214 protein-coding genes, 6 tRNA genes, 1 pseudogene and 1 CRISPR repeat array (2 of these 222 cut by a window edge) are annotated in these 230,686 nt (G+C 48.1%); of the genes and pseudogenes, 132 read left to right on the top strand and 89 right to left on the bottom strand.

Features of this window, described 5'->3' with window-relative positions; translation table 11 throughout:
* The 5 genes from AB3Y96_RS14335 to rhlE all read left to right on the top strand — a co-directional run.
* Positions 1 to 3,371, top strand: partial view of an Ig-like domain-containing protein gene (locus tag AB3Y96_RS14335; RefSeq protein WP_367299512.1) — the final stretch only. 9,457 nt of this gene lie to the left of the window's left edge; 3,371 of the gene's 12,828 nt are visible here — the last part of the coding sequence; its start codon lies off the left edge, out of view; it ends in the stop codon at positions 3,369 to 3,371.
* A 362-nt stretch (positions 3,372 to 3,733) separates the two neighbouring features.
* Positions 3,734 to 5,095 (top strand): TolC family outer membrane protein, encoded by a 1,362-nt coding sequence (locus AB3Y96_RS14330; RefSeq protein WP_367300325.1) that lies wholly within the window; start codon positions 3,734 to 3,736, stop codon positions 5,093 to 5,095.
* A 30-nt stretch (positions 5,096 to 5,125) separates the two neighbouring features.
* Entirely contained in the window at positions 5,126 to 7,267 is a 2,142-nt protein-coding gene (locus tag AB3Y96_RS14325) for a type I secretion system permease/ATPase (RefSeq protein ID WP_175421608.1), read from the top strand.
* A gap of 11 nt (positions 7,268 to 7,278) precedes the next feature.
* Complete coding sequence (locus tag AB3Y96_RS14320; RefSeq protein ID WP_367299511.1) at positions 7,279 to 8,448, top strand: HlyD family efflux transporter periplasmic adaptor subunit; 1,170 nt, start codon at positions 7,279 to 7,281, stop codon at positions 8,446 to 8,448.
* Positions 8,449 to 9,187: 739 nt separating this feature from the next.
* Positions 9,188 to 10,603 carry an ATP-dependent RNA helicase RhlE gene (rhlE, locus tag AB3Y96_RS14315; protein ID WP_072309113.1) on the top strand — a complete coding sequence of 472 codons (1,416 nt, stop codon included), beginning with the start codon at positions 9,188 to 9,190 and terminating at the stop codon, positions 10,601 to 10,603.
* 51 nt (positions 10,604 to 10,654) lie between these two features.
* On the opposite strand, the gene AB3Y96_RS14310 is transcribed toward rhlE, so the two are convergent.
* The gene (locus AB3Y96_RS14310; RefSeq protein WP_367299510.1) at positions 10,655 to 11,797 is read right to left on the bottom strand and encodes a membrane-associated sensor domain-containing protein; all 1,143 of its coding nucleotides are present in this window, start codon (positions 11,795 to 11,797) and stop codon (positions 10,655 to 10,657) included.
* A gap of 416 nt (positions 11,798 to 12,213) precedes the next feature.
* On the opposite strand from AB3Y96_RS14310, the gene AB3Y96_RS14305 reads away from it, so the two are divergent.
* Entirely contained in the window at positions 12,214 to 12,645 is a 432-nt protein-coding gene (locus tag AB3Y96_RS14305) for an NUDIX domain-containing protein (protein ID WP_072309115.1), read from the top strand.
* Here the strand turns inward: AB3Y96_RS14305 and AB3Y96_RS14300 are convergent.
* The 7 genes from AB3Y96_RS14300 to AB3Y96_RS14270 all read right to left on the bottom strand — a co-directional run bounded on the left by AB3Y96_RS14300 (position 12,621) and on the right by AB3Y96_RS14270 (position 20,043).
* Positions 12,621 to 13,364: a fimbria/pilus periplasmic chaperone gene (locus tag AB3Y96_RS14300; RefSeq protein WP_367299509.1), complete on the bottom strand. Its 744-nt coding sequence runs from the start codon at positions 13,362 to 13,364 to the stop codon at positions 12,621 to 12,623. The two genes, AB3Y96_RS14305 and AB3Y96_RS14300, sit on opposite strands and share 25 nt — an antisense overlap.
* Before the next feature lie 99 nt (positions 13,365 to 13,463).
* Positions 13,464 to 14,033 (bottom strand): fimbrial protein, encoded by a 570-nt coding sequence (locus tag AB3Y96_RS14295; RefSeq protein ID WP_367299508.1) that lies wholly within the window; start codon positions 14,031 to 14,033, stop codon positions 13,464 to 13,466.
* 8 nt (positions 14,034 to 14,041) lie between these two features.
* Positions 14,042 to 14,584: a fimbrial protein gene (locus AB3Y96_RS14290; protein ID WP_367299507.1), complete on the bottom strand. Its 543-nt coding sequence runs from the start codon at positions 14,582 to 14,584 to the stop codon at positions 14,042 to 14,044.
* 10 nt (positions 14,585 to 14,594) lie between these two features.
* Positions 14,595 to 15,761 (bottom strand): hypothetical protein, encoded by a 1,167-nt coding sequence (locus AB3Y96_RS14285; protein ID WP_367299506.1) that lies wholly within the window; start codon positions 15,759 to 15,761, stop codon positions 14,595 to 14,597.
* Positions 15,762 to 15,784: 23 nt separating this feature from the next.
* The gene (locus AB3Y96_RS14280) at positions 15,785 to 18,481 is read right to left on the bottom strand and encodes a fimbrial biogenesis usher protein (protein ID WP_367299505.1); all 2,697 of its coding nucleotides are present in this window, start codon (positions 18,479 to 18,481) and stop codon (positions 15,785 to 15,787) included.
* Positions 18,482 to 18,559: 78 nt separating this feature from the next.
* Positions 18,560 to 19,258 (bottom strand): fimbria/pilus periplasmic chaperone, encoded by a 699-nt coding sequence (locus AB3Y96_RS14275; protein ID WP_367299504.1) that lies wholly within the window; start codon positions 19,256 to 19,258, stop codon positions 18,560 to 18,562.
* A 227-nt stretch (positions 19,259 to 19,485) separates the two neighbouring features.
* On the bottom strand, positions 19,486 to 20,043 hold the full coding sequence (locus tag AB3Y96_RS14270) for a fimbrial protein (RefSeq protein ID WP_367299503.1): 558 nt from the start codon (positions 20,041 to 20,043) through the stop codon (positions 19,486 to 19,488).
* A 541-nt stretch (positions 20,044 to 20,584) separates the two neighbouring features.
* Between AB3Y96_RS14270 and AB3Y96_RS14265 the strand changes: the two genes are divergently transcribed.
* The 6 genes from AB3Y96_RS14265 (at position 20,585) to AB3Y96_RS14240 (ending at position 26,635) form a co-directional block, all read left to right on the top strand.
* On the top strand, positions 20,585 to 21,310 hold the full coding sequence (locus tag AB3Y96_RS14265) for a fimbria/pilus chaperone family protein (protein WP_367299502.1): 726 nt from the start codon (positions 20,585 to 20,587) through the stop codon (positions 21,308 to 21,310).
* A gap of 42 nt (positions 21,311 to 21,352) precedes the next feature.
* Positions 21,353 to 22,087 carry a DUF1120 domain-containing protein gene (locus AB3Y96_RS14260; protein ID WP_367299501.1) on the top strand — a complete coding sequence of 245 codons (735 nt, stop codon included), beginning with the start codon at positions 21,353 to 21,355 and terminating at the stop codon, positions 22,085 to 22,087.
* Between the two features lie 19 nt (positions 22,088 to 22,106).
* Positions 22,107 to 22,853 carry a DUF1120 domain-containing protein gene (locus AB3Y96_RS14255; protein WP_367299500.1) on the top strand — a complete coding sequence of 249 codons (747 nt, stop codon included), beginning with the start codon at positions 22,107 to 22,109 and terminating at the stop codon, positions 22,851 to 22,853.
* Between the two features lie 99 nt (positions 22,854 to 22,952).
* A complete protein-coding gene (locus tag AB3Y96_RS14250) occupies positions 22,953 to 25,427 on the top strand; it encodes a fimbria/pilus outer membrane usher protein (protein ID WP_367299499.1) in 2,475 nt (824 codons plus the stop codon).
* Complete coding sequence (locus AB3Y96_RS14245; RefSeq protein WP_367299498.1) at positions 25,417 to 25,956, top strand: hypothetical protein; 540 nt, start codon at positions 25,417 to 25,419, stop codon at positions 25,954 to 25,956. The genes AB3Y96_RS14250 and AB3Y96_RS14245 overlap by 11 nt, the downstream gene beginning before the upstream one ends.
* The gene (locus AB3Y96_RS14240) at positions 25,949 to 26,635 is read left to right on the top strand and encodes a DUF1120 domain-containing protein (protein WP_367299497.1); all 687 of its coding nucleotides are present in this window, start codon (positions 25,949 to 25,951) and stop codon (positions 26,633 to 26,635) included. The genes AB3Y96_RS14245 and AB3Y96_RS14240 overlap by 8 nt, the downstream gene beginning before the upstream one ends.
* Positions 26,636 to 26,702: 67 nt before the next feature.
* Here AB3Y96_RS14240 and AB3Y96_RS14235 read toward each other — a convergent pair.
* The 3 genes from AB3Y96_RS14235 to AB3Y96_RS14225 form a co-directional block, all read right to left on the bottom strand.
* Positions 26,703 to 26,779 (bottom strand) — tRNA-Pro (locus tag AB3Y96_RS14235).
* 75 nt (positions 26,780 to 26,854) lie between these two features.
* The gene (gene yejM, locus AB3Y96_RS14230; protein ID WP_367299496.1) at positions 26,855 to 28,639 is read right to left on the bottom strand and encodes an LPS biosynthesis-modulating metalloenzyme YejM; all 1,785 of its coding nucleotides are present in this window, start codon (positions 28,637 to 28,639) and stop codon (positions 26,855 to 26,857) included.
* A 29-nt stretch (positions 28,640 to 28,668) separates the two neighbouring features.
* A complete protein-coding gene (locus tag AB3Y96_RS14225; protein ID WP_025798093.1) occupies positions 28,669 to 28,896 on the bottom strand; it encodes a YejL family protein in 228 nt (75 codons plus the stop codon).
* 207 nt (positions 28,897 to 29,103) lie between these two features.
* Between AB3Y96_RS14225 and yejK the strand changes: the two genes are divergently transcribed.
* Positions 29,104 to 30,111, top strand: a complete 1,008-nt coding sequence (gene yejK / locus AB3Y96_RS14220) for a nucleoid-associated protein YejK (protein WP_367299495.1) — start codon at positions 29,104 to 29,106, stop codon at positions 30,109 to 30,111.
* A gap of 108 nt (positions 30,112 to 30,219) precedes the next feature.
* On the opposite strand, the gene rplY is transcribed toward yejK, so the two are convergent.
* From rplY to AB3Y96_RS14205, 3 genes are all read right to left on the bottom strand, one after another.
* Complete coding sequence (gene rplY / locus AB3Y96_RS14215; protein WP_004089547.1) at positions 30,220 to 30,504, bottom strand: 50S ribosomal protein L25; 285 nt, start codon at positions 30,502 to 30,504, stop codon at positions 30,220 to 30,222.
* Positions 30,505 to 30,650: 146 nt separating this feature from the next.
* Entirely contained in the window at positions 30,651 to 32,411 is a 1,761-nt protein-coding gene (locus AB3Y96_RS14210) for a DEAD/DEAH box helicase (RefSeq protein ID WP_367299494.1), read from the bottom strand.
* 22 nt (positions 32,412 to 32,433) lie between these two features.
* On the bottom strand, positions 32,434 to 32,673 hold the full coding sequence (locus AB3Y96_RS14205; RefSeq protein ID WP_367299493.1) for a YecH family metal-binding protein: 240 nt from the start codon (positions 32,671 to 32,673) through the stop codon (positions 32,434 to 32,436).
* Between the two features lie 312 nt (positions 32,674 to 32,985).
* Here AB3Y96_RS14205 and rsuA point away from each other — a divergent pair, with 312 nt between their 5' ends.
* Positions 32,986 to 33,708, top strand: a complete 723-nt coding sequence (gene rsuA, locus AB3Y96_RS14200) for a 16S rRNA pseudouridine(516) synthase RsuA (RefSeq protein WP_367299492.1) — start codon at positions 32,986 to 32,988, stop codon at positions 33,706 to 33,708.
* A gap of 109 nt (positions 33,709 to 33,817) precedes the next feature.
* Complete coding sequence (locus AB3Y96_RS14195) at positions 33,818 to 35,029, top strand: Bcr/CflA family multidrug efflux MFS transporter (protein WP_367299491.1); 1,212 nt, start codon at positions 33,818 to 33,820, stop codon at positions 35,027 to 35,029.
* Between the two features lie 108 nt (positions 35,030 to 35,137).
* Here AB3Y96_RS14195 and AB3Y96_RS14190 read toward each other — a convergent pair whose 3' ends face one another.
* The gene (locus AB3Y96_RS14190; protein WP_072309977.1) at positions 35,138 to 35,461 is read right to left on the bottom strand and encodes a hypothetical protein; all 324 of its coding nucleotides are present in this window, start codon (positions 35,459 to 35,461) and stop codon (positions 35,138 to 35,140) included.
* A 489-nt stretch (positions 35,462 to 35,950) separates the two neighbouring features.
* A CRISPR array of direct repeats spans positions 35,951 to 36,159; the repeat unit is 29 nt; unit sequence GTTCACTGCCGTACAGGCAGCTTAGAAAA.
* Positions 36,160 to 36,284: 125 nt separating this feature from the next.
* On the opposite strand from AB3Y96_RS14190, the gene AB3Y96_RS14185 reads away from it, so the two are divergent.
* A complete protein-coding gene (locus tag AB3Y96_RS14185) occupies positions 36,285 to 36,737 on the top strand; it encodes a DUF3828 domain-containing protein (protein ID WP_072309978.1) in 453 nt (150 codons plus the stop codon).
* Positions 36,738 to 37,405: 668 nt separating this feature from the next.
* A complete protein-coding gene (locus tag AB3Y96_RS14180) occupies positions 37,406 to 37,801 on the top strand; it encodes a YejG family protein (RefSeq protein WP_367299490.1) in 396 nt (131 codons plus the stop codon).
* 70 nt (positions 37,802 to 37,871) lie between these two features.
* Here AB3Y96_RS14180 and yejF read toward each other — a convergent pair whose 3' ends face one another.
* The 6 genes from yejF to AB3Y96_RS14150 all read right to left on the bottom strand — a co-directional run bounded on the left by yejF (position 37,872) and on the right by AB3Y96_RS14150 (position 46,198).
* On the bottom strand, positions 37,872 to 39,491 hold the full coding sequence (gene yejF / locus AB3Y96_RS14175) for a microcin C ABC transporter ATP-binding protein YejF (protein ID WP_367299489.1): 1,620 nt from the start codon (positions 39,489 to 39,491) through the stop codon (positions 37,872 to 37,874).
* Between the two features lies 1 nt (position 39,492).
* On the bottom strand, positions 39,493 to 40,515 hold the full coding sequence (locus tag AB3Y96_RS14170) for an ABC transporter permease (protein ID WP_367299488.1): 1,023 nt from the start codon (positions 40,513 to 40,515) through the stop codon (positions 39,493 to 39,495).
* On the bottom strand, positions 40,515 to 41,612 hold the full coding sequence (locus tag AB3Y96_RS14165; protein ID WP_072309981.1) for a microcin C ABC transporter permease YejB: 1,098 nt from the start codon (positions 41,610 to 41,612) through the stop codon (positions 40,515 to 40,517). The genes AB3Y96_RS14170 and AB3Y96_RS14165 overlap by 1 nt, the downstream gene beginning before the upstream one ends.
* Before the next feature lie 11 nt (positions 41,613 to 41,623).
* Positions 41,624 to 43,450: an extracellular solute-binding protein gene (locus tag AB3Y96_RS14160; protein ID WP_367299487.1), complete on the bottom strand. Its 1,827-nt coding sequence runs from the start codon at positions 43,448 to 43,450 to the stop codon at positions 41,624 to 41,626.
* Positions 43,451 to 43,680: 230 nt separating this feature from the next.
* Complete coding sequence (locus tag AB3Y96_RS14155) at positions 43,681 to 45,273, bottom strand: cyclic di-GMP phosphodiesterase (protein WP_367299486.1); 1,593 nt, start codon at positions 45,271 to 45,273, stop codon at positions 43,681 to 43,683.
* 289 nt (positions 45,274 to 45,562) lie between these two features.
* Entirely contained in the window at positions 45,563 to 46,198 is a 636-nt protein-coding gene (locus AB3Y96_RS14150; RefSeq protein ID WP_072309984.1) for a flavin reductase family protein, read from the bottom strand.
* Positions 46,199 to 46,437: 239 nt separating this feature from the next.
* Here AB3Y96_RS14150 and rlmF point away from each other — a divergent pair, with 239 nt between their 5' ends.
* Positions 46,438 to 47,385, top strand: a complete 948-nt coding sequence (gene rlmF / locus AB3Y96_RS14145; RefSeq protein ID WP_072309985.1) for a 23S rRNA (adenine(1618)-N(6))-methyltransferase RlmF — start codon at positions 46,438 to 46,440, stop codon at positions 47,383 to 47,385.
* A gap of 51 nt (positions 47,386 to 47,436) precedes the next feature.
* On the opposite strand, the gene ybiO is transcribed toward rlmF, so the two are convergent.
* From ybiO to AB3Y96_RS14120, 5 genes are all read right to left on the bottom strand, one after another.
* On the bottom strand, positions 47,437 to 49,659 hold the full coding sequence (gene ybiO / locus AB3Y96_RS14140; RefSeq protein WP_367299485.1) for a mechanosensitive channel protein: 2,223 nt from the start codon (positions 49,657 to 49,659) through the stop codon (positions 47,437 to 47,439).
* A gap of 252 nt (positions 49,660 to 49,911) precedes the next feature.
* Positions 49,912 to 50,634 (bottom strand): glutamine ABC transporter ATP-binding protein GlnQ, encoded by a 723-nt coding sequence (gene glnQ / locus AB3Y96_RS14135; RefSeq protein WP_072309987.1) that lies wholly within the window; start codon positions 50,632 to 50,634, stop codon positions 49,912 to 49,914.
* Positions 50,631 to 51,299, bottom strand: a complete 669-nt coding sequence (gene glnP, locus AB3Y96_RS14130; protein ID WP_046459019.1) for a glutamine ABC transporter permease GlnP — start codon at positions 51,297 to 51,299, stop codon at positions 50,631 to 50,633. Before glnP ends, glnQ begins: the two co-directional genes overlap by 4 nt.
* Before the next feature lie 255 nt (positions 51,300 to 51,554).
* Complete coding sequence (glnH, locus tag AB3Y96_RS14125) at positions 51,555 to 52,298, bottom strand: glutamine ABC transporter substrate-binding protein GlnH (RefSeq protein WP_025798133.1); 744 nt, start codon at positions 52,296 to 52,298, stop codon at positions 51,555 to 51,557.
* Between the two features lie 472 nt (positions 52,299 to 52,770).
* Positions 52,771 to 53,163 carry an NUDIX hydrolase gene (locus tag AB3Y96_RS14120; RefSeq protein ID WP_367299484.1) on the bottom strand — a complete coding sequence of 131 codons (393 nt, stop codon included), beginning with the start codon at positions 53,161 to 53,163 and terminating at the stop codon, positions 52,771 to 52,773.
* 260 nt (positions 53,164 to 53,423) lie between these two features.
* Here AB3Y96_RS14120 and fruB point away from each other — a divergent pair, with 260 nt between their 5' ends.
* Genes fruB through fruA form a run of 3 tightly spaced genes read left to right on the top strand, consistent with a single transcriptional unit; the run spans position 53,424 to position 57,201 of the window.
* A complete protein-coding gene (gene fruB, locus AB3Y96_RS14115) occupies positions 53,424 to 54,557 on the top strand; it encodes a fused PTS fructose transporter subunit IIA/HPr protein (RefSeq protein ID WP_072309990.1) in 1,134 nt (377 codons plus the stop codon).
* Between the two features lie 2 nt (positions 54,558 to 54,559).
* On the top strand, positions 54,560 to 55,498 hold the full coding sequence (fruK, locus tag AB3Y96_RS14110) for a 1-phosphofructokinase (RefSeq protein ID WP_103009968.1): 939 nt from the start codon (positions 54,560 to 54,562) through the stop codon (positions 55,496 to 55,498).
* 14 nt (positions 55,499 to 55,512) lie between these two features.
* Positions 55,513 to 57,201: a PTS fructose transporter subunit IIBC gene (gene fruA, locus AB3Y96_RS14105; protein WP_367299483.1), complete on the top strand. Its 1,689-nt coding sequence runs from the start codon at positions 55,513 to 55,515 to the stop codon at positions 57,199 to 57,201.
* 76 nt (positions 57,202 to 57,277) lie between these two features.
* Here the strand turns inward: fruA and nfo are convergent, their stop codons facing one another.
* Together nfo and AB3Y96_RS14095 are read right to left on the bottom strand one after the other, a co-directional pair.
* Positions 57,278 to 58,135: a deoxyribonuclease IV gene (gene nfo, locus AB3Y96_RS14100; RefSeq protein ID WP_072309992.1), complete on the bottom strand. Its 858-nt coding sequence runs from the start codon at positions 58,133 to 58,135 to the stop codon at positions 57,278 to 57,280.
* Positions 58,136 to 58,941: 806 nt separating this feature from the next.
* Positions 58,942 to 60,030 carry a YeiH family protein gene (locus AB3Y96_RS14095; RefSeq protein ID WP_367299482.1) on the bottom strand — a complete coding sequence of 363 codons (1,089 nt, stop codon included), beginning with the start codon at positions 60,028 to 60,030 and terminating at the stop codon, positions 58,942 to 58,944.
* A 362-nt stretch (positions 60,031 to 60,392) separates the two neighbouring features.
* On the opposite strand from AB3Y96_RS14095, the gene AB3Y96_RS14090 reads away from it, so the two are divergent.
* The 12 genes from AB3Y96_RS14090 to cirA all read left to right on the top strand — a co-directional run bounded on the left by AB3Y96_RS14090 (position 60,393) and on the right by cirA (position 71,337).
* The gene (locus AB3Y96_RS14090; protein WP_072310092.1) at positions 60,393 to 60,755 is read left to right on the top strand and encodes a putative holin; all 363 of its coding nucleotides are present in this window, start codon (positions 60,393 to 60,395) and stop codon (positions 60,753 to 60,755) included.
* Positions 60,752 to 61,045 carry a phage holin family protein gene (locus AB3Y96_RS14085; RefSeq protein WP_072310093.1) on the top strand — a complete coding sequence of 98 codons (294 nt, stop codon included), beginning with the start codon at positions 60,752 to 60,754 and terminating at the stop codon, positions 61,043 to 61,045. The genes AB3Y96_RS14090 and AB3Y96_RS14085 overlap by 4 nt, the downstream gene beginning before the upstream one ends.
* Entirely contained in the window at positions 61,032 to 61,472 is a 441-nt protein-coding gene (locus AB3Y96_RS14080) for a lysozyme (protein WP_072310094.1), read from the top strand. The genes AB3Y96_RS14085 and AB3Y96_RS14080 overlap by 14 nt, the downstream gene beginning before the upstream one ends.
* A gap of 59 nt (positions 61,473 to 61,531) precedes the next feature.
* Positions 61,532 to 61,921, top strand: a complete 390-nt coding sequence (locus AB3Y96_RS14075) for a lysis protein (protein WP_367299481.1) — start codon at positions 61,532 to 61,534, stop codon at positions 61,919 to 61,921.
* Between the two features lie 56 nt (positions 61,922 to 61,977).
* On the top strand, positions 61,978 to 62,118 hold the full coding sequence (locus AB3Y96_RS14070) for a hypothetical protein (protein ID WP_367299480.1): 141 nt from the start codon (positions 61,978 to 61,980) through the stop codon (positions 62,116 to 62,118).
* 382 nt (positions 62,119 to 62,500) lie between these two features.
* Positions 62,501 to 62,941: a universal stress protein gene (locus AB3Y96_RS14065; protein ID WP_072310096.1), complete on the top strand. Its 441-nt coding sequence runs from the start codon at positions 62,501 to 62,503 to the stop codon at positions 62,939 to 62,941.
* 318 nt (positions 62,942 to 63,259) lie between these two features.
* Positions 63,260 to 64,123 carry a DNA-binding transcriptional regulator YeiE gene (yieE, locus tag AB3Y96_RS14060; protein WP_367299479.1) on the top strand — a complete coding sequence of 288 codons (864 nt, stop codon included), beginning with the start codon at positions 63,260 to 63,262 and terminating at the stop codon, positions 64,121 to 64,123.
* Between the two features lie 199 nt (positions 64,124 to 64,322).
* Positions 64,323 to 65,807: an amino acid permease gene (locus tag AB3Y96_RS14055; RefSeq protein WP_072310098.1), complete on the top strand. Its 1,485-nt coding sequence runs from the start codon at positions 64,323 to 64,325 to the stop codon at positions 65,805 to 65,807.
* Between the two features lie 255 nt (positions 65,808 to 66,062).
* Positions 66,063 to 67,208 (top strand): ABC transporter substrate-binding protein, encoded by a 1,146-nt coding sequence (locus tag AB3Y96_RS14050; protein ID WP_367299478.1) that lies wholly within the window; start codon positions 66,063 to 66,065, stop codon positions 67,206 to 67,208.
* A gap of 56 nt (positions 67,209 to 67,264) precedes the next feature.
* Positions 67,265 to 68,347, top strand: a complete 1,083-nt coding sequence (locus tag AB3Y96_RS14045; protein ID WP_367299477.1) for a FecCD family ABC transporter permease — start codon at positions 67,265 to 67,267, stop codon at positions 68,345 to 68,347.
* Positions 68,344 to 69,132 carry an ABC transporter ATP-binding protein gene (locus AB3Y96_RS14040; RefSeq protein WP_367299476.1) on the top strand — a complete coding sequence of 263 codons (789 nt, stop codon included), beginning with the start codon at positions 68,344 to 68,346 and terminating at the stop codon, positions 69,130 to 69,132. The genes AB3Y96_RS14045 and AB3Y96_RS14040 overlap by 4 nt, the downstream gene beginning before the upstream one ends.
* A gap of 240 nt (positions 69,133 to 69,372) precedes the next feature.
* Complete coding sequence (gene cirA, locus AB3Y96_RS14035; protein ID WP_072310101.1) at positions 69,373 to 71,337, top strand: catecholate siderophore receptor CirA; 1,965 nt, start codon at positions 69,373 to 69,375, stop codon at positions 71,335 to 71,337.
* A gap of 130 nt (positions 71,338 to 71,467) precedes the next feature.
* Here the strand turns inward: cirA and metG are convergent, their stop codons facing one another.
* Positions 71,468 to 73,522, bottom strand: a complete 2,055-nt coding sequence (gene metG / locus AB3Y96_RS14030) for a methionine--tRNA ligase (RefSeq protein ID WP_072310102.1) — start codon at positions 73,520 to 73,522, stop codon at positions 71,468 to 71,470.
* A gap of 340 nt (positions 73,523 to 73,862) precedes the next feature.
* Here metG and apbC point away from each other — a divergent pair, with 340 nt between their 5' ends.
* From apbC to dcuC, 5 genes are all read left to right on the top strand, one after another.
* A complete protein-coding gene (apbC, locus tag AB3Y96_RS14025) occupies positions 73,863 to 74,975 on the top strand; it encodes an iron-sulfur cluster carrier protein ApbC (protein ID WP_072310103.1) in 1,113 nt (370 codons plus the stop codon).
* 190 nt (positions 74,976 to 75,165) lie between these two features.
* Positions 75,166 to 75,807, top strand: a complete 642-nt coding sequence (gene udk, locus AB3Y96_RS14020; protein WP_072310104.1) for a uridine kinase — start codon at positions 75,166 to 75,168, stop codon at positions 75,805 to 75,807.
* A 199-nt stretch (positions 75,808 to 76,006) separates the two neighbouring features.
* Positions 76,007 to 76,588 carry a dCTP deaminase gene (gene dcd / locus AB3Y96_RS14015; RefSeq protein ID WP_025798169.1) on the top strand — a complete coding sequence of 194 codons (582 nt, stop codon included), beginning with the start codon at positions 76,007 to 76,009 and terminating at the stop codon, positions 76,586 to 76,588.
* Between the two features lie 95 nt (positions 76,589 to 76,683).
* Entirely contained in the window at positions 76,684 to 78,549 is a 1,866-nt protein-coding gene (gene asmA / locus AB3Y96_RS14010; RefSeq protein ID WP_367299475.1) for an outer membrane assembly protein AsmA, read from the top strand.
* 339 nt (positions 78,550 to 78,888) lie between these two features.
* Positions 78,889 to 80,247, top strand: a complete 1,359-nt coding sequence (gene dcuC / locus AB3Y96_RS14005; protein WP_025798173.1) for an anaerobic C4-dicarboxylate transporter DcuC — start codon at positions 78,889 to 78,891, stop codon at positions 80,245 to 80,247.
* Positions 80,248 to 80,325: 78 nt separating this feature from the next.
* Here dcuC and AB3Y96_RS14000 read toward each other — a convergent pair whose 3' ends face one another.
* A complete protein-coding gene (locus AB3Y96_RS14000; protein WP_072310106.1) occupies positions 80,326 to 81,909 on the bottom strand; it encodes a TerC family protein in 1,584 nt (527 codons plus the stop codon).
* A gap of 600 nt (positions 81,910 to 82,509) precedes the next feature.
* Here AB3Y96_RS14000 and rfbD point away from each other — a divergent pair.
* The 14 genes from rfbD (at position 82,510) to tmaR (ending at position 96,379) form a co-directional block, all read left to right on the top strand.
* Positions 82,510 to 83,424: a dTDP-4-dehydrorhamnose reductase gene (gene rfbD, locus AB3Y96_RS13995; RefSeq protein WP_367299474.1), complete on the top strand. Its 915-nt coding sequence runs from the start codon at positions 82,510 to 82,512 to the stop codon at positions 83,422 to 83,424.
* A gap of 57 nt (positions 83,425 to 83,481) precedes the next feature.
* Complete coding sequence (rfbA, locus tag AB3Y96_RS13990) at positions 83,482 to 84,360, top strand: glucose-1-phosphate thymidylyltransferase RfbA (protein ID WP_367299473.1); 879 nt, start codon at positions 83,482 to 83,484, stop codon at positions 84,358 to 84,360.
* Positions 84,361 to 84,363: 3 nt separating this feature from the next.
* On the top strand, positions 84,364 to 84,897 hold the full coding sequence (gene rfbC, locus AB3Y96_RS13985; RefSeq protein ID WP_367299472.1) for a dTDP-4-dehydrorhamnose 3,5-epimerase: 534 nt from the start codon (positions 84,364 to 84,366) through the stop codon (positions 84,895 to 84,897).
* Positions 84,898 to 84,996: 99 nt separating this feature from the next.
* On the top strand, positions 84,997 to 86,268 hold the full coding sequence (locus AB3Y96_RS13980) for an oligosaccharide flippase family protein (RefSeq protein ID WP_367299471.1): 1,272 nt from the start codon (positions 84,997 to 84,999) through the stop codon (positions 86,266 to 86,268).
* Positions 86,269 to 86,290: 22 nt separating this feature from the next.
* Entirely contained in the window at positions 86,291 to 87,289 is a 999-nt protein-coding gene (locus tag AB3Y96_RS13975; protein ID WP_367299470.1) for a hypothetical protein, read from the top strand.
* Positions 87,290 to 87,354: 65 nt separating this feature from the next.
* The gene (locus tag AB3Y96_RS13970; protein ID WP_367299469.1) at positions 87,355 to 88,563 is read left to right on the top strand and encodes an EpsG family protein; all 1,209 of its coding nucleotides are present in this window, start codon (positions 87,355 to 87,357) and stop codon (positions 88,561 to 88,563) included.
* Between the two features lie 25 nt (positions 88,564 to 88,588).
* The gene (locus AB3Y96_RS13965; RefSeq protein ID WP_367299468.1) at positions 88,589 to 89,365 is read left to right on the top strand and encodes a hypothetical protein; all 777 of its coding nucleotides are present in this window, start codon (positions 88,589 to 88,591) and stop codon (positions 89,363 to 89,365) included.
* Complete coding sequence (locus AB3Y96_RS13960; protein ID WP_367299467.1) at positions 89,346 to 90,212, top strand: hypothetical protein; 867 nt, start codon at positions 89,346 to 89,348, stop codon at positions 90,210 to 90,212. The genes AB3Y96_RS13965 and AB3Y96_RS13960 overlap by 20 nt, the downstream gene beginning before the upstream one ends.
* Before the next feature lie 37 nt (positions 90,213 to 90,249).
* Positions 90,250 to 91,005, top strand: a complete 756-nt coding sequence (locus tag AB3Y96_RS13955; RefSeq protein ID WP_367299466.1) for a glycosyltransferase family 2 protein — start codon at positions 90,250 to 90,252, stop codon at positions 91,003 to 91,005.
* Positions 91,002 to 91,967, top strand: coding sequence for an NAD-dependent epimerase/dehydratase family protein (locus AB3Y96_RS13950; RefSeq protein WP_367299465.1), 966 nt, complete (start codon positions 91,002 to 91,004; stop codon positions 91,965 to 91,967). The genes AB3Y96_RS13955 and AB3Y96_RS13950 overlap by 4 nt, the downstream gene beginning before the upstream one ends.
* 1 nt (position 91,968) lies before the next feature.
* Positions 91,969 to 92,868 (top strand): sugar phosphate nucleotidyltransferase, encoded by a 900-nt coding sequence (locus AB3Y96_RS13945; protein WP_367299464.1) that lies wholly within the window; start codon positions 91,969 to 91,971, stop codon positions 92,866 to 92,868.
* Positions 92,869 to 92,992: 124 nt separating this feature from the next.
* Positions 92,993 to 94,159 (top strand): UDP-glucose 6-dehydrogenase, encoded by a 1,167-nt coding sequence (gene ugd, locus AB3Y96_RS13940; RefSeq protein ID WP_367299463.1) that lies wholly within the window; start codon positions 92,993 to 92,995, stop codon positions 94,157 to 94,159.
* Between the two features lie 231 nt (positions 94,160 to 94,390).
* Positions 94,391 to 95,803, top strand: a complete 1,413-nt coding sequence (gene gndA / locus AB3Y96_RS13935) for an NADP-dependent phosphogluconate dehydrogenase (RefSeq protein ID WP_072310121.1) — start codon at positions 94,391 to 94,393, stop codon at positions 95,801 to 95,803.
* A gap of 252 nt (positions 95,804 to 96,055) precedes the next feature.
* On the top strand, positions 96,056 to 96,379 hold the full coding sequence (gene tmaR, locus AB3Y96_RS13930) for a PTS system regulator TmaR (RefSeq protein ID WP_025798203.1): 324 nt from the start codon (positions 96,056 to 96,058) through the stop codon (positions 96,377 to 96,379).
* Positions 96,380 to 96,569: 190 nt separating this feature from the next.
* Here the strand turns inward: tmaR and AB3Y96_RS13925 are convergent.
* A tRNA-Asn gene (locus tag AB3Y96_RS13925) sits at positions 96,570 to 96,645 on the bottom strand.
* A gap of 286 nt (positions 96,646 to 96,931) precedes the next feature.
* A tRNA-Asn gene (locus AB3Y96_RS13920) sits at positions 96,932 to 97,007 on the bottom strand.
* A gap of 303 nt (positions 97,008 to 97,310) precedes the next feature.
* On the opposite strand from AB3Y96_RS13920, the gene AB3Y96_RS13915 reads away from it, so the two are divergent.
* On the top strand, positions 97,311 to 97,445 hold the full coding sequence (locus AB3Y96_RS13915) for a hypothetical protein (protein ID WP_367299462.1): 135 nt from the start codon (positions 97,311 to 97,313) through the stop codon (positions 97,443 to 97,445).
* A 156-nt stretch (positions 97,446 to 97,601) separates the two neighbouring features.
* Here AB3Y96_RS13915 and AB3Y96_RS13910 read toward each other — a convergent pair.
* Together AB3Y96_RS13910 and AB3Y96_RS13905 are read right to left on the bottom strand one after the other, a co-directional pair.
* Positions 97,602 to 97,677 (bottom strand) — tRNA-Asn (locus tag AB3Y96_RS13910).
* Positions 97,678 to 97,963: 286 nt separating this feature from the next.
* A tRNA-Asn gene (locus tag AB3Y96_RS13905) sits at positions 97,964 to 98,039 on the bottom strand.
* Positions 98,040 to 98,342: 303 nt separating this feature from the next.
* Here AB3Y96_RS13905 and AB3Y96_RS13900 point away from each other — a divergent pair.
* Positions 98,343 to 98,477 (top strand): hypothetical protein, encoded by a 135-nt coding sequence (locus tag AB3Y96_RS13900; protein WP_367299462.1) that lies wholly within the window; start codon positions 98,343 to 98,345, stop codon positions 98,475 to 98,477.
* Between the two features lie 156 nt (positions 98,478 to 98,633).
* Here the strand turns inward: AB3Y96_RS13900 and AB3Y96_RS13895 are convergent.
* A tRNA-Asn gene (locus AB3Y96_RS13895) sits at positions 98,634 to 98,709 on the bottom strand.
* Positions 98,710 to 98,884: 175 nt separating this feature from the next.
* Here AB3Y96_RS13895 and AB3Y96_RS13890 point away from each other — a divergent pair.
* The 5 genes from AB3Y96_RS13890 to AB3Y96_RS13870 are packed head-to-tail and all read left to right on the top strand — an operon-like array spanning position 98,885 to position 102,060.
* The gene (locus tag AB3Y96_RS13890) at positions 98,885 to 99,331 is read left to right on the top strand and encodes a PPC domain-containing DNA-binding protein (RefSeq protein ID WP_367299461.1); all 447 of its coding nucleotides are present in this window, start codon (positions 98,885 to 98,887) and stop codon (positions 99,329 to 99,331) included.
* The gene (locus AB3Y96_RS13885; protein ID WP_072310123.1) at positions 99,328 to 99,909 is read left to right on the top strand and encodes an ECF transporter S component; all 582 of its coding nucleotides are present in this window, start codon (positions 99,328 to 99,330) and stop codon (positions 99,907 to 99,909) included. The genes AB3Y96_RS13890 and AB3Y96_RS13885 overlap by 4 nt, the downstream gene beginning before the upstream one ends.
* A complete protein-coding gene (locus AB3Y96_RS13880) occupies positions 99,909 to 100,631 on the top strand; it encodes an energy-coupling factor transporter transmembrane component T (protein WP_367299460.1) in 723 nt (240 codons plus the stop codon). Before AB3Y96_RS13885 ends, AB3Y96_RS13880 begins: the two co-directional genes overlap by 1 nt.
* Complete coding sequence (locus AB3Y96_RS13875; RefSeq protein WP_367299459.1) at positions 100,601 to 101,413, top strand: energy-coupling factor ABC transporter ATP-binding protein; 813 nt, start codon at positions 100,601 to 100,603, stop codon at positions 101,411 to 101,413. The genes AB3Y96_RS13880 and AB3Y96_RS13875 overlap by 31 nt, the downstream gene beginning before the upstream one ends.
* The gene (locus tag AB3Y96_RS13870; protein WP_367299458.1) at positions 101,407 to 102,060 is read left to right on the top strand and encodes an energy-coupling factor ABC transporter ATP-binding protein; all 654 of its coding nucleotides are present in this window, start codon (positions 101,407 to 101,409) and stop codon (positions 102,058 to 102,060) included. The genes AB3Y96_RS13875 and AB3Y96_RS13870 overlap by 7 nt, the downstream gene beginning before the upstream one ends.
* Here AB3Y96_RS13870 and mtfA read toward each other — a convergent pair.
* From mtfA to AB3Y96_RS13850, 4 genes are all read right to left on the bottom strand, one after another.
* On the bottom strand, positions 102,053 to 102,847 hold the full coding sequence (gene mtfA, locus AB3Y96_RS13865) for a DgsA anti-repressor MtfA (RefSeq protein WP_367299457.1): 795 nt from the start codon (positions 102,845 to 102,847) through the stop codon (positions 102,053 to 102,055). The two genes, AB3Y96_RS13870 and mtfA, sit on opposite strands and share 8 nt — an antisense overlap.
* 162 nt (positions 102,848 to 103,009) lie before the next feature.
* The gene (locus tag AB3Y96_RS13860) at positions 103,010 to 105,202 is read right to left on the bottom strand and encodes an EAL domain-containing protein (RefSeq protein ID WP_367299456.1); all 2,193 of its coding nucleotides are present in this window, start codon (positions 105,200 to 105,202) and stop codon (positions 103,010 to 103,012) included.
* 431 nt (positions 105,203 to 105,633) lie between these two features.
* The gene (locus AB3Y96_RS13855; RefSeq protein ID WP_367299455.1) at positions 105,634 to 107,268 is read right to left on the bottom strand and encodes a phosphoethanolamine transferase; all 1,635 of its coding nucleotides are present in this window, start codon (positions 107,266 to 107,268) and stop codon (positions 105,634 to 105,636) included.
* A gap of 275 nt (positions 107,269 to 107,543) precedes the next feature.
* Positions 107,544 to 107,726 (bottom strand): YodC family protein, encoded by a 183-nt coding sequence (locus AB3Y96_RS13850; RefSeq protein ID WP_367299454.1) that lies wholly within the window; start codon positions 107,724 to 107,726, stop codon positions 107,544 to 107,546.
* Positions 107,727 to 108,155: 429 nt separating this feature from the next.
* On the opposite strand from AB3Y96_RS13850, the gene efeU reads away from it, so the two are divergent.
* The 10 genes from efeU (at position 108,156) to AB3Y96_RS13800 (ending at position 119,899) form a co-directional block, all read left to right on the top strand.
* Positions 108,156 to 109,001, top strand: coding sequence for an iron uptake transporter permease EfeU (gene efeU / locus AB3Y96_RS13845; protein WP_367299453.1), 846 nt, complete (start codon positions 108,156 to 108,158; stop codon positions 108,999 to 109,001).
* A gap of 44 nt (positions 109,002 to 109,045) precedes the next feature.
* Positions 109,046 to 110,170 (top strand): iron uptake system protein EfeO, encoded by a 1,125-nt coding sequence (gene efeO, locus AB3Y96_RS13840; RefSeq protein WP_367299452.1) that lies wholly within the window; start codon positions 109,046 to 109,048, stop codon positions 110,168 to 110,170.
* A gap of 65 nt (positions 110,171 to 110,235) precedes the next feature.
* A complete protein-coding gene (efeB, locus tag AB3Y96_RS13835) occupies positions 110,236 to 111,534 on the top strand; it encodes an iron uptake transporter deferrochelatase/peroxidase subunit (RefSeq protein ID WP_367299451.1) in 1,299 nt (432 codons plus the stop codon).
* 221 nt (positions 111,535 to 111,755) lie between these two features.
* Positions 111,756 to 113,153, top strand: coding sequence for an anaerobic nitric oxide reductase flavorubredoxin (gene norV / locus AB3Y96_RS13830; RefSeq protein ID WP_367299450.1), 1,398 nt, complete (start codon positions 111,756 to 111,758; stop codon positions 113,151 to 113,153).
* A 10-nt stretch (positions 113,154 to 113,163) separates the two neighbouring features.
* Positions 113,164 to 114,306, top strand: coding sequence for an NADH:flavorubredoxin reductase NorW (gene norW / locus AB3Y96_RS13825; RefSeq protein ID WP_367299449.1), 1,143 nt, complete (start codon positions 113,164 to 113,166; stop codon positions 114,304 to 114,306).
* 18 nt (positions 114,307 to 114,324) lie between these two features.
* Positions 114,325 to 114,669: a DUF1971 domain-containing protein gene (locus tag AB3Y96_RS13820; RefSeq protein ID WP_072310135.1), complete on the top strand. Its 345-nt coding sequence runs from the start codon at positions 114,325 to 114,327 to the stop codon at positions 114,667 to 114,669.
* A 179-nt stretch (positions 114,670 to 114,848) separates the two neighbouring features.
* Positions 114,849 to 116,000 carry a flagellar biosynthesis protein FlhB gene (gene flhB, locus AB3Y96_RS13815; RefSeq protein ID WP_367299448.1) on the top strand — a complete coding sequence of 384 codons (1,152 nt, stop codon included), beginning with the start codon at positions 114,849 to 114,851 and terminating at the stop codon, positions 115,998 to 116,000.
* Complete coding sequence (gene flhA, locus AB3Y96_RS13810) at positions 115,993 to 118,068, top strand: flagellar biosynthesis protein FlhA (protein ID WP_367299447.1); 2,076 nt, start codon at positions 115,993 to 115,995, stop codon at positions 118,066 to 118,068. The genes flhB and flhA overlap by 8 nt, the downstream gene beginning before the upstream one ends.
* Complete coding sequence (locus AB3Y96_RS13805; protein WP_072310137.1) at positions 118,068 to 118,472, top strand: flagellar protein FlhE; 405 nt, start codon at positions 118,068 to 118,070, stop codon at positions 118,470 to 118,472. The genes flhA and AB3Y96_RS13805 overlap by 1 nt, the downstream gene beginning before the upstream one ends.
* 83 nt (positions 118,473 to 118,555) lie before the next feature.
* The gene (locus tag AB3Y96_RS13800) at positions 118,556 to 119,899 is read left to right on the top strand and encodes a hypothetical protein (RefSeq protein WP_367299446.1); all 1,344 of its coding nucleotides are present in this window, start codon (positions 118,556 to 118,558) and stop codon (positions 119,897 to 119,899) included.
* A gap of 347 nt (positions 119,900 to 120,246) precedes the next feature.
* Here AB3Y96_RS13800 and AB3Y96_RS13795 read toward each other — a convergent pair whose 3' ends face one another.
* From AB3Y96_RS13795 to flgA, 3 genes are all read right to left on the bottom strand, one after another.
* Positions 120,247 to 120,672: a flagella synthesis protein FlgN gene (locus AB3Y96_RS13795; RefSeq protein ID WP_072310138.1), complete on the bottom strand. Its 426-nt coding sequence runs from the start codon at positions 120,670 to 120,672 to the stop codon at positions 120,247 to 120,249.
* 13 nt (positions 120,673 to 120,685) lie between these two features.
* Positions 120,686 to 120,985 carry a flagellar biosynthesis anti-sigma factor FlgM gene (gene flgM / locus AB3Y96_RS13790; RefSeq protein ID WP_072310139.1) on the bottom strand — a complete coding sequence of 100 codons (300 nt, stop codon included), beginning with the start codon at positions 120,983 to 120,985 and terminating at the stop codon, positions 120,686 to 120,688.
* A gap of 187 nt (positions 120,986 to 121,172) precedes the next feature.
* Complete coding sequence (gene flgA / locus AB3Y96_RS13785; protein ID WP_367299445.1) at positions 121,173 to 121,853, bottom strand: flagellar basal body P-ring formation chaperone FlgA; 681 nt, start codon at positions 121,851 to 121,853, stop codon at positions 121,173 to 121,175.
* A gap of 227 nt (positions 121,854 to 122,080) precedes the next feature.
* Here flgA and flgB point away from each other — a divergent pair, with 227 nt between their 5' ends.
* The 11 genes from flgB to flgL all read left to right on the top strand — a co-directional run bounded on the left by flgB (position 122,081) and on the right by flgL (position 132,822).
* On the top strand, positions 122,081 to 122,494 hold the full coding sequence (gene flgB, locus AB3Y96_RS13780) for a flagellar basal body rod protein FlgB (protein ID WP_025802296.1): 414 nt from the start codon (positions 122,081 to 122,083) through the stop codon (positions 122,492 to 122,494).
* Positions 122,495 to 122,499: 5 nt separating this feature from the next.
* Positions 122,500 to 122,904 carry a flagellar basal body rod protein FlgC gene (gene flgC / locus AB3Y96_RS13775; RefSeq protein ID WP_025802294.1) on the top strand — a complete coding sequence of 135 codons (405 nt, stop codon included), beginning with the start codon at positions 122,500 to 122,502 and terminating at the stop codon, positions 122,902 to 122,904.
* 11 nt (positions 122,905 to 122,915) lie between these two features.
* Positions 122,916 to 123,617, top strand: coding sequence for a flagellar hook assembly protein FlgD (gene flgD, locus AB3Y96_RS13770; RefSeq protein ID WP_025802292.1), 702 nt, complete (start codon positions 122,916 to 122,918; stop codon positions 123,615 to 123,617).
* A 53-nt stretch (positions 123,618 to 123,670) separates the two neighbouring features.
* Positions 123,671 to 124,915 (top strand): flagellar hook protein FlgE, encoded by a 1,245-nt coding sequence (gene flgE / locus AB3Y96_RS13765; RefSeq protein WP_072310141.1) that lies wholly within the window; start codon positions 123,671 to 123,673, stop codon positions 124,913 to 124,915.
* A 68-nt stretch (positions 124,916 to 124,983) separates the two neighbouring features.
* Positions 124,984 to 125,739, top strand: a complete 756-nt coding sequence (locus AB3Y96_RS13760; protein ID WP_072310142.1) for a flagellar basal body rod protein FlgF — start codon at positions 124,984 to 124,986, stop codon at positions 125,737 to 125,739.
* 39 nt (positions 125,740 to 125,778) lie between these two features.
* On the top strand, positions 125,779 to 126,561 hold the full coding sequence (gene flgG, locus AB3Y96_RS13755) for a flagellar basal-body rod protein FlgG (RefSeq protein ID WP_004092136.1): 783 nt from the start codon (positions 125,779 to 125,781) through the stop codon (positions 126,559 to 126,561).
* Positions 126,562 to 126,575: 14 nt separating this feature from the next.
* Positions 126,576 to 127,379 carry a flagellar basal body L-ring protein FlgH gene (flgH, locus tag AB3Y96_RS13750; RefSeq protein WP_247650303.1) on the top strand — a complete coding sequence of 268 codons (804 nt, stop codon included), beginning with the start codon at positions 126,576 to 126,578 and terminating at the stop codon, positions 127,377 to 127,379.
* Positions 127,380 to 127,444: 65 nt separating this feature from the next.
* Complete coding sequence (locus AB3Y96_RS13745) at positions 127,445 to 128,566, top strand: flagellar basal body P-ring protein FlgI (RefSeq protein ID WP_367300324.1); 1,122 nt, start codon at positions 127,445 to 127,447, stop codon at positions 128,564 to 128,566.
* Positions 128,566 to 129,504 carry a flagellar assembly peptidoglycan hydrolase FlgJ gene (flgJ, locus tag AB3Y96_RS13740; RefSeq protein ID WP_367299444.1) on the top strand — a complete coding sequence of 313 codons (939 nt, stop codon included), beginning with the start codon at positions 128,566 to 128,568 and terminating at the stop codon, positions 129,502 to 129,504. The genes AB3Y96_RS13745 and flgJ overlap by 1 nt, the downstream gene beginning before the upstream one ends.
* 636 nt (positions 129,505 to 130,140) lie before the next feature.
* Positions 130,141 to 131,826, top strand: a complete 1,686-nt coding sequence (gene flgK, locus AB3Y96_RS13735; RefSeq protein ID WP_367299443.1) for a flagellar hook-associated protein FlgK — start codon at positions 130,141 to 130,143, stop codon at positions 131,824 to 131,826.
* A 15-nt stretch (positions 131,827 to 131,841) separates the two neighbouring features.
* Positions 131,842 to 132,822, top strand: a complete 981-nt coding sequence (gene flgL, locus AB3Y96_RS13730) for a flagellar hook-associated protein FlgL (RefSeq protein ID WP_072310144.1) — start codon at positions 131,842 to 131,844, stop codon at positions 132,820 to 132,822.
* A 304-nt stretch (positions 132,823 to 133,126) separates the two neighbouring features.
* Here flgL and fliR read toward each other — a convergent pair whose 3' ends face one another.
* From fliR to fliF, 13 genes are all read right to left on the bottom strand, one after another.
* The gene (fliR, locus tag AB3Y96_RS13725; protein ID WP_367299442.1) at positions 133,127 to 133,912 is read right to left on the bottom strand and encodes a flagellar biosynthetic protein FliR; all 786 of its coding nucleotides are present in this window, start codon (positions 133,910 to 133,912) and stop codon (positions 133,127 to 133,129) included.
* Between the two features lie 8 nt (positions 133,913 to 133,920).
* On the bottom strand, positions 133,921 to 134,190 hold the full coding sequence (gene fliQ, locus AB3Y96_RS13720; RefSeq protein ID WP_008813840.1) for a flagellar biosynthesis protein FliQ: 270 nt from the start codon (positions 134,188 to 134,190) through the stop codon (positions 133,921 to 133,923).
* A 25-nt stretch (positions 134,191 to 134,215) separates the two neighbouring features.
* Positions 134,216 to 134,962: a flagellar type III secretion system pore protein FliP gene (gene fliP / locus AB3Y96_RS13715; protein WP_025802272.1), complete on the bottom strand. Its 747-nt coding sequence runs from the start codon at positions 134,960 to 134,962 to the stop codon at positions 134,216 to 134,218.
* Positions 134,962 to 135,363: a flagellar biosynthetic protein FliO gene (gene fliO, locus AB3Y96_RS13710; RefSeq protein ID WP_072310147.1), complete on the bottom strand. Its 402-nt coding sequence runs from the start codon at positions 135,361 to 135,363 to the stop codon at positions 134,962 to 134,964. Before fliO ends, fliP begins: the two co-directional genes overlap by 1 nt.
* The gene (gene fliN / locus AB3Y96_RS13705) at positions 135,363 to 135,788 is read right to left on the bottom strand and encodes a flagellar motor switch protein FliN (protein WP_025802268.1); all 426 of its coding nucleotides are present in this window, start codon (positions 135,786 to 135,788) and stop codon (positions 135,363 to 135,365) included. Before fliN ends, fliO begins: the two co-directional genes overlap by 1 nt.
* Positions 135,781 to 136,794: a flagellar motor switch protein FliM gene (fliM, locus tag AB3Y96_RS13700; protein WP_063586879.1), complete on the bottom strand. Its 1,014-nt coding sequence runs from the start codon at positions 136,792 to 136,794 to the stop codon at positions 135,781 to 135,783. Before fliM ends, fliN begins: the two co-directional genes overlap by 8 nt.
* 5 nt (positions 136,795 to 136,799) lie before the next feature.
* Positions 136,800 to 137,279, bottom strand: a complete 480-nt coding sequence (gene fliL / locus AB3Y96_RS13695) for a flagellar basal body-associated protein FliL (protein WP_072310149.1) — start codon at positions 137,277 to 137,279, stop codon at positions 136,800 to 136,802.
* Between the two features lie 878 nt (positions 137,280 to 138,157).
* The gene (locus AB3Y96_RS13690) at positions 138,158 to 139,525 is read right to left on the bottom strand and encodes a flagellar hook-length control protein FliK (RefSeq protein WP_367299441.1); all 1,368 of its coding nucleotides are present in this window, start codon (positions 139,523 to 139,525) and stop codon (positions 138,158 to 138,160) included.
* Positions 139,522 to 139,962, bottom strand: a complete 441-nt coding sequence (gene fliJ, locus AB3Y96_RS13685; RefSeq protein WP_040046484.1) for a flagellar export protein FliJ — start codon at positions 139,960 to 139,962, stop codon at positions 139,522 to 139,524. Before fliJ ends, AB3Y96_RS13690 begins: the two co-directional genes overlap by 4 nt.
* Before the next feature lie 65 nt (positions 139,963 to 140,027).
* Complete coding sequence (fliI, locus tag AB3Y96_RS13680; RefSeq protein WP_072307751.1) at positions 140,028 to 141,389, bottom strand: flagellar protein export ATPase FliI; 1,362 nt, start codon at positions 141,387 to 141,389, stop codon at positions 140,028 to 140,030.
* Complete coding sequence (gene fliH / locus AB3Y96_RS13675) at positions 141,386 to 142,147, bottom strand: flagellar assembly protein FliH (protein WP_072307752.1); 762 nt, start codon at positions 142,145 to 142,147, stop codon at positions 141,386 to 141,388. The genes fliI and fliH overlap by 4 nt, the downstream gene beginning before the upstream one ends.
* On the bottom strand, positions 142,140 to 143,132 hold the full coding sequence (gene fliG, locus AB3Y96_RS13670; protein WP_025796729.1) for a flagellar motor switch protein FliG: 993 nt from the start codon (positions 143,130 to 143,132) through the stop codon (positions 142,140 to 142,142). Before fliG ends, fliH begins: the two co-directional genes overlap by 8 nt.
* Positions 143,129 to 144,853 carry a flagellar basal-body MS-ring/collar protein FliF gene (gene fliF, locus AB3Y96_RS13665; RefSeq protein WP_367299440.1) on the bottom strand — a complete coding sequence of 575 codons (1,725 nt, stop codon included), beginning with the start codon at positions 144,851 to 144,853 and terminating at the stop codon, positions 143,129 to 143,131. Before fliF ends, fliG begins: the two co-directional genes overlap by 4 nt.
* A 296-nt stretch (positions 144,854 to 145,149) precedes the next feature.
* Here fliF and fliE point away from each other — a divergent pair, with 296 nt between their 5' ends.
* The 5 genes from fliE (at position 145,150) to AB3Y96_RS13640 (ending at position 148,281) form a co-directional block, all read left to right on the top strand.
* Entirely contained in the window at positions 145,150 to 145,464 is a 315-nt protein-coding gene (gene fliE / locus AB3Y96_RS13660; protein WP_025796725.1) for a flagellar hook-basal body complex protein FliE, read from the top strand.
* 1,238 nt (positions 145,465 to 146,702) lie between these two features.
* A complete protein-coding gene (locus AB3Y96_RS13655; RefSeq protein ID WP_072307736.1) occupies positions 146,703 to 147,035 on the top strand; it encodes a DUF1971 domain-containing protein in 333 nt (110 codons plus the stop codon).
* Positions 147,036 to 147,075: 40 nt separating this feature from the next.
* Complete coding sequence (locus AB3Y96_RS13650) at positions 147,076 to 147,411, top strand: DUF1869 domain-containing protein (RefSeq protein ID WP_367300323.1); 336 nt, start codon at positions 147,076 to 147,078, stop codon at positions 147,409 to 147,411.
* A gap of 225 nt (positions 147,412 to 147,636) precedes the next feature.
* The gene (locus AB3Y96_RS13645; protein ID WP_072307737.1) at positions 147,637 to 147,849 is read left to right on the top strand and encodes a hypothetical protein; all 213 of its coding nucleotides are present in this window, start codon (positions 147,637 to 147,639) and stop codon (positions 147,847 to 147,849) included.
* 126 nt (positions 147,850 to 147,975) lie between these two features.
* A complete protein-coding gene (locus AB3Y96_RS13640; protein WP_072307738.1) occupies positions 147,976 to 148,281 on the top strand; it encodes a hypothetical protein in 306 nt (101 codons plus the stop codon).
* A gap of 263 nt (positions 148,282 to 148,544) precedes the next feature.
* On the opposite strand, the gene AB3Y96_RS13635 is transcribed toward AB3Y96_RS13640, so the two are convergent.
* Complete coding sequence (locus AB3Y96_RS13635; protein ID WP_072307739.1) at positions 148,545 to 149,207, bottom strand: DUF3313 domain-containing protein; 663 nt, start codon at positions 149,205 to 149,207, stop codon at positions 148,545 to 148,547.
* A 270-nt stretch (positions 149,208 to 149,477) separates the two neighbouring features.
* On the opposite strand from AB3Y96_RS13635, the gene AB3Y96_RS13630 reads away from it, so the two are divergent.
* Entirely contained in the window at positions 149,478 to 149,744 is a 267-nt protein-coding gene (locus tag AB3Y96_RS13630) for a DUF333 domain-containing protein (protein ID WP_367300322.1), read from the top strand.
* Positions 149,745 to 149,954: 210 nt separating this feature from the next.
* On the opposite strand, the gene fliT is transcribed toward AB3Y96_RS13630, so the two are convergent.
* Genes fliT through fliD form a run of 3 tightly spaced genes read right to left on the bottom strand, consistent with a single transcriptional unit; the run spans position 149,955 to position 152,164 of the window.
* Positions 149,955 to 150,317: a flagella biosynthesis regulatory protein FliT gene (gene fliT, locus AB3Y96_RS13625; RefSeq protein WP_072307740.1), complete on the bottom strand. Its 363-nt coding sequence runs from the start codon at positions 150,315 to 150,317 to the stop codon at positions 149,955 to 149,957.
* Positions 150,317 to 150,730, bottom strand: coding sequence for a flagellar export chaperone FliS (fliS, locus tag AB3Y96_RS13620; protein ID WP_025796593.1), 414 nt, complete (start codon positions 150,728 to 150,730; stop codon positions 150,317 to 150,319). The genes fliT and fliS overlap by 1 nt, the downstream gene beginning before the upstream one ends.
* Positions 150,731 to 150,745: 15 nt before the next feature.
* Positions 150,746 to 152,164: a flagellar filament capping protein FliD gene (gene fliD / locus AB3Y96_RS13615; RefSeq protein ID WP_072307742.1), complete on the bottom strand. Its 1,419-nt coding sequence runs from the start codon at positions 152,162 to 152,164 to the stop codon at positions 150,746 to 150,748.
* A 291-nt stretch (positions 152,165 to 152,455) separates the two neighbouring features.
* On the opposite strand from fliD, the gene AB3Y96_RS13610 reads away from it, so the two are divergent.
* From AB3Y96_RS13610 to tcyN, 4 genes are all read left to right on the top strand, one after another.
* Positions 152,456 to 153,721 (top strand): flagellin FliC, encoded by a 1,266-nt coding sequence (locus AB3Y96_RS13610; RefSeq protein WP_072307743.1) that lies wholly within the window; start codon positions 152,456 to 152,458, stop codon positions 153,719 to 153,721.
* A 201-nt stretch (positions 153,722 to 153,922) separates the two neighbouring features.
* Positions 153,923 to 154,645: an RNA polymerase sigma factor FliA gene (locus AB3Y96_RS13605; RefSeq protein WP_004092872.1), complete on the top strand. Its 723-nt coding sequence runs from the start codon at positions 153,923 to 153,925 to the stop codon at positions 154,643 to 154,645.
* Positions 154,646 to 154,682: 37 nt separating this feature from the next.
* A complete protein-coding gene (fliZ, locus tag AB3Y96_RS13600; RefSeq protein ID WP_072307745.1) occupies positions 154,683 to 155,198 on the top strand; it encodes a flagella biosynthesis regulatory protein FliZ in 516 nt (171 codons plus the stop codon).
* Positions 155,199 to 155,402: 204 nt separating this feature from the next.
* On the top strand, positions 155,403 to 156,185 hold the full coding sequence (tcyN, locus tag AB3Y96_RS13595; RefSeq protein ID WP_072307746.1) for an L-cystine ABC transporter ATP-binding protein TcyN: 783 nt from the start codon (positions 155,403 to 155,405) through the stop codon (positions 156,183 to 156,185).
* A 588-nt stretch (positions 156,186 to 156,773) separates the two neighbouring features.
* Here tcyN and putA read toward each other — a convergent pair.
* A complete protein-coding gene (putA, locus tag AB3Y96_RS13590; protein WP_367299439.1) occupies positions 156,774 to 160,748 on the bottom strand; it encodes a trifunctional transcriptional regulator/proline dehydrogenase/L-glutamate gamma-semialdehyde dehydrogenase in 3,975 nt (1,324 codons plus the stop codon).
* A gap of 499 nt (positions 160,749 to 161,247) precedes the next feature.
* Between putA and putP the strand changes: the two genes are divergently transcribed.
* Positions 161,248 to 162,729 (top strand): sodium/proline symporter PutP, encoded by a 1,482-nt coding sequence (gene putP / locus AB3Y96_RS13585; protein WP_139130927.1) that lies wholly within the window; start codon positions 161,248 to 161,250, stop codon positions 162,727 to 162,729.
* Between the two features lie 84 nt (positions 162,730 to 162,813).
* Here putP and csgC read toward each other — a convergent pair whose 3' ends face one another.
* The 3 genes from csgC to AB3Y96_RS13570 all read right to left on the bottom strand — a co-directional run bounded on the left by csgC (position 162,814) and on the right by AB3Y96_RS13570 (position 164,363).
* Entirely contained in the window at positions 162,814 to 163,143 is a 330-nt protein-coding gene (gene csgC / locus AB3Y96_RS13580; protein WP_072308660.1) for a curli assembly chaperone CsgC, read from the bottom strand.
* 61 nt (positions 163,144 to 163,204) lie between these two features.
* Positions 163,205 to 163,801 carry a curlin gene (locus AB3Y96_RS13575; RefSeq protein ID WP_367299438.1) on the bottom strand — a complete coding sequence of 199 codons (597 nt, stop codon included), beginning with the start codon at positions 163,799 to 163,801 and terminating at the stop codon, positions 163,205 to 163,207.
* A 52-nt stretch (positions 163,802 to 163,853) separates the two neighbouring features.
* Complete coding sequence (locus AB3Y96_RS13570) at positions 163,854 to 164,363, bottom strand: curlin (RefSeq protein ID WP_072308662.1); 510 nt, start codon at positions 164,361 to 164,363, stop codon at positions 163,854 to 163,856.
* An 848-nt stretch (positions 164,364 to 165,211) separates the two neighbouring features.
* Between AB3Y96_RS13570 and csgD the strand changes: the two genes are divergently transcribed.
* The 5 genes and pseudogenes from csgD (at position 165,212) to aqpZ (ending at position 169,201) form a co-directional block, all read left to right on the top strand.
* On the top strand, positions 165,212 to 165,859 hold the full coding sequence (gene csgD / locus AB3Y96_RS13565; protein WP_367299437.1) for a biofilm master transcriptional regulator CsgD: 648 nt from the start codon (positions 165,212 to 165,214) through the stop codon (positions 165,857 to 165,859).
* Positions 165,860 to 165,862: 3 nt separating this feature from the next.
* Positions 165,863 to 166,252 carry a curli production assembly/transport protein CsgE gene (gene csgE / locus AB3Y96_RS13560; RefSeq protein ID WP_072308663.1) on the top strand — a complete coding sequence of 130 codons (390 nt, stop codon included), beginning with the start codon at positions 165,863 to 165,865 and terminating at the stop codon, positions 166,250 to 166,252.
* Between the two features lie 9 nt (positions 166,253 to 166,261).
* On the top strand, positions 166,262 to 166,672 hold the full coding sequence (csgF, locus tag AB3Y96_RS13555) for a curli production assembly/transport protein CsgF (protein ID WP_367299436.1): 411 nt from the start codon (positions 166,262 to 166,264) through the stop codon (positions 166,670 to 166,672).
* A 16-nt stretch (positions 166,673 to 166,688) separates the two neighbouring features.
* Positions 166,689 to 167,522 (top strand): curli production assembly/transport protein CsgG, encoded by an 834-nt coding sequence (csgG, locus tag AB3Y96_RS13550; RefSeq protein WP_367299435.1) that lies wholly within the window; start codon positions 166,689 to 166,691, stop codon positions 167,520 to 167,522.
* 984 nt (positions 167,523 to 168,506) lie between these two features.
* A pseudogene (gene aqpZ / locus AB3Y96_RS13545) lies at positions 168,507 to 169,201 on the top strand (aquaporin Z).
* Between the two features lie 89 nt (positions 169,202 to 169,290).
* Here aqpZ and ydfZ read toward each other — a convergent pair.
* The gene (ydfZ, locus tag AB3Y96_RS13540) at positions 169,291 to 169,494 is read right to left on the bottom strand and encodes a putative selenium delivery protein YdfZ (RefSeq protein WP_072308666.1); all 204 of its coding nucleotides are present in this window, start codon (positions 169,492 to 169,494) and stop codon (positions 169,291 to 169,293) included.
* Positions 169,495 to 169,877: 383 nt separating this feature from the next.
* On the opposite strand from ydfZ, the gene AB3Y96_RS13535 reads away from it, so the two are divergent.
* Together AB3Y96_RS13535 and fumA are read left to right on the top strand one after the other, a co-directional pair.
* Entirely contained in the window at positions 169,878 to 170,984 is a 1,107-nt protein-coding gene (locus AB3Y96_RS13535; RefSeq protein ID WP_367299434.1) for a glycerol dehydrogenase, read from the top strand.
* Positions 170,985 to 171,337: 353 nt separating this feature from the next.
* Positions 171,338 to 172,984 (top strand): class I fumarate hydratase FumA, encoded by a 1,647-nt coding sequence (gene fumA, locus AB3Y96_RS13530; protein ID WP_367299433.1) that lies wholly within the window; start codon positions 171,338 to 171,340, stop codon positions 172,982 to 172,984.
* 71 nt (positions 172,985 to 173,055) lie between these two features.
* Here the strand turns inward: fumA and fetB are convergent, their stop codons facing one another.
* The 3 genes from fetB to pyrC all read right to left on the bottom strand — a co-directional run bounded on the left by fetB (position 173,056) and on the right by pyrC (position 175,598).
* On the bottom strand, positions 173,056 to 173,814 hold the full coding sequence (gene fetB / locus AB3Y96_RS13525; protein WP_367299432.1) for an iron efflux ABC transporter permease subunit FetB: 759 nt from the start codon (positions 173,812 to 173,814) through the stop codon (positions 173,056 to 173,058).
* Positions 173,811 to 174,473, bottom strand: a complete 663-nt coding sequence (gene fetA, locus AB3Y96_RS13520) for an iron efflux ABC transporter ATP-binding subunit FetA (RefSeq protein WP_367299431.1) — start codon at positions 174,471 to 174,473, stop codon at positions 173,811 to 173,813. The genes fetB and fetA overlap by 4 nt, the downstream gene beginning before the upstream one ends.
* 78 nt (positions 174,474 to 174,551) lie before the next feature.
* A complete protein-coding gene (gene pyrC, locus AB3Y96_RS13515) occupies positions 174,552 to 175,598 on the bottom strand; it encodes a dihydroorotase (RefSeq protein ID WP_367299430.1) in 1,047 nt (348 codons plus the stop codon).
* A 258-nt stretch (positions 175,599 to 175,856) separates the two neighbouring features.
* Between pyrC and AB3Y96_RS13510 the strand changes: the two genes are divergently transcribed.
* Positions 175,857 to 176,147, top strand: coding sequence for a putative quinol monooxygenase (locus tag AB3Y96_RS13510; protein ID WP_072308670.1), 291 nt, complete (start codon positions 175,857 to 175,859; stop codon positions 176,145 to 176,147).
* A gap of 393 nt (positions 176,148 to 176,540) precedes the next feature.
* Here the strand turns inward: AB3Y96_RS13510 and rne are convergent, their stop codons facing one another.
* A complete protein-coding gene (rne, locus tag AB3Y96_RS13505) occupies positions 176,541 to 179,981 on the bottom strand; it encodes a ribonuclease E (RefSeq protein ID WP_367300321.1) in 3,441 nt (1,146 codons plus the stop codon).
* Positions 179,982 to 180,588: 607 nt separating this feature from the next.
* Here rne and rluC point away from each other — a divergent pair.
* Positions 180,589 to 181,545, top strand: a complete 957-nt coding sequence (gene rluC / locus AB3Y96_RS13500) for a 23S rRNA pseudouridine(955/2504/2580) synthase RluC (protein ID WP_072308673.1) — start codon at positions 180,589 to 180,591, stop codon at positions 181,543 to 181,545.
* Between the two features lie 43 nt (positions 181,546 to 181,588).
* Here rluC and AB3Y96_RS13495 read toward each other — a convergent pair whose 3' ends face one another.
* Positions 181,589 to 182,188 (bottom strand): nucleoside triphosphate pyrophosphatase, encoded by a 600-nt coding sequence (locus tag AB3Y96_RS13495; RefSeq protein WP_367299429.1) that lies wholly within the window; start codon positions 182,186 to 182,188, stop codon positions 181,589 to 181,591.
* Between the two features lie 141 nt (positions 182,189 to 182,329).
* Here AB3Y96_RS13495 and yceD point away from each other — a divergent pair, with 141 nt between their 5' ends.
* From yceD to ptsG, 14 genes are all read left to right on the top strand, one after another.
* Positions 182,330 to 182,851, top strand: a complete 522-nt coding sequence (yceD, locus tag AB3Y96_RS13490) for a 23S rRNA accumulation protein YceD (protein WP_025797194.1) — start codon at positions 182,330 to 182,332, stop codon at positions 182,849 to 182,851.
* Positions 182,852 to 182,867: 16 nt separating this feature from the next.
* Complete coding sequence (gene rpmF, locus AB3Y96_RS13485; protein WP_004092921.1) at positions 182,868 to 183,038, top strand: 50S ribosomal protein L32; 171 nt, start codon at positions 182,868 to 182,870, stop codon at positions 183,036 to 183,038.
* Positions 183,039 to 183,065: 27 nt separating this feature from the next.
* Positions 183,066 to 184,100, top strand: coding sequence for a phosphate acyltransferase PlsX (gene plsX / locus AB3Y96_RS13480; protein WP_072308675.1), 1,035 nt, complete (start codon positions 183,066 to 183,068; stop codon positions 184,098 to 184,100).
* Between the two features lie 6 nt (positions 184,101 to 184,106).
* Positions 184,107 to 185,057, top strand: coding sequence for a beta-ketoacyl-ACP synthase III (locus AB3Y96_RS13475; protein ID WP_367299428.1), 951 nt, complete (start codon positions 184,107 to 184,109; stop codon positions 185,055 to 185,057).
* 99 nt (positions 185,058 to 185,156) lie between these two features.
* Positions 185,157 to 186,086, top strand: coding sequence for an ACP S-malonyltransferase (gene fabD / locus AB3Y96_RS13470; RefSeq protein WP_367299427.1), 930 nt, complete (start codon positions 185,157 to 185,159; stop codon positions 186,084 to 186,086).
* A 13-nt stretch (positions 186,087 to 186,099) separates the two neighbouring features.
* Complete coding sequence (gene fabG / locus AB3Y96_RS13465; RefSeq protein ID WP_367300320.1) at positions 186,100 to 186,834, top strand: 3-oxoacyl-ACP reductase FabG; 735 nt, start codon at positions 186,100 to 186,102, stop codon at positions 186,832 to 186,834.
* A 154-nt stretch (positions 186,835 to 186,988) separates the two neighbouring features.
* On the top strand, positions 186,989 to 187,225 hold the full coding sequence (acpP, locus tag AB3Y96_RS13460) for an acyl carrier protein (RefSeq protein WP_004092933.1): 237 nt from the start codon (positions 186,989 to 186,991) through the stop codon (positions 187,223 to 187,225).
* Positions 187,226 to 187,314: 89 nt separating this feature from the next.
* Entirely contained in the window at positions 187,315 to 188,556 is a 1,242-nt protein-coding gene (gene fabF / locus AB3Y96_RS13455; RefSeq protein ID WP_072308679.1) for a beta-ketoacyl-ACP synthase II, read from the top strand.
* A 140-nt stretch (positions 188,557 to 188,696) separates the two neighbouring features.
* A complete protein-coding gene (gene pabC, locus AB3Y96_RS13450; RefSeq protein WP_367299426.1) occupies positions 188,697 to 189,515 on the top strand; it encodes an aminodeoxychorismate lyase in 819 nt (272 codons plus the stop codon).
* A 12-nt stretch (positions 189,516 to 189,527) separates the two neighbouring features.
* Positions 189,528 to 190,553: an endolytic transglycosylase MltG gene (gene mltG / locus AB3Y96_RS13445; RefSeq protein ID WP_367299425.1), complete on the top strand. Its 1,026-nt coding sequence runs from the start codon at positions 189,528 to 189,530 to the stop codon at positions 190,551 to 190,553.
* The gene (gene tmk, locus AB3Y96_RS13440) at positions 190,543 to 191,184 is read left to right on the top strand and encodes a dTMP kinase (protein WP_367299424.1); all 642 of its coding nucleotides are present in this window, start codon (positions 190,543 to 190,545) and stop codon (positions 191,182 to 191,184) included. The genes mltG and tmk overlap by 11 nt, the downstream gene beginning before the upstream one ends.
* Positions 191,181 to 192,167, top strand: a complete 987-nt coding sequence (gene holB / locus AB3Y96_RS13435) for a DNA polymerase III subunit delta' (protein ID WP_367299423.1) — start codon at positions 191,181 to 191,183, stop codon at positions 192,165 to 192,167. Before tmk ends, holB begins: the two co-directional genes overlap by 4 nt.
* 53 nt (positions 192,168 to 192,220) lie before the next feature.
* Entirely contained in the window at positions 192,221 to 193,009 is a 789-nt protein-coding gene (locus AB3Y96_RS13430; protein ID WP_367299422.1) for a metal-dependent hydrolase, read from the top strand.
* 323 nt (positions 193,010 to 193,332) lie between these two features.
* On the top strand, positions 193,333 to 194,766 hold the full coding sequence (ptsG, locus tag AB3Y96_RS13425; protein ID WP_046449145.1) for a PTS glucose transporter subunit IIBC: 1,434 nt from the start codon (positions 193,333 to 193,335) through the stop codon (positions 194,764 to 194,766).
* Positions 194,767 to 194,861: 95 nt separating this feature from the next.
* Here the strand turns inward: ptsG and ribA are convergent, their stop codons facing one another.
* Positions 194,862 to 195,449, bottom strand: coding sequence for a GTP cyclohydrolase II (ribA, locus tag AB3Y96_RS13420; protein ID WP_025797168.1), 588 nt, complete (start codon positions 195,447 to 195,449; stop codon positions 194,862 to 194,864).
* Positions 195,450 to 195,735: 286 nt separating this feature from the next.
* Here ribA and pgpB point away from each other — a divergent pair, with 286 nt between their 5' ends.
* From pgpB to yciH, 5 genes are all read left to right on the top strand, one after another.
* On the top strand, positions 195,736 to 196,500 hold the full coding sequence (gene pgpB, locus AB3Y96_RS13415) for a phosphatidylglycerophosphatase B (RefSeq protein WP_072308684.1): 765 nt from the start codon (positions 195,736 to 195,738) through the stop codon (positions 196,498 to 196,500).
* A gap of 248 nt (positions 196,501 to 196,748) precedes the next feature.
* Complete coding sequence (locus AB3Y96_RS13410) at positions 196,749 to 197,054, top strand: LapA family protein (protein ID WP_072308685.1); 306 nt, start codon at positions 196,749 to 196,751, stop codon at positions 197,052 to 197,054.
* Between the two features lie 5 nt (positions 197,055 to 197,059).
* Positions 197,060 to 198,229 carry a lipopolysaccharide assembly protein LapB gene (gene lapB, locus AB3Y96_RS13405; protein WP_072308686.1) on the top strand — a complete coding sequence of 390 codons (1,170 nt, stop codon included), beginning with the start codon at positions 197,060 to 197,062 and terminating at the stop codon, positions 198,227 to 198,229.
* Between the two features lie 109 nt (positions 198,230 to 198,338).
* Entirely contained in the window at positions 198,339 to 199,064 is a 726-nt protein-coding gene (gene pyrF, locus AB3Y96_RS13400) for an orotidine-5'-phosphate decarboxylase (RefSeq protein ID WP_367299421.1), read from the top strand.
* Between the two features lie 18 nt (positions 199,065 to 199,082).
* A complete protein-coding gene (yciH, locus tag AB3Y96_RS13395) occupies positions 199,083 to 199,409 on the top strand; it encodes a stress response translation initiation inhibitor YciH (RefSeq protein WP_367299420.1) in 327 nt (108 codons plus the stop codon).
* A gap of 74 nt (positions 199,410 to 199,483) precedes the next feature.
* Here yciH and osmB read toward each other — a convergent pair whose 3' ends face one another.
* Entirely contained in the window at positions 199,484 to 199,702 is a 219-nt protein-coding gene (gene osmB / locus AB3Y96_RS13390; RefSeq protein ID WP_004092957.1) for an osmotically-inducible lipoprotein OsmB, read from the bottom strand.
* Between the two features lie 368 nt (positions 199,703 to 200,070).
* Between osmB and araD the strand changes: the two genes are divergently transcribed.
* From araD to AB3Y96_RS13365, 5 genes are all read left to right on the top strand, one after another.
* A complete protein-coding gene (gene araD, locus AB3Y96_RS13385) occupies positions 200,071 to 200,766 on the top strand; it encodes an L-ribulose-5-phosphate 4-epimerase (protein ID WP_367299419.1) in 696 nt (231 codons plus the stop codon).
* A gap of 346 nt (positions 200,767 to 201,112) precedes the next feature.
* A complete protein-coding gene (gene gntK, locus AB3Y96_RS13380) occupies positions 201,113 to 201,649 on the top strand; it encodes a gluconokinase (protein ID WP_025797156.1) in 537 nt (178 codons plus the stop codon).
* A gap of 4 nt (positions 201,650 to 201,653) precedes the next feature.
* Entirely contained in the window at positions 201,654 to 202,991 is a 1,338-nt protein-coding gene (gene gntU / locus AB3Y96_RS13375) for a gluconate transporter (RefSeq protein WP_025797154.1), read from the top strand.
* 225 nt (positions 202,992 to 203,216) lie between these two features.
* A complete protein-coding gene (locus AB3Y96_RS13370; RefSeq protein ID WP_367299418.1) occupies positions 203,217 to 204,452 on the top strand; it encodes an MFS transporter in 1,236 nt (411 codons plus the stop codon).
* A gap of 172 nt (positions 204,453 to 204,624) precedes the next feature.
* On the top strand, positions 204,625 to 205,272 hold the full coding sequence (locus AB3Y96_RS13365; protein WP_367299417.1) for a DsbA family protein: 648 nt from the start codon (positions 204,625 to 204,627) through the stop codon (positions 205,270 to 205,272).
* A gap of 59 nt (positions 205,273 to 205,331) precedes the next feature.
* On the opposite strand, the gene AB3Y96_RS13360 is transcribed toward AB3Y96_RS13365, so the two are convergent.
* From AB3Y96_RS13360 to AB3Y96_RS13345, 4 genes are all read right to left on the bottom strand, one after another.
* Positions 205,332 to 205,997, bottom strand: a complete 666-nt coding sequence (locus AB3Y96_RS13360; protein WP_072308692.1) for a DedA family protein — start codon at positions 205,995 to 205,997, stop codon at positions 205,332 to 205,334.
* A 331-nt stretch (positions 205,998 to 206,328) separates the two neighbouring features.
* A complete protein-coding gene (locus AB3Y96_RS13355; protein ID WP_367299416.1) occupies positions 206,329 to 207,849 on the bottom strand; it encodes a peptide MFS transporter in 1,521 nt (506 codons plus the stop codon).
* A gap of 434 nt (positions 207,850 to 208,283) precedes the next feature.
* Positions 208,284 to 208,718, bottom strand: a complete 435-nt coding sequence (locus tag AB3Y96_RS13350; RefSeq protein ID WP_367299415.1) for a DoxX family protein — start codon at positions 208,716 to 208,718, stop codon at positions 208,284 to 208,286.
* 141 nt (positions 208,719 to 208,859) lie between these two features.
* The gene (locus AB3Y96_RS13345) at positions 208,860 to 209,738 is read right to left on the bottom strand and encodes an MBL fold metallo-hydrolase (RefSeq protein WP_367299414.1); all 879 of its coding nucleotides are present in this window, start codon (positions 209,736 to 209,738) and stop codon (positions 208,860 to 208,862) included.
* Positions 209,739 to 209,865: 127 nt separating this feature from the next.
* Here AB3Y96_RS13345 and AB3Y96_RS13340 point away from each other — a divergent pair, with 127 nt between their 5' ends.
* The gene (locus tag AB3Y96_RS13340) at positions 209,866 to 210,762 is read left to right on the top strand and encodes a LysR family transcriptional regulator (RefSeq protein WP_367299413.1); all 897 of its coding nucleotides are present in this window, start codon (positions 209,866 to 209,868) and stop codon (positions 210,760 to 210,762) included.
* On the opposite strand, the gene AB3Y96_RS13335 is transcribed toward AB3Y96_RS13340, so the two are convergent.
* Positions 210,703 to 211,683, bottom strand: coding sequence for a multidrug resistance efflux transporter family protein (locus AB3Y96_RS13335; RefSeq protein WP_367299412.1), 981 nt, complete (start codon positions 211,681 to 211,683; stop codon positions 210,703 to 210,705). The two genes, AB3Y96_RS13340 and AB3Y96_RS13335, sit on opposite strands and share 60 nt — an antisense overlap.
* Positions 211,684 to 211,823: 140 nt before the next feature.
* Between AB3Y96_RS13335 and AB3Y96_RS13330 the strand changes: the two genes are divergently transcribed.
* Both AB3Y96_RS13330 and AB3Y96_RS13325 read left to right on the top strand, forming a co-directional pair.
* Positions 211,824 to 212,378 (top strand): helix-turn-helix domain-containing protein, encoded by a 555-nt coding sequence (locus AB3Y96_RS13330; protein WP_072308698.1) that lies wholly within the window; start codon positions 211,824 to 211,826, stop codon positions 212,376 to 212,378.
* Positions 212,379 to 212,554: 176 nt separating this feature from the next.
* The gene (locus AB3Y96_RS13325; RefSeq protein WP_367299411.1) at positions 212,555 to 213,604 is read left to right on the top strand and encodes a rhodanese-related sulfurtransferase; all 1,050 of its coding nucleotides are present in this window, start codon (positions 212,555 to 212,557) and stop codon (positions 213,602 to 213,604) included.
* A gap of 19 nt (positions 213,605 to 213,623) precedes the next feature.
* On the opposite strand, the gene AB3Y96_RS13320 is transcribed toward AB3Y96_RS13325, so the two are convergent.
* The gene (locus AB3Y96_RS13320) at positions 213,624 to 215,096 is read right to left on the bottom strand and encodes a PLP-dependent aminotransferase family protein (protein WP_367299410.1); all 1,473 of its coding nucleotides are present in this window, start codon (positions 215,094 to 215,096) and stop codon (positions 213,624 to 213,626) included.
* A gap of 321 nt (positions 215,097 to 215,417) precedes the next feature.
* On the opposite strand from AB3Y96_RS13320, the gene AB3Y96_RS13315 reads away from it, so the two are divergent.
* Positions 215,418 to 216,455, top strand: a complete 1,038-nt coding sequence (locus tag AB3Y96_RS13315; RefSeq protein WP_367299409.1) for an AI-2E family transporter — start codon at positions 215,418 to 215,420, stop codon at positions 216,453 to 216,455.
* A 46-nt stretch (positions 216,456 to 216,501) separates the two neighbouring features.
* Here AB3Y96_RS13315 and AB3Y96_RS13310 read toward each other — a convergent pair whose 3' ends face one another.
* Entirely contained in the window at positions 216,502 to 216,594 is a 93-nt protein-coding gene (locus AB3Y96_RS13310; protein ID WP_309544517.1) for a DUF2770 domain-containing protein, read from the bottom strand.
* A gap of 600 nt (positions 216,595 to 217,194) precedes the next feature.
* On the opposite strand from AB3Y96_RS13310, the gene proP reads away from it, so the two are divergent.
* Positions 217,195 to 218,736, top strand: coding sequence for a glycine betaine/L-proline transporter ProP (gene proP / locus AB3Y96_RS13305; RefSeq protein ID WP_367299408.1), 1,542 nt, complete (start codon positions 217,195 to 217,197; stop codon positions 218,734 to 218,736).
* A gap of 120 nt (positions 218,737 to 218,856) precedes the next feature.
* On the opposite strand, the gene AB3Y96_RS13300 is transcribed toward proP, so the two are convergent.
* The 4 genes from AB3Y96_RS13300 to AB3Y96_RS13285 all read right to left on the bottom strand — a co-directional run bounded on the left by AB3Y96_RS13300 (position 218,857) and on the right by AB3Y96_RS13285 (position 221,666).
* Positions 218,857 to 219,477 carry a LuxR family transcriptional regulator gene (locus AB3Y96_RS13300; RefSeq protein ID WP_072308702.1) on the bottom strand — a complete coding sequence of 207 codons (621 nt, stop codon included), beginning with the start codon at positions 219,475 to 219,477 and terminating at the stop codon, positions 218,857 to 218,859.
* Positions 219,478 to 219,641: 164 nt separating this feature from the next.
* Complete coding sequence (gene solA / locus AB3Y96_RS13295; protein WP_367299407.1) at positions 219,642 to 220,754, bottom strand: N-methyl-L-tryptophan oxidase; 1,113 nt, start codon at positions 220,752 to 220,754, stop codon at positions 219,642 to 219,644.
* A gap of 204 nt (positions 220,755 to 220,958) precedes the next feature.
* A complete protein-coding gene (gene bssS / locus AB3Y96_RS13290; RefSeq protein WP_004092990.1) occupies positions 220,959 to 221,213 on the bottom strand; it encodes a biofilm formation regulator BssS in 255 nt (84 codons plus the stop codon).
* A 165-nt stretch (positions 221,214 to 221,378) separates the two neighbouring features.
* Complete coding sequence (locus AB3Y96_RS13285; protein WP_072308704.1) at positions 221,379 to 221,666, bottom strand: hypothetical protein; 288 nt, start codon at positions 221,664 to 221,666, stop codon at positions 221,379 to 221,381.
* Positions 221,667 to 221,905: 239 nt separating this feature from the next.
* Here AB3Y96_RS13285 and tehA point away from each other — a divergent pair, with 239 nt between their 5' ends.
* The gene (tehA, locus tag AB3Y96_RS13280; protein ID WP_367299406.1) at positions 221,906 to 222,928 is read left to right on the top strand and encodes a dicarboxylate transporter/tellurite-resistance protein TehA; all 1,023 of its coding nucleotides are present in this window, start codon (positions 221,906 to 221,908) and stop codon (positions 222,926 to 222,928) included.
* Between the two features lie 189 nt (positions 222,929 to 223,117).
* On the opposite strand, the gene dinI is transcribed toward tehA, so the two are convergent.
* On the bottom strand, positions 223,118 to 223,366 hold the full coding sequence (gene dinI, locus AB3Y96_RS13275; RefSeq protein WP_072308706.1) for a DNA damage-inducible protein I: 249 nt from the start codon (positions 223,364 to 223,366) through the stop codon (positions 223,118 to 223,120).
* A gap of 283 nt (positions 223,367 to 223,649) precedes the next feature.
* On the opposite strand from dinI, the gene aphA reads away from it, so the two are divergent.
* The gene (gene aphA, locus AB3Y96_RS13270; protein ID WP_367299405.1) at positions 223,650 to 224,363 is read left to right on the top strand and encodes an acid phosphatase AphA; all 714 of its coding nucleotides are present in this window, start codon (positions 223,650 to 223,652) and stop codon (positions 224,361 to 224,363) included.
* Positions 224,364 to 224,529: 166 nt separating this feature from the next.
* Here the strand turns inward: aphA and AB3Y96_RS13265 are convergent, their stop codons facing one another.
* The 4 genes from AB3Y96_RS13265 to AB3Y96_RS13250 form a co-directional block, all read right to left on the bottom strand.
* Complete coding sequence (locus AB3Y96_RS13265; RefSeq protein WP_072308708.1) at positions 224,530 to 224,775, bottom strand: DUF2164 domain-containing protein; 246 nt, start codon at positions 224,773 to 224,775, stop codon at positions 224,530 to 224,532.
* Entirely contained in the window at positions 224,772 to 225,533 is a 762-nt protein-coding gene (locus AB3Y96_RS13260) for a DNA-binding transcriptional regulator YciT (RefSeq protein WP_072308709.1), read from the bottom strand. Before AB3Y96_RS13260 ends, AB3Y96_RS13265 begins: the two co-directional genes overlap by 4 nt.
* 72 nt (positions 225,534 to 225,605) lie before the next feature.
* Positions 225,606 to 228,038, bottom strand: coding sequence for a formate C-acetyltransferase/glycerol dehydratase family glycyl radical enzyme (locus AB3Y96_RS13255; RefSeq protein ID WP_367299404.1), 2,433 nt, complete (start codon positions 228,036 to 228,038; stop codon positions 225,606 to 225,608).
* Between the two features lie 4 nt (positions 228,039 to 228,042).
* Positions 228,043 to 228,942, bottom strand: coding sequence for a glycyl-radical enzyme activating protein (locus AB3Y96_RS13250; RefSeq protein ID WP_072308711.1), 900 nt, complete (start codon positions 228,940 to 228,942; stop codon positions 228,043 to 228,045).
* A 158-nt stretch (positions 228,943 to 229,100) separates the two neighbouring features.
* On the opposite strand from AB3Y96_RS13250, the gene fsa reads away from it, so the two are divergent.
* A complete protein-coding gene (gene fsa / locus AB3Y96_RS13245; protein WP_072308712.1) occupies positions 229,101 to 229,766 on the top strand; it encodes a fructose-6-phosphate aldolase in 666 nt (221 codons plus the stop codon).
* Between the two features lie 146 nt (positions 229,767 to 229,912).
* On the opposite strand, the gene AB3Y96_RS13240 is transcribed toward fsa, so the two are convergent.
* Both AB3Y96_RS13240 and AB3Y96_RS13235 read right to left on the bottom strand, forming a co-directional pair.
* Complete coding sequence (locus tag AB3Y96_RS13240) at positions 229,913 to 230,218, bottom strand: YbdD/YjiX family protein (protein WP_072308782.1); 306 nt, start codon at positions 230,216 to 230,218, stop codon at positions 229,913 to 229,915.
* Between the two features lie 25 nt (positions 230,219 to 230,243).
* Positions 230,244 to 230,686 carry the end of a carbon starvation CstA family protein gene (locus AB3Y96_RS13235; protein ID WP_367299403.1) on the bottom strand. 1,624 nt of this gene lie beyond the right edge of the window, so 443 of the gene's 2,067 nt are visible here — the last part of the coding sequence; its start codon lies off the right edge, out of view; the stop codon is at positions 230,244 to 230,246.

Genomic DNA, 230,686 nt, shown 5'->3' with positions numbered 1-230,686 from the left:
GCGATACGCTCAATACGCTGATTGGTGGCGATGGCGTGCTGAACCTGGCGGAGTCGCTGCTGACGCAAACCCTGACGGGGACCGTGAGCGGCAACTATACCGGTGCAACCGTGTCGGCCACGATCCTCGGGCAGACATACACGGTTAGCGTGGGCAACAACGGTAAATGGAGTATCAATATCGACCCAAGCCGTTGGCTACTCGCGACCGGCAAAACCTTGGACTTCGATCTGGTGCTGACTGATGCCAACGGCAATATTGTGCATACGCCGGTGCATGTGGACTTGGCGCTGACCGATCTACCGCTGATTCAAAACGTGGTTGCGATAGGTGATGGCTTCCTGAACCAATTGGAAAGTACCGCAAACAATGTGGTTACAGGGACAATTGGCAATATGGTCACCGGTACCACGGTTGCCGTACAGCTGGGGATTGGCACCTACCAAACAACCGTCAATGCCAACGGCACGTGGAGTGCCACCATTCCGCAAAATGTCTTGGCAGGCTTGCAAGACGGCTCGGTAAAAGTGGTGATTATCGCCACCGATCCAGCGGGCAACGTGGTGACCAGCAGCACCAACCTGAACGTGATTACCCATAACCTGCCAACAGTGGTGCTGGATCCGCTGTTTGGCGACGGCGTGCTGTCATTAACCGAAGCGCTGGCTGGCGGTCTGACGATCGGCGGCTCGACCAGCGGCATGGTAGGACAAACGCTGAAGGTGTTGATTGGCGGCTCTCAGGTAGCGACGGCGGTAGTTGGCGCCAACGGCAAGTGGAGCATTGCCGTCACGCCGCAAATCCTCGACATTCTTGAGGGTGTGGTTGGTGGCAACGTCACGGTTGAGGTGAAAGGCAATGATATTGCCGGTAACCCGGTTGACCAGAGCGTTGGGCTTAAACTTGACCTAACACCACCCGTTCTCAGCGGCATTTCCCTGTTCGGTGATGGTTTGTTAAACGCGGTAGACGCGACGACTAACCAGCTAATTACCGGTACGGCGACCGGTGCGCCACTGGGTTCAACGGTGAACGTACTGATCGGTGGCAAAACCTTTACGGGTGTGACGCTAGCCAATGGCACATTCAGCATTGCGTTAACGCCTGCCAATCTCGCTCAACTGCCCGATGGTAGCCTGACGGCAACGGTCACCGTGACCACGCCAAGCGGCAATACGTCATCGACCACGGCCGGCGTGAAAGTGGGGCTAACCAATCTACCAACCATCACGCTCGATCCGTTGTTAAGCGGCGACGGGTTCCTCAACAAAGCGGAATCGCTGGTGGATCAAGTCATCAGCGGCAAAGTGACAAACCTGACTTCTGGTACGGTGAACATCACGGTTAACGGTACGCCGTTAACGGCGACGATCAACCCGAACGGAACGTGGAGCGCTACGCTGAAGGCAGGATTGCTGAGCGGATTACCTGATGGACCGTTGAATATCAACGTGAGCGTGACCGACGCGGTGGGCAACACCAGCTCGTTGCCGACGATACTGACCACGCTGACTCACAACTTGCCGACCATTACGTTGGGTAGCCTGTTTGGTGACTCTGTGCTGAGCGTCGGTGATTTGCTGACGTCGCAGCTGATTAGCGGTACTACCACGAATTTGGCCGGTGGTTCGCTCACGCTAACGCTGGGCAGCAAAACCTACACGGTGCCGGTGGGCAGCGGCGGGGCATGGAGCCTGTCTATATCGCCATTGGATCTTAAAGCGCTGCTGGATGGGAGCTTAACGGTTGGAGTCACGGCGAAGGATGCGGCGGGTAACCCTGCGAGCGCCAACGGCATATTGTCGGTGGTTACGCATGCTCTGCCAACGCTGACTATCGGCAGCGTTTTTGGCGACGGTGGCCTGAATATCACTGATTTAGCCAGCGCACAGGTGATTAGCGGCACCAGTACCAATGCGCAAGGCTCTCAGCTGACCGTAACATTGGGCGGTAAATCTTATCTAACGACGGTAGGGAATGACGGTTCATGGAGCATTAACGTTCCGAAAACCGATTTGTCACTGTTGGGCGATGGCAGTTTAGGCGTCAACGTGTCGTTGACTAACCCGATCGGCAATACGGTCAGTGCGGGTGGTTCACTCAACGTGATCACCCACCAGCCAACCGTGGGCATTACGAGCGGCATATTCGGTGACGGTATTTTGAATATCGCCGAGTCCGGCGTTTCACAGCTGCTTACCGGTACGGTAACGAGCGCGTTGCCGGGTGCCAAAGTGGTGGTGACAGTCGGTACCATAGACTATCAGGCCACGGTGAATGCGAACGGCACGTGGTCGCTCAATCTAACCTCAACCCAGCTGAAATTGCTGACCGATGGTCCATTGCACATCGGCGTGAAAGTCACCGACGTGGTAGGCAACACCAACAGCACCGGCGTTGATGTGGGGGTCAAGCTAGCTCAACCGCTGCTGGGACTCAACATTGTGACTCTGCCACCGTTAACCGACCTGTTGTTTGGCGGCAAACTACTGGTGATCACAGGAACCTCCCAGAATCTGCAGAATGGCGCCGCGGTGCATGTTTCGCTGCTCAACGATACGCTTTCTGCTAACACCACGGTGGATGGCAACGGCAACTGGTCTGCTTCACTAAACTTAACCCTAAACCTGCTGCAGCTTCTCCTGCTCAACAAGGTGGTGAACCTCAGCGCACACGACTCAGCGGGCAACGGCGTGGTCGTTAACGTCGGTCTGGATGGTCACATTATTGATATCACGCCAACCTCTGCGCCAGCACCGGCAATGATGATGGCCATGAGTCTCGATGATGTCGCGGCCAGCCAGTCTGACTCACAGGATCATCTGTCACAGAGTCACTCTGCGACCAGCCTTGATGATTCGGCGGCCACATCCACTTCCGGTACCTTCACCATCGGCGGCGTTACTATTGATTTGGCCGACGGCACGCATAGCAGCGGCGGCTCAGTCACCGGTAGCGCAGGCGGCGATAAGGTTCACGTTAGCGATTTGGGCTTTACCCACATCGATGGCGGAGCGGGCACCGATACGCTGGTGTTGGACGGTAGCAATCTCAACCTGGATCTCACCTCGCTGGGGCTGAAAGTCGAACACATTGAGATTTTCGATCTGGGCAAGACGGGTAATAACTCTATCACCTTGGATCTCAAGGAAGCACTGAACGTCACGGATAAACCTCAGGATGACTTGTTGATCAAAGGGAGCATCGGCGATCGGGTCAATCTGGTGCATGGACAGGGCGATATCTGGGATGTCAGCGGGCAACGTGAAGTAAACGGCGTGACCTACGACGTTTACCACAACTCCTCAACCGGCAGCAGCACGTTGGGAGACGTGCTGATTCAACAAGGTCTGCATGTGAACTTGATGTAGTGACGAAGCATTCTGTTTTCGTCTGGTGTTTAGTTTAAGTCTTGGTTGTTCGAGCCACGCCAACGGGGTGTTGGCGTGAGGGGAGGAGGCGCCAAGGATGGCGCATGCCGACCCGATGCGGAAATGCCATCACGGATAAAAGCGCGCGGTTGTTAGGGACGCGCGCTGGCGTCCCTACCCCGAACGCCTACGCGGAGCAACATGAAAATGCGGAGCGGAGAGGCGGGCGGAATTTTACACAGTAAGTGAGTGCAATAAAGATTTTCTCTTTCCTTGTTTTAGAAAAGAGAACACAGAGCAGGATGAGCTCTAACACATAAAACCGATAAGCCATCATCACGATGTAAAGGTGGGGCAACATGATAAAGCGCATAAAACAATGGCCGGTAACGGTCTGGGTGTGTTGTGGTTTGGGCTGTTTCGCTGCGTTACCGGTATGGGCTAAAACCACCACAACGAACTACCAGTGGCAATCCGCGCCGTCTGAACAGGCGCAAGATGAGCTCACGATTAAAGAAGCTATCCTGCGAGCATTTGGCCGCCATCCGCAAATTGCTCAGGCATCGGCACAGATCCACGTAGGCGAAGCGAACCTCACCGTGGCAAAAAGTGCCTGGTATCCTCAGGTATCGCTGCAAAGTGCGGCGGGGCGCTCGCATCAAACAGACTCCTCTGGTTCACTCAATAGCAATGCGTCTACGGGCGTGACGTTAAATCAGCTGCTGTATGATTTTGGCAAAACCAGCGGCAGTATTGATGAACAACAAAATCTGGGCGCGGCCTATGATTATCAGCTCTATACGGTACTCAATAACGTGGGGCAACAAACGGTTCAGGCGTATTTGCAGGTAAAACGCTATCAGGAGCTGATGGCGGCGGCCAAGCGCAATTTGGCCTCGCTTGAATCGGTGAGAGAGATGTCGAAGCTGCGCGCAGATGCCGGACTTAGCTCTCAGTCTGACGTTTTACAAGCGGAAACCCGCATCGCGGGCATGAACGCCACCTATGAACAATACCGTGCGCAAGAACGTTCCGCTCAGGCTAACCTGACGGTGCTGACCGGCGTGGTATCAGAAAACCTTCCTGACCTTCCCAAAGACCTGCTCGATCAAAAGATCACCATCAAAGACCTTCCTTATGAACAGAACAGCGCGGTGCGTAGCGCTCAGGCTAAGCAATTGGCCGCTGAGCAGCGCGTGCGGCAGGCGGAAGCGCAGCATTGGCCGACGATTTCTGTACAGGCAGGGCGAACCCGTTATGAAAATAGCGACAGCTCTTATTGGGACGATCGGGTGCAGTTGGTGGTGCAAGCACCGATTTATCAAGGGGGAGCGACCAGCGCCAAGGTAGATGCGGCTGAAGGCGATCGCCAAGCGGCACTGGCAGAGGTTGAGGCCAGCAAGCTGGATATCAACCAAAAGGCGTCGGTGGCCTATGCTGATTTGATTGGCGCACAACAGCGTCAGGAAGCGGGTGAAGACCAGTTTAGCTCGGCTGAACATACGCGCAGCGTGTATCAGGATGAATACAAGCTCAGCAAACGTAGCCTGAACGATCTGCTCAGCGTCGAGCAAGACGTATTGCAGGCCGATAGCGCGGCGATTGTGGCTCGTTATGACGTTTGGGATGCGGCGGTTCGCTATGCGGGTGCAGTCGATAACTTATTAGATATGCTGAATATTTCTCGGCCAAAGGTCACGGGCGACACTCTGCCTGCATTATAACAAGCGCGTTAAATCCAGAAGAGGTATGTGATGGCAGATCAACATTCAGGCGCCGATAAGTGGATTTTAGCGATGGTGCGCGCCGCAGGGCGCTTTGGACTTCCCTGTGATATTCCGGCGCTACAGCAGCAAATGCGCTGGTTTGAAAATCTTCCGTTACAACGCCGCTTAGAGCGGATAGGGGCGTTACTGGGTTTACAGATAACCATTCGACCGAAAAACAGCGTGAGCTGGCGCAACGAAGTGATGCCGGTGATGGCGCAGCTAGAAGATGGTTCGGTGCTGATCTTGGAAAACCTCGATGCTGAAAAGCACGTCAGCTACTGGCTAAGCGACTGCGGCGACATGGTGAGAGAGGAAGAGCTTGATGCTCTGCTAGGGCGCATTCAGCCAGACGTGGTGCTGCTTGGCATCGCCGCGCGCGGGCACGATTCACGCATTGATGATTTTGTGCAGCCCTATCAGCAGCATTGGTTTTGGCATCACTTTAAACATGCAGGCCGCAAGCTTTCAGAAATCTCTATGGCGTCGGTGCTGGGCAACGTGTTGGCACTGGCGGGAATTTTGTTTTCCATGCAAGTGTATGACCGCGTGATCCCTGCGCAGTCATATCCTACGCTGTGGGTGCTGTTTGTGGGCGTTTTGTTTGCGGCATTTTTAGAGTATTTCATCCGCCTCTCGCGGACGCATATCTCCGATTTGATGGGCAAGCACATCGACCTAAAAGTGTCGTCGATGTTCTTTGCCCGTGCGCTGGCGATTAAAAACGATGCGCGGCCAAAATCGACCGGCTCTTTTATTTCTCAACTGCGTGAAATCGATCAGGTGCGTGAACTGCTGACCTCCACCACGGTAGGGGCGGCCATGGACATGCCGTTTGTGCTGCTGTTCTTGGTGATTATGGCGATGGTCGGTGGGCCGCTGGTGGCGATCCCGCTGATAGCCATTCCGCTGATTGTGATCCCCGGCATTCTGATCCAGTGGCCGCTGGCGAAGCTTGCCAAAGAAGGCATGCGTGAAAGCGCGATTCGTAATGCGGTACTGGTGGAGTCGATTGAAGGCGTTGAGGATATTAAGGCGCTACAGGCAGAACCCTATTTCCAGCGTCAATGGGAGCAAACGCATCATGTGAGCGCGGCCATAGGGATGAAGCAGCGCGTATGGGGCGCTCGTCTGAGCGGGTGGGCTTCTACCGTGCAGCAAGTGACCTATGCCGGTATGTTGGTGCTGGGAACGTATCTGGTCCTAGCGGGCGATATTACGACCGGTACCATGGTGGCCTGTAGCCTGCTGTCGTCGCGCACGATTGCGCCTTTAATGCAGCTCACTATGGTGTTTTCACGTTGGCAACATGCCAAGAGCGCGATGACGGGGTTGAACGACCTGCTGAAGAAGCCGCTCGATCGCGATCCCGAGCACAAGATGGCGCACTGTCCGGCGCTGGCAGGACATTATCAGCTCGACAATCTGCAATATAGCTATGACATCGAAAAGGGTGAGCAGGCGCTGTATATCCCTGAGCTGGAAATTAAGCCGGGCGAACGGGTGGCGCTGATTGGCAAGGTGGGGGCCGGTAAATCAACCTTGCTGAAGCTGCTGTCAGGGCAAGCCGAAGCCAGTAAGGGCAAGCTGATTATCGACGGCGTGGATATGGCGCATATCGATCCGGTCGATGTGCGGCGCCAGATTGGGCTGCTTTCGCAAGATTCACGGCTATTTTTTGGCACCCTGCGGCAAAACCTGATGTTAGGCCATCCGCATGCAACGGATCAGGAGCTGATTCAAGCGCTGCGCATCAGCGGTGCATTGAGCATGGTGCAAAAAGATGCCGCTAGCCTCGACCGTATGATCAACGAAGGCGGGCGTGGTTTGTCCGGTGGGCAGCGGCAAATGGTGATGCTGAGCCGCATGATTGTGCGTAATCCACAGGTTGTGTTGTTGGACGAGCCAACGGCATCGATGGATGAACAGCTCGAAAGCTATGTGATAAGGCAGCTACAAAGCTGGATGGCGGGAAGAACCTTGATACTGGTGACCCATCGTCCGGCGCTGCTATCTCTGGTTGACCGAATTATTGTGATGGACGGCGGAAAAGTGGTTGCTGACGGTTCGCGAGATGAAATCCTCGGCCAGACTCAGCGTAATAGCAACGTGACATCGGTTGTGGCCTAAGGGGAGGCAGTATGGCAGAGCTCACAATGCAGGAAGACATGGCACGCCAGTCGCGCTTTTACTCCTCGGTGGTGTGGTTAACGTTAGTGGGAATGACGTTCTTTTTTGTTTGGTCCTATTTTGCCACGCTGGATGAAGTGACGGTCGGTACGGGTAAGGTAACAACCTCGATCCGTGCCCAGCTGATTGAAAGTTTAGACGGCGGTATTGTTTCTGCGCTGCTGGTGCACGAAGGCGATATTGTCAAAAAAGGGCAGGTTTTGGCGCGGCTCGATCCGAAGCGCTTTCAGTCAAACTACGGCGAAGCAGCGGCCAGAGCCCGTGCGCTACGAGCATCATCGGAACGATTACGGTCGGAGCTGACCGGAGAACCACTTAAGTTTAGTGCTAGCACGTTGGCTGAGCCTGAGTTGGTGGCGCGTGAACGGCAGCTTTATGACTCACGCCGCCGTAACCTCAATGAAACTGTGGCGAATCTACAAGAGTCGTATCGATTGGTGATCGCTGAGCTGAAAATGACGCAGCCTTTAGTCGCGAAAGGCGCGGCGAGTCAGGTTGAAGTTATTCGCTTGCAGCGACAGGCCAGCGAACTACAGGGAAAAATTGATGATGCGCGCAACCAATACGCGCTAAGGGCGCGTGAAGAACAGGTAAAAAACAATGCGGATTTGGACGCTCAGCTTGAAGTGATGGCGGGGAAAGAGGATCAGCTCGATCGTGTCACCATGATTTCACCGGTGCGCGGCATTGTGAAAGATATTCAGGTGATGACGGTTGGCGGCGTGCTGCAACCCGGCGGCAAACTGATGGAAATCGTGCCGCTGGAAGATCAGCTGTTGATTGAAACGCGCATTAACCCGCGTGATATCGCCTATATCCGCCCAGGGCTTGCGGCAACGGTGAAAATTACCGCCTATGACTCTTCTATTTATGGCAACTTGAATGGCACGGTGGAAATCGTTTCACCGGATACGCTGCAAGATGAAGTGCGTCGCGATCAGTATTATTACCGCGTGTATGTGCGCACCAAGAGCGCGGAGCTGAGTAACAAAGCAGGGCGAAAATTCCCGATCCTACCCGGCATGGTGGCGAGCGTAGAGATTAAAACCGGCCAGAAAACCGTGCTGGATTATTTGATTAAGCCGTTGAATAAGGTGAAAGAGGCGTTGAGGGAGCGGTGAGGATTTACTGCTGTTGATGACACCTTTGTGTAATATTCCGCCCGCCAGTTTATACCGAGTTTCATTGCTGCATTGGTGAAGGCGTACGGGCAGAGACCACCAGCGCGTGGTCTCTGCACTCGCGCGCTTTTATCCGAGACGCCATCTCCGCGCCGGGTCGGCATGCGCCATCCTTGGCGCCTCCTCCCCTTGTAGAAACATCCTGTTTCTACTGCTCTCCCTACCAAGACTTAAACACTTAAAAGACAAAAACCAAAATTGCCTTTTGCCTTTTGCCTTTTGCCTTTTGCCTTTTGTCTTTTGTCTTTTTTATGTTTAAAGAATGCATTTTAGAGCCGCCAGCAGGGATGCTGGTGGCTGGTCGAGGGCGCACAGGACGTGCGCTCTGAGACCGGTCGGCCACACGACGCGGTAAAAGCGCGCGAGTTGAGAGTCCCCGCGCAACGGGACTCTCATCGGACGCCTACGCCAGCGGTTCCATAGAAACGTATTTGCTGATCGGCGTACGAAACCTTCAACGGCAGTAACATATAGCTATCGAATAACCCTCTAATTTCCTCTACTAAAAAAACATATCAGACGCCGATCACATTTTCTGTTAGAATCCCCCACAATTATGTTGCACTCGCAGTTTGTGCCTATCCCTCGTGGTGATCACCTATCTACCGCGTCTGATAAATCCACCCGGAAACTGCACCCGACCTTTCGGGTCAAGGTGGATTTGGAGTTTTACCCTAATATGTCTTTTGATACTCTCGGCCTGAGTGCCGAATTGTTGCGCGCTGTTGAAGAACAGGGCTATCGCGAACCTACGCCTATTCAATCTCAAGCGATCCCGGTAGTTTTACAGGGTCGTGACCTGATGGCCAGTGCCCAAACCGGTACCGGCAAAACCGCAGGCTTTACGCTGCCGCTGTTACAGCTGCTTTCTAAGGATGCGCAGCCGGTAAAAGGCCGCCGTCCTGTGCGTGCGCTGATCCTAACGCCAACGCGTGAGCTGGCTGCCCAGATCGGCGAGAACGTACGTGATTACAGCAAATATTTAAATATCCGCTCGCTGGTGGTTTTCGGCGGCGTTAGCATTAATCCGCAGATGATGAAACTGCGCGGTGGTGTTGATGTTTTGGTCGCCACGCCGGGGCGTTTGCTGGACTTGGAACATCAACGTGCGGTTGATTTATCCAACGTAGAAATTCTGGTGCTGGACGAAGCTGACCGCATGCTGGATATGGGCTTTATCCACGATATCCGTCGTGTGCTGGCTAAGCTGCCTGCCAAGCGTCAAAACCTGCTGTTCTCTGCGACTTTCTCTGATGAAATCAAAGAGCTGGCAAACAAATTACTGACTAATCCGGCTTCTGTTGAAGTGGCTCGCCGCAACACCGCGTCTGAGCAGGTTGAGCAGTCAGTGCATTTCGTTGACAAGCGCCGCAAGCGTGAGCTGCTGGCTCAGCTTATTGGCACTCATAACTGGCAGCAGGTGCTGGTTTTCACCCGTACCAAATACGGTGCTAACCATTTAGCTGAACAGCTGAACAAAGATGGTATTACCGCCGCAGCGATCCACGGTAACAAAAGTCAGGGGGCTCGTACGCGCGCGCTGGCTGATTTTAAAGCCGGTTCGATTCGTGTGCTCGTGGCAACCGATATTGCCGCACGTGGTTTGGATATCGATCAGTTGCCGCATGTGGTCAACTTTGAGCTGCCAAACGTGCCGGAAGATTATGTACACCGTATTGGCCGTACTGGCCGTGCAGAATCCACCGGCGAAGCGTTGTCGTTAGTCTGCGTGGATGAGCATAAGCTGCTGCGTGATATCGAACGTTTGCTGAAACGTGAGATCCCACGTATTGCGATTGAAGGCTATGAGCCAGATCCAAGCATCAAAGCCGATCCGATTCAAAATGGCCGTCAAAGCCAAGGTCGAGGTCAGGGACGTGGGCAAGGCCAAGGTCGCGGCCAGTCTCAAGGACGCAGCCAAGGCAATGGTCAGTCGCGCGATGGTGCTCGCTCCGGTGAGAAGCCACGTAGCAACAATGGCGGCCAGCGCCGTGCAGCGGGAGAAGGTCGTAAACCTGAAGCCCGTGGTGATGCGCCATCGTCACAGCAGCGTCGTCCGTATCGCGGCAACAAGAAACCAGCAACCACTGCGTAATTCTTGTCGCTGCTATAGGCTAAAAGCCAACCTTCGGGTTGGCTTTTTTGTTTATGGCGCGAGACGAACGGTATTGCGGCCTTGCTGTTTGGCGAGATACAACGCTTGATCGGCATTTTCTATTAGCGTTTTAGCATCCACGCCGTTTTGCCACTGTGCAATGCCTTGGCTAAGTGAAACATACGGGGAAACGTCTGATTGATCGTGGGGCAGTGCTAAGGTGAATACTAAGTCCTTGAGTCGTTCAGCAACTCTTTCAGCCGCGTATTTGTCCTGATCCGGCAATAAAATAATAAACTCTTCACCGCCATAGCGGCCCACTAAATCCTGTGCGCTGCGTACTGCCTGTTGGAAGCGTTTGGCTAATTGGATCAGGCATGCATCGCCAGCCTGATGGCCATAGCGGTCGTTATATTTTTTAAAGTAATCAACATCAATCAAGATAATAGACAGGGGATGGCCGGTTGTTGTCGCCCTTGCAATCGCCTGCTGTAGTTCACGATCAAAGTGGCGACGGTTAGCCAACGCCGTAAGCGGATCTTGCTGCGACATTAGCGTGAGCTTATTCGCTAGCCGAACATTTTGATGCTCTCTCGTTACCGCTAACACAAACCAGCGGCGTAATAGACGGCGCCCCGTTTCGAACAAGACGGCAAAGACCAGATATCCCGCGAGATAAACCAAGCTTAAGGTTTTACTAAAAAACATCGCATGCACAACGATAATGGCCCATATCGGCGTGGTGGCGAAAAAGAGGTGCCGCGATGAAGGATAGAGCGCAATTAACGATGACAGCATCAGTAAAGTTGAAATAGCAAAAATAAGATGGCTGAAATCACTGTAAAACAGCAGAGAAAGAATAATGCACCACATCACCCCAATGCTTAACGTTATGACTAGCATGACGTTTTCAAACTGCTTTTCAAGGACGCGGGTAAACCGTAAAACGGCCACATAACCGCACAGTATTGCCATTATTACGACGAGAGCGGTTTCGAGAAGGGTAGATAAAGCCGGAGCCGCAGGCATTTGGTGACTGACGTAAAAATAATCGCGACAAAAAACAAATAAAACAAATGCGATTTGCACGCTTAACAACCAGCCTACGTTCATTTTTAAGGCGCGTATCTCGGCGACTTTTAGTCGGTCGCGTAGCGTTAGGTGTTGCGCATTTTTGTGGATAAGCTCGATCATTGTTATGTGCCTAATGATTTTGGACGGCAACTCTAATAGATTTAAGAGAACAATTGAAATTTATTATGAGCTATCAGGAACAAAACACAGGGATTTATTATGAGACGGTGAGAAGCGTGAGGAGATGATAAAGGGCGATGCCAAGAGAAGCAGCGCCAGTTTATGGGTAAAACTTACATATAGTTATATGCGTATACCGCGGCAGCCATGATGATCATGACGATGGTTATCTTGCGCATGAGAACTCTCTTTGTCCTTTGTCAATTTTGAGGGGCGGAGCATAGCATAAGTGCCGTGCTCACGTTATGACGCAGTTAGCAATCCTGGCTATAGCTGGCAGAAAGGTGGCGGGCTATTGATGCAACGCGCGCGGAAAGGCTGATACCATAATACTTTTAGCGCAGAGGGAGTTTGTGATGCCTAAGTTTCGGCCTTATTTAGCGGTGTATATTATTGTCCGCCAGCAGCAAAGTATTTTACTGCTTCAGCGCAAAAATACGGGATTTGATGATGGTAAATGGTCATTGCCTGCTGGCCATGTTGAAGAGGGAGAGTCGGCACTGACCGCTGCGGTGCGAGAGGCCGAAGAGGAAATTGGCATTGTCATTCCTCCATCGGCTTTAAAACTGATCTATACGCTGCATCGTAAATCTGATGAAAGAACGTATATTGACTTATGGTTTGAAGCCAAGCGTTTTGATGGCGTTCCGGTTAACAAAGAGCCCAATAAATGCGCCGGGCTGATGTGGAGTAATGCACAAAATTTGCCGGAAAATACGCAGGAATACGTCAAGAGGGCCTTGAAGGACATGCAAACAAATGGCTATGGGAGCTTAGGACTGACATGACCCTCTGTGCTTTTTTTATCCTGTTCCTTCGCTTCGACCACAGGGGTTACTTTGCCTATGGCGTTTCCTAATTGTGCTGTTCCATTGGGAGTAATCGCCCAAGCAGATGTTGGTGTGCCCAAATCGTCAAGGCTTTGCCATTTAAAACCACACCCGCCATTCTTTGGACACCATGATTCGGTTCGGCTGCCAAAAGGAGCCACTACGCCTTCAGCCGGCTGTAATTTTCCATTGATAACCATCTGGAATAGTGTCACGTAATAGGGCGTTGGATTTTCAATCGTGACCTGTGCCCCATGTCGCTGCCAGCGTAATTGTTGGTAGGCTTGGTTTGGTTCTCCTTTTAAACCCGAGGGACGATAAATCAATTTATATCGTGAACGAATGGCCAGCTGTAAATCATTTCCTGTCGGCCTGCCAGATGGGATCGCCGCGATACTTAATTGAAATAAGCTTTCTCTGTCATCGGGTAGTTTTCCTTCAGTGCGGATGATGCGTATGTAATTTTCCTGTTTTTTTCTCAGTGGCAGCAGGGGAGGCGTAGCAACAAAATTCGCTGATTCAGAATTAGGCAACGCCTGCCGTATGTTATTTCCTTGCGTGTTGTCAGGTAATATTTTTGTTTGAATTAAATAGGGTAAGTCATCTGAGTTTTTAACCAGAAAAGGGAGACCTTTTTCGCTGTCCCCGTGATAAATAAAACGAGTTCCACCTATCATTATTCCGGCATACCCATTTTATGAAAGTAATACGGATACTAATATAATGTAAAACAGACTGTGAAATTTTTTATTCTCAAAGGGTCTCATAAAGTATCTCTATGGATAAGCGGTAGTAAATGTCGCACTCGACGATACTGTTCCGGTTTTTAAGGCAGAGCCGTCGGCAGCCATTTTTGCATAAAAAATAAGTGATTTAGTGGCTGCTCCATCCGTGATTAAATAAGATTTTGATGTTCCACCTACTGGAATTACTCTTCTAGTATCATCCGTAATGACTATACCGATACCGCTTGCTGTACTGTCTGGTGAGAGCTTGAAATAATCAAGGGCATTCTCATCAGGCGTCCCAGTGAATGTAACCTGCACACCACGGCTAATAGTGCCGCAATTCTCCAGATTTATGGTAAATTGCACTGGAGGCGAACTCGTGCTACCACGAGAGAATAGGCTGATGGGCACACTTCCTAGATAAACAGGTTTATCTATGGAATCGGATGATACTGAACAGGTGCCATTGGTTACCTTTCCGGTAATATTTACTGTAACGTCGTGAGCAAGCGCTGGCAGAGCGATTCCAGAACTTAAAAAGAGTATGGTTACCAACAGTAGTTTATGAAAACTATTACTATGAATTCCTTTATTAGGAATGGTGCTATTATTTAGCATGATTAATCCTATTGATAAGCCAAATCGAGATATAGCACGGAGTTAGCATCTCCTACCGTTACTGGCAGTTTAGTTACTTTATATGCCAGTTTAAACGTTAATACATTACTATCACCCGCGACCAACTTCTGTTGTAATGATTGGCTGTTTATAGGAATAATATTGTCAGCGTTATCTCTAATTTGTATAGCTAAGCCCTTTACCGTACCCTCTGCTTCTGGATTGCTCAGTGCCAATAACGTAACGTCGTCTTGGTCTTGGTCTCCTGAAAGCGTCACTATGGTACCTATAATGCCATCGTTGCATCCCGTCAGCGATATACTTAACGTTCTTGTCGTTAATATTTTCCCCACGGCAGTTAATGTATTATTTGCATAGGAGCCAAGATTAATACTCTGTGCTTGGCTTTTCTTGGCGATAGTACATGAGCTGGGTAATATAGTTCCTCTTATATTTATAGGCGTTGAACCATTGTAAACTATATTAGCATATCCAGCATAAGGTAAGAGGCTGCTAAGTATGAAAAAACCTATGTTCCATTTATTTTTCATAATGGTTTTACTATTCCATTGATAATATGACGGAGATCTGTGCGTTATAGTTTTTTGGCTTTGGCGCCGTCCCGGTCCGTGAGACTAGTTGGAATGACAATGGATATTCAAAGTATCCCTCATGTCGTTCACCCACAGTCATTTGAGTTGTTGGAACTTGGGCTACCTCAGAACTGTTGACCGGAAGTATATTTCCTTGACCATCGCGTACTATCAAACCAATCTCTGGCGTATTTTGAATGCCGATAATATTTTGCCCATCACCTGAGTAGAGTGATGATATGGAAATATGCACTAAATCACCGTCTCCAGAGCCTCCTCCGCCTGAACATAGTCCTTGGATGCCCAAGCGGGTGGGCGCATCATCTAAGATCCCGCCCGCGCCTGCCGCAGTAAAATCAGCGGCAAAGTGATCTGGCATTATCACTTCAGGTTTATCCAGTTGAAGTTGACACTTAGGCGGAATATGTAGCTTCCCTGAAACATAAACTGCAGTCAAACCATCGGTGCTCTCAGGAATACCGATATCAGATGTACTTAATTCTGATACGGCGTAATATCCCAAAAAAACATGATTTAGAATGATATCATGTGGATTAAGATTGGTACTTGGTGGAAAAACCATAACCGCGGCGTAAACGGCCTCCGTAATAGTCGGTGCGCTCGTATTTGGAATTGCCCATCGGTTAAAGGTGGTGAATCCGGGTACTGTACCCAGTTGTAACCTCATCCTGTATCCTTGATGGTAAGGATCATCAATAGTTATATTAGCCCCAGCGTCACGACCTAAGTAACCATTATTAAATGAATATACGGTACTAATTTTTGGCGCTGGGTCTGTCGGCTGGCATTTGATAGGTCCTGGCATCGCCGCCACAACGGGATAGCTATACCCTTGAGTTGTAGTAACGCCAACTGGTGGTGTAGTCATATTCATTTGAATATGCAATTCGGGCACCATGCCATTGCTGGGGGCGCATATTCCTGGATCGGCACTATAAGCCATATGGCTATATGAACTGATAACAAACAGCCCAAGTAATATGGCTGAGCGAGGAGGAAATAAGGTAAATAGGCTGCGCATGTCGTTCCTTTTTCTTGAAAACCTGTTTCTAATCGTCATGACCTGGTTAATAAAATATGAGATTGCTGGCACGTTTTTTCTGCCATATTGCATACATATCGTCATGAAAAAATTTTCTATTTACATACCACATTGGCATAGACGATAGCCTTATTAAGACTGTCTTCAGGTAATACATAATTAGCTTGGCATTGGTCGCTTGCGGCCGGGCCCCATTGTGAATTCAAGGTTCCTTTTAGCGGTAGCCCTGACATATACACCTGCCCTGCGTCACCTACGATGCCGCTGGCAGTAATATCGGTTCTGCTCACACTGGTACCGAAGGGTAGGGGTTTACCATTGTGCATGACGGTTAATAACGCTCTCACGCCGCTGTGTGCGGTAAAGTTAGCGCGCACAATCGCTCCTTGCGTAGGTACAACGTTAACCACGGCATCATCGATATCAGTGTGGTTGTTTAAGGTATTGGTATTGAGCGCAATACGATTTTGGCGGTAGCTGCTTGCGTAAGGCACAACGGCATATCCACGCCAGTCAGTTTTCACCCCAGTGTTATTTTCAACACTGACATTATCTGCACCGGGCGCGGCGATAAGCACGTTGGTATCGCCAAGAGGTTGGCTAAGCGTGATCCCATTGCGGTGGGCAACAATACCGCCAGATATAGCGTAGTTTAACTGCTTATAGTCAGCGCCGTAGTTGTACCCAACGTTTGTGCTACCATAACCCCCTTGGTAGCCGGCGCTCACGCTGCCGCTATTGCCGACACCGTTATTTCCATAGCCTTCCATCACGCTGTAGCTGAGATTATTGTCGTCAAGTAACGTTCCGCTAATACCTGCCTGCTGAGTTGTGTTACCGTTCTTATCTCTATTTCCGCTGTAGGTGGCATACGCATTATGTCCAGGCTGCGCCATGTCGTCTTGGGCCGGAGATAACAATTGAGCCAAAGGAATAGAAATATTGAATGAGACAACCTGATCTGCATCTGGTTGGTTTTGCACTTTATTATAGTTATATGCCAGGGTATAGCTGGCATTCCAGATGGTGCTATTAAATCCGAACTGTATCAGGGTATCAGTTTCATCGGTATGCCAATAACTTTGTTGACTGGCAGAGACAAATAGACCGCTTTCCTTTCCCACTTGCTGGCTAATATTGGCCTGCAACTTCCCGCGTTTGGTATAGTTCAGATTATAATAATCAAAATAATTGGGCTGATCGTTATTGTCTTTTTTATTACCTTCGTTTTCGGTGTCATTATACCCACTCATTCTTTTATAGGTGGTCTCACTTAAGGTATAGAAACCCTCGGTAGAGTAACGATATCCGAGCAATTGGAAGTTGGTCCCAAAATTATTGAGCGCTTTAGCATATAGAAAACGCATTGATTGCCCTTGATGGGTAGTGTCATCTGCCAGCGTGCTGTTCGCCTGAGTGATATCAACAGAAAATGCGCCTAAATCACCGAAGTTTTTGCCCAACCCAACCGCGAAACTACGGTATTTATCAGATAACTGTGTACCACCATAGGCAGTTATTCCATGAGGTAAACCCCAAATTACTGTTGCCTGACCAAATTCAGGGTTATCCTGCTCATTACCCCCGTTACGATATTTTCCGGCACTGACGGCATATTTTACCCGACCTTCTCGTTGTAAAATTGGTACACCGGAAAAAGGGACAGAGTAAGAATTAATACTGCCATCACTTTCTTCAATTAAAACCAGTAAATCGCCGCTGGATGAAGTTGGGAATAAATCGTTAACTTCAAATGCACCGGGTGCTACATAGGTTTGATAAATAACATAGTTGTTTTGTTTTATCGTTACTTTTGCGTTGCTCTTTGCAATTCCGCGAATTGTTGGCGCAAAGCCTCTCTGACTATCGGGCAGCATATTATCATCAGACGAAAGCTGTATACCACGAATGGGAACACTGTCAAAAACGTCGCTAGACGTACTGGTATCTCCGGCAACAAGTTCAGATTTCAGCGGAATAATAGTACGTTCAACATAGGTACTAATATGTTGAATCTCACTAGAGTGATCGCTGTTAGAACTCTGGCTGCTCCACGAGGCGCTGTCACGTAAGCGCCATGCTCCGAGGTTAATTCCACTTTGCAAACTAAGAAACTTGTCAGACTGGCGCTCGTTGTTAGCCTTCGTTTCATTACCCGAGAAATTGTAATTTAACAGCAGGGCATTGATCCCTTCATCCCATTGCTCTGGGGCAATATAGCCACGAGCATCATTTTTCATCGCAATTTGCGGAATACTCAAATCAAGACGCTGCTTTTCAAAATCGAAAGAGGCTCTGCTTCCTAAAACTATGGATTCCAGATTGACCTCTTTATGATCTTGATCATCTTGCGCGGTCTCTTTGAGAGTAGGCAGGGATTTTGTGTTTACGCCAAGCGCTTCCAGTTCTTTGATACTGAAAAATGGCACGAGCGTATCAGTTGTATCCGACGATTTCGTTTTTGATGATGCTTCGACAGGTGCTGCCGTATTTTTCTCCGGCTCCGCCGCGGCTTTTGAATATTTGAAGTTCACGTCACGCGTAGAGATAAAGGTATCGTTAACAAATATATCGACGCGATAGCTCCCCGGAGCCTGTCCACCTTCATTGTTGAAGCGTGAGAGATCCGCAATAGCGGAAGGATCGCTGGATAGAAATGCCGGATTAAAATATTGCTCAGCGAGTACTTGCACGGGAGAAACAATAGCCAGTGATGAAAAAACAACAGGGGCATAACGGCTAATAGCAGATCTCGCTTGTGGAACTGATGCGAAATAAAGTTGCTTTTTCATCTTACTTTCAATCCTGAAAAATATAGAAATAGATAACGCCAATCCTTGACGATGTTCTCTGGCATGTTCTCTGGCATGTTATATGGAGCATGTTTGTTGATCGGTCATGGCACCATAATCATTCATGGTCTGGAATGTAATGTTTCCGCCAGGGCCTCCTTGTAATGGAACCTGTGCCTCAGATTTTGGCGGAACCATGGTGTTTGGCATTTTTTGATTGCCAACTTTGAGGCTAACTAGCGTCACATAATAAGGAGAAGGATTTTTTACGTTTAGGTTGCTGCCGATTAGTTTACAGCGCAAAGATTTAGGCGCGTCGATGCTTGGTGTAGGCAGATTATCAGGACGCACAAACATTTTAATGGTTGTTTGCGTTGCGATCTGGAGCGTATTTTTTCCTTCTTCAGGTTTTCCTGAAGGTATTGCTTTACTGTTTACGTAATAAAGAGATTCACGATCGGTTGGTAGTGGTTTTTTCCCCACAAACATGATCCGCATCGTATTTTCTTTTTTGGGCTGAATCACGAAAATAGGCGGGGTAATGATAAAATCAGCACTCTTATTTCCATCAGGATTGGATACCCAAGATTGAATCAGAAAAACCTTGCTGGCATCGGTGTTTTGAATAGATAAAGATGCCTGCGAACTATTCTGTGGATAAATCACTCTTGTCGTACCAAGACCGACTCCACCGGCTATGGCAGCTGATGATCCGCAGAGAGAAATTGAGCTGAAGAGTAATAAATTTATTAGCGAGTTGACTTTTACGTTTTTCATAACCTATAGCCTTGGTTTATATTTTCTGATAGCACTTAAAAAGTGAGGTTAAATTTTATATTTATGGTGATGACACTTAATTAATTTTTATCGAGATAGCAGAGGTTGGATGAAAAGTATTAATTAAGTGTATTCAATGTGTTGTCTATAATCTAAATGAACGCCATAAAAAATCATGGCGTTAGATAGAAATTAATTTCTATAACTTATACACGGCGAATAAAATATTATTCGTAATGTACTTTAAAGTTAGTTGTTGCAGATACGTGACCTGGTGTTGCTGTCTCTGAAGTACCAACTAAAGCAGCAGAGAAAATTGCAACGTTAGTGCCTTCAATCAGCTGCATTTTCGCACCTTTATCGTCAGCGGCAGTGAAGTTAATAACCTTGCCATCCATATCTTTCATCTGTACGCCTACGCCATGTGCGCCACCAGCGCCAGGGGCGTTTGCCAGCACAGTTGGGTCAGTATCAGGCACGCCACTAAAAGCAAAGGACGCGGTTTTATAGACTTCAGTGCTGCATTCTTCCAGATAGATTCTGACTTCAGTTGATGCTCCGGTCTTACCTGCTGCTACTTCACTTGTTTTGAGAGGGCTCAATGCGTAAGTTTGGTTAACTGATTCAGGGTTAACGATACATGCGGCATCAGTGACTTCTCCCGTAAAATTAATAGAACCTCCATTAACGGTAATTGGTGTAGCAACCGGAGCTGCCATTGCAGAACCTGCCGCCATCATGGTCAAAACAGATAACGCAGACACCAACATTTTTGAAGCTTTCATATTTATATTTCCTTTATTCATATGTGTTTAGTTCATTCAGATTTCTGATGCATTAGTATTAATGACATAGATGAATGTTTAATTGTTTCCAAGCAGATACTGTTATCCATATAGCATCATTCATATCAGAGAAATAATATTAGATATTTCCTGACGCTTTACTTTGGCAACGAGCTAACTGACGAGGCTCACTATACATCAGGTTTTTTTTTATGGAAGTGGCCATTTTTATTGATTTTTAGTTAACTCATTATTTATCATGGTGTTATCTATATGTAGCAAAATTAAAGAATGATTTCAGGTGTGGTTTACGCAAACAAATTCAATAAAATCAACGTGATAAAAAAATCTTATGGAAAGTTAATTGGAATGGGGTTTTCTTAGAGTGATTTAAATAAAACTTGTAGGTATGATTTTTATAACAAGCATTAAGTAATTTTTTATTCTGAATTAATTATAGCTAATAAAAGCGCTATCTGAAGCTCTCATATGCAGCAGATAGCGTTTTTCTGTCTTATTATGTTAGGGAGAGTGTTTGAATATGTTAATTAAATTTAGTTTTACACCGAAGATGAAAAAGATTTCTATTATTTATTTATCTTGTTTATCACCATTATTATTTCCTCTTAATTATGCACATGCATCTGGGATGAAACTTGAAACTTCTGTTGTGGTGGTGAATACGGAAGAAGGGGAAGGGGTGATGACGCTTAAAAACACCGATCCTACCCCGGTATTGCTCTATTCATCGGTGGAAAACCTGCCGGGTGATAAAGAGGAATCATTGATTGTTACTCCTCCCGTTGTTCGGGTGAATCCCGGTGATAGCCAGACCGTGCGTTTTATGATGAAAACGCCAGCGAAAGCCGTTGAGCAGTTTAAACGCGCCATCTTTGAAGGCATCCCAGCTTCTGATAAAACGGCCGATAAATTACAGATTACGCTGCGTCAAAATGTGCCATTGATTATTCACCCAGCGGGTCTGAAAGAGAATTTAGAGCCTTGGACGTTGCTGAAATGGGAACAGGTGAGTCAAGATACCTTAAAGGTAACAAATACAGGTGCTTATGTTATCCGCATGTCACCCATCATAAGCGTACAACCGCAAAAAATCAGTGCTTCACTACCTCGCTCTTATTTGTTGCCTGGAGATACGGTTAACGTAAAACTGAATAATAAAATTGCCGATGTTCAAAAAGTGACCATTACACCGGCAAATTTGTATGGCTATTTTGTAAAACCCTATGAGGCGAGTGTGTCTCATTAAGTAGTGTGCTTGTTCTATTATTTCGATAAAAAGGAAAGAAAAATGTCAGGAAAGAAAGTAAAAATATCGCTAAAATTGTTGGCATTGCCATTACTGGCTATGTCAATTTCTAGCGCATTTGCCGACCCTGCAGTAGGGCCTTCCGGCAAACTCACCGTGACTGGAGAATATACGCCACCGCCGTGTTCGGTTGCGCTTGCCGCGAATGGGGTAATTGACTATGGACATATATCTACCTCTTCGCTGCATAGTACTTATAGTACTAATCTGCCTATAAAAACGCTGTCTAATGCGGTCACTATTACCTGCTCCGCAGTGACCAGCGTTGCGATTAATTGGGATGATAATAGATCTGCTACCTTAGCAATTGGCTTAATGGATACCATTGGTCGCTATAAGCAATTACAACCAAGTGGAACGAGCTCTGGCTATGGCTTAAATCTTGGTTTGGGCACTGACAGCTTAGGTCAAGGTATTGGTAACTATGTTGCTACATTGTCTGCGTTAAAAGTTGATGGCATTGACCAATATTTTGCTAGCACCGCGACCACGCCTTTCCAAAAAGGCGCTGCTACGCCAACAAAAGTTTTTGAATATATGGGTGCAAGAAGTCCACTCGCTTATAACTTCTTAAATGTAGATGGTGAAATCGTTAAAGGGAGCGTCTTTTCCATGGACTATAACGTCATGGCCACGATAACAGAGACAGACCATATCGATTTAAGTAAAGAAATTACCTTAAATGGTTCATCTACTATTAGTCTGTATTATCTCTAATAAATAGTTAAGGATTACTATGAAATTTTTACGTCTAAAAGATAACGGCTTAGCATGGACACTATTGCCTTTATTATGCTCTGCTATTTCACCTGCATTTGCTGCTGTAGCAGTGAATGATACTACCGAGCTGAAGGTCACTGGTACCGTGAGCCCAGCGAGTTGCAACCTAGTTTTAGGTACTGGAGCGGGAGCTGCAGGGGAGGTTGCTTATGGGAATATTAATGCTGGAATGGCTCCGGCTTTGTCGGGAAGTTATCAGCTGCTCGATGAAAAAATGCTGTTCGACGCGGTTACCATTAACTGTGAAGGTGAGACAATAATCGGTGTTTCTACCACAGATGACCGTTCTTCATCGGTAACAGCGTCAACAGCGCCGGTGCCAACCTATAACAATGATGGTAGCGAATTTGGCAATGCTACCCACTTTTTGGGGCTAGGGACTGATAATAAAGGTAACACTATCGGGCAATACAGCGGAACTTTCACTGGCCTTAAAGTTGATGGAGTTTCTGCAAATTTCTCAAAATGTATTTCTGAAAATAATCTCACAGGGGCTACTACTGAACAGGGCGGCGCATTAGTCGTTAATAACTGTCTTGCAGGACAAACACACTTAGTTATGGATAAAAATAACAAGGCGTTGTCAGGCACTGATTTTGCATGGGACTATGTCGTTAGACCTTTAGTTAAATCAGCAAAAGATTTAGACCCGGCTGGGTTCAAGCTTGATGGCTCAATTACTGTGCAAGTTGATTATCTTTAATCGATAATAACTATCTCTTTCTGATGCAAGAGAATGGCTAAGGTGCGGGCAGTTATTTAATTTCTTTATTCTAATTGACTCTATTTATAACGGTTTTTTATGACTGCGTGCACCTTTTTTTATATAAAAAAATATATTGATAAGATTGTATTTCTATTACCCTTTAGCTTAATTTCTTTTTCTCTGTATGCGGCTAATGACACAGTAGACTTTGATCTTTCAACATTAGAGGCTAGAGGATTATCAACAACGCTTAATGATTATTTTAGAGCAGGTAAAAAGTTCTCGCCTGGCATAACTAAAATAACACCTGTTATTAATGGTGTGGAGAAAAGACCGCTATCAGTCAATTTTGATGATAGAGGTGAACTCTGTTTGCATAACGAGGATTTAATAACGCTTGGAATTAAGTTAATTAAATCAGAACCAGACCAATGCATTGAATTAAAATCATACTATGCGCAAATGGAGTTAAAACTTGACCCAGGCCAGAGTAAGGTTGAGTTTATTTTACCCTCTGATGCTATCGAAGATTCAAATAATCTTGATATAAGCCAATATACCGCGGGTGGTATCGGAGGGGTGCTTAATTATGATGTTCTGATGATGAAAAATAACAGTAAGAAATCGGATTCAGACACCTATAGCGGGAACGATAAAAGTTCTTCAAACAGTAATAACATTAATACATTTCAAAGTAACACTGAAGAAGGCTTTAATATAAACGATTGGATTATCCGTAGTCGCCAATCATATAGCAGCAGCGGTGACACGCGAAGCTTTGATCAGCTTTATACTTATGCACAAAGAACGTTGCCGAATTATAAAACGGTGATGCAGACAGGAAAGATTAGCGTTGCTAACTCGCTATTTGCTATGCCTCAAGTTTTTGGGATCCAGTTTTCTCCTGAAAGCGCATTGATGAGCAGCAAGCAAAGCGGAGCCACAGTCAGTGGTATTGCGCAAACGCAGGCGCGAATTGAAGTGCGTCAGTCGGGTGTATTAATTTACTCAACTCAAGTTCCCGCAGGCGCTTTTACGCTAAATCGATTACCAACAATAAACAATACAGCAGACCTTAACGTTAATGTCGTTGAACAAGATGGTGCTACGCGTAGCTTTATCGTTCCTGCATCTTCTTTTACTCATGGCTATAGTCAGCAGGAAACCAGTTATTCATTTGCTATTGGCAAGATTGATCAGAGCACTAATGACAATATAGGCTCGAACGATTTAACCACATTCAACGTGTCTACGCCTTGGGGGACACGTTCTATGGTGAGCAGCGGTGCATTGGTGGCTCAAAAATATCAAAGCATCGCAGCTCAATTGAGTACAGGTTTGGCAAGTGGTCTTAGCCTTAGTGGAAGATCGATTTTGTCTAGCGATGCCCGTAGTCAGACAAAAGGTATGCAAAATAATCTGTCGGTCAGTATGCCACTGGCTGACAGTTTGAATGTTAACGGCTCGGTGACGATGCAGGATATTGGTTACCGCGATCTAACTGACGGGGGACCAAGAGCCGACGAAGACGATGCTGACTACATTAATATCCGCTATAAATCTCAATATAGCCTTGGGGTGGGATATTCGTTTGAGGATTTAGGCGCATTTAACCTGTCTTGGTCACGAGTTTCTATGTTTTCGTCAGAAGAAGTCACCAGCCGTATGACCGCGGGTTGGTCAAAAACGTTTAGCAACGGCATGTCTGTTTCAATGAATGCTGAGCGAGATAGCGGTAATGATGGCAACTCAATGTTTTATATGAATATGAGTATTCCATTTGGTTCTGTGCGTGTTGGTACCAGCATGTCACGCGTGGGGAATAACAGTACTCGGGGAGTCACATTAGATCAGACGATCAACGATCGGTTGAGTTATTCATTGGCTGCCAATAAGAGTAGCGATAGCGATGTAGGTGCTTTTAGTGCCAATGTCCGCGCGCTACCAAACTACTCTCAGCTTAGCTTAGGCTACTCGCGTTATGGCTCAGAAAACAGCACATATACCGTAGGTGCTTCCGGCGGGATAGTGGCGACCAAGCAAGGCGTGTTTTTCTCACCTTATCCTTTGCAGGACACCTACGCAGTCGTTCAAATTCCAGGTATCAGCGGCGGTGAAATTCAAACACCGCAGGGGCCAGTTTGGAGTAACAGCCAAGGGTATGCGGTGTCTTCAGGTATGAGTGCCTATGGTGAATCCCGCTTGGTTCTAAATACGAAAAGCTTACCGAAAAATGTGGACGTGAATAATGGTATTCAGGTTGCTCATGTTGCCCGTGGTTCTGTAACGAATTATACCTTTGGCACCATTGTTAGCCGACGTGCGCTGATCCGCATACATTTAGCGGATGGAAAGCTGGCTGAGAGAGGGGCGCTGATTTATGACGCCCATGATAACTACATCACAACAGTGGCGAGTGACGGAACCGTATTTCTGATTGATAGCCAGCTAGAACAGAAATTAGTGCTTCAAACGGCTTCTGGTGAACGGTGTCAGGTGCATTTTAAACTTAATGAAGAGCCTGAAGCGGATAAATTGTATGAGAGTTATGATGCCCAGTGTGAAATTTAACCTTTTGATTTTTTGTGCAATGCTTCTATCTATTAACGTTAGAGCCAGTGATTGCAATCTCAATGTCAGCCAGCCGCATACTCATTTTGGTACCTTCAACCGAGGAACATTGTCTCAATCAAACGGCGGTGGGCAAGCCAATGTTATTGGTCGTAAAACCGCAACAGTAACGATAGTTTGTCCGCGGCCAGAACGTATCACGTTGTACTATCGAGCCGCCGCAAGTAGCGGAGGCAAGAGCTATTTGCTAGGTGATATTGCCAATCTATCGTTGATAGTTAGCGATGCTCAAGCCGATGGTAAATCAGTTGCGCTAACGTATAAACAAGGCGGAGGTGCTGCTACTTCAGATAACGTAAAAGAGCTGCCTTTGCTACCTGATATCGGTATGACCCCTAACATTGATGAGCCAGTAACAACACTGGTCATGCAGATAACATCGATTGCCACAGTTAACAATAATAATGTCAGTATCAAAGAATATAAAAGGCTGACTAGCAATGGCTCGTTGGAGGTGGTGAGTGAATAAACTAGCAGTGAATAAACTAGCGTTGATAAGCTCTGTGATTTTAGCAGGTACGAGTATGCCTACTTTTGCGTTGTCACAGGTGCAGCTGTCGTTTACTGCAGAGGCAGAACCGCCACCGTGTCATATTTTGCAGTCGCCCACTACGCTGGATTTTGGAAATATTAACCGTAATCAGCTCGCAGCGAAAACCGCGACACAGCTTCCTGTAAAGTCGTTTGCGGGGGGGATCACAGTTCAATGCGAATCAGCCACGAGCATTGGTCTTCGTGCGGTTGATAATAGCGGCGGTAGCACGTTATCAATCGGTAATTTGAGCTGGAGTTCTCCGAGCGTGAACGTTACGCCCACTCAGACCGATCAACGTTTTGGTTTGGGGATGACGTCTGCAGGCAAACCGATCGGCGTATGGAATGTATTGTTTCATTCGGCGCAGGTTGATGGTGTTCCGGCCCAGATAGGAATTGCTAATAATGGCGTGCTGGATTTAAACGACACTGTGCCTACGATGCGCAACAACGGCAAAGCCAGCAGTTGGGTACAAAATAGTGAGTTTGCGCTAGGAGAGTTATTTACCGTACAGGCTGATGCTGCCGTTGCGCTTGCACCGTTGGAAGACTTGCCGTCTGGTTCTAAGATCAGTTTTGCCGGTTCGGCAACGTTAGAAATTATCTATCTGTGATCGTGGGTTATTCATGCAAACATAAAAAACCAACCTATAACAGGTTGGCTTTCTTGTTTGGGTTCTTTGGTCGGCACGGAGAGATTTGAACTCTCGACCCTCGCCACCCCATGACGATGCGCTACCAGGCTGCGCTACGTGCCGAACAGCTTTTATAGTACTTAAAAGCTAACGATTTTCAAGAGCATGGCGTTACGATTGTGTACGCTTTAGCCAATTTTAATTGGCGATAAACCGCTTCACATCCGTCAGAACTTGCAGCAGCAAGGCCAGCTGTGGTTTTTCGCCCTTCATCTCTTCATTGTCAGCGTCATAGGTACGATAGTGACCATTTTTATCTAGAATCACGGTTTCTTTCGGCGTGACGATCACTAATTCGTTGCTATCACCTAACGCCAGCCAGTTATGTTTACGCGTTGGTGCAAACAGGTCTTCACCCTGCGTATAGTCTACCGCTCGGGTATCCACGTGAAGCAAGCGCTGCATCAGCGTTGCCATCACATCTTCGTGGCTGGTGAGCTTATTGATGGTTTGCGCTGGCGTTCCAGGCCAATGAATAATCAATGGCACCTGAAGCTGATAACGGCTGTAGTTGGTGCCGAAGCCCCAATCACCTTTGCCGCTGTCGTTGAATTCAATACCGTGGCTAGCGGTAATGACTACGACGGTTTTATCCAGTTCGCCACGTTGTTTTAGCGTATCAAGTATTGCGGCGATCTGCCCATCAACACCGACGGCCGCTTGTTGGTATTTCTCCATGAAATCTTCGGGTTTATGCCCAGAAGCATCCGCTAGAGCGCTGCGGGTGCCGTTAAGATTCACGTACGAGAACCACGGTGACTGTGTCGTTTGGGTTGATAGCCACTGTTGCCACTGTTTGGTGATGGCAGCGTCGCTTTGACGAATTGGTGCCGGCAGTGAGAAATCGGTCAATAGTGCCTGACGGTAGAGTGGGGCGCTAAAACCATCGGAGGAGAATAGGCCAAACTGGTAGTTTTGCTGGCTGAGCGCGCTGATTAACGCTGATGGCTTGCGGCCTGCCAGAATACCTTCGAGATAAGACGGCGAGATGCCATAGAACAGGCCGAAGAGCCCGCTATCCAAATTGTTTCCCGAGCTGTAGTGCTGGGTGAACTCGAGATTATCGTTACCAAAGGCAGCCAGCTGAGGTAAGTCCTGTTTGAGATCGTCGGCACGCAGGCCATCTACCGCAATCACCAGAAGATTATAGCCCGCGCCTTTATCGGCAAAGCTCAGCTTATTGAGCGGATATTCAACGGATACGGCTTCTGGGCTGCCCGTTTGTGTCAGCTTATTCTGGAATTCTTGAGCATCCAATAAACCATGTTTTTCCAAGAAACGTCGCGCTGTCATTGGATATGAAAGCGGAAGGTTGGAGCGCTGCATGGTAATTGGGCGATAGAAATTAGCATCGGCCCAGATGTAGATCAGATGCGATGCGAAAAATGCGGTGATAAACAATCCGGCTAGCGGTTTGCCAAATTTCTGCCGGTTGAGGCTACGAAGCTTTTGCCAGCTCCAGGTGCCAAACAGCATTTCGACGAGGAAAATAACGGGCACACAGATAAACATTAGCTGCCAATCGCGCGCCAGCTCACCTTGATCGGGGTTAACCACCAGTTCCCACACCACCGGATTGAGATGGAGATGGAAACGGGTGAAAACTTCAGCGTCAACCAGCAGTAGCGTTAGCCCCGCGGTGGCTAGCGCGGCGGAAAGAAAGCGCAGTAATCGCTGCGACATCACCACAAACGTGAGTGGGAAGATGATCAGCAGATAGGCAGCAAAGCCAATAAAGCTAAAGTGCCCTAACCAGCTGATCATCGCATAGACACGACCAAACAATGAGGATGGCCAATCGGCGACAAACAGATAACGGCTGCCCAAAAGCAGACCGAGCAAAATATTAAACAGAGCGAACCAATGCCCCCAGCTGATCATCTGGGAAACTTTTTCACGGTATCGCTGACGGTTTGTCACCATAAAAGTATGTCTATACGTCCGAGCAAAAATTAATGGGCTTTATCTTCCCGAATCGAAGCCTGTAAGGCTTCAGCAAAAGAGCGCGCAATAGCACGGCGCTGAGCGGGTGCGATGCTGGTGTTAATCAGATTCGTGACCATATTGCCCAAAACCATCAAAGAAAGATCGTTTGGCGTGTGGTGCGATTCCAGTACGTTGGCCAGCTCACTGAGCAGTTGTTCAACGTGTTCGTCACTATAACGGGATGATTGTGGCATAGAATTAAGCTTCTCAGACTGACAAAGTGCCATATCTTACCGTATAGGCGCGTGATTTTCCGCTCTTTTATACGTTTGTTGCGTTATTGATTATACCTTAGCTCTCACCATTGAATTCATCAATATGCGATGGCCGCTTGCGAGCGGGTATCAACAGTGTTTGAATACGCCATCAAATGTGTCCGAGGCGAAAGGGGAGAAGAAAAAATGAGTCTGGATCTCGAACAGATTGCGTTGCATCAGTTGGTTAAACGCGACGAACAACAGCTAGATGTGGTGCTGCGTGATTCTTTGCTGGCAAAAAATGCCGCAGTAGAAGAGATGATGGCCGAGCTGCACCGTGTGTATAGCGCCAAAAGTAAAGCCTATGGCACCTTCTCCGCAGAGAGCGAGCTGGCAGAGGCATTACGTAACTATCGCCGTGGCAACGAAGATTTTCTAGCGTTCAGCCGCGCCGCAACCGGCCGTCTGCGTGACGAGCTGGCAAAATACCCATTTGCCGACGGTGGCGTGGTGTTGTTCTGCCAATATCGCTATCTGGCGGTAGAATATTTGCTGATTGCGGTGCTGAACAGCTGTAGCAGCATGCGTGTTAATGAAGAGTTAGATATCAGCAGCACCCACTATTTGGACATTATGCGTGCCGATATTGTGGCACGTGTCGATCTGACCGAGTGGGAAACCAATCCTGAATCTCACCGCTATTTAACCTTCCTGAAAGGCCGAGTCGGGCGAAAAGTCTCTGACTTCTTTATGGACTTCTTGGCAGCCAGCGAAGGTTTAGACACTAAAGCGCAAAACCGTGGCCTGTTACAAGCGGTCGATGATTATTGCGCCGAAGGCCAGCTCGATAAGAACGAGCGTCAGGCCTATCGCCAGCAGGTATATAGCTACTGTAATGGACAATTGCAGGCCGGTGAAGAAATTGAGCTGGAAGCGTTAGCGAAAGAAATCCCCGCCGTGGGCGAGAAAGACTTCCAACAGTTTACCGCCGAGCAGGGCTATGATTTGGAAGAGAGTTTCCCTGCCGATCGCAGCACGCTGCGTCAGCTCACCAAAATGGCGGGCAGCGGCGGCGGTTTGACGATTAATTTTGATGCCATGCTGCTGGGCGAACGCATTTTTTGGGATCCGGCGACGGACACGCTCACCATTAAAGGCACTCCGCCGAATCTGCGCGACCAGCTACAGCGTCGGAGCGGTGGCGGAAATTAATCTTTCCCGCTGCATTTAAGACAGAAAAATAAGACAAAAAAAACGCCGCAATTGCGGCGTTTTCTATTTCAAAACGTTTTATTCAAACAAACGTGATTCAGTCGGCGATTAAGCGCGAACGAAGTCAACGTGAGTCAGTTTACGTTTGAACGGGTGACGCTGAACAGCTTGAACCTTAACTTTGGTTTCTTTGCCGTCGATCATCAGAGCGATTACTTGTTCGTAAAAGCCTTCTTTCTCTTGCATGTTCCAAGTAGTGTCGTGATCGATTTCTACGGCTACTGGCTCTTGGTTTCCGCCATAAACGATAGCAGGGAACTTACCAGAAGTACGCAGGCGGCGGCTCGCACCCTTACCCTGCTCTTTACGTGCAGTTGCTTCAATAGTGAACATAATTGTATCTCTATATAAAATTTAGACCTGTTACAGGCGACCCAGCAACAGGCAGGAGATTCTGCTTTTAATAGTAAAAGCGGGCGACATTCTAACGAAATACGGGGCTTACGGCAAATATATCTGCCCGCTCATTGTTGCAGTGCCTAACCGCTAAGAGGATCCGCTTTGCGATAGCGGCCTTGATAATCGAAAACTTTTTGTCTGATCTGCCAAAACCGGCCCTTCATTCGGGCGACAACAAAATCGGGATAACGCAGTTTATCTTGCTGCGCCACGATGTCCGCCGCCTTTTTCCAAACCAGCTCAATGCCGGGCGCGCGCTGGTGCGGGCGCAGGAATAGTTGCATAAATGCGGTGCGCTGGGCGGGGGTATTAAGACGAAAACGCTCGCTCACGTCAGCGCCGTCTTCGTCGTAATAGGTGATCGACAGCCATTCGCCTTTATCATCTTCGCCATGCTGAAGCCGCATACCGCCGCAGCGCAGCACCAAGGCGTCTTTAAGTTTCAGCGCTTCTTTCAGCATGTCGTCGGGATCGACGAGTACTTGGTTGCATTGATGGCAGCGGCGTGCCGCAATATCATTTTCCGCGCCACAGTGCGGGCAGGTTTTAAAGCGGAAGCGATAGTCACACTGCTCGCGCCCGCCTTCATCGTCTTCTAGCCAGCCCTGACAGCGGCGGCCATAGTGTTCGATAATATCGCCATTTTCCGTGGTCTTACCCCAGAACGTGTTGGCAAAGCCGCAGCCAGGACAAAATACCTGCACCGGTTGGCTGTCGCTGTGCGGTTTGGTGGTGCCGACTTCAGGGGTAAACAGATCGTGTGGATTACCCGCGTAATCGAGGATTAAGCAATCCGTTTTCCCCGGCGATAGGCGCAGGCCACGGCCAACAATTTGCTGATACAGGCTGATGGACTCGGTGGGACGCAAAATGGCAATCAGATCGACATGCGGCGCATCAAATCCGGTAGTGAGCACGGCAACGTTCACCAGATACAACAATTCTTGGCGCTTAAAAGCATTAATAATGGCGTCACGTTCGTCGCCCGGCGTTTCGGCGCTGACCAGTGCAGCCTGTTCCGGTGGCAGCAAACCGTGAATTTCGCGCGCGTGCTCAACGGTGGAGGCGAAAATCATCACGCCTTTACGCGTGCTGGCGAACTCCATGATTTGGCTAACAATATGCGGCGTTATGCGCTGTTGATCTTTTAATTCTCGGTTGAGATCGACTTCGCGAAATAGCCCATTGCTACTCGGTTCTAATCGGCTGAAATCGTATTGCACTACCGGCATGTCCAATCTTTCCGGCGGCACCAGAAATTGGTTTTTAATCATGTAGCGCAGCGGTAATTCGTAAATACAATCACGAAACAGGCTGTTGCTATCGCCGCGCGTGATGCCGTGATAGTGATACTGATATATCCAGCCTTTGCCAAGACGATAGGGGGTTGCCGTTAATCCTAATAAACGCAGCTTCGGATTATTATTGCGTAAATGCTGAAGAATTTGCTGATACTGGCTGTCATCGCTGTCGCTGATACGGTGGCATTCATCCACGATCAGCAGCGAAAATTCGCCGTCAAACAACGGAAGGTTACGTGCCACCGACTGCACGCTGCCAAAAACCACTTTTCCGCTGCTCTCTTTTTGCTGTAAACCGGCTGAAAAAATATCGGCCTCTAAACCATAGGCACAGTATTTGCTGTGGTTTTGCGCGACTAACTCTTTGACGTGGGCTAAAACCAGCACGCGGCCGCGCGCGATTTTCGCCAGCTCAGCGATCACCAGGCTTTTTCCCGCTCCGGTGGGCAAGACTATAACCGCAGGCTCTTGGTGTTTTCTAAAATGCGCGATGGTGGCTTCCACCGCCTCACGCTGATAAGGACGAAGTGTAAAGGCCATTAATATGTCATCAACAATATAATCAGTGCTGGCAGATTTTGCTGCTGTGGGTATTAAAACCACTGTCGCTAGGAATAAATTTGCCGCGAGATGCTAAGAATTCCACCAACTGAGCGGCCGTTAAATCCTGCTGTGAACAGGTATGAAAGCGGGCATCGGCGCCAAAACGTTGTTCGATGGTGGCAACTAAACTTTCTGTTGAAAATTGCTCGCCGGACTCAATCATCATGTTTAAAACTTCATGACCGTGAATAGATGGCATATGAGTAATTCCTGTGATTTATATTCGATGAAGGACGTCATTATACCGCATGATGCCGGAGAGCGTCGTTTAGCAATTCAGCCCGCAGGCTAACATATCGCCAAGCAAACAATGCCGCACGTGCTTTGAGCCGAATGGTGTGAATTAAACTACGCTTAAGATAGGCGTGAGGGTGAAGAGTCGCTATAATCCGCGGTTCTTCTTTGGTTTCCAAACGATGCCCGCATATTAAGGCCGTCCTTTATTCAGACAGCCATACTGCGTGCGCACAATGAAACCCTCCGATTCTTATAGAAATACAAAGCAGGTTCCATGCGACTGGACAAGTTTTTATCTCAGCAGTTAGGTATCAGCCGTGCGCTGATCGCCCGAGAACTGCGTGCTAAACGCGTCACTGTAGACGGCGAAGTTGTAAAAAGCGGTGCGCACAAGCTCACCCCAGAACAAGAAGTGGCCTTTGATGGTCAGGTGCTGGAACAGATCCACGGCCCGCGTTATTTCATGCTGCACAAGCCAGAGGGCTATGTGTGCTCCACTGACGATCCCGATCACTCCACGATCCTGTACTTCATTGAAGAACCGTTGGCGGAGAAACTGCATGCGGCAGGGCGTTTGGATCTAGACACCACGGGACTGGTGCTGCTGACCGACGATGGTCAGTGGTCGCACCGCATTACATCGCCAAAACACCAGTGCGATAAAACCTATTTAGTGACGCTGGAACATCCGCTGGCCGACGACACCGCAGAGCAGTTTGCTCAGGGCGTGCAGCTGCACGGCGAGAAAGATCTCACCAAGCCAGCAACGCTTGAGCAGCTAGAAGCCAACGTGGTGCGTTTGACGATCAGCGAAGGCCGTTATCATCAGGTAAAACGCATGTTTGCGGCGGTGGGTAACCGCGTGGTGGAACTGCATCGCGAGCGCATTGGCACCATCGTGCTGGATGAAGATTTAGAACCGGGTGAATATCGTCCTCTGACCGAGGAAGAGATTGCCAGCGTAGGTTTGCCTGCTGAACTGTTAGCGAAAGATTAATTACCCGTCATACTTAACGTTGTTTCTGTGCTGGCGGCACGCGTTTGCCGCCGTGGCGCGACGCTAGCTATTTTGGGTATACATTATTTATTAAAAAGGAAGATGCTGCGTGCAGACACCCCGTAGTTCCCATCTTGGGTTGATCCTGATCCTCGGTTTGTTATCAATGTTGATGCCATTGGCAATCGACATGTATTTGCCGAGTATGCCGGTGATTGCCGAACAATTTGGTGTGCCGAGTGGTGATGTACAGATGACGCTGAGCGCCTACACGCTGGGCTTTGCATTTGGACAAATGCTGTATGGCCCAGTGGCTGACAGTATTGGGCGTAAGCCGGTCATTATGTATGGCACGCTGTTCTTCGCCTTGGCAGGCGCTGCGTGCGCCATGGCGCAGTCGGTTGATCAGCTCATTATGATGCGTTTGATCCACGGTTTAGCCGCTGCGGCTGCCAGCGTGGTGATCAATGCGCTGATGCGCGACATGTTCACCAAGGATGATTTTGCACGCATGATGTCGTTTGTGGTGCTGGTGATGACTATTGCGCCGTTGCTTGCACCTATCATGGGTGGGGCGCTGCTGATTTGGTTTAGCTGGCATGCGATTTTCTGGGCGATGGCGGGGGCAGCGCTTTTGGGCACCGTGCTGGTGGCGTTTTTCATCAAAGAAACGCTGCCCAAAGAGAAACGACAAAAGTTTCGCTTACGCACAACGCTGGGTAATTTTGCCTCGCTGTTCCGTCATAAACGCGTGCTGTGCTACATGTTAGCCAGTGGCTTCTCTTTTGCGGGGATGTTCTCCTTCCTCAGCGCGGGGCCATTTGTTTATATCGATCTTAACGGCGTATCGCCGCAGCATTTCGGCTATTACTTTGCGCTGAATATCGTCTTCTTGTTCATTATGACGCTGATTAATAGCCGCAACGTACGCCGATTTGGCGCGATCAACATGCTGCGTTTCGGTCTGTTGGTGCAGTTTGTTATGGGCATTTGGTTGGTTATCACCGCAGCGCTGGGCTTAGGTTTCTGGTCGCTGGTGATTGGCGTTGCCGCTTATGTTGGCTGTATCGCGATGATCACATCAAACGCGATGGCGGTGATCTTGGACGATTTCCCTCATATGGCGGGAACCGCATCCTCGCTGGCAGGAACGCTGCGTTTCAGCCTGGGGGCCGTTGTTGGAACGCTGCTGGCGCTTGCTTCTGCACAAAGCGAATGGCCGATGGTGAGTTCCATGTTCCTGTGCATCTTTGCCGCAATGATGCTGTTCCTGTATGCCTCAACACCTTCTAAGGCTAGCAATCGTATCGATCCTGCCTAAGTGTTTTGGCTCCCCGCTGATGAAAGCCGGCGGGGAGACTATCAACAATCACTGAGCTAACAATCGATGCACCAACAATCGCCGCACCAACAATTGCCGCATCAACAATCACACGGCTTTATTTTGCATATGCAACAAACGTGTATTTGCTTGTTCGCACAGAGCCAGCAATGCAGGGATCAGATGAGCTGATGCTTTCAGCCAGGCGCTAACCTGCGCCAAACTCTCCTGCGGAATTTGAACGCCATTCTCAAGCGACTCCCCTAAATACGATAACCCCTGACACAAGCCTTCAGCCGACTCTGCGGCAACACCGCTGAGATCGCAAAGCTGGGTGTCACTCAAATTATCAAAACGGAGATCGGCAATCAGGGCACGAAAAATGGTGATCGAGTCGTCTTGGTGTGCTGCATCATAAATAGATTGGGTCATTTTAAACCTCGAGAGTGACTTAATTAATGACTACCACTGAGACGCTAAACTCGGGTGGCAGCTCAGATAGGGTTAGCGTCACCGACACTCTCGAAATCAGTGCTTCTTGCGAAGCCCCTGCCTGAGCCACCATATTAGGGTGAATCTAAGCGCACTCCATTATTATGGCATAGTGCTGTCGAGAGATGTATTGCGGAACGCTAATTCCGACTACGGATTTTTCCGTAGCCAGAAAACTATATGCTTGTGATTTCAACAATGAAACGGGCTGGATGCATTTACAGTGAGTTACTGTTAGATATGGAATCAACTTCTCGAAAATTGGGGGGTAAAATGCAAAAAAAATCTATTTTTCAGCCAACCCTTTTTTTTCACCTTCCTATAACCCATTGATTTTATATAAGTGTTCATAGGGAACATAAAAAAGGTTATGCAGTAAAAAATGAGTTACGGATCTGATTATTCGAAGCTTTATGCGAATATTCTACAGTTCACTGCCGTACAGGCAGCTTAGAAATCAGCAGCTCGATTATAGTTTCCATTCTGGTGGTTCACTGCCGTACAGGCAGCTTAGAAAAATATTCAGTTCCATAGTTTTCTTTCGCTTTGGTTCACTGCCGTACAGGCAGCTTAGAAAAGACTATCGAGGCTGAATGCGACGGGTTCTCCGTTCACTGCCGTACAGGCAGCTTAGAAAAGTGCTAGAGCCGTTGCCAAAGCTATCGAGGCAGGCTGGATTTAGGGAGGCGAATGGTCAGCCGGAACCTAGTGATGTCGCAGTCATCGAGCTAATACCAGAACATCCACACGGGCATTATTGATTATGAATAATTCATTGATATTACTATTTTTTATTTCTTCATTCTCCTTTGCTTCAAGCGATATTAACAACGCCACAAAGGTGGCTCTAGAATTCAACCAATGGTATCTGCAACAGATTGAAAAAGATGTCTATCCGCTGCTGGGGAGTGGTAGTCCAGAAATGAATGAATACGTAACCGCTGAGACGTTGAGAAAGCTGCACAAGGCAGTGAATAGCGATGATGAACTCTATGATGCCGACTTTTTTACTCGCTCACAGGACATTGGGACTGACTGGCCGAAAAATGTCACCGTGGTTTCTTCCGATCTCGATCCGGTTTGCCTGAATGTTTATGTTGCTTATGGGAAAGATATGTCTCACACGATCATTGACTGTATGGTTAAAGAGGAAGGGAAGTGGAAAATCCAGTCGGTAGCGCAGCAAGCTATTGTGCCAAGCGAGAATCTCAAATAACCCTGTAGCTACTTTTATTTACTGCCGTTTAGTTTGCTTAGCAGAGCAGCGAACGGCATTACTACATGTTTTTCCATTAATATTCATCCTCGCAAACACCTGCCATACAAATAAAAGCAAACGCTTTCCTAAATTATAAATCCCTGTGAAAACATAACCGTGCTAACTATATTTTTCGTGCGGTTTTGTGGTGAGTTTTTCATTTTGTTAACAGTATTTTTTACGAAAACAGATAGAAACCCTTAAAAACAAAGAAAACATTAAAACTATTAATTATTTAACTATCATTTAATATTGTTTTAAAACAAATGATTAGCTAATTTCTTTGATCGAGATTCAGGGAGTTATTGTATTTCTTATGTAAATTGAAAAATACGACAAAGTAATTAAAATGAAACAAAAATGGTTGTGGTAATAAAGAGAAAAGTATACATATAACCGCAGCAACAGAACTTCCTCCCATCGTGGTATTTCTGAAGAAAAAATGGGGTAGTGCCAGATTGATCGTTGTTTCGGTCGTTTTTACTTCGGTGTTACCGAAATGTAATAAACAGAACCACAATAAAATGACGATTAAGTCATCAAATAGCCTAAATAGTGCGATCTGTGGTTTACGATGTGAGTTTTTTGTGAAAAAATTGTAGTTAGTTTTTAATCAGGGTAAAAATGTGAATAGTTTCCAGCTTTCGATAGTCCACCGGTTGCCTCAAAGCTACCGCTGGTCATCAGGGCTCACCGGCGTACAGGTTGAACCCATTTATTTGGCGAAAACGACTGGCGCTGAGAATACGGACGTTAATAATACTGTTATCGATAATAACGTTATTGATAATAATAGTTTGATTGGCCTAAAACTCCTGAGTGAAGAGGGAGAAGCAGCATGGCAAATCATGAAACGTCTGAATCAGTCTTTACAAGAGATGCAGGTAAACTGCTCTGTCGTTGAGCTTGACGGTGAACCTTGTCTGTTTGTTCATCTTGAAGATGAAAGTGCGGCTATGTGTCGCCTAAAAAACGTCGGTGTGGCCATTGCTGAACCGATTATCGCCCAGTATCCGTTCTGATCGTTGTGAAAGGCGTTTAGGGCAGAATACCGGCACGCCCATCAGGCTGCCGGTGTTTAGATCAACGTGCCTATTTTTCCTGTACCGGTGTGTCTGCAAACGCAAGCAACTGCCGAGTGTAATCTTGCGCGGGGCGAGCAAAAACCTCGGCGCAATCGCCGTGCTCAATCACTTTTCCATTACGCATGACCATCACCTGATGGCACAGCGAACGTATCACCTGTAGATCGTGGCTGATGAACAAATAGGTGAGCTGATGGCGCTGCTGAAGTGTTTTCAGCAGCGCTAAAATTTGTGCCTGCACCGACCTGTCTAGCGATGATGTGGGTTCATCCAGTATCAGCAAACGCGGCTCAAGAATAAGCGCGCGTGCAATCGCAATGCGCTGACGCTGCCCGCCAGAAAACTCCGTAGGGTAGCGATGCCGCGTTTCAGGATCGAGTCCAACTTCATTCATGGCGTTAATCACGCGCTGTTCGCGCTCCTGCGCGCTGAGCTTCTGATGAACCTGTAACCCCTCGGCAATGATTTGCTGTACGTTTAAACGCGGATTCAGCGCCGAGTACGGGTCTTGGAAAACCACTTGGATCTGGCTGCGATACGGCTGAAGCTGTTTTAAATTCAGCTTATGCAGCGGCGTGCCTTCAAACCAAATCTCACCCTCTGAGGGAAGCAAGCGTAATAACGCCAGCCCGGTGGTGCTTTTACCTGAGCCAGACTCTCCCACTAAGCCTAAACTTTCTCCGCGACGCAAAGTGAAACTAAGCTGATTCACAATGGCGTTATAGCCGATCGTGCGGCGCAGAATGCCCTGCCGAATAGGAAAGCGTACGCTGAGATCTTTGACTTCCAGCAGCGTCTGCGTGGGCTGTGGGAGCGCAACGGGATCGCCAGAGGGAATGGCATCAAGCAGTTGTTTGGTATAGGGGTGCTGCGGAGCGGCAAACAGCGACCGGCATTCTCCAGTTTCCACAATGTTGCCGTTACGCATAACGGCCACGCGATCGGCTAAGCGCTTCACGATGTTGAGATTATGGGTGATAAACAGCATTCCCATATTGAGCTCCTGCTTGAGCTCTGCCAGCAGTTCTAAAATTTGCGCCTGCACGGAAACATCCAGCGCGGTGGTGGGTTCATCGGCAATCAGCAGTTTAGGGCGGGTTAAAATCGCCATCGCGATCATGATGCGCTGACGCTCGCCGCCGGAGAGCTGGTGCGGGTAATCACCAAGACGTTTTTCTGGCGAACGGATCCCAACGCGCTCTAAGCAGCTTAGAATTTCAGCGCGCGCTTGAACTCGGCGCATCCCCCTGTGCAGGGAAAGCACTTCGGCCAGCTGTTTCTCTATGCTGTGTAAGGGATTGAGAGAAACCATGGGCTCTTGAAAAATCATCGCGATTTCATTGCCGCGTATGCTGCGTAAATAGGGTTCTGTAGCGTGCAGCAAAGATTGGCCGTTAAACAGAATATCCCCTTGAGGATATTCGGCTGGGGGCGATGAGAGCAGGCGTAAAATCGACAGCGCGGTCACACTTTTCCCTGAGCCTGATTCCCCAACCAAGGCGAGCGTTTCCCCCGCGTTGATCTCTAGCGAAACGCCGTTGACCACTGGGCGAGTCACTTCACCGCTGCGAAAACAAATATTCAGATCGCTAATGCTGAGCAGTGGATGCTGTGAAAGTTTAGCCATATCAATTCACCTTCGATGGGTCGAAGGCGTCGCGTACCGCCTCGAATATAAAGATCAGCAACGACAGCAAGATGGCCAGCACGGCAAATGCGGTAATGCCAAGCCACGGCGCTTGCAGGTTATTTTTACCTTGTAGCAGTAAACTGCCGAGCGACGGAGAACCGGTGGGCAAACCAAAACCTAAAAAGTCGAGTGAGGTGAGGGTGGTAATGGCGCCGCATAGAATAAACGGCAAAAAAGTCAGCGTTGCGACCATCGCGTTGGGCAGCATATGGCGCAGCATGATGGTGCGGTCGCCAACGCCCATCGCGCGGGCGGCGCGGATATAATCGAAGTTTCGCGTGCGTAAAAACTCTGCGCGCACCACGCCCACGAGCCCCATCCAGCCAAAAATCACCGTTATCGCCAGCAGCCACCAAAAGTTAGGCTGAACCACGCTCGAGAGCAAAATAATCAGGAATAAGGTGGGCATGCCTGACCAGACTTCGATAAAACGCTGTCCGATAAGGTCGACTTTCCCGCCGTAAAATCCCTGCGTAGCGCCCACGGTAATGCCAATCACGCTAGAAAGCACCGTCAGCATCAGGCCGAATAAAATAGAAACTCTGAGCCCGTATAACACCTGCGCTAAAATATCGTTGCCGTTTTCATTGGTGCCGAGCCAGTGCTGAGCAGACGGCGGTGAAGGAAATGGCACCTCGGTGGCGAAATTGATGCTGTTGTAGCTGTAACGGATGGGTGCCCAAATCGCCCAGCCATGTTGCTCAATATTGCTACGGATCAGCGGATCTTGATAATCGGTAGCGGTTTTGAAATCGCCGCCGAACGTGGTTTCAGGATAGTTGACCAAAAATGGCGTGTACCACCGTTGGTCATAGCGCAGCACAAGCGGCTTGTCGTTGGCTATCAGCTCTGAGCCTAAGCTCATGATAAAAACCAGCAGGAAGATCCACATTGACCAATAGCCACGGCGATTGGTTTTAAAACGTTGCCAGCGAGCCTGATTGATTGGATTGAGTTTCATCAGTGGCGAGCCTCGAAGTCAATACGCGGGTCGACCAACGTGTAGGTGATGTCGCTGATGATATTCAGCAGTAATCCCAGCAGGGTAAAGATATACAGCGTACCGAACATCACCGGATAATCACGCTGCAAAATGGCGTCATAGCCTAGCAATCCCAAACCATTAAGCGAAAACATCACTTCGATGAGCAATGAACCGGTGAAGAACATGCTGATGAAGGTGGCGGGAAAGCCCGCGATAACCAGCAGCATGGCGTTACGGAACACATGGCGATAAAGGATCTTTTTCTCATCTAGCCCTTTGGCGCGCGCGGTAACTACGTATTGTTTGCGAACTTCATCCAGAAAGGAGTTTTTGGTTAGCATGGTTAAACTGGCGAAACCGCCGATCACGGTGGCGAGCACCGGCAACGTGATATGCCAGAAATAATCAGTAATTTTGTCATACCACGATAGCGAGCTGAAGTTGCTGGAAACTAAGCCGCGCAGCGGGAACCAATCCCAATAGCTACCGCCAGCAAACAGCACAATCAGCATGATGGCAAATAAGAAAGCAGGAATGGCGTAGCCGATGATAATGAGCGTACTGCTCCAGGTATCGAACCGAGAGCCGTTGTGAACGGCTTTGCGAATGCCCAGCGGGATCGACACCAGATAAATGATTAAAGTGCTCCATAACCCGAGGGAGACCGACACCGGCAGGCTTTGCTTAATCAACGACATCACGGAACCGCCACGGAACAGGCTGTCGCCGAAATCAAAGCGAATGTAGTTCCACAGCATATCGAAGTAGCGCTGGTGGAGCGGCTTGTCGAAGCCGAAGCGCTTTTCGATTTCAGCGATAATCTGGGGATCGAGCCCTCGAGCGCCGCGATATTGGCCTTCGCCCACGTTGCTGGCGGCAATGCCCGTGTGTGCAGCGCCAATATGCTCAGCGCCGCCGGCACCAAAACCGGCGTTTTGCCCCATTTCGATATTGGCGATGGCCTGATCAACCGGGCCACCGGGCGCAATTTGCACGATAAAAAAATTAATGGTGATGATAGCCCACAGGGTGGGAATAATCAGAAGCAAGCGGCGAATAAGATAAGCGGTCATCAGAACACCTCTTAACGCCGTTGCTGCGGTAGATTCGCCGCACGGTTGATGTCATACCACCATGTATCGAAGCCGAGGTCGTATGCCGGGCGCAGAGCCGGCATTGAGAATTTATCCCAGTAGGCGATTCGGTCGTGGTTGGAATACCACATCGGCAGCATGTAGTAATTCCACGTCAGCACGCGGTCTAAGGCGCGTCCGAGCGAGAGTAGGGCGTCTGGCTGACCCTGATGGCTAATGATGTTATCGATCAGGCTATCGACGGCGGGGTCCTGCACGCCCGCGCTGTTCCACGTTGAGCTGATGTAGTCCGAGCGCCAAAGAATTTTCAGCGAAGGATCAGGATAGTTCATGCCGCCGTATACGGTAGGGAACATATCAAAATCACGAGATCGAACGCGGTTGCTGTATTGCGAGGTATCGACTTCACGCAGGTTCATTGTGATACCGAGCTTCTCCAAATTGTGTTTAAACGGCATGACGTATTGGAAATTGCTGCTGCTTGGCAGTAACAGCTCAAAGACAAACGGTTTACCCGTAGTTTTGTTGACCAACTGCTGGTCTTTTATCGTCCAACCCGCATCTTCTAACAGCTTGGTGGCCTTCAGTAGATTGTCGCGGTCGTTGCCGCTACCGTCGGTGGCCGCAGGTTGATAAACCTGATTGAACACTTCCGCCGGAATTTTGCCTTTCAGCGGTGCCAGCCATGCCAGCTCCGCCGAGTCAGGATAGCCGCGCGCGGCATATTGGGTATTTTGGAAGTAGCTGTTGGTTCGCTGATAGGCATCGTAATACAGCGCTTTATTCATCCATTCGAAGTCAAACGCCAATGAAATTGCTTCACGCACTCGCCTATCGCTAAAAATAGGACGTTGAGTATTGAAGGCTAGCCAGCGTGTATCCTGCGCAGACTGGTTGGTTTCGTCGGATTTTACAATGTAGTTTTTGGCAAAGTTTCCACCGGTATACTGCGTCGCCCAGTTTTTTGGCGATGTTTCCATGCGGAAGTCAAAAGCGCCTGCTTTGAAGGCCTCTAAGGCCACTTTGTCGTCCAGATAATAGTCGTAGCGGATGGTGTCGAAGTTATATTGGCCGCGGTTGACCGGCAGATTAGCCGCCCAATAGTTAGTGACCCGCGCGTAGGTGACGAACTGACCGAGGCGATAATCAGAAATACGGTACGGGCCACTGCCGAGCGGCGGCGTATTGAGCGGTTCGGATAGCTTGTGGTTTTTCCAGAAGCTCTCTGGCATCACTTTTAAGCCGCCAATCAGGCTGAGCATCATCTCTTTATCGGGTTTAGGAAGTTCAAAGCGTACGGTTAATCGTGAAATCGCCTTAACTTTTACGCCTTGGTAGTAGATCCGATATTGCGGCACGCCTTCGGTCATAAATTTATTAAAGCTGAACTGGACGTCCTGCGCGGTGATCGGGGAGTTGTCTTGGAAACGCGCGTCGGCGTTAATGTTGACCTCTGCCCAACTGAACTTATCGTCATAGCGTACGGTTTCGCCAATCAGCGGATAGTAGCTGCCAATTTCATCGGCAGAATTGGTAAACAGCGTGTCGTACAGTTGATTGGCGCGTACCGCAGGGTGGCCGCGTGATGCGTAGCTATTGAAATTGTCGTAGGTACCCAGCGCAGAAAGCGTAATATCGCCACCCTTGGGCGCGGCGGGATTCACATAGTCGAAGTGAGTAAAGTCACTGCTGTATTTGGGCTCACCTAAAATAGCAAAAGCGTAGCTTTCGTTAATGACGTCGGCGCGAAGGTTGAAACTGAAGGCGGCCACAATGGGAACCACCGTGCACAAGGTCTTCAGAAGGCGCGAGTACATGAATGTGTTAGCTCCTGCTTAACGCCTAGAAGGCTCTAGACATATATGACATATCAATCAGATCATCAATGGATGCGCGGTGCAGCGATATGTGTGACTACCGCGTTTTACGCCACTGAATGCTCCGCAACCCTGCGGATGTACCAAGAATAGCAATGTTATGCCAAGCAAGGGATAAAAGTTTCAATTCATTGCACTTTTTGTTCGGTTTTCTATGCCAACGAGCTTCTTTAGACCGACTCGCCGTTGACGTGCATTTGAGAACAATCACGCAGTTGATAGTAATCGCGCAGTTGTTCTAACGGAATCGGGCGGCTGAAGAGATAACCCTGTAAATAGTCTACATGGCGCTGGCGTAGGTATTCTGCCTGCTCCTCGGTTTCTATTCCTTCGGCAACGATTTGTAGTTTTAACTTTTGTGCCAGCTCCAGAACCGCATCTAAAACCGGCGCGGTGACGGTTTCTAGGCCGATAGAGTTCACAAAGCCGCGATCTATTTTCAAATAATCAATTTTGTAGCGCTGGAGATAAATCAGCGCACTGTGGCCGGTGCCGAAATCGTCAATGGCCAGCTCAATGCCTGAAGAGTGCAACCAATCGAAAATTTTCTCAGCGCCGCCGTCTTGCACCATGCTGCGTTCGGTAATTTCAAACAACGGTATGAAATGCTCGGTGGGCATCAGATCGAGGAAATGGCGCACGTCGGTTTTAAAACTGTCTAGCGTCATATGCAGAGGAGAAATATTCAGCCCTAACTTGGTACCTTTAGGCACGACATCGATCAGCCGGTGCGCGTCATGAGCCGCCAGTTCCATAATGTGCTGGGTCAAACGAACGATAAGCCCTTCAGATTCGCAATAGGGGATAAACTCATCAGGAGGAACCAACCCGAGTTTAGGGTGTTCCCAGCGCACCAGCGCTTCAAATCCTGCCGGTAGCAGAGTCTCTGAGTGGATCACTGGCTGGTAAACAAGGAAAAACTGGCCGCGCTTGATCCCTTGCAAAATGTCACGATCGAGTCGTCTTTGCTGCGATAGCACATAGAAGGTGATCAGCCACGCAACCATGGCGACGAGCAAGGTGACTAGGCCGAGCAGGCCTATGTCGCCTGCTGATAAAGGGCTGCCATAAAGGCGGAAGGTAAAGCGGTTCTTTTTGTCCTGCATAATAATGTCGGGATGAGCAGGCAGCGCGCTTTCAGCAACGATTTTGGGCTCAAAGGTGCTGATAGCGCGATCTTTTATGGTTAGCGCGAGGCCCGAAATAGTACGTTCACGACTAAAAAACAGCATATAGGGCGCGGGATTGATATCCAGCGTCAGCAACACGCCGGTGCGGGTTCCATCACCGATAGAGTGCCAAAATGCAATCACGGGGCGGTCGGGAACCAGCGGCGTTCCCTGCTGTAGCACCATGTCTGAATCACGATTCAGGTCAATCTTGGGATAAATTTTTGATGCCGGTGCTGACATGCTATGGGTGACGCTTGAACAAACGGCAATGCCGTCTCGAACCAGAATATAGGCCCGAACACCGCCGCTGAATACGGCTTTGCTGGCTAAGGTATCTACAATACTCTCGCAGTCGAGCGCGGTAAGAGGAAGGAGTGAGACCATCTTTTGGTCTAAATCATCAGCCAAATGTGTGGCGTACATCAGCCCCGTTTTTGCCAATTCATACTGCTGGTTTTGGCGTTGGTGCTGTATGGCATGCCCAGCCAGAATAATGAAAATGATAGCAACCAGAGCCGCAACTAATGTTGATATCAAGATACGTAATGATGCTGAAACGGGCTTTCTGTACAAGGCTGAGGGTAACACCATGCCGCTGTTCCTGGATAAATTCGGGTCCTGAATAATTTTCGGAACACCTGTCGCTATAGATTAGGATTTTTCTAAACAGAAAATATGATATTTCCATTAATAAATACAGGGATATTTCTTTTTGATATGAATAATTCGATTGCGAGGGGATTAATTAAAAATGTATATTTAATGTGAATTATAGTGATGAACAGTAACCCTCGATTTAGCTAACTTGCTGAAGCCAAATATATTTAATATAAAAGGCTTCATATATCTAATTGTGTCTTTTTTAACCGGCTGAAACGTTTTATTTTATTATCGGCCGGAACATATCAAAGCGGTTTTCATCACTGATAGCATAGTAGGCTGATGGGCCTCCGGCTCGCAAAATAGGCTTTGCCGCTGCGGTTTGATATACGCCCTGAGCGTCGAGTAGGTTTTCCGCGATATGAATACCAATGACTTCTCCTAATACCAACCATGAATCAAATGGCTGGCCATATTGGTCTTGCAGCTGAATACACTGCGTCAGTTTACACTCAAAGTTCACTGGGCTTTCCGCCACGCGTGCGGCTTTTACCCACTGGCTGGCCAGCATATTCACGCCGGAAAATATAAATTCATCCTCCCCGCGAGGGAGTGCCGCCGAGCTTTGGTTCATGGCTTCCGCCGTTTCCATCGTCGCCAGATTCCAGACAAATTCGCCGGTTTCATTAATGTTTGCCACGCTGTCTTTCCAGCCGCTGCTGGCGAAACCAATCACCGGTGGATGGTAGCTGAAGCAGTTGAAAAAACTGTAGGGAGCCAGATTGTGTTTGCCATCGGCGCTGATTGAGCTAATCCAGCCAATGGGGCGAGGGCCAATAATGGCATTAAGCGGATCGTGGCTTAATCCATGCCCCTGGCGAGGCTGGTAGCTGTAATACTCAAAGGGTGAAGACATATGACATCCTTACGCATTGAACAGAGTTAGCAACAGCTTACAGTATAAATAGGTGAAGATTGGTGCTATCGGTGTGGCTGTGTTGGCTCTGCGCCTTAACGCAACGCCAGCCATTTAGGGTATACTCCGGCTAATTTCCCTATTTTATTCCTCTGACCGACGATGCTTGCGGCCGTTAGGCGGCAAAGCGTATAGGGGGAATACACTCATGATGTCTTAACGTTGATCGAAATCGCCGAATGAAAAATCCAAAGAAAAAGAACTTTCCTGCACAGAAAACCAATTTGCATCCCCGTAACCTTCATCGTGAACGTTATGATTTCCCTGCATTATGCGAAACGTCGCCGGAGCTAAAAGCGTTTGTCTCTCGTAATCAATGGGGGGATGACAGCATTGATTTTGCCGAGCCGTTGGCGGTTAAAGCGTTAAACAGTGCATTGCTGAAGCATTTTTATCAGGTTGAACACTGGGATATCCCCGAAGGCTATCTGTGCCCACCGATCCCAGGCCGTGCAGATTATCTGCATTACTTGGCCGATGTGCTGGCGGCAGATCACGGCTACCAGATCCCCCGCGGACAGAATGTGTGCATTCTTGATGTTGGCGTTGGCGCAAACTGTATTTATCCACTGATTGGCCAACACGCGTATGGCTGGCGTTTTACCGGAACTGAGGTTGATGCTGTCGCATTAAAATCAGCGGGTGCCGTCATCAAGGCAAATCCAGAAGCCGCAAAAAATATCCGTCTGCGTCAGCAGCAAGACCCCAATAAAATCCTAAAAGGGGCGATTAAGAGCGGCGAGCATTATGCAGCTACGATGTGTAATCCACCGTTCCACCGTTCTGCGGAAGATGCGCTGAGCGGTACCCGCCGTAAACTGACTAACTTGGGTCGTGATGCCAGCGCGCCGGTGCTCAACTTTGGCGGAAAAGCCGGTGAGCTGTGGTGTGAAGGCGGTGAGGTTGCGTTCATCACCAAAATGATTGAAGAGAGCGAATCTTTTGCCAAGCAGGTGGGGTGGTTTACCAGCCTGGTTTCTCGTCAGGAGAACCTGCCCGCAATTTATGAAGCCTTGGAAGAGGTGGAAGCGCTGGACGTTCGCACTATTGAAATGTCACAAGGACAAAAAGTCAGCCGCTTTATCGCATGGACGTTCTTGCCAGAGAACAAGCGTAAAATCCGCTAATTTCCACGGAATCTTTAATGCCTCTCCAAATAGGAGAGGCATTCTTACCGATTATTTTTCAACGCTATTGGCGTCGTTATGCGGTGGCAACAAAGCCTGTTGCTCCGCTGCCGCGTAGCTGATTTGAACATTTTGATGCGGCGTTTTAAATCCCGCCCGCTGGAAATGCTCTTTCACCAGTTTGTCTAACGCATATTGAATCGTCCACTGCTGCAGTGCAACGGTGCGGATTGTCGTGCGTAGGGTAAATGACACATCATCCAATTTCACTACGCCGTTAAATGCGGGCTCACCAATGAGTAAGCTTTTTAAACGCTGATCTTCGCGTAATTCAGCAACCGCCTGTTTCAACACCTCATTGGCTTTCTCAATATCTTCATCGCGACTAATCACGTAGTTGGCGCGATATACGCCGAATTCACGGGCATAGTTGGCAACGGTCGTGATCGACGAGTAGGGCACCAGATGATAAACGCCATAATCGTCCCGCAGGCCGATAGAGCGAATAGTCATGCGCTCGACGGTGCCGGTAATGCCGAATACAGTGACGTATTCACCGGTATTCATACCGTTTTCAAACTGGATGAATATGCCATTGATCACGTCTTTAACCAGCGTTTGCGCACCGAAGCTGACGGCAAGCGTCAGTGCCCCTGCGCCCGCCAGCAGTGGCGCAATGTTAATGCCGATTTGTGACAGAATAATCATCACGGTAATCGTGGTAATCACGATGGATAACACGTTGCGAAATAGCGTCAGCAGCGTACGTTCGCGTGCGCCGGGATGCTTCGGATTGTCCATTTCAAGGCTGAGCCGATGTTCAATCACGCTGGCGAGCAGCGTCCATCCCAGCACGGCAATAAACATGATCAGCAGAATATGAATCAAACCACCGATGATTTTTTCACCCGTTGGCGAGTCTAGCCAAGCGCGAAGGCCGAATATGTGCCATGCGTCGAGCAGGAACAGCAGGATCGCCACCACCACGATAAACCGCATGATTTGCAGCGCGCTAGGAATGTAGGAATTTACACGCCGTTCTAACATCGGGTATTTGAGCTTGATGTCGGCAGGCAGCGTGATGCGGCGCGAGATCCAGCGGGTGAGCAGACCTGAAATAAGCGCCCCAGAGCCAACGACGATCAGGCTTTTAATCGTGGCATTCATCATGAAGGCGAGGCTGTTGCCAGGATCGAACTGTGAAAGTAAAAACAGAACCAGAAAATAGACGATGGCCAGAATATGCCAAATGTGCGAAAGCGCGTGCAAAAAAACGCCGAAAAAGGCCAGCGAGCGGTTACCGAGCGCGGTAATTTCTTTCTGTATCCGTAGGCGGTTGACCAGTATCAGGCCGATAGCATAAACGGTCAGAGCCAACATAATGCAGAAGTTCACCAGCACGGCAGATGAAGCCCCGAGCTGCACCTGAATAATAGGCACCACCACCATCAGCCCATAACCGATGAGGCCGCTCAGCCATGCCAGCCGCGTATTCCAATATTTTGCGGTTGCGTCGCTAAAAGGAAACGGGCGCAGATAGTCAAATTTGGGCGCGAATATTAGGCGCAATATGGCTTTGAAAAATTCAATCAGGGCAAAGGCGTTCAGGAAAAGGGCTTGCTGGCGCATCGTTACCGGACTGTTGGTACCAAAGGCGGTCGCGATGATATTTCCGGCGGTGACACAAAATAGCAAGATCAGTAAATCAATAATGAACGCGCTGATAATTGCGGTTGGGCGTCGTGCCCAGTCTGCTCGCTTCTCACGCGCTTTGTGTCCCCAACTGCCAATCCGCTTATAAAACGGCGTGGCAAAAAAACGAATTGCTAAAAATAGCGCAAAGGTTACGGCGACGGTGAACAGGAAGTGGGTGAGGGCAGGCCAAAACGTTTGCGGATTAAACGCCTTATGCGGCGGCGATTTCAGTGCCGTGATTAACCGTTCCAATTTGCTTTGCGCAACGGTGAGATATCCTTGAATGCTGGAGTCTAGCTGGTCAGCAAAGGTTTCGTCGCGGGTTTCAGCAGGGACAGTGCTGGCACTTTTTTCTGCCAACGGTTTGCCGGTTTTGGCACTGTCACGCAGTTCAGCAATCAGCGCATCGCGGCTGGTGGCGTCAGACAGAATGTCAGCTAATGCTGAATAGGCCGTTTTGGGATCCGTTTCTTTTTTAGGTTCAACGGCATTCACGCTGGCTGAGCATGAGAATAAGAGAACGATCAGTAAAACGAGGTATCGAGTAAAAGAGGGGATAAGGCGGGCTCCCTGTGACATAAAAAAGCTCCATTAAACAAGCGGAAAACAGGACTTGGTGATGGGACTTTGGGTGACGATATTGGATATCAACCCCTCGCTTACCGTTGCCGATAGCGGGGAAGCGTGAGCGTTATAACCTTAAGTATAGGAATAACGAGCAGATTTTGCTGAGTATTCGTGAGCGATTCGTGCGTAATCGAGGTGGTAATCAGATTTACATAAAAGAAAAGGGCGCTGGATGAGCGCCCTTGTACCTAGCGTAATGAGGTTTTATGAAACGTGCTGCAGGAATTCGCGCAGACGATCGCTTGGCGGGTTGGTGATCAACGCGTCAGGCTCACCGTCTTCGGTGATACGGCCCTTATCGACGAAAATCAAGCGCGATGCTACTTTCTGCGCAAAGCCGATTTCATGAGTAACGATAACCATCGTCATACCTTCTTCAGCCAGATCCTTCATCACCGTCAGGACTTCATGACGTAGTTCTGGATCGAGCGCAGAGGTGGGTTCATCAAACAGCATCATTTTCGGTTTAACCGCCAGCGCACGGGCAATTGCCACACGTTGTTGCTGACCGCCGGAAAGCTCAGACGGATAGTGATCGGCACGTTCCGACAAGCCCACTTTCGCCAGCAGCTCGCGTGCGCGTTTTTCCGCATCGTCTTTCTTCATGTGACGAACACGGATTGGCCCAAACATCACGTTTTCCAGCGCTGTGAGGTGTGGGAACAGATAAAACTGTTGGAAAACCATGCCAGCTTCTTGGCGGATCAAACGCTCGTCGACTTTAGGATCGCTTACGTCCATGCCGTCGATAATCAGCTGACCCGCGCTTATCTCTTCCAGCTTGTTGATGCAACGCAGCAACGTTGATTTTCCTGAGCCCGATGGCCCGATAATAACCACCACTTCGCCCTGATTAATATTCAGGTTAATGTCATGCAGTACCGCAGTCTGACCGAAGCTTTTATCAACATGTTTAAATTCAATCATATTATTTTCAATCTTCTTTCCAGACGACGTAATACGTAGCTCAGTGCCAATGTGATGATCAAATAAATCACCGCGACTGCGCTCCAAATCTCCATTGCGCGGAAGTTACCGGCAATAATTTCTTGTCCCTGACGGGTCAGTTCGGCAACGCCGATGACGATAAACAGAGACGTATCTTTGATGCTGACGATCCACTGGTTGCCCAGCGGTGGCAGCATGCGGCGTAATGCCAACGGCATGATGACATAACGCAGGGTATCGCGTTTAGAGAGGCCAAGGGCCAAACCGGCTTCACGAAAACCATTGTGAATAGAGAGCACTGCGCCACGTGTGATTTCAGCAATGTACGCGCCGGAGTTGATCATAATGGTGACCACTGCGGCGGTGAGCGGATCAATGCGAACCGGCATGAAAGCCTGCAGCATCATCGGCAGTGCGAAGTAGATGAACATTACCTGCACCACGATAGGGGTGCCGCGAATGAGCTCAATGAAGACCAGCGCAATGTGGTTGCTTAACCAGCCGCCATAGGCGCGGGCGAAACCTGCCACTAAGCCGATAACTAAGCCACCAAGCAAACCGACCACTGAAATCCACAGCGTCAGCTTGGCCCCTTCGAGCAGGATAGGAATAGCGTCCCAAATGGCGCTCCAATCAAACTGCATGTTGTATTCTCCTGGAAACTAAAAACAACCTACTAATAACAGCAATATGTTGCTATTACCCAAAATAATTCAAGTTGCTTAAAGGCGGCAAACCCGTGAATCCTCAGGAGCTTACTCAAGTAAGTGACTGGGATGAGCGGGAGCAGCCAACGCATAAGCAGCTTGAAGTATGACGGGTATAAATGGGTCAAAGTCTGGAGACGCTAATGAGCCAGCGCCTCCAGAGAGTCAGGCTATATTTGTGTAATAACGAACTTATTTAGGTTCTACGCCAAACCATTTTTTGTAGATTTCATTGTAGGTACCGTTGTCACGCAGCGTTTTTAGTGCGCCGTTGACCTTTTCACGTAAATCGCTGCCTTTAGGGAAAGCGATGCCGTATTGCTGGGCTTCTAAAGAATCACCGACGGCTTTGAATTGGCCATGACCCGCGGTTTTGATGAAGTACAGAATGTTTGGGGTGTCGTGCAGCACGGCGTCTGCGTTACCGGTGCCTAACTCAAGATAGGCGTTGTCGATATTTGGGAACTGGCGTAGGTCTTTGGTTTTGATGTTGGCTTTCGCGTAATCAACACCTGCGGTTCCGCTTTTAACCGCGACGACTTTTCCGTTCAGATCTTTCACGCTTTTTACGTCGTTGTTATCTTTTTTCACCATAACCAGCAGGCCGCTGTTGTAATAGCCATCGGAGAAGTCGATCGCTTTTTTACGTTCGTCGGTGATGCTGATCCCCGCTAACGCCAAATCAACGTTACGAGTTTGCAGGCCAGGAATAATCCCGCTGAAATCCATTGGCTTGAGGGTATAAGACAGGTTCAGCTGTTTAGCAATCGCATCCCATAAATCGATGTCGAAACCAACGTATTTGTCACCCTGCTTGAATTCAAAAGGAACAAATGCGGTATCGGTAGCCACGATAAGCTGTTTCTCAGCGGCATGAGAGCTCATGGCAAAAGCTAAAGCGAGAGCGGCTACAGATGCTTTAATTACAGATTTCATAAGCAAAAATTCCTTAAATTTCGGGATGGCCCATTTGTGTTTACTGGATTGGTAATGAAAGAATCATGCCAACTATTTATATTCTATGTATATCAAATGGTTATTGGATGTTGTGGGTGCGAATTAACCGATGGGTATAAGGTTAATCTGATATCTGCATTTTTATGGTGCCCCATTTTGGTGCGCCAGTGGCGCTCGTGGTGCACCGCAGTAGATTTAAGGGAAAAGTGTCGATTTCACAATCTAAATTTAACAATTTTGTTTCAGTTGTGATAACTAAATCTAACTTTTGCTGAGAGGAGGGAATTTTTCGCACTGAAAAAGTGCATTTTTGGGGCGGAAAGGGGCTGGCGAATGGAAAGCGATACGGCAAAGTCTGTGTTGAACCTACCGTAATCACTTTTCGTGTTTTGCATTGAGCGTGCGGTGATAAAACTTATTTGGTGATTGGCGAATGATAAAACTCACCGTTCTACCAAAGCTGAACACCGTTACGGCATGCTTCAAAGCAAGGTTCAGGCATACGCTGAGGGTTACACCAACGCCACTGTTCACACTTTTCAGGCTCGCGCAGCTGGGGTTCGCCGCGCATATAGGTGGCGACCATAATCATTGATATATTATGAACGCCTTCGTCAATCCAGGTGCCTAAGTTATTAGTCACGCCGATCAGACGAGGCTCAGCGACAATCAGCCCTGTCTCTTCTTCTACTTCTCGAATGGCGGCCTGCTCGAAAGTTTCGCCTTCTTCTAAGTGCCCACCCGGAATAGACCAGAAGGGCGCATGGCTACCGCAGCGTTTCCCTAGTAATATTTGCCCTTGTGGGTTCGCGATAATTACGCCAACGCCGACTTTAACTGTCATTGATACTCTCCATCAGCAAACTTCAGCAAATTATCTCAGCTTCATCGATTTAATAACAGCACTTCAGCAAAAGTGTGCTGTTCTTCAAAAAATAGAAAACTCCTTCTTCGAATATCTTGCTTATAAAAAGGCCAAAGGCCAAACTCATCGAAACGATTCAGCGTTGTATTCGATCTGTTATTGAAAATACAGCGCGCTTTTTTCCAAAAAGAGCTGAAACGATTCAATCTTGAATTTTGCCCAGTGTGAGAGGAGCGTTTATGTTTCACCTGTCCCCACAAGATATTCATCTTGCCGCTACGGCAAGTAATAAAGAAGAAGCAATTCAACAAATTGCAGCAGCACTGACTCAGGCTGGGTACGTAAGCGAAGGCTACGTACAGGGCATGCTCAATCGTGAGAAACAGACCTCGACCTATCTGGGAAGTGGCATTGCGATCCCGCACGGAACCACCGACACCCGCGAAATGGTGCTGAAAACGGGGGTGAAAGTTTTCCAGTTCCCGCAAGGCGTTGAGTGGAGCGAAGGGCAAAGAGCCTACGTTGTGATTGGTATCGCGGCTCGTTCTGATGAACATCTGGCCTTGCTGCGTCAGCTGACGCATGTGTTAAGCGATGACAGCGTGGCGCAACAGATGGCGCAAACCACTTCAGCAGAAGAGTTGCGTAGTTTGCTGATGGGCGAAAGAAGCGTTGCGGCTTTCCGCTTTGATGCAACCATGGTGGCCTTAGATATTGCTGCTGACAGTTTGATGACGTTGCAAGCCATCAACGCAGGCCGTTTACAGCAGGCAGGCGCCGTTAACGCCGAATTTGTCAGCGATGTGATTACCCGTGCGCCGTTAAATCTGGGACAGGGTATCTGGCTCAGCGATAGCGCACTCGGCAATCAGGCAAGCGCCGCTGCGGCTGCGCGCCCACAAACGCCTTTCGACGTGGACGGCGAGCAGGTTGGATTGTTGCTGACCGTGGCGATGGCCGATGCACAGCCTGAAGGCATGCTGGGTTATCTGAGTTCGCTGCTACAAAACAACCAAGCCGATCGTTTGCTGAAAGCGGCTGATGCCGCGTCGTTGGTGGCTCTGCTGACCAGTGACGTTGCGGAAGAAGATTCCGTCGTCAGCGCTGAATTCGTGTTGCGTAATGAGCATGGTCTGCATGCCCGTCCCGGCACGCTGCTGGTTAATACCATTAAGAAATTCGAAAGTCAGATCACTGTCACCAATCTGGACGGCTCTGGCGTTCCTGCAAATGGGCGCAGCCTGATGAAAGTTGTCGCGCTGGGCGTTAAAAAAGGTCATCGACTGCGTTTCACTGCCAACGGTAGCGACGCAGCGCAAGCATTAGAAGCAATTGGTCAGGCTATCAATGATGGTCTAGGCGAAGGGGCATAAGAATGAGCAGAAGAGTAGCAACAATTACACTGAATCCGGCCTATGACTTGGTTGGCTATTGTGCGGAAATTGAACGTGGCGAAGTCAACCGCGTTCAGACCGCCGGTCTGCATGCCGCAGGTAAAGGCATTAACGTTGCCAAAGTGCTGAAAGACCTCGGTATTGACGTGACCGTAGGCGGTTTCCTTGGCAAAGAGAACCAAGACGGATTTCAGCAGTTGTTCAGTGAACTGGGCATCGCCAACCGTTTTCAGGTCGTTGCGGGCCGTACACGTATCAACGTGAAGCTAACCGAAAAAGACGGCGAAGTTTCCGACTTTAACTTCTCCGGTTTTGAAGTGACCAAGCAGGACTGGGAGCGTTTTGTTAACGATTCCCTAAGCTGGCTGGGGCAGTTCGATATGGTATGTGTCAGCGGCAGCCTACCGGCTGGCGTTGATCCAGATGACTTCACTGATTGGATGCGTCGTCTGCGTAGCCAATGCCCGTGCATCATTTTTGATAGCAGCCGTGAAGCGCTGGTTGCAGGGCTAAAAGCCGCGCCTTGGTTAGTGAAACCTAACCGCCGTGAATTAGAGATCTGGGCTGGCCGTGAATTGCCAACGCTGGATGATGTGGTGGGTGCCGCTCATGCCCTACGCGATCAGGGTATTGCCCACGTGGTGATTTCGCTCGGTGCTGAAGGCGCGCTGTGGGTTAACGCATCAGGCGCATGGCTGGCTAAACCACCAGCCTGTGAAGTTGTTAGCACGGTCGGTGCCGGTGACTCCATGGTTGGCGGGTTGATCTATGGTCTGATGATGCGCGAATCCAGCGATCATACGCTGCGCTTGGCAACGGCGGTGGCTGCACTGGCCGTAAGCCAAAGCAACGTCGGCATTTCCGAACGTACCCAGTTGGCCGCCATGATGGCGCGTGTTGACCTGAAGCCTTTTAATTAATTGAGGATGGCCACATGAAAACCTTATTGTTAACCGAAGGCGCTCAGGGACAGGCTCGTAGCTATCTCGCTAAGCGCATGCTGGAAAGTGTTGTAGCAAAACAGGATATCACGCTGGTTGAGGCGGCTCAGGATGCCGAGCTGATTGTTGTTATCGGTGATGAACAGCCTCAGGACGCGACGTTAAACGGCAAACGCCTGTTTGTCGGCAGCGCAGAAAAAGCGATTCGTGAACCCGAAGCGTTCTTGGCTCAGGCAAAAGCAGAAGCTCAGCCTTACCAGTTTGCTGACACGGCGGTTGCTGCTCCAGCCAAAGGCCAAATGCGAGTGGTGGCGGTAACGGCATGTCCAACCGGCGTCGCTCATACCTTTATGGCTGCTGAAGCCATTGAAGCTGAAGCCAAAAAACGCGGTTGGTGGGTGAAAGTCGAAACGCGCGGTTCCGTGGGCGCAGGTAACGAAATCACACCAGAAGAAGTTGCCGCTGCGGATCTGGTGATTGTGGCTGCGGATATTGAAGTTGACCTGAACAAGTTTTCTGGCAAACCGATGTACCGCACGTCTACCGGCTTAGCGTTGAAGAAAACCGCGCAGGAGTTGGATAAAGCGCTGGTGGAGTCTGAAACCTTTACGGCGATGAAATCGACCTCGTCGACGTCTGGCAAGAAGAAAGAAAGCGCGGGGGCATATCGTCATTTGCTGACCGGTGTTTCCTATATGCTGCCAATGGTCGTGGCCGGTGGTTTGTGTATCGCGCTGTCGTTCGTGTTCGGTATTGAAGCGTTTAAACAGCAGGGCACGTTGGCTGCTGCGTTGATGCAGATCGGTGGTGGTTCAGCCTTCGCACTGATGGTGCCGGTGTTAGCGGGTTACATTGCATTCTCCATTGCTGACCGTCCGGGCTTAACGCCGGGCCTGATTGGCGGGATGTTGGCGGTAAGCACCGGTGCAGGATTCTTAGGCGGTATTATTGCCGGTTTCTTGGCGGGCTATGTGGCGAAAGCGATCAGCTCCAAATTGCATTTACCGCAAAGTATGGAAGCGCTGAAGCCGATCCTGATCATTCCATTGGTTGCGAGCTTGATCACCGGCTTGGCGATGATTTACATCGTTGGTAAACCAGTTGCCGCCATTATGGAAGGTCTGACACATTGGCTACAGGCGATGGGTACGGCTAACGCAGTGATCTTGGGTGCTATTTTAGGCGCGATGATGTGTACCGATATGGGTGGTCCGGTGAACAAAGCGGCTTATGCCTTTGGCGTAGCGCTGCTGAGTACTCAGACCTATGCACCGATGGCGGCGATTATGGCCGCAGGTATGGTGCCTCCGTTGGCGATGGGCTTTGCGACGTTGGTAGCACGTAATAAGTTTGCCCAAAGCGAACGCGAAGGTGGCAAAGCAGCGCTGGTTCTGGGGCTGTGCTTTATCTCCGAAGGGGCAATTCCGTTTGCTGCGCGTGACCCAATGCGTGTTCTGCCTTGCTGTATCGCCGGCGGTGCGTTGACTGGTGCGTTGTCGATGTTCTTTGGGGCTAAACTGATGGCTCCACACGGCGGCCTGTTCGTATTGCTTATTCCTGGCGCAATCACCCCGGTTATTCAATATCTGATTGCGATTGTGGCCGGTACGCTTCTGGCTGGTGGTTTGTACGCGCTGTTGAAACGTCCAGACGTGGAAATTGCGGAAGAGAAGTTAGCGTAACTCACCGTTATCGCTGATATGAAAATGGGTGCCCATATGGCACCCATTTTTTTAGCTATTTCTGTGTTCAGAACAGTTATGCGGCCTGTTCTGCAGATTCTTGTTCTTTCAGCCAAGCAATTTCTTCGGCCCAGATATCAGGATTAACGGTTTCTAAAATCAATGGAATTCCGTCAAAGCGCGGATCGCGCATGATCCAACTAAAGGCCGTTTTGCCAATGTTACCTTCACCGAGGCTGTGATGGCGGTCGACACGGCTGTCGAAGGCGCTCTTCGCATCGTTAAGATGCATACCGCGCAGGTAGTTAAAGCCAACGATACGCTCAAAGTGAGCAAAAGTTTTGCTGCACTCTTCCTCGGTACGTAAATCGTAACCGGCAGCAAAGGCGTGGCAGGTATCAATACAAACGCCGATACGCGATTTGTCTTCTACACCATCGATAATGGCGGCCAGATGTTCGAAGCGAAAGCCGAGATTGCTGCCTTGACCCGCGGTATTTTCAATAACCGCAGTGACGCCCTGCGTTTTATCCAAGGCAATATTGATAGATTCAGCGATGCGTGCGAGGCATTTATCTTCATCAATTTGCATCAGATGGCTGCCCGGATGGAAGTTGAGTAGTGTCAGCCCGAGCTCAGAGCAACGCTCTAATTCGTCGATAAATGCTTCACGCGATTTCTCTAATGCTTCTTCAACGGGATGCCCAAGGTTAATAAGATAGCTGTCGTGCGGCAGAATTTGCGCAGGCTGATAGTTATATTGAGCACACGCAGATTTAAATTTATCGATCACGTCGCTGCCAAGCGGGGCGGCTTTCCACTGGCGCTGATTTTTGGTGAACAGCGCAAACGCCGTTGCATTTAATTCGTGTGCACGAATGACGGCCTGATCAACGCCGCCGGAGGCACTGACATGGGCTCCAACAAATTTCATTTTTTTCTCCTCATTTTGGGAGGCATTATGGCATTGATGGGGAGGCGAATGAATAGGGGGGGTAGGTTACGTCTGTCTAAAATCCTGTATTCTATCTGGGCATCGTGCAGACGTCCGAGCAAGGCAGTTCAATTGCTGTTATAGCTTGGGCGTGGTGAAAAGTTACGTCCGCCTATTATACCGAGCTCTGAATATACATTGTGCAGGCGTTCGTGTTCGAGCAAGGCGGCTCAATCGCCTTTGTAGCTTAAGTGTGGTGTAAAGTTACGTCCGCCTAAAATACTGAGCCCTACATATACATCGTGCAGGCGTCCGTGTTAGGGGGCCAATCGCCGCCCCCTAACAACCCGGCTTGGCACCGTTCATCAGCCTGCTTCGCAGGTTCCCTCATCTCGTCATTCCGGCTTTAACGGAACGAGCGACAATCGGCATCCCTGCCTCCGTCGCTCTTTTGCCGACGTCCAGTCGGCAAATCCTAGCCTGCATTCCTCTATTCGGCTGAAGAACAACGTGCCGGAAAAGGTCAACCCCAAAGACAATAACCCTCTCTGTTTTTTAGTTTAAGTCGTGGCATTTAGAGCAGTGAAAACAGGATGTTTTCACGAGGGGAGGAGGCGCCAGGGATGGCGCATGCCGACCCGGCGCGGAGATGGCGTCTCGGATAAGAGCGCGCGGGTGTTGGGTGCGCGCGCTGGCGCACCCGACTCGGACGCCTTCACTCATGCTGCATATAACCGCCGGAGCGGATAGGCGGTCGAAACCTTACGCTGTTGTCACATAAGTGATCAGCATGTTAAGTCGCAGCTTTAAATCCACATTCCCACAAAATGATTAATCAGCGCACCACCCACCACCAACCAAACAAACAAAATACTTGCCAGCAAAATAGGTTTGATCCCTGCCTGACGGATTGCGCTGATATGGGTGGTTAGGCCTAACGCAGCCATCGCCATGGCCAGCAAAATGGTGTCCAAGGTAATAAGTTGATGCACCAGCGCCGCAGGCAGCAGATCGAAGGAGTTAAAACCGGCGACGACGATAAAGAGCACCGCAAACCATGGAATGGTGATCGCTGATTTTTGCTTAGTCGCACTCCGTTTGTTGCTTGGCACACTGCGTGCAATAAAGCTGGATAAAATGACGAGGAACGGAGCCAGCATCATCACGCGGATCATCTTCGTGATGACGGCCGCATTACCCGCCTCATCGCTGATGGCTCGCCCAGCGGCAACCACCTGTGCAACTTCATGAATCGTTGAACCGATGTAAATACCGAAGCCTTCCTGCGTCGTTTGCAGCCACTGATAATGCTCATTGAGCCGGTACAGCCACGGATAGAAAAAGATCGCGATAGTACCGAAAATAACCACGGTAGATACCGCAACGGCGACTTTACTGGCATCGGCTTTCACTACGGGTTCTGTTGCCATGACGGCCGCTGCGCCACAAATGCTGCTGCCGGCGCCGATCAGCATAACGGTCTGGCTATCCATACCAAAAACTTTACGTCCGACCCACATAGCCAGCAAGAACGTGGATGTCAGCGTGATGGCATCGGTCACGATCCCAGTCATACCGACGTCGGCAATTTGCTGAAACGTCAGGCGAAAACCATACAGAATAATCCCCAATCGTAGGAGTTTTTGCTTGGAAATATGCACCCCGACGGCGCAAGGGGCTTCGATGCTGGGGTAGACCGTATTACCTAGAATAATCCCGAAGATGATGGCCAGCGTTAGAGCACCGAAACCGAGATTTTCAACCCAAGCGATATTGCCAGCCCACATGGCAACCGCAGTGATGGCCCCCGCAAGAATGAGTCCGGGAAGCAAATTTCCAAGCGCGTGGAAATAATGAGGAGAATTTTTTTGTTCGAAAGCACTGTTTGCGTGCATGGCTATCGTACCTATTGCTGTATTACTGATGCGAATAGAGTAGCGGCACATCGCTTAAAAAAGAAATTGATTATATATTTATAACCTAACGGTATAAGTGGTAAATGAGCCTGCTGGATCCCTTAAGCCCTGCGCTATGCGTTGAATAAAACGGACGTGTTGCCGATCTTCATTAGCTTTTACGCATTATTTTCAATGCCAATTTTCACGGAGTAATTTTAAAAACTTTATTTATATAAATTCAATTGAGACGGGCTGGATCAACTCGCATTATCTGAATCCGTAAGGCGCACCATGTGGGCTTTTTAGTATGAAGTGAAATAGCTAAAACTATCCCGAAAACAAAAAATGGAGTCATTCCCATGTTAGAGCTAACTGCTAGCACGGGCGTAGCGGCTGTTACTGGTGTGACGTTAGTCGGTCTGCTTTCTGGGCTTGATACTGGCGTCGTTATCGGTGCATTTGCAGGCGCAGTGGTATTTGTTTTATCTGCTACAGAGTTTCGAGTTTGGAAACGTGTGGCGTTCTTTGTCGTCGCCTTTGTGCTCGGAGTTCTCACCGCGGGGTTCTCAACCGCTATGCTGAGCACGGTTATTCCTGCTTCAGTTATGGTAGAAAAACCGATTGGCGCACTCGTTTCCTCAGCAACTATTGTTTGGATACTGATCGCCGTTATCTCTAAAGCTAAGAATTCAACCCTCAAGCTCAAAGGTGATGGTAAATGATAATTAACACCTTGTTATTAAACATTAACGCGATTGTTTGTTTTCTTACAGCCTTGCGGATGATGACTTTTCAACGTAAAGACAGCGATCATAATTGGGTTGGATCTGTATTTGCGTATGTTCTTATCGTTGCGTGTGCTGCTGTGACGATACGAATTATTACGGGCGACATTATTAAGATAAATCCAGCGGAAACTCTTATTAATATCACGCTATGCGTTTCCTTATTTTTATCACGTGGAAACGTGATGCATTTTTTTAAAAGGAGAGGTAATCGTGCAAATCAGTGAAAATGGCATCAACCTCATTAAACAATATGAGGGATGTCGATTAACGGCCTATCAAGATTGTATTGGTGTATGGACTATCGGCTATGGGTGGACTCAGCCGATAGGCGGCAAGAGCATCGCTAAAGGGATGGTTATTAGTCAACAGAAAGCGGATGCTTTATTAATGCAGGGCATTGAACAGTCAGAAAATTGTGTGAATAACGTGGTACATCATTCAATCAATCAGCATCAATTTGATGCTCTGGTCGATTTTGCTTACAACCTAGGCGTTAATGCATTAAAGGGCTCGACTTTGCTAAAAAAAATTAACGTTGGTGATTATATTGGTGCAGCTAACGAATTTCAGAAATGGAATAAAGCTAGCGGTAAAGAGCTCGCAGGACTGACTCGGCGGCGTGGGGCAGAGAAATCTCTGTTCCTGTCATGAGTCGAGCCACTACCGCACTGATCTTGGTCATTATCGGCCTGCTTATTGGAATGTGGTACATGACAAATCGGCTGCAAACAATTAACGCTAAACTGAAAGAAATAAGCCAAGTGGCCGAACAACAAAAAGTTGCTCTTGGTAATATTCAGCGTCAACGTATGCAGGCCAGCGAACTTGATAATAAAGTAACTCTGGAGCTGAATTATGCAAAAAACGAAATTGAGCATCTTCGCACTGACCTTGGGAATAATGTTAAACGGCTGCGCGTCAACGCCCATTGCCCAACGTTGTCCGAAGCCACCACCACCACCCGCAAGTCTGATGCAGCCGGCGCCAGACTTGATGTCTCCGCTGAACGGGATTATCTCAGTCTCAGAGAGCGGATCAGGGTGACAAATACCATGATTGAAGGGCTGCAGGATGACATTAACCATCAGTGCTTACAATAAGCATTCTGCGTTAGCATATATTGGGTATTTTTCAGCGATATTCATCAGATATAGACATGGGTTTTAACGATGATGCCCTCCGTTATGACCGCCATTACCATGATGATTACCGTGATTTCCGCCATTGTTATGGGAGCCACTTCCTTGATGCCAATCTTGATGCGGTGGTGGGGATGAATGGCCGCTGTGGCCTCTAACAATACATCCACTTAATGATGCCGATATTAAAAGCAATGCAGCTATTTTAACCATGGTTTTCATTTTATAAGACCTATAAGAATAGTTATTTTGGCAGCAGAATAGTATTTAAAATTTAGCTCAAATATAGGTTTTATCCTAAACCAATAAACACATAATCTACTGATTAATTTGAATAAATGATTTAATCAAATGTGTGGGAAATATGGATAAATAATGTGTTTATTGTGGAAGTTCTTGATTAAAAACTAACCATGTAAATTGCGTGCGACGGCAATTAAGCCAAACTTCACACTTTCGTGTCTGAAATATCAATTGATTGTTCAAATGTGTTATTACAAGGGAGGTGAACGACACATGTTGAACAGAAGGAGAAGTGAAATGGATTACGCCTATAAAGTTATTCTGGTTCCTGTTGATATTGAAGAACCGAAGCTTACCGAAGGAGCGCTTCACCATGCGGCTCATTTGGCCAAAGTATCACATGCAAAAATTCGCTTGATGAACGTACGTCCCTCCATCCCGACGTATTATATGGGCGAGCATCCTCAGCAATTAATGAAAATTCAAGATGACGCCACGAATAAAGTGCATAAAGAGTTAGAAGCACTAGGGGCCTCCCTTGATTTGTCGTCAGATCAGGTTTCGGTTATGGTGACGTGGGGCTCGATTTACGATGAAATTTTGAAAGAGGCTGAGGCGTGCAAGGCAGATTTAATTGTTGTGGGTTCTCGTCGTCCAAGCATGTCTACCTATTTAATTGGTTCTAATGCAGCGCGTGTTGTGCGACATGCTAAGACCTCGGTGCTTGTCGTTCGCTAGGGGGTTATTGCCTCGCGTCTAGATATTGCGTACTCCGTGGTTGCTGGTTGATTGGCATACGTGCAATCACGGAGAATAGGATTATTACCATGTTAATTGATCTGCTCCTATCCCATTGCTGCCGTCAGTACTCGGTAGTCTCTTATAGTAATTATTAGCTTTAAATCTAAAATTATGGGTAAGCCTCCTATAAATAGGGACATTCGCGTTATACTTCAATTATCCCTAGCCCTCTATGTTGGAGGCTGATTTATGCTGCGCAGACAGGCATAGGGCATACATTTTATAAATATACTTTGACTGCCTTGGATCTTTTTTATGCACATTACCTTGCGCCAGCTGGAAGTTTTTACCGAAGTACTTAAGTGTGGTTCGACAACCCAAGCGTCGAGCGCGCTTTCTCTTTCTCAATCCGCGGTGAGCGCTGCGCTATCTGATTTGGAAACCCAGCTCTCGGTGCGTCTGTTTGACCGAGTGGGAAAGCGTTTGGTGGTCAATGAGCACGGTCGTTTGTTGTATCCTAAAGCCATGGCTTTGTTGGAACAGGCCGGCGAAATTGAAGCATTGTTTCAGAGTGAAGCTGGTGCGTTGCGCATAGCGGCGAGCAGTACGATTGGTAACTATATTCTGCCGAAAATGATTGCAGGCTATCGCCGAGATTTTCCTGCGGTACCGCTTGAGCTGAATGTGGGGAATAGCCGAGATGTGATTAACGCGGTTGCCGATTTTCGCGTTGATTTAGGGCTGATAGAGGGGCCATGCCATATGCCTGATTTATTGACCCAGACATGGCAACAAGACGAATTGGTGGTGTTCGCCGCGCCTGACCACCCGCTGTTGCAAGCGCCTGTTACGCTAGATGCGCTCGCGCGGGCACCGTGGATCTTACGTGAGGCGGGATCGGGCACGCGTGAGGTGGTCGAACATATTTTGCTGTCGCATCTTTCACACTTTGATTTAGTCATGGAGCTGGGGAATTCTGAGGCCATTAAGCATGCGGTACGCTATGGCATCGGCATTAGCTGCTTGTCGCGCCGAGTTATTGAAGAGCAGTTGCAAACCGGGGTACTGGTGGAAGTTCCGGTGCCGTTGCCGCGACTAAACCGCGCACTTTACCTTATCCATCATCGTCAAAAGCATATGTCCAAGGCGCTCGAACGTTTCTTAAGCTATTGCAGCTAGGCGGCCAGAGACGATTCATCTTTTAGCAATAGCAGATGAACAAATAGACGCTACACTTAACAGTGGATTAACAGCTGATGCTAATAATCTACCGGCAATCATGAAGCTCTCTAATAAGATCAGATTGTTACTTTATGCAGGGGCGGGATTTGTTACAATCCGGCCTCTTCACTAATTATAGAGCAGATATAGGGTTCTAATGGCTCAGACAAACACTAAGACCTCCTCCACGGGGCGAGCACCGGCGCTGCGCCGGGAATTAAAAGCGCGGCATCTGTCGATGATTGCTATCGGCGGTTCTATCGGTACTGGGCTATTTGTTGCATCAGGTGCTACCGTTTCACAAGCAGGGCCAGGCGGCGCTTTGCTTTCTTATATCATCATCGGTTTGATGGTGTATTTCTTAATGACCAGTTTGGGTGAGCTGGCGGCATTTATGCCGGTATCGGGCTCATTCTCGACCTACGGCTCGCGTTACGTAGAAGAAGGCTTCGGCTTTGCGCTAGGTTGGAACTATTGGTACAACTGGGCGGTCACTATCGCGGTTGACTTGGTGGCAGCGCAGCTTGTAATGGGGTATTGGTTCCCCGATACGCCAGGCTGGATTTGGAGTGCGCTGTTCCTTGGCTTGATGTTCTTGCTGAACTACATCTCCGTTAAAGGTTTTGGTGAAGCGGAATATTGGTTCTCTCTGATCAAAGTGACAACGGTCATCATCTTCATCATTGTCGGTGTTGCGATGATCGCGGGTATCCTGAAAGGCGGAGAGCAGGCCGGTTTCCATAACTGGACGATTGGTGATGCGCCGTTTGCCGGAGGTTTTGCCTCTATGATCGGTGTCGCGATGATCGTGGGTTTCTCGTTCCAAGGAACAGAGCTTATCGGTATCGCAGCGGGTGAATCTAAAGATCCGGGCAAGAACATTCCAATGGCGATCCGTCAGGTATTCTGGCGTATCCTGCTGTTCTATGTGCTGGCTATCTTGATTATCAGCCTGATTATTCCATATACCGATCCAAACCTGTTGCGTAACGACGTGAAAGATATCTCGGTGAGTCCGTTCACGTTGGTATTCCAGAATGCGGGCCTGCTGTCTGCAGCAGCGGTGATGAACGCGGTTATCCTGACAGCGGTACTGTCTGCGGGTAACTCGGGAATGTATGCGTCAACGCGTATGCTGTTTACGCTGGCTTCCGAAGGGAAAGCTCCGCGTATTTTCGCCAAGCTTTCTGAGGGCGGAGTTCCACGTAATGCGCTGTATGCAACCACGGTTGTTGCGGGCCTGTGCTTCTTAACCTCGATGTTTGGTAACCAAGAAGTGTATCTGTGGTTGCTGAATACCTCAGGCATGACGGGCTTTATTGCCTGGCTTGGGATTGCCATCAGCCACTACCGCTTCCGTCGCGGCTATGTGAGAAAAGGGTTGGATCTGAATGCACTGCCTTATCAGTCAGGCTTCTTCCCAATTGGGCCAATCTTTGCCTTTATACTGTGCCTGATTATTACGCTAGGTCAGAACTATGAAGCGTTCCTTGATGACCGAATCGATTGGTATGGTGTAACCGCAACTTACATCGGTTTGCCGCTGTTCCTGATTATTTGGTTCGGCTACAAATTAGCGAAAGGAACGCATTTTGTTCCCTATAGTGAGATGGAATTTCCAGTGACTAAGATCGACGATTAATACTGATCGTTAATCATTTTAAAGGCGACCTTTGGGTCGCCTTTTTGCGTATTGGGGCAGGCTAAACATCACCAGTGAAAAATGACTAAAAAAAGAATAATAATCTTTCTAATTAAAAGCGCTGTGAAATGAATAAGTTATCCGACTTAACACTATGAGAAATAGGGGTAATAAAATTAATAAATCACATTGATAAGTATTATCATTTGCTTTACCATTTTGTGCACTTATGGAATTAGAGCAGGAGTGGTGAAGGTGAAAGACACCGTAAAAGGAAGAAAATCGCGTTGGGGTATTCAATTACTTGCTGCGGCGACTCTGATGGGAAGTATCAGTTCTTGGGCTGCCACGGTGACGGATATCGCCGGGCGTAGCGTAGAAATCCCCGCTAAGGTTGACCGAATTCTCCTCGGAGAAGGGCGTTTATTCTATGCAGTCTCCCTGCTTGAAGGCAAAAAACCGTTCGACCGCATTGTGGGTTGGCAAGGTGACTTCCGCAAACTCGATCCACAGACTTACTCTGTCTATCAGGCTAAATTCCCTGAAATCGATAAAATCCCTCTGATTGGTAACACCACCGCAGATAGCGTCAGCCCCGAAAAAGTATTGACGCTAAATCCTGACGTGGCGATCTTCGGCCTCTCTGGTCATGGTCCTGGCCGCGATAGCCAACTGGTGAAACAGCTGGAAAAAGCCGGTGTGCCGGTCGTATTTGTCGATTTCCGCACTTCTCCGCTGAAAAACACGCTGCCGAGCATGCGTTTACTAGGCAAGGTTCTGCACCGCGAACAGCAGGCTGAGAATTACATCAATTTCTATCAAGATAATGTGCGCTTGGTAACCGATGTCACCAGCAAGATCCCTGATAGCCAAAAGCCTAGCGTTTTCATTGAGCTAAAAGCTGCGACCAGCGACGACTGCTGCGGCACCGCGGGCAATGGCAATATGGGTGACTTCATTGATTTGGCTGGTGGTAACAACATCGCGAAAGGCTTACTGCCGGGTGCGCTTGGGCAAATCAACCTCGAAAAAGTGTTGTCTGCGGATCCAGATGTTTATATCGCCAGCGGCGCGAAAGCGCCTGACGCTAAAGAGCCCGGTATTAAATTAGGTGCGAAGGTCACCGAGCAGCAGGCGAGAGACAGCTTGAACTCTGCGATGCAACGCACCGGTATCAGCACGTTGAAAGCGGTGCAGGATGGCAATTCTCACGCTATCTGGCATAGCTACTACAACTCGCCGTATAACGTTTTGGCGGTTCAGGCCTTTGCTAAATGGATTTATCCGGAGAAGTTTGCCTCGTTAGATCCTAAAAAGACCATGGATTCCATGTATCAGCAGTTCCTTGCTGTCGACCCAAGCGGCACCTATTGGGTTGATGCTAAAGCGTCGAATCAGTAATAAGAATCAACCCTGCCAGCCGCCGCCAGCAGGGTTGACCTGTCACAGGTAACAACATGAGTTCAACCACTGAGCCAATGAGCGCTGCGAAACGTTACGACGCCAGCGACGTCAAAGGTCACTACCAGCGCATTGTGCGCCATCGTTTGATCATAATGGGCGTCATCGTGTTAGCCATTTTGGGATCGCTAATCCTTGATTTCACTATGGGGCCTTCCGGTTTGTCGTTAGGTACGCTATGGCAAACGCTGTGGCAGCCAGAAATCGCTGATGCAGGCACCCGCGTTATTGTTTGGGATATTCGTTTGCCGTATGCGCTGATGGCTATCGTTGTTGGGTTGGCATTAGGTTTAGCCGGTGCCGAGATGCAAACCATTCTGAATAACCCGCTGGCCAGCCCGTTCACGTTGGGCGTATCTTCCGCGGCGGCCTTCGGTGCCGCATTAGCAATCGTTTTGGGCATCGGTTTTCCGGGCATCCCCGATCAGTGGTTTATCTCCGCAAACGCCTTTATTTTTGCGCTGTTTGCCGCCCTGATGCTGGACGGTATTACGCGCTGGACACGGGTTGCAACGTCGGGCGTGGTGTTGTTTGGTATTGCGCTGGTTTTCACCTTTAACGCGTTGGTTTCAATGATGCAGTTCATCGCCACTGAAGATACGTTGCAAGGTTTGGTTTTCTGGACCATGGGTAGCCTCGCGCGTGCGTCATGGGAAAAGCTGGGCATTTTATTGCTGGCCTTTGCCATTCTGATGCCGATTTCAATGATGAGCTCGTGGAAGCTAACCGCGCTGCGCTTAGGCGAAGATCGTGCTGTGAGTTTTGGCATCGACGTTAAACGTCTGCGTTTAGGCACATTGCTGCGCATCAGTATCCTGTCTGCATTAGCGGTGGCATTCGTGGGCCCGATTGGCTTTATCGGCTTAGTAGCTCCCCATATTGCCCGCTTGATTTTCGGTGAAGATCATCGCTTCTATTTACCCGCGAGTGCATTGATTGGCGCGCTGGTGCTGTCGATGGCGTCCGTGGCGTCAAAAAACCTGATCCCAGGCGTGATTATTCCTGTTGGCATTGTGACATCGCTGGTGGGCGTACCTTTCTTCCTCAGCATCATTTTGCGTCATAGGGGGAATGTATGAATCTTGGTTTAGAGATTTCGTATTTTAATGCGGGATATCCGCGCCGTGCGGTGATTGAGGACCTGTGCGTATCCACGCTGCCGCGCGGGAAAATTACCGTTCTACTAGGCCCTAACGGCTGCGGTAAATCTACGCTGTTGCGCTCTTTAGCAGGACTAAATCGCGCTTCTGGCCATCTTTTGCTAGATGGCAACGATCTGATGGCACAGCCATTCAGTGAGCGGGCAAAACAGGTAGTTTATCTGCCGCAGTCTTTACCGGCGGGCGTTCATCTTCATGTGTTGGAATCCATTATCGTGGCGCAGCGGGCGTCCGCTGGTCTGGGTCGCCAAGGCAATGAAACAGAAGTGATGCGTTTGCTGGAGCAGCTTGGGATTTCCCATTTAGCGCTGAGCTATTTGGATCAGCTGTCTGGTGGGCAGAAGCAGCTGGTGGGATTGGCTCAATCATTGATTCGCCAGCCTTCGCTGTTGCTGCTTGATGAGCCGCTGAGTGCGTTGGATTTGAATTATCAGTTCCACGTGATGGACTTGGTGCGCCGCGAGACCGCCCGCCGCAATATCGTCACCGTGGTGGTGGTGCACGATATCAATATCGCGCTGCGCCATGGAGATCATGTGTTGATGCTTGAAAACGGGAAGCTGATCGCGGATGGCAAACCCGCAGAAGTGATTACGCCAGAAAGTTTGGCTCGCGTGTATGGCGTCCGTGGACGCATAGAACACTGTTCGCAGGGAATGCCTCAGGTTGTGATCGACGGATTGGTTGCGGAACCCTCCATCTAACCCTTTCTCTGCCAGCGCATTAATAACGGCATTGTCTGTTAATCAATCAATAGGGCTTATCCATAGCGGATAGCCCGATGCGATAGCTTTTGTCTATCACTAGAACAGACGTTCTATGTAGAAGTAGGCATTTTTATTGAAGTGAAAAAGTGGGCTGAACGGCGCCATAAGAGCGTCACACCTAGTAAATAATAATCATTCTAATAATTATTTAAATTTAACCTCATGGAGATTGACCAAATGGCTAAGGCAAAACTTAACCCGTTAGCAACTTTATTGCGCGGGGGGCTTTGCGTACCGTTATTCATCGCAGCAGCACCTGTGATGGCCGCGGAAGGGGATGATGTGATGGTTGTCACCGCTTCAGCAACTGAACAAAATCTGAAAGATGCACCCGCCAGTATTAGCGTGATTACACGTGAAGACTTGGCTAAAAAGCCGATTCAGAACCTGAAGGATATTCTGCAGGAAGTGCCGGGTGTGCAGCTGACTAACGAGGGCGATAACCGTAAAGGTGTGAGTATTCGTGGTTTAGACAGCAGCTATACGCTGATCTTGGTGGATGGCAAACGCGTGAGTTCGCGCACGGCGGTGTTCCGACATAACGATTATGACCTAAGCTGGGTGCCCGCCGAGGCGATTGAGCGTATCGAAGTGGTGCGCGGCCCGATGTCTTCGCTTTACGGTTCTGATGCTTTAGGCGGCGTAGTGAACATTATTACCCGCAAAGTGGGTAAAGAGTGGCACGGTTCCCTGAGTGCCGATAGCACCATCCAAGAGCATCGCGATCGCGGCGATAGCTATAACGGCAGCTTCTACACCAGCGGCCCGTTGATTGATGATGTGCTGGGGGTGAAAGTCTTTGGCAATTTGGGCAAGCGTGAAAAAGATGATGCCCAAAAATCGGCTACCAGCAAAACGGGCGAATCGGGGCGTATTGAGGGCTACACGACTCGCGACGCTAACGTTGAATTTGCATGGACGCCAGAAGCGAATCAGGACATGACCTTTGGCTACGGTTTTGACCGCCAGGATCGTGATTCTGATTCTTTGGATAAAAACCGTCTGGAACGTCAAAACTACTCTATTGGTCACAACGGGCGTTGGGATTTAGCCAATACGGAAATCCGTGCTTATGGCGAAAAGATTGATAACTACAATGAAAACCGCATCACGGCGAAAAATAATGCCATCGACGGCAAAGTTGTTGTTCCTCTCGGCGAGCTAAATCAGCTATTCACACTGGGCGGCGAATACCGTAACGATAAACTGAGCGATCCGGGTAATCTGAAGGGCAGCGGTTCAACGTCAGCCAATCAATACGCGCTGTTTGTGGAAGATGAATGGCGGATCTTCGAGCCGTTGGCCTTCACCGGCGGCATTCGTATGGATAACCATGAAGATTATGGTGTTCACTGGAGCCCGCGTGCCTATTTAGTTTATAATGCGACGGACACGGTGACGGTGAAAGGTGGTTGGGCAACTGCGTTTAAAGCGCCTTCGCTATTAGAACTGAGCCCTGATTGGCAGTCGGCTTCTTGCCGCGGGGATTGTACTATTGTCGGTAACAAGGATCTGGATCCTGAAACCTCCGAAAGCTTCGAGCTGGGCTTGTACTATGCCGGTGATGAAGGGATGCTGGATGGTGTAAATGCCAGCGTGACGGTGTTCCAAAACAATGTGAAGGATATGATTAACGTGACTCGTACTGCCAATGCAGCGATAGCGCCTTCCTATCCAAACTTTGTTGATTTTGATAAGAATGGTAAGCCCATTTTCCGTTACTACAACGTTGATAAAGCAAGAATTAAAGGCGTTGAAACCGAGTTGAAAGTGCCGTTTACCGATGCGTTAAGCATGAGTATGAACTACACCTACAACGATGCACGTGACCTAACCAACGACCGTCCATTAAGCACCCAACCGTTCCATACGGCGAACAGCACGTTAGACTGGAAACCAATCGAAGACTGGTCATTCTACGTATCGGCTAACTATTCCGGTAAGCGTCGCGTCGTGACTAGCGCTGATAAATCATCTGGTGGCTACACCGTTTGGAACACCGGTGGTGCTTATCAGATGACCAAAGATCTGAAGCTGCGCGCGGGCGTGTTGAACCTGTTGGATAAAGACCTGAACCGTGATGATTACAGCTATAACGAAGAAGGGCGTCGTTACTTTGTTGCGGCGGATTACACGTTCTAATTTATTGTTTTGTTGAACGTTGCTTTGTTGAACATTGTTTAGTTGAACATTGTTTAGTTGAACATTATTTAGTTGAACGTAGTGCATAAAAAACCCGCCAGATTGGCGGGTTTTTGGTTGGTTCAGGCAATTATTTAACCTGATGACCCGGCTGTGCGCCGCTGTCAGGGCTGAGCAGGAAGATGTCTTTTCCGCCAGGACCCGCAGCCATTACCATGCCTTCAGACATGCCAAAGCGCATTTTACGCGGAGCCAAGTTAGCCACCATCACGGTTAAACGGCCAACTAACACGCTTGGATCTGGATAGGCAGAGCGAATACCGGAGAATACCTGACGGGTTTCACCGCCCAGATCCAGTATTAGCTTCAGCAATTTATCTGAACCTTCAACGAACTCGGCGCTTTTGATTTCAGCAATGCGCATATCTACTTTGGCGAAATCGTCAAAGGTGATGGTGTCTTGAATCGGCTCGTCGGCTAATGGACCGGTAGCCGGTTTGGAAGCTGCAACGGCGGCTGCCGCAGCGGCTTTGCCTTCTTCAATCATCGCTTCAACTTTGGTCATTTCGATACGGTTAAACAGCGCTTTGAACGCGTTAACCTGATGGCTGAGCAATGGTTGAGAGATGCTGTCCCAGGTCAGTTCGGTATTCAGGAACGCTTCAGTGCGCTCGCTTAATGAAGGCAGAACCGGTTTCAGGTAAGTCATCAGAACGCGGAACAGGTTAATACCCATTGAGCAGATGGCTTGTAAATCGGCATCACGGCCTTCTTGCTTTGCCACTACCCACGGGGCCTGTTCATCGACATAACGGTTGGCCAGATCGGCTAACGCCATGATCTCACGAATGGCTTTGCCTGACTCGCGGTTTTCATAGGCTTGAGCAATTTCATCCGCAGCGTCAACAAAGGTCTGATAAAGCGCAGGATCGGCTAAGTGTTCAGACAGCTTGCCGCCAAAGCGTTTGTTGATGAAGCCTGCGTTACGCGAGGCTAAGTTCACCACTTTGTTAACGATATCGGCATTCACGCGCTGTACGAAATCTTCCAGATTCAGGTCGATATCATCGATTCGCGAGGAGAGTTTCGCTGCATAGTAGTAGCGTAAGCAATCGGCATCCAAATGATCCAAGTAAGTACGCGCCTGAATAAAGGTGCCACGAGATTTGGACATTTTGGCACCGTTAACGGTGACATAGCCGTGGACGAATACGTTGCTTGGCTTGCGGAAGTTACTGCCTTCCAACATGGCTGGCCAGAACAGGCTATGGAAGTAGACGATATCTTTACCGATAAAGTGATACAGCTCGGTGGATGAGTCTTTTTTCCAGAACTCGTTGAAGTCCAGATCGTCACGCTTATCGCACAGGTTTTTAAACGAGCCCATGTAGCCGATAGGCGCATCCAACCAAACATAGAAATATTTACCCGGCGCATCAGGAATTTCAAATCCGAAATAAGGTGCGTCGCGAGTGATATCCCACTGCTGTAGACCAGACTCAAACCATTCCTGCATTTTGTTCGCGACCTGTTCCTGCAATGCACCAGAACGGGTCCATGCCTGCAGCATTTCACTAAACGACGGCAGGTCGAAGAAGAAGTGCTCTGATTCACGCATAACCGGCGTGGCGCCAGAGACAACAGACTTAGGCTCGATAAGCTCGGTTGGGCTATAGGTCGCGCCACAAACTTCGCAGTTATCGCCATACTGGTCTGGTGACTTACATTTCGGACAGGTGCCTTTCACGAAGCGGTCTGGCAGAAACATGCCTTTTTCCGGATCGTAAAGCTGAGAGATAGTGCGGTTTTTAATAAAACCGTTTTCTTTCAGACGACCATAAATCAGGTTCGACAGCTCACGGTTCTCTTCGCTGTGCGTAGAGTGGTAGTTGTCGTAGCTGATATTAAAGTCGGAGAAGTCTTTTTGATGTTCCTGACTCACGGCAGCAATCATCTGCTCAGGCTCAATGCCTAACTGCTGAGCTTTCAGCATGATAGGTGTCCCGTGGGCATCGTCCGCGCAGATAAAGTGCACTTCGTTGCCGCGCATTCGCTGAAAACGAACCCATACGTCTGCCTGAATGTGCTCGAGCATGTGGCCGAGGTGAATTGAGCCGTTGGCGTACGGAAGCGCGCACGTCACTAGAATTTTTCTTGCGCTTGCTTGGGAGGTGACTGAAGCCATAGTGGATTTGCTGTCTCTTTTAAGAATGGAACGGTGCTAAAGATGTTACCTGATTGAGTCCGATGCCGCTAGGCTGCTGTGTTTGTTAAGTCATTTTCTTTGTTAATGCAGGGAAAGTAAGTTGCATAACGCGCAGTGAATGGAGTTCTGGTATGCTTATTAATGTTCTGTCGATTAGCAAAATGGCTGTATAAGTGAATTATGTCAGCGAACATATATATACCCGTCTCACTTCAAGTTGCATGAGCGTGGCCACCTTCATGTAACTCGATTTATTCGGGGTATAAATACGCTTTACAGCGCCATCTGAAGATAAAAATGAATGACACAAGGAGCCGGGATGAGCAATAAATCCCATCAAACGTCCACTCCCGAAGCACTGCGGACGCAGGTCAGTGAAATTCTCGCTGCCTTTACCCACCCAACACTGAATCACCCGCTGAGTGCGCTTAAGGCCCTGCACCATTGTGCACTGCTTGATAACACCCTGCATATTGAACTGATGATGCCGTTTGCGTGGCAAAGTGGTTTTGCCGCGTTGAAAGAGGCAACCAGCCCTGAACTGTTGCGCGTGAGCGGCGCAAAAGCGGTGGAATGGCGTCTTTCACATAATATTGCAACCTTGAAACGAGCCAACGATCAGGCCGGAGTGAAGGGCGTTCGTAATATTATTGCCGTGAGTTCCGGCAAAGGCGGGGTAGGCAAATCCAGCACCGCTGTGAATCTGGCGCTGGCGTTATCCGCAGAAGGCGCGAAGGTCGGGATTTTGGACGCCGATATCTACGGCCCATCAATTCCAATGATGCTAGGTACACCAAACGAGCGTCCTACGTCACCTGACGGTCAACATATGGCGCCGATCATGGCGCATGGTCTGGCAACGAATTCCATCGGATATCTGGTTACCGACGATAACGCCATGGTATGGCGTGGCCCAATGGCGAGCAAAGCGTTGCTGCAATTGCTGCAAGATACGCTGTGGCCTGATTTAGATTATTTGGTGTTGGACATGCCTCCGGGCACCGGTGACATTCAGCTTACGCTGGCGCAGAACATCCCAGTAACCGGTGCAGTGGTTGTGACGACGCCGCAGGATATTGCGCTATTGGATGCGATGAAAGGTATTGTCATGTTTGAGAAAGTCCATGTGCCAGTATTGGGCGTGGTTGAGAACATGAGTATCCACGTGTGCAGTAATTGTGGATTCCACGAGCCGATTTTTGGCACCGGTGGCGCAGAAAAACTGGCAGAGAAATATAAGATCCGTCTGCTTGGTCAACTGCCGCTGCATATTTCACTGCGCGAGGATTTAGACCGTGGTGAACCAACCATGGCCTGCCGTCCAGACAGCGAATTCTCGCTCATTTACCGTCAGTTAGCGGCTAACGTTGCGGCTCAGCTGTATTGGCAGGGCGAATCAATCCCAACCGAGATTGCATTCCGCGCACTGTAAACGTGGCTGTGACATTTTGAATATAAAACGGGCATCCCAGCGGATGTCCGTATTTTCACTGATTAAAACCTGCAAAATTCTGGTATCAGCCCGCGTAACTCCCTATAATTACCGCGTCCCAAGCACGCAGCCCTGAGCTGTCTCTGCTTAGCCTCCCGTCGAACATTTAACACCAGGTCTTAAAAATTATATGACTGACAACTCCCATCAGTGCGTCATTATTGGCATCACGGGCGCATCTGCCTCAGGCAAAAGTTTGATCGCCAGCACACTTTATCGTGAATTACGTGAACAAGTGGGTGAGGAGCACATCGGTGTGATCCCGGAAGATTGTTATTATAAAGACCAAAGCGATCTGACGATGGAAGAGCGGGTTAAAACGAACTACGATCACCCAAGCTCGATGGACCACAGCTTGCTGTTTCAGCATTTACAAATGTTAAAAGCAGGTCAAGCCATCGAACTTCCGCAGTATAGCTACGTTGAACACACCCGCAAGCAAGGCACCATTCATTTAGAACCCAAGAAAGTGATTATTCTGGAAGGTATTTTATTGCTGACAGATGCACGCCTGCGCAATGAATTGAACTTCTCCATTTTTGTTGATACTCCGCTCGACATTTGCCTCATGCGTCGAATGAAGCGTGACGTTAACGAGCGTGGCCGCTCAATGGATTCCGTAATGGCTCAGTATCAAAAAACGGTACGCCCAATGTTCCTGCAGTTTATCGAGCCGTCTAAGCAATATGCCGATATTATCGTGCCACGCGGTGGGAAAAACCGTATTGCGATTGATATTCTGAAAGCTAAGATCAGCCAGTTTTTTGAATAACCGATTTCGTTTTCTATTAAAGCCCGCTTAATGCGGGCTTTTTTGTCAGTCAATTTTGTTAATTGTCGTTATATTTGGGAAACGATGCCTATTTTAAAAGCAACAAACCGTTTGAATCATTTCAGAATATTAGGGGTTCAGGTACTATGTCTTCTTAGTTTGCAGCCATTGCTGCTTTGCCTGTAACGGAGAGAAAACCATGAGACTTTGTGACCGCGATATTGAAGCTTGGCTAGACGCGGGAAAACTCACTATTTCACCTCGCCCACCGGTAGATCGTATTAACGGTGCCACCGTCGACGTGCGTTTGGGAAATAAGTTTCGTGTTTTCCGCGGGCATACAGCACCTTATATCGATCTGAGTGGGCCGAAGGCGGAAGTTGCCGAAGCACTAGAACGTGTCATGAGCGATGAGATCATCCTCGGCGAAGAAGAGGCCTTTTTCCTACATCCGGGCGAGCTGGCGTTAGCCGTTACGTTAGAGTCTGTCACATTACCCGCTGATTTAGTTGGTTGGTTGGATGGACGCTCTTCGCTTGCACGCCTAGGCTTAATGGTACACGTCACCGCACATCGTATCGATCCAGGCTGGCAGGGATGTATCGTGTTAGAGTTTTATAACTCTGGGAAATTACCGTTGGCATTGCGCCCGGGAATGCCGATTGGCGCGCTGAGTTTCGAACCGTTATCCGGCCCTGCGGCACGCCCTTACAACAGCCGCCAAGATGCAAAATATCGTGACCAACAGGGCGCAGTCGCGAGCCGTATCGATAAAGATTAATGTGTATCATTGCCGACGGTGTTCGTTTTCGACGTAGTTCATCTCGAACTTAAACACCACGGTTTTACAACGCTTGCCTTGAGATAGAGGATGGCATGAGACGATTTCTGACGACCATAGTTATTTTGTTGGTTGTGTTAGCTGTTGGTATGACGGCGCTGGTATTGCTGGTAAATCCCAATGACTTTCGTAGCTATATGGCGAAAGAAGTGCAGCAGCGTACAGGCTATGATCTGCAGCTAGATGGCTCTCTGCGTTGGCATGTTTGGCCCCGCCTTAGCATTTTATCTGGGCGCATGTCGCTGACTGCCCCAGGCGCGGCACAACCCGTTGTCAGTGCGGAAAACATGCGGTTAGACGTCGCGTTGTGGCCACTCTTGTCTCATCAGCTTGACGTTAAGCAGGTGATGTTAAAGGGCGCGGTGATTCGCTTAACGCCAGATAGCGATGCGCAGAAGCCTGATAATTCACCGATTGCTCCATCGGGCTCACGCGAACCGTCTAAAGACGTTGCGTGGAAGTTGAATATCAAAAAAGTTCAGGTCAAAGACAGCCTGTTAATTTGGCAGCAAGATAAAGATGACCAAATTAATATGCGCGACATTAATTTGTCGATCGATCAAGACAGTGAACGTCAGGCCTATATTGAGTTTTCGAGTCGGATAAATCGTAACCAACGCGATCTTAGCTTTAAACTGGCCGCAAACGTGGATTTGAGTAGCTATCCACAGCGCTATAGCGCCGTTGTTTCCAGTTTTGACTATCACTTGGCAGGTGTGGGATTGCCTGCGGACGGGATTGCAGGGCAGGGGAGTGCAACGGTCAGTTATCAGTTACAACCGCAGCTGTTAGACATCTCGAATTTGCAGATAACCGCTAACCAGAGTCAGCTTCAGGGGCGGGTCCAAGGCTCAATGCAGGCCGATGGCGAGTCTACGTACCAAGTTGATTTAAAATCCGCGGCGCTCAACCTAGATAATTTATTGGGCTGGCAACCGCCGGGTGATTCAGACGCAGGCAGTGCCAATACATCACAACAGAGTGGCCCTCGCTCGCCTGTTACCTCTAATTCTCAATCTGTCTCTCAGCCAGGCGAAATGGCATTTTTGCGTGATTTTAATGCTGACGTAAAAATTCAGGCCAACCAAATTATCTACCATGGGTTGACGATTGCTGATTTTTCTCTGCAGGTGCAAAACCAGCAGGGGACGGCGACGTTGCAGGATCTCAGCGGTAAGCTTGGGCATGGAACGTTTAAGACGCAAGGGGCAATTTCTGTCGTTGATAATAATCAACCTGCGCAAATCACGCTGACGCCGCAGATAGAAAACATTGCGATGGGGCCGGTTTTACATGCATTTGGACAGCCAGAAACGTTTGTAGGCGATCTCACTTTAACCGGAAAATTTAGTGGCTCTGGCATAACTTTAGCCGACATCATGCAGCGTTGGGATGGTCACGCACATATATCGATGGCTAACGCACGTCTTAACGGCATGAATATTCAGCAGTTAATACAGCAAGCTGTGGTCCGTAGCCACTCAGAGGTTACCGCTGCAGATAGCTATACGGATTACACTAAAATTCAGGAACTCAAAGCGGACACGGTACTGCGACAGGGTAATTTACGCATTACTCAGTTCTTTGGTCGCTCTGAAATCTTAACGGCGGGTGGTTCTGGGCTGATAAACCTGAATAAACAACGTTGTGATATGAGCCTAAATGTCCGCGTTCTTGATGGGTGGAAGGGCAAAAGCAACGTGGTTAAAACACTGCAAAAAGCGGTGATCCCATTACGGATTTATGGCCCTTGGCAAGAGCTGAGTTACTCGCTGGATGTGGATAAAGTCTTGCGTAGTGAGCTTGAGCAAAAAGCCAAAGATGCATTGAATAATTGGCTTGGAAAGCATCAAGATTCAAAAGATAAGAAAGACTTAGAGCGATTGTTGAAGAAGCTTTAAGTACTTAAGGTTTAGTTTCACATCGAGCCGCAGCAAGTTTGCTGCGGCTTTTCTATTTCTAATCCTTTTCTATTTCTAATCCTTTTCTATTTCTAAAAAAAGTTGAAATGCAATTGGGATTTCCTGAACCAAGCGGCCAATCACAAACTTGTCATGGCAAAAACAAACACGGGAAATCGTTGACCAAAGTCAGTAAAATCGTCTGCTTTTTTCGGCAGAGTTCGATGGTTTAATCGGCTAACTGGCGCAGTAGCGCTAGGTTAGTTTATTTTTTCGCCATTGAGGCTATTCAAGTTCCGTAGAGAACTTATTTAAAGCAATACCTATAGAGGCTTTCATATGATTGAGTTGTTAATTGGTGTCATTGTGGCGACGGGGGTTGGTCGATACATCATCAAGGGCTATTCGGCTACCGGGGTATTAATGGTTGGTGGGATCCTACTGCTGATTATTAGTGCGTTGATGGGGCATCAGATATTACCGGCGAGCGCCAAGCCGACAGGACTGAGCGCAACCGATATTGTTGAATATATTAAAGTCTTGCTTATGAGCCGCGGTGGCGATTTAGGCATGATGATTATGATGCTGTGTGGATTTGCTGCCTACATGACCCATATTGGGGCAAATGATATGGTGGTGAAATTAGCATCTCGTCCTCTGCAGTACATCAATTCTCCCTATTTATTGATGATTGCGGCATATTTCGTTGCTTGTCTGATGTCACTGGCTGTTTCCTCGGCTACGGGGCTAGGCGTTTTATTGATGGCAACACTGTTCCCTGTGATGGTGAACGTTGGGATTAGTCGAGGTGCAGCGGCGGCTATTTGTGCATCGCCGGCTGCGATTATCCTTGCGCCAACGTCGGGAGACGTTGTGCTGGCTGCCAAAGCATCTGAAATGCCGTTGATCGATTTTGCTTTCAAAACTACGCTTCCAATTTCTATTGCCGCCATCATTTGCATGGCTATCGCACATTTCTTTTGGCAGCGTTATTTAGATAAAAAAGAAAACGTCTCTCATGAAATGCTGGACGTGAGTGAAATCAAAACTAACGCGCCTAGCTTCTACGCCTTGCTCCCGTTTACGCCTATTCTGGGGGTTTTAATTTTCGACGGTAAATGGGGTCCAGAGCTGCACATTATTACCGTGCTTGTGATTTGTATGCTTGGTGCCGCAATCATTGAATTCCTGCGTGGCTTTGATGCGCAGAAAGTTTTTGTAGGCCTGGAAGTTGCCTATCGAGGTATGGCGGACGCTTTTGCTAGCGTGGTGATGCTGTTAGTCGCTGCGGGCGTTTTCGCGCAAGGGTTAAGCACCGTGGGCTTTATCAGCAGCCTGATAGATTTAGCACAGTCGTTTGGCACCGGTGGAATTATCATGATGCTAGTGCTGGTGGTGATCACGATGCTGGCCGCTATGACCACGGGGTCTGGCAATGCGCCTTTCTATGCGTTCGTGGAGTTGATCCCAAAACTTTCAGCACAGATGGGTGTTAACCCTGCTTATTTAACCATCCCTATGCTACAGGCCTCTAACCTTGGCCGTACTTTGTCACCTGTTTCTGGCGTAGTCGTTGCGGTGGCAGGGATGGCGAAGATCTCCCCGTTTGAGGTGGTGAAGCGTACTTCTGTTCCTGTACTGGTTGGTCTGATTGTAGTTATCGTTGCAACTGAAATTCTAGTTCCTATTCATTTGTAATAATGGCTAGGTATCACGGATAAACAAAAGCGGGCAAAGCCCGCTTTTTTAATCGATAAATATTATCTGAAAGGCGATTTAGACTTCATAATCATCGTCAGGCACCACAAGCGGCGTGATTTTAATTTTCAGGATTCTGTGGCTGTTAATCTCTAACGGCTCGAACATATAGTCACCAATTCTAATTTGCTCACCCACGTGTGGGATGCGTTGCAAGTACTCCATCAATAAACCCGCTAACGTATGGTATTCGCGCTTCTCATCGATTGGCAGAGGCATATAAAGCACCAAGTCTTCCAGCGGCATGTAGCCGTTGGCGATCCACGTGCCATCTTCGTTTTGCCGAATATCATGGCGCGGGTCGATATCTTCACCGGCAACGGGGAGGTTACCGGCAATGGTTTCCATGACGTCAGTAAGCGTCACCACGCCTTCAACGGAGCCGAACTCATCAACCACAAAGGCAAAATGAGTCTGTGCCTGTCGGAACTGCTCCAGAGCCATCAACAGCGACACGCCTTCAGGAAAAATTAGGGGTTGTTTAACCAACGCACGAAGATCGAGTTTCTCGCCTTGCAACTGCTGCCTCAGTAGGTCGATAACATGTATAACGCCCAGCGGTTCGTCGGCGGCATTATCATCTGTTACTACAATACGCGTATGCAGGTTTTTCTGTAATAACTCATCCAGCTTACTTTGCGGATCGCTTAGGTCTAGCTGCTCCACGTCGTGGCGGGATGTCATAATGCTGCTCACAGTACGCTGCGCCATGCCTAATACGCGCTCGATCATCATGCGTTCTTGCGGAATAAACAGGTCGGCTTCACCGCGATTATCGGCAATCAGGCTGGATGTATTGGCATCAAGCTGCGCCTCTTCATGTTTCCCACTTAGCAAGCGCAAAACGGCTTCAGCAGTCCGCTCACGAAGCGGGCGCGATGAAGAGAGGAAACGTCGCCGGTTATACTGAGAAAGCTGATTCAAGACTTCTATAATCACTGAAAAACCGATAGCGGCGTAGAGATAACCTTTCGGAATCAGATAGCCAAAGCCTTCAGCGACCAAGCTGAAGCCAATCATCAGCAGGAAGCTCAAACATAAAATAATGATGGTGGGGTGGGCGTTAACAAAATTTGTCAGCGGTTTGCTGGCAAGCAGCATCAGGCTGATGGCAATACATACGGCTGCCATCATAACGGCAAGATGCTCAACCATACCCACTGCGGTGATAACTGAATCCAGTGAGAACACCGCATCGAGCACTACGATTTGGATCACCACTGGCCAGAATTTGGCTCCTTTACGCTGGCTGTGGCTCTCATGATCTTTGCCCTCCAGCCGTTCGTTCAATTCAACGGTGGCTTTGAAGAGCAAGAATATCCCGCCGGTCAACATAATCAGGTCGCGTGCGCTGAAGCCGTGCCCGTTGAGAGTCAGGATTGGCTTAGTTAGCGTCGCCAGCCAAGAGATTGAGGCCAGTAGTACAAGGCGCATCACGAGCGCCAGCAATAGGCCAACTACACGCGCTTTGTCACGCTGCTGACGGGGGAGTTTCTCTGCCAAAATTGCAATAAAAACTAGGTTATCAATACCTAGCACAATCTCAAGCACGACCAGTGTTGCTAGCCCTGCCCAAATAGTCGGATCGGCGATCCATTCCATACGCTTCGTTATACCTTTAGAGTTGTTACAGTTATTCTTAGGGAATGATCGGTGGTTGGCGCGATAAATTCAAGTATAAGCACAAGAAGGGCTTGCGATAACTATGGATATTCAGCAAAAAGTTCAATTTGTATGTCAATTTGCGCATTTCTAAAACAGCTAAACTTTTTGTGCGTATTTATCCTTGTATCAGACCGTCAGAAGTATGAGAATTAGCCCGCATCGAAAAATGTAAGAAATAGTGATAGAGGGAAAGTTCCTAAAAAGGGGCTGGATTAAGAATTATCTGAGGTGGGGGCATCCGACAGGAGTGTACTCTGCGTGCAGTCTCATAGGACCCACATCGCCGCGAGTTTGAACAGTGCATTGGTAGCTGACGAGCCAAGGGCGGTAGCGTGGGTGAGAATTCTTCAAAGCCACATGTTTTATATTGTTTTTTTGATGGTTGCTCAGATGAATTAACGGCTGATATCTATCAGTGAGCCTAGATATAACAGACGCATTTTGACGAGAAAATATGTAATACCATCGCTGGCAGAAAATATCACCGCAAAAATAATTCTAACAAGAATATCTTAACTTTATAAAATTAAGAAAGTCGTGGAGTATTGTAAAATGAATATATTATTATTTGGTAAAAATGGCCAAGTAGGTTGGGAACTCCAGCGCTCTTTAGCTCCACTAGGTAATATAATCGCAGTTGATTATGATTCGTTAGAGTATTGTGGTGACTTTACTAACCCTGAAGGTGTGGCAGAAACGGTACGTAAAATTAAGCCTGATATCATTGTTAATGCTGCCGCGCATACCGCGGTGGATAAAGCTGAAAGTGAGCAAGAATTTGCTCAGTTGTTAAATGCTACCAGCGTAGACGCGATTGCGAAAGAGGCTGAAATACTTGGTGCGTGGTTAGTCCACTATTCAACCGATTATGTATTGCCAGGAACCGGTGACAAGCCATGGTTAGAGACTGATGAGCCATCGCCTCTGAACATCTATGGCGAAACTAAACTTGCTGGAGAACAGGCAATTCAACAGCATTGTACAAAATATCTTATATTCAGAACGAGCTGGGTATATGCAAGCAAGGGAAATAACTTTGCTAAGACCATGCTTCGTTTAGGCGCTGAGCGTGAAGAACTCTCTATAATTGATGATCAGCATGGTGCTCCGACAGGCGCTGAATTATTGGCTGATTGTACAGCCCATGCAATACAAAAAGCGTTATCTAACCCTAATGTCACAGGTATCTATCATCTTGTAGCCTCCGGTACCACAACGTGGTTTGAGTTTGCTAACCTGGTGTTTGCAGAAGCAAAAGCAGCAGGGATTGAATTAAAAGTAAAAAGTACTTTACCTGTTGCCACATCGTCTTACCCTACACCAGCGATGCGCCCTCTCAATTCAAGACTCGATACTACCAAATTTAAACAAACCTTCGGCCTAGAATTGCCCAACTGGGATGTTGGCGTTAAGCGTATGCTATGTGAGTTATTCTCAGCAACAGCGAAATAATTCACCTCACACAAAACTCAGTATTATTTAAACAGATTAAATTAAAGAGATTAAAGAATGACAACTCGTAAAGGGATTGTGTTAGCCGGAGGCTCTGGGACTCGCTTGTATCCTGTAACAATGGCGGTAAGTAAACAGCTACTTCCTATTTATGATAAACCAATGATTTATTATCCGATCAGTACCTTGATGCTGGCGGGTATTCGCGACATCTTAATTATCAGCACACCGCAGGATACGCCAAGATTTGAGCAGTTGCTGGGAGACGGTAGCCAATGGGGATTGAAACTGCAATATAAAGTTCAGGAAAGTCCCGATGGACTGGCTCAAGCCTTTATTTTAGGCGAAGAGTTTATTGGCAGCGATAACTGTGCATTGGTGCTAGGCGACAACATTTTCTACGGACATGACCTGCAGAAACAACTTGAAGCTGCCATTACTAAAGAGTCTGGTGCAACGGTGTTTGCTTATCATGTCAATGATCCTGAGCGTTACGGTGTTGTTGAGTTTGATGCGAATGGAAAGGCTATTTCTTTAGAAGAAAAACCGCTGGAACCTAAGAGCAACTATGCGGTAACCGGTTTATATTTCTATGATAATCGCGTTGTGCAAATGGCTAAAAGTTTAAAGCCATCACCACGTGGAGAGTTAGAAATTACTGATATTAACCGTATCTATTTGGAGCAGGGTAATTTATCGGTTGCTATGATGGGGCGTGGATACGCTTGGCTTGATACTGGTACGCATGAAAGTTTGATTGAAGCAGCGAATTTTATTCAGACGATAGAAACACGCCAAGGATTGAAAGTGGCATGCCCAGAAGAAATCGCTTACCGCAAAGGTTTTGTTGATGCTGAGCAGGTGAGGGCTTTAGCTGCACCTTTGGCGAAGAATGCATATGGTCAGTATTTGTTGAAAATGGTTAAAGGTCGTTAATTGATGAACGTTATTAAAACTGAGATCCCAGATGTTTTAATTTTTGAACCAAAAGTTTTTGGCGATGAGCGTGGCTTTTTCTTTGAAAGCTTCAACCAAAAAGTTTTTGAAGAGGCCGTTGGTTACCCTGTAGACTTTGTTCAGGACAACCACTCCAAATCATCAAAGGGGGTTTTGCGTGGTTTACATTATCAGCTTGCGCCGTTTGCACAAGGTAAGCTAGTTCGGTGCGTAGCGGGAGAGGTTTTTGATGTTGCTGTTGATATCAGAAAGGATTCAGAAACCTTTGGTAAATGGGTGGGAGTTAACCTATCTGCTGAGAACAAGAGACAGTTGTGGATTCCTGAAGGGTTTGCGCATGGTTTTTTGGCTTTAAGTGACGATGTCGAATTTTGCTATAAAACTACTAATTATTATAGTGCGGCATACGAGCGAGGAATAAAATGGGATGACCCGCTAATAAATATCAACTGGGGGGTTGGGATAGAGCCTATCCTATCTATTAAAGATAAAAAAAACAATAATATCAATGAATAATAAATTATCCGTCTAGATATAGTACGGCGAAATTATATTATTAGTTCATGGAGCTAATTCTGAGTTTAAGAATTATAAACATAAAAATTAGAGTCGGATATGCCCTCAAAATTTATTTCATTGTTGGCAATGAAAGGTGATGTGAAGAGATTGCTAGGTAATATTTTCTCTCTCGCAATGCTTCAGTTGATCAACTACATATTGCCATTAATTTTAATTCCATATTTAGTTATTCATATCGGGATTGATAATGTCGGAGTAATTGCCACAGCATCAGCGTTGTGTATTTACTTCCAAATGATATCTGACTATGGGTTTAATCTTACCGCAACTCGTGATGTTGCTGAAAATAGAGAGGACCATGAGAGATTAGTCGAGATATTTAGTGCTGTGTTCTATATAAAAATATCTTTTTTATCTGTTTGTTTTTTTATTTTTTTATTGATAATAAAAAATATACCAATTTATAGCATGTCACTAGATATATATATATACTCATATCTTATTATAGTTGGACAATCTCTATTTCCTGTATGGTTTTTTCAGGGAATGGAAAATATGAAATTTATTACAATAATTAACACGGCCACAAAAATATTTGGAACAATATTGATATTTGTTATGACAAAAAATAGCGATGACGCATTTCTTGTGCCTCTCATTAATGGTGGCGCTTCACTGTTATCATGTATATTAGGGATAATTATCGCTTGGCGGAAATTTAACATGACAGTGAAGTTGATTAAAATATCTGTAATCCAAAAATATCTAATTGACGGCTGGCATATTTTTGTGTCTAGAGTTGCTTCAACTCTTTATAAAAATTCGAATATAGTAATAATGAGCATGTTCTCTTCTCCTGCTGTTGTAGGAAGTTATTCGATTTGTGAAAGGGTTGTTCGTAGTGTTCAGATGGTTCAGAATGTCATAGGTGATGCGGTATTCCCATTTTTTAATAATAAAAACAAAAACGATTCTGATTACATAAAGCGTTTTTTTAAGAAATATGGAAAAAAAGTTTTTTATTTTTATATTTCTCTTACTTTAATATTCATACTATTTACCCCTGTCATAACAAATATATTTTACCATCATCAGGATATATCTGTTATTATAAATTTTGTTATTTTTTCTGGTGTCATTTTATTTGGTGGTCTTAATTATTTTTATGGCATTTTAGGCCTGGTATCAATCGGGAAAATGAAAGAATTCTCAAAAAATGTTATTATTGTTGGTGTGACAAATATTGTTGTCTGTGTTATTTTATCGATTACATTTAGTAATTATGCTGGGGCAATTTCAGCGACACTCAGCGAGTTTTTATTGTTAAGCTTAATTATGCGTTCATTTTATAAATCTATTAAAGATTAATCTAATACCGCTAGGAATTATAATGATACATATTGTAAAAAATAACTTTTTGCTAACTGAATACATATTAAAAGATTTGGATTCTAAAGATATTTATTTGCATTCCATGGATGAATTTGTTGATATATCAAAGTCTAATAGCAAGAGGTTTTTTTTACGTATTTACTATAGACTGATAGTGTTTTTTTTGTTTCCATTATATGGCATTCTTTTCTTTTTTAAAAAAAATAAAAGAGGATGTGTTATCTATTATGGTATCGATCAGTTTAATCTTTTAGCTCTAATTTTTAAAAAATGTTTGAAGTATAAAAAGCAAAGTTTATGGCTATGGAACCCCTGTTCATCAATTGCAAGAACAACAATTGAACTTCGAATTATATTTTTTATAATGAAGTTCATTGGTATAAAAATCTGGACGTTTGATAAGGGTGATGCCTCAAAGTTTGGGCTTTTTTATCATCATCAAATTTACTCACAAAAAATAGTCGATAAATATGACATAAACAAAGAAAAGCCAATATATTCTGGTTTCTTTGTTGGAAAAAATAAAGGTAGAATTGATAAAATAAAAATAATATCTGAAACTTTCATTAACTCAAATCTGAAATTTTTTCATCACATAACTCATGACCATATAAATAACTGCAGCGATGCTGTAGTAAAAGACTGTATGCTCAAGGATGAGGATATAGCTTATTCTGACTATTTAGATATATTGATAAACTCTGAGTGTATAGTTGAGATCATACAGAAAGGGCAAAGTGGCCTGACCCTAAGAGCACTTGAGTCTCTTTTTTTTGGGAAAAAACTAATAACAGATAACGCTGATATTTCATGTTATGACTTTTATAACAAAAATAATATACTGATAATTGAAAAAGAAATGATTACTACACGCATTCTCACGGATTTTATGCAATTACCTTATGTTGCAATTTCTAAAGAAATTAAAGAAAAGTACACTATAAATTCGTTGATTAATGCACTAGCCAAATGGAATGACAGGGATTACATGCAGTAAGTATTAATTTGGCTTTAATTTGGCTTTGTTTGTATTCAGTCCCGATGCCGGCTTAATGAGTATATATGACCACTATAGAACCGCTAACATATAAATCCAATATTTTTATTGGACTACTTTTTGTATTTTTAGCTAGTACTTTGATTTTTCTCCCTATTTGGATTGTACTAGTTCTGCTTTCTATGACTGTGTATTTTTCTAGTGGAAATATTAAGTTTTTAGCATTGATTGTTTTAATTTTGGCCTCAGCATTATTCAACTCAAATGTAGATATTTCTGGAGACATTAGCAATTATAAAATTATCTACTTGGATGTAATTCATTCCGGTTATGTTGATGAGTTTGCGACTGAGCCTTTGCTCATGTTGTTTTATTCTGTCTTAGGTTTTTTTGATGCTGATTTCAGATTTGTTTTATTTACTCAATCCTTATTTATTAATATATGTCTCGCTATAATAGTTCATCGTCATTTTGGCTGGAGGGGCATAAAGTACTACCCTATTATAATTATATATCCTATTTATATACAGCAAGGACTATATCTTTCAAGGCAGTCGCTGTCTATAGTATTCTTTATGTTATTAGTCACGCAACCGAAGAATGGATTGTTCCCTCGTGTAAAATCAACTATATACTCTTTATTGTCTGTACTTGCTCATTCTATTTCTATTTTATATATTTTTGTTTTCTATATTTCTAATTTTATAAAAAGTAGAGTGAAGTTGCGTTGGATATTATTATTCTATTTTGCTGTTATTTTTTTTCCGTTAAACACTGAAATTATAAATCAAATAGTAAATTTAGCGAAAAATTTCGCACCATCAATAGACCGAAAGATAGGTTTTTATCTAAATAATAATTTATCCAATTCAAGCTTGACACTTTTTAGTCTTATTTTAGTTCCTTTGCATATGAGCTTTATTCTTTTGCTATATTCGATGATGTCGAGATATAAAAGGTCATTGGATTCTATTTCTTTATTTTTTATCGTGTTCTATTTTTTAATCCTCTTTTTTAGAGAGTATGATATTCTTCCCGAAAGAATATCTATGATTGTGGTTTTTCTAGCACCATTATTTTTTTATCATATATCAAACATCTTTCTAAAAGCAGAAAATAAAAATATTTCAATGTTTATTGAAACTACTTTTTTTATTTTTATTGTTTTTGTATTTATCAGATTTGTGGTATTAAATGATTTAGGTGATTATAACATTACATTTTTTAACAAAGAATCGTTGTTTTATAATGTGTTGTCGTGGATGGTGTCTTGAGTTTAATAATATATAGGGAAAAATTATGAAATATATTATTGGCAGTGGGTGGTGGTGTTCTAGTTCTGATGATGAAAGAGAAAAGCTATATGGTGATAATGATATTAGAAATGAAAATTTTCATTATCATTGGTATGATGCTATTCGCAAATATACATCTCCAACTGAAATTATTATTGTAGATAGTAATTCGCCAATAAAGCCAAAATGGGAAATTGGTTTAAAAGTTATCTCCTTAAATGAGAATGCAGGACATTCAACTAACCATACTGGAAAATATTCTGGATGGATGCGGTCTGTCATACATTCAATGTCCTACGCGCAAAATTGCGATTGTGATTACTATGTATACATTGAGCAAGATGCACTTATTTTTGGAGAAAACATAATAGAAGATTGTATAGCGAAAATGAATAAGCCGTACATGTTTGGGAAGTGCAAGGATTTTAACAATCCCTTGCAGCAATCTTTTTTTATTATTAAAAAAGAATATATAGATAGTTTTCTTGCGAAAATATTTCTAATACCATTCTCTGATTCAGAGATGCCTCCTGAGAGAAAGTTTGCATTGGCAACATCTGATTGGTTTTTCTTCATTCCTAAGTTTTTGCTTATTTCATCGCGGTCAAAATTTATTAAGAAAATAACATGGCGACTTCAGAATATGTTTTCCAAAGCTATTGGCAACTATAATTATTTACCAATTGGATATGGAAGGGATAGACCGATAAATATGAGTGATAGGCATTTTTATTTTCAGCATGGTTCAGCGGATGAGTTAAATGAATATTTTGATAAATAAGATTCTATTCCTAATTAGCTCTTTTTTTGAGACTGTTAAATTTATTTTCTTGTCTTATTTTTTTTCTTGGAAACGTCCCCAACTAGAGCAGTCATCTTCATATATTATATCACTGACTTCGTATCATAAGAGATTTGGTACACTACATTTAGTATTGGAATCATTTTTTTATCAAAAATTAAAGCCACGAGAGATTCATCTTTGGTTATCAAAAAAAGATATAGATATATATGGTGGTATACCAAAAAATATTAAACGGCTTGAAAATAATGGGTTAATTATTCATATCAAAAATGATGACATTGGTTCGTACAAAAAACTATCATATATATACGATCTTCTCATACAAGTTACCGGGATTAAGCATGTTATTACGGCAGATGATGATGTGCTTTATCCTAAATATTGGAGTGAAGAACTGCTTTTAAAAAGTATGAAAGATAATTGTGTTTCATGCTTTCGAGGTCATGATTTACGCATTTATAATGGCATCTTTGATTATAAAAAGTCTATGAGCCTTAACGTTTCAGGAAGTGAGCCAAATTACAGTTTATTACCTACAGGGTGCTCAGGTGTCGCCTATCCCATCGGGTCTATATCCCGAGAAGTTTCGAGTTCAGACAAGTTTCTTAGTGTAGCACCTAAAGCAGACGATATTTGGTATAAGGCAATGACACTTAAGAATGGATATAAATCTAGTCGAGTTTATGCACACAATGTGCATTTTCCTGTATTGATTAATTGCTTATCAGAAAGTCTTTATTCAAGTAATGTTAATAATAATGAAAATAATGGAAAATTAAAAAATACGTTTCATTTTTTTGATGTAACTAAATATTTTTATTAAAAATATAATACCATGCGGCTATAATTTAAGGTGATTTATGGAAGACCTAGTGTCAATAATAATGCCCTCGTTTAATTCAGAGAAAACTATAACTGACAGCATTTCATCAGTTCTTTCTCAATCGTATGAAAACTGGGAGTTATTAATTACTGATGATATGTCTACAGATGGAACAAAAAGTATAATAGAGCTTTTCAGCGCAAAAGATCATCGGATAAAACCTTTTTTCAATGAGAAAAATTTAGGTGCTGGTTGCTCTAGAAATAATAGCATAACTAAATCCAATGGACGGTATATTGCATTTCTAGATAGTGATGATCTGTGGAGTAATGACAAACTTGAAAAACAGATAAGTTTCATGAAAAAAAATAATTATGTGCTCACATACAGTGAATATAAAAAAATAAATAGTGATGGTGATGTTTTCGCTCATATAGTCCCTCCTGAACGAGTTAATTATAATGAGCTTTTGAAATCGAATGTTATAGGGTGTCTTACCGCTATTTACGATGCTGAGATACTTGGTAAACTTTTGATGCCACCTATTAGAAAACGACAAGATATGGCACTATGGCTGACAATTTTGGAGAGGATTGATTTTGCACATTGCATATCAGAACCATTAGCTTTTTATAGGGAAGGTTATGCTAGCTTGTCCTCAAATAAGATGAAGATTCTCTTTACGCAGTGGTCATTTTATCGTGATTACCTCAAGTTTAGTATTTTAAAATCGGCATATTATTTTTCACATTACGCGATTAGAGCCGTTAAAAAACATGGAGTTAAAAAATGAGTGAATTAGTAACTATAATTGGTGGTGCCGGGTTTATAGGAACAAGGTTGGCCCATGCGCTTGCTAGTGCAAATGTTAATTTTAGAATTGTCGATATTAAAAAAAGTACTGCGTATGCATCTCAATGGTTATATGGTGATGTGACTAATACTAGTTCATTACTAGAAGCATTATCTGGAAGTAGCGTCGTTATAAACCTTGCGGCAGAGCATAAAGATAATGTTCATCCAATTAGTCTCTATTATGATGTTAATGTGCAAGGTGCTAAGAATGTTTGTGACGCAGCTGAACAATTAGGAATTAAGCATGTTGTATTCACATCATCTGTTGCTGTTTATGGATTTGTAGAAAAAGAAACAGGTGAGGATGGTGAGTTTCATCCATTCAACGACTATGGAAAATCTAAGCTTGAAGCTGAATCTGTTTATGATTCATGGCAAGCAAGGGATACAGAACGTACACTTGTAACAATTCGTCCTACAGTTGTATTTGGCGAAAATAATCGAGGCAACGTTTATAATTTATTCCGCCAGATTGCTTCAGGTAAGTTTCTCATGATTGGTGATGGTAATAACCAAAAGTCTATGGCTTACGTTGAGAATATTGCAGCATTCTTAAAGTTTGCTACAACATTTGGATCAGGACGTCATGTATTTAACTACATCGATAAACCTGATTTTACAATGAACGAACTTACCGATGTTATTTGCTCAGCCTTGCATAGGAAAAAGAATAATATTCGAATTCCATATGCAATCGGGATTGCTGGTGGTTATTGTCTTGACATACTGTCTAAGATCACGGGAAAAGAATTCCCAGTGAGCTGTATTCGTGTTAAAAAATTCTGCGCGCGTACTCAATTTAAATCTAATAGTATTGCTGCTACTGGGTTTAAGCCGCCAGTTACGCTTGAACAGGGAATTGCAAATACCGTCCGCCATGAATTTCTGGAAAAGCATTAAAATGACAAACATCAAAGCCGTCATCCCCGTCGCTGGCCTTGGCATGAAAATGCTGCCGGCTACCAAAGCAATTCCTAAAGAGCTTCTACCAATCGTTGATATTCCGCTTATTCAGAAGATCGTGAATGAATGCGTAGCTGCGGGTATCAAAGAAATTATTTTGGTCACTAACTCATCTAAAAATGCTATCGAAAACCACTTCGATACTTCTTACGAGCTTGAAGCTTTGCTTGAGGCACGTGTGAAACGTCAGTTATTGGCTGAAGTACAGTCGATCTGTCCGAAGGGCGTCACTATCAACAGCGTACGTCAGCACAAACAACTTGGTTTGGGCCACGCAATTCTTTGCGCCAAACCATTAGTCGGTGACAACCCGTTTGTGGTGGTGCTGCCGGATATCCTTTTGGACGACTCTACCTATGATGCTTCGAGAGAGAATTTAGCATCGATGGTACAGCGTTTCAGTGAAACTGGCCGCAGTCAGGTACTTGTGCAATCAACACCAATTGAAGAGCTGTCAGAGTACTCGGTGATTAACTGTGACAGCGAAGTTCTTGAGCAAGGGCAAACCGCTCGTATGACGTCTATCGTAGAGAAACCTGAAAATGCAGAAATGTATAACTCAGATCTATCTGCGGTGGGGCGCTACGTTCTGTCTGGCGCTATTTGGCCTATTCTGGAAACTACGGGCTATGGCGCTTGGGAGCGTATTCAACTTTCTGATGCTATTGCAACAATGTTGCAGCATCTGCCTGTTGAAGCCTATCGCATGGTGGGCAAAGCTTATAACTGTGGTGAGAAACTTGGCTATGCTGAGGCGTTTGTCGCTTATGGTCTGAATCATCCATCACAGGGGACTGCATTCAAAAATTGGTTAAAACAACTGCAGAAATCACTTTAGGTATTAATTAAGAATGAAATGATTTGTTAAAAGGCTCTCGCGATTTAGAGTTCGTTAGATATATTACTGATTTTTTAATATATTATTCGATACCTTAACAATTCATTTTTTCAGAGAAATTTTCATGAAAATTGCAATTAGTGGTACGGGTTATGTTGGGTTATCTAATGGTCTCTTGATCGCTCAAAATCATGAAGTTGTTGCGTTAGATATCGTTGAATCAAAGGTAGAGTTATTAAATCAAAAAAAATCGCCTATCGTTGATAAAGAAATCGAGCATTATTTAACCCATAAACCCCTCAGCTTCCGTGCAACGATCGACAAAGAAGACGCCTATCAAAATGCAGACTTTGTCATCATTGCAACGCCAACTGATTACGACCCCAAAACTAACTACTTTAATACCTCGTCGGTTGAGTCTGTGATTAAAGATGTGATGGCTATCAACCCTAATGCGGTGATGGTGATCAAATCAACGGTGCCGGTTGGCTATACACAGAGCATTCGTGAAGAGCTAGGTGTTGAGAATATTTTCTTCTCGCCAGAATTCTTACGCGAAGGGCGGGCGCTTTACGATAATCTTTATCCATCACGGATTGTGATTGGTGAGCGTTCAGAACGTGCAGAAAAATTTGCCGCGTTGTTAGTTGAAGGTGCAATCAAAGAAGATATCCAGGTTCTTTTCACTGACTCAACTGAAGCGGAAGCCATTAAGTTATTTGCCAATACCTATCTGGCGATGCGTGTGGCTTACTTTAATGAGCTGGATAGCTACGCTGAAGCCCTCGGATTGAACACGCGTCAGATTATTGACGGGGTTTGTTTAGATCCGCGCATTGGTAATCACTACAATAATCCGTCATTTGGCTATGGTGGCTATTGCTTGCCGAAAGATACCAAGCAACTGCTCGCAAACTATTCATCGGTACCGAATAATCTCATCGGCGCTATCGTTGATGCGAACCGCACGCGTAAAGACTTCATTGCCGAATCTATTTTGTCGCACCAGCCTAAAACGGTGGGTATCTATCGTTTGATTATGAAGAGTGGCTCAGATAATTTCAGAGCATCATCGATTCAGGGCATTATGAAGCGCATCAAGGCGAAAGGCGTTGAGGTGGTGATCTATGAGCCGGTGATGGAAGAAGATAGCTTCTTTAACTCACCAGTGATGAACGATCTGGATGCATTTAAAGCACGTTCTGACATTATTATCTCTAACCGCATGGATGAACAGCTGGCGGATGTTGCAAGTAAAGTCTATACCCGTGATCTTTTCGGTGGTGATTAATCCGTTGTGAGCACAGTGAGTTCGTAAACTAAATGTAAAAGCCCGCTTGCGGGCTTTTTTTATATTTTAAACTCCAAGTTTTAGCAAACGTATGCGTACACCTTCTGAACGCTTGAAACATCTATCGCATCAATCGCTATCCCATTAACTGCAAGCTGAGTTAACATAGCTGCCACACATGTGCTGTGAGGAGAGTCCTCGCAGGTATCATCCCTTAGACAGGAGTTTCCAATGTCCAAACAACAGATCGGCGTTGTCGGTATGGCAGTGATGGGGCGTAACCTCGCGCTCAACATCGAAAGCCGCGGTTATACCGTATCCATCTTTAACCGTTCCACGGACAAGACCGACGAAGTCGTTGCTGAGAACCCGGGCAAGAATTTAGTACCTTATTACACGGTACAGGAATTCGTTGAATCCCTTGAGAAGCCTCGTCGTATCCTGTTGATGGTGAAGGCTGGTGAAGCTACTGATAAGACTATCGATTCCCTGAAGCCTTATCTGGAAAAAGGCGATATTCTAATCGATGGCGGCAATACCTTCTTCCAAGACACTATTCGCCGTAACCGCGAACTGTCTGCTGAAGGTTTTAACTTCATTGGTACCGGTGTTTCCGGTGGTGAAGAAGGCGCGCTGAAAGGCCCATCTATCATGCCTGGTGGCCAGAAACATGCCTATGAACTGGTAGCTCCTATCCTGAAGAAAATTGCTGCGGTTGCAGAAGACGGCGAGGCGTGCGTAACCTACATCGGTTCTGATGGTGCTGGTCACTATGTGAAAATGGTCCACAACGGTATCGAATACGGTGATATGCAGCTGATTGCTGAAGCCTATTCTCTGCTGAAACATGGCCTGAATCTGTCTAATGACGAGCTGGCAACGACCTTTACCGAATGGAATAAAGGCGAACTGAACAGCTACCTGATCGACATCACTAAAGATATCTTCACCAAAAAAGATGAAGAGGGCAAATATCTGGTAGATGTGATCTTGGACGAAGCGGCTAACAAAGGCACCGGTAAATGGACCAGCCAGAGCTCTCTGGATTTGGGCGAACCATTGTCTCTGATTACGGAATCCGTGTTTGCACGCTATATCTCTTCACTGAAAGATCAGCGCGTTGCGGCATCTAAAGTGTTGTCTGGTCCGAAGGCTCAGGTCTTTAGCGGTGACAAAGCAGAATTCGTTGAGAAAGTTCGTCGTGCGCTGTACCTCGGCAAAATCGTTTCTTACGCGCAGGGCTTCTCTCAGCTGCGTGCTGCATCAGAGGAATACAGCTGGGATCTGAACTACGGCGAGATTGCTAAGATTTTCCGCGCCGGCTGTATTATTCGTGCACAGTTCCTGCAGAAAATCACTGACGCTTATGCTCAGGATGCCTCAATTGCAAACCTGCTGCTGGCTCCGTACTTCAAGAAAATTGCTGATGAGTACCAGCAAGCGCTGCGTGACGTGGTGTCTTACGCTGTACAGAATGGTATCCCAACGCCTACGTTCTCTGCGGCGATTTCCTACTACGATAGCTATCGCTCAGCAGTGTTGCCGGCTAACCTGATTCAGGCTCAGCGTGATTACTTTGGTGCGCACACCTATAAGCGCACTGATAAAGAAGGTGTATTCCACACTGAGTGGCTGCAAGACTAACATTCGGCGTCATTGAACGTAGAAATCAAGATCCGGGCTTGCCCGGATTTTTTTCGTCCAAAATTGACTCGTTTGCGCGAAATTTCAGCATTTAGTCATCTTTATTCACTATTTGAGGTGTTTTTATCATGTTGCCGGATGGCTAAACTGGGTAATATAAGAATAGTGAGAGGCTATACCTCGAAGCCGTGAAACGGTATCTTGTTAGTCACAGCCTGATTTGAAGTTTTCTACTTAAGCAAAGGTATCAAGATGGAAAATGTGAATAAGCCGACTTTCCAAAACGTTCTGGAATTTGTGCGTATGTTCCGCCGTAAAAACAAGCTGCAGCGCGAAATCGTGGATAATGAGAAAAAAATCCGTGATAACCAGAAACGCGTATTGCTGTTAGACAACCTGAGCGAATACATCAAGCCAGGTATGAGTGTTGAAGCGATTCAGGCGATCATTGCCGACATGCGTGGCAACTACGAAGATCGTGTTGATGACTACATCATCAAGAACGCCGATCTGTCTAAAGAGCGTCGTGAGCTTTCTAAAAAGCTTAAAGCGCTGGGCGAAGGCGAAGCTAAGTAAGATCCCTATCCCACAGGCAGGGCATCTCGCTCTGCCTGCACTTCAAATGCAAATTCTTGCTTCACCTTCCAATCAAGTTAAACAAATTTCGCTAGCGGTTAAATCTTAATATGCGTATGGGGCAGCTCGAAAAACCCAAGGGATAAAAAACAAAAAACCCGCTTAGTTTCCTAAGCAGGTTTCTCAAATTTGGCTCCTCTGACTGGACTCGAACCAGTGACATACGGATTAACAGTCCGCCGTTCTACCGACTGAACTACAGAGGAATCGTGTGAACGAGGCGCATAATAGCGAGGGAGTATTCCACTGTAAAGTGTTAAACATAAAATGTGATTTGTTTGATTGATTTATCGTCATCATGTTGATTTTTTAGGATTACATGGATGATTTACCATCATTTGTGAGTTTGTAAGTATCTGAGACGTAAAACCGACGAAAGTAGAAGCATACTGGATGCAAAAACGAGTAGCTCAATAAATATCAATAGATTGTATAGCTGAATGCAAACAGCAAAAAGCCCGCTTAAGTTTCCTTAAGCAGGCTTCTCAAATTTGGCTCCTCTGACTGGACTCGAACCAGTGACATACGGATTAACAGTCCGCCGTTCTACCGACTGAACTACAGAGGAATCGTTTGAACGAGGCAGATAATAGCGGCCTCTCACGAGGCTGTAAAGCCTAAATTACTATTTTTGCACTGTTCGCTTATCTTCTAAGCATAATGATGAGTTTTTGTCTTAATCTCATTTTAGTTTTGTTGCAGAGCACGATCCTTTGTTCGCACAAATAGCCCTCTCTGCGGGAAATGACTTCTCAGGCGTTCTCAACATCACTTTGATTAAGTTACGTCAGTGAGGTGAATAGCGCACAAGCATTGCAAGAAAGAATTCAACGGCAACGTTCAAGCATGAAATCCGACTGGAGGTTGCCAAATGGCTACTATCCTCACCCAAGCATATTCGTCCGAAAGCTTTCCATTCACACTTTCATTTAATGCCCAAACCGATTTCACCGCATTAGCCGACTACTGCGAGCGCTTCGCGAATGGAATGCTATTTTCTGGGTGAAAGGTAGGCGCTGTGTTACTGCCTTGAAGATTGCCTGAACCTGTTATCGAACCTGATTGACCCCAAATCTGACCACCAAATTCTTTCGGTATACGCAGACGGCATACGCAGAAAAGCAAAAAGCCCGCTTAGTTTCCTAAGCAGGCTTCTTAAATATGGCTCCTCTGACTGGACTCGAACCAGTGACATACGGATTAACAGTCCGCCGTTCTACCGACTGAACTACAGAGGAATCGTGTGAACGAGGCGCATAATAGCGAGGGAGTATTCCACTGTAAAGTGTTAAACATAAAATGTGATTTGTTTGATTGATTTATCGTCATCATGTTGATTTTTTAGGATTACATGGATGATTTACCATCATTTGTGAGTTTGTAAGTATCTGAGACGTAAAACCGACGAAAGTAGAAGCATACTGGATGCAAAAACGAGTAGCTCAACAAATATCAATAGATTGTATAGCTGAATGCAAACAGCAAAAAGCCCGCTTAAGTTTCCTTAAGCAGGCTTCTCAAATTTGGCTCCTCTGACTGGACTCGAACCAGTGACATACGGATTAACAGTCCGCCGTTCTACCGACTGAACTACAGAGGAATCGTTTGAATGAGGCAGATAATAGCGGCCTCTCACGAGGCTGTAAAGCCTAAATTACTATTTTTGCACTGTTCGCTTATCTTCTAAGCATAATGATGAGTTTTTGTCTTAATCTCATTTTAGTTTTGTTGCAGAGCACGATCCTTTGTTCGCACAAATAGCCCTCTCTGCGGGAAATGACTTCTCAGGCGTTCTCAACATCACTTTGATTAAGTTACGTCAGTGAGGTGAATAGCGCACAAGCATTGCAAGAAAGAATTCAACGGCAACGTTCAAGCATGAAATCCGACTGGAGGTTGCCAAATGGCTACTATCCTCACCCAAGCATATTCGTCCGAAAGCTTTCCATTCACACTTTCATTTAATGCCCAAACCGATTTCACCGCATTAGCCGACTACTGCGAGCGCTTCGCGAATGGAATGCTATTTTCTGGGTGAAAGGTAGGCGCTGTGTTACTGCCTTGAAGATTGCCTGAACCTGTTATCGAACCTGATTGACCCCAAATCTGACCACCAAATTCTTTCGGTATACGCAGACGGCATACGCAGAAAAGCAAAAAGCCCGCTTAGTTTCCTAAGCAGGCTTCTTAAATATGGCTCCTCTGACTGGACTCGAACCAGTGACATACGGATTAACAGTCCGCCGTTCTACCGACTGAACTACAGAGGAATCGTTTGAACGGGGCAGATATTAGCGAGCGTGGAGGTGACTGTCAACGGCTAATTAAAATAGTGAGACTGATTGCTGATTAAGTGCACAAAAAGCTAAAACTTTGTTCTTTATCGCAAAGTAACCCTTTTATTTTTCTTACTATTGTGCGGTTGAATCACATACTGGAATACTTATGCGTGCTAAGGATTTAGTCTCATCGAGCCAGTTCTACCCCCTCAGACTTCTGCCGGGAACAGAGTTAATTGCCGAGTTAAGGCAGTTTATTGCCACACATCACATCAAAGCAGGCTGGATCGCCTCCGTGGTTGGAAGCCTTTCAACCGTTTCGCTTCGATACGCCGGGTGCGAACGCACTAGCTTAATTGAAGGAACATTTGAAGTTATCGCCCTAGGCGGGACTTTGGATAGCCAATTCGAACATCTGCATATGTCGGTTGCCGATGAAACCGGTCGGATGTTCGGTGGCCATGTTATGCCTGGAAATATTGTTAGAACCACGCTAGAACTCATCATTGGTGAGTTGTGTGATGTCGATTTTTCACGTCAGGATTGTGTTTTATCCGGCTACGAAGAATTAGCTATCACGCCCCGCAACGCTCTTAAGGACGAGAATAAATGAAAGAGAAATACCAGTTTTCTAGTCGTAGCTTAGTTCTGATCGTCATTTGTGTTGCGATTAATATGATCGCAGGGCAGATGATTTCTATGCTTAAACTCCCCCTTTTTTTAGATTCGATTGGCACCGTACTATGCGCAGTGCTGGCGGGACCTTGGGTTGCGTTATTTACGGGGCTAGTGACTAATTTGCTCTGGGGACTTCTAACCGGTCCGATTGCAGCTGCTTTTGCGCCTGTTTCCATGGTCATTGGCTGCGTAGCTGGTGTGATGGCGCGAGCGGGGTGGTTTAAATCGTTTGGCCGCGTCGTGATTACCGGCGTAGTAATCACGCTGTGCTTAACGGTAGTGGCGGTGCCTATTCGGACTTATCTGTTTGGCGGTGCGACAGGAAGTGGCGCTGACTTCGTGGTGGCCTATTTACATGCTGTCGGTGAAGGGTTGCAAGAGTCCGTGGCTTTCACCGTTGTCGGCGTTAATCTTATAGATAAAATTCTAACGGTGCTGATTGTATGGGGGCTTCTGCGTCGCATGCCTGAGCGCACGCGCCATAATTTCCCGCATATGGCACCGATTCGTTAATGCATCCTTTTACATGGCTAGCGCTCTGGTTTTGGTATTCCGTCAGCGCGCTATTTTTGCCTCTGCCAATTCTTATTGGATGGGGCTTGGTGCCTGTGGCAATTATTATAATCTGGCCTGCGGCACGCTGGCGTATCAAAGTGGTGATGGCCTTTATGATCCCCATGGGAATAGGGCTGTGGCTCGTTCACAGCCACTGGCTCCAGTCGCTGTTTTCTCATAGTGACAAAATCAGTTTTACCGTTCCCATATTTGCCATTGCACTGTGGTTACGTCTGCTCGTTTTCTTTGCAGCCGCTCAACTGTGGCTGCAAACAGTCTCAACTCAGCGCTTTGTTGCTGCTTTATTATCTAGTCGCTTACCTGTCGGCATCGCTTATTTGTGCGCTGGCCCTCTACTGCTAAAGGAGCAACTTAAACAGCAATTAGCCGCGATTAAAGAAGCACAAAGCGCGCGTGGCGTGAGTTTTGATGGCACCCTTATTCAGCGATTGAAAACGATCGTACCGTTGCTTTCACCTCTACTACTGCAAAGTCTCAATGATTTAACCACGCGAAGTGCTGCGTTAGATGCGCGGGCATTTCGTCTCTATCCACATCGCACCGTTCTTAAACCCATCTTCGAACATCGCTGGGAGCCATTTTTGCGCGCTGTTTTACTCTGTTGTTTGCTGGTCGAAGGAGGTGCGTTTTGGCTTTATCACTCGATATCGATCGGTTAGTGGTGGATGTGCATGGCGTTTTTCAGCTAGGGCCAATAACCCTGACGCTGGAAGAAGGGCACTGGCTTGCCATTCTCGGTGGGAATGGTTCAGGAAAAAGCCTGCTGGCTAAATTTTTGGTTGGAGCCCTTGAAGAAAACGCATTGCGGCATATTCAAGGCCAGGGCGAGGTGTTGGGTTGCAACATTTTGCACGAGCATGAAGTGAAATATACCCGCCAATGGGTTCAGCAGTCGCCCTATTTACAGTTTTCCGGTTGTTGTTTTACCGTTGAAGACGAAATTGCATTTGGGCCACAGAATTTAGCGCTGCCTGCCGCTGAAATAATGACGCGAGTTGAAACTGCCCTGACGCGTTTCAATTGCCTGCACCTGCGCTTACGCAACCCCCAGACGCTATCGGGAGGTGAAGCGCAGCGGGTGTTACTCGCCTGTGCTCTGGTCATGCATCCAAAATTATTAGTATTGGATCAGGCGTTGGGGCGATTAAGCCAAGAGGCGACCTATCAAGCGCTTGATGCTATTCAATGCTATGCGCAAGAGCTGCAGTGCTCGGTGGTTATGCTTGAACATCGTCTTTTCCCTGCGGCAGATTATTGCCCGCAGCGTGTACTGCTGAAAGAAGGAAGTACGAGCTTTTTTGATGAGATCCTTCCGTCGTCATTAGTGCAACAAGTCGTATTACCTGAACAATTGAAAACGGCGCTGCTGCAAGAAACTCAGAATCTTAATGATGTCACACAGGTGTTTTCTCCTTTTATGCGAGGCTGTCCGCCATGCTAAACATAGAAAATATGGGGTTTAGCTGGGAGGCAGAAAAGGACTGCCTTCAAGGCGTAAATCTGCATATCAAACGTGGTGAGCAATGGGTGATTACCGGAGAAAACGGTGCTGGAAAATCGACGCTGCTGCGACTCGCTGCGGGTTTGCTCAAACCGAGTCGTGGGAGTGTCTATTTGGACGGCGTAGATCTTGCACAGATGAAATCGCTAGAAAAAGCCGCCCAGATTGGTTTTCTGTTTCAGGAAGTTGAACGCCAGTTGTTCCATAGTTCAGTACTCGATGAAATCCGGTTTGGGCTACGATTACAGCGTTTGCCATCGGCACTGATTGAGGCGCGAGCACAGCATGCCCTCGAGACATGTGGGCTAATTGCCGTTGCGAATAAACACCCGCTCGATTTACACAGTGGACAGCGCCGTATGGTCGCCGTTGCGTGCCTATGTGCTATGCAGTCGCCCTTACTACTTTTAGACGAGCCGAGCCGAGATTTTGATCCGTATTGGATGGGGATTTTTGACGCTTGGTTGAAGAAACGGCGTGAGCAAGGAACAACTGTGTTAGCGATAAGTCACGATCCTGAATTTTCCCAACGACACTTCAAACGCACTATTTTGGTCAATGAGGGAACCGCGCGAATCGCTATCTAGCATTTATGGCAGACAGATCGCTTGCCTGCGCGTGCTGCTGCCGAGCAAGTGGATCTTGTTGATAGAATTTAACAAAATGCGCATACATGGCGGGAAAACGCCCGTAGAGCAGTTCAGGTGCGCTAAAAAAGTATTCAGAAAGCACGGCAAAGCATTCTGCCGGTTCGCTTGCTGCATAAGCATCAAGGCTGGTGGCCGCCTCACCGACAACGTCGACTTCATCTTGAATGGAGTTCATGGCCGCCTGTAGGTCATATTCCCACTGCGCAACATCTTTAAGCGCAATCGGCGGAATGCCGGTAGCGACGCCGGCGTTACGCATGTCGAGCTTATGTGCCGTCTCATGAATGATAAGGTTGTAGCCAGACAGGTCGAAAGAGTCTTTCACATCCATCAAATTCAAGATAACCGGTCCCTGCGCCGAACATTGTCCTGCTTGCACCATTGGGCCGGTATGAACTAAGCCGATGTCATCTTGCCATTCTTCATGAAAAATAAAAGGCTCTGGATAGAGCAGAATTTCATGAAACCCATCAAGCCAGTCAATGCCAAGTTCGAGTACCGGCAGTGAAAAGAGTAAAGCGATACGAGCCTCAAACAGAGGAGAAAGGCACAGGTCTTGTAATGGGACGATGCGTTTCACCTGCAAGAACTTCGAGGCAATCAGCGTGAGTTTATGCGATTCGGCGGGTGTGAGCGTTGCAAGCAGAGGAATAGCTAACGCGTCTTCCCAGGGATAATTGGCAAGAGGGCGATTCTCACCTGCGTTCCAAGGCCACTTAATCATTAGAATGCTCGCAACATGATGGGTTATTCACCACTGTTTTATCATGAAAAAGCGTAAGGATAAAACAGTAAACTCAGCGCGTAGATAATCATTTTTTTTCCAATGAGTCTGTGATTAAGCCCACGCTTGTTGCTCGCTTGCATAAATAAATCAATACGTTGGCTACGCGAGAACTAAAGGCTCCGGTTTACCTAAAAGGTATCCCTGCAGATACTCTACGCCCAATGTAATTAATACATCGCGCTGTTCTGGTGTTTCCACATATTCCGCGACGACTTTTAGCTTCATCTCACCGGCAATTTCGCAGATAGATTTAATGATCATCTGATCAACGCGGTTACTAGTAATGTTTTTGACGAAGTAACCATCAATTTTGATGATGTCGGCATTCAACTTTTTTAATCGCTCGTAGTTGGCAAATCCAGTGCCAAAGTCGTCAATGGCAATTTGAAAATGATAGTCGCGTAGCGTGCTGATGCAGTGGTGGGCAGCGGCCGCATTGATGAAGCCTTGCTCTTCGGTTACTTCAAAAACAACGGCGGAAGGGGGGACTTGGTGCTGCTCAAATATAGCAATAATGCGCTCGGCAATCCCGTGCTGCATTAACGATAGAGGCATCAGATTAACGGAGAAACATATTTCTTCCGTATCTAGGTTTTGCGCTCGTATGTATTTGACTACGTTCTCTACCATCAGCAGATCGAAGCGTGGGCTAAGGTTAAATTCTGCGATCAAAGGAATAAATTTATCTGGCGTAATAATGTCATTGTTATCTTTTAGGCGCGCTAAAATCTCGTAATAGCGGGTACCATTTTTATGCTCAATCGGCTGAGCATGCAGCACGATGTTATTTTCATTAAGGGCATTTTTGATTTTTTGCAGCAATACGACCCGGTCTGACACCTGACTCGCGACGACCTGATTCCCCTCATTGAGGCATAGCAGGCGATCCTCTTGGCAGGCTTTTTCACACAGATAACTTAGCTGGCCAATACAGCGGTGAAGGTTATCTGCCTCTCGATTGAATTCGCCATAAGATAAACCATAGTGCAGTTCGACCTGAATATTGTTCCAGCTTAGCGGATATTCCTTAAGCTTCTGGCGGAGTGCATTTAAGCGGGGAATATTCTCGTATTCGCTACCGCACAGAAAAATGAGCAAATCGCAGCTAGGCAATTGATATACATGCTCACCGCTGCCCAGATGGTTATTGATTATGGTAGCAATGCTTTGTTTACAATGGATCCGCATGCGAAGTCCATAATGGCGACTCAGTAGCTCAAGACTTGAAAGATGTAGATGACATAGCACGCCCTTCGGATGAGCGCGGACATGGTGCTCAAGCGCACGCAAATTGGGTAGCTTCGTCATGGGATCGGTTAATGCCATTAGCGCGTAGACTTTCTGCATCCAGTCACTTTTCTTAAACATCATCGACAGATAAAAAATAGAAACGGTGAAGGCGATAAATACCGAGGAGATAAAGGTCAGCTCAAAGGCATTATTGGCGATGTGTAAAAAGCTTTTGCTGTAGGTCAGTAGCATAAGGGCGGTAAACGACCACAGCATAATAATCAAACGGGTGCTCAAACGTTTGATGCCGTAGTTGAAATGAACAAATATGGCTGGGGCAACAAACCCTGAAAACAATACGGTATTGAAGGGTAGGCAAAATATAATCAAGAATAGAGCAAGTAACGCGAACCAACAGATATTGATTAGGCGACCTTCATTGCTCACGGCCGACTTTAGGTCAAACAAGAAAAAGGTTCGGGCATAGCGCCAATTTAGCAACATTCTTATGCCGTAATAGAATATAACGCTAAAAATAACCGCTGCGATGATCAGATTTTGAATATTAATTAGCGTATAGATATCAGCACTCAGACTAAAGTAGCGCTCGAGCGTTGGGGGTGCATCAATGAGCGTGCCGGAAGCCACAATCATGACTTTCATCCAGAAGGGGGCTATTAATCCCAACCAAAATAGACGGACGCCGATCCCTTTATTGCCGATGTTATAGCGCCAGCGTTTGCCCAAAATCATCTCAACGATCCATGAACAGCCAGCTAAAGGGATAACGATACTCAAGGTCATCGCCACTGCCGATGAGGGCGTGAAGAAGGGGATCATCAGATAGCTGATACAGTACGCGGCCGTCAGCGGAATTAATACGTTTCGCCCAAACAGCAGGATCATTGCCGTCGCCAAACTGACGGGCAAATAGGCTAAATGAACATTCTCGTAATAGATAACGGCATGCGGAGAGATACTGCGAGCGATGGGGAAAAAAAGCAGAGTGACAATAAACGCCGTTATTTGTTTTCTCAAGTCTGAGCTGAATTTAAAAGCCATCGCGAGTTCGCATTAGTCGGTTAGAGTTAATGTAAGAATATAATTTCACCGCATACATTAAAACGTGTGGGAGAATGATATCTGTAGATTACAGTAGAGCTGTATATTCTCTGAATGCCTTAATTGTTACATTTATTATCTATTTTTTCAATTAAACTAATAATTTACAATATAAAAACAAATTTGAAGTGAGGGAGTATTCATTCACTCTGGTATTCAGCGGAAGAAATTATTCCGCTGGAGATTAATTGCTTATAGTGGCGAGGGTATTATGGCGGAAGTTTTGTTGCCGGATTTTTCTCTGCTCATTTAACAGCAGAGATGTGGTGTATTTGTTATGAGTAATTTAATTCAAATAGAAAAGCCACGATGTATCCGTGGCTCTGCTAATGGCTCAAATTGTGATAACAATCATCTTATTCATTGTGTCATCACGGTTTAACTGTCCGGCAGGTTTTAAGGATATCCAAACTAGGATCGTATTCCTTGGTTTGTACATTCATCATTGCCAGCATGGTATGGAACAGGTTGTCGTGTGAATAGTCGTTCGTCTTGGCAAGCTTGGCGACACAATCACGATCTATCCCATTGGCCTGAACAAAACCATCCGATAGCCACATTTCCATTGGGACTTTTGTTTGCTCATCGGGTGCAAACTTATAAGGCGTGCCATGCAAATACAGACCGTCTTCGCCTAACGATTCACCGTGATCAGACACATAATACAGTGCGACGTTATAGTCTTTTTCATATCCCTTAAGCCGTTGAATGAACTGGCTGACAACATAATCGGTATACCTGATGGTGTTATCATAGGTATTGACTAATTCCTGTTGGGTGCAGTTTTCAATATCGCTGCGCTGGCAGTCCGGTACAAAGAAACGAAACTCTTTAGGATAGCGTTTGTAGTAGGTTGGACCATGGCTGCCGATAAGATGAAAGGCTAGCGTCTTATTTTTCCCGTCATTCGGAATAAGTTTATCCAAATCGTTTAATAGCACGGCGTCGTAGCAGGTTTCTCCATCGCAAAGATTTTTGTCGCTATTCGTTGGCACTATCTGTGTCGGAATGCGATCGCAGGCGCCTTTGCAGCCTTCATCATTGTCTTTCCAGTAAGTAGACACGCCTGCTTTTTGCAGGATATCCATCAATCCTTCGCTGTTGCGCGCAATGTTATTGTCAAAGTGCGTACGTGGCATATTCGAGAACATACAAGGCACCGAAACGGCGGTCGCTGTGCCGCATGAGCTGACCTTAGAGAAATAAATCAGATCGGGTTCTTGGCTGGTATAAGGATTGGTTGGGCGCGCATATCCCTGGAGCTGCTGGTTTTGATGGCGAGCGGTTTCACCCACGATTAAAAAGACCAGCGTTGGTTTGCTGCCCGTTTTTTGCACTAGTTTTGCATCGTCACCGATCTTACGGAATGGAATCGGCTTGGTCAGATAGCGGCGATTTATATATTGCGAAGCGCTATAGAGATAGTTAGTTGGCACAATCTCCAAATTTAGCGTGCGGTTATTACGCCCAACGGAGGCGTAGTCTTGGTAATAGAGGCTAGCGACCAAGGCAATAATTAAAAGCGAGACCAGCATAGAAACTAAACGCAGCCCAAAGCGGGCGAGAAAACCGTGCGCATAGATAATCTGTGTTCGCATTAATATCACGCAGGGCAGAATGCCGGTGAACAGCACCCACAATACCACCGAGAAATTATAGTAAGACGAGGCTTCAGCGGGGTTGGTTTCAAAAATATTTTCAATCATTGAACGATCGAAAATGATCTTGTATTTCAATTGCGCATAGCTGGCAAAGGCGCTAACCACCAGAATGAGGCAAAAGAAAGGCTTGAAAATTGGCTTAAACGTGAACGGTGTAAAAACAAAGTTCAGCGCGGCAATCAGCACCAGTGGAATTGAAAATGCAAAGCCGAGCTTATAGTTATCTAACGAAGTCAGTATCCGATAAAAATGCAGTAGAATCGGTAGGTTAACTACGAGAGTGAAGTAAACTGCCAAAATAATGGTCAGTGATAAAAAACTGACTCTCAACGCCTTTCGCTGCAAGGTAAACGCTCCCCAAAACCGTTAAATGACCATGTTTGATGAAATAGTGGCCAAGAATTAAGCGTAATAAATAAAACCGCTTTATTGTGGGGCAGATTAGCGAGCCAAACTTAAGATAGCCTTAAGCCATCAAGGCTTAAAATGATGAAAGCTCAGTGAGTAAAAATCGCGGAATGCCACCAAAGTAAATAATATTTTTTGATAAAAAAACGCCGCTTTGATTATCAATGCGGCGTTAAATCATTGGTGTGGTGAGATGAAGATATCAGCGATATTTAGCAAACGCCAAAATCACCGTCTTCTTGGTAGAGCGCCAGATGGGAAGCCGCTATATTTTCCTGTTTTTCGTTTCCTAGTTCATTCCAAGAACAGGTAATCTCATCGCCACTCACCGCGACAACCGTCATACGCGGGCCGCCGCTGGTTTTTTGTACGCTATCACCCACTGAAAAACTCATGCTTCTCTCCTCAATAAATCGGGTTAAATAACAAACAGAATCCGTTTATCTTATTGAATGTTCGAATATTCAAATAAAGTATGCTTTATAAAATAGACCAAGCTAGCCCAGATAAATAGTGAAAAGAACCGATGCCTATGGTGATAAAAATTGAATAACTCTTCGTGAATAACTCTCCGATAGTGTGGATGCCTATTTCTTCACTCGAATAATTTTTCTGATGCCACAAAAAATTTTACTTTAAAAACTCATTGCTTTGTTTTTAAGAGTTATTTTCATTTCAAATACCAGAAAGTAACAACTGGCCACACTTTAATTCACAAATAATATGAGGTGAACGCTTGTTTTTTTATTAACCGTAATGATAATCGGTATCATTATTTTTACGGTTCTTTACATGCGCAACCTGCGCAGGCAAGAGAGAAAAACATGTTTGTTCCATTCCTCATCATGTTCCGCGAAGGCCTTGAGGCAGCGCTGATCGTCAGCCTTATCGCCAGTTATTTAAAGAGAACTCAGCGTTCGCAGTGGTTGGGCGTTGTCTGGATTGGCGTAATCCTTGCCGCTGCGCTCTGTTTAGGATTGGGTATCTTCATCAATGAAACTACCGGCGAATTCCCGCAAAAGCAGCAAGAACTGTTCGAAGGACTGGTTGCCGTGGTCGCGGTATGCATTCTGACCTACATGGTGTTCTGGATGCGCAAAGTTTCCCGCTCGGTAAAAACACATCTCGAAGGGGCGATTGATAACGCACTCAGCGCAGGTAAAGGGCAGGGTTGGGCGCTGGTGGCGATGGTGTTTTTCGCCGTGGCGCGAGAGGGGCTAGAGTCGGTCTTCTTCCTATTGGCGGCATTCCAGCAAGACGTTGGCATTCAGGCGCCCATCGGCGCGGTGTTGGGGCTGGTCTGCGCCATTCTCGTCGGCATGATGATTTATTGGGGGGGGATAAAACTGCACTTGGCTAAGTTCTTTAAATGGACCAGCCTCTTCATTCTGTTTGTTGCCGCGGGCCTTGCCGCAGGCGCTATCCGCGCTTTCCATGAGGCTGGGCTATGGAATTATCTGCAAGATATCGCCTTCAATCTGACCGACGTACTTTCTACCCATTCACTGTTAGGAACCTTTTTAGAAGGCATTTTAGGCTACCAAGAAGCACCTTCGGTGAGCGAAGTGTTGGTCTATTTCCTGTATCTGATCCCCGCACTGATTTTCTTCTTCATGCCACAGCGCGCAGATGTTGCGGCGGTGAACGGTAAAGCGGGTCATTCACGCTAATGAGTTTTCAATACTATTATCCTATTTTTCAGGGAGTTATTTCTATGTCTAGCACGACTTTTCGCCGCACCGCGCTGTCTTTGGCTTTACTGACTTTACCTGCGACCGCGGCGCTTGCCGCCGACGCATTGCCGCAGGTGAAAATCGCGGTCAATGACAAACAGTGTGAGCCGATGACGCTCACTATTCCTGCCGGAAAAACCCAGTTCATCGTGCATAACAACAGCCAAAAAGGTCTGGAATGGGAAATCCTTAAAGGCGTCATGGTGGTAGAAGAGCGTGAAAACATCGCCCCAGGGTTCACCCAAAAAATGACGGCAACCCTTGAAGCGGGTGAATACGATATGACATGCGGGCTGCTCAGCAATCCGAAAGGAAAAATTATTGTTCAAGCCGCTGACGGTACAGCCGCGGCGAAGACCGACGCAATGGCGCTGGTAGGACCGATTGCAGAATACAAAATTTATGTCATGCAAGAAGTTAAACAGCTGGTTGAGCAGACTAAAGCCTTCACCGATGCGGTGAAAAAAGGCGATCTGGCAGCGGCACAAAAACTTTATGCCCCAACGCGTCAGCATTATGAGCGCATCGAACCGATCGCAGAATTGTTCTCCGATCTCGATGGCAGCATCGATGCGCGTGAAGACGACTACGAACAAAAGGCTCAAGATCCTAATTTCACCGGCTTCCACCGTCTAGAAAAAGTGTTGTTTGGTGACAAAACCACCAAAGGAATGGACGGTTATGCGGATCGCCTGATGAAAGACGTGCTCGAACTACAAACCCGCGTGACGACGCTCACCTTTGCCCCAAGCAAAGTTGTCGGTGGCGCGGCAGGTCTAATCGAAGAAGTGGCGGCAAGCAAAATTAGCGGTGAAGAAGATCGCTACAGCCGCACCGATCTGTGGGATTTCCGTGCCAACGTCGATGGTGCGCAAAAGATTGTGAATCTGCTGCGTCCGATGTTGGAAAAAGCGAATCCTCAGCTGCTCGCCAAAATTGACGCCAACTTTAAAACAGTCGATTCCATTTTAGACAAATACCGCACCAAAGACGGCTATGAGTCTTACGAAAAACTCACCACCGCAGATCGCAATGCGATGAAAGGGCCGATCACTGCGCTGGCAGAAGATTTGGCACAGCTGCGCGGTGTGTTAGGGCTCGATTAAGATCCTCGATGCGCTTAGAACGCTAGTTGCACAAAACTGGAATTCGAAATACTGGGGTTAGAGAAATGAGTGGTAAAGGATGCCCGATCACCGGGCTGACAGGGGAGGCAGAAATGCCTTCCCGCCGCCGTTTACTGTTAGGCGCCGGCGCGTTAAGCGGCGCCTTGGTATTAGGTGGAGCAGTAAAAGCAGATACCGGCACCAAACCGCTGGCGACGGATAAATCCCCCGAGAATGCGCGCTGGCAGAAACAGCCCTTCTATGGGGAACATCAGTCCGGCGTACTGACGCCGCAGCAGGCTTCGGCCATGCTGGTGGCCTTTGACGTGCTGGCGACGAATGCTGAAGATTTACAGCGCTTAATGAAATTGCTCACCGGGCGGATTGCCTTTTTGACGCACGGCGGTGAAGCGCCGCACGCGGATGCCAAATTGCCACCGATGGACTCCGGCATCATGGGGCCAGAAATTTATCCTGATAATTTGACGATTACCGTGTCAGTAGGGGATTCGCTGTTCGATCAGCGTTTCGGCTTGGCTGCGCTGAAGCCGCTTCAGTTGCAAAAAATGACGCGTTTCCCTAATGACTCGCTGGACGCGGCGATTTGCCACGGCGACCTGTTGCTACAAATTTGCAGCAACAGCAACGACAGCGTGATCCACGCGCTACGCGACATTATCAAATACACGCCCGACTTACTCAGCGTGCGCTGGCGGCGAGAAGGTTTTATCTCAACCCATGCGGCGCAAAGCCATGGCAAAGAAACGCCGATCAATCTTCTGGGTTTTAAAGATGGTACGGCGAACCCAAACGCCGACGACAAGCCTCTGATGAACGACATCGTGTGGGTCAGGGCTGACCAAAAAGAACCGGCATGGGCAGTGGGCGGCAGCTATCAAGCGGTACGAATTATTCGTTTCCGCGTGGAGTTTTGGGATCGCACACCGCTGCAAGAGCAGCAAACCATTTTTGGTCGTGATAAAGCCAGCGGTGCACCACTCGGCATGACGCATGAACACGATGAGCCTGATTACACGCAGGATCCTGAAGGAAAAGTGATCCCTCTGGATGCACATATTCGTCTGGCTAACCCTCGAACAAAAGAAACGCACAGTAGCTTAATGATGCGTCGTGGCTACAGCTATTCGCAGGGCGTATCTAACTCCGGTCAACTGGATATGGGATTGTTGTTTGTGTGCTATCAACACGATCTGGATAAAGGCTTTATTACCGTGCAAAAACGCCTGAACGGCGAAGCGTTAGAGGAGTACATCAAACCGATCGGCGGTGGATACTTCTTTGTTCTGCCGGGAGTGAAAGATAAAAACCACTATCTGGGTGAGGGACTGTTCCAGAAGGTTTAGTTTAAATATTAATGAGATAAGAGCCTAAACTCACAACTCGAACGCCAGCATCTTGCTGGCGTTTTTTGTTTTCACCGCTAAAACTCGCGGATACTCCTCAAGGGTTACCCCAAGAAAAAGTGCACCCTTTAAGTTGCATTTAAAATGCATATTAAATACTATAATTGCAAAAGCGCATTTGAAATGCATATTTAAAAAAGAACAAGAATCAGGAGTGGGTCATGGCTATTCAGGTAAAAAACAACGTCTACTGGGTGGGTAAACAAGACTGGGAACTGCGCGAATTTCACGGCAGCGAATACTCGACTCACAAAGGCTCTAGCTACAACAGCTATCTGATTAAAGAAGAAAAGAATGTTCTGATCGATACCGTCTGGACGCCTTACGCGGCCGAGTTTGTGGCGAATTTAGAGCGCGAAATCGATTTAGACAAAATTGATTTCATCATTGCCAACCACGCAGAAAGCGACCACAGCGGCGCATTGCCTGCGCTGATGGCCAAAATTCCGAACACCCCAATTTACTGCACCGCCAATGGGGTGAACTCCATCAAAGGTCATTACCACCAAGATTGGAATTTCCGCGTGGTAAAAACCGGTGACTCTATTGATATCGGCAACGGCAAAAAATTAGTCTTCGTTGAAGCGCCAATGCTGCATTGGCCAGACAGCATGATGACGTACATGACGGAAGATGCGCTGCTGTTTAGCAACGACGCTTTTGGTCAGCATCTTGCCAGTGCGTGTTTGTTCAACGACGAAATTGACCAAAACGAACTGTATAACGAATGCATCAAGTATTACGCCAACATCCTGACGCCGTTCAGCAAACTGGTCACGAAAAAGATTGAAGAAGTATTATCACTGAACTTGCCGCTCGATATGATCTGTACTTCGCACGGCATTATCTGGCGCGATAATCCGGCGCAGATCGTTGAAAACTATCTCAAATGGGCGGACAGCTATCAGGAAAACCAAATTACCCTGATCTACGACACCATGTGGAACGGCACGCGCACCATGTCGGAGGCGATTGCTCGCGGTATCCGTCTGGCCGATCCTAGCGTGGTGGTCAAACAGTTCAATCTGGCAAACTCAGATAAGAATGACGTACTGACCGAAGTGTTCAAATCCAAGGGCATTTTAGTCGGTTCTCCAACGGTCAATAACGTAATGCTGCCGCAGGTGGCAGGGTTATTAGAAGAGATGCAGGGCCTGCGCTTTACCGGCAAAGCCGCGGCGGCGTTTGGTAGTCACGGCTGGAGCGGTGGTGCCGTCGACCGTATCTCTTCACGTCTGCAAGATTGTGGATTCATGATGATGCGCGGCATCAAAGCAGAGTGGAAACCGACCGAAGACGCGGTTGCTCAGTGCGAAGCCTTCGGCGCTGAATTTGCCCGTCAGCTTGGCGCTCCGGCATGTTGTGACAGCAGCTGTGCGGGCGCAGAAAAATCCTCTTCAGGTAAATGGATCTGCCGCACCTGTTCATGGGTTTACGATCCTGAACTCGGTGAGCCAAATCAGGGGGTTCCGGCAGGTACCGCATGGGAAGACGTGCCAGACAGCTTCCTCTGCCCGGTGTGCCTGATGGGCAAAGACGACTTCTATCCTGCCGACTGAGGAACATATTATGGCTGAGAATCATCCTGTCATTATTGTTGGCAGTGGTCATGCCGGGCTGCAGCTGGCGCGTAACCTGCGCCGTCTGCAGCCGACCTCAGGGTTAGTGATGATCTGCGCCGATGACGGCGTGGATTACGCCAAACCACAGCTAAGCCATGCCTTTAGCCAGCAACAAAGCGCAGAGCAACTGACGCGCAAAACGGCTCAGGAACTGCGCCAAGAACTGAAAATGATGCTGCTCACCGAACAGCGCGTAGAGGCGATCCATCCCGCAGAACAAACGATTGTGGTCAATGGACGCACTTTAGCCTACAGCAAACTGGTCTTAGCCACGGGGGCTCGCGCTTTTGTTCCGCCAGTGGCGGGAGATGCGAGTGATGACATCAAAACGCTCAATAGCCTGCAAGAGTATCGCCACCTGCGTGAACGAATGATGCAGGGCGAGCGAGTTTTGGTGCTCGGCGGCGGTTTGATCGGCACTGAAATTGCGCACGATCTTGCGATTGCGGGCAAACAGGTCAGCGTATGCGATCCTTCCGCACAGCTTCTGGCGAGCCTTTTGCCTGAGTTTGCCGCGCAGCGACTGGCAGAAACGTTACAGGCGCTATCTTGTGAGCTGTTGCTAAACAATACGTTGGAGATGCTACAGCGTCTGCCTCACGGCGTTCGGGCTACTTTCACCCACGGAGAAGCTCGCGAATTCGACCATGTTATTTGCGCCGCGGGGCTACGCCCTAACAGCGAGCTTGCTGCACAGGCGGGGCTGAACGTCGAACGAGGCATCGTGGTTGATAACCAGCTTCGCACCTCCGATCCCTATATTTACGCCTTGGGTGATGTGGCGCAGATCGAGGGTCGCTTATGGCCGTTCTTACAGCCGATTTCGCAGTGTGCCGCGGCGTTGGCAAAAACGATCGCGGGTGAACCGACTCACGTCACGCTGCCGGTGATGCCGGTTAATGTAAAAACGCCGCGTTTCCCGCTACAGCTAGCGGGGGAAACACGGGCTGCCGACATTGATTGGCAGATAGAACAGGATGCCAACAGCCTATTGGCAAAAGCTTATCGCGACGAAAAATTAGTGGGTTATATCGCGGGCGGCACCGCACAAATGCAAGGCTTGGCGCTGCTGCGTCAGCTCTCAATATAAAGTGAAAAGGTGAAGACTATGTTCAAGATCCCAGCAAACTATCATGTAACTCGTAGCACACCGTTCTTCAATCGCCAGACTGTACCTGCGGCGCTGCTAAGCCACCACAACACCAAAGCCGGCGTGTATGGCCGGCTCTCCGTGATGCAGGGCGCGGTCAAATATTATGGTTTTGCCAACGAACAGGCACAAACTCCAGAGATTGAAGTCACTATCAATGCTGGACAGTTCGGCGTTTCGCCGCCGCAGTACTGGCATAAAGTCGAGCTGCTAACCGAAGACACCTATTTCAACTTGGATTTCTTTGCTCAAGACAGCGCAGATGCAGATAAGAGCGATTTAACCAAAGTGGTTGATTGCTAACCTCTCGCACGGTGCCTCCTGCGTTTTATCTCCTCCCCGAACAAGGGGAGGAGTAACCCCAAACGATCCCGCAATAAACCTAAATTTCCCCCCTTTATTCTCGCCATGGCTTTTTTTCTCATCTGTCATCCTATGCACTGACTAATTTTCATCTTTAGCAAAAGCCTTGGGATTGCGCGGTGTCAGAAGATAGCGATCTAGAAAAAACAGAAGACCCCACATCCCATAAGCTTGAAAAAGCGCGTGAGAAGGGACAAGTACCGCGTTCGCGTGAGCTCACCTCGATGCTGATGCTGGCGGCGGGTATTTCTATTCTGTTGATCGGCGGAGAGCATTTGGCTCGCCAGCTTTCGGCGATGATTTCGCAGGGTTTACAGTTTGACCAGTTACTCATTAGCAATGACAAACAGATGCTGCGCCAGCTTGGTAATTTATTGCAGCAGGCCGTAACGGCGCTCATGCCTGTTTTGCTCGGCCTGATGATGGTCGGCTGGGCCGCGCCGATGTTGATCGGCGGCTTTTTCTTTAATCCGGGATCGATCAAGTTTGATTTAAGCAAGATGAGCCTGCTGTCAGGGTTAAAGCGTTTGTTTTCCAGTCAGGCCTTAGCGGAGTTATTGAAAGGCGTGCTGAAGGTGGTGCTGGTTAGCTGGGTTGCCGGCTGGTTTATCTGGCATTACTGGGGGCAAATGTTGGCGCTCATTGTAGAGTCGCCCCTTGATGCGATGGGCGATGCGCTGCATCTGATTGGCATGTGCGGGTTGTTGATTGTATTGGGCTTGGTGCCGATGGTGGCGTTCGACGTCTTCTACCAGATTTGGAGCAACATCAGCAAACTCAAAATGACCAAGCAGGAAATCAAAGACGAGTTTAAAGAACAAGAAGGCGATCCCCACGTCAAGGGACGCATTCGCCAGCAGCAACGTGCTGCCGCGCGTCGCCGTATGATGAGCGATGTGCCTAAGGCCGATGTGATTGTGACCAACCCGACGCACTATGCGGTGGCCTTGCAGTATCAGGAAAACAAAATGAGCGCGCCCAAAGTATTAGCGAAAGGGGCCGGAGAGATTGCGCTACGCATTAAAGAATTGGGCAATCAACATCGAATTCCTCAGCTAGAAGCACCGCCGCTCGCCCGTGCGCTCTATAAACACAGCGAGATTGGACACCATATTCCCGCCACGCTTTACGCCGCGGTTGCCGAGGTTTTAGCGTGGGTCTACCAGCTAAAACGTTGGCAGAAAGAGGGCGGCTTAGCACCGAAGAAACCACAAAACTTGCCAGTGCCGGAAGCACTGGATTTTGCCGGAGAAAAGACCACCGATGAGTAATTTGGCTGCGTTATTACGCATACAGGGAATGAATGGATCGCAGTGGAAGGTGCTGGCTGGCCCGATCCTGATCCTAATGATCCTGTCCATGATGGTGCTACCGCTGCCGCCATTCATTCTAGATTTATTGTTTACCTTCAATATCGCGCTGTCGATCATGGTGCTGCTGGTAGCCATGTTTACCCAGCGTACGCTGGAGTTTGCGGCGTTCCCCACCATCCTGCTGTTTTCCACCTTACTGCGACTCTCGCTCAACGTGGCATCAACGCGCGTTATCTTGCTGGATGGGCATACCGGTGGTGCCGCAGCGGGGCGGGTTATCGAAGCTTTTGGTCACTTCTTAGTAGGCGGTAACTTTGCCATTGGCATCGTGGTCTTCATCATTTTGGTGCTGATCAACTTCATGGTTATCACCAAGGGTGCGGGGCGTATTGCTGAAGTTGGGGCTCGCTTTGTTTTAGATGGCATGCCGGGTAAACAGATGGCGATTGATGCCGATCTCAACGCCGGTTTGATTGGTGAAGATGAAGCGAAAAAACGCCGCTCCGAAGTGACGCAGGAAGCCGACTTCTACGGCTCCATGGACGGTGCGAGTAAATTTGTGCGCGGTGATGCGGTTGCGGGCTTGATGATCATGGCGCTCAACGTGGTCGGCGGGCTGCTGGTGGGGGTTATTCAGCACGGTATGCCGGTTGGGCAAGCGGCTGAAACCTACACCTTGCTGACTATCGGTGACGGGCTGGTTGCGCAGATCCCTGCGCTGGTCATCTCCACCGCAGCGGGTGTTATCGTGACCCGCGTCAGTACCGATCAAGACGTTGGCGAGCAGATGGTCACCCAGCTGTTTAGCAATCCACGCGTCATGATTTTAAGTGCTTCGGTGTTGGGTCTACTTGGCCTCGTTCCGGGAATGCCAAATCTGGTGTTTCTGCTGTTCACCGCCGCATTGCTGGGTATTGCCTATTGGATCAGCAAGCGAGAAGGGCGCGCGGCACCTTCGCAGGCTGAACAAGCTATTCCTGAAGCGCCACCGGTGGTTGAAGCCACGTGGGAAGACGTTCAGCTTGAAGATCCGCTGGGTCTGGAGGTGGGGTATCGCCTTATTCCAATGGTCGATTTCCAACAAAACGGCGAATTGCTCGGGCGCATCCGCAGCATTCGTAAGAAGTTTGCACAAACCATGGGCTTTTTACCGCCGGTGGTACATATCCGCGACAATCTGGAGCTAAGCCCGTCTGGTTACCGTATTTTGCTCAAAGGGATTGAAGCGGGACGCGGTGAGGCACACCCGGGCCGCTGGTTGGCGATTAATCCGGGCAGTGCGGCGGGAACCTTAGAAGGCGAAGCCACGGTCGATCCGGCGTTTGGGCTTCCTGCTATTTGGATTGATAACGCCCTGCGTGAACAGGCGCAGATCCAAGGTTTCACCGTAGTAGAAGCCAGCACGGTAGTGGCAACCCATCTCAACCACTTGGTTGGAAATCACGCCAGCGAGCTGTTTGGTCGCCAAGAAGCCCAGCAGCTGTTGGAACGTGTTACGCAGGAAATGCCTAAGCTGACCGACGATCTGATTCCGGGCACCGTCACCCTCACGACGTTGCACAAAGTTCTGCAAAATCTGCTGGCGGAAAAAGTCTCGATTCGCGATATGCGCACGATCATTGAAACGCTGTCTGAACATGCGCCGACGCAAAGCGATCCTTATGAGTTGACGTCGGTGATCCGCGTGGCGCTTGGCCGTGCGATTACCCAACAGTGGTTCCCCGGCGAAGGCGAGATTCAGGTCATTGGTCTGGACACATCGCTTGAGCGCTTGTTATTGCAGGCACTACAAGGCGGTGGCGGCTTAGAACCTGGTTTAGCCGATCGCCTGTTAGAGCAGGCGCAGCAGGCATTACAGCGTCAGGAATTGCTCGGCGCACCGCCGGTGTTGCTGGTCAACCACGCGCTGCGCCCGCTGCTAGCGCGCTTCCTACACCGCTCGTTGCCGCAGCTGGTGGTATTGTCGAACATGGAAATCAGCGACAACCGCCAGATACGTATGACCTCAACCATTGGTTCTGCCTAATGAAACGCGCCATTTCACTCACACTTCTGATGACAATTTCCTGCTCTGCCAGCGCCGCTGGCGGCAGTTGGTCGGCGGACAGCACGGGTGCAACGCTCAGCCATAAAGGCGTGAGCGTCACGTCACGCCCGTTAAGTCCTACGGTGGGAATTCCAGCCGGAGCAACGATCCAAGATGTGGTTTGGCGCTATCAACTGCTCAATCCTGCGCCAGCAGGATTAGCGGTACAGCTTTGCTCCCCGCAACGCTGCTTTTGGCTAGACAGCGCCAATGGGCAAAGCCCTGCGCTGCAAGGCGAATCCGCCGCATCCCCGCTAACGATGACGCTACAGATCCCCGGTAAGGGCGTAATTTACCCACCGGTGCGCGTGGTGAGTCAGCAGGTGATTGTGAATTATCGTTAGGGGGAATATTTAGGGATTTTGCCTGACTAGGTTCTCCGATGCTGAAACGGTATTCTTTGCCCCTCAAGCCAAGGGGATAAGATATGACGGTACATCAAAGACGACTCATACCATCAGGTAACGTAATAACCAATACGATGCAGCCTGTTGCGACCACTAGCGCTGCGGGCGATCGTATTGCAGCATTGCTGAACAGTGGTAAAAAAATCAGTGTCAAACGTGAAGCAAACTCGATTTTTCCAGCCACGAAAGATATGGCTAATACTCGGATCATTGAGAGATGTACCTTATCCCCAACTGCCTATCATGCGCGTGAAAATAAGAACCATAGTGGTAGCTTAGAAAATAAGCCGCTAAGACACGTGGTCTTAAGCCAAAATACAGCATGTAAGATTGTATCAGTACCTTTGGATGAAAAACCGTTATCGATAACAACGAATTCGCTGCCTGATAATATCAAAGTACAACCAAGCAATGAACACAGTGTAGTTCTGGCTAATGGTCATCACCGTTCTATCTTGAGTATCAGCACCATGTCTGGTGGGAGTGCTGTGTCAGGAACGGGTTGTTTATCAACGATAGCCGAAGAAGAAAACAGTGAATCAAACTGTCCTTCGCTATGTACGTTATCTTCTGATGATTCTGTCCCTGTTTTAACTGAAGAAAATATATTCAGTAATATGAATAGCGACAGTTTTGAGCAATATGATTATCCGTTGTTGCTGTCTGAAGAATCGTCTGGAAGCTACCAGCGCCCAACTCATTCTTATGATAATGATTCAATGGACGGCTATCAGCGGTCAACGCATTCTTATCAAGATAATGCTATGGATGGCTGTTGCCGAACAAAGCACGAATATAGTGTGCCAGATGCTAAACCTAAGGTTAGATTTGCTGAGTCTTTAACAACGGTTTTTGAGTTTAAACCGCTAGAATCTCTTGTAACTCCTGAGAGGCTTATGCTTGATCGTTTATCGGGCGATAGGACCTCTGCTTTTCTGGAGCTATCTGATTTCTTAAAAGGAATTGCGCCGTACTACAACATTGATGCCAATTGTTATAACAGAACGCCGTTAGTGGTATTTAACGTGGCGCGAAAAAGTAACGTACCTGTTCTGAAGGAATTTTATCTCGACCATAAAAATGTGCAGAATCAGCTAAATAATTACTCTAAAGCGTTATATTCCGTTTCGGAGAAAAGCGCGCAAATGAATGGTTCAGTTAGCTCAGCAATCAATACTATCACGCAAGAGTTTGGCTACGACGATACTTCAGAATCGATGAAATTAGTACGCAGTCGGCGTACTGGCGATATCGTTATTAGCGGTAATAAAAAAGCTGATTTTTACTTCGAATATTTAAAACGAATGATTGATGACGAGTGTGACGAGTTGCAGGAAGTAACCAATGCTGATTGGATGAATTAACACTAAAGGAGGTTTTTTTGAACACGAGTAATAATGTACAGCGTCCGTTAAATACGATCTTACTCTGTAAATCAGAGCAGCCGTCGGCACCGGTTTCTATTTTAAAGAAGAGCCCGGCGCAGGCGAATATTAAGCTAAATGAAGATCCTGTATGTGCAAAATCGATAGCGAGAGAAATGAGCTCTGAGCAAGAAATTAGCCCATTTAGAACGTTGCATGATAATAAGTTTTTGCGCACTACAAACTCTAAGGTACTGATTCGACGCAGGTTGAATTTGTCACCTAGCTTGCTTGTACCTATGTGGCAGAAATAGATTTGCTCTAGGGGGTAAGCCCCCTAGTTTTCTTTAAATACTCAACTTCCTGCCCGTAATCATCCCGCTTTGCGCCTGTCCATCGGGGCCATACAGCGATTGCCCATGGCGGCTTTTCAGCGTATCGAGTGCGCCTTGATTGCGGGTGAGATGTTGGTTGAGCAGCATGCCGTTGTGCTGGTTCATATCGTGTAATCTCTTAGTGAGATCCATGATGCTTTGCCACAGCGTTGAAAGTTCGGCATCTTCTGAATAGGGGGCTTGATCGCCGGTATTATGACGATGCTGTTCCTGATGGCGAAGCGTGGCGAGCAGATTCTCTTTTTCTAAGGTGGCGGCCTGCAAACGCACTGCGTCTACACGACCGGCACACAATAGTGACTGTTCGTTTTCAAGCTCAACTTCAAGCGTTTTCAGGGTGTCCAACATGTGTTGCAGCACGTCTAACGTTCCGGGCATAGATGACTACCTGTCAGTCGTTTGATTTCAGTAAATCGTGGGTGTCCTGCAACAGCGCGTCGGCAATTTTACCGGTATCCATGCTCAACTCGCCGTTACGGATAGCCAGCTTCAATGCTTCAACGCGTTCCACGTTGATATCTTGGCCGTTAGGCTGCATCAAGCGTGATTGCGCATCGCTTAATTTAACCTGTGCGCCGTCAACCGCAGGTTGGCTGGTCGCCTCTTTGCGTTTTTGTTGCTGAATTTCGGATGCTTCTCTTGGCTGAATCGGAGTTACACCGCTCAGCGAATGGGTGCGATCTATGCTCATTGTCATTATCTCACTGGTTAGTTGGCGCTAGCCTGTTCTGTCATTAAACACAGCGACAACGTGTTTTTCTCTGTTTGTACCATCGGCCCGGCAGCCAATAACTTTAGTCATAATTGCTTGTTTCGATCGATTTATTGCACTTTTTTTTCAAAAAACACCAAAAAAACGCGGTCATTGGCTGAAATAATCACATTAGCAGCGTTATTGAACCCTGCTCGGTGGCCTTGCCGGTGATAATTTGCCCTGATGCTAAGCGTACTCGAACGCTGTCGGCGATGGCCGCATTGTTGAGCGCTTTCCCTTCGCTGGTGACGTTGAAGCCGTCTCCCTGAGCCAAAATCTGCACCGACTGGCCCGCTTTGATTATCCACGAACGGCGTATCATTGACGCGGTGACCGTTTGACCTGCGGCTAAATCACGCGTTAATACCGCACTATCGAGCTGGCTTATTTCCATAATGCTGCCTGCCGGGAGCTTATCCAAACGGCCCTGTGTCATTTTGAAATCAGCCGGGCTGATATGCTGACCGCGAGTGAGCGGCGACTGAGCAACGGGGTATTCTCCCGTGACTTGAACCTCAACCTGCAAATAGCGTTTATCCTGCGGACATTGGGCAAGCACGCTCACGACTCCCCAGCGACGCGCCGAAGAGGGCATGGAAAACTGTGGCATCTCACACTTTGGCCACTGTGACTGCGGGGATCGAATATTAACGTTGACCTGCTGATTCTCAGCGCTGTATTGCTGGCTAAAAAATTGGTGCAACCCCTCTTCAAGCGCCGATGCCGCCTGAGCGGCTGGCAAGAATAAACCCCCTAATAGGGCGGCATTCAGAATGAACAGCGGCTTCAATGAGCCAAAACGCATATGGCCTCCGCGGGCGATGATGACGGCATTCGGATAACTTAAGTTCCTTAGTCTAACGTCTTCACCGCAAAATAAAGGCCACAAATAGCGCCGCATTATGCGCTTATTCCTCCCATCGTCTGTATTCACCCACGTCTATGCTATCCACTCCAAATTGTCATTCTTGACGATCTGCTGGCCCGTTGTATGCGGCGGCAGCGCGTCCTAAACCACTTAGCGGAGAAGGTATGCTCGATAAACTGGATGCTGCGTTACGTTTTCAGCAAGAAGCTTTAAACCTACGCGCACAGCGTCAGGAAATCCTGGCTGCCAATATCGCCAATGCTGATACCCCTGGTTTTCAAGCCAGAGATATTGATTTTTCATCACAGCTCACGCGAGCCATTGAACAAGGCCGAGTGAACGGCAGTGGTGTTTCCCTCACCACCACTTCCAGCCGTCATATCCCAGCCCAGAATTTCCAGCCACCTGAACTGGACATGCTTTACCGCGTGCCCGATCAGCCTTCGCTGGATGGCAATACCGTAGATATGGATCGTGAACGTACCGAGTTTGCTGATAACAGTCTGCGTTACCAAACCGATCTCACCGTTATCAGCGGGCAGATCAAAAGCATGATGTCTGTGTTGCAACAAGGATAACGACCATGTCGATGCTCAACATTTTTAATATTTCCGGTTCGGCGCTAGCGGCTCAGTCGCAGCGTATGAACGTGGCGGCCAGCAACATGGCTAACGCCGACAGCGTTACCGGACCTGACGGCGAACCCTACCGCGCCAAGCAGGTGGTATTTGAAGTTCAGGCTGCGCCAGGGCAGGAAACCGGCGGAGTGAAAGTCTCGCAGCTGGTGGACGATCCGTCGCCAGAGCGTTTGGTGTACCAACCGGGTAATCCGTTAGCCGATGCCAAAGGGTATGTGCGGATGCCTAACGTCGACGTGGTGGGGGAAATGGTGAACTCCATCGCCGCCTCACGCAGCTATCAGGCCAACGTCGAAGTTCTCAACACCACCAAATCGTTAATGATGAAAACATTAACGCTTGGTCAATAACAGGAGGCGCTATGGCAGTTTCTGTCTCGCTAAATGATCCGGTTGATATTTCCAGCGCAACCAACAAAACCAACAGCAGCAATGGGCTAACCAGCCAAAACAGTCAGGACTTAAGCAACAGCTTCCTGACGCTTTTGGTTGCGCAGCTAAAGAATCAGGACCCTACCAATCCGCTACAAAACAATGAGCTAACCAGCCAACTGGCGCAGATCAACACCGTCAGCGGCATTGAAAAACTCAATACCACGCTGGGTTCTATTTCCGGCCAGATCAATAGCAACCAGTCTTTACAGGCCAGCAGCCTGATTGGTCATGGCGTGATGATCCCAGGCAAAAATATTTTGGCTGGCAAAAACGAAGGCGATACCACCACCAGCACTACACCGTTTGGGTTTGAGCTAGAAAGTGGCGCGCAAAGCGTTGTGGTTAGCATCAGCGATGCCAACGGCGTGGTCGTTAAGCAAATTGATTTGGGCACCCAAACCGCTGGGGTTCACAGCTACACCTGGGATGGTACCCAAACCGACGGCACCAATGTGCCAAACGGTGCGTACACCTTCAGCGTTAGCGCAACCAATCAAGGCCAGCCGATGGTGGTTCAGCCGCTGCACTTTGGCATGGTTAACGGCGTAACCAAAAACGGTAATGGCGCGTTGCTGGAGCTTGGTATGGCGGGCACGGCTTCGCTTGATGACGTGCGCCAGATTTTGTAGCGCTGACGGATTTTTCTAATCGCTTATTTTGACCTTCAGATACAGGACCTCACATGGGATTCAACCAAGCAGTCAGCGGATTAAACGCCGCCGCCAGTAACCTCGACGTTATCGGCAACAACATCGCCAACTCGCAAACCGTAGGGTTTAAATCCGGCTCGGTAACCTTTGCCGATATGTTTGCCGGCTCTAAAGTGGGTCTAGGCGTAAAAGTCGCCAGCGTGCAGCAGGACTTCACCGACGGTATCACCACCACCACCAACCGTGGTTTGGATGTGGCTATCAGCGGTAACGGTTTCTTCCGCATGCAAGATGCCAACGGTGGCGTGTATTACTCACGTAATGGACAGTTCACCAAAAACCAGGACAACTTCCTGACCAATGCGCAGGGCGTATTCCTGACCGGTTATCCGGCTGCGGGCTCACCGCCAACCATTCAGCAGGGTGCGCAGCCTTCAGCGATTCAGATCCCAACCGGCATGATGCCCGCCAAGGCCAGTAGCTCAGGCAACATGAGCATGAACCTGAATTCGGCGCATGACGCACCTAAGAATACCCCGTTCAAAGTGGATGACGTTGATTCCTATACCTACGCCACCTCCATCACCACCTACGATTCGCTGGGTAACTCCCACAACATGAATCTCTATTTTGTGAAGGGCACACCTACAGCAGCGACGCCACCTGCAACGGGCACCGTCACGCCGTGGACGGTGTACAGCGTGGACAGCGCGGCTGCAACGGGTGCGGCACCACAAAATGCAGGTAAGTTAGAGTTTGACCAAAACGGTACGCTGCAAAATTCTGGCACGCCTTTAGCGCTGAACATGGCGGCTAATAACGGTGCGCCAGCGCAAAACTTCAATCTGACCTTCACCGGCTCCATGCAGCAAAACACCGGTAAAGACGGTGTGACCGCCAAGAGCCAAGACGGCTATGCGGCTGGTGAGATGACCGGCTATCAGATTAACGACGACGGCACCATCACCGGTACCTACTCCAACCAGCAAACTCAGCTGCTTGCCCAGATTGTGATGGCCAACTTTGCCAACCCAGAAGGCCTACAGTCTGAGGGCAACAACATGTGGAAAGAGAGCGCGACTTCCGGTCAGGCGATTGTGGGTGTTCCCGGCGCAAGCGGCTTGGGCGCATTGACCAGCGGGGCGGTAGAGGCGTCAAACGTCGATCTGAGTAAAGAACTGGTCAACATGATTGTTGCCCAGCGTAACTACCAGTCCAACGCGCAGACCATCAAAACGCAGGATCAGATCCTGCAAACGCTGGTTAACCTGCGTTAATTATCACTTACCCACATCTTCTGGGCGCAGAGGAAACTCGCTGCGCTCAGAGGTAACAGGCAGATGCTATGGATCACGCGATTTATACCGCGATGGGGGCCGCAAGCCAAACCCTCGAACAGCAGTCAATTACCGCCAACAACATGGCGAACGCCAGCACGCCCGGCTTTCGTGCTCAGTTGGCAGCGCTACGCGCGGTGCCGGTAGAAGGCGATAGCATTGAAACCCGCACGCTGGTCGCTGCGTCAACGCCGATGCACGACATGAGCATGGGCAAGCTGGACTACACCGAGCGCCCTCTGGACGTGGCTTTGCAGCAGGATGGCTGGCTGGCGGTGCGTAATGCCGACGGTACGGAAGCCTATACCCGCAACGGTAGTTTACAGATTAACACCGCAGGGCAGCTGACCTCGCAGGGCAACTTAGTGATAGGCGATAACGGCCCGATCGCAATCCCCGATCGCGCGGAAGTCACTATTGCGGCAGACGGCACCATCACCGCGCTCGGCGCGGGCGACCAGCCGAACACCACGACTCAGGTCGGGCGTTTGAAGCTGGTGAAAGCCACGGCGCAGGAAGTTCAGCACGGTGACGACGGCCTGTTTCATCTCACGGCTGAAGCACAGCAGCAACGCGGTGCCACGCTGACGCTCGACCCTGAGGTTCGCCTGATGCCCGGCGTGTTGGAAGGAAGCAACGTTAAACCGGTGGATACCATGGTCGATATGATCGCCAACGCCCGTCGTTTTGAAATGCAGATGAAGGTCATTCGCAGCGTGGATGACAACGAACAAAAAGCCAACCAGCTGTTGTCATTGAGTTAATAGCCGCTGCGCGATTTGAATAACTGTAGGAGTGTTTGAATGATCCGTTCACTGTACATCGCAAAAACCGGGCTTGAAGCCCAGCAAACTAACATGGACGTTATCGCCAACAACTTGGCGAACGTCAGCACCAACGGCTTTAAACGCCAACGTGCGGTATTTGAAGATCTGATGTACCAAACGCTGCGTCAGCCGGGAGCACAATCTTCCGAGCAAACTACGCTGCCATCGGGTTTACAGATTGGTACCGGTGTGCGTCCTGTTGCCACCGAGCGCTTGCATAGCCAAGGCAACCTGTCGCAAACCGACAACAGCCGCGACGTTGCAATCAAAGGCCAAGGTTTCTTCCAAGTCCAGCAGCCGGACGGCACGCTGGCCTATACCCGTGATGGATCATTTCAGGTTGACCAAAATGGTCAGTTGGTAACCTCGAGTGGTTTCCAAGTGGTTCCCGCGATCACTATCCCTGCTAACGCCACCAAGCTGACCATCGGCCGTGACGGTATTGTGAGCGTGAATCAGCAAGGCCAAACCGCGACCACGCAGGTTGGGCAGCTGACGCTAACCACCTTTATCAACGATGCGGGTTTGGAAAGCGTGGGTGAAAATCTGTATCAAGAAACAGAAAGCTCTGGCGCACCGACCGAAAGCACGCCTGGCCTGAACGGTGCTGGCATGCTGTATCAAGGCTATGTTGAAACCTCGAACGTCAATGTGGCCGAAGAGTTGGTCAATATGATCCAAACTCAGCGCGCCTATGAGATCAACAGTAAAGCCGTGACAACGTCTGACCAGATGCTGCAGCGCTTAACGCAGCTCTAAGGACTGATAGCCGCATGTTTATTGAGACATCAGACGTACGCTATAACCCCACCTTACCCCGTATGTCAGGGGACGGTAGGAACGCGATCGGCTCCTTCCCCTGTAAAGGGGGAGGCTGGGAGGGGGTTTCAAGCAAACTTATTATCAGTGCCGCATTGAGTGCGGCTTTACTGCTTTCCGGCTGTGCCTACATTCCTCACGATCAAATCGTGAAGGGAACCACCACGGCCTCACCGGCACCGGCGGCACCGCCAATTGCCAATGGTTCTATTTTCCAAAGCGTGCAGCCGATGAACTACGGCTACCAGCCGCTGTTTGAGGATCGCCGTCCGCGCAACGTTGGCGATACGCTCACCATCGCGCTGCAAGAAAACGTTAGCGCCAGCAAAAGCTCTTCGGCGAACGCCAGCCGTAACGGCAAATCCAGCTTTGAAGTGGCGACCACGCCGCGCTATCTGGAAGGACTGTTTGGCAACGCGCGTGCCGATATGAATATGTCGGGCGACAACCAGTTTGGCGGTAAAGGCGGAGCCAACGCCAACAACACCTTTAACGGCACTATTACCGTGACCGTGGCGGAAGTTTTAGCCAACGGCAACCTGAAAGTGGTGGGCGAAAAACAGATAGCGATTAACCAAGGCACCGAATTTATTCGTTTCTCCGGCGTTGTGAATCCTCGCACCATCAGCGGCAGCAACACCGTGGTTTCCACGCAGGTGGCTGATGCTCGCATCGAATATGTCGGCAGCGGGTATATCAACGAAGCGCAAAACATGGGTTGGTTGCAGCGGTTCTTCCTCAACCTTTCACCGTATTAATAAGGTCTGACCCTATGTTGATAAGGAATGGTTTTATAAAAATGAGCTTACTGAAATATGGCTCTATGCGTGCGGCATACCAGACAAAAACGCTATTGGTTGGGTTGATAGTGTGTCTTAGCCTCGCCGCACAAAGCGCGAGCGCCGAGCGTATTCGTGATCTCACGACCGTTCAGGGCGTACGTGATAACGCCCTTATCGGCTATGGGTTGGTGGTTGGGCTAGATGGTTCGGGTGACCAAACCATGCAAACCCCATTTACTACCCAAAGCCTGAATAACATGCTGTCACAGCTGGGAATTACCGTGCCAGCGGGGACCAACATGCAGCTCAAAAACGTGGCGGCGGTGATGGTGACCGCCAAGCTGCCCGCGTTTTCGCGTGCGGGGCAAAACATTGACGTCGTCGTTTCTTCGATGGGTAATGCGAAAAGCCTGCGCGGCGGTACGTTGCTGATGACGCCGATGAAAGGGGTTGATAATCAGGTTTATGCGCTTGCGCAGGGCAACGTCTTAGTTGGCGGAGCCGGAGCCTCGGCGGGCGGCAGCAGCGTACAGGTGAACCAGCTGGCGGGGGGGCGTATTACCGGTGGTGCCACTATTGAACGTGAAATTGCCAGCACCTTTGGTAACAGCAATATCATCAATCTTCAGCTTAATGACGAAGATTTCAGTCTGGCACAGCGGATCAGCGATTCGATTAACCGTTTTGGCGGAATGGGGTCGGCTACGCCGTTAGATGCCCGTACCGTGCAGGTTTTGGTGCCGCAGGGCAGCAGTAATCAGGTGCGGGTGTTGGCGAATATTCAGAACATTGAAGTTTCTGTCGGCAGCTTTGACGCCAAGGTTATCGTTAACTCGCGTACCGGTTCGGTGGTCATGAACCGTAACGTTGAGCTGGATTCCTGTGCCGTTGCGCAGGGGAATTTGTCGGTAGTGGTGGATCGTCAAAACACCGTCAGCCAGCCCAATACTCCGTTTGGCGGTGGGCAAACCGTGGTAACGCCAAATACGCAGATTTCGGTTCAGCAGGGACAGGGCTCGCTTCAGCAGGTTCGCTCTAGCGCCAACCTCAACAGCGTGGTTCGCACATTGAACGCGTTGGGCGCAACGCCTAACGATCTGATGTCGATTTTGCAAGCCATGCAAAGTGCCGGTTGTTTACGTGCCAAATTGGAAATTATCTGATGAATGATAGCTTCTCTCTAGGAAGTGCGGCGTATGACGCGCAGGCGCTAAACCAGCTCAAACGCCATACGGCTGCGGGGTCGGATCAAGCGATTCGTGAAACCGCTAAGCAGATGGAAGGGGTGTTCGTGCAAATGATGCTGAAAAGCATGCGTGCGGCCTTGCCTCAGGATGGGGAGCTAAGCACCGAACAAACCAAGCTGTATACGTCGATGTATGACCAGCAGATCGCGCAGGAGATGTCGGGCAGCTTAGGCATTGCCGATATGCTGGTTCAGCAGCTTTCCGGCAGTAAAACAACTATTCCAGACAGCGTGGGAAGCACCCCGATGGCGCTGGATGGCGAGACTATCCAAAGTATGCCGGTTCGGGCGCTCGAGCAGGTGATGCGCCGTGCGATGCCGCGTATTCCGCAGAATGGTTCACCGATGCCAACCAACAACGGGGAGTTTGTCACCCAGTTAAGCGGTGCGGCACGGGTCGCCAGCCAGCAAAGCGGGATACCACATCAGCTGATTGTGGCGCAGGCCGCGCTGGAGTCCGGCTGGGGGCAGCGTGAAATTCCTACGCCGGATGGTTCGCGCAGCTACAACCTGTTTGGGATTAAAGCTGGGAAAAGCTGGGACGGCCCAACCACGGAGATCGCTACCACCGAATATGAGAACGGGGCGGCACACAAAGTGAAGGCCAAGTTCCGTGTTTATGGATCGTATCTGGAGGCGATCAGCGATTACGTTCAGCTGATTACCAATAATCCACGCTATGCCAACGTCGCCAATGCCAATACGCCAGAGCAGGCCGCGCACGCTTTGCAGAAAGCGGGCTACGCCACTGACCCGAACTACGCCAGCAAATTAGTGCAGGTGATAGGGCAGATTAAAAACGCCGGCGCACAGGCGGTGAAGGCTTATACCACGGATTTGGAGAAGTTGTTTTAGGGGCTGAGAGGTGATGGATTTCGTACGCCGGTCAGCATTTGAGTTCCCGTGGAGCCGTTGGTGTAGGCGTCCGACGAGAGGTTGCCAGCGCGCAACCTCTCGACTCTCGCGCTTTTTACCGAGTTGTTTGACCGACCGGTCTTGGAGCGCACGTCCTGTGCGCCCTCAACCTACCGCCAACATCCCTGTTGGCAGTTCTAAAATGAATTTCATTGAACACAAAAAGACGAACAATTTGTAGAGCTTAAGTCTTGGTAGGGAGAGCCGACACGACAGGGATGTCGTGGCGGAGTTTGGGACGCCCTGGATGGGCGATACCAAACCGGAGCGGAAATGGCGTTTCGAATAAAGCGCGCGGGTGTTGGGTGCGCGCGCTGGCGCACCCGACTCGGTCGCCTACGCCAGCGCTTTTATGCAAACACAAATACTGACCGGCGAACGAAACCTTACACCGCCGTTGCATACACGAAGGCGGCGGAATATCACACCGTTATTGATCACCATCGGTGGCAGGAAAAATCGTTAGAGGCGATGATTTTCCCCTCAAGTTTCCCTCCACCCCGCCGATAACAACTTCAACAACAAGAGCCTTGCCGCGTGATGACGTGAGGCTTTTTTAAGTTTAAAGGAACCCGAATGGCTAACTTAATCAACAGCGCAATGAGTGGACTAAGCGCCGCACAGACCGCGCTGAGCGTCGCGAGTAATAACTTGAGCAATGTTTACACCCAAGGCTATAACCGCCAAACCGTCAGCTTTGCACAGAGCGGCGGAACCAGCACGCCAACGGGCTTTATCGGTAACGGGGTTAACGTGAGCGGGATTAACCGCGAATATAACTCGTTTATCGTTAACCAACTGCGCCAAGGGCAGAGCGATTACGCCTCAACCACCGCGTATTACCAGCAGGTATCGCAAATTGATAACCTGTTGGCGGATAGCAACAACAGCCTGTCGGCGAATATGCAGGACTTCTTCTCTAACCTGCAAAATTTAGTCAGCAACCCTAGCGATCCGGCCGCGCGTCAAACCGTATTAGCCAAGGCTAACGGCTTGGTGAATCAGTTTAAAACCACAGACGAATATCTGAAGAATCTTGAAAGCAACGCCAACCTGACCGTCAGTAACAGCGTTGAACAGATCAATAATTACACCAAACAGATTGCCAGCCTTAACGATCAAATCTCACGTCTTACCGGCGCAAGCGGTGGCAACGCACCAAACGATCTTCTCGACCTGCGCGATCAGATGGCCACCGAGCTGAATCAGATTGCGAATGTCGAAATCACCATGCAAGAGGGCTCAATGAGCGTCTCGTTTGCCGGTGGTTTATCGCTGGTACAGGGTGGAACTAGCTACAAACTAGAAGCTATTCCGTCAAGCGCCAACCCTCAGCGCCTGACCATTGGCTATAACCGAGGTTCAGGTGCGGCCAGCGAAGTGCCCGAGGGCCGCATCACCGGCGGTAGCCTGAGCGGTATATTGCAGTTCCGCAGCGGCGCATTGGATAACGCACGCAACCAGCTTGGGCAAATCGCGCTTTCCATGGCCGATAGCTTTAATAAAGTTCAGCAGGCCGGTGTCGATCTGAATGGCGATCTCACGACCAACGAGCCTTTCTTCACCATCGGTCAGCCTTCTTCTTACGCGAACAGCAATAATAACCAAGCGGCAGGTGCATCCATTTCGGCCACCTATACAGACATTAGCCAAACCAAGGCAACGGACTACCGTTTGGAATATGACAAAAATGGCCAGTGGCAGATAACGCGCCTTTCCGACAACAGCAAAATCACCAATCTAGCGCCTGATGCGAATGGCAAATTGAAATTTGATGGTTTGGAAGTGACGGTTGCGCCAGCCGCGTCAAAAAGCGATAGCTTCACGTTGAAAACCACCTCGAGCGCCGTACAGGGTTTTGGTGTGGCGATCACAGATGCCGCTAAAATCGGTGCGGGTACGCCGAAGTATGATGCAGGCGGCAACTTGGTGATTGATTCCACCGGCAAAGGGGATAACACCAACGCCCAGAAAATGCTGGATCTGCAAAAAGCGCAAACCGTGGGGGGCAAATCAACCTTCAACGAAGCCTATGCGGGTTTAGTTGGTACGGTGGGTAATCAAACCAACAGTGCAAAAGTGGATAGCACCGCACAGGGCAACGTGGTGAAACAGCTGGCTCTGCAACAGCAGTCGGTTTCAGGTGTGAATCTTGATGAAGAGTACGGCAATCTGATGCGTTTCCAGCAGTATTATCAGGCAAATGCGCAGGTTATTCAGACGGCGACGACGCTATTTAGCGCTCTGCTTAATATTCGATAAGAAGGATGTTATTCCATGCGTCTTAGCACCAGCATGATGTACCAACAGAATATGGGTGGTATCACCGATGCACAGTCTGAATGGCAGCGCGTTGGCCAGCAGCTTTCCAGCGGCAAGCGGGTAATCAACCCGTCAGACGATCCGCTAGCGGCATCGCAACTGGTGGGTTTAAAGCAAGCTCAGGCTCAAAACGACCAGTATACAATGGCGCGCGGCTATGCGCGTCAGGGTGTGTCGCTAGAAGAGAGCGTATTGCAGCAGGTGACCTCCTCCCTGCAAGACGCCACGCCGGTGTTGGTCGACGGTGCCTCTTCAGGCAGCAAAAGCGACGATGACCGCGCTTCTATTGCCAAACAGCTGGAAGGTATTCGCGATCAGCTACTGAATCTGGCCAACAGCACCGACGGCAATGGTCGCTACGTGTTTGCTGGTTTCAAAAATGATACTGCGCCTTTCGAGAAAGTGACCGATCCGGTGACCGGTAGCGTGACCGTGACTTATAAGGGCGGTGATACCGCCGTGACGCAAAAAGTTGATGCGGCGCGCGATATGACCATCAGCCACACCGGTTCAGATGTTTTCCAACAGGCTTCCAGCAATCCGGTAAAAGAACCCGATGGCTCGGTGAATAGCGATATCTTTAGCACCCTACAAAAGGCGATTGATGCGCTGAAAACGCCTATCGCCGGTGCGGATGAAACGGTGAAAAAGGGCGTGAGCGATGCGCTTGACTCAGCCAACCGCGGTCTGCGTAACTCCTTGAATAACGTCTCGCAGGTGCGTGCCGAGCTCGGAACTAACCTCAAAGAACTGGATTCTCTGGATGCGGTCGGCAGCGAGCGGGCGATGACCTACACCGGTCGTATTAGCCAAACGCAGGACGTAGATTGGTATCAGGCGATTTCAGACTACAGCCTGCGTCAGGTTTCGCTGCAGGCTTCGTATAAAGCGTTTACGGATATGCAGGGGATGTCTCTGTTCCAGATGATTCGCTAATCTCCGTCATACTTGGCGCAGCGCCTGTGTTGGCTGTGTATTCTTGCCGCCTTGCCGCAGCGCCAATGATTTAGACGGTATCCCTCCTGCTTGGTATAAACAAAAAGCCCCCGCTGGCAATAGTGTAATGCTGTTCACTTAAGCGTGATTTTAGGGGAAGTACACCGATGGGGTCGTAGCAGCTTTAGCTGCCGGAGCGCCCCGCGGTGTGCTAGCCCCGTGTATCTCGAACGCTTAAACGAACGTCATTACGCTAACAATAGCGGGGCTTTTTTATGCAAGCGAGTTACGCGCAGCGGGGAAATTACAACCCCTGCATGCCGCCGATCACTTGGGTTAAGCGCTCGAAAATTTCGCTAAAGAGATGCTCACTGAAGGGCACCAGCATTGGCATCATCAGGCTAAGCGAAAGCATGCCGATGGTGAGCGTGAGGGGGAAACCCACCACAAAAATAGAGAGCTGTGGCGTCATGCGATTGAGCAGCCCCAGCGCGGTGTTGAGCGCCAGAAGTAGGGTAATAAGGGGAAGCGCCAACATCAGCCCATTAATGAAAATCAGGCTACCGGCCTGAGCAAGCATCAAAAAACCGTTGCCGTTAAGCGGTTGTTCGCTGATGGGCAGGGTTTGAAAACTGTCTGCCAGAATTGAAATCATCCACAGATGACCGTTAAAACTAAGAAATAACAGCATGGTCAGCAGGTTAAGCAGGCGCGCCAAAATCGGCATGTTGGGGCCGCCGGAAGGGTCAAAGAACGTGGCAAATGAAAGCCCCATTTGCAAACCAATCACTTCACCCGCGAGGCGAACGGCGGCAAACGCAAACTGCATGGTTAAGCCGAGCGCGGCACCAATCAAGATTTGCTGGGTAACCAGCCATAGACCACTAATGCTGACTACCGGCGTTGGATTGCTGCCTAAATTAGGCACCAGCAGAAAAGTAATTGCCATCGCCAAACCAACCTTGGTCTTTTTAGTGGTGGCTTTTTCACTCAGCAGCGGTGCGGTGCTGATCAACGCCAGCATACGCACAAACGGCCAGAAATATTGCCCCAGCCATAAGGCCAGTTGGGAGGTATCAAATGAAATCATCGTGCGCGTTAGCCGATGATGGAGGGAATACTGGTGAAAAGGGTGCGCATGTAATCAAGTAACAGGCTGAGCATCCACGGCCCAGCAATGACCATGGTCGCGAATACGGCCAGAATTTTAGGAATAAACGACAGCGTCATTTCGTTAATCTGTGTGGCAGCCTGCAGCAAGCTGATCACCAAACCACTGATCAACGCAGCCAACAGTAACGGCGTTGCCAAAGCCAATCCCACTTTCATTGCCTGATAACCGAGCGCCATTACGGATTCTGGAGTCATATTTTTTACTCAGTGAGTGGGGCGGTTAACTGTAAAAACTCTGCGCTAGCGAGCCCAATAACAGCTGCCAACCATCGACTAAGACAAACAGCATTAATTTGAACGGCAGCGAAATGGTGGCCGGTGGAACCATCATCATCCCGAGCGCCATCAACACGCTGGCAACCACCAGGTCGATAATCAAAAAAGGAATGAAAATAGTGAAGCCAATCTGAAAGGCCGTTTTTAACTCGCTGGTGACATAAGCGGGCAGCAGAATGCGCATTGGTACGTCTTCTGGCCCCGACATCTGTGGCAAATTGGCTAATTTAGCGTACAGCGCCAGATCGGTTTCACGGGTTTGGCGCAGCATGAATTCGCGCAGCGGCTGGGCACCGCGATCCATGGCGACGTCCATGGTGATTTTGTCTTGGCTAAAAGGCTGATAGGCATCCTGATAAATTTTATCAAACACCGGAGACATCACGAAAAAGGTGAGAAACAGCGCCAGCCCTAGCATCACCTGATTGGGTGGCGCCGACGGTGTGCCTAATGCGCTGCGTAATAATCCCAACACGATGATGATGCGGGTAAAGCTGGTCATCATCAGCAATGCGGCGGGCAAAAACGTTAACGAGGTGAGGAAAACCAGCGTTTGAACCGGCAACGACCAGTTTTGTCCGCCGTTTGCCAGCGGCTGTGAAATAATGCCGGGCAGCTGCGCCAGCGCCAGTGGGCTAGCCAGAAGTAATGTTATGGCTCCAAGGCCAAGGATTAAACGCTGAGTGCGCATTAAGACTTATCTCCGCGCTTACCAAATTGTTGCTGTATCACCTGCTTGAAGATCTGGCTGAAGTCCTGTTTTTTCTCAACGGATTCATCTTCAGCAAGGGGAGCGGTGAAAGTATGCAGATGCGTGACGCTCTGGCTGGTGACGCCGAGCACCAAGCATTGATTATCCACTTCAACCACCACCACGCGTTCACGTGCGCCGAGCGAACAGCTTGCACGTACGTTGAGCATGCTGCTGCGGCTGTTTTTAGGCGCGAAACCTAAGCGTTTAACCAGCCAACCGATTATCAAAATCAGCAGCAGTATGGCGCCCAGCGTACTGCCAACCTGTGTCAGCACGCTGCCCGTTGCCACGGCGGGTGCCGCGGGAGCGCTGGTGGACGTTGAAGTGGCGGGGATCATCAGCGGCTCAGGCGACGCATGCGTTCAGACGGCGTAATGATGTCGGTGATACGGACGCCAAACTTATCGGCAACCACTACCACTTCACCTTGGGCAATCAGATAACCGTTAATCAGAATATCCAACGGTTCGCCGGCCAGACCGTCAAGCGCCACCACTGAACCCTGCGACAAACGCAGCAGCTCTTTGATCGTCATCTTGGTACGGCCTAGTTCCACCGTCAGTTTGACCGGAATATCTAAAATCAAATCGATATCGTGCAGATTGCCGGCCAACGGTGATGGATTATCAAGATTTTGGAAAATCTCATCCGCAGCATTTCCCGCCGAGGTGTTTTCGGTGGTTTGCTGTTCGTTCATCGCTTCCGCCCACAGGTCGGCGGCGTCGTCATGACCTTCGGCAGACGGCTTGTTGACGTCACTCATTGGGCTGATCCTCGCTCAGAGCATTTAAAATAGGGTTGATTAATCGTTCTACGCGCAGTGCATATTGGCCGTTTTGGCTGCCGTATTGGCAGGTTAAAACCGGCACACCATCCACATTGGCGATAAGTTTTTCAGGTTTTTCAATCGGTAATACATCGCCAGGCTGAAGCTTAAGCACTTCCGACAGGCGTAAAGGAATATCAACAAAGTTGGCCACCAGCTCCAGCTCAGAGTGCTGAACCTGTTTGCTGAGCGTATCGCGCCAGTGCTGATCTTCTTGTTTCGAGTTCTCTAATGGTGGGTTAACCAGCAGCTCGCGCAGCGGCTCAATCATCGAGAAAGGAATACAGATATTAAACTCGCCGCTCAGCGCACCCACTTCAATCGTGAAAGGCGTTGTGACCACGATATCGTTAGGTGAGGTGGTGATATTGGTGAATTTCACCTGAATTTCAGAGCGAACGTATTCCACTTCCAGTTTATAAATGGCGCTCCACGCATCGCGATAGGCATCCAGCGCCAAGCGCAGCATGCGTTTAATCACGCGCTGTTCGGTATGGGTGAACTCACGGCCATCGACTTTGGTTGGGAAACGACCATCGCCACCAAACAGGTTATCCACCGCCATAAACACTAAGCTTGGCGCAAACACCATGAGCGCGGTGCCGCGTAACGGATTGAGGTGAATAAGGTTGAGGTTGGTTGGCACCGGAAGGTTACGGGCGAACTCATGATAGGGCTGGATTTTAACCGCACCGACCGTGATATCAGGGCTACGGCGCAGCAGGTTAAACAGCCCCATACGAAACTGACGGGCAAAGCGCTCGTTGATGATTTCCAGTGCTTGCAGACGTTCACGTACCACCCGACGCTGAGTGGTCGGGTCGTAGGGGCGAACGTCGCTTTCGCTTCCCGCGAGCGGAACTTCGTTGTCAGGCTTTCCATTGTCGCTATCGCCGTTCAGCAACGCGTCAATTTCGGCCTGTGACAGAATGCTATCAGACATAGTGATTACCGCAGGATAAAGGCTGTAAACAACACGTCGCTAACGATCTGCTTTGGCTGACCGGGAGCAATTGGCGGCATGAGCACGGCTTTAATATCAGTCATTAACTGAGTTTTACCCTGTTCACTGGCTAGTGTGGCGGCGTGTTGGCGCGAAAGCAGCATCAGTAAACGGCTGCGCATTTCAGGCAGATAATCGTTCATACGTTTACGTGTGGCTTCATCGGGCAAACGCAGGGTTAAGCCGATGTAAAGCACACGATCGGCATCTTCGCCGTCGCTGATCAGGTTAACGGTGAAGGTATCGAGAGGCATAAATACCGGCATCGGCGGTGGAACCGGTTTGCTTTCGGCGAGGGTTTCTTGGTGCTGATAATATTTCCAGCCATAAAAACCGCCACCCGCACCCGCAGCAATAAGAATTAACAGTATCCATACCCATTTGGCACGCCGCTTAGTGTTCTTGGGGAGTGTGGTTTCAGACATAAGGGGATGATTCCTGTTACGGTGCGAAGAAGCGCACATGAATTTTGCTTGTGCTGTTATTATCCTTGCCTCGCGGGTGTTCAATGGGGGGAATAGAGGGTGAAAATGGGGTTAATTGTGGTGGATGCCACGCGGATGGTTAATGTTTGGGCTGTTTGATTGCTACTGCTGAGGTATCTTAGTCATGGTGCATATTACGTACGCCTAATATATCCAGCCAGACATATACATCTTGCTGGCGTCCGTGTTAGGGGGCCAATCGCCGCCCCCTAACAACCCGGCTTGGCACCGTTCTTCAGCCTGCTTCGCAGGTTCCCTCATTTCGTCATTCCGGCTTTAACGGAACGAACGGCAATCGCCATCCTGGCTCCTCCGTTCTTTCGCCGACGTCCCTGTCGGCGAATCCTAGCCTGCATTCCTCTACTCGGCTGAAAAACAACGTGCCGGAAAAGGTCAAACCCAAAACCCAAAACCCAAAACCCAAAACCCAAAACCCAAAAGGAAAAAGACAACAGACAACAGACAACAGACAACAGACAAAAACTCTATCTGTTTTTTAGTTTAAGTCTTGGTAGGGAGAGCCGCCGGTACAGGGATGTACCGGCGGAGTTTGGGGCGCCCTGGATGGGCGATACCAAACCGTAGCGGAAATGGCGTCTCGGATAAAAGCGCGCGAGTTGAGAGCCCCCGCGCAACGGGGCTCTCATCGGACGCCTTCGACTTGGCTACATATGAAAGCGGTTATTGATAGGCGGTCGAAACCTTACACCATATCTCATAGAGAAAGGCGTACGAAACCTTACATCGCAACCACATATAAGCTAAACGAACGAAACCTTACCCCACACTCCACTCAATTTAATTAAATGAAATGAAATTTAAACACTAATATCCACTCCCCCAACTCTCACCGACTTAGCCGATGCACTGGCAGTAACGATTCTATCGTCGGTATTCCCATCCACACTAAATCCACCGGAAGTGGCCTGTCGGTCGGAGGCGTTTTGCTGGCCACCGCTCCACTGCGGTTGGGCTTCGCTGCCGACGCTGCTTTGTCCTAGCTGAATACCGCTATCCGCCAGCGCGGTGCGCAGTTGGGGGAGGGCGGCTTCCAGCGCGGCGCGTACCTGACTATGCCCCGATGCCATGTGCAGCTGCGCTTGGTTGTCATCGATGCGTAGGCTGATTTGCAGCGATCCTAAATCCTGTGGATGCAGGCGCAGTTCGGCGCTGTGCTGGCCGCTGCGATTAAACATCAAGATTTGCTGGCCTAATGCCTGCTGCCATTCGCTGCTGCCTAACTGCGCATTAAGCACCGGCGTTGGCATCGGTGCGGCTGGGACCGCGGTTGTTTGCGGTGCTACAACGGGGCTACTCACGGCAATATTGTGCATCGCTTGGCTTAGCGTATGCGTAGGCTGCTGCGAAAGATTGAGATCGCTGCGCGGAAGGCGAGCATCCTCGAGTTGAGGGGCAAGTTTCAGCGGGATCTCGGCGGTGTTTAACGGGGCCGCGCTGGTTTCAACGCTCGATTTGAGCACTGAAGGATCGCTCTTTTTACTCGGCACCGCCGCTAAGGAGAGGTCTAATTGCTGACTATCTGCGTCGGCGCTTGGCTTATCAGATTTTAATAAGGTTCCAAGATCCAGTTTGGCCTCTTTTTTATCTTCGCCTGTCAGCAGGTTCATAAGAGGATCTGCGCGCTCGGATGCAGTGGTATTCAGCGCCATGTTGATTTCAGCGCTGTCTGCGGTGTCAGACGCGGCAACTTTTGGCAGTGCATCGGGCAGCATAGCAAACAAGGCGCTGATGGCGGCTTGTCCCGCTTGTTCAGTGCCTTTGTCTGCGACCGTTTCCGTCAACGTTTGTAGATGATCGTCTTTGTCCGCCGTTTTTTTATCTGCGAGAGAGGCGCTGAGTGATGCCAGTAGTTTTTGCTGCTGTTTTGGATCCAGCGTCGCCAGTTGACCCAATAATTTCTGCGTATCTTCGCCCTTAGCGGACTGATTTTGTAATGTTTTGGCCAGCGCCGCCTGCAACGTTTTAAGGTCTGTTTTTTCGGCTAAACCGGAACCTGATTTAGTGGTTGTCGCGTGTGGCGCTCGATTCTCTTTGCTCTGTGAGTGTGCTTGAGACAGCACGTTAGAGAAAGGTGCAGCCGCTTTCTTCGCTGATTTAGCCGACGGGGCACTCGCATTGGCTGCTGTAGGATTCGTCATCGCAACAGCGAGCAGTGGGGACGTCATGATTTTTCTCTCCTCATGGCGGCACGCTGGGCGTACTCATCCATCCGTTTTTGATCTTGTTTATTGAGCTGCATCTTTAGCTGATGCTCTTGGCGCTCGTGGAGCGTGCAAAACGCATTTAGGCGTTGCTGTTTTTCCTGCCAGCAGCGCGTGGCGGTTGCGAGTCTGACATTGCATTGATTTAACTGTAGGCGATGCTGATCAATTGCCTGATCCAAGGTGCGAATAAACTGCTGGTAGTTACGCCAACTGGACGCATCCATCCCACCGCTCATCCCCTGATTGAGACGCTGGCGGTATTCATCTTGGTAATTGAGCAGCATAGTAAGCTGCTGTTCTGCATGTAAAAACGCTTGCTGAGACTTGCCTAGTGCGGTGGTGGCATCATCAACATCTTGCTGTGCAAGGTCACGTAGCGTGCCCATGGGTGAAGACATTTTTACCTCCTACCTCTGCGCGTGTACTGAACGAATTCAGCGTGCAGAGATGCCTATTTAGTGCCCTATGCGGGGAACAAAGCCTGAAGACTTGAGCAGGCATCGGCATAGCCGCTGCGCTCGAAGATCCCTTGTTGCAAAAACGCTTCCAAATGCGGATAAAGTGTAATGGCCTGATCCAATAGCGGATCGGAGCCTTTGGCATAAGCGCCTACGCTGATGAGATCGCGGTTGCGCTGATAGCTTGAAAGTAGCTGTTTGAAGCGTCTGACACGGGCGTAGTGGTCATCGCTGATAAGCGACGTCATGGCTCGGCTGATCGATGCTTCAATATCGATGGCCGGATAGTGTCCGGCCTCGGCTAAACGGCGTGACAGAACAATGTGCCCATCCAAAATTGCCCGCGCCGAGTCGGCGATAGGGTCTTGTTGATCGTCACCCTCGGTAAGTACCGTGTAAAACGCGGTGATCGAACCGCCTCCGTGCGTGCCATTACCCGCACGTTCAACCAGCGCCGGTAGTTTGGCAAATACCGACGGTGGATAACCTTTGGTCGCTGGCGGTTCACCGATAGCCAGTGCGATTTCACGCTGCGCCATGGCATAGCGGGTGAGGGAATCCATGATCAGCAACACATGCTGGCCGCGATCGCGAAAGTCTTCGGCAATACGTGTGGCGTATGAAGCGCCCTGCATACGTAGCAGGGGAGATACGTCGGCCGGCGCGGCGATAACCACCGAACGCTTACGGCCTTCGTCGCCCAAAATATTCTCGATAAAGTCTTTCACTTCACGACCACGTTCACCAATCAACCCCACGACGATCACATCGGCCTGCGTATAACGTGCCATCATGCCGAGTAGCACGCTTTTACCCACGCCGGAACCGGCAAAAAGCCCCATACGCTGCCCACGTCCCACGGTCAGCAGCGCATTGATGGCGCGAACGCCTACGTCGAGGACGTCAACGATCGGCGTACGCTGCAAAGGGTTAAAAGGCAGCGTGGTGAGCCCACCGAGATCGGCCTCTTCCGGCGGCGGCAGCCCATCGAGGGGTTTAGCGCCGCCGTCGAGTACGCGTCCCAGCAACATGGGGCCAAGCGGAAGTTGTTTCCCGCCCGACTGTAAACCGCCGCTTTGGGAGCAAACGCGTGCGCCAGGCACAATGCCGTCAACTTCCTCTAACGGCATGAGAAACAGTTGTTGCCCATTAAAGCCAACGACTTCGGCTTCAACCTGCTGAATTTTTACGCCGTCATACCGCTCAATCAGGCACGTTGCGCCAATGGGCAACTGTAAACCGCTGGCCTCGAGAACCAGCCCTGTTGCTCGGGTTAAACGACCATAGCGCCGCGCTGTGGGGATCTGCGGAATGCGTTTTTCAAACGCGTCTAAGGTGCGCAACCACGTGTTAAGGCGTTGGGTCATAATGGCAACTCCGGCGCAGCCAGTTTGCACAATTCTTGCCAGCGGGTAGCAATACTGGCGTCAAGTTCGCCGCCCTCGGCGCTGATTTTGCAGCCGCCGCGGTGGAGCTGGGTATCGGCAAGTAAGCGCCAGCCTTGCTGTTCTAACTGTACGCCGAGCTGTTGCTGAATAACCGGCAAATCTTGCGGATTGACGCGTAGCTGTAAATTGCCGTTAAACAGCGGTTCTTGATTAATTAAATGCTGAATTTGCTGTAGCACCGCGCTGGCATCGCACACCGGCGACTGACCGATGATTTGCTTAGCGGCGGTCAACGCCATCTGCATCAGGCGTGCGGCAATCACATTGTCCATGGCCTGCAATGAATGTTGGAACTCTTGGGCAAGCTGTCGCCAATGGTCAAGTATAGGCTGTTGCTCAGTTTGCGCCTGCTGCAATCCTTGAGAGCGGCCTTCGTTGAGACCTTGTTGGAAGCCGGTGTCGTAGCCCTGTTTTTCGCCTTGCTGCAATCCGTGTTGATAGCCCTGCATTTGGGCATCTTCGCGTAGCTGTTCCAGCTCAGCCTGTGCAATAACTGCGGGGGTGGACTCCGCTGCAGGGGGCAGTGGATCCATTTTGAACGCAGGCATTTTGGGCTTACGCGGCGCTGAAAAGTCACGCATCTCCCAGCGCTGCCATTGCTGATTGGTTTCTTCAATGGTGGCTTTGGGGAAGACCGCTTTACGGAATCCGTCTTTCGGGTTTGGAGGATTAGACATAAGCATCCTCACCGCCGCCGATCACCACTTCGCCGCTTTCGGCTAATCGACGAACGATCAGCAGAATCGCTTTTTGTTCGCTTTCTACCAGCGATAGACGAACGGGTCCGCGCGTGGAGAGATCGTCACGCAGAATATCGGCCGCACGTTGCGACATATTGCGCATAAACTTCTCACGCAGCGCTTCGTCGGCGCCTTTGAGGGCGATAAGCAGAGATTCGGATTCCACTTCCTGCAAGATGCGCTGAATGCTGCGATCGTCGACGTCGACCAGATTTTCGAACAGGAACATTTCGTCGATAATTTTCTGCGCCAGTTCACCGTCGTAGATACGCATGGCTTCAATAACCGACTCTTCCTGTTGGGTTTTCATCAGGTTGATAATCTCAGCCGCCGTGCGGATACCGCCCATTTTGCTGCGTTTGAGGTTTTGACCATCTAGCAGACCGTTAAGCACTTCGGTCAGTTCTTGTAACGCCGTTGGCTGAACGCCACCGAAGGTTGCGATACGCAGTACCACGTCATTGCGCTGGCGTTCGTCAAACTGAGCCAGAATATCGGCGGCCTGAGCACGTTTTAGATGTACCAAAATAGTGGCGATGATCTGCGGATGTTCATCGCGAATAATATCGGCTGCGGCCTGCGGCTCCATAAAGTTGAGCGTTTCGATGCCGCTGGCGGTTTCGCGCGATTCCAGTATGTCTTCCAGCAGGCTAGAGGCGCGCTCTTCACCTAGCGCTTTCACCAATACCGACCGTAGATAGTCGCTGGCGTTGACGCTGAGCGCTTCGTACTGTTCGGCTTCGTCTTGAAACTCGTTGAGCACTTCGCCTAACTGCTGGTGAGAAACCTGACTCATGGTCGCCATCGTGGTACTGAGATGCTGCACCTCGCGAGTAGAGAGGTGCTTAAACACCTCCGCCGCACGGTCTTCACCGATGGTCATTAATAAAATGGCGCTTTTTTCAGTTGGGGTCATGGTCATTGCTCGTTACTCATCCATTGGCGAATGACCAGCGCAACCACGCGAGGGTCTTGCTCAGCCATATCACGGACACGCTGTGCCTGCTGTTCAGCGGTGGCACGCTGCTGTGTTTTACGACGATTCTGCACTTCTTCATTACTTGGTTTGGTTGGTTGAACCGGCGTGGTGACAATTGGCGTAGGCTCAACCCGACGGGCCGTCTGCGCATTAGCCAGCTGTTTGTTCAACAGCGGTTTGACCAGTTTGCGCCACAGAATGAAGGCGACAATCAGTACCAACAGGTAGCGGCCCAACGTCATCAACAGATCAAAGAAGCTTGCTTGTTGCCAGAATGGCACATCGCTGCTGTCTTCAACATCGGCGGTAAATGGCGTATTGACCACGTTTAACGTGTCGCCGCGCGTTGCCGAGAAGCCCATGGCTTCGCGAACCAGCGACGTGACCTGCTCGATTTGCTGTGGCGTTAACGGAATGCTTTTGCCGCTGGCGTTGGTAGCATAGTTAACGACGACGGCTACCGACAGACGATCGACATTGCCCGCTTTTTGCTGGGTATGACGGATGGTACGATCGACTTCATAGTTGATGGTTTCATCGCGGCGTGCATTGAATGAGGAGCTACTCCGGCGACCGTTGGTGTCAATGGTGGAAGCAGGGCGCTGGGCGTTCGCCGCATTGGCACCGTTTGCATTTGCGCCCGCCTGCGGAGGATTGGTGATATTCCCGGTCGGAGGTGGAGCCGGTTGATTGGTCAATGCGCCAGGAACGCCGCCAGAGAGTTGGCCACCGGACTGAGAGCTGTCGCTCAGTTGCTGGCTACGCACCGCCGCCTGATTGGCACCCTGATTCGGCTTGTACTCTTCGTCGGTCTGCTCACGAACCGCATTATCAATCTGCGCGGTGACCTGTGCATGCACGTTGCCGTTGCCGACCATCGGCTGCAAGATGGCCTCGATGCGGCGCTGAATTCGGCTTTCGACTTCATTAGCATATTTTAACTGAGTGGCATTGAGATCGCGCCCCGTGCCGTCTGACTGTGTCAGCAGGTGTCCACCTTGATCGACAACGGTGACATTCCCCGCGGGTAAGCCTGCAACGCTGCTGGATACCATATAGACAATAGCGTTGATTTGCCCTTCATCTAAAGCGCGGCCTGGTTGCAGATTTAAGGTAACGGAAGCTGAGGGCTGCTTTTGTTCTCGAACAAAGAGTGACGGTTTTGGTAGTGCTAAATGGACGCGGGCCGTCTGAACGGGGCCTAATGTTTCGATGGTGCGAGAAAGTTCGCCTTCCAACGCGCGTTGATAGTTGATTTGTTCACTGAACTGGCTGATGCCAAATTTTTCTTGATCCAGAAGCTCAAACCCGACGGCTCCCCCTTTCGGCAGACCTTGCTGCGCGAGGCGCAGGCGCGTTTCATGGACTTTTTCCGCCGGAATTAACAGCGCGGTGCCATTATCCGTGAAGCGATAGGGAGTGTTCATCTGGGTGAGCTGGGTGACAATGGCACCGCCGTCCCGATCGCTGATGTTGCTATAAAGTACCCGATAATCAGGTGATTTAGCCCACAGAGCCAGTACTGCAATAACGGCGATAGCAATTGCACCGGCAATGAGCAGTGGAATTTTGGGGTTAGCACGCAGGCGATTCACTATGCTAGCGAAACCGCCATCCCCGCTTTTTGCTGTGGTGCCAGCGCTACCGTTGGCTGAAGCGTTCATGTGCTTACCTTGTCTTTCAGTTGAGCCGGGAAAAAATCCCGGGATAAATTGATATCTTGCAAAACGAACTCCCTGACGCGCTATCAGCGAAATGTATTCAATCAGAGCCTTTTCTTGGAAGGTCTGCGGCTTACAAAAGTAGGCAGGGTATTATTCTGCGGAGTGAGGGAATTTGATGGGAGAATAAGGCCCTATTTTTGCGTCTATTTAGCGGCTTTACTCTTTGATCTCTATGTTAGGGTGATGCCTTATGGGTAAAAGCCATTTGGTAAACACAGACAAAGAGGGTATCAGCAGTGGCGATAGTGGGAATTGAAGGCGTACTTCAGCAGCTTCAGGCGACGGCAGTCTCAGCTGCAAACCGTAGCCAAAATAGTGAGGCTCCACAGGGGGCATTTGCCGCTGAACTTAAAGCCGCAGTGAATCGTATTAGCGACACACAAAATAATGCCAAGATTCAGGCGCAAAATTTTGAAATGGGCGTACCGGGCGTAGCGTTAAACGACGTTATGGTTGATTTGCAAAAATCAGGGATCTCGCTGCAGATGGGGATTCAGGTGCGCAACCGCTTAGTTGCAGCCTATCAAGATATTATGAATATGCAGGTTTAGTGGGTTTCACTACCTGTTTAACTGAGCTTTTTATTAACAACTCAACTTTGCTAGGGAACGACGGCGGCGGAGTTGGGTGACTCATCTGGCAAAAGAGATATTTTTACGGCTAAACGCGTTGAGGGTAGTCGTTCTGGAGGTTAGAAATATCCTAACTATTAAGCGCGGGCGTTTAATATTATGATTATGTCTCCTATGAGCCATTTAACTCACTGACATGTTTGCCAAAATCCATAAATATTCGAAGTTTATTTTTATTACTAGCTTACTTATTTGGCTAGTGTTTTTATTTAAGTCGTCCTATGTGGGTGTTTATATTCACTATTCGTTTCTTATTGTGGTTCCCGTTTCTGGCTTTATAGCTTATCTAACTCGGAAATATAAACCTTAGCGTTTATTTAGTATAAAGCCTCACCGTGCTGTTTAAGTGGCGTTAAGCTGTTTCCTACTACACTTGGTGTTAACAGAGTTCACCTTTTACCGAATGTTGTACAAATGATGAACTCCGTTGCTACGTTATGCATCTATAGAGGGCGGGGTCATTATCGGATTAGTATGATTGTAAGGTGTGCTTTGCGTGGCTAATATTTGAATATAACGGTCTAAACCTATTGGATAGGCCTCATGTCAGATAAAAATAGGTGGCAATATGGGTTATAAAATTAAACAGATGTATTTGCTGTTAGCGTTAGGTTCACTTTTTAGCGTATCGGCTATCGCATTGATTAGTGTCTGTTTATCCTCCTTGTAATTGTTTAGGCGACAATGCGTACCATGCACCCAGTGGATGGTAGATGTTACTTTGCTTCGATATTTTTGACCCGCAATGGATTGCTTTAAAAATCATACAAGTTCTTCGGGAAAATTCTCTCCTGATATGTCTGTATAAAAAAAGAACGACAAATCTATTCTGCCGCTCATTTTTTATTCTCAATTTAATAAGAAAATTCTTAATTTATTAGTTATGAAAATAGAATTGTCAATATGTCATTTCTATGTGCCACTTCAGTTCTATTTTTTTTATAAAAATAACATCTTTTTTATTAATACTCCCTAGTGGGGAGGTGCCTACCTATTAATGTTAATAGGCGGGAGTTGCATGAGTTTTATTATCTTAAAGCTATACCTGCCAGCATGATAATAGCTTAACGCTGTCCAATAAAAGGTATATGATATGCATCATATTCACATGTACTGCTCATATTCTTTCTGAGTAGTCGTCGATATGAGGTTTAAATATGCAACGCATTATTATACCAACAAACTATGTTCATACACGCACGACACCCTTGTGGACAAAAGAAACAGCCCCAGCTTCAATTTGGAAACGCCATTTGGACGCGGGTACTCGTCAAGGTGTCTATCCGCGCCTGTGTGTGATGCAGGGTACTATCCGTTATTACGGCTATGCCGACGAAACCAGCCCTGAAGCTATCGAAACGCTAACCATTGAGGCAGGGCAGTTTGGCGTGTTTCCGCCTGAAAAATGGCACCGGATTGAAGCCTTATCTGATGATACGGTTTTTAACGTTGATTTTTACGTTGATCCCAACATCCTATTAGAACAGTAAGGGAAGGTATATAATGACGGGTGAAAATACGGTTGAGAATATGATTGAGAATAAAGGCTACGCAATCGCTATCTCTAATGATAGCAATCAGAGTAGTGCGGAGAAAATTTACCTAAAGCCAATGGCATTATATATCCCAGATGTTGCGACGGGTTTGGTTATTGAGCTTATTAATAATCTCGATGATACAAATAATGATGGCGAAGGTTTTACACTTACGGTCACTAATAAAAATAATGGCGTGTCGGTAGATTCACATTTCTTAACACTTGAAGATTTAAAAAATCCTACGACTTCAGCGGATGCGGTTAAAGACTTAGTCAATATTGTTCGCGGCTATGATACCGACGAAGAGACTAACGTGTGTGGTTGGTAGCGTGTTTTTTACCGAGTTAACAATAGCTATTTAAAAAACACCATATTTATGGTCAGCATACGGCAGCGTATGCTGACTGAAATATGACGTTTAATACTGCAAAATTGAATACAGTTGTAAGAGAGTCTACATATATAACCCGATTTTAGATGATAAAATAATTACCTAACATAAAGTTAGGCATAACAGTAGTTTATACATCAGATAAAATATACGGGATTTGATATGAAGGTTAGCTACATTAGTTATTATGAAGGTTTAGATATCAACGGCGAAGTTATTTTCCAGGGAAATGGCTCACACCTTGTTAGTGCGGAAAAAGAAGAACCCTCTCCGCATGACGTTTTAGCTGCGATTAATCAATACCTGATTAAAGGAGCTAAAGAAAATAATCCGGCCATAGCTAAAATTGTCATTAAAGGGTTGTTTAAACTGTAATCAGACCATGTGGAAAGACCGCGAAAGTGGTCTTTTTTTCTGCAGAACGCCCGTTATTCGTATTTATCTGGTTTATGCATGAATGACTTACCGTTATCATAAGAACAAAATTTGTGTGAGATTCTTATGAAGAAATATACCTTTCCTCCGTTGTTACCGATGCTGTTATCCGTGCTGTTACCTGCTGTTCTGGTTGGGTGTGTAAGTACACCAAATGGTTTTGTGCGATTAGATGAGCATGAAGCTAATCAAGCCGTTATCTATCGCTATGATCCTGAAAAAGTGAACAAAGCGGCGATGGACGCTGACGCGTTAAGCTACTGCAAAGAAAATGGTTTTGATAATGCAACGCAGATCCCTCCACTCGCAAGCACGGTCCCAACGTTGAAACGCATGGCTTACACCTGCTCCTACGCAGTGAAAAAACGCTAACGTCTTGAGATTACATTGGGTGTTTGCACTTTAAACTTACTCGCTATATAATTATATATACAGCGATGGGGAATCGTTCAGATTGCTCAAACCCATGGCTTATTGCTTCAGAACGTTTGTTTTCAAATTTCTAGTATGGTTTCCCGCACCGTTTGGCGCGGGATTTTTTTTGCCTCGACGCGCTTGCTAAAGACAAAGGGCATAAAAAAGCCAGCCGCGTAGGGCGGCTGGCTATGAATAACTATCTTTTTCGCTGTAGTGGATTATTTTATATCGAACATCGTGGCATCGGTCGCCATGTTGTCAATCACAGTTCTCAAATCCTCTACGGTCAACAGCTGATTAGAGTTAGACAGCTGTTTGCCAGAGCCTTTACGCACCACTTTCATCACTACTTTGTTAGTTTGAGAGTCAATTAACTCACCTTCGAAGAACAAGTTAGTGTCCATAGTACGGTGCCCCGTTGCCGCTTGTGTTCCTGCAACAACCATCGCAATTGGAATGACTTCATAGAACTGCAATCCCTCTTTGCTGGTATCAACCGCGGTGATAGCGCCGCGGAAAATTAGCGTGTTTGGACCAGGTTGTGTCACCAGCGTAGCACGCTGGGCAGCCGCTGCTTTAAGCTTGGTATTGGTGTAGTTAAGCACACCCTCTAATACGTTTTTACCAATCTGCGTAGTAGGTTTAGGCTCAGGATAATAGGTCACTGGGTTATAAATCAGTTTGTCGTAGTGGCTGGATTTAAAACTTGGATCAACCCAGCGCATAACCGGCAAACCTGAAGATGACTTGGTTTCTGTTAAGTTTGAATAGTCTTTTAAAAACCCTGAATACTGGTCAGGTGTTGCAGTTTTGGTTGCACAACCGGTTAGAGCCAATGCGCCGATTAATAGCGCAGTTTTGAGATTACGAAGCGTAGCCATAGATCCTTTTCCAAATGAGAGAAGCGGCAAGCTAAGATATAGCAGAATCTTATAGCTTTACCTATAAATTGATTAGTTTTGTGGTGTTAGTTTTACTATTTTTAACCAATAAATTATTTCAAATAATGTAATTAGCCTATTTATTTATTTTTTATATAAAAAGTTAACCTTCTCGATGATAAACCCTATAATGAGCAAGAGTAATTATCTGATCCTATGTGCTGGAAAAACGATAATGTTTTAGATTTTTTTAGGATGATAAACAAAATGATGAAAGTAGGTATGTTCGTGATTGCTGGAATGAGTAGCCTCATGCTAGCGGGTTGTGTGTCAGGCAACGCGGCTCCCACCGCAGATGCTGCTCCTACTCCTACACAGGGAGCGATCGGGATGCCAAATCCAGCCTCAGTGTATTGTTTAAAACTGGGAGGCAAAGAAATTAACAAAACAACAGAGCTTGGCGTGAGCACTGATTGTTTATTGCCAACGGGGGAGAGAATAGATGAATGGGCACTATACCGACGTGACCATTCCTAATTAATTCACCTGGAATATAATGGTTATTAAAAGTAATGTAGCTAAGCGTATTCGCTCTGTGTTACTAAAAAATAATGTTGATTATTAATGCCATAGCAATATGGCTGATATAATCATTCGCAGTTTTTCTTATTGAAGTATTATTATTTAAAGCGTTTTTAATAAAAAATCATGCCTGAGTATGGAAAATACTGGTGTTGAATAAAAAGATCAAAGTAAATCGCCAGGATACCCTTCGCTGTCGGAAAACTGTCCGTATGTGTGGGTGACGGCTTGTTGTCGTGAAGTTTTTCCTATTATCTGGCTTAGTTCGTCCATGCGTGCCTGAAGCAGGCGCTTGATTTCTGCCTCATTATCAAGAATTTTGGCTAAAATACGGCGTAGCTCCGCCTGCATGGCTGAATCCACCTCCGAAATAGGCATCAGCTCGGTGGTTTTCGCCACCGCTTGCAGATATTCCATCTCCAGTTTAACGAGCGAGTCCCACTCAGAACGCTTAGCAAGCTCCAGCATGCTTTCGCTGAGCGAAAGGATATGACGGTACGCGTGTGACAAGGGCTGTATTCCGTACATTATAAGTGGTCCTGCTGAGTAGGTTGAGATTGTGGGCCGATCTGACGCCACGCATCGGCAATGTTATCTAACAGGTCCGTGACATGTTGGATTGTAACTTCATCATTATGAAGATTAGCATGTAACAGGCGTTTAACCATATAGTCATACAGCGCTGATAAGTTTTCTGCAAGCTCTCCGCCTTTTTCCAGATTAAGCCCCGCCTTCAGGCCATTATCAATGATGTTAATCGCTTTGGTGATTGACTGACCTTTGAGCTGCGTTTGCCCTGCCTGCATATGCAGGCGGGCGCGAACTAGGGCGCTATGCGCCCCGTCAAATAACATAACGATGAGCTGGTGAGGACTGGCGCTCATCACGCCACTCTCCAAACCAATCTCAGCGTAGGCTTGTGAGCCCGTCGCTTTATACATGTGTTATTACCTGTGCTATGAGTTCATGGCGGTGAACTGTTGGGTTAAATATGAGCTGGTGCTATTGAGTTTTGACATCATGGTATCCAGCTGGACAAATTGGGCTTTGTAGCGGTCGATGGTTTCCTGAATGCTGTCACTGACGCTGTCGATACGAACGCTCAGGCGATCTAAGTTGGTATTAATGCTTTTTGTAGTTGATTCGATCACGCCGCCGGCCTTGATATAACTTTGAATTTCATTGTGAATATTGGTTGCCATACCGCTATCTTTTCCATTGCCAACAAAGAAGTTAGCCACTTGGTCTGGATGATCGGTAAAGGCTTTGGTGAGTTTGTCGCTGTCTACGGTCAATTTGCCGGTTTTACCATCGGTGGTAATCCCCAAATTGCCGAGGCCTTTGAGTTCAGGGTTATCCTGAGCCGAACTCAATGCGCCTTTAATCGCTGCCTGCACGCCACGTAGGGTGTTATCCCCTAACAGGGCGCCGTTGGTTTTTGACTGTACTTCACCCGTTTTTACCGGGGTGTATTTGGTCAGCGAGGTAAAGGTATCCAGCAGGGAGTTATAGCTATCTACCCAGCTTTTAATTTTGTCCATCGCACCTGAGTTATCAGCGCTCAGGATCAGGTTTTGCGGCTCACCGTCTTTGGTTTTAGCTTTCAGCTCTATTGTGGTGCCCTGTGGAGCATCGGTGATGGTATTGCTGCTGCGTACAATTTCGGTGCCATTCATGGTGATAATGGCATCTTTAGCTGCTACCGTTTGCTTTATCGCCGTTGGTGAGCTTGACGTTGCGCTAGGATCGAAATCAAGCAGATCGCCCAATTTGCTATCGCCATTCACTTTTACCGTCATCTGATTGGCTGAGCCAGTAGATGAAGAGGTTAATGCTAGCTGATAGCTGTTATCGCCGACGCGAACGATACTGGCAGTGACTCCCGCTTTTGCCCCATTAATCGCATCACGCATTTCCAGCAGTGAAGTTTGACCATCGCCTAAAGGAATAGAGGTTGTCTTCGGCGGTGTACCTTGGGTCAGATCGATAGAACGGCCGCTAGCGCCTGGGGTGCCTAACTGTGCGGCTTGATCGGTGACTATTTGTTGCGTGGTTAAGCTTTGTGCCTGCGCCAACTGTTTAACTTCGACGCTGTAGTTACCGGCAACCGCTTTGGCATTCGTCGTCACCGTAAACTGATCGTGAATGGATGCCTTGGTGGTATTAAAGAAATCGGCCTTAGCCAAATCTTTACTTAGGTTATCGAATTTTTCCAACGAGCTTTTTAACGTGCCATACGCCGTCAGCTGCGCTTTATAGCTGGTTTGCTGCGTGGTATAGGGCGTTAAGCGTTGCTGTTCTGCCGTGGACAGTTTGTCGAGCAGCCCGTTTAAGTCGAGACCTGAGCCGATCCCTAAAGAAGAAATAGAAGCCATCAGTATTTTCCTTATATATTTTCATGCGCTATACGCGTTATCGGCTCAGTAGGAAAAAAGTTTACAAAATAATATGAAAAAGTGATGGGACGATAGAAGACGAAAAGTGGGCCTTATTTAAGCGATTGTCGAAACAGCGGAATTACTGAGAAAAATAATTTAAAAATTTCCTAAAGGTTAATTGGGGAGCGCCGATACCTGTGTGGACGGTGGCTGACGCCGTAGGGCAATCAGGCCCGACCCATTAACTAAGATGCGACTATCGCAGATGATTCGTAAGGAAAGCTCACTATGGCACAAGTAATTAACACCAACAGCCTGTCTTTGATGGCACAGAACAACCTGAACAAATCTCAGTCTTCACTGGGTACCGCTATTGAGCGTCTGTCTTCTGGTCTGCGTATCAACAGCGCGAAAGACGATGCGGCAGGTCAGGCGATCTCTAACCGCTTCACTGCAAACATCAAGGGTTTGACTCAGGCTTCTCGTAACGCCAACGACGGTATCTCTCTGGCGCAGACCACCGAAGGTGCTCTGAACGAAGTGAACGACAACCTGCAAAACATCCGTCGTCTGACCGTTCAGGCTCAGAACGGCTCTAACTCTGATAGCGATTTGCAGTCTATCCAAGACGAAATCACTCAGCGTCTGTCTGAAATCAACCGCATCTCTGAACAAACCGACTTCAACGGCGTTAAAGTGTTGAGCGGTACCAACAAACTGACTATTCAGGTTGGTGCTAACGACAACGAAACTATCGATATCGACCTGCAGAAAATTGACGCGACCACTCTGAAACTGGATACCTTCAGCGTTGCAAACGGCGTTAACGTTGCAGGCGTTGGCGCTGCTGCCACCACAACCCCTAAAATGGGCGCACCAGTTGTTCAGGCTGATGCGAATGCGGCACCAAAAGTATCTGATGGCAAGTTATATACCACCGATGCAGGCGTAAAATTAGTTAAATCTGGTACTGACTACTACGATGCAACCGTTGCTGCTGACGGTAAAGTGACTTGGGATTCAACCACTAAAACCGCAACCGTAGCGGGCGATCTGGCAACGGCTAAAGAAACTGCTTCAGTTTCTGTTGGCACAACCAATATCGATTTAACTAACATCCCAGCAGGCGGCACGCTGAAAAGCTATACCGATGCTAAAGGTGTAGCGGGTTATGTTATCGAAGGCACTGACGCAGCGGGTAAAGCAACTTATACCGGCGCAAGCGTTGATGCAGCAGGTAAAGTCACCGTAGGTAAAGCGCTGTCTGCAACGCCAAAAACCACTGACCCACTGGCTGCGCTGGACTCCGCGCTGTCTCAAGTTGACTCCCTGCGTTCATCTCTGGGTGCGGTACAGAACCGTTTCGATTCTGTTATCAACAACCTGAACAGCACCGTTAACAACCTGACCGCTTCCCAGTCTCGTATTCAGGATGCTGACTACGCGACCGAAGTGTCTAACATGAGCCGTGCAAACATTCTGCAGCAGGCGGGTACTTCAGTGTTGGCTCAGGCTAACCAGTCTACTCAGAACGTTCTGACTCTGCTGCGTTAATCATTTGCCAGCATGAAGTAAAGCAAACCCCGCTGTACGCGGGGTTTTTCGTATCAACCACGTGTGCAATAACTGAGCAATCTCGTCTTCTCGAAAAGGCAACGTGAGAAAAGGGGGCATTTTTGCTGACTAATCGCGCCATTGGCTTGCGCGTGAGGGTTAGATAATAGCCGGGCATCCATCAACCCGGGTTCTGTCAACGTGAGTGAATTGTATACCGCCGACGGCGTGATCGACAAAAATTCCCTGTGGCAGCGCTACGCTCCGCTAGTGCGCCATGAAGCGCTGCGTTTGCAGGTTCGCCTGCCCGCCAGCGTTGAACTGGACGACCTGCTTCAGGCCGGAGGTATTGGGCTGTTGCACGCGGTCGAACGCTACGATGCCATGCAGGGGACGGCTTTTACCACCTATGCGGTTCAGCGCATTCGCGGTGCGATGCTCGACGAGCTCCGCAGTCGTGATTGGGTTCCGCGCAGCGTGCGTCGAAATGCCCGTGAAGTTTCAGCGGCTATGCAGCGCGCCGAACAGCGTCTGCATCGCGCACCAACAGAAACCGAAATAGCGCAAGAACTGGATATGCCCTTGGTGGAGTACCAGCAGATTTTGTTGGATACCAATACCAGCCATCTTTTTTCTTATGATGAGTGGCGAGAAGAGCACGGCGACAGCGCCGAACCTGTTTTCCAGCAGCATGAGGATGCTAATCCTCTTAAGCAGTTGTTGGAAGGAGACCTGCGCCAGCGTGTGATTACTGCGATTGAAGCACTGCCGGAACGTGAAAAACTGGTTCTTACGCTTTACTATCAAGAAGAGCTGAACCTAAAGGAAATCGGTGCGGTGCTTGAGGTCGGAGAATCTCGCGTTAGTCAGCTACACAGTCAGGCGATCAAACGCTTACGCACTAAGCTGGCAAGCCAAAGCTAATACGCCAACAGTTATTCATAAATATGGAAATGTTGTCATGACGGCATCCCTACAAAAAAGACGACCTTTGAGTCGCTATTTGAAAGATTTTAAACATAGTCAGTGCGATTGCTCTCATTGTGGTAAATCGCTCGATCGTATGTCTTTAGTATTTCGCGGGAAAATTCTCGATCGCGAAGTGCTTGCAGGTATGGATCAACTGATTGATGACCGAGTTTGGCAAGAGCTCGAGCAGGAAATCACCGCGCTGTGCCGTTTCTGCAGCGATGTTTACTGCCATTGTCATGCAGACTACTTCGATATTCTCGATTTTAAGCAATATTTGTTTGAGCAAACAGAAATGAGCCATAGCTCAATTCGTGAGTATATTGTGCGTTTACGTCGCTTAGACGATATGCTGCGCGCCAGTGATTTCCCTGCCGAGAAGTTCTGCGGCAGTGAACAGCAGTGGCATATGATTGAACATATCGCTGATGCGAATCAAAATAACTATCGCATTGCGCTGCGAAAGTACGATCAATATCTAAACTGGCAAAAAGAAGCGGTCTATTAGCCTCTTTGTCAGAATAAAAAAGCCATCGTTATGCGGTGGCTTTTTTGTTTTTTATTCCATATCAATCTAACCTTATTCCGGCAAAATTTTTTATTCATCGCGTTGAGTTGCTACAGTTGCGGTTATATCGGGTGAATGCGGCCAATATGGCGCTATCCCTCCCCGTAAGGTATTAATTTTAGGCCTATCCGTTTAGGAGCTACAGTGAGCACTATTGAAGTAAAAAATCTGACAAAATCCTTTAACGGAAACACCGTACTGCACGGCGTTGATCTGACGGTTGAAAAGGGTGAGGTGGTTGCGATTATTGGGCCAAGCGGCTCAGGTAAAACGACCCTGCTGCGTAGTATTAATTTATTAGAAGAGCCTGACGGCGGCACGATTCAAGTCGGCGATGTCACTATTCATGGCGATCAGCCTTTGGGCCGCCAGAAAGCGGCGATTCGGAAACTTCGCCAGGAAGTGGGTTTTGTATTCCAAAACTTCAACCTGTTCCCACACCGCACGGTATTGGAAAATATCATTGAAGGTCCGGTGGTGGTGAAGGGGGAAAAGCGCGACGTGGTGATTGCGCGAGCGCGTGAATTGCTGGCTAAAGTCGGTTTGAAGGGCAAAGAAGATGCTTTCCCTAAGCGTTTATCGGGTGGGCAGCAGCAGCGTGTGGCGATAGCCCGTGCGCTGGCTATGCAGCCTGAAGTGATCCTATTTGATGAGCCAACGTCGGCGCTGGATCCTGAGCTAGTGGGCGAAGTGTTAAGCACCATCCGTGCGCTGGCAGAAGAAAATCGCACTATGGTGATCGTGACCCACGAAATGAGTTTTGCCCGTGACGTTGCCAACCGAGCTATTTTTATGGACGAAGGCCGGATCGTAGAGCAAGGCGCGGCGAAAGAGCTGTTTGCTCATCCCCAACACCCAAGAACCAAGCTGTTTTTGGAGAAGTTTTTAGGGGAGAAGTTAGTGGATGAGCCGCTGAGTTATATTTGAGTGATGGTTTCGTTCGCTAGACATTTATGTCACAACGGTTAAACATTCCGCCCGCCTGTCTATATCGAGTTTCAATGCCGCATGGGTGAAGGCGTACGGGCAGAGACCACCAGCGCGTGGTCTCTGCACTCGCGCGCTTTTATCCGAGACGCCATCTCCGCGCCGGGTCGGCATGCGCCATCCTTGGCGCCTCCTCCCCTAACGCTAACATCCTGTTAGCGTTGCTCTTTCTCCCAATACATAAACAAATAAAATCTTTTGAATTTGATTTTGACCTTTTCCGGCACGTTGTTCTTCAGCCGAATAGAGGAATGCAGGCTAGGATTTGCCGACTGGACGTCGGCAAAAGAGCGACGGAGGCATGGATGCCGATTGTCGCTCGCTCCGTTAAAGCCGGAATGACGAGATGAGGGAACCTGCGAAGCAGGCTGAAGAACGGTGCCAAGCCGGGTTGTTAGGGGGCGGCGATTGGCCCCCTAACACGGACGCCCGCACAATGCCTATGTGAGAAATTGTGCATTAGGCGGACGTAACTTACACCGGCCAAAACCTTACACCGGACGTAACCTTACACCGAACTCACCATCATTATCCTATAGTCATTAAACTCGCATTTCCCCCCGCAGCGGCGGTATTCACGCTCAGCGAACGTTCTAATAGCAGGCGTTCGAGCAAAATTCCCGTTTCACCGTGCGAGAAACCTTGCACGGAGACAATGGCTCCCGGACGTTCGGCGATTTGCTCACACAGGCTACGGAGCTGATCGGAGTCACCGTGATAGATAACAGCATCAAACTCTACGCCGTCGGCATCCCATGATTTAGCCACGTTAATCTGTTGCTGTATGGCTGCTGGCAAGCGGCGATATAGCGTGCGCTGAACCTCGCTGTCGATCCATTGAACTCGGCTGCCTACCGCAAGCACGGCGGCTAACTGAATTAAGGCATCCTGCTCATTGCTGAAGAGGCACAGCACGCGCTCACGTGGCAGCAGGGCGTAGGTATTGCGTTCGCCGGTTGGGCCTTGTAGCAAACGAACCGTGCCACCTTGTGACCAATCACCAAACTCTTGGCAATGCTGAGCAAGCTCGGTCATTTTCTCTTGTTGTGCCCACGTTAAGAGCGCCTGATGAGCGGTCAATAGCGGCTGGCGTTGCGTGGTGTCGATGTTTTGATCGCCGTCGTGGCGTGCCAGAGTACGGCATACGGCGTCGTTAGGGCGGCTAGACAGCAGACGATAAACATACAGCGGCCCGCCGGCTTTTGGCCCCGTGCCCGAGAGACCTTCTCCGCCGAAGGGTTGCACACCGACTACCGCGCCGACCATATTACGGTTCACGTACTGGTTACCGACTTTAGCCTGCTCGGTGACTTTAATGATGGTTTCGTCGATGCGAGTATGAATGCCTAACGTTAAGCCATAACCTGCCGCATTGATTTGCTCAATCAGCGCGTCAAGATTCTGACGGTTGTAGCGAACCACATGGAGCACCGGCCCAAACACTTCCTGCTCAAGTTCATCAAAGCTTTCAAGCTCAATCAGCGTAGGTTTAACGAAGGTGCCACGTTGCCACTCTTGGCTATCCTGTGAATGGTCAAAGGCGGCCTGATAAACATCGCGCCCTTTGGCACGCATTGTTTGAATATGGCGGTCAATATTCTCTTTGGCTTCAGCGTCAATCACCGGGCCGATATCGGTTGAGAGGCGTTCAGGATTGCCCATTCGGCATTCCGCCATCGCGCCACGCAGCATTTGTAGGGTGTGATCGGCGATGTCTTCTTGGACGCACAGAATGCGTAGCGCAGAGCAACGTTGACCGGCGCTATCAAACGCCGAGGCGACCACGTCGGTAACCACTTGCTCAGTAAGCGCCGATGAGTCGACGATCATCGCATTCAAACCACCGGTTTCGGCAATCAGCGGCGTGGTGCGACCCTGAGGATCCAAGCGGCCTGAAATATTACGCTGCAATAGACCGGCAACGGCGGTGGAACCGGTAAACATCACGCCACGCACGCGGCTATCGCCCACTAACTTGGCACCCACGGTTTCACCTTCACCTGGCAATAGCTGCAGAACGCCAGCAGGCACACCGGCGTCTAGCAAGATGCGTACGGCCTGTGCGGCAACCAGCGGCGTTTGTTCGGCAGGTTTGGCCAATACGCTGTTACCTGCAGCTAATGCCGCGGCGACTTGTCCGGTGAAGATTGCCAGAGGGAAGTTCCACGGGCTGATGCAAACTACGGGCCCCAGCGGGCGGTGTGTATCGTTAGCAAAATCATTACGGACCTGCTGAGCGTAATAGCGTAGGAAATCAACCGCTTCGCGCACTTCGGCAATGGCGTTATTGAATGTTTTTCCGGCCTCACGCGCCAATAGGCCTAACAGGCTTTGTAACTGGTCTTCCATTAAGTCGGCAGCGCGTTCTAAGACGGCAGCACGCTGTGCTGGAGGCGTTGAGAACCAGATTGGCCCTGCGCCGACGGCGCTAGTCAATGCGGTCTCAACATCGGCATCGCTAGATGGAGTGACATAACCAACAACGTCACGGGGCTCGGCCGGGTTAATCACGGCCTGAGGCTGTTCTTGACTCGATACATCGCCTTCAATGATGGGCGTGCAGACCCAAGGCGTGCTGGCGCTGCTGAGCAATGCGCTGGAAAGCGACGCTAAACGTTGTTCGTTGGAGAGGTCTAAACCGCGTGAATTGCGGCGGTCTTCACCGTAAAGCCCACGCGGTGATGGAATACGTGGATGTGGCAGACCTACCGCGCCTTCTTTGGCCGCCATGGCTTCAACGGCGGATACCGGATCGGCAACCAGTTCGTCTAACGGCAGCGTGGTATCGGCAATGCGGTTAACAAATGAGGTATTCGCTCCGTTTTCTAATAGGCGACGAACCAAATAGGCCAGCAGGGTTTCGTGCGTGCCGACCGGTGCATAAATACGGCAAGGACGGTTGAATTTTCCGTCGGCAATTTTCCCGACGACCTGATCGTATAGCGGTTCACCCATGCCATGCAGACATTGGAATTCATACTGACCCGGATAGTAGTTTTGTCCTGCCAAATGATAAATGGCCGACAACGTATGGGCGTTATGGGTAGCAAACTGGGGATATATGGCGTTAGGAACGCCAAGAAGCTTGCGGGCGCAGGCCAAATAAGAGACATCGGTATACACCTTGCGGCTGTACACCGGATAGCCTTCCAGTCCATCAACCTGAGCGCGTTTAATTTCGCTGTCCCAGTATGCACCTTTCACCAGACGGATCATCAAACGGCGATGGCTGCGCTGTGCTAAATCGATCACATAGTCAATCACCGCAGGACAGCGTTTTTGATAGGCCTGAATAACGAAGCCAATGCCGTTCCAACCGGCGAGGTCGGGCTCAAAGCATAAGCGCTCGAGCAAATCGAGCGAGATTTCAAGGCGGTCGGCTTCTTCAGCATCAATATTAATACCAATGTCGTAGCTGCGCGCCAGTAAGGTCAGAGAGAGAAGGCGAGGGTAAAGCTCGTCCATCATGCGTTCGTATTGCGCACGGCTGTAGCGTGGATGTAAGGCAGAAAGCTTGATTGAAATCCCTGGGCCTTCATAGATGCCGCGTCCGTTCGACGCCTTGCCGATGGCGTGGATCGCCTGTTGGTATGAAATCATATAGCGTTGGGCGTCGACTTCGGTCAGCGCGGCCTCACCCAGCATATCGTATGAGTAACGGAAGCCTTTATCTTCGTGCTTACGCGCGTTAGCCAGCGCTTCAGCAATGGTCTCACCCGTGACAAATTGCTCGCCCATCAAGCGCATCGCCATATCCACACCTTTGCGGATCAGCGGTTCACCGCTCTTGCCAATAATGCGGTTAAGTGAGCTCGAGAGATTAGATTCGTTGTGGGTTGCCACTAAGCGACCGGTCAGCAGTAATCCCCACGTCGCGGCATTAACAAACAGCGATGGGCTGCGACCAAGATGAGAATGCCAGTTACCGTTGCTGATTTTGTCGCGAATAAGCGCATCGCGCGTGGCTTTATCGGGAATGCGTAACAACGCCTCGGCTAAACACATCAGCGCCACGCCTTCCTGCGACGAGAGCGAAAATTCCTGCAATAGGTTTTGTACTATACCGGCGCGACCGTTAGCGCTTTTCTGGTTACGCAGTTTTTCCGCGATTTTATACGCCATCTGGTGCGTTGACTGTGCCAGCTCCGGTGCCATGCGGGCTTGTTCTAGCAGCATGGAAACGGCTTCATTTTCCGGGCGACGATAGGCAGCGGTGATCGCGGAGCGCGAAACCGACTGCGGCAGAATTTGTTCGGCAAAGTCGAGGAACGGCTGAAGCGGCTGTTCCTGAGGCGCGATGTTTTCTTCGGTGTCGTTAGAAACGGTGTCTGAAGCAGGGAGGGGGAGCTCTGGTAGGGCGCTACCGCTCTCTACTCGCTCAAGATAATTGAAAATGGCTTGTTTGATAACCCAATGCGGCGTGCGATCGATTTGCTGTGCGGCGGCTTTAATACGATCTCGAGTCGCTTCATCAAGTTTTACACCCATAGTGGTGGTGCCCATGCCGTCCTACTCCGTTTTATTTTTTTAAGGTAGAGCCTGAGCATATCCCGTTCATGATGAATGTTGCAACTTTGTGCAACCTTGTTAAATGGTCTAAGTGTTCAATGTGTGAAATAGCGCAGGTTTTGCGCTAACGGATAGAATGCGAACAATGAGGGGGTGTCAGTTTGATGGTTGCACTACAAGATAAATAATTCATTATAATTTAAAGGGATATTTTTCAGTGCAATCTGCGTTGGCGCATGCAAATGGATTTGAGTTGCAACCGTTCACCGCATAAAATGTGATGGGTGGTAAACTTTGTGTAACTTTTAAGTTAAAAAACTTGTTAATGAAACTCGCCTGTTCATAAGATGCCGACGTTTAGATTTTCCTTATTGGTTTTATTTGAGATGGGGTTCGGCCATGTCATCGTTCCGATGTGGCCGATTTTTAAAACGACATAATTTGCATAAAAAAGCCTGAGTCCTGGGCATAAATAAAATACGGAGACACCTGCATGATAAGTACACCGATGTTGGTGACCTTTTTGGTCTACATCTTGGGAATGATCGTCATTGGTTTAGTGGCTTATCGCGCCACGAATAATTTTGATGACTATATTTTGGGCGGACGCAGTTTAGGTAGCGTCGTGACTGCGCTGTCGGCAGGGGCTTCCGATATGAGCGGCTGGCTGCTGATGGGGCTGCCCGGCGCGATTTATCTTTCAGGCATCTCTGAAAGCTGGATTGCCATTGGTTTAACCGTGGGGGCGTATCTGAACTGGAAGCTGGTGGCGGGGCGCTTGCGCGTTCACACCGAGGCCAATAACAACGCCCTGACGCTGCCGGATTATTTCACCAGCCGCTTTGAAGACACTAGCAAGCTGCTGCGGGTGATCTCTGCAATCGTCATTTTAGTTTTCTTCACCATCTATTGTGCTTCTGGCATTGTGGCCGGTGCTCGTCTGTTTGAAAGCACCTTCGGAATGAGCTACGAAACGGCTCTGTGGGCCGGTGCGGCGGCAACAATCATCTATACCTTTATTGGTGGTTTCTTGGCCGTCAGCTGGACGGATACGGTTCAGGCCAGCCTGATGATTTTTGCCCTTATTTTAACCCCGATTATCGTTATTTTAGCCGTGGGCGGTATTGATACGTCGATGCTGGTGATTGAGGCTAAAAATCCAGCAAACCTCGATATGTTCAAGGGGCTGAATCTCATTGCGATTATCTCATTAATGGGATGGGGTCTTGGCTACTTTGGCCAGCCACATATCTTGGCGCGCTTCATGGCGGCTGATTCACACCATACCATTCGCAATGCACGCCGGATCAGCATGACATGGATGATTCTGTGCTTAGGCGGCGCGGTGGCGGTTGGCTTCTTCGGTATTGCCTATTTTGAGAATAACCCAAGCCAAGCGGGAACCGTTTCTGAAAACGGCGAACGTGTGTTTATCGAGCTAGCGAAGATCTTGTTTAACCCGTGGATTGCGGGAATATTGCTGTCGGCCATTCTCGCTGCGGTAATGAGTACGTTAAGCTGTCAGCTGCTAGTGTGTTCTAGCGCGATAACCGAAGACTTATATAAGGCTTTCTTCCGCAAAAAAGCTTCTCAGCGCGAGCTGGTTTGGGTGGGACGCTTAATGGTGCTATTAGTGGCGCTGATCGCGATTGCGTTGGCGGCAAATCCTGAAAACCGAGTATTAGGTTTGGTGAGCTATGCGTGGGCGGGCTTTGGCGCGGCGTTTGGTCCGGTGGTGCTGATTTCGGTGATGTGGTCGAGAATGACCCGTAACGGCGCGCTGGTGGGGATGATTATCGGTGCGGCGACGGTCATTATCTGGAAACAATATGGCTGGTTTAATTTGTATGAAATTATTCCTGGCTTTATTTTTGCCAGCGTTGCCATCGTGGTGGTGAGCCTGATGGGCAAAACACCTTCTCAAACGATTCAAACGCGTTTTGCGGATGCTGAGGCGGAATTTAAAACCGTTTAATCATTAAGAATTATGCGCTGTTGCTAACGAAAGGGAATGCTTTAACAGGCATTTCCTTTTTTATTTGGAGCAAAGCCTATTGTCTTAAACTTTATCCGGCAGAATAACCCGCTTTTCAATCCGCAGTGCATCCCCATCGGTTAATACAATAGTGACCTGCAGCCAGTCTCCTTGCTGAACGGGGAAACTCATCTGGCCTAAAGCCTGCTTTTGATTCGCCATGAGCTGAATAACGCCATTTTGTCGCGAAGTGCTTTCACCATGGATGCCACGGCGAATGACATCAACGCCAATATGACACAGGCACGACGTCGCGACAGAAGCCATGGGCGTTAGGACGTAATACTGGCCGTCTTGCGTAGTATCAAACCAAAGCTGGTTGGATAGCAGAGAAGCGATAAGCAATGTATGCATTTAAGGCTCCGAATAAAAAATAAAACAGGGCATAGCCCTGTTTTATAGGATGGAGGCGTAATCAGTTCTGGCTTACAAAGGAAACGTTGCCAAGGCCAATTTGGTTGACGTTAGAATAGGAGAAGTTAGCATTTTGGCTGCTGTTGGCGTAGTTAGATGCACCATTTTGGCGAACAACAATCACGGCGGCATCAGCATTTTGCGTAGTGACGGCGTTGTTTAAACCAAGGCCAGACTGCGATACGGCGGTTCTTGAGAAGTCACCGTTTTGGCTGGTTGTCGCCGAGTTACCGACGAGGCCGCTTTGTGAAACTTCGGTCACTGACCAATCACCATTTTGACTCGACGTTGCAGAGTGGCCGTTGCCCACTTGGTTAATATCAACCAAGCTGATATTCCCGTTTTGATTGACCGTGGCGCTATTATTGCTACCGCCAAGGAAACCACCCGATTGTGACACCGAGGTTTTGGACAAAATAGCAGAGTCTTGATTGACGTTAGAGTAGTTATTACTCCCTTGCTGATATACCTGAACCTCTCCACCCAACGCGGCTGTCTGAGGCGTAAATTGGAATACGTAAGCCGGGTTGGTTAATGCCATTGCATTACCCATGGCGAAGACAAAACTTGATGCGGCGATGATTTTCCACTTATTCATGATGTTACCCCGTCGGTTATAGAATCAGATGTGTGTATCAGATAAACGATAACTAATGCTGTGTAACTCTAATGGCCATGCCTGATGCATTTTGCACAACGCCGGCGGACCGGTTTGTGCCCGTTTGGTTAATTTGCGTTATATTGTTTTTCCCGAGAGAAAGAATATAAGCAGAGTTACCAAAGCTGTCTTGAATGATGGTGTCATTATTCCCACTACCTAGTTGAGCAATAACAGCCGTGTTATTACTGCTAAGCTGCGTTATATCTGCAGAATTACCTGTTCCGCGCTGGGCAATTAACGCATTGTTATTGCTGCCGGACTGATTGATCCTGCCTTGGTTTCCGTTTCCTTGCTGAACAATAACCGCATGGTTATTGATACCTTGCTGATTTGAATATGCGCTATTACCACTTCCTATTTGATTAATCACCGTGCTTTGGTTGTAATTACTGTTAATATCACTAAGTCCTGTGGATATTTCAGAACGAGCCAAATCACTATTAGCTATTGCCAAATAGGGTACAAGTAGCAGAGCGGTTGTTAAAATGCTCTTTTTCATGTTGCTGTCCTAACGTAATTCGGTCAGTAAGAAAATAAGCCGGTAATGCGCTCACCTGACTCCCTGATATTTTTTCAGGAACATTCCGATTTACGATTTGAGTATGTGCGGAAGGAAAATTAAATACCTCACCTATAAGTTGTATTTTGATAGAAAAGGCTCATGAAAAAGTATTATTTCTATCGTTTACTTATTGTTAGGAAAAGGGAATAAATTTTTATTTTGTAGTTCGTCGATTTAAAGACCAAATGCTAGGGTTGTTTTTAAGGGGAGTCGCTCTGGCATCTAGGCCCCATGAGATAGGGTGAGTCGCTGTAAATCACGGCAAGTGTTCATACCACATTTCATGCGGAAGCATGACGCACAGCCTATGGCTTAATAAGCGCGCAAAGATACAATGTTGAGGCCACTTACCTAAGAAAAATAAATGAGTATATACAGAGTCAGCTAACTAAAAAGGAGTATGTAAAAAGCTATCCTCGGTTAATGTACTATTTAATAAGGATTTTTAATTTTTCGCGTGATTTATGAACTAATGTTACCTTTCTTTTTAGCGTGAAAATGTAAAGGTAATATTAAGAGTTCCAATTATTTAAATTAAGCATAAGAATTATTTATAAATATCAAGAAACATTTTGAAACGCAAATAACACTTGCGCTGGGTGTGCTAATGTCTAGATTGAATCATGTAATATGCCCAAAAAACGATGGTATATACAATTTAACTCTGTGCATGCTTAATTATTTTGTGCACTGCCTTTTACACAGCAGCGGAAATGTGGCGTGTCATCAATCTGTTTTATATAAAACAGAGAACGCTGCGCGTCGCATCCAGATAGGTTGTTATTATGCTTAATGAAGCAGCAAATCAAAACTATTCATTAGTTTTAATTACGAGGCCGTCTTTACAGGCGACTGCGCTACTGCACCAGATTAAATCCATGCTGGATTTAAATGCCAAAATACATAACATCAACAAGTATTTAAATGGTTCAACCGAAAATACATTATTTCTGTTCGATTTGATGGAAGCCGATAGGCGAGCGACTGTACTGTGGCAATCCGAACTAAGCCGCTGCAGAGAAAAAAATAGATTACTGCTATTAAATACACCTGACGACTATCAATGCCAAGATATTGGCTCATGGCCAAATATTAGCGCTGTCTTTTATTTGTCTATGGATGAGCGCTCTTTAATCGAGGGGATCAAAAGCGTCATTAATGGAGAATGTTATTTTAGTCAGAGCGTTGCGAGCTATCTTATTAGCCAATCTGCGCATTATCGCTATCACAGCCCAGAATCAACGGGATTAACACATAGAGAGAAAGAAATTCTCAATAAACTACGAGTGGGTGCCTCAAATACAGAAATAGCGCGGCTGTTGTTTATTAGCGAAAACACGGTCAAAACACATCTCTATAACCTGTTTAAAAAAATCTCGGTGAAAAACCGAACACAGGCCGTTTCATGGGCTAACGATAATCTCAGGCGTTGAACGATGAAAAAAATACTCATGTTTATCCTCTTTGCCTCTATGAACTGCGGGATAAAGCAGGCAACTGCGGCCGAAATTGAAGTGCCAGGGTTAATTACCGACCACACAGTAACATCCGTAGGCCACGCATTTTACCGAGATTTTAGTGATAACTGGGAAAGAGAATACCCCGGAACACTAACCATCAGTGAAAGGCCTAGCGCGCGCTGGGGAAGTTGGATCACGATTAAAATTGAACAGGATACGGTCTATCAAACCTTTTTATTTCCAAACAAACGTAGCTTTGACAAAGACGTCGCCGTGGCTATTGAGAGCGTTAGCGAATCTTTATCGCGGCGCACAATTGATAAAGCGCTACTCAACACGGGTGACTTAACCACTGATGAGTTTTAAGGAGTATCCATGCGAGTTTCCAATATAGCACTAATCATTTTGCTTATATCTCCAGCTTCTTGGGGGGGCAATATGGTTTTTCAGTTTGTTAACCCGAACTTTGGTGGAAATCCAAACAATGGCTCATTCCTATTAAATGAAGCCAATGCCCAAAATTCGTATAAAGATCCCAACGGCTATGACTTTGATACCTCAACGCCTTCACCGCTAGATAATTTTACCTCAGTGATTCAATCGCAATTGCTGGGAAATTTGATGGGAAATATTAGCCAAGGGAAGCCTGGGCGGTTAGTGACAAAGGATTTTATTGTCGATGTAAAAAATACCGATGGGCGATTAACGATGAATATCCTTGATCGTACAACGGGAAAATCCTCAACCATCGAAGTTGATGGGCTCTCCAGCATTAAAACCAATTAGAACGGGATGATGAGCCATGCGCAGCTATTTATTGATCATTTCGGTACTCTTTTTAAGCGGATGCTTGACGGCACCGCCCAAGCAAGCCGCAAAACCAACGTTAATGCCCCGAGCACAGAGCTATCAGGATTTAACGCATTTGCCTGAGCCAGCAGGCAAGTTATTTGTTTCAGTTTACAATATTCAAGATGAGACGGGGCAGTTTAAACCTTATCCAGCCAGTAACTTTTCTACAGCGGTGCCACAAAGTGCAACCGCTATGCTAGTTTCGGCATTAAAAGATTCGGGGTGGTTTATTCCCTTAGAACGCCAAGGATTACAGAATCTTTTAAATGAAAGAAAAATTATTCGTGCAGCGCAAGAAAACGGCACCGCTGCCGTAAATAACCAGCATCAGCTTTCTTCCTTAGTTGCGGCGAATGTGCTGGTTGAAGGATCGATTATTGGCTATGAAAGCAATGTGAAATCAGGGGGCGCAGGGGCAAGATTCTTTGGTATTGGCGCCAGCACGCAATATCAGCTCGACCAGATTGCAGTTAATCTACGCGTGGTTGATGTGAATACAGGGCAGGTTTTATCATCAGTGAATACCAGTAAAACTATCTTGTCTTATGAAGTGCAGGCCGGCGTGTTTCGATATATCGATTACCGGCGGTTGCTTGAAGGTGAAATTGGCTACACAACCAATGAACCCGTTATGCTTTGCGTGATGTCTGCTATTGAAACAGGTGTTATCTACTTAGTGAATGATGGTATTAATCGCAATCTTTGGGCACTGAAAAACCCTCAGGATGCGAAATCATCCGTTCTTGAACGCTATAAGAGTACGATTGTTCCTATTGCTTCCTAACGTGTTCTTTTGAGCCAGCCGTTCGGCTGGCTTTTTTATTTTTTAGTGATGTCAATATGTTAGGGGAGTTACCGCGTAGTGCTGCTCAGATTAAATGGCAGAGTTTTATTGCCTAATCCTTAGATTACAATACGTTGAGGCGGCAGAGGCTTGAAACTTTCGTCAAGCGATCCTATTCTTGGAGGCTACAAGCAGTGGTAACAGAGAAACGTGTTCGGCGCCTCCATGTAGCGCGTGTCTTTTCGTGCCGAGTGCGTTTCATCTGTTAGCATTATGTGCTGTTTGATAGGTCTTACATAAGTCTGTAGAGCCTTAGTTTAAGTTTCTTCTGATACTGTTGGCCTAGCCCACGTTAACAGTGATACATGCCCTTATCTAACTGCCGATGAAAACAAAACTACTCCTTATCCTATCCTGTCTCCTTGGATTCCTGATCTTCTGCTATATGATGGTTTTTGCCGTGGATAAAACATGCGAAAGAATGCAGATTTTTACCGACGTGTGTCAAAAAGCAGATATTTCTAAGCCGCATATCAATCCATAAAAAATAGTGCAAAATTTTTCTGCCAAAAAAGGCAATTAGTCAAAGATCGTATAGAATTTAACTAAGTGGATTATGCGAGTTGTTGCATAAATGGTGTCTATGTAATAGACATTAGATTAATAGACTGATTTCTAAGGTTATCTCAGAATAATCTCAATAAGTTTTTCTTGAGAAAAAATGAAACTTGTGGAGAATACATAAAAAAATTGGATACCTATTTAAATAAAGCTTATTTCTCAACGCGGGATGCGTGGGGATTAGGTTTATTTTGACATGGATGTAGAAATCGTTTGTACGCGGAGAGAGTTAGGCAAACGATTATTTGCTTTTATTTTTATATAGAACATAACCTGATTAGAGTGCCTATAAAAGATACGGTATTGGCAGTGAGATAAACATATCTCTGCCAATGAACCCTTATTTTGATTGCTGAGGTAGTAATGTTTAAAAAATTATCGGCAGAGTTTTTTGGTACGTTCTGGCTGGTATTTGGTGGCTGTGGTAGCGCCGTATTAGCCGCAGGTTTCCCCGAATTAGGCATTGGTTTTGCCGGTGTTGCATTGGCGTTTGGTCTGACCGTTCTGACTATGGCATATGCTGTAGGCCATATTTCTGGGGGCATTTTAACCCAGCAGTGACTTTAGGTCTGTGGGCCGGTGGTCGTTTTAGCGCCAAAGAAGTAGTGCCATATATTGTTGCTCAGGTTATTGGTGGTATCGTGGGTGCTGCTATTCTTTATGTTATCGCCAGTGGTAAAGCGGGTTTTGATGCTACGGCTAGCGGTTTTGCATCTAATGGTTTCGGCGAGCATTCACCAGGTGGGTTCTCCCTGCAGGCGGCTATCGTAGCTGAAATTGTTCTGACCGCGTTCTTCTTAATTGTGATTCATGGTGTGACTGATAAGCGAGCACCAGCTGGCTTTGCGCCTTTAGCGATTGGTTTAGCGTTAACCTTAATTCACCTAATCAGCATTCCTGCGACCAATACTTCGGTAAACCCGGCGCGTAGTACTGCCGTTGCTATTTTCCAAGGTACTTGGGCGCTGCAACAACTGTGGGTATTCTGGGTAATGCCAATTATTGGTGGGATTATTGGTGGCTTGATTTATCGTCACCTGCTTGAGAAAAAAGATTAATCTTAGTTATTTCTCAAAAGAAAAGCCTGAGCATTAATTGTTCAGGCTTTTTGTATATATAAAGAAGTGAAGCGCTGTCTCAATGTTTGTTAATGTCCAAGTAAGATGAGATCTTGAGGGGCATAAGCGTTAGGATCATCATTACAAATTACACATTTTGCCGCACGAATTTTTTCTCTTGCCAACATTTCATCATTGATTGCTTTGATCACCATTACTCGATGTGCACCATTTTCAATAACATGAGCACCAACACGTAAAGCGTTTCTGTTTCTGTCATAGGCAATTTTCATACTGACACTCCATTAAAAGTAAGCCATGCTTGAAATGGTATCCCCTAGAATTATGCAAATACAGCGGCTGCTTAGTTTTATTTGTAATATGAATCAGATCTTTAATTTTCGTACAGTATAAAACCAGAAGTAGAAAAAACTTATAAATAAACAACGCTATTTTATAAGGCTATTTAACTATTTCAGTGTTTGTTTTTTCATCGAAACCTCTCTTTTTATCTGAAAATTTACCCCGGATAGAATGATAACCCTAAATGGTTAGCTTATTTCCCCTGAAGGTAGTTTAGGGGGCTTGGAAAGCGTATCCTTTAAGAAAGGTAAATATCTTCCTAACAAAAAAATCACCTTCAGCAAATCACGCTGCCATTTTCAGGAGTGTCACCATGAATAAAACACCTCGCACGGTTACTTCACCGAAAAAATTTGTCATCGGACGTGGTCTTCTTCAGCAGATGCATGATTACGTTAAAGATTTTGGTGATAATGCATTTATTATCAGCGATGAATTTATTTTGCAGCGTGTTAATGAAGAAGCTATCGCTGGGCTGAAACAAGCCGGATTAAAGGGCGTCAGTGAGAAGTTTAATTACGAGTGCACTGAAGTTGAGATCAAACGTTTAGGTGCTTTAGCTGAGGCTCAGCAGGCCAATGTTATCGTCGGTATTGGCGGTGGTAAAACCTTAGACTCAGCAAAAGCCGTTGCTTATTATCACAAACTTCCCGTTATTTTGTTCCCAACAATTGCTTCCACCGACGCGCCTTGTACTGCGCTAGCCGTTATTTATACCGAACAAGGTGAGTTTGAGCGCTATCTATTCCTACCACAAAACCCAGACGCCGTTATTGCCGATACATCCATTATCGCTGCCGCTCCGGTGCGTTTCTTTGCTGCTGGCGTGGGTGATGCTTTAGCCACGTACTTTGAGGCTCGTGCCTGCTATGCGGCAGATGGCGTCAATTTGGTTTTGAAAAAGCCATCCCGTACTGGCCTCGGATTAGCACAGCTTTGCTATCAACTGCTAAGTGAAAACGTTGATGCGGCAATGGATGCGGTCAAAAATAAAGTATCTACACCTGCTTTTGAGCAGACCATTGAAGCGACGATTTACCTCAGCGGTGTCGGCGCCGAAGCCGGTGGCTTAGCCGCTGCTCATGCGGTAAACAATGGTATGTCTGCGGTGCCTGATTTACATCGCGCGCAGCACGGTGAAAAAGTGGTGTTTGGTTTGCTCACTCAGCTGGTACTGGAAAATGCACCACGCGCAGAAATTGATGAGGTGGTACGAATCATCAAAGTAGCTGGTTTGCCACTGACGCTGCAGGATATGGGACTGAAAACATTCGTTGAGGCAGAATGGCGCAAGGTGGCAGAAATTGCCTGCGCTGACGGTGATACCATGGGCAACATGCCGATGGAGTTGACGGTAGATGACGTTTATGAAGCCATGGTTGCCGCGAATGCGCTCGCTGAGCGCTACAAAAACGCATAACCAAAATTAATTTTATCAAGCGGCCTCAGGGCCGCTTTTTTGTACGCATAACATAAGTAATGTGCCACATTGAGATGCCGATCGGGTTGTGGTGATTGTAATCATTGTGTTAACTGCGGGATAATGACTTTAGAGACAAATAGTCTGTACCCGCAGTTCTCACCCTGTGAAGCCGGAAAGCACCTATTCAAAAAGTACCCCTTTATAATTAGAGGGTATATTTTGGATTTAGCTCAAGAATCAACAGGCTAAAAACACGTAAGGTGGTGGTGTTTTCTTTACACAGTGAGCCGGCGAAGAACAGGCCGCGTGAGTGTGAATCTACTGAAGCTGATGTTGCAAGTGAGAAAAAAATGTCAAATAAGCCATTTCATTACCAAGACCCGTTCCCGCTGAAAAAAGACGAGACTGAATACTATCTGTTAAGTCGAGATCATGTATCCGTTGCCGAGTTTGAAGGGCAGGAAATCCTGAAGGTTGAGCCGCAGGCGTTGACTCTCCTTGCACAGCATGCATTTCACGATGCTTCTTTCATGCTGCGACCTGCGCATCAGCAGCAAGTCGCTCAAATTCTGGATGATCCAGAAGCTAGCGAGAATGACAAATATGTTGCCCTGCAATTTCTGCGCAACTCAGAGATCGCGGCAAAAGGCATTCTGCCAACCTGTCAGGATACGGGCACAGCAATTATTGTAGGCAAAAAAGGCCAGCGAGTATGGACCGGCGGCGGTGACGAAGCGGCGCTGTCACGTGGTGTCTACAACACTTATATTGAAGATAACCTGCGCTATTCGCAAAATGCGGCGCTGGATATGTATAAAGAAGTGAATACCGGCAGCAACTTACCTGCACAGATTGATTTATACAGCGTCGATGGCGATGAATATAAATTCCTGTGCATTGCCAAAGGCGGTGGTTCTGCGAATAAAACCTATCTCTATCAAGAAACCAAAGCGTTATTAACCCCAGGTAAGCTCAAGATCTATCTGGTGGATAAAATGCGTACTCTGGGTACAGCGGCCTGTCCTCCTTATCACGTTGCATTTGTTATTGGCGGCACCTCGGCTGAATCTACGCTGAAAACGGTGAAGCTGGCGTCGACGAAATATTATGATGGCTTGCCGACTGAAGGTAATGAGCATGGTCAGGCTTTCCGAGATATTGAACTGGAACAAGAACTGCTGAAAGAAGCACAGAATCTGGGGCTGGGTGCTCAGTTTGGCGGGAAATATTTCGCTCACGACGTGCGCGTTATTCGTTTGCCTCGCCACGGCGCGTCTTGTCCAGTGGGTATGGGTGTTTCCTGCTCTGCGGACCGAAATATCAAAGCGAAAATTAATCGCGATGGCATTTGGATTGAAAAACTGGAAAGTAATCCGGGTAAATATATTCCTGAGCATTTGCGTAAAGCCGGTGAAGGGGAAGCGGTTAAGGTTGATTTGAACCGTCCGATGTCTGAAATATTGCAGCAGCTTTCTCAGTATCCGGTTTCTACGCGCCTGTCGCTGAGCGGCACCATCGTTGTTGGTCGTGATATTGCCCATGCGAAGTTGAAAGAACGCTTAGATAATGGGGAAGACCTACCGCAATATGTTAAAGATCATCCTATCTATTATGCGGGCCCGGCTAAGACCCCAGAAGGGTATGCGTCTGGTTCTTTAGGCCCAACAACGGCTGGCCGTATGGATTCTTACGTTGATCTGCTTCAGGCCAACGGCGGTAGCATGGTGATGCTAGCGAAAGGTAACCGTAGCCAGCAAGTGACGGATGCGTGTAAGAAACATGGTGGTTTCTACCTAGGTAGTATTGGTGGCCCAGCGGCGGTTCTGGCTCAGCAGAGCATTAAGAGCCTTGAATGCTTAGAATATCCAGAGTTGGGTATGGAAGCCATTTGGAAAATTGAAGTGGAAGATTTCCCTGCATTTATTTTGGTTGATGATAAAGGCAACGACTTCTTCCAAGTGATCCAATCAGAGCAATGTACTCGCTGCGTGAAATAATCGATCGCCAGTATTACATCTAATAAAAAGCCCCGCTGAACCAGTGGGGCTTTTTGCTATCGAAATGCAAACTACAATAGTTGTGAACGGTCAGAATAAAATTTCTTATAGGCGAGATAGCCCGCAATGATGGTTGAAAGACTTGCCGTTGAAAGCAGCATGAATGTCACCATGATTTGGTAGCGAATGGCTTTTACCGGATCGACCCCCGCAAAAATCAAACCAGACATCATCCCTGGCAGGCTCACTAAGCCAACCGTTTTGGCAGAATCAACCGTGGGAATTAATGCTGCTTTTATACTGGCACGAATAATCGCTGCGGATGATTGTTTCCGTGTGGCTCCTAGGCTCAACATCTCTTGGATTTTCTGTTTTTCATCGTCAAATCGCTGGCGCAGATTGTTGTAACACAATCCAACGGCAACCATCGCATTACCCGCAATCATGCCGGAGATGGGGATGACCTGCATGGGGGTAAACGTAATAGAACCGCTGCCAATGAGAACGGCTAACGTGAGGGCGGTACCGCTCACAATAGCAATAAGAGAAATAACGAAAGCATGGCTTAGACCTTTGCTGTGCTTTTTAGCGTTATAGGCCGCGTTGACGCAGATAAAAAGCACCATCAACAGCGTGAGCAGCGCGTGATCGATATTGAAAATATATTTAAGTACGTAGCCAACGATAATAAGCTGAATAATCGCACGGGTAACGCTCCAGATAATATCTTTCTCTAACCCGAGTTTTTCTTTACCGCTGATAAGCAGGGCGATGGCGACAAGGGCTAAAGCCATGATCAGTGATTGGTCGGTGATATGATGTTCGCTCATTGTTCGACCTCAGGTGCTACGTATTTAGTCATGCGCAGGAGATTATAAGACTGGCTGATTTCGTCACTATTATGGGTGACCCACAAAACGGCAATGCCGGCGTGCGTAATCAAATCACTAATCACCTGATGCACGATCTGTTTGTTTTTATCGTCTAGCGCGCTAGTAATTTCATCTAGCAATAAGATCTCTGGCAGATATTGGATATTGCGCAGCAAAGCAATGCGCTGTTTTTCTCCGCCGGAGAGATCGTCAATGTTCTTATCTAGCGTGTGTAGTGGAAGATCGAATTGGAGCAACCCGCGCTTTATTTTTTCAAAATCAACTTTTTCGCCGCGGATTTTATAGGGAAACTGAAGATTGTCTCTGACCGTATCGCCGAATAAAACCGGGTTTTGAAAGCAGTATGAGACTTGTTGGCGATATTTCTCTGGTTTCAGCGTGAGGATGTTTTTACCTTTGAGGAAAATATCACCTGAGGTTGGGGGAAACAGTGAGGCAATAATTTTCAGCAGGGTACTTTTCCCACACCCAGAAGGGCCTGTGATGACTTTGAACTCGTTGGGCTGAAGCGTAAGAGAAAGATTATCGATAATGATCTGTTGGTCTACGCTAAAGCAAATGTTGCGCAGCTCAAGTAGGTTCTCCGTATTATTCATTTTATCTTCCATTTTATTGAATAGCCCACTCCAAGAAGTGGGCTAATTTTACATTCAGATATCACTCTGCGGCCGAGTCTAGGCCTTCATGGTCCACTGAACGGTTTCACCAGCCAAGAATGGGATTAGTGTATCGTCGCCGCAGGGAATGGATTCTGCGATAGTCATGGGCTCACGTACCAGCTCAATATAGCTGTCGTTAACAGGCAAATTATAGAATGCGGGGCCATTGAGAGAACAAAATGCTTCGAGGTGCTGTAGCGCGTTCTCTTGTTCAAATACCGTAGCATAGGCCTGAAGTGCCGTCGGTGCGTTGAATACCCCCGCACAGCCACAGCTAGACTCTTTACGCTGTCGTGAATGCGGGGCTGAGTCTGTGCCAAGGAAGAAACGTGTGTTACCGCTGGTCGCGGCCTTACGCAGGGCTTCTTGATGGGTGCTGCGCTTCAATATTGGCAGGCAGAATAAATGCGGGCGGATACCGCCAACCAGCATATGGTTACGGTTAAACATCAGATGCTGTGGCGTAATTGTGGCCGCGAGATACTCATCAGCTTCAGCAACAAACTCGGCGGCTTCTTGGGTAGTAATGTGTTCGAAGACAATTTTTAGCTCAGGGAAATTCTGGCGTAATGGCCGCATTACCTCATCAATGAAGCGCGCCTCGCGGTCGAAAATATCCACATCGTGCAACGTGACTTCGCCGTGAATAAGCAGCGGCATGCCGCTTTTTTGCATTTGTTCAAACAGCGGGTAAAGACCAGGAACTGAGGTTACACCATGTTTGGAGTTGGTCGTTGCATTGGCTGGATAAAGTTTGGCGGCGGTAAATACGCCATCGGCATGGCCAGAGATTAACTCGTTGGCATCTAAGCCATCGGTTAAATAACAGGTCATCAGCGGCGTAAAGTTATGCTCTGCTGGAACAGCATCAAGAATACGTTGGCGATAGGCCTGCGCCTGAGCAATGCTGGTGATCGGCGGAACCAGATTAGGCATCACGATAGCACGGGCAAAGTGCTGGCTAGTATGCGGCAAAACGGTTTTCAGCATTTCGTCATCGCGAAGATGGAGATGCCAGTCATCTGGACGGCGGATCTTAAGGGCGTGCTGCATTACGGTCATTACAAGGCTCCGGCTGACAATGCTGTCATGAGTGATGTTGACGATACAGATCTTGCGAGACACACTCCAACAGTGAGGTGGAAATGTGTTTTTGTGGCGGGGGATAAGGATAAGGGCAAATGAACTAAGATGCACTCGTTTGTTGTGTTCTATTGATAATTCATATAATTCCAGCGGGATTTTGTGTGATAAAAAGCGTAGTCTGGCTGTAGGTTTTACATGAATTAATTCAGTGGACATGAAAAAAGGAGTACCACGATGAGTGAAGTTCGTATAGTTGCCACTTTAATTGCTAAACCTGAACACAAAGCGGCTATTCACAGCGCGGTTGAGCGCGTCGTTGAACCGAGCAGGCAAGAAATGGGCAATATCCAATATGATCTGCATGAGGAGATTGGACATAAAGGGACCTATGTTTTCTTCGAAGTGTGGGCGTCACAGGAAGCTGTAGAACGTCATAATAATACCGTCCATTTCCAGAACTTCGTAAAAGAAGTTGAAGGGAAATTGGAAACTCTTGATATTAAAATGCTACATCAGATTGCCTGATATATAAAAAAGCAAATGAGTTAGTATATATTTTGACGTATGTATTTGGGTGTAGATATATAACTCATTCAGTGCCCAATTTTTGATACGTAATTTTTGGGCATAGCCAGTCTCCGGGGGCTAAGGTTTTCCTTAATGCCCATTGCGTCATGCAGCCGGAGACTGTGCGGGCATAATACAGCGAGATGCTGGAAATTCTAGCCAAATTATATTTCATCTGTAAGAAACTTATCATAGCTCAAACGATGATTAATTATTATGCTAATTAATTATAATATGTATTATTAAATGATTGAGAATGATTTTTGTTATTTAGTTATATATATTCCTACATGTAGCATAGATATAAAAAAACCCGCCATTGGCGGGTTTTTTATTTACTACACTAACTGATTAGTCAGTAACCGCTGGTGGCTTGGTTGCTGGAGCCGTTGCTTGGCTTACCGCAGCGTGTCCACCGGCACCGCTTTTACTCTGCAAATCCAGAGCAGGGCGCTGCCAGTTGCTGACGACCGGCGCAGAAGGTACATATTCTGGCGCTGGAGCTTTGGTCATCGGCGCTGATGCTACGCGCTGAGCTTTAGCTGCGACGACGACGACAGGTTTCGCCGCGACGATAGGTTGCACAGGTTCTTGAGCAACCGCTTCCTCAACCGTCGTTTCTTCAATAGCTTCAGCAACTGGTGTTTCAACTGCAGCTGTTTCAACGATAGTAGGTTCAACGGACGTTTCTTCAGCAGCCGTCTCTTCAGCGACGGTTACTGCCGCATCGGTTTCTGCTACGACAGGTGCTTCAGAAGTTGTTGCTTCAACTACGGCAGCTTCAGCTACGGCCGGTTTGTCATCGACAATGAGCTCTTCAACTGCGGGTGTTGGTTCTTCAACAGCCGTCGGTTCGTCATTGATAACTTGAGCTGGCACGATGGCGTCAAACGCAGCTGGAACTGCTGCTGCAGAGGTAGCGACTACCGGAGCGGATGCGGCTGGTTTCTCTACAACTGGCTTCTCGATGACCGGCTCAACTGCAACTGTCTCTGCAACGACTGGCTCAGCAACGACTGACTCAGCAACTGGTGCAACATCTACAGGTGCGACAACAGGCTCTTCAACGATAACAGGCTGTTGAGCAACATGCTCAGTCACGGATCCGTTAACGGGTGAAACAGGTGCTTGTTCAATCGGTTGTTCGATAGCGACAGTCTGCGTTTCAACTTCAGTATCAGAGATTGCCGGCTGTGCGACCGGATAGCTAATCCACACTTTGCCAGAGGCCATCTCAGGCGATGCTGCGGCAAATGCCAACGGCATTGGTGACTGAGTAGGATAGCGCTCATCACGATAACGACGACGACGCTGGCCGCTTACACGCAGATGACGAGGAGAGCGACGTGAACGACGTGGCATGCCGTTTTCACCTTGGCGGTTATCACGGAACCCTTCATCATCATTGCCTTGCTGCTGCGTTGGTTCAGCCTGTGTCTGTGGCACGGTTTCTGCAACCACTGGCGCGGTGACAACGGCAGGAACGGATGCTTTAGCCAGAGCGGCTGCTGCATCGTCTTCAGCCTGAGTCGTAAAGCGAACTTTCTGAGTCAGTTGGCGACGCTGACGGCGCGGCATGTGCTGATTCTCTTCACGGCTGCTTTCTTCAGCCTCATTCGCTACTACGGCATCGCTGTTTTCCAGCGCTTTGACTTCTTGCTGGGCCTGACGCTTATCTTCTGTACGACGACGTTGACGATCGTTATTACGCGGTTCACGGCGAGGCTGCTGTTCATCACGCTGTTCAACGTTCGCTGTTTCAACGGCCACATCAGCATTCGCTGGCTGCGTTGACTGACGACGGTTACGACGCTGGTCTTCGCGGTTGCTGTTACGGTCGTTATTACGCTCGTTGCTGCGTTCAGTACGTTCACCGCGGTCGTTACGATCGTTGTTACGTTCGTTGCGGTCATTGCTACGGTCAGAGCGATCGTTACGATCACGACGACCATTCTGGCGACGATTGTTGTTGCGGCGATCTTGATTCTGACGACGAGGCTCTTCAGCTGGCGCGGAAACTTCCACCGCTGGTTTTTGCTCAGGCTCAGAACCTGCAAACATGTTTTTCAGCGCAGAGAAGAAACGGCTTACCAAACCTGGTTGCGCAGGCGTTGTAGGCTGTGCAACGGTTTTCACCGCAGGCGCTGCAACGACTGGATCGGCTGTTTCTGCCGGAGGCGCTTCAACATCCAGTGAGAAAGCGGCCAACGCAGGTTGTTCTGGGCGTTTACGTTCCAGAACTGGTTCTTCCTCGGCGGTCAGCGTTTCCGCTTCATGCAGCTGAGGCAGCAGATAGCTGAGGGTGCTGGTTTCTTCACCTTTGCGCACACGAACTACGTTGTAGTGCGGAGTTTGCATCTGGTCGTTAGGAACAACGATGACTTTAACACCGTCCTGACGCTTTTCGATGGCGCTAACAGATTCACGTTTTTCGTTCAGCAGGTATGAGGCAACCGGCACAGGAACGATAGCGTGAACTTCATTGGTGTTCTCTTTCAGCGCTTCTTCTTCAATCAAACGCAGGATGGAGAGTGAAAGTGACTCGTTATCACGTACGGTGCCGGTGCCGTTACAGCGCGGGCAAACGTGGTGGCTTGACTCACCCAGCGATGGACTGAGGCGTTGACGAGACATTTCAAGCAGACCAAAGCGTGAGATGCGTCCAATCTGAATACGCGCACGGTCTTGGCGAACGGCATCACGCAGGCGGTTTTCAACCTCACGCTGATGGCGAACTGGTGTCATATCGATGAAGTCGATAACAATCAGGCCACCAAGGTCACGCAGGCGCAGCTGGCGAGCAATTTCATCAGCGGCTTCAAGGTTGGTGTTGAATGCGGTTTCTTCGATATCGCCACCGCGTGTAGCGCGTGCGGAGTTAATGTCGATGGCCGTCAGGGCTTCAGTGGAGTCAATAACAATGGAGCCGCCGGAAGGCAGGCGAACTTCACGTTGGAAAGCAGACTCAATCTGAGATTCAATTTGATAGTGGCTAAACAGCGGGATTTCACCGGTATAGAGCTTAATCTTGCTGCTGAAATCAGGACGTCCCAGCGCGGCGATGTGCTGTTTGGCCAGATCAAGAATTTTTGGATTATCAATCAGGATTTCGCCAATGTCTGGACGCAGGTAGTCGCGGAATGCGCGAACAATAACGTTGCTTTCCTGATGGATAAGGAACGGAGCAGGGCGGCCCTCCGCGGCTTTTTTAATGGCATCCCAATGTTTCAAACGGAATGACAGATCCCATTGCAGTGCTTCGGCTGATTTGCCAACGCCTGCGGTACGAACGATAAGACCCATGCCATCAGGTAATTGCAGAGAAGAAAGCGCTTCTTTCAATTCTGTACGGTCATCACCTTCGATGCGACGAGAGATCCCGCCAGCGCGTGGGTTATTAGGCATCAGTACTAAGTAGCTACCAGCAAGGCTGATAAACGTTGTCAGCGCAGCGCCCTTGTTGCCACGCTCTTCTTTATCAACCTGAACGATAACTTCCTGACCTTCGCGTAAAACATCTTTGATGTTTGGGCGACCATGTGAGGAGTAATTGTTTGGGAAATATTCGCGGGCAATTTCTTTAAGGGGGAGGAAACCGTGTCGTTCAGCACCGTAATCTACAAAAGCAGCTTCCAGACTTGGCTCAATACGGGTTATTTTCCCTTTGTAAATGTTAGCTTTTTTCTGTTCGTGACCAGGGCTTTCAATATCCAGATCATACAGACGCTGTCCATCTACAAGGGCAACACGCAACTCTTCCTGCTGAGTTGCGTTAATCAACATTCTTTTCATCTTCAACTTACTCATTTTTTTTGCATTGGCAACTAAGCTGCGGGCAAAATAACGTCCTGACCGAGAGGAAGACCGATGACCCCGAGTCTTATCGCAAAGTCGTCAACCTCACGGTTGTCGCCTGCATAGGGGCGCATATTTCGGTAAGCCTATGTTTCTTAGCGAAAATACAGCTTTGTGAAACACAGCACTGTTTATCAGTCAATGATTGCAAAAATATGCAGCATTGCTGATTCCATGTTTTAGGTCAGACTGCTACCCACAGCCCGCTAATTACTTGATTTCACACTACGTCTTACGCCATTGCTGCATTTCTGTGGCATCAAGTAAACGTCAAATCCCGTCGTTTTCCCTGTCTTAATGAGAATTAACGCGGAAATCTTTTTCATTATTCCACTGCAACGGCCTGTATAGCAAGACGACTTTTACCCTTATCCAGAAGATTCTTGCGGTACTTCACAACAAGCCTGTCTGGTTGCTCGTATATTAGTCAGAATGCGGGCGCAAACGTTCTCATTGCTCTCATTATCCCTGCCTTTCACGATAATCTGCTGCGAGCTCAAAAAAGAAGTGGCATGCAGTTGAATGCCTCTTTAAAATCGCGCCCATGAATATGAATAACACCTCAGTAAAGTTAGTCACGATTGCCGCCGATGAGGCAGGGCAGCGTATTGATAATTTTTTGCGCAATCAGCTGAAAGGCGTGCCAAAAAGTATGATTTATCGCATCGTGCGTAAGGGCGAGGTGCGAGTTAATAAAAAGCGCATCAAACCAGAATATAAATTGCAGCCGGGTGACGAAGTTAGAATTCCCCCGGTGCGGATTGCCGAACGCGATGAGGCTCCCGTTTCGGCGAAGCTGGACAAAGTGGCCGCGCTGAATGATTGCATCATCTTTGAAGATGATTATTTGTTGGTGCTGAATAAACCATCGGGTACCGCGGTACATGGCGGCAGCGGCTTAAGCTTTGGTGTTATCGAAGGGCTGCGTGCATTACGTCCTGAAGCGCGTTTTCTTGAGCTGGTTCACCGTCTCGATCGCGAAACCTCCGGTGTATTATTGGTCGCAAAGAAGCGGTCTGCACTGCGCGCGTTGCATGAGCAGCTGCGTATGAAAGGAATGCAGAAAGACTATTTGGCGCTGGTTCGTGGTCAGTGGCAGTCGCATTGTAAAGTCGTGCAGGCGCCGCTACTCAAAAATATTCTGCAAAGCGGTGAGCGTATCGTTCGCGTTAACGCCGAAGGCAAACCGTCTGAAACGCGCTTTAAAGTTGAAGAGCGTTTTGAACATGCAACCTTAGTGAAGGCCAGCCCCGTGACAGGCCGAACTCACCAAATCCGCGTGCATGCACTGCACGCTGGTCATCCGATTGCCTTCGATGATCGTTATGGCGATCGTGATTTTGATGGTGAGCTGAAGGGAACAGGCCTAGATCGCTTATTCTTGCATGCTGCAGCATTACGCTTTGAACATCCCAATTCAGGTGAAACCATGCGAGTGGAAGCCCCTATGGACAAGAAATTACGCCACTGCCTCGATGTGTTGCGTAAAACGAAAGCCTGAAAGAGGCTGATAAATCAACTAAGCCGGATTATTCCGGCTTTTTTTATGCTTTATTTTTACCTTTAAGCAAGGCGTTATAGCCAAACTTAAGCAGAATTTCGTTAAGCGCAATTAAAGGTAACCCCACCAGTGCGTTGGGATCGCGCCCTTCAAGCTGACTAAAAAGCAATATACCAGCACCTTCGCACATAAAGCTGCCCGCACAGTACAGCGGCATCTCGAGTTGAATATAGGCGTGGATTTCGTCATCGGTTAAGCGGCGAAAATGTACGTGGAAGGGCTCACACACAATTTCCTTTTGCATTGTGTGGCTATTTAATACGCAGAGGCCGGTATAAAAGGTAATGATTTTTCCACTGGCGGCACGCAATTGCTGATGCGCATTCTCAATCGACCCCGGTTTTCCGACAATTTTCCCCTCAATAACGCATACCTGATCGGAGCCAATAATAAAATTATTAGGGAATTTATCGGCCAGAGATTGCGCTTTTTCTTGTGCTAAACGCTGGACGAGTTGGGGCGCTGACTCGCCCTCTTTGGGGGTTTCATCCGTGTCGGGCGCGGCGCAGATGAATTCAATACCGAGCTTTTCTAGTAAAGCTCGGCGGTAGGGTGAAGTAGACGCTAAAATTAAAGGTGACATATTTTTTCCAGAAAGCATGGCGTAATTGAATCTGGCATTTTAAACTGTCCGCCGCTCAGGAAGCGAATATTGGAGGGAAAGTGTGCCTGCAAGGCCTTTTCCTTTGACTCTCGGTCTTTACAAAGTTAATATGCGCGCCCTATGCAAAAGGTAAAATTACCCTTGACCCTTGATGCAGTTCGTACTGCACAGAAACGATTAGATTACGTTGGTTTCTATTCGTCTGAGCAGGTAACACGAGTTGCTGAATCTGTGGTCAGTGTGGATAGCGATGTTGCCGTGTCGTTGTCATTTAATATTGATAACCAGCGGTTAGCGGTGATTACTGGTCATGCCGACGTAACGGTGACGTTATGTTGTCAGCGCTGTAATCAGACGTTCCAACAGCAGGTCCATACAACGTATTGTTTCAGCCCGGTCGCCAATGACGAGCAGGCTGAAGCATTGCCGGAAGCTTACGAGCCGATCGAAGTCAACGATTTTGGTGAAGTCGATTTGCTGGCAATGGTTGAAGATGAAATCATCCTCGCCCTGCCGGTAGTTCCGGTGCATGAATCTGAACACTGTGAAGTGTCCGACGCGGACATGGTATTTGGTAAACTGCCTCCTGAGGTAGACAAGCCTAATCCATTTGCCGCATTAGCCAGTTTAAAGCGTAAGTAATCAAGGAGTAAGGTCAATGGCCGTACAACAGAACAAAAAAACCCGCTCTTGCCGTGGTATGCGTCGTTCACACGATGCGCTGACCACGACTACCGTCTCTGTTGACAAGGTTTCCGGTGAAACTCACCTGCGTCACCATGTCACTGCGGACGGTTTCTACCGCGGTCGCAAGGTTATCGTTAAGTAATACTTTTAGTATTTACAAGGCGATACTTTGACTCGTCTAACCCTCGCGTTAGATGCTATGAGCGGGGATTTCGGTCCTTGCATCACAGTGCCTGCAGCTTTGCAGGCACTGGCGTCTACTTCGTCGCTATACCTTCTTATTGTCGGACAACCCGACGCCATCGCACCTTATCTTGCTAAAGCAGCACCTGCGCTTCAACAACGTTTGCGTGTGATCCCTGCTGAATCAGTTATACCCAACGATGCTAAACTTTCGCATGCTATCCGCACCAGCAAAGGAACATCGATGCGTATCGCGCTTGATTTAGTGAAGAGTGGCGAGGCTCAGGCGGTAGTCAGCGCGGGAAATACCGGCGCGCTGATGGGGCTGGCGAAATTGATGCTTAAACCGCTAGACGGTATTGAGCGCCCCGCGCTGATGACGGTGTTACCGAATCAGCGAAAGAGTAAGACGGTAGTGCTAGATTTGGGCGCTAACGTTGAAAGTAGTAGTGCCATGTTAGTGCAGTTTGCCGTGATGGGTGCGGTAATGGCGGAAGAGATCGTTGGCATAACCTCGCCACGCATCGCCCTGCTGAACATTGGTGAAGAAGAGTTTAAAGGTTTAGACAATATCCGCGAAGCCGCCGCTGTGCTCAAAAGCACGCCAACGCTTAATTATATCGGCTATCTAGAAGGCAATGATTTGCTGACTGGCAAAACAGATGTGTTGGTTTGTGACGGCTTCGTGGGTAATGTTACGTTAAAGACGATGGAAGGGGTGGTGCGCATGTTTCTATCCCTTCTCAAATCACCAGGAGAGAAGCGCAAGCGCTCTTGGTGGCTAAAATTATTGGGGCGCTTGATACAAAAAAGAATTGCTAAGCGTTTCGGTGATTTGAACCCCGACCAGTATAATGGAGCTTGTCTGGTAGGATTACGTGGCACCGTGATTAAGAGCCACGGCGCGGCGAACCAAAAAGCGTTCGCTGTCGCTATCGAACAGGCTGTGCAGGCGGTGCAAAGGCAAATTCCGCAGCGAATTGCCCTGCGCCTTGAGACGATATTACCCAAGAGTGATTGATCGTACATGTATACAAGAATTCTCGGTACGGGGAGCTACCTGCCCGTACAAGTGCGTACCAACGCCGATTTAGAAAGTATGGTTGAAACGTCTGATGAGTGGATTGTTTCCCGTACAGGCATTCGTGAACGTCGCATCGCTGCGCCGAATGAAAACGTGTCAACCATGGCGTTTGAAGCGGCGAAACATGCGCTTGAAATGTCTGGGCTTGATAAAAATGATATTGGCCTGATCGTTGTTGCCACCACATCGGCAACGCATGCGTTTCCAAGCGCGGCGTGTCAGGTTCAACAGATGCTGGATATCAAAGGCTGTGCGGCCTTTGACGTTGCCGCTGCCTGCGCAGGATTTACCTACGCGCTGAGCATTGCCGATCAGTACGTTAAAAACGGCGCGGTCAAACACGCGCTGGTGATCGGCTCTGATACCTTAAGTCGTACGCTGGATCCGACCGATCGCGGCACTGTTATCCTCTTTGGTGACGGGGCAGGCGCTGTTGTTCTTGGTGCCTCTGAAGAGGCGGGCATTCTTTCGACTCACATCCACGCAGATGGTCACTACGGTGAGTTACTGACTCTGCCAAATCGCCAACGTTACACCGAAGATCAGGCCTATCTGACCATGGCGGGTAACGAAGTGTTTAAAGTTGCCGTGACTGAATTAGCACATATCGTCGACGAATCTCTTGCCGCGAATAATCTTGAGCGTAGCGATTTGGATTGGCTGGTTCCGCATCAGGCGAACCTGCGTATTATCAGTGCAACCGCGAAAAAACTGGGTATGACGTTGGATAACGTGATCGTGACTCTTGACCGTCACGGTAATACGTCTGCGGCATCCGTGCCTTGCGCGTTAGATGAGGCCGTGCGTGATGGTCGCATTCAGCGTGGCCAACTGATTCTGCTTGAAGCTTTTGGTGGCGGTTTCACCTGGGGCTCTGCTTTGGTTCGTTTTTAATCGTTAAGGTTTTCTGACGTTGGCATAGGTGTTGTTACATAAGTTACAGGGTAACAATATTTAACCCGTTGGTATAAAAAGAATATCAGGAAAACAAACATGTCTAAATTCGCAATGGTGTTTCCAGGACAGGGCTCGCAAACCGTGGGTATGTTGGCCGATCTTGCGGCACAATTTCCGATTGTAGAGCAGACTTTTGCTGAGGCATCCGACGCATTGGGTTATGACCTGTGGAAACTGGTTCAGGAAGGCCCAGTTGAAGAGTTAAACAAAACTTGGCAGACACAGCCTGCGTTACTGGCGGCCTCCGTCGCGATTTATCGCGTATGGCAGCAGGAGAATGGTGCTCAGCCTGCAATGATGGCAGGTCATAGCCTCGGTGAGTATTCTGCGCTGGTATGTGCCGGTGTTCTGGATTTCAAACAGGCCATTCGTTTAGTTGAACTGCGCGGCAAGCTGATGCAGGAAGCTGTACCTGCGGGTACTGGCGCGATGTCTGCCATTATCGGTCTGGATAACGATGCTATTGCCAAGGCCTGTGAAGAGTCTGCTCAGGGTGAGGTTGTTTCTCCTGTGAACTTTAACTCTCCGGGACAAGTTGTTATTGCCGGCAATAAAGATGCCGTTGAGCGTGCTGGTGCCGCGTGTAAAGCGGCTGGCGCAAAACGTGCGCTGCCGTTGCCAGTTAGCGTGCCATCACATTGTGCATTGATGAAGCCTGCTGCTGATAAGCTTGCGATTGCGCTGCAGGGGATTGCCTTCAATGCGCCTAAGTTCCCCGTTGTGAATAACGTGGATGTTAAAACTGAAACCTCGCCTGACGCTATCCGTGACGCCTTGGTGCGTCAGCTGTATAGCCCAGTACGTTGGAGTGAATCAGTCGAATTTATGGCAGGTGAGGGCGTTGAGCACCTGCTGGAGGTTGGTCCGGGTAAAGTTCTAACCGGTCTGACCAAGCGTATTGTCGATACCATGACGGCAGCTGCGATTAACGACGCTGCGTCTGTATCTGCCGCGCTTGCACAATAAGAAGAGGAAAATGATGAGCTTCGAAGGAAAAATTGCACTGGTCACCGGCGCAAGCCGTGGTATTGGCCGCGCTATTGCTGAGACTTTAGTTGCCCGTGGTGCCCGTGTGATTGGCACTGCAACCAGTGATAAAGGCGCAGAAGATATTAGCGCTTATTTGGGCGAAAACGGCAAAGGTTTAAACCTGAACGTTGTTGATCCAGCTTCTATTGATGCAGTATTGAGCACCATCCGTGCTGAATTTGGCGAAATTGACATTTTGGTCAATAATGCCGGCATTACTCGTGATAACCTATTGATGCGTATGAAGGACGATGAGTGGCAGGATATCCTCGACACGAATCTGACTTCCGTATTCCGCCTGTCAAAAGCGGTTTTACGAGCTATGATGAAAAAACGCTGTGGCCGCATTATCACCATTGGCTCTGTTGTGGGTACAATGGGTAATGCTGGACAAGCAAACTACGCGGCCGCTAAAGCAGGTTTGATTGGCTTTAGTAAGTCTCTAGCACGAGAAGTTGCTTCTCGTGGCATTACCGTTAACGTCGTGGCTCCTGGTTTCATTGAGACCGATATGACACGTTCGCTAACGGAAGAGCAGCGTAAAGACATTCTGGCGCAGGTCCCAGCGAACCGTTTGGGTGATGCAAAAGAAATCGCTAACGCTGTTGCATTTTTAGCCTCGGATGAGGCTAGCTACATCACCGGTGAGACCTTACATGTCAATGGCGGCATGTATATGATCTAAAAATCACGAAAATAATTTGCGTTTTTTGAGGGAATGACCGCAAAATAACGCAAAATCGTGGTTTGACCAGCCGGGATTTAGTTGCATCTTTTTCAACTTTCAATACACTACGAAAACCATCGCGAAAGCGAGTTTTGATAGGAAATTTAAGAGTATGAGCACTATCGAAGAACGCGTTAAGAAAATCATTATCGAACAGCTGGGTGTTAAAGAAGACGAAGTCGTGAATGCTGCTTCCTTCGTTGACGATCTGGGTGCTGATTCTCTTGACACCGTTGAACTGGTTATGGCTCTGGAAGAAGAGTTTGATACTGAGATTCCGGACGAAGAAGCAGAAAAGATCACTACTGTTCAAGCAGCAATCGACTACATCGAATCTGCGAACAAGTAATCGAACACATCTAGGCGGTCACTCGACCGCCTACGTTTTTTCCTGCTCTCATAGAGTTTCAAATTAAATTCCCTCCCTGGAGGACAAGCGTGTCTAAGCGTCGAGTTGTTGTGACCGGACTGGGCATGTTGTCTCCTGTCGGTAATACAGTAGATTCCACATGGGATGCTATCGTAGCCGGGCAGAGTGGCATCAGCTTAATCGACCATTTCGATACTAGCGCCTATGCAACGCGTTTTGCTGGCTTAGTAAAGGATTTTAATAGTGAAGACTACATCTCGCGTAAAGATGCTCGCAAGATGGATGCCTTCATTCAGTACGGAGTCGCTGCCGGTATTCAGGCATTTAAAGATTCTGGGATTGAAGTAACTGAAGAAAATGCTCCACGTATCGGTGCCGCGATTGGTTCTGGTATCGGTGGACTTGGCCTGATTGAAGAAAACCACAGTGCGCTTGTTAAAGGCGGACCGCGTAAAATCAGCCCATTCTTCGTGCCTTCAACCATTGTAAATATGGTAGCCGGTCATCTGACTATCATGTTAGGTCTGCGTGGCCCAAGCATTTCTATTGCAACGGCATGTACTTCTGGTGTGCACAACATCGGACATGCAGCCCGTATGATCGCGTATAACGACGCAGACGTCATGCTGGCAGGTGGTGCAGAAAAAGCGAGTACACCTTTGGGTGTCGGTGGCTTTGGTGCCGCACGCGCACTGTCAACGCGTAACGATAACCCGCAAGCGGCAAGCCGCCCGTGGGATAAAGATCGTGACGGTTTCGTTCTCGGTGACGGTGCTGGTATTCTGGTTCTTGAAGAATACGAGCATGCGAAAGCGCGTGGTGCAAAAATTTATGCTGAAATCGTTGGTTTCGGTATGAGTAGCGATGCTTACCACATGACTTCTCCACCGGAAAACGGTGAAGGTGCAGCGCTGGCGATGGTGAATGCACTGCGTGATGCAGGCTTGAATCCATCTCAGGTTGGCTACATCAACGCTCACGGAACGTCTACTCCGGCGGGCGATAAAGCAGAAACGCAGGCAGTGAAAAGTGTATACGGCGCAGATGCCGCTAAAGTGATGGTCAGCTCCACCAAGTCTATGACGGGACACCTTCTGGGTGCCGCTGGTGCAGTTGAATCTATCTTTACTATTCTGACGCTGCGCGACCAAATTGTTGCGCCAACCATCAACCTGGATAACCCAGATGAAGGTTGTGATCTTGACTTTGTACCCGGCGAGGCTCGTCAGGTGAAAGGTTTGGAATATGCACTGTGTAACTCCTTCGGCTTTGGTGGCACTAACGGTTCTGTGATTTTTCGCAAAATCTAAAGTCGCTTAAGTTTTGAGATGTTATCTGCATCAATCAAATGGCCCTTATGGGGCCATTTTTTTTACCTACGCCTCTCAAAACGCTAAAATATGATTATCGCATCGAGGCAGAATGCCTTGGTCATCGTCGGGAGTTTGTGATGTTTTGGCTAAATGGAACACCTGCAGAGGTGATTTCGCTCGGTGACCGCGGTTTGCACTATGGCGATGGCTGTTTTACCACAGCTCGTTCTGTGCAAGGGCGAATCGATGATATTCACGCTCACCTCAGACGGATGCAGTCTGCCTGTTCGCGGTTATTTATTGAACCGGTTGATTGGACGGCTTGGCTCGCAGAATTTCGTCAAGCGGCGATTGAGACTGGGAATGGCGTGGTCAAAGCGATCATAACCCGGGGTAGCGGCGGACGGGGTTATTCTATTTCAGCGGTCGAAAACCCGCGCCGTATATTTTCAAGTGGCGCAATTCCGGCTCAGTATGCCCAGTGGCAAGAGGATGGCATCACGCTGGCTGTAAGTCCTATCCGCTTAGGTATCAATCCTTCTCTTGCTGGCATTAAACATCTCAACCGCCTAGAGCAGGTGCTGATTAAGGCAAAGCTTGAGCAGACGAGCGCCCATGAGGCGCTGGTGCTTGACAGCGAGGCTAGGCTAGTGGAATGCTGTGCGGCTAATTTATTCTGGCGTATTGGGCAACAGGTATTTACGCCAACGCTTGCCAACGCAGGCGTTGATGGGCTGATGCGTCAGCGCATTGTTCGCATTCTGGCTGAAAGTGAGTATGAATTAAGTATTGTCTCTGCATCCTTAGATGCGTTGCAAGACGCGGAAGAAGTGTTTATATGCAACTCTTTAATGCCGTTGTTGCCGGTGAATAAAGCGGGGGAGTATCGCTTTAGCTCACGGCAATTGGCGGACTATTTATTACCACAGTGTCTACTTCCTGTGTATGAGTCATGATTTGGCGGTTGAATGAAGAAAAAACTGTTTGGACTTCTTGTTGTCTGCATTCTTGTTTTGTTAGTCGCGCTGTTTTGGAGCTATCAACAAGTGCAGAAGTTTGCCCGAACGCCTTTGGCGATGACTCAAGAAACGCTGTTTAAACTGCCTGCGGGCACTGGCCGTGTGGCGCTAGAAGGCCTGCTGGTTAGAGATAAGCTCATTGCGCATCCTCGGTATTTCCCGTGGCTACTGCAGCTTGAGCCTGAATTGGCTAATTTTAAAGCGGGTACCTATCGCATTACACCTGGTATGACCGTGCGTGAATTTCTTGAACTGCTTAAAAGCGGCAAAGAAGCACAGTTCACGGTACGCTTCATTGAAGGAACGCGTTTTCAAGATTGGATGCAGGTCTTAGCTGCTTCGCCAAACCTGAAGCATGCGTTGGCGAACAAAGATGAAAACCAGATAGCCAAAATCTTGGGCATACCTGAAGGCCGCCCAATCGAAGGCTGGCTTTATCCTGATACGTATCATTACACCGCGGGTAATAGCGACGAGATGATACTTAAGCGGGCGTATAATCGCATGAGCAAAGAAGTTGACGAGATATGGCAGGATCGCGAGAAAAATCTGCCTTATAAGACACCTGAAGATCTGGTGACCATGGCGTCAATCATTGAAAAAGAAACCGGCGTTGGTGAAGAGCGCGGCAAAGTGGCATCGGTATTTATCAATCGCCTTCGTATTGGCATGCGTTTACAGACCGATCCTACGGTGATTTATGGTCTCGGCAAAAACTATAACGGTAATTTGACGCGGCGCGACTTACAGCAGCCAACCGCATACAATACCTACGTGATATCAGGACTGCCGCCAACGCCGATTGCCATGCCAAGCCGCGCCTCGTTAGAGGCCGCAGCGCACCCGGAAAAAACTTCTTATTTGTACTTTGTTGCAGATGGAAAAGGTGGACACGTATTTACCACTAATCTACAGAGCCATAATCAAGCCGTACGCAACTATTTGCAGGTGCTAAGGGAAAAGAATGAAAAGTAAGTTCATCGTGATTGAGGGTCTGGAAGGGGCCGGTAAGACAACGGCCCGCGATACCGTAGTAGATGAGCTTCGTCAGCACGGTATTGAAGAGATCGTTTTTACCCGTGAACCGGGTGGAACACCGTTAGCTGAAAAATTGCGCGATTTAGTTAAGCAAGGCGTTGAAAACGAAAAACTAACCGACAAAGCCGAAGTGCTGATGCTTTACGCTGCACGCGTTCAGTTGGTGGATAATGTGATCAAACCAGCGTTGGCTCGCGGAGCGTGGGTAGTAGGCGATCGTCACGATCTCTCATCTCAGGCTTATCAAGGCGGCGGCAGAGGGATTGACTCCCGTCTGATGCAGTCGCTGCGCGATACGGTATTAGGTGACTTTAAACCTGACTTAACGCTATATCTGGATTTACCTCCAGCGATAGGTTTAGAGCGAGCGCGTAGCCGTGGTGCATTAGATCGTATCGAACAGGAATCGCTGGCCTTTTTCGAACGCACAAGAGCGCGTTATTTGGCATTAGCCGAACAGGATGACAGCATTATCACCGTTGATGCCTCGCAAACCTTGCCCGAAGTGACGGCCTCTATCCGCACTGCGCTTCAGACATGGTTTAAGGATCAGGAGCAGCCCGCGTGAATTGGTATCCTTGGCTGACCGTACCATACCGTCAACTGGTTGCTCAGCATCAGAGTGGCCGTGGGCACCATGCTCTGTTGGTGCACGCGATTGCGGGCTGCGGCGACGATTCACTGATGTATGCATTAGGGCGCTGGCTGATGTGTCAGCGGCCAAATGGCGACAAAAGCTGCGGCGAGTGTCATAGCTGCCGTTTGATGCTGGCGGGTAACCATCCAGACTGGTACGACTTACAGCCAGAAAAAGGTAAATCGAGCCTTGGTATTGAGCCTGTTCGCCAAATTATCGAACATCTTTACAGCCATGCTCAGCAGGGCGGCGCTAAAGTCGTCCTGCTGCCGCGAGCTGAAACGCTGACGGAAGCGGCAGCGAATGCGTTGCTGAAAACGCTTGAAGAACCACCAGAGAAAACCTATTTTCTTTTGGGAACGCGTGAGCCAGCTAATTTGCTCGCTACGTTACGTAGCCGTTGTTTTTATATGCATCTTGCTGTACCTGAAGAATCATTGAGCTTACGCTGGCTTCAAAGCCAACAGCCGGGCGATGAGCTGGCTATGCGTACCGCATTACGCTTGAACGGTGGCGCGCCTGTGGCAGCCTTGAGCCTGCTTGAGCCAAATAGTTGGAAGCAACGTCTTCAGCTGTGTCAGGGTTTGCAGCAAGCGATCCCTCAGCGTCAGTGGATGCAGTTATTACCACTGTTAAATCACGATAATGTGCATGAACGGCTAACATGGCTATGTGCTTTATTGCTCGATGCGATGAAATTGCAGCAGGGAGCAACGGCTGCCCTTGCAAATCTTGATCAACAGCCGTTGGTTTATCAACTGGCGTCGACCCAGGCAACAACGATTTTGCAGCAACAGCTAGAGCAATGGATATTCTGCCGCCATCAGCTTCTCACTACCACAGGGCTCAACCGCGAGCTAATGCTCACTCGCCAGCTTTGTCTGTGGAGCGACTCCTTTCCTCCTAGCGCGTAGCCGTGCCCTCGGGGTTCTCTACGCGATCCGTGATTAATATCAGGTTAAAATTTATGTACTTAGTTGACTCCCATTGCCATTTAGATGGTCTGGATTATGAAAATCTGCACAAAAGTGTTGATAGCGTTTTAGCTGATGCCAAAGCGCGCGATGTTGGTTTTGTGCTGGCTGTGGCAACGACGTTGCCGGGTTATCGAGCAATGCGTGAGCAAATCGGACCGCGCGACAATGTGGCTTTTTCCTGCGGTGTCCATCCCCTGAATTTGGACGGGGGCTATGACTATGACGAACTGCGTCAATTAGCGAGCGCCCCAGAAGTGGTTGCGATGGGTGAAACTGGCCTCGATTATTTCTATCAGAAAGACAATATCCCCCTGCAGCAGGAGTCTTTTCGTCAGCATATCCGCATTGGCCGTGAGCTACACAAACCCGTGATCGTGCATACGCGTGATGCGCGGCAGGATACGTTAGATATTCTGCGTGAAGAGCAGGTGAGCGAGTGTGGCGGTGTGCTGCATTGCTTTACTGAAGATCAGGAAACAGCGCGGCAATTACTTGATATGGGCTTCTATATTTCATTTTCTGGCATTGTAACGTTCCGTAATGCGGATGCGCTGCGTGAAGTCGCCCGCTATGTTCCTGCAGATCGTATGTTGGTGGAAACCGACTCGCCTTATCTCGCTCCCGTGCCTCACCGTGGCAAAGAGAACCAACCCGCCTATGTACGCGATGTCGCTGAGTATCTTGCGGTATTGAAGGGGATGACTCCGGATGATTTAGCCCGGCAAACAACAGACAATTTCAGCCGTTTGTTTGGCGTAACATTGCCAACACATGGTTAAAGTCTATTTATTTTATTGCTCGTAATTAATCGTTCAAGCAGGTATCTTGCTGTTCGAAAATGTTTACATGGCTATTTTCATGAAACCATTTTGGTGATTTTTTAACACTTTTTTGTCAAAAATGTTATTCAGATCTCTGTAATTATGGAAACGTGACAGCCATCAAACATCTTGCAGGTTATTTATTTTACCCTGCGTAAAAATTAAAGGAGTGCTAAGACACTTCTAGGCGTTCAGGTTCTCTTCCTGTCCGCGGCGTGACTCTCGGGCATACGAGAGCAGGCTAATAAAAGAGCACTATTTATTCAGGAGCACTCTCAATTATGTTCAAAAACGCATTCGCAAACCTGCAGAAAGTGGGTAAGTCGCTAATGCTGCCAGTTTCCGTATTACCCATTGCAGGTATTCTGCTGGGTGTCGGTTCTGCCAACTTTAGCTGGCTACCTGCGGTAGTTTCCCATGTGATGGCTGAAGCCGGTGGCTCAGTATTCGCAAACATGCCGCTGATTTTTGCTATAGGTGTTGCGCTCGGCTTTACTAACAATGACGGCGTCTCTGCGCTGGCGGCGGTAGTGGCCTACGGCATTATGGTGAAAACCATGGCTGTGGTTGCGCCTCTGGTTCTGCACATGCCTGCCGAAGAGATCGTCGCGAAGCACTTAGCCGATACTGGTGTGCTGGGTGGGATCATCGCGGGTTCTATTGCCGCCTATATGTTCAACCGTTTCTACCGCATCAAACTTCCTGAATATCTGGGCTTCTTTGCCGGTAAACGTTTTGTTCCGATCATCTCTGGTCTGGCTGCTATTTTCTTGGGCATTGTGCTGTCCTTTATTTGGCCTCCAGTCGGAACCGCGATCCAAACCTTCTCACAGTGGGCGGCTTACCAAAACCCTGTTGTTGCCTTTGGCATCTACGGTTTGGTTGAGCGTTCACTGGTTCCATTTGGTTTACACCATATTTGGAACGTACCTTTCCAAATGCAGATCGGTGAGTTCACCAATGCGGCAGGTCAGGTATTCCACGGTGATATCCCTCGCTATATGGCAGGCGATCCAACCGCGGGTAAACTGTCAGGTGGCTTCCTGTTCAAAATGTACGGTCTGCCTGCTGCAGCGATTGCTATTTGGCATTCTGCTAAGCCAGAAAATCGTGCCAAAGTCGGTGGGATCATGATCTCTGCTGCGTTGACCTCGTTCTTGACGGGTATCACCGAGCCGATTGAATTCTCCTTCATGTTCGTGGCACCGATTCTGTATGCCATTCACGCGATTCTGGCGGGGCTAGCTTTCCCAATCTGTATTCTGTTGGGCATGCGTGACGGTACAAGTTTCTCTCATGGCCTGATCGACTTTATCGTTCTGAGTGGCAACAGCAGCAAAATCTGGCTATTCCCGATTGTGGGTATTATCTACGGTCTGGTGTACTACACGATTTTCCGTGTGTTGATTACTAAGCTGAACCTAAAAACGCCAGGTCGTGAAGATTCATCTTCCGAACAGAGTGCTCAGAGCAATGACGGTATGTCTGCTGCACTGGTGGCTGCATTCGGTGGTAAAGACAACATCACAAACCTTGATGCGTGTATCACTCGTCTGCGTGTGAGCGTGGCAGATGTGGCTAAAGTGGATCAGGCTGGCCTGAAGAAACTGGGTGCTGCGGGTGTGGTTGTTGCGGGTTCTGGCGTTCAGGCTATCTTCGGTACAAAATCCGATAACCTGAAAACTGATATGGATGAGTACATCCGTAGTCACTGATCCTGCAATATCACTAAGCGCGTATTAAAAAGGAGGCCAATGGCCTCCTTTGTTGTCTCTGTAGCGATATCAGCAACAGATCACATCGATATATTTTAATCGAGTAAGTGACCCATCTTTGCGGCTTTCGTCGACAGATAGCGTTCATTCTTAGGGTTACGGCCCACGATTAACGGCACGCGTTCGGTAATGTTGATACCGGCCTCTGTCAGAATTTCTACTTTCTTTGGATTGTTCGTCAGCAAACGCACTTGATCAACGCCCAGCAGTTTGAACATATCTGCGCAGAGGGTGAAATCGCGTTCGTCAGCGGCAAATCCTAACTGATGGTTAGCTTCAACCGTATCTGCGCCTTTATCTTGTAAGGCGTAAGCGCGAATTTTGTTGAGCAGGCCGATATTGCGGCCTTCTTGACGGTGGTAAAGCAAGATCCCACGACCTTCTTCAGCAATGTGCTCAAGCGCCGCTTCAAGCTGAAAACCACAGTCGCAGCGTAGGCTGAATAGGGCGTCGCCGGTTAAACACTCGGAGTGCACACGTGAAAGCACCGGCGTTGAGCCAGACACATCACCATAAACTAATGCCAGATGGTCATGGCCGGTGGCAATCTCTTCAAAGCCGACCATCAAAAAATCACCCCAAGGTGTCGGCAGTTTTGCTTCAGCCACTCGTTTAAGCTGCATGTTGATCTCCACAACTACATCTTTTAGATACTGTCCATAACGGACATCGGTTATTGTGCGCCGCCGATGCAGGTGAGTGCAGGCACAACCGAAGTAAATCCGGTAAAACCGAATCGTTAATAGGGTGCCTATTTTGCCACAAGTCGCGTCGATACAGCAGTTTTCGCTGAAGGACACGTATTATTTGTTTCAACCGGTCAATAAAACACCGCTCGGCAATTCCTGATAGGCTTCATTGATATGGTGTTGCTACACTGAATAATCAATAGAAAGAAAGGATTAATTGATGTTACAGATTGCAAAACGTACCACTTTGGGCCTGATTGTGCTGCTGGCGATGCCGGTGAGCGTTTGGCTGTGCGGCTGGAAATGGCAGCCCGGTGATTCAAACAACGTGCTCAAAGCTCTCTATGCAATGACTGAAACAGTGACTGCGCCGTGGGGTATTCTCACGTGTTTAATCCTTGGCTGCTGGTTTTTATGGTGTTTACGCTTTCGGATCAAAGCGACGATAATCTTATTTATTATACTGATGGCAACGGTGTTGGTAGGGCAGGCGATTAAATCGACAATCAAAGGCTGGGTGCAAGAACCTCGGCCTTTTGTTTTGTGGCTAGAAGGTGAACATGGCGTTGATGCTCAGGCGTTTTATGCGCTCAAACGTGCAGAGCGCAGCAATCTTGTCACTGAACAACTGTTGCATGAAATACGGATCCCGCAGTGGCTGAAAGGCCATTGGGCGTTTGAAACTGGCTTTGCTTTTCCTTCAGGCCACACGACGTTTGCTGCAACGTGGGCACTACTCGCGTTCGGCCTGTTGTTGCCGCGCCGCCACTATGTTTCAACGGGATTAATCGCCATCTGGGCAATAGGCGTAATGGGGAGCCGTTTGGTATTAGGGATGCACTGGCCCATAGATTTAATTGTTGCCTGCGCGATAAGCTGGGTACTAGTCACTCTTTCTTGCGTACTGGTGCAACGGTGGTGCGGTTCTCTTGGCATCAGTGTGCCTGAGTCTCAGGAGATTCGTGCTCGTACGGCAGAGAAGTAAGGCTGAATAACGCTTGAATTTTTAGGCATTTGGCCCCATATGATCCTAATATTTATCTATTCTTCCGTGTGGCGCTTGGGTATCTCATTGGAGAATGGCATGATGTTGTTAGGGTGAGCACGCTGTTAAAACAGGGTTTTAGTGCTACGTGGGGTTTCCCTACAATATAACTAAATGATAATTTAACCATTCGGGTGCTGTTTTCTTTGGCATAATTCATCCGACTAACCTGATTTACAGGAAGAAATGTGAAATATCTGCTGATTTTTTTGGTTGTTTTAGCCATCTTTGTGCTTTCGGTCACATTGGGTGCGCATAACGATCAGGCTGTTACGTTTAACTATTTAATTGCTCAGGGCGAATACCGCCTGTCAACGTTGCTGGCCACATTGTTTGCAGCCGGATTCATTTTGGGTTGGGTTATCTGCGGCCTGTTTTATGTCCGAGTGCGTTTAGGTTTAGCGCGCGCTGAACGAAAAATTCGTCGACTGGAACAGCAAGCAGCGTCATCTGAGCCAGACAACCTCGCACCTTCTGCGACGCCGAAGGAATAGAGACTATGTTAGAGCTGCTGTTTCTGCTTCTTCCCGTTGCTGCCGCTTATGGTTGGTATATGGGACGCAGAAGTGCTCAGCAGGATAAGCAACAGGAAGCGAGCCGACTTTCACGTGAATACGTGGCTGGGGTGAACTTTCTGCTTTCTAACCAGCAGGACAAAGCGGTCGATCTGTTCCTTGATATGCTTAAAGAGGACAGCAATACGGTCGAAGCGCATCTTACGTTAGGTAACTTATTCCGCTCGCGTGGCGAGGTCGACCGCGCCATCCGTATCCATCAGTCCTTGATGGAGAGTGCTTCTTTGACTTTCGATCAGCGTTTGCTGGCCGTGCAGCAGCTTGGCCGTGACTATATGGCCGCCGGTTTGTACGATCGCGCTGAGGAAATGTTTAATCAGCTTATTGATGAACAGGATTTTAAAGTCTCCGCGTTGCAACAGCTGTTGATCATCCATCAAGCGACCAGCGATTGGCAAAAAGCCATCGATGTTGCTGAGAAGCTAGTGAAGCTGGGAAAAGATCAACAACGCACCGAAATTGCGCATTTTTACTGTGAGCTGTCATTGCAGGCAATGGGCAGCGATGATTTAGATCGCGCTATGACGCTGTTAAAAAAAGCGGCCTCTGCGGATAAAAACTGTGCTCGCGTATCGGTGATGTTTGGCCGTATTTATATTGCCAAAAATGAGCCCGCGAAGGCGGTTGAAGCGTTGTCTCAGGTATTAGAGCAAGACAAAGAGCTGGTCAGCGAAGTCTTGCCAATGATGCAAGAATGTTACCAGCAACTCAACCAGCCGGATCAGTGGGTTTCATTTTTACGTCGCTGTGTAGAAGAAAATACTGGCGCAACCGCAGAGCTGATGCTGGCCGAAGTCTTGGAGCAAAATGAAGGTATCGAGGTGGCTCAGGTGTATGTGGGCCGCCAAATACAGCGCCATCCAACTATGCGTACCTTCCATCGCTTGATGGATTACCATCTGGCAGAAGCCGAAGACGGTAGGGCAAAAGAAAGTTTGCAGCTACTGCGTGATATGGTTGGTGAGCAAATTCGAACCAAGCCTCGCTACCGTTGCATGAAGTGCGGTTTTACCGCGCACACCATGTATTGGCATTGCCCATCGTGTCGTGCGTGGTCCACCATCAAGCCTATTCGTGGGCTCGATGGCCAGTAATTCTTTGCCGTTCGCCTCTCTCTGCGCTAGGCACATTGTCTAACGCTGTGTACAATGCCCTCCCTGATAAAGGCCTTATTTCATTTACCGCCAGCTTCAGGGAGTCGCAATGTCCATTTCTACGCCATCTCAGGCAAACGCTATCACGTCACCGATCCTAGTCGCTCTTGATTATGCCGATAAAAATGCTGCTTTAGCATTTGTCGACAATATCGATCCGCGTGACTGTCGCCTTAAAGTCGGCAAAGAAATGTTTACCCTGTTTGGCCCGCAGTTCGTGCGCGAATTACAGCAGCGCCAGTTTGAAATTTTCCTCGATTTAAAATTCCACGATATTCCCAATACCGCTGCCCATGCCGTGGCAGCAGCGGCAGAGCTAGGGGTTTGGATGGTCAACATCCATGCCAGCGGCGGAGCGCGCATGATGACAGCGGCCCGTGAAGCATTGCTACCGTTTGGAAAAGATGCGCCACTGCTCATTGCTGTGACGGTGCTAACCAGCATGGAAGCACAGGATTTGCGCGGTATCGGCATCGAGCTATCACCTGCTGATTATGCTGAGCGTCTGGCACTGCTGACGAAAGAGTGTGGTTTAGACGGCGTGGTTTGCTCAGCACATGAAGCAACTCGCTTGAAAGCGAGCTGCGGACAGGCGTTTAAATTGGTTACACCGGGCATTCGACCTGCGGGAAGTTCAGCAGGCGATCAGCGCAGAATTATGACTCCGGTTGAAGCCGCTAAAGCGGGCGTGGACTATATGGTGATTGGGCGTCCGATCACCCAATCTCCTGCGCCGGCAGAAACATTGCGCGAAATATTAAAATCGTTAGCTTAAGCAGGACATATTCTAACCATGCAAGACAAAAACAGCAGACTGGTTTACTCAACTGAAACTGGGCGAATTGATGAAGAGAAGGCGGTTGTCGCGCGCCCAAAAGGCGACGGCATCGTCCGCATTCAACGCCAGACCAGCGGTCGTAAAGGCAAAGGTGTTTGCCTGATTAGCGGTTTAGATCTTGACGATACGGCCTTGCAAACGCTAGCTGCAGAACTTAAGAAGAAGTGTGGTTGCGGTGGGGCAGTGAAAGAGGGTGTGATTGAAATTCAAGGCGACAAACGGGATTTGCTCAAGCAACTTCTTGAGGCCAAAGGTCATAAGGTGAAGTTGGCCGGCGGCTGATTAGCGATTTTATTGTTTAAATCGTTTTAATCAAAAAAGGGCTGATATAAACATCAGCCCACAGCTAACTCGTATTATTTGCCAACCTGATGGCCGATGATCCCGCCAACAGCGGCACCACCCACGGTACCTAATGCGCTACCGTCGGTAAGAACGGCACCACCTAAGGCCCCCGCACCAGCACCAATCGCGGTGTTACGATCGCGTTTAGACCAGTTTGAACAAGCACTTAAAGAGGCAACCAGCGTCACTGCCAGTGCTGCCGCTGCAAAACGTTTCATTGTTGTATTCATCACTTACTCCTTTTAAGCTTCTGACGATTATATTTCCATATAAGTATAGGACATGCTTCGTTCAGAAAAATAGTTGTTGGTTATTGGTAATCCAGAACGTAATGCTTAACATTGGCCATATCAACAAAATATAATTCTGCTAATTACCGTTATGTCTATGAGGCTTAGTATATTCACTTGGTAAATTCAAAACAGGTAAATATTCTTATTTTGAATTATTGATATGAACGAATTGTGCTCTCAATGCGGTTGCTCATGCTCTCAATTCTTCTCATTTAGCCAATTCCCCAGTGTTTTGTAGCCAGTTTTCCCATACCCACGCTAATCCTTGTTCTAGACAATAGCGCTATCAACGCGGGAGATAAGCGATGCTCGAACAATTGAAACAGCAGGTGCTGGCAGCTAATTTGGCGCTGCCCAAATATGGTCTAGTGACGTTTACGTGGGGCAACGTCAGCGGCATCGATCGCGCTACGGGGCTGATGGTGATTAAGCCTTCCGGTGTCGAATATGCAGGAATGAACGCGGAAGATATGGTGGTGGTCGATGTGGCATCAGGCGCAGTGGTTGAGGGGAAATGGAAGCCATCTTCGGATACCGAAACCCACCGAGGTCTATATTTAGCCTTTCAGAATATTGGCGGAATTGTGCATACGCATTCACGTCATGCAACGATTTGGTCTCAGGCGGGACGAGATATCCCTGCGTGGGGCACAACCCATGCAGATTATTACTATGGAAACATCCCCTGCACGCGGTTGATGACGCCTGAAGAGATTCAACATGACTATGAATGGGAAACCGGTCAGGTGATTATTCAGACGTTCCAAGAGCGTCATATTGATGCTGAACAGATGCCTGCGGTTTTGGTGCATTCGCATGGGCCATTTGCTTGGGGCAAAGATCCCATTGACGCGGTGCATAACGCCGTGGTGCTTGAGGAAGTCGCCTATATGGGGATTTTCTCGCAGCAGCTAAGCCCTCAGCTACCGGATATGCAACAAACGTTGCTGGATAAACACTATTTACGTAAGCATGGCGCTAATGCTTATTACGGCCAGTAGACATCTCTGACTCTCATCTTTCATCTTTCATCGAAATGAGCGCTTTGGCGCTCTTTTTTGATCTCCGATTCTTCGCGTTAATTAACTGATTTCATGGCTAAATAATCACACTAGTGAAATTATTTTTACCCCGTCATCTGTTGCATTCCTGTTATTTCTTCTCATGGTGATTGTTCTGACGCTAATTAAAATTGCGATATAGATCACACAAGAAGGTTTTGTGCGCTGGCTCACATTGCAAGTTTATGTAAAGGCGCTGACAATGTTACCGATAACAATTACCGGTAACATTGACGTGGGTTTACGTGCCAGCGTCAACAAAACACTAAATGTCTGGAGCCAGTCAATGAAAAACACACAAAAGCCCCATTACGTGTATGTGGTTATGGGCGTATCTGGCAGCGGTAAATCGGCTGTCGCAAGTGCGGTGTCCCAAAAATTATCGTGTGGCTTTTTAGATGGCGATTTTTTGCACCCGCGCAGCAATATTAACAAAATGTCAGAAGGGCATGCGTTGAACGACGAAGATCGTGCACCTTGGCTGAGTGCGCTAAACGATGCGGCATTTGCCATGCAGCGCACCAACGATGTTTCAATTATCGTTTGCTCCGCACTGAAAAAACGCTATCGCGACCGCTTGCGTGAAGGCAATGGGAATCTCTCTTTTGTGTATATGGATGGCGATTTTGACCTTATCGAATCCCGTATGAAAGCACGTAAAGGACATTTCTTTAAACCTCAGATGTTGGTTTCCCAATTTGAGGCGCTGGAAGTGCCTGATTCAGACGAACAGGATGTTTGTGCCATTGATATTAATCAACCGCTCGACGCCGTCATTGCTGACACGTTGAAACACATCCAACAACGCTCTAATCAGGGATAATTCTGTGGATACCATGACTCTTGTCGGCACCGCTGTCGGCTCTGTACTGCTTCTCCTTTTTTTAGTGATGAAAGCGCGTTTACATGCTTTTGTCGCGCTGATGCTGGTGTCGATTGGCGCAGGTATTTTTTCTGGCATGCCGCTGAGTAAAATTACTCAGGCCATGCAGGATGGTATGGGCGGCACTCTGGGCTTCCTGACTATCGTTGTGGCTCTTGGTGCGATGTTTGGCAAAATCCTGCATGAGACAGGGGCATTGGACCAGATTGCAGCCCATTTGCTGAAAAGCTTTGGTGAGAAACGCGCCCATTACGCTTTGGGTATTGCCGGTTTGGTGTGTGCGCTGCCGCTATTCTTTGACGTGGCGATTGTGCTGTTGATTGGTGTGGTTTTTGCCGTAGCGCGTCGTACTAACGGCAACGTGGTAAAAATGGCGATCCCGCTGTTCGCCGGTGTTGCGAGCGCGGCGGCATTCTTGCTGCCAGGGCCAGTACCGATGCTGTTAGCTGCACAGATGAATGCAGATTTTGGCTGGATGATTGCGATTGGTTTGGTGGCTGCGATTCTGGGGATGCTGTTGGCGGGCCCTCTGTTTGGTAACTTCATCAGCAAACGTGTTAGCTGGCCAATGCCAGAAGAAGAAAACGCACCGGTATTAGATAAATCAAACATGCCTTCATTTGGCCTGAGCTTGGCGTTGGTGCTTTGTCCGTTGGTACTGGTGGGGATGAAAACCATTGGTGCCCGCTTCGTAACACCAAACACAAATTTATATGATTGGTTAGAGTTTATCGGTCATCCATTTACCGCGATCCTGATTGCCTGCCTAGTTGTTATTTACGGCTTGGCAAAACCACGCGGCATGAGCAAAGAGCAGATCATGTCTATTTGCTCTGCGGCGATTCAGCCCGCGGGTATTATCCTGTTGATGACCGGTGCGGGCGGTGTGTTTAAACAAATTCTGGTCGATTCAGGCGTTGGCCCTGCGCTGGGTGATGCTTTGATTGGTGCCGGTTTACCGATTGCCGTGGCGTGTTTTGTATTGTCAGCCGCAGTGCGTGTGATCCAAGGTTCTGCAACCGTTGCGTGTTTAACGACGGTAGGCTTAGTTTTACCAGTGACCACTCAGCTTGGTCTGAACGGCGGTCAACTGGCGGCGCTGGCTATCTGTATTGCAGGTGGTTCGATTGTACTGAGCCACGTGAACGATGCGGGCTTCTGGCTGTTCGGTAAATTTACCGGCGCTAACGAACTGCAAACGTTGAAAACATGGACCGTGATGGAAACTATTCTGGGCACCGTGGGTGGCGTTGTCGGAATGATCGCATTCACGCTGTTCTAAGCATCATGCGATGAAAAAGCCCATGGGAGTTATCCCGTGGGCTTTTTTTTGTCTCTATTTAACCGAACAGTGTTCAATATCTATTCTGATTTAAACGAAAAATTAACAAAGTAGTGGCTGCTTAATGTGAGCTTCGGTATCCTGCTCACCTCATTTATTATGTGATTCAAGTCACTATTTCTTGCGTATTCAACGTCAGAGATTCTTCAGATATTAAGGGTAGCCATGTCTACATCAACGCCGTCAGCGGCACCATCACCCATTGCTCATCGGCGCGGGGCAGAGCTCGCACTGGCCGTTGGTGGTTTTGGCATTGGTACCGGCGAGTTTGCCATTATGGGATTACTGCCGAATGTCGCAAAGGATTTAGTCATCTCTATTCCGCAGGCGGGGCACGTGATCAGCATTTATGCGCTGGGCGTGGTGATTGGTGCTCCGGTGATTGCGACTTTGGCCGCGAGGCTTTCTCGCCGGACGCTATTACTCCTGTTGATGGTGCTGTTTGCCGTTGGCAATATTGCTAGCGCACTGAGTTCTAGCTACGGAAATCTGATGGTGTTTCGCTTTATCAGCGGATTACCGCACGGGGCCTATTTTGGTGTGGCATCGCTGGTGGCCGCATCGATGGCGGGCGTGGGGCAACGCGCGAAAGCGGTGGGACGCGTAATGCTGGGCCTAACGTTGGCTACGCTGTTAGGCTCGCCTTTGGCAACATGGATTGGCCAGTTGATGGGCTGGCGTGCGGCGTTTGTTATGGTGGGTGTGATTGGGGCACTAACGGCGCTGCTCGTCATGTTATGGCTGCCAAAAGATAAGGTTGAAGAAGGTGCAAGCCCGCTGCGTGAGTTGGGTGCACTAAAACGTAAGCAGGTTTGGCTCACGCTCGGTATTGCTGCAGTTGGCTCTGGTGGCCTCTTTGCAGTTTTCAGTTACATCGCCCCTACGCTTATTCATCAAACAGGCCTGTCACCGTCGAGTGTACCTCTGGTGCTGATTGTGTTTGGCGTTGGTATGATTTTAGGGAATATCTTTGGTTCTCGCTTGGCAGACCGTTCTTTGATGGGCACGATTGTTGGCGTATTGATTTGGAACGTGGTTATCCTGACGACGTTCTATCTGGTGGCGGATATCGCGTGGGCGACGATATTGGTTGTGCTGCTCACCGGAGGCAGTTTTGCCCTAGTTCCGGCTTTACAAACTCGTCTGATGGACGTCGCTGAAGATGCACAAACGCTGGCTGCAGCCTTGAATCATTCCGCGTTCAATATTGCTAATGCATTAGGTGCTTGGTTAGGCGGCGTAAGCATTGCCGCCGGTTTTGGCTGGTCATCTACCGGTTGGGTAGGCGCTGGTTTAGCCGCGGGCGGGATATTGCTGTTCTTGTGGTCATACTACTCAGATCCGGATATCAAACCTAAAAAATCGCGCCGTAACAAAAGCATTCGCAGCGTCGAACTTTAACATCATTTCATGTCTGGTCGATGATGGTTGAATGGAATAAGGTGGCAAGTCTCTGATTTTGAGCCAGACTTAGGTTATGTCGTTCTGCCGCAGTTTGGCAGAACCACCAACACACATTATGCTTATCGCAGTATCAATGGTGCTACGAGCTGAACAACACCAAGGAGTGCTGATGAAGATTCGAGAACTCATTTATCTTTTTGATCCGCTTTGCGGCTGGTGCTACGGTGCTTCACCGAAAATTAGCCAACTGGTGAAGGATAACGATTTTCACGTAACATTTCGTCCCACTGGGCTTTTTGCACGTGAAGGTGCGCGTGACATGACGCCTGAGTTTGCCCAATATGCATGGCAAAATGACATGCGCATTGAGTCATCAACGGGTCAGGTATTTAGCGAGGCGTATCGAGAAAACGTTTTGAATCAGGGGGGGGTATTTGACTCCTTTGCGTCAACGCTAGCGATGATTGCCGCCGGTACAATTGAGCCAGAGCGCGCAGGTGATGTGCTTAAAACATTGCAAAAGGCACGATACGTTGAGGGGCTTGATAACACAAGCACTAAAAGCGTGGTTGAAATTCTGGAACGTGAAGGGTTTGAGACCGAAGCGTTAGCGGTGGCGCGTCCAACCGAAGAGCTATTGCGCCGTTACGAACATAGCCTGCGTGAAACGCAAACATTGTTAGATAGACATAATATTAACGGTGTTCCCGCGTTGATCGTTGTAGGCGAACAGGGGGAGCGATCAATTCCGGCAGCCAAACTCTTCGCGCCATACGCGGAATTAAAAGCGGAGTTACTGCGTTACGAAGGTTTCTGAGTTGTATTTCGTCCTGTAAGACAGCTGAAGCTGATGTCTTACAGGACAAAATGCGTAATTTATTGAGCCGGTGTTTGGCGCTTTTTACGTATAACCACCACGATCGTTCCTACCAACCCGCTTATTAACAGCACAATCGGTAAAATCATCAAACAGGTCATCACCTGATCTTCATGGCGTTTAACAAACGGAATGTAGCTGATGGCTAATCCCACGCCGGTGACAGAGCAAACCCACAGCAGCGCACTGAGCCAGTTGAACACTTGGAATCGCGCGTTCTTTAAGCCAGATATACCTGCAATGGTAGGCAAAATGGTGCGCACGAATGCCAAAAAGCGGCCAACGAGTAGAGCAACTAATCCGTGCTTGTGGAACATATGGTAAGCGCGCTGGTGATAATGCGCCGGAAGCTGTACTAGCCATCCTTGCACCAATTTAGTATCGCCAAGCCAACGCCCTTGGATATAACTCATCCAACACCCGAGACTTGATGCGATGATTAAGACGCTGAGAGTGGGGAAAAAGGGCAGAACGCCTTTGGCGATTAATGCACCAGCCAGTAATAGCAGGCTGTCACCCGGCAAAAATGCGGCAGGAAGAAGCCCATTTTCCAGTAGCAGCGTAGTGAACAAAATACCGTAAATTGCCCAAATCATTTTGGGATCGCTTAGCACACTGAAATCTTGTTCCCACAGTGCGTGTAGGATCTCTTTGATTACTTCCATTACTCTACCTTAATAACCGCGTACGATATCCGCTCAAAAACACTTAATACCAGTCCATTCATTGTATGCTAAATGGAACGAAGTTTCGGGGATAACCGCACATCAATTTATCGCTTATTGATGTTCACACTGACAAAGAGATTCTTTTTCCAAAATACAGCTTAGGAAGGCTCAGCGCCTAAAGCTGGCGCATTTTACCATGTTTTTAGTATGACAAATGTAAATCTAAGGAAATAGGGTGTTGGGATGTGATTGCGATCGTGGTCGCAGATACAGCAAGGCACCCATAAAGGGTGCCTTGGGATCTCAACCGATTGAAAAGCGATCGATATTAGATTTCGACGTTTTTCATCATGCGGCGTACAGGGTAAATCAACAGCGTTAGTACTGCGGCGCAAATGACCAGAGCGATGGAGCAGCGAGCAAATAGGTCAGGTAGCATATCAAGCTGGTCCGCTTTAACCTGACCGCCGATCAAGCCAGCAGCAAGGTTACCCAGAGAGCTAGCACAGAACCACAGCCCCATCACCTGTCCACGCATTCGATCGGGAGCCAGTAATGTCATGGTCGCCAGCCCGATTGGACTTAGGCAAAGTTCACCCAGCGTTAACAGCAGAATGCTCCCCACTAGCCAGAACGGCGATACAGATTGGCTACTGGCCAATACATCCTGCGCGGCCAAAATCATGATGCCAAACCCTGCGGCGGCAAAAAGAATACCGATAACAAATTTCACCATACTGCTTGGCTGCATCTGGCGGCGGCCCAGTGCAGGCCATAACCAGCTAAACAGCGGTGCAAGGATGATGATAAACAGGGCGTTCAGCGACTGGAACCATACGGTTGGGATTTCAAAGTCACCAAACTGGCGCTGGGTATAATCATTGGCAAACAGGTTGAATGAGGTCGGCTTCTGTTCAAACGCAGACCAGAAGAAGGCCGCAGAAACCAGCAAAATAAAGCAGACCAGCAAACGAACACGCTCTTCCGATGCTAATCCCGCAAAGGCGAACAGATAGACAAAGTACAGCGTCACGGAAGCGGCGATAACGTATACCATCACGCTGGCAATTAAGACGGGATTAATTGGAATGACATCGTTTGCCAGCAGGCCAATCAAAACGATGGCAATCACGGCCAAAACAGAAATCCAGCGGCCAACGTTTTTGCGTTCAACAACGGCATGATTCCAGCTAGATCCCAAACCGACTTCACGATCGTAGCGGCGCATGGAAGGTACCGCGAAGAAGCGGAAAATCAGCAACGCAACCAGCATGCCTAGACCGCCAATACCGAAGCCCCAATGCCAGCCTTTTTCACCTACGAGTAAACCGGTTACCAGCGGCGCAATGAATGAGCCTAGGTTAATTCCCATATAAAAGAGCGAGAATCCGCCATCGCGGCGAGTGTCACCGTCTTTATAGAGGGTGCCCACCATGACCGAAATACAGGTTTTAAATAAACCGGTTCCCAGAACGATAAGCAGCAGACCCACGAAGAATAGGGTATTGCCCCAAAGCGCGGAAAGCGCAATGGCTAAATGACCAAGCGCAATGAGAATCGAACCGTACCAAACAGCTCTACGCTGGCCTAACCAGTTGTCGGCTAACCAACCGCCCGGCAGCGCCGCCAGATACATGCTACCGGCGAAAATACCAACGATAGCCGAGGCTTGTTCACGAGGAATGCCCATTCCGCCTTCATAAACACTGGCGGCCATAAACAGGATAAGTAGCGGGCGGATCCCGTAAAAGGAGAAGCGTTCCCACATCTCGGTAAAGAATAAAGACCCGAGCGGATAGGGATGACCGAGGAAAGTACGGCCTTGCTGTGTTTTATCAGAGGATTGCATGTTGTATTCCCATTAACTATACGCAAAGAACGAGAGCGTATGATTGATAACTTAAAAACTTAATATTTAACTCATTGTATTTATAGTATTTATTAATGAACTGTTCGGCTTTTGCCATGTTATTCGAGTATTCATTAATAATACGGGATTTGGAAACTAACATAGATTTATAGGCGTGGTCATCTTTTTATCATCAAAATCGTTGTTTTGTGAACAGTTATTTGGTCTTTTGTAACGAAAATGAGGTGTAAAGCAGGGTAAACATCGTTAATGGTACGGTTTTTCCGCTGTGAATCTCTATTGCATGGGGCTTTTGATGACAAATGGCTTTTTTGAAGGGTATGTCTTTGAGAAGAGAAGTTTTGAAAAAGCGCTATTTAACGTTGCAAATAGCGCTTGTAGATAGGAGAAATTAAGCAAGCAGTAAGGGGAGATTAACGCAGAGCCTGATTACTGGCGACAGAGTAACGTCCGCTACCTAGCAACATGATGATGATGCCACCCATGAAGTACAGCATTTCGTTTTCCAGTCCCCAAGCACCGACGTCGGTCAGGGTGAAAAATTTACCGGTACCGACCATCAGGGTGGCAACCAGCAGGTTAACGGCGTAAATCAGCGCTGCCGGACGTGTGAAAAGACCCAAAACCATCAGCACTGGCGTAACGATTTCGCCTATAAATACCCCATAGGCGACAAATCCAGGCACACCCTGCGCCTGTAGCATCTCAGAAATCCAACCAACGCCGTGCTCGATTTTGGCAACACCGTGAAAAAGCATTAATAAACCAAAGGTGAGACGCAGCAATAGCTTTCCGCCGTCTGGATGATCGGTTAAACGTGTGAAAGCCTGATTTAGCGAGGTGAGCATACTTACATCCTTTGTAGAGGTGGTGCTAACGAGCACCGAAAAAGTAAAATTTCTTGGCTAAACGGTATGGGTATTATCTGGCACTTCGCCCCCGCAAGTAACCGGATAACACTGATAAACAACATCAAAATAATTGAAATATTACCACTTCATTTCGCCGGTATTCACTTTCGCGCTCAAGTTTAGGCTTTCACCATCTTTCAGGTTGGGGTAAGCCTTTTGCATCGCATCGATCACACCTGCAGAGGTTTTGTGGGTGTCTAAAACCTGCTCAAACTTTTTCAGGTAGTCACGGCTAAAAACAATCGCGGCGTCACCTTTTGGAGGTGTTCCTAAATAATGGCCAGGAACCACCGTTTGAGGGTGTAACGCTTGCATGCGATCTAACGCTTTAATCCAGTTTTCACGCGAGGCCTTTGTTTGGGTGTCGGCAGTCCAAATATGCTGGTTGGCTGAAACTAACACCCCACCCACCACGGCTTTGAGTGAGGGGATCCAGACATAGGTACGGTCTGGCGAAGCACTATCAAGGTCTTGAATGACCAGTTTCTGGCCTTCCAGCGTGATTTCGTTGCCCTGAAGGACTTCAGGCGTAATGATTTTGGTTGGTGCCTGATTCTTCATTAAAGGGCCCCAATAGTGAAGCTTGGCGTCTTGGGTCGCTTTGATATGGTCAACGGTAGGCTGAGTGGCCACAATTTTAGCCTGCGGATAGGCTGCTGCGAGCGTTTGTAAACCAAAATAGAAGTCAGGATCGCCGTGGCTAATATAAATCGTCGTCAGCGTTTTGCCGCTCTTCTTGATCATATTGATCAGCGCATTAGCGTCTTTTTTCTCAAATTGTGCATCAATCAGCACCGCTTCTTTATCGCCAACAATCAGCTCAGAGGAGACCGGAAACAGGCTGGTAGCACCAGGGTTATAGGTTTGCAGCTCAAGCGCTTTAGCCTGTGCTGCAAAGGCGCTGGTGGTGAGAAGTAAGGACAAAAACAGAGGTTTAACCGCGATGGATGGTTGCATGAGACAGGCCTTTATTATTAATGTGAATTATTACTGTTTGGAAGTATATTCAGCAATTGTTGAAAGAAATAGGCCAGAATAGTAGACATACTGTTTACCAAATCGAGCAAATCGTAGGAGAGAACACATGGATCGACTCAGTGCGATGCGGGTTTTTGTTTGCGTCGTTGAGCAGGGGAGTTTGAGTCGCGCCGCAGAGAAGCTGAATCTTTCGCGAGCCATGGTTTCACGCTATTTGGCAGACTTAGAACAGTGGATTGGTGGCCGCCTGTTGCATCGGACCACGCGTAGCCAAAGCCTAACCAGCGCGGGTGAAGAGGTTCTTGTGCGCTGTAAAGCATTGCTGCTGTTAAGCGAAGAGATAGAGCAGGTGGTTGATAATAGTCAGCAGCAGCCGAGAGGCTTGTTACGCATCACCAGCAGCCAGTCGCTGATACAGGCCTTTCTCACCGATGCGGTGTGTGACTATCTAACGTTCAATCCGGTTGCTCAGATAGATATATGCCGCCAAGAAAAAACGCTTAACTTGGTGGATGAACGCATCGATCTGGCGATCCGTATTACGAATCAGCTGGATCACAACCTAATTGCTCGCCGCTTGGGAACCTGTCATTCGGTATTGTGCGCGGCTCCCCGCTATTTCGAACACCATGCGTTACCGCAAACAATTACGGATTTGAGTGAGCACAACTGTCTGACGCATGAATACTACGCTCATCATCACTGGGGCTTTGTCTATCAGGAGGAATCTATCACCGTGCCGATAAGCGGCAATTTAAGCGCTAATTGTGCCACGGTGTTAACGGCGGCAACGCTGCGTGGTTTTGGCATCAGCTTGTTACCGCGTTATTTGGTTAATCAATTGCTCACAGATGGACAATTAGTTGAGATCCTTGCTGAATATCAACCACAAGAGCTGGGGATTTACGGTGTCTACACGTCGCGTCAGTTTCTGCCTGTATCTCTACGTGCGTTCCTCGATTTCTTGGTTGCTCGGTTTGCGTCGGACCCGCGTTTTGCCTGAGCCCCTTATTGTCTTAGAAGCCATGCTGTGAGCAATCATACCCAAAATAACCAGGGTAATACCGAGCAGAGAAATAGGAGAAGGTAGCGCGGCACCGAGGAAAAACATCTCGCCAAGTAGCGTAAATAACACTTCTCCAGACTGTGTGGCCTCTACGGCGGCAAGCTGCGACGGATCATTACGCACGCGGTTGGTTGCGGCAAAGAACAGCAGGGTGCCAATAACGCCAGAAAACAGCGCCACCAATACGGATTGCTCGACCTGCGGTGCGGAAGGAAGGCCAACACGTGACCAAGCTACCAATGAAATCACCAACCAAAACGGCAGGCTGGCGAGGGTCATATTCAATACCCGCTGCAGTGTATCCACGTTATGGTGGCAAATATTCATCATCTTACGGTTGCCAAGAGGATACAAAAATGCGGCGATAACCACGGGGATGAGCCCCGCCAGCGCCTGAAACAGGCTGATATGTTCAGCTTGTTGCCACAGCATCAGCGCAATACCGAGTAAGATCAGCAGTGACCAACGTAGCCCAAACCATGGAATTTTATGTTTAGGCTCACCGCTTGCGCCCAGCCAAGGCACCAGCAACGATCCTGCAATAATGGTAATTTGCCACGTTCCTGCAACTAACCAGCCGGGGCCATAGGCGCTCGCCAGCGTGACAAGTGCATAAAACAGACCAAAGCCCAGCGTACTCCATAGCAAATAGGTGCGGATATTCTGTCGCAGATGAGCAATGCTTTGGCGTAACTGGCCGCGTAGGGCAACAAGCACCAATAGCATCGGCGCCATAAACCAAAATCGTAAACTGGCACTCCACATCCAGTCGCCGCCGCCGATTTCCATAGAGCGATTGAAAATAAAAGTGAAGGCGAAGAAGAGGGATGAGATCACGCCATAGACAATAGCCTGCATGGGGAAGTCCGAATTTTTTATGTATTAGGATTGGTGAATGGCTGGTATTAGGATAAACTTTTCACCGCCTTGTGCGTTATAGCGCACAAAACAAGATTAGCATTGTGCGTTATAACGCACAACACCAATGAGAATAAATCATGACCGATCTTGCTCTTCATATTGGAAAAACGCTGCGTGAACTGCGCCAGCGGCGAGGATGGAGTCTAGATAAAACGGCGCAGGCTACAGGGGTGAGCAAGGCTATGCTTGGACAAATTGAGCGTGGCGAATCGAGCCCAACCGTGGTCACCCTGTGGCGGATTTCCAGCGGGCTACAGGCTTCCTTCAGTGAGTTTTTGCCCCCGCAGCTGGTGGATGAAGAGCCCACGCTAAGCTTACATCATGAAGATGAGGCGATTACCGCTCAGACCCAGCTTAGTTTTGATGCTCAGCTAGGTTATGAGGTGCTTCTGATCACCTTGCACGCGGGGTGCATTCACAATTCCTACGCGCACGAGCAAGGGGTTGTGGAAGATATTCTTATGATCGACGGCGAAATAGAAGTACAGGTGAAAGGCGTATGGCAGACGGTGACAACCAGCAAGCCATTGCGCTTTGTGGCTGACCAAACACACAGCTATCGCAATACGGGCAACCACGCCGCCAAATTCTACAATATTGTTCATTATCCCCAGCTACGTGGGGATGAATAAGCATTCGGCAACATTTATTTATCTTTTTGTTAGCTATTCTTTAAATAACCACACGGTCTGTCGGTGGATTATTCATCAATGAATATCCATAATCGCCGCCCTATGGGGCTGACTCGGGTCAGATACTCGAGGAACCCGTGAAAATTTGAATAACTAACATTGAGGAAATGAACACCATGCCAGTGTTGCATAACCAAATCTCAAACCAAGAATTAAAAGCGCGGATGTTGGCCGAAACCGAGCCACGCACCACGGTTTCATTCTACAAATACTGCCGCATCGAAGAGCCGCAGCTCTTCCGTGACGCTCTCTATATCGCGTTTCGTGAACTAGGCGTGTTCGGTCGTATTTACATCGCGCATGAAGGCATTAACGCACAGATTTCCGTTCCTGCAAGCCGCTATGACGCGATGCAAAGCGCGTTGTATCAGGCGCACCCTGATTTCGACGGGCTAAGAATGAACGTGGCGCTCGACGACGATGGAAAATCCTTCTGGGTGTTGCGTATGAAAGTGCGCGAGCGAATTGTTGCCGATGGTATTGACGATCCCAGTTTTAATCCTGCCAATGTGGGTCAATATCTAAAAGCGGCCGAAGTGAATGCTATGCTGGATGATCCCGATGCGGTGTTTGTGGATATGCGCAATCACTATGAGTATGAAGTTGGGCATTTCACCGATGCATTAGAAGTGCCTTCGGATACTTTCCGCGATCAGCTGCCGATGGCGGTTGATATGCTACAGCAGGATAAAGATAAGAAAATCGTGATGTATTGCACCGGTGGGATACGCTGTGAAAAAGCCAGCGCCTATATGCTGCATAACGGGTTTAACAACGTTTATCACGTGGAAGGTGGCATCATTGAATATACACGTCGTGCTCGAGAGCAGGGATTACCGCTGAAGTTTATCGGCAAAAATTTTGTCTTTGATGAACGCATGGGCGAACGTATCACCGACGATGTCATCTCCCAATGCCACCAGTGCGGGACGTCTTGCGATACGCACACCAACTGTCTGAATGACGGTTGTCATCTGTTATTTATTCAATGCCCGTCCTGCGCAGAGAAATTCAGCGGTTGCTGTAGTTCTGAATGCCAAGAAGAGCGGGCATTGCCGGTTGAAGAGCAGCGGGCTCGCCGCGCTGGCCGTGAGAATGGCAATATGATTTTCAATAAGTCGCGCAGTAAGCCGCTTCGTTTGCGCATTCCTGGCCGCGACGATTAGTCCGTATAAATAGCCCATCCTAAGCCTTGCCGGTGGATGAAATACCCAGCTCCCGGCAGGCTTTGCCAATAATTTCTAACGCTAACCGAATATGTCCCTGTGACAACGCGCTAAAGCCAAACAGCATTAGCGTATCCTGATTTTCTGCCAAATAGGCGTTCTCGGAACCATTACACATGCTGCCTAAGGTATCGAAACGCACGCCTTCGCGCAGGCAGCGTTCACGCAGTTGGCTAACGGTATGGGCTGACAGCGACGTTTTTAACGTAATATGCAGGCCTGATGAGGTGCCTAACAGCGTAGCACTCGGGAATAGCGCCATTAGGCCTTCACGCAGTAATTTTTGGCGTGCGCCATATTCGATTTCAAGCTTGCGTAGATGGCGGTGATAACCCTGATCGTGCATAAAGTCAGCGAGAAATTGCTGATACAACCAGCTGGCACCGTGATTCCACAGCGCTTTCAGGTTAAGAATTGGCGCAACTAACCGCTCTGGACACACCATAAAACCAATACGCATGCCGGGCCCCAGCGTTTTTGAAAAACTGCTGAGATAAATAACGTTGTTAGCATTTTCCAATGATTTCAACGCCGGAAGCGGCTGTGTGCCATAAAGGAACGTGGTGTCGTAGTCGTCTTCAATCACGTAAGCGTTTGATCGCCGAGACCAATCCAACAGCATTTTACGCCGCTCAAGCGGCAAAGTTCCGCCTACAGGGTATTGATGTGACGGTGTCACGTATGCTAAGGCACACTGCTGATCTGGCAGGCCTTGGGTTTGCAAGCCAAAATCATCTACCGGAATAGCGTGAATATGCGGGGTGCAACTGCTAAACAAATTCCACGCACCGGAATAGCAGGGAGACTCCACGGCAATATGCTCTTGCGGCGTTAATAGCGTGCGCGCAATCAGGGCTAAACCTTCTTGGACGCCGTTGGTGATGATGATGTGCTCGGCATCGGTATGAATGCCGCGGGCATTAGCCAAGTATTTGACCAGCTCTTGTCGCAACGACATCAGGCCAGCTGGGGGATGGTAACGCGTCATCAATAAATGTTTACTACGCGAGGCTTTGTTATTCCAACTGCGCCAGCGCTGCCAAGGGAATGATGACTCATCAGGATTACCTAGGCTGAAAAACATGGGACTATCTACGTCAACGTAGGTGTCTGGCGCCTGAGTCTGCAACACGCTGGGGGGATGATCTAAATCGCTTTGCGGCGTTTTAGACTCGGGCAGATCAATACGTGACGATAGGATAACGTTGTATCCCACGCCTGGACGGCTGGCGATAAATCCTTCTAGAACCAGTTTTTCATAAACGGCCGTAATCGTATTACGGGAAACCTGTAGCTTTTCTCCGAGCTCACGAATCGAAGGCAGGCGTTCGCCGTTCGTTAACACTCCGTTGTGCAGCGCCGTATGGATTTGCTGATAAATCTGTTTTTGCAGCGACAAAGAGTCGTGGCGATCGAGGTTAAACGACAGCATTCGGGATCCGGATCAAAGAGAATAAAACGCCAGTATACGTGATTCTAACCAGCGAGATGGAGTATCCATCAATATGTTGACGTAAAATATATTACAATCAATTATTTAATTGCGACTGCCAATGGCCTCATTCATATTAATATTTTGAATTTAGTTGGCGGGTGGTGATCAAAAAAATCCTGCGATAATCTATAGGGAGTTACCGTATCTGGCTAGAGACAGCATCCGAACAATGATGGGTGAGCAAGGTCTTGGATAGGGAACACGCGAACAGTTGGATCGGAAAGCACCGATCAGGATATATGACAACAAGGAATCACCATGTCCCGAACCGTATTAAGCGCACAGGGTATTCGAATTGCGATTATGGCTGCGGCTCTGGTTATCGTTCTGGCTGGAGTGAGAGCCGCATCCGATATTATTGTGCCGTTTTTGCTAGCCTTGTTTCTGGCTATTATCCTTAGCCCACTGGTGACGGGGCTTATGCGGTTGCGGTTGCCGCGCGCTGCCGCGGTTGGGCTGGTACTGGTTATCATTATTCTGTTGCTAACGCTAATGATAGGTATGTTGGGCTCGTCGCTTAATGATTTCAGCCGAACGTTGCCGCAATATCGCGGTATGTTAGCCAGCAAGCTTGCGGTAGTGCAGCATATTGCCGAGCGTTTGAATCTGAATTTTTCACCTATCGAGTTGGCGAATCATTTTGATCCCGGTGTCGTGATGAATATGGCCACGCGGATTGTGACCCAATTATCAGGGGCAATGTCGAGTTTATTCCTGCTGCTGATGACGGTCGTTTTTATGTTGATGGAAGTTCCCCATCTTCCTTACAAGCTACGAAAATCCCTCTCTAATGCTGATGCGGGTATGGGAAGCATCCAGCGAGCGTTGGATGGTGTAACCCAATATTTGGCGTTGAAAACCGGCATCAGCGTTATTACTGGTGTCGTGGTTTGGTTAATGCTGCATCTGATGGGGATCCGCTTTGCCATGATGTGGGGTGTATTGGCTTTTGTACTGAACTATATTCCAAATATTGGTTCGGTGATTGCCGCAGTCCCACCGGTGATTCAGGCGCTGTTATTCAATAGTTTTGGCGATGCCGTTATGGTGGCATCGGGCTATATCATCATCAATATGGTGTTTGGCAATATCCTCGAGCCTCGGGTGATGGGCCGTGGATTGGGGCTTTCAACGCTGGTGGTGTTTTTATCGCTGATATTTTGGGGATGGCTGCTTGGCCCTATTGGGATGTTGTTGTCTGTGCCACTCACTATCGTGGTTAAAATTTTGTTAGAGCTCACCCCGGTGGGATCGCGTTTTGCGGTTCTGTTAGGTGAGGGTGTTGAAGAGAAATAGCCGGTGACGAAGCCCTCTCTTCGGGAGAAGAGGGGGCGAGGTGATTTCAGAAGTAAAGAAGATAAATATCTAACAAAAGCAGTAATAACGAAATAGCCAGATAAAAGATCAGATGATTGCGAACGTTGTTAATAATCATCTGAATTATTTTGTCAAACATACGTGCAACTCAAAGTGCAGATTGAAAAAAGTATAATTTTTTATATCTAAAATCACAATCAGCAGATGATATTTCTGTTGGGTTTAACACATATATTTTCTTGAGAATTAGGCCAAGTTTTCTGTCTTTTTTTGTCAATTTTTTAGCTAAAAACAGTGACGGATAAAGCAATATTCCGTATTGGTTTATGCGCCGTTTTTACACGGTTTACAGCCAACAAAATTTAAATGAAATTTAACTCAATATTATGAATATAAAGATATTTTTTAAATTATGCGCTTTGTAATAACGTTGGTAAATTACCGGCGCATTGCATTAGACAAAAAGTCAAAAACTTGACCAAAGTCACTAAAATGTGTAAATTAAAGATATGTAAAGACACCATGAAAAATAAAAAACCTGCTAAGGGAACAGAAAATAACACGATAAAAAATAGGTAACTTTTAACGATTTCTCGTTAATGCTGCTGCATAGATCTCGCCTCACGCTGCGATCCGAAAATTGGATTAAGCCGTAATTACGGGGACGCGAAATCTATGGTGCTGCTGAGAATTAATTCAATGCACATCAAGGGTAACTATGACCGATCCTAAAGAGACTCTCGCGTCAGAAACGCGCGTGGCTGATGCACAGCCACATTCATCCCATCTTGCGTTTTGGCGCAAGAGTCTAAAGAAGAATCAAAAACCAGAAATGACCGTTGACGATATTACTATCGTCGACCGCAGCATGCTCAAACGAGCCGTAGGCGCTGCGGCACTGGGTAATGCCATGGAGTGGTTTGATTTTGGTGTTTACAGCTTTTTAGCCGTGACCATTGGTAAAGTCTTCTTCCCCAGCGGCAGCCCCGCAGCCCAGCTGATTGCGACTTTCGCCGCTTTTGCGGCTGCATTTTTGGTACGCCCATTAGGGGGCATGGTGTTTGGCCCGCTCGGCGATCGCATTGGCCGCCAAAAGGTATTGGCGTTTACCATGATCATGATGGCGGTGGGAACATTCTGTATTGGATTAATCCCAAGCTATGAAAGTATTGGTATTGCAGCCCCAATATTGCTATTGGTCGCTCGTTTGGTTCAGGGCTTTTCCACCGGAGGTGAGTACGGCGGCGCTGCTACGTTTATCGCTGAGTACTCAACGGATAAACGCCGTGGTTTCATGGGAAGCTGGTTAGAGTTCGGCACATTCGGTGGCTATTTGCTCGGAGCGATGCTGGTGACCGGGCTAACGGCGATTATGCCTGAAGAAACGTTGCTTGCATGGGGCTGGCGTATTCCATTCTTTATCGCTGCGCCGTTGGGATTATTTGGTCTGTATATCCGTTTAAAACTTGAAGAGACGCCTGCGTTCCAAAAACATATGGAAAAACAGGAAGCCATTGAAGATAGTAAGCCCAAGATGGGCCTGTTTGAAATGATGGGAACCTACTGGCAGCAGATGCTGAAATGTATTGGCCTTGTTCTGCTGTTCAACGTGTCTAATTATATGCTGACATCGTACATGCCAAGTTACTTGACCGGGGTGTTGGGATTGAGCGAACTCAGTGGCTTAATGCTGATTATGGTCGTGATGTTCATCATGATGCCAATGACGCTGTTGTGGGGCCACTGGAATGACCGTTTAGGACGCAAACCCGTTATCATGTTTGGTGCGCTGGGGTTAATCGTGTTGGCTATCCCATCCCTGATGCTGATTGGTACAGGAAATATGTGGGCGGTATTTGCGGGACTGATGATTTTGGGGATGCTGCATACCTGCTTCAGTGGCACCATGCCTTCTGCATTACCTGCGCTATTTACTACGCAGACTCGTTATAGTGCTTTGGCCGTAGGTTTTAATATTTCAGTTTCATTATTTGGTGGAACGACGCCGCTGATGACTTCGTGGTTGGTTTCGTCAACGGGCAACCAAATGGTTCCGGCCTATTATTTGATGGTGGCGGGAGCGATCGGTGTTGTCACCGTGTTGTTTATGCGTGAAACAGCACGAAAGCCACTGCGTGGCTCAGCACCAGCAGTAGCGACCAAGGCTGAGGCTAAAGCGCTGATAAACAAATTGCGTTTGCGTCGCCAGAAAAAAGAACAAGAACGGGTCTTACAAAATAATCACAGTACTGTAAATTAATGATGCCTATTAATTAATTATGATGTAAATACAAAACTATTGTTTTGTGAATTATATTATGAAAAGTATTTTCTTTTTTAAAAGCCCGCGAGCATACGCGGGCTTTTTTTATTGCAGAATTTATTTGATTAGGTTAGGGCTAGGGAAGACTACATATTTAATGACATTATAGAGATAGCAGAACTCAAGCCGATTACGTACATGCATTTTCTCGGTGATATGTTGCTTATGTACATATACGGTTCGGCCACAGATGTTTAACTTACGTGCAATTTTGTGGTTAGGCATTTCCTCCATCCAATATTGGGTTATAGAGGCTTCGCGATCGGTCAATGCCGGATAATTGCCAAAATATTGCTGTATGCTTTTATGCAGATCTGGCTTTCGATGTAACTCGGTGAAAACGGATAAAATTGCTGTAAGGTTTTGTTTATTAATGATATATACATGGCCATTTAATATAATTGGTCTAGTGCCATTCGGATAGTCCGCATCCAGGTAAACAAATATTTTAACGTGTGAATAATGAGAGAAAAATCGTATCAGAGATGTGTCTTGCTCATTGATTCGACAATAATCCGTCAGGTTGACTAAAATAATATCAGGATTAGGTATATCTTTTTTCTCTAAAGCTTGAATCACCGAATTCACATGGTGAATATTTATACCTGTTTCTTCAGAAAAGTAACAGGATATACCCAATCGTGTATAGAGACATTTGTCTACAACTAATACGTTCATTCATCATCCTTGAAAATAACGTCTTATGTTTTTTGATATGATTTATATAAATTCCACCTCTATAAGTTAGTGTTTTTAATATGCAGTTGTCAATTCTAAAATAACCACCGTGAGCGATGGCTTGTGCTATTAAATTATTAGCCCGCATTTTTGCGGGCAAGCAATTAAAATCGACTTATTTTGAAAGGAGAGAGATCGAATGGAACGGGTTGGCCTGCGGCCTGAAGCGCAATAATCTCACCTAATACGGTAGCAAATTTAAAACCATGCCCGCTTAAACCGGTTACTACGCTGACCTGCGGTGAATGCGGTAGTGTGTCTAGAATGAAATCTTCATCTGGGGAGAGATCATAGGTGCAAACCTCACCGTGTAAACAGACGCCAACGCCGGGCAGGAATTGACGTAAAAAGCCAAATACTTCACTACCATCCTGTGGATTAGTACCAAACGGACGGCGCTGCTCGGGCAGGGTAATGGCTTGTCCGCCATTATGTTTACCCAACTTTAGACCGTCATTGTTATATGGAAAGCCATAAAACTGATCGCCTTCGGGAGTTTCAACCGTAAAAGCAGGGAAGTTGTTATTTTCGCTGTAACGGCCATCGGCTTGATACCAAGAGAAAACTTTGCGTACTGGCGTTATTGGCAGTTCCGGTAGCAATGCTTTTGCCCATGTTCCAGCCGTAACGGCAACTTGGCGTGCGCTAAATTCTCCCTCAGACGTGGTGATTTTTACCCCGTTATCCTCAGGTGTAATTGCATCAACTTGGCAGTTAAAGTGCAAATCAGCACCGGCCTCGGCGGCTTTTTCATTGAGAATACCTACCGCGAGCTCGGCTTTTAAATACCCGGCGTTTGGCTCGAATAAACCGATGTAGCCATCAGGCACTGACCACTCAGGCCAGCGTTTTCGCAGTTGTTCAGCGTCCAATTTCTCTACGGACAGCCCAAACTGAGAGGCGCTGTTTTCGGCATTACGCATGAATTCAGAACTGGACGGCCCTATGTTAAGAACGCCGCTGCGATGAAAAAGTTGTACTGCGCAAGCCTCTTCCAACTTGTTCCAAAGCTCCTGTGCGCGTAGCACCAAGGGAACATATTTCTCACCTTCGCCATAGGCATGGCGAATAATTCTGGTGTCGCCATGATGGCTACCCTGCCGATGGGGTGGGGTATGGCTATCTAGCATCAAAACGTTTAAGCCTGAAAGCGCAGCATAATAGCCAGCGGCTGCACCAACAGAGCCACAGCCGACAATAGCTAAATCGTATTTCATAAAGGGATCCTCCGTGTCATGGTTTTTCCATGAGTACACCCGTTTTTATGGCGATGAACGAATTCAGCGCAACAAATTTGGTTGAACAACATTTGTGATCTATTTTACAACCTGATGATAACCTTTGCAGGGTTGCAGAGGGAAATCGAGACATAAAAAAACACCGCCTTGTGAGGGGCGGTGTTCTAGCGGTGCGTTAATGTACTAATGTTTAAGGTAATCAATGTCTTGGTATTCCGAAGATTCTATCTTTTCAATTCCGGCTTCGAGGATGTCAATGAGCTGCCGTGCAACATCGGTGGTTAACCACAGAGTACGATCCACTTCCGCTTTCTCAGGATCTTGATCGCGTGAAGAAAGATAGTGCAGGCGGATCATCAAAGCATCATAGCTATCAACAGTACTGATATCCCAACCAACCACTGGGTGCGTCTGAATTACTTCATCTTTTCCGTTCATAAAGACCCCCTAAAACGTAGTGACTGTCGTGAGCTACTAACCAGGATCAATGTGTCTCATTAGATGAGCATTTTCAGTATACGCATCTAACTGTTTAAATGACGTATTTTTTATGTGTTTTGTTAAAAAAATGTTTTCTGGCGATGAATTAAACACAGGTACTAACTAGATATTGTGATTATTTGCGATTGTTGTTGTCTCGCTAACGCCGGAATTACGTACCTCAAACTGTTCTGCAAGTTTGGCGAAGTATTCTTGCGTCTTAGTATCATATGTTTGGTTGTTGGCCTCCAATTTCAAGCTGTGGGTCAATAGTTGACAGCTTTTTCCCTCGAGTCCGAATGCTAAATAGGAAAATGCAGTTTCCAGCACATTAATTCGTCGTTGTTGATCGTGGATCAGTTCAAGTAGTTCACCAAACGTCATTGCATGCTCGGGATTGTCGCTGTTCATTTATTGTTCTCCTACGGCATAAGTCCTAGAGTATTGAGGTTAGTTAAACCACCGAGTTAAGTTAAGCCTAGTCCATCATTTTATGCCAATACAATCAGATAAATGACCTAAACCCAGCGTAGGGTGGTGATAAAGCGTATTAAAAATGACACTTTGCGAGTTTTGTAGGATGAAAGTGAAAACAGCTGAGGGATCATCCGCTATAATCTGCGTCCTGTTTGAGTTGTGTAAAAGTTCTCATGAATAGTTCTTTAGAAAGCACCGCTGAGCGCACTGAGCCTCACGTGGTCAATATCCCTGCAGGATATTTTGGGATGGTGCTGGGCATCATCGGGATGGGGTTTGCTTGGCGCTATGCGGCGACTATTTGGCCCGTTTCGCCTTTCATTGGCGAAGGTTTGGTTGGGCTAGCAACGTTGATTTGGCTCAGTTTAGCGTTGGCTTTTATATATCGTCTTGTACGTTATCCACAATTAGTGATAGCTGAAATGCGCCACCCGCTGAGCGGAAGTTTCGTGAGCTTATTTCCGGCCACCACGATGCTGGTTTCAATTGGCTTTGCTCATTATTCGCCAACGCACCTTCTGGCTGAAATCATGTTTGGTATCGGTGCCTGCGTCCAACTGTGCTATGCCGCATGGCAAAGCGCGGGGCTGTGGAAAGGGGAGCATCCGGCGGAGGCCACGACACCGGGTTTATATTTGCCCACGGTAGCTAATAACTTCATCAGTGCCATGGCGTGTGGCGCATTAGGCTTTCACGATCTGGGCATTCTGTTCTTAGGCGCAGGGGTATTTTCATGGCTGAGTTTGGAGCCTGCGATCCTACATCGTATGCGCAGCCATGGCGAAATGGCCAAGCCGGTGCGTACTTCGCTAGGTATTCAACTTGCTCCAGCGCTGGTGGCATGCAGTGCCTACCTCAGCGTTAATGGTGGACATACAGACTTCGTTGCCAAGATGCTGTTTGGCTATGGATTATTGCAGCTTATTTTTATGCTTAGGCTAATGCCGTGGTACATGAAACAGCCGTTCAATGCTTCATTTTGGAGCTTTTCATTCGGTATTTCGGCACTAGCAACCACGGCTCTGCATTTAAGCGTGGGTGAACAAGATGGATTGTTTGCGGCGTTAGCGGTTCCCATGTTCGTTTTCACTAACCTTGTGATTGCCTTGCTGATGCTCAAAACGGTGATTTTGCTGGTGCAAAAAAGGCTGATCCCTACGGTGGAAAGGCCTTGCTGCAAATCGCGAACGAAATAATAGTGCAAGAAAGATGTTGTGCGGCTAGATAGGCAAAAAAAAGCCGGGAAGCGACTCCCGGCCTACGCATTTTACTATCCGTAGGAATTGCCGATGGCTAACGGAGATGGAACTCATCGCCTATTATCATTCAATGAATTAGGCTTATTATTGCGGCGTAAAAGTGTGTGTTTACACCGCGAATTAGTGTTATTCGCTAAATCCGTTATCGAACCAGTCGTCGGCACTTTCCCACGTTTCTTGCAGGACTTCCTCGATGCGTTCTTTGTCGGATTTCAGTCCGCCCATAACGGTTAACGTATTCGAGTTAGTCATTCGAACCTGTACCGCAGTTTCAGGATAGATATGGTTTACTCGTTTTGAAAATTCGTGGTTTAATGCTTCCAGAGCACCGTCTGGCAGCTTGTTACGTTTGTCCAATGTCAATTCAATGCGCATGGTCGCCTCCGCATTCACAATATACTGTATATTTATACAGTCGAGATTCTATTAACGCAATACTGTACAACCACTATTTTTATTTTCTTTGCGCTTCAGTACGTCACTTTTCTATCAATATGCGATGTTCTTCCCGTTTGCCTGCTTATTACGCCCATCAATTTTGAACCAGAGCACGTTTTCTGATGTATTTGCTGCATACTATGAAGCGCGAATGTGACAAAACCCTAATCCGATATTTCACAGCTGTGAATGTGAGAATTAACAAATAAAAGGAATATCCATGCGAAAGATTGCGGTTGCACTCAGTGCGTTAGCCCTTGTTATCAGTTTAAGCCCATCGGCACAGGCAAAAGTGTCTACAGATACGCCTCTTAATGCTGGGGTTACCGTTGCACAGTTGGCACATCAAGCGCCAATTCACTGGGTTTCTGTGACGCAGATTGAGAATAGCCTACAGGGTATTCCTCCTATAGCAGTCGGTTTTGATATTGATGATACGGTGCTATTTTCGAGCCCAGGATTTTATCGTGGGCAGAAAGAGTTCTCTCCGCAAGATCAAAACTATCTGAAAGATCCCGCATTTTGGGAGAAAATGAATAACGGTTGGGATAGTTTCAGTATGCCCAAGCAGGTGGGTAAAGATCTGATTGCAATGCATCTTAAGCGTGGTGACAGCATTTATTTCATTACTGGTCGCAGCCCGACCAAAACAGAAACCGTTACGAATACCTTGCAAGCGGATTTCTCGATACCGGCAGCAAACATGAATAGCGTGATCTTTGCAGGCGATCAGCCTGGACAAAATACCAAGATAAACTGGATCAAAGAAAAGCAGATTAAGGTTTATTACGGTGATTCGGATGGTGATATCACCGCGGCTCGCGATGTCGGTATCCGTGGTATTCGGGTATTGCGGGCATCTAACTCAAGCTATCAGCCGTTGCCAAATGCAGGGGCGTTGGGTGAAGAGGTTATTGTTAACTCTGAATATTAATACTATAGAAAAAGATAGTGTTATGGTTGATGCTGGTCGCTTTGGCGATTGAGATTCACGGGGGCTACCGTAGGGTGGGGCGCTCCGGCAGCTAAAGCTGCTACGACCCCATCCCTACGGTTCCCCCTAATATCGGACGTTAGAGTTCGCTATGGGCGGTATGTTTTTAATCGACAGGCTTTTGCAGCCAAGTCAGCGTATCGACAAGATCTTCCGTTTTTTCTTCTACTACGCGCAGTGCGTCAGCCATCCCTTGATTATAAAAATGCGCGCCGAGCTCTTTGGCAAAGAAATCCAGCAAGAATTCTGCATCAAAATCACCAATTTCAACGTCTAATTCAGCCTGTAGATATTTTTGTAATTTGTGGACCATCTGCGAGGTCTGTTCACGGCTGAAGGTCATTTCACTCATAGCGTACCCTGCTCCTCATAAACGATATCGAGCTGAATATTTAGTTTTTTGAGATGGTTTCTGTATTCATCGTTTAAACGATAATCGGTGATCACCCGATTAATCGCGTGAGTGGGCTGCAATGGGTTGGGGTTAATTTGGCCGAATTTTGAAGAGTCTGTCAGCACGATGTTTTCAACGCCTTTGGCTAAAACCGTATTGGCGATATCGGCGCGCATCATATCGCGACCGGTAAAGCCTGTTTCTGGGTGAAAACCATCAATGCCGAGGAAAGCTTTGTTGAAGTAAACCTGCTGGATACATTGGCGGGTTAGCGGGCCTACCATTGTTTCACTGCGCTTTTGGTACAGTCCACCCATTAAAATGACGTCACAATCCGTTTCTTTCAGCAGGTGGGCAATGTAGGTGCTTACGGTCACCAGCGTAACGCGTTTGCGCTCTGCCAGATAACGGGCGAGAAGGGCATTGGTACTGCCATTTTCGATAAAAATTGTTTCACCATCGTTAACCAAAGATGCCGCGTAGGCTGCCAATTTTTGTTTTAACGTGAAATTAATCATCATTCGAGCATCTACATCGTCGCTTTCTAGCGCTACGGCGTATCCGTGGATACGTTTTAGATAGTTACGTTTTTCCAATAGGTTCAGATCTTGACGGATCGTCACCTCTGAAACACCGGTATCACGTGCCAGATCGGCCACGCTAATGCGGCGTGTGTCGTTGACATATTGGAGAATAGCTTGCTGTCTTGAATTCATGAGTTCCTTGGCTTAACGACCTAATTTATCGGTGGCCTAAGCCACCGATAGCTTTGTGTTTAATCGCCCACATCAAAGCGTATGTTCGGTACGCGCGATGATATCATCCTGAGCGTCAGGAGATAAGGCCGTAAAGAACGCTGAGTAGCCCGCTACGCGCACCACAAGATCGCGATACCGTTCTGGGCGCGCTTTTGCTTCCAGCAGTGTTTCGCGTGAAACGATGTTGTACTGCACGTGCCAGCCTTTATGCACTTCAAAGAAGGTGCGCAGCATCAGCATCAGTTTTTCTCGATCGCGCGTATTTTCCAGCGTAGCTGGATTGAGTTTCTGATTCAGCAACACGCCACCTAGAATTGCGGCGGTGGGGAGTTTGCCTAAAGAGTTAAATACCGCCGTGGGCCCAAGATGATCGGTTCCCGATGCCGGGCTTGCGCCTTCCGCCAGTGGCGTTTTGGCTTTGCGTCCATCTGGTGTGGCCTGCGTGGCCGCACCAAAAGGCACGTTAGCCGAAATGGATGACGTCCCCGCATAGTAGGTTCCGCCGATCGGCCCACGACCAAAACGGGTATTATGGTACTGTTTCAGTTCATCAATATAGGTCTGATAGGCACGAACCAGCAAGTTATCTACGTCATCTTCGTCGTTGCCATATTTCGGCGCATTGTTCATCAGTCTCTGGCGCAGCAGTTCACCGTCTAAACCATCAAAATCATTTGCCAGCGCCGCGGCAAGCTGTTGCTGGCCGATAACGCCTTGTTCGAAGACTAATTTTCGTACTGCCGCTAAGCTGTTACCGAGGTTAGCGATGCCGACCTGTAGGCCAGAGACCCAGTCATATTTAGCGCCGCCTTGCTTCACGCTTTTGCCTCTTTCGATGCAGTCATCAACGAGCGCAGAACAGATAATGTCATGGGCATTTTCTTCAAGCACGGTATCCACAACGCATTCAATTTCGATTGATTTGCGAGTGAAGTAACGGATTTGCTCATCCCAAGCGTTCATGACCTGATCGAACGTCTCAAAGTTACCTTTAGACAGCGCTAATTCTTGCGGTAGAAATGTTTTTTGACTGGTTGCATCGCGGCCTTGTTCTAATGCGGCCAGCATCACACGGGCGAAGTTGATGAAGCTCATTCCGGTGCATCGATATCCCCATTTTCCGCCGACGGCGGTTTCGATGCATCCAATAGCGGCATAATCATAGGCATCCTGCGGTTCAACGCCCAGTTTGATAAACTCAGGGATCACGATTTCATCGTTATTAAACGCTGGCATGCCAAAGCCACAACGAATGACCTGTACGCAGGCATCGAGGAAATCATTGCTTATGCCCGCATGATATCGAACGCTGAGGTTCGGCTGCGTAGAGCGTAATCGTCCACAGGATTCTAAAACGGTGTAAGACAGGGGGTTGACGGCATCCTGCGGCTGGCCGTTTAACAACGTTTGTCCGCCGATGGTGACGTTTTGGTAGAGCGGGCTACCGGCAGAGGCTTTTGAGTGTGAACCCGAGCGAATTTTATTCACTTCTAACAATTTCAGCCAGCAACCGTGCAATAGCTCAATGGCAAATTCACGGCTGATGCTTTGCTTCAGCTCCACGTCGCGGCGATACCATGGATAAAGGTATTGATCGAGGCGGCCAAATGAAACCGAATGTCCGTTGGATTCGATCTGTAACACCAACTGCATGAAATAGCACAGCTGCAGCGCTTGCCAGAAGGTTTGCGGTGGCTGATGTGCAATCAATTCACAGTTTGCAGCAATATGGCGCAGTTCAGCCTGACGTTCAGGCCGACTCTCCTGTTCCGCCATGCTTTTCGCCAGCTCCGCGTAGCGTAAAATATGATCGCTAAGGGCGCTTAGGGCGATATCAATCGACTTTAGGAACTGCTCCTTGTGCAGATCGTCCCAGTCGGTGAGCTGCAAACGGCTGCGGCGTTCGTCGACTTTATCCCGCAGTCCGTCCAATCCTTTCTCCAACAGCAGCGGGAAATTGACCGCTAGATGGGCATCACCGGAGGTCATATTGCCTTCTGCTTTAATGATACCGGTTGAGAGTAGGGCTTTTTGCTCGTCGGTAAACATACCGTAGCAGCGATCTTGAACGGTTTGGCCTCGCCACCACGGGCAGATTTTATGCAATACCGCTTTATTTTCCTCTGAGACAGAGAATCCAGCGCCAGGGCGATCCGCCAGTTCGTCGATTTCCTGCTCAATCCAACTGACCGTATACTCAGGAAATATCGGCGCGGCACGCACTTCACTGGCCTGATTGCCGATGATCAGCTCATCATGTTTAATCCAGATGGTGCGTTGCTGGAGATGGTGGGCTAACGCCAGTGCCCTGCGTACGGGCAGCGGTTTATCCTGATGCTGTTGGTACATCTCGGTATAGTGCTGTGCACGTTCGGTACACACCGGTGGCTTAACGATATGGATTAGCGCCTCTTTATGAGCGCGAATACGTGGCGACAGCGAAGTTAAATCGAGTTGGGTCATGACGTTATCCTCGTAGCAGAGCGGTAAGACCTTTATCGCGGGCGTATTGCTGCGCAAAGTCCAGTAACTCTGGGTTATCCAATGGCTTATCCGCCGCTATATAAGGCATATCCAGCAGGCGGTATTTATTGATGCCGAGTGTGTGGTAGGGCAGAAAATGAATCTCTTTGGCGCCGAGTTCATCGGCGGCGAAGTTGGTGATTGCGCGAATGGATTGTTCGTCGGCGTTAAAATCGGGAATGAGTGGAACACGGATCGTCATATTGACGCCGCGCGTGGCGAGACGGCAAAAATTGTCCATCACGCGTTTAGCAGAGCCGTCAGTCCATTGTTTAAAGGTGTTTGCGTTAACATGCTTTAAATCGGCTAACAATAGATCCAGAAACTCAAGGCTGGGCTCAATGTTATGCCAAGGCACATGCAGGCAGGATTCAACGGCAGTATGAATTTGGTGTTGATGGCTGCGCTTCAGCAATTCTGCGCAGGCTTCGGGCTGCATGAAAGGCTCGCCGCCAGAAAGGGTTATTCCGCCGCCGGTTCGCTGATAAAAAGGCAAGTCTCGCAGCACCGACCCCATCACCTCATCCAGATCCAGTGCCGACCCGCATACAGACAACGCGCCCGTAGGGCAACATGTCTCAAGACGATCTAAATCGCGCTCAGCGATCGCATGACGATCGATCGTGACGCCACTATTCTCTCGTTGAATGGCGTGCGGCACACACTGTTCGCATAGCTGACACCCTTCTAGGCACAGTCTTGCGTCATACAGCAGTTCACGGGCTCGTGAGCGACTCTCTGGATTTTGACACCAACGACACCCTAAGGAGCACCCTTTCAGAAATACCACTGTGCGGATCCCTGGACCATCATGGGTCGAATAACGTTGCAGGTTAAATAGCATACGAACTCCGAAGGTATGATTAGTGTTCAATTTCTTCTAACGAAGATTAATGCACTTTCGAATGAAAGTTGAGTTGATATTGATCAACTGCAAATGGGTTTAATGCTTTATAGTGAGCACAATCAGACGTTGAGCACATTTTCGATAGGGGGAAGTGAATGGAACTGTATCTGGATACGGCCGATGTCATTGCGGTGAAAAGGCTGGCGCGTGTTTTACCCTTGCAAGGGGTGACAACCAACCCAAGTATTATTGCCAAAGAGGGTAAATCTGTATGGGAGGTTTTGCCGGCTTTGCGAGATGCGCTGGGCGGTTCGGGTAAACTTTTTGCGCAGGTGATGGCTAACGATTCGGAACGCATGGTGACGGAGGCGGTTATGCTGACCGAGCGTATTTCTGGCGTGATCGTGAAAATCCCGACCACGGCAGAGGGGCTGGCAGCCATCAAACAGCTGAATACAATGAATATCGCCACGCTTGGCACCGCGGTATATGGTGCAGGCCAAGGGTTGCTGGCGGCTATGGCCGGAGCAGCCTACGTTGCCCCTTATGTTAATCGGGTTGATGCGCAGGGCGGCGATGGTATCGGCATGGTGCGAGAATTACATCAATTGCTGAAGATGCATGCGCCAAATTCTCGCGTGCTGGCAGCGAGCTTTAAAACGCCACGCCAGGCATTGGACTGCATGTTGGTGGGGTGTGAGGCGATCACGCTGCCGGTCGATATTGCAGAACAAATGTTGCTGAGCCCCGCAGTGCAGTCTGCCGTTGAGAAATTTGAACAAGATTGGCAGGGTGCGTTTGGCACCAATCTGCTGGGCTAGCTCGTTTGTAGCCTATCGCCCAAGTGGTCTAAACGGGTGAAAAAGAGGTTGGCAATGAAGAGCGTACCTCAAGCGATAAAATAGAATAAATCTCCATAAAAAAACCGGCCACTTGGCCGGTTTTGATGTTTATAAACGCGTGATCCTCAGCATGGGCATTTGCCCAATTTCCCCCCCTTGCTTGGGAAGCGTGCCTCTAAGCAATAGCGATGAAATTCACGCTCTGTCATTGGCGTATTTTCAGGATGATGTAGCTGCTGGTGGCGCACGTAGTTCTGATAATCTTGCACGCCAACCATCAAACGCAAACTTTGTGCGGCTCGCCGATACATCAGTTTTACCCACTGCCATGCCGACGTTGGGTGTGACTCACCCAGCGAAAGTGGCAAACAGCGCAGGATAACCATATTCGGCTGCGCCTGCCTTTTCCACGGCAGACCGCTTTTGATCATCATGTGTGCTTTGACATCATGTTCCTCAGCCATGTGATTTTTCCTCACGCAGTGCCGGCGTTGTCTCGTGCACCGTCGGCTGGTTGGCATTGAGTGCACGGCGAATAACAAAGAAAGCAGAAATCAGCATGGTGATGGCAACCAACATAAAGAAGCCACACAGCGCGGCGTTGATGTAGTTATTTATCACAATGGTTTCCATATCTTTGATGGTTTTCGCAGGTGCAATGAGGGTGCCTGAATCGATCCCCGCAGAGAACCGTTTGGCCTGTGCTAAGAAACCAATGCTGGCTTTCTCATGGAAAATCTTCTGCCAGCCAGCGGTCATTGAAGTCACGAATAACCAGACCGTTGGCAGAATGGTCACCCATGCGTAGCGCTGCTTTTTCATCTTGAACAGCACGACCGTGCCGAGAATTAACGCCATCGAGGCCAGCATTTGGTTACCGATACCAAACAGCGGCCAGA

The sequence above is a fragment of the Hafnia alvei genome (genome assembly GCF_964063325.1).
In the GTDB taxonomy this organism is placed as follows: Bacteria; Pseudomonadota; Gammaproteobacteria; order Enterobacterales; family Enterobacteriaceae; genus Hafnia; species Hafnia alvei_B.
This window is presented reverse-complemented; position numbering and strand designations above follow the sequence as displayed.

Bases quoted from the DNA above. Each gene is read 5' to 3' on its own strand.
- flgE (WP_072310141.1), top strand. From the start codon at position 123,671: ATGGGATTCAACCAAGCAGTCAGCGGATTAAACGCCGCCGCCAGTAAC.
- fliF (WP_367299440.1), bottom strand. From the start codon at position 144,853: ATGAACGCTTCAGCCAACGGTAGCGCTGGCACCACAGCAAAAAGCGGG.
- AB3Y96_RS13285 (WP_072308704.1), bottom strand. From the start codon at position 221,666: ATGAACAGCGACAATCCCGAGCATGCAATGACGTTTGGTGAACTACTT.
- AB3Y96_RS13870 (WP_367299458.1), top strand. From the start codon at position 101,407: ATGCTAAACATAGAAAATATGGGGTTTAGCTGGGAGGCAGAAAAGGAC.
- yejM (WP_367299496.1), bottom strand. From the start codon at position 28,639: ATGGTGACAAACCGTCAGCGATACCGTGAAAAAGTTTCCCAGATGATC.
- AB3Y96_RS14160 (WP_367299487.1), bottom strand. From the start codon at position 43,450: ATGTACTCGCGCCTTCTGAAGACCTTGTGCACGGTGGTTCCCATTGTG.
- AB3Y96_RS14190 (WP_072309977.1), bottom strand. From the start codon at position 35,461: ATGACCCAATCTATTTATGATGCAGCACACCAAGACGACTCGATCACC.
- AB3Y96_RS13650 (WP_367300323.1), top strand. From the start codon at position 147,076: ATGATTGAGAATAAAGGCTACGCAATCGCTATCTCTAATGATAGCAAT.
- AB3Y96_RS13860 (WP_367299456.1), bottom strand. From the start codon at position 105,202: ATGGCTTTTAAATTCAGCTCAGACTTGAGAAAACAAATAACGGCGTTT.
- solA (WP_367299407.1), bottom strand. From the start codon at position 220,754: ATGAAATACGATTTAGCTATTGTCGGCTGTGGCTCTGTTGGTGCAGCC.
- glnP (WP_046459019.1), bottom strand. From the start codon at position 51,299: ATGCAGTTTGATTGGAGCGCCATTTGGGACGCTATTCCTATCCTGCTC.
- AB3Y96_RS13360 (WP_072308692.1), bottom strand. From the start codon at position 205,997: ATGGAAGTAATCAAAGAGATCCTACACGCACTGTGGGAACAAGATTTC.
- acpP (WP_004092933.1), top strand. From the start codon at position 186,989: ATGAGCACTATCGAAGAACGCGTTAAGAAAATCATTATCGAACAGCTG.
- yejK (WP_367299495.1), top strand. From the start codon at position 29,104: ATGAGTCTGGATCTCGAACAGATTGCGTTGCATCAGTTGGTTAAACGC.
- fruK (WP_103009968.1), top strand. From the start codon at position 54,560: ATGAGCAGAAGAGTAGCAACAATTACACTGAATCCGGCCTATGACTTG.
- tehA (WP_367299406.1), top strand. From the start codon at position 221,906: ATGAATAGTTCTTTAGAAAGCACCGCTGAGCGCACTGAGCCTCACGTG.
- AB3Y96_RS14255 (WP_367299500.1), top strand. From the start codon at position 22,107: ATGAAATTTTTACGTCTAAAAGATAACGGCTTAGCATGGACACTATTG.
- csgC (WP_072308660.1), bottom strand. From the start codon at position 163,143: ATGCATACATTGCTTATCGCTTCTCTGCTATCCAACCAGCTTTGGTTT.
- flgG (WP_004092136.1), top strand. From the start codon at position 125,779: ATGATCCGTTCACTGTACATCGCAAAAACCGGGCTTGAAGCCCAGCAA.
- AB3Y96_RS14295 (WP_367299508.1), bottom strand. From the start codon at position 14,033: ATGCTAAATAATAGCACCATTCCTAATAAAGGAATTCATAGTAATAGT.
- AB3Y96_RS14205 (WP_367299493.1), bottom strand. From the start codon at position 32,673: ATGCCATCTATTCACGGTCATGAAGTTTTAAACATGATGATTGAGTCC.
- fruA (WP_367299483.1), top strand. From the start codon at position 55,513: ATGAAAACCTTATTGTTAACCGAAGGCGCTCAGGGACAGGCTCGTAGC.
- ybiO (WP_367299485.1), bottom strand. From the start codon at position 49,659: ATGTCACAGGGAGCCCGCCTTATCCCCTCTTTTACTCGATACCTCGTT.
- flgM (WP_072310139.1), bottom strand. From the start codon at position 120,985: ATGAGCATAGATCGCACCCATTCGCTGAGCGGTGTAACTCCGATTCAG.
- ydfZ (WP_072308666.1), bottom strand. From the start codon at position 169,494: ATGAAAATTGCCTATGACAGAAACAGAAACGCTTTACGTGTTGGTGCT.
- dcd (WP_025798169.1), top strand. From the start codon at position 76,007: ATGAGACTTTGTGACCGCGATATTGAAGCTTGGCTAGACGCGGGAAAA.
- AB3Y96_RS13890 (WP_367299461.1), top strand. From the start codon at position 98,885: ATGCGTGCTAAGGATTTAGTCTCATCGAGCCAGTTCTACCCCCTCAGA.
- fsa (WP_072308712.1), top strand. From the start codon at position 229,101: ATGGAACTGTATCTGGATACGGCCGATGTCATTGCGGTGAAAAGGCTG.
- fabG (WP_367300320.1), top strand. From the start codon at position 186,100: ATGAGCTTCGAAGGAAAAATTGCACTGGTCACCGGCGCAAGCCGTGGT.
- flgH (WP_247650303.1), top strand. From the start codon at position 126,576: ATGTTTATTGAGACATCAGACGTACGCTATAACCCCACCTTACCCCGT.
- AB3Y96_RS13495 (WP_367299429.1), bottom strand. From the start codon at position 182,188: ATGTCACCTTTAATTTTAGCGTCTACTTCACCCTACCGCCGAGCTTTA.
- AB3Y96_RS13630 (WP_367300322.1), top strand. From the start codon at position 149,478: ATGAAAGTAGGTATGTTCGTGATTGCTGGAATGAGTAGCCTCATGCTA.
- AB3Y96_RS13575 (WP_367299438.1), bottom strand. From the start codon at position 163,801: ATGAATAAGTGGAAAATCATCGCCGCATCAAGTTTTGTCTTCGCCATG.
- AB3Y96_RS13570 (WP_072308662.1), bottom strand. From the start codon at position 164,363: ATGAAAAAGAGCATTTTAACAACCGCTCTGCTACTTGTACCCTATTTG.
- AB3Y96_RS13655 (WP_072307736.1), top strand. From the start codon at position 146,703: ATGCAACGCATTATTATACCAACAAACTATGTTCATACACGCACGACA.
- AB3Y96_RS13640 (WP_072307738.1), top strand. From the start codon at position 147,976: ATGAAGAAATATACCTTTCCTCCGTTGTTACCGATGCTGTTATCCGTG.
- AB3Y96_RS14150 (WP_072309984.1), bottom strand. From the start codon at position 46,198: ATGTCTTCACCCTTTGAGTATTACAGCTACCAGCCTCGCCAGGGGCAT.
- glnH (WP_025798133.1), bottom strand. From the start codon at position 52,298: ATGAAATCTGTAATTAAAGCATCTGTAGCCGCTCTCGCTTTAGCTTTT.
- glnQ (WP_072309987.1), bottom strand. From the start codon at position 50,634: ATGATTGAATTTAAACATGTTGATAAAAGCTTCGGTCAGACTGCGGTA.
- AB3Y96_RS14320 (WP_367299511.1), top strand. From the start codon at position 7,279: ATGGCAGAGCTCACAATGCAGGAAGACATGGCACGCCAGTCGCGCTTT.
- fliN (WP_025802268.1), bottom strand. From the start codon at position 135,788: ATGAGTGACGTCAACAAGCCGTCTGCCGAAGGTCATGACGACGCCGCC.
- fliO (WP_072310147.1), bottom strand. From the start codon at position 135,363: ATGATCCCCGCCACTTCAACGTCCACCAGCGCTCCCGCGGCACCCGCC.
- AB3Y96_RS14325 (WP_175421608.1), top strand. From the start codon at position 5,126: ATGGCAGATCAACATTCAGGCGCCGATAAGTGGATTTTAGCGATGGTG.
- AB3Y96_RS13635 (WP_072307739.1), bottom strand. From the start codon at position 149,207: ATGGCTACGCTTCGTAATCTCAAAACTGCGCTATTAATCGGCGCATTG.
- AB3Y96_RS14040 (WP_367299476.1), top strand. From the start codon at position 68,344: ATGAATCTTGGTTTAGAGATTTCGTATTTTAATGCGGGATATCCGCGC.
- fliL (WP_072310149.1), bottom strand. From the start codon at position 137,279: ATGTCTGAAACCACACTCCCCAAGAACACTAAGCGGCGTGCCAAATGG.
- AB3Y96_RS14225 (WP_025798093.1), bottom strand. From the start codon at position 28,896: ATGCCACAATCATCCCGTTATAGTGACGAACACGTTGAACAACTGCTC.
- AB3Y96_RS13955 (WP_367299466.1), top strand. From the start codon at position 90,250: ATGGAAGACCTAGTGTCAATAATAATGCCCTCGTTTAATTCAGAGAAA.
- yciH (WP_367299420.1), top strand. From the start codon at position 199,083: ATGCAAGACAAAAACAGCAGACTGGTTTACTCAACTGAAACTGGGCGA.
- AB3Y96_RS14095 (WP_367299482.1), bottom strand. From the start codon at position 60,030: ATGCACGCAAACAGTGCTTTCGAACAAAAAAATTCTCCTCATTATTTC.
- AB3Y96_RS13330 (WP_072308698.1), top strand. From the start codon at position 211,824: ATGACCGATCTTGCTCTTCATATTGGAAAAACGCTGCGTGAACTGCGC.
- fliR (WP_367299442.1), bottom strand. From the start codon at position 133,912: ATGATTTCATTTGATACCTCCCAACTGGCCTTATGGCTGGGGCAATAT.
- AB3Y96_RS13510 (WP_072308670.1), top strand. From the start codon at position 175,857: ATGAGTGAAGTTCGTATAGTTGCCACTTTAATTGCTAAACCTGAACAC.
- ugd (WP_367299463.1), top strand. From the start codon at position 92,993: ATGAAAATTGCAATTAGTGGTACGGGTTATGTTGGGTTATCTAATGGT.
- mtfA (WP_367299457.1), bottom strand. From the start codon at position 102,847: ATGATTAAGTGGCCTTGGAACGCAGGTGAGAATCGCCCTCTTGCCAAT.
- tmk (WP_367299424.1), top strand. From the start codon at position 190,543: ATGAAAAGTAAGTTCATCGTGATTGAGGGTCTGGAAGGGGCCGGTAAG.
- flgJ (WP_367299444.1), top strand. From the start codon at position 128,566: ATGAATGATAGCTTCTCTCTAGGAAGTGCGGCGTATGACGCGCAGGCG.
- AB3Y96_RS14305 (WP_072309115.1), top strand. From the start codon at position 12,214: ATGCCTAAGTTTCGGCCTTATTTAGCGGTGTATATTATTGTCCGCCAG.
- AB3Y96_RS13645 (WP_072307737.1), top strand. From the start codon at position 147,637: ATGAAGGTTAGCTACATTAGTTATTATGAAGGTTTAGATATCAACGGC.
- fruB (WP_072309990.1), top strand. From the start codon at position 53,424: ATGTTTCACCTGTCCCCACAAGATATTCATCTTGCCGCTACGGCAAGT.
- AB3Y96_RS13970 (WP_367299469.1), top strand. From the start codon at position 87,355: ATGACCACTATAGAACCGCTAACATATAAATCCAATATTTTTATTGGA.
- AB3Y96_RS13535 (WP_367299434.1), top strand. From the start codon at position 169,878: ATGAATAAAACACCTCGCACGGTTACTTCACCGAAAAAATTTGTCATC.
- AB3Y96_RS13310 (WP_309544517.1), bottom strand. From the start codon at position 216,594: ATGATTATTAACAACGTTCGCAATCATCTGATCTTTTATCTGGCTATT.
- AB3Y96_RS14070 (WP_367299480.1), top strand. From the start codon at position 61,978: ATGGGTTTTAACGATGATGCCCTCCGTTATGACCGCCATTACCATGAT.
- AB3Y96_RS13255 (WP_367299404.1), bottom strand. From the start codon at position 228,038: ATGACCCAACTCGATTTAACTTCGCTGTCGCCACGTATTCGCGCTCAT.
- flgA (WP_367299445.1), bottom strand. From the start codon at position 121,853: ATGCGTTTTGGCTCATTGAAGCCGCTGTTCATTCTGAATGCCGCCCTA.
- AB3Y96_RS13345 (WP_367299414.1), bottom strand. From the start codon at position 209,738: ATGCAACCATCCATCGCGGTTAAACCTCTGTTTTTGTCCTTACTTCTC.
- AB3Y96_RS13250 (WP_072308711.1), bottom strand. From the start codon at position 228,942: ATGCTATTTAACCTGCAACGTTATTCGACCCATGATGGTCCAGGGATC.
- rhlE (WP_072309113.1), top strand. From the start codon at position 9,188: ATGTCTTTTGATACTCTCGGCCTGAGTGCCGAATTGTTGCGCGCTGTT.
- nfo (WP_072309992.1), bottom strand. From the start codon at position 58,135: ATGAAATTTGTTGGAGCCCATGTCAGTGCCTCCGGCGGCGTTGATCAG.
- yceD (WP_025797194.1), top strand. From the start codon at position 182,330: ATGCAAAAGGTAAAATTACCCTTGACCCTTGATGCAGTTCGTACTGCA.
- AB3Y96_RS13475 (WP_367299428.1), top strand. From the start codon at position 184,107: ATGTATACAAGAATTCTCGGTACGGGGAGCTACCTGCCCGTACAAGTG.
- AB3Y96_RS14085 (WP_072310093.1), top strand. From the start codon at position 60,752: ATGATAATTAACACCTTGTTATTAAACATTAACGCGATTGTTTGTTTT.
- AB3Y96_RS13850 (WP_367299454.1), bottom strand. From the start codon at position 107,726: ATGAGTTTTTCAGTGGGTGATAGCGTACAAAAAACCAGCGGCGGCCCG.
- fliZ (WP_072307745.1), top strand. From the start codon at position 154,683: ATGACGGCATCCCTACAAAAAAGACGACCTTTGAGTCGCTATTTGAAA.
- AB3Y96_RS13960 (WP_367299467.1), top strand. From the start codon at position 89,346: ATGAATATTTTGATAAATAAGATTCTATTCCTAATTAGCTCTTTTTTT.
- ptsG (WP_046449145.1), top strand. From the start codon at position 193,333: ATGTTCAAAAACGCATTCGCAAACCTGCAGAAAGTGGGTAAGTCGCTA.
- mltG (WP_367299425.1), top strand. From the start codon at position 189,528: ATGAAGAAAAAACTGTTTGGACTTCTTGTTGTCTGCATTCTTGTTTTG.
- fliD (WP_072307742.1), bottom strand. From the start codon at position 152,164: ATGGCTTCTATTTCTTCTTTAGGGATCGGCTCAGGTCTCGACTTAAAC.
- fetA (WP_367299431.1), bottom strand. From the start codon at position 174,473: ATGAATAATACGGAGAACCTACTTGAGCTGCGCAACATTTGCTTTAGC.
- metG (WP_072310102.1), bottom strand. From the start codon at position 73,522: ATGGCTTCAGTCACCTCCCAAGCAAGCGCAAGAAAAATTCTAGTGACG.
- AB3Y96_RS14185 (WP_072309978.1), top strand. From the start codon at position 36,285: ATGAATAATTCATTGATATTACTATTTTTTATTTCTTCATTCTCCTTT.
- araD (WP_367299419.1), top strand. From the start codon at position 200,071: ATGCTCGAACAATTGAAACAGCAGGTGCTGGCAGCTAATTTGGCGCTG.
- rpmF (WP_004092921.1), top strand. From the start codon at position 182,868: ATGGCCGTACAACAGAACAAAAAAACCCGCTCTTGCCGTGGTATGCGT.
- ribA (WP_025797168.1), bottom strand. From the start codon at position 195,449: ATGCAGCTTAAACGAGTGGCTGAAGCAAAACTGCCGACACCTTGGGGT.
- AB3Y96_RS13335 (WP_367299412.1), bottom strand. From the start codon at position 211,683: ATGCAGGCTATTGTCTATGGCGTGATCTCATCCCTCTTCTTCGCCTTC.
- rfbC (WP_367299472.1), top strand. From the start codon at position 84,364: ATGAACGTTATTAAAACTGAGATCCCAGATGTTTTAATTTTTGAACCA.
- AB3Y96_RS13690 (WP_367299441.1), bottom strand. From the start codon at position 139,525: ATGACGTCCCCACTGCTCGCTGTTGCGATGACGAATCCTACAGCAGCC.
- fliJ (WP_040046484.1), bottom strand. From the start codon at position 139,962: ATGTCTTCACCCATGGGCACGCTACGTGACCTTGCACAGCAAGATGTT.
- fliG (WP_025796729.1), bottom strand. From the start codon at position 143,132: ATGACCATGACCCCAACTGAAAAAAGCGCCATTTTATTAATGACCATC.
- fumA (WP_367299433.1), top strand. From the start codon at position 171,338: ATGTCAAATAAGCCATTTCATTACCAAGACCCGTTCCCGCTGAAAAAA.
- flgK (WP_367299443.1), top strand. From the start codon at position 130,141: ATGGCTAACTTAATCAACAGCGCAATGAGTGGACTAAGCGCCGCACAG.
- AB3Y96_RS14120 (WP_367299484.1), bottom strand. From the start codon at position 53,163: ATGACAGTTAAAGTCGGCGTTGGCGTAATTATCGCGAACCCACAAGGG.
- AB3Y96_RS13240 (WP_072308782.1), bottom strand. From the start codon at position 230,218: ATGATCAAAAGCGGTCTGCCGTGGAAAAGGCAGGCGCAGCCGAATATG.
- AB3Y96_RS13320 (WP_367299410.1), bottom strand. From the start codon at position 215,096: ATGCTGTCGTTTAACCTCGATCGCCACGACTCTTTGTCGCTGCAAAAA.
- pyrC (WP_367299430.1), bottom strand. From the start codon at position 175,598: ATGACCGTAATGCAGCACGCCCTTAAGATCCGCCGTCCAGATGACTGG.
- AB3Y96_RS13900 (WP_367299462.1), top strand. From the start codon at position 98,343: ATGGCTACTATCCTCACCCAAGCATATTCGTCCGAAAGCTTTCCATTC.
- AB3Y96_RS13365 (WP_367299417.1), top strand. From the start codon at position 204,625: ATGAAGATTCGAGAACTCATTTATCTTTTTGATCCGCTTTGCGGCTGG.
- flgD (WP_025802292.1), top strand. From the start codon at position 122,916: ATGGCAGTTTCTGTCTCGCTAAATGATCCGGTTGATATTTCCAGCGCA.
- AB3Y96_RS13265 (WP_072308708.1), bottom strand. From the start codon at position 224,775: ATGAGTGAAATGACCTTCAGCCGTGAACAGACCTCGCAGATGGTCCAC.
- proP (WP_367299408.1), top strand. From the start codon at position 217,195: ATGACCGATCCTAAAGAGACTCTCGCGTCAGAAACGCGCGTGGCTGAT.
- AB3Y96_RS13795 (WP_072310138.1), bottom strand. From the start codon at position 120,672: ATGCCCGGAACGTTAGACGTGCTGCAACACATGTTGGACACCCTGAAA.
- AB3Y96_RS13965 (WP_367299468.1), top strand. From the start codon at position 88,589: ATGAAATATATTATTGGCAGTGGGTGGTGGTGTTCTAGTTCTGATGAT.
- cirA (WP_072310101.1), top strand. From the start codon at position 69,373: ATGGCTAAGGCAAAACTTAACCCGTTAGCAACTTTATTGCGCGGGGGG.
- AB3Y96_RS13945 (WP_367299464.1), top strand. From the start codon at position 91,969: ATGACAAACATCAAAGCCGTCATCCCCGTCGCTGGCCTTGGCATGAAA.
- AB3Y96_RS14210 (WP_367299494.1), bottom strand. From the start codon at position 32,411: ATGGCCTTTACACTTCGTCCTTATCAGCGTGAGGCGGTGGAAGCCACC.
- AB3Y96_RS13370 (WP_367299418.1), top strand. From the start codon at position 203,217: ATGTCTACATCAACGCCGTCAGCGGCACCATCACCCATTGCTCATCGG.
- pyrF (WP_367299421.1), top strand. From the start codon at position 198,339: ATGTCCATTTCTACGCCATCTCAGGCAAACGCTATCACGTCACCGATC.
- norV (WP_367299450.1), top strand. From the start codon at position 111,756: ATGGCTATTCAGGTAAAAAACAACGTCTACTGGGTGGGTAAACAAGAC.
- AB3Y96_RS13430 (WP_367299422.1), top strand. From the start codon at position 192,221: ATGTACTTAGTTGACTCCCATTGCCATTTAGATGGTCTGGATTATGAA.
- fliQ (WP_008813840.1), bottom strand. From the start codon at position 134,190: ATGACTCCAGAATCCGTAATGGCGCTCGGTTATCAGGCAATGAAAGTG.
- udk (WP_072310104.1), top strand. From the start codon at position 75,166: ATGACTGACAACTCCCATCAGTGCGTCATTATTGGCATCACGGGCGCA.
- efeB (WP_367299451.1), top strand. From the start codon at position 110,236: ATGAGTGGTAAAGGATGCCCGATCACCGGGCTGACAGGGGAGGCAGAA.
- AB3Y96_RS13885 (WP_072310123.1), top strand. From the start codon at position 99,328: ATGAAAGAGAAATACCAGTTTTCTAGTCGTAGCTTAGTTCTGATCGTC.
- AB3Y96_RS14065 (WP_072310096.1), top strand. From the start codon at position 62,501: ATGGATTACGCCTATAAAGTTATTCTGGTTCCTGTTGATATTGAAGAA.
- AB3Y96_RS14000 (WP_072310106.1), bottom strand. From the start codon at position 81,909: ATGGAATGGATCGCCGATCCGACTATTTGGGCAGGGCTAGCAACACTG.
- lapB (WP_072308686.1), top strand. From the start codon at position 197,060: ATGTTAGAGCTGCTGTTTCTGCTTCTTCCCGTTGCTGCCGCTTATGGT.
- AB3Y96_RS13915 (WP_367299462.1), top strand. From the start codon at position 97,311: ATGGCTACTATCCTCACCCAAGCATATTCGTCCGAAAGCTTTCCATTC.
- AB3Y96_RS13950 (WP_367299465.1), top strand. From the start codon at position 91,002: ATGAGTGAATTAGTAACTATAATTGGTGGTGCCGGGTTTATAGGAACA.
- AB3Y96_RS14090 (WP_072310092.1), top strand. From the start codon at position 60,393: ATGTTAGAGCTAACTGCTAGCACGGGCGTAGCGGCTGTTACTGGTGTG.
- yieE (WP_367299479.1), top strand. From the start codon at position 63,260: ATGCACATTACCTTGCGCCAGCTGGAAGTTTTTACCGAAGTACTTAAG.
- AB3Y96_RS13610 (WP_072307743.1), top strand. From the start codon at position 152,456: ATGGCACAAGTAATTAACACCAACAGCCTGTCTTTGATGGCACAGAAC.
- fliH (WP_072307752.1), bottom strand. From the start codon at position 142,147: ATGTCTAATCCTCCAAACCCGAAAGACGGATTCCGTAAAGCGGTCTTC.
- csgF (WP_367299436.1), top strand. From the start codon at position 166,262: ATGCGAGTTTCCAATATAGCACTAATCATTTTGCTTATATCTCCAGCT.
- apbC (WP_072310103.1), top strand. From the start codon at position 73,863: ATGAGCAATAAATCCCATCAAACGTCCACTCCCGAAGCACTGCGGACG.
- fliT (WP_072307740.1), bottom strand. From the start codon at position 150,317: ATGTACGGAATACAGCCCTTGTCACACGCGTACCGTCATATCCTTTCG.
- AB3Y96_RS13800 (WP_367299446.1), top strand. From the start codon at position 118,556: ATGACGGTACATCAAAGACGACTCATACCATCAGGTAACGTAATAACC.
- rsuA (WP_367299492.1), top strand. From the start codon at position 32,986: ATGCGACTGGACAAGTTTTTATCTCAGCAGTTAGGTATCAGCCGTGCG.
- AB3Y96_RS13745 (WP_367300324.1), top strand. From the start codon at position 127,445: ATGCGTGCGGCATACCAGACAAAAACGCTATTGGTTGGGTTGATAGTG.
- asmA (WP_367299475.1), top strand. From the start codon at position 76,684: ATGAGACGATTTCTGACGACCATAGTTATTTTGTTGGTTGTGTTAGCT.
- AB3Y96_RS14285 (WP_367299506.1), bottom strand. From the start codon at position 15,761: ATGCAATATGGCAGAAAAAACGTGCCAGCAATCTCATATTTTATTAAC.
- AB3Y96_RS14045 (WP_367299477.1), top strand. From the start codon at position 67,265: ATGAGTTCAACCACTGAGCCAATGAGCGCTGCGAAACGTTACGACGCC.
- AB3Y96_RS14280 (WP_367299505.1), bottom strand. From the start codon at position 18,481: ATGAAAAAGCAACTTTATTTCGCATCAGTTCCACAAGCGAGATCTGCT.
- AB3Y96_RS13340 (WP_367299413.1), top strand. From the start codon at position 209,866: ATGGATCGACTCAGTGCGATGCGGGTTTTTGTTTGCGTCGTTGAGCAG.
- putA (WP_367299439.1), bottom strand. From the start codon at position 160,748: ATGGGCACCACCACTATGGGTGTAAAACTTGATGAAGCGACTCGAGAT.
- AB3Y96_RS13260 (WP_072308709.1), bottom strand. From the start codon at position 225,533: ATGAATTCAAGACAGCAAGCTATTCTCCAATATGTCAACGACACACGC.
- AB3Y96_RS13820 (WP_072310135.1), top strand. From the start codon at position 114,325: ATGTTCAAGATCCCAGCAAACTATCATGTAACTCGTAGCACACCGTTC.
- AB3Y96_RS14300 (WP_367299509.1), bottom strand. From the start codon at position 13,364: ATGATAGGTGGAACTCGTTTTATTTATCACGGGGACAGCGAAAAAGGT.
- flhA (WP_367299447.1), top strand. From the start codon at position 115,993: ATGAGTAATTTGGCTGCGTTATTACGCATACAGGGAATGAATGGATCG.
- gntK (WP_025797156.1), top strand. From the start codon at position 201,113: ATGAAAAACACACAAAAGCCCCATTACGTGTATGTGGTTATGGGCGTA.
- rfbA (WP_367299473.1), top strand. From the start codon at position 83,482: ATGACAACTCGTAAAGGGATTGTGTTAGCCGGAGGCTCTGGGACTCGC.
- fabD (WP_367299427.1), top strand. From the start codon at position 185,157: ATGTCTAAATTCGCAATGGTGTTTCCAGGACAGGGCTCGCAAACCGTG.
- flgC (WP_025802294.1), top strand. From the start codon at position 122,500: ATGTCGATGCTCAACATTTTTAATATTTCCGGTTCGGCGCTAGCGGCT.
- pgpB (WP_072308684.1), top strand. From the start codon at position 195,736: ATGTTACAGATTGCAAAACGTACCACTTTGGGCCTGATTGTGCTGCTG.
- tmaR (WP_025798203.1), top strand. From the start codon at position 96,056: ATGGAAAATGTGAATAAGCCGACTTTCCAAAACGTTCTGGAATTTGTG.
- aphA (WP_367299405.1), top strand. From the start codon at position 223,650: ATGCGAAAGATTGCGGTTGCACTCAGTGCGTTAGCCCTTGTTATCAGT.
- efeU (WP_367299453.1), top strand. From the start codon at position 108,156: ATGTTTGTTCCATTCCTCATCATGTTCCGCGAAGGCCTTGAGGCAGCG.
- fliS (WP_025796593.1), bottom strand. From the start codon at position 150,730: ATGTATAAAGCGACGGGCTCACAAGCCTACGCTGAGATTGGTTTGGAG.
- osmB (WP_004092957.1), bottom strand. From the start codon at position 199,702: ATGAATACAACAATGAAACGTTTTGCAGCGGCAGCACTGGCAGTGACG.
- AB3Y96_RS14270 (WP_367299503.1), bottom strand. From the start codon at position 20,043: ATGAAAGCTTCAAAAATGTTGGTGTCTGCGTTATCTGTTTTGACCATG.
- AB3Y96_RS14275 (WP_367299504.1), bottom strand. From the start codon at position 19,258: ATGAAAAACGTAAAAGTCAACTCGCTAATAAATTTATTACTCTTCAGC.
- bssS (WP_004092990.1), bottom strand. From the start codon at position 221,213: ATGAACGGAAAAGATGAAGTAATTCAGACGCACCCAGTGGTTGGTTGG.
- efeO (WP_367299452.1), top strand. From the start codon at position 109,046: ATGTCTAGCACGACTTTTCGCCGCACCGCGCTGTCTTTGGCTTTACTG.
- AB3Y96_RS13350 (WP_367299415.1), bottom strand. From the start codon at position 208,718: ATGCTCACCTCGCTAAATCAGGCTTTCACACGTTTAACCGATCATCCA.
- AB3Y96_RS13300 (WP_072308702.1), bottom strand. From the start codon at position 219,477: ATGAACGTATTAGTTGTAGACAAATGTCTCTATACACGATTGGGTATA.
- fliI (WP_072307751.1), bottom strand. From the start codon at position 141,389: ATGACCCAACGCCTTAACACGTGGTTGCGCACCTTAGACGCGTTTGAA.
- AB3Y96_RS14155 (WP_367299486.1), bottom strand. From the start codon at position 45,273: ATGGTGTTACCCTCAGCCTTGTACAGAAAGCCCGTTTCAGCATCATTA.
- AB3Y96_RS14310 (WP_367299510.1), bottom strand. From the start codon at position 11,797: ATGATCGAGCTTATCCACAAAAATGCGCAACACCTAACGCTACGCGAC.
- flgB (WP_025802296.1), top strand. From the start codon at position 122,081: ATGCTCGATAAACTGGATGCTGCGTTACGTTTTCAGCAAGAAGCTTTA.
- AB3Y96_RS14260 (WP_367299501.1), top strand. From the start codon at position 21,353: ATGTCAGGAAAGAAAGTAAAAATATCGCTAAAATTGTTGGCATTGCCA.
- csgE (WP_072308663.1), top strand. From the start codon at position 165,863: ATGAAAAAAATACTCATGTTTATCCTCTTTGCCTCTATGAACTGCGGG.
- fliM (WP_063586879.1), bottom strand. From the start codon at position 136,794: ATGTCTGATAGCATTCTGTCACAGGCCGAAATTGACGCGTTGCTGAAC.
- fetB (WP_367299432.1), bottom strand. From the start codon at position 173,814: ATGAGCGAACATCATATCACCGACCAATCACTGATCATGGCTTTAGCC.
- AB3Y96_RS13760 (WP_072310142.1), top strand. From the start codon at position 124,984: ATGGATCACGCGATTTATACCGCGATGGGGGCCGCAAGCCAAACCCTC.
- AB3Y96_RS14165 (WP_072309981.1), bottom strand. From the start codon at position 41,612: ATGACCGCTTATCTTATTCGCCGCTTGCTTCTGATTATTCCCACCCTG.
- rne (WP_367300321.1), bottom strand. From the start codon at position 179,981: ATGAAAAGAATGTTGATTAACGCAACTCAGCAGGAAGAGTTGCGTGTT.
- AB3Y96_RS14250 (WP_367299499.1), top strand. From the start codon at position 22,953: ATGACTGCGTGCACCTTTTTTTATATAAAAAAATATATTGATAAGATT.
- AB3Y96_RS14290 (WP_367299507.1), bottom strand. From the start codon at position 14,584: ATGAAAAATAAATGGAACATAGGTTTTTTCATACTTAGCAGCCTCTTA.
- fliP (WP_025802272.1), bottom strand. From the start codon at position 134,962: ATGCGCACTCAGCGTTTAATCCTTGGCCTTGGAGCCATAACATTACTT.
- yejF (WP_367299489.1), bottom strand. From the start codon at position 39,491: ATGGCTAAACTTTCACAGCATCCACTGCTCAGCATTAGCGATCTGAAT.
- pabC (WP_367299426.1), top strand. From the start codon at position 188,697: ATGTTTTGGCTAAATGGAACACCTGCAGAGGTGATTTCGCTCGGTGAC.
- putP (WP_139130927.1), top strand. From the start codon at position 161,248: ATGATAAGTACACCGATGTTGGTGACCTTTTTGGTCTACATCTTGGGA.
- AB3Y96_RS14170 (WP_367299488.1), bottom strand. From the start codon at position 40,515: ATGAAACTCAATCCAATCAATCAGGCTCGCTGGCAACGTTTTAAAACC.
- rplY (WP_004089547.1), bottom strand. From the start codon at position 30,504: ATGTTCACTATTGAAGCAACTGCACGTAAAGAGCAGGGTAAGGGTGCG.
- AB3Y96_RS13325 (WP_367299411.1), top strand. From the start codon at position 212,555: ATGCCAGTGTTGCATAACCAAATCTCAAACCAAGAATTAAAAGCGCGG.
- csgD (WP_367299437.1), top strand. From the start codon at position 165,212: ATGCTTAATGAAGCAGCAAATCAAAACTATTCATTAGTTTTAATTACG.
- rlmF (WP_072309985.1), top strand. From the start codon at position 46,438: ATGAAAAATCCAAAGAAAAAGAACTTTCCTGCACAGAAAACCAATTTG.
- dinI (WP_072308706.1), bottom strand. From the start codon at position 223,366: ATGCGCATTGAATTGACATTGGACAAACGTAACAAGCTGCCAGACGGT.
- AB3Y96_RS13805 (WP_072310137.1), top strand. From the start codon at position 118,068: ATGAAACGCGCCATTTCACTCACACTTCTGATGACAATTTCCTGCTCT.
- AB3Y96_RS14075 (WP_367299481.1), top strand. From the start codon at position 61,532: ATGACAAATCGGCTGCAAACAATTAACGCTAAACTGAAAGAAATAAGC.
- norW (WP_367299449.1), top strand. From the start codon at position 113,164: ATGGCTGAGAATCATCCTGTCATTATTGTTGGCAGTGGTCATGCCGGG.
- flgL (WP_072310144.1), top strand. From the start codon at position 131,842: ATGCGTCTTAGCACCAGCATGATGTACCAACAGAATATGGGTGGTATC.
- rluC (WP_072308673.1), top strand. From the start codon at position 180,589: ATGAATATGAATAACACCTCAGTAAAGTTAGTCACGATTGCCGCCGAT.
- AB3Y96_RS14265 (WP_367299502.1), top strand. From the start codon at position 20,585: ATGTTAATTAAATTTAGTTTTACACCGAAGATGAAAAAGATTTCTATT.
- AB3Y96_RS13980 (WP_367299471.1), top strand. From the start codon at position 84,997: ATGCCCTCAAAATTTATTTCATTGTTGGCAATGAAAGGTGATGTGAAG.
- AB3Y96_RS13975 (WP_367299470.1), top strand. From the start codon at position 86,291: ATGATACATATTGTAAAAAATAACTTTTTGCTAACTGAATACATATTA.
- dcuC (WP_025798173.1), top strand. From the start codon at position 78,889: ATGATTGAGTTGTTAATTGGTGTCATTGTGGCGACGGGGGTTGGTCGA.
- csgG (WP_367299435.1), top strand. From the start codon at position 166,689: ATGCGCAGCTATTTATTGATCATTTCGGTACTCTTTTTAAGCGGATGC.
- AB3Y96_RS13315 (WP_367299409.1), top strand. From the start codon at position 215,418: ATGTCCCGAACCGTATTAAGCGCACAGGGTATTCGAATTGCGATTATG.
- AB3Y96_RS14055 (WP_072310098.1), top strand. From the start codon at position 64,323: ATGGCTCAGACAAACACTAAGACCTCCTCCACGGGGCGAGCACCGGCG.
- gndA (WP_072310121.1), top strand. From the start codon at position 94,391: ATGTCCAAACAACAGATCGGCGTTGTCGGTATGGCAGTGATGGGGCGT.
- AB3Y96_RS13880 (WP_367299460.1), top strand. From the start codon at position 99,909: ATGCATCCTTTTACATGGCTAGCGCTCTGGTTTTGGTATTCCGTCAGC.
- AB3Y96_RS13355 (WP_367299416.1), bottom strand. From the start codon at position 207,849: ATGCAATCCTCTGATAAAACACAGCAAGGCCGTACTTTCCTCGGTCAT.